Raw genomic sequence first — 230686 nt, forward strand, 5'->3', positions numbered from 1 at the left:
CGATGAATTCCTTATCGGCGCTTCGGGTAGAAAGGGCGGGACGAGAAGTCTCCCACGGTCCGTACTGGCTAGAGTCGGAATCGAGCTTTTAGTCCCGCCCACCCCTTCAAGTCTAAACATACAAGCGAGCCTGCTCGCGATAGCGGAGGGTCAGCCGACGTCAATGTCGAATGTCCCGGCGCCATCGCGAACAGGCTCGCTCCTACAGTGGAACGTGTGAACCGCCGATCTACAACGCACTCCCCGACTGATCCAAACGCTCCCGCAAAAACTCAATCAGCGCCTGCACCGGTCGCGACGCCTGACGGTGTTGTGGGTACACCGCCGACAGCGTCAGCGGCTCCGGACAAAACGCCTCCAGTACCGGCACCAGCCGCCCTTCCTCCAGTGCCGAGTCGACGATAAACGTCGGCAAATAGGTAATCCCCATCCCGGCAATCGCCGCCTCCTTGAGCAGCTCACCATTGTTGACCCGCATCCGCCCGGTGACGTTAACCAGCAGCGGCTTGCCCTGCCCTTCGAAGCGCCATTGCACCTGACGCCCGTGGCCGTAAGGCAGGCAATCGTGATGGTGTAAATCTTCGGGTCTGAGCGGCGTGCCTCGCTCGGCCAGGTAATCCGGGCTGGCGCAGTAGACACGCTGGATAGCGGCGATACGCCGAGCGATCAGCGTCGAGTCCTCCAACGTGCCGATGCGCAGGGCCAGGTCGTAGCCTTCGCCGAGCAAATCCACCGGGCGATCGCTCAAGTCCACTTCCACCGTGACATCTCGGTAGCGCTGCAAGAACTGCGGCAGCAGAGATCCCAGATGCGCCAGCGCAAATGACAGCGGCGCACTTACGCGGACAGTACCGCGCGGTTCGGTGGTCTGCCCGGCGATGCCCTGCTCCACTTGCTCGACTTCATCCAGCAAGCGCAAGGCCGATTCGTAGTAACTCTGCCCCAGGGGCGTAACGTCCAGCCGCCGGGTCGAGCGATTGAGCAGGCGCACGCCCAGTCGCTCTTCGAGTTGCATCAAGCGCCGACTGACAAACTGCTTGGAAAGACCCAACTGATCAGCCGCCGCCGTGAAGCTGCCCGAGTCCATCACCTGGCAAAAAATACGCATATCTTCGAACGGGTTCATTGTCATGCCTTGATTGACAGTCACCCGCTTTATAGCGGCTTATTGCCGTTTCGACACCCTATTAAATGAACCACGCAGAACCTGTAGGAGCCCGGCTTGCTGGCGATGGCGATTTTGGAGACGCCATCGCCAGCAAGCCGGCTCCTACGGATCGGGGCGCATGCGCGAAATTTGGGTTGACGCAAAACCTGTGGGAGCCTGGCTTGCCGGCGATGGCGATTTCAGGGGCGCCATCGCCAGCAAGCCGGCTCCTACGGATCGGGGCGTGCCCGGGATTTGGGTTGACGCAAAACCTGTGGGAGCCCGGCTTGCCGGCGATGGCGATTTCACGGGCGCCATCGCCAGCAAGCCGGGCTCCTACAGAGGGAGCACTGTGGTCTTACTTGGCAGTAAACGTGGTGTAGCTGTTGATCAGGTTGCGGTAGTTCGGAATGCGCTCCGACAGCAGGTTGGCCAGGCCTTCCATGTCGTTGCGCCAGTCGCCTTGCAGTTCGCAAGCCACGGAGAACCAGTTCAGCAGTTGTGCACCCGCGGCCGACATACGCGCCCAGGACGCTTGTTGCACGGTGGTGTTGAAGGTGCCGGAAGCGTCGGTCACCACAAACACATCAAAACCTTCGGCCAAAGCCGACAGGGTCGGGAACGTCACGCACACGTCGGTTACCACACCGGCGATGATCAGTTGCTTGCGACCGGTGGCCTTCACGGCCTTGACGAAGTCTTCGTTGTCCCAGGCGTTGATCTGGCCAGGGCGCGCAATGAACGGCGCGTCCGGGAACTGTGCTTTGAGCTCTGGCACGATCGGGCCGTTCGGACCGCTGTCGAAACTGGTGGTGAGAATGGTCGGCAGGTTGAAGAACTTGGCGATGTCACCCAAGGCCAACACGTTGTTCTTGAACTCGTTGGGCGTGAAGTCCTGAACCAGCGAGATCAGACCGGTCTGGTGGTCGACCAGCAAGACCACGGCATCGTCTTTGTTCAGGCGTTTGTACGGAACATTGCTCATAAAAAACTCCTTGATGGATGGTTGTCGCTGATTGCGCCGGTGCCGGCCACTGCAGGCGTTGGCCCCGACGCTTTTTTGTATTCTTCAGAAGGCAAAGCACGAGCAGCCAAAGGCGCCCCAGAAACCCGCGAAATCACTGACCGGCGCATTCGACAGACGCGCCCGCTCATGACTGTGAGAGTGCACCTTGCAAGGTCCACTGCACTGGTGAACCTGCGCCTGCAACGGCGAATTCGGCCGCCAATGCCCCGGCACTTTCACCACCGGCGACCAGTCCGGCAGCACCGGTACACTGGCCGGTCCGAGTTTTTCGAAGTCGCCGGCGGCGTACACCACCTTGCCGCCGACCACGGTCAGCACCGACTCGATCCATTTGATCGCTTCTTCCTCGACGCTGAAAAAGTCCGCGCTCAATGCCGCCACGTCGGCCAGTTGCCCAACCTTGATCTGGCCTTTCTTGCCCTGCTCGGAGGAAAACCAGGCGCTGCCGTGGGTGAACAATTCCAGCGCGGTCAGGCGCGACAAGCCCTCGGCGTGCAACGCCAGACCGCCGACCGTCCGACCGCTGACCATCCAGTACAACGAAGTCCAAGGATTGTAGCTGGACACCCGCGTGGCGTCGGTGCCGGCGCCGACTGGTATACCTTCGGCGAGCATGCGCTTGATCGGTGGTGTGGCTTCGGCCGCCTTGGCGCCATAACGCTCGACGAAATACTCACCCTGGAAGGCCATGCGATCCTGAATCGCGATGCCGCCCCCCAGCGCCCTCACCCGCTCGATGTTCTGCGGGGTGATGGTTTCGGCGTGGTCGAAGAACCACGGCAAACCGTTGAACGGAATGTCGCGATTGACCTTTTCGAACACGTCGAGCATGCGGCTGATGGATTCGTTGTAAGTGGCGTGCAAACGGAACGGCCAGCGCTGCTCGACCAGATGGCGCACCACCGGTTCGAGTTCGTCTTCCATGGTTTGCGGCAGGTCCGGACGCGGTTCGAGGAAGTCTTCGAAATCCGCCGCGGAGAACACCAGCATTTCCCCGGCGCCGTTGTGGCGCAGGTAGTCATCGCCCTGATGCAGGGTCACGCTGCTGGTCCAGTTCTTGAAATCGGTCAGTTCTTCCTTGGGCTTCTGGGTGAACAGGTTGTAGGCGATGCGCACGGTCAGTTGCTGGTCCTTGGCCAACTGTTCGATCACCTGATAATCGTCCGGGTAATTCTGGAAACCGCCACCGGCGTCGATGGCGCTGGTCAAGCCGAGGCGATTGAGTTCGCGCATGAACTGACGCGTCGAGTTGACCTGATACTCCAGCGGCAACTTCGGTCCCTTGGCCAGCGTCGAGTAGAGAATCATCGCGTTGGGTCGCGCCACCAGCATGCCGGTTGGCTCACCGTTCGAGTCCCGCACGATCTCACCACCCGGCGGGTTCGGCGTGTTGCGGGTGTAACCGGCGACCCGCAGCGCGGCGCGGTTGAGCAAGGCGCGGTCATACAAATGCAGGACAAACACCGGGGTATCGGGCGCGGCCTGGTTCAACTCTTCGAGCGTCGGCATGCGTTTTTCGGCGAACTGGAATTCATTCCAGCCACCGACCACGCGCACCCACTGCGGCGTCGGCGTGCGGTCGGCCTGATCCTTGAGCATGCGCAAGGCATCGGCCAGCGACGGCACGCCTTCCCAGCGCAGTTCGAGGTTGTAATTCAAACCGCCACGAATCAGGTGCAAGTGCGAGTCGTTGAGACCCGGAATCACGCAGCGGCCCTTGAGATCGATCACTTGCGTACCGGAACCACGCAACGCCATGGCCTCGGCATCGCTGCCCACCGCGACAAAGCGACCATCACGGATAGCGACCGCACTGGCATATGGGTTCTCACGGTCAACGGTATGAAATTGGCCATTGAACAGAATCAGATCGGCGTTCATCGCGTTTCCTTGGGCGCAGTAGAAGAAGACAGCCAGGGCGCGAACAAGCGCGTCGCCATCGGCATGAACAGGTACACCACCGACAGCACGATGGTCAGGGTGATCAGGAATGTCGCGACCACGTAGTTGGAGAGCACGGCGTTGAGTTGCAACAACGGCCCCCAGAGCAGCGGCACCAGCAACGTGTGCGGCAGAATCACCAACAGCGTGACCACGGCCTGCTTCCAGCGCGGCGGTGGCGAACCCGATTCGGTCTGTGGGGTAAACCAGAATTCGTTGGCCGGGTTGACCTCGGTCTGATCGCCGTCGGCCAACATCGGCGTGGCTTCACTGACCAGCGCCTGGCGTTGCGGCGAATCGAGCCAGCGCTGCATCGCCTCGGTGGAGCAAAAACGCAAGACGCAGGTGTAAGAGTCGAGGCCGGCATTCTTGCCGCGCATCACGTCCACGCCCAGGTGACCCTCCTGCTGACCGGCGACGCCGACAATGTTGCGCAGCCAGGCTTCATAAGGCGCTTCAAAACCGGACTTGACCCGGTGCTTGATGACGAGGGTCACGACTTCTTCGAAACCCCTTGCCGGCGAGTCGGGCAAATTGGAATCAGGCATATCGGAGGGCTCCGGCGAGACAATATTGGGGCGAACAAAAAACAGGGCATTGATCGCCGTATTGGTTTGGATAGTGCCGGGGTGGGGAAGGAAAAAATTGAATGTACGTGCTGTTTTTGCGAGAGGCCCCGGGTCCACAGGACAGCATAGATGCTTGTAGGAATGAGATTGATCGGGAGGGTGGGGAGTCAGTCGACATTGCTGTTGAATGACAGTCCGCCATCGCCAGCAAGCCGGCTCCTACAGGGATTGGGGACTTCCGTGAAAATCTGGTCGGCTGTCAGGCCGCCATCGCTGGCAAGCCAGCTCCTGCAGTGGATCGGGGGCATTCGTGAGTGAATGGTTGCCTGGAAGGCCGCTATCGCTGGCAGGCCAGCTCCCACAGGGATTGGGGACTTCCGTGAACATCTGGTCGGCTGTCAGCCGCCATCGCTGGCAAGCCAGCTCCTACAGTGGATCGGGGGCATTCGTGAGTGAATGGTTGCCTGGAAGGCCGCTATCGCTGGCAGGCCAGCTCCCACAGGGATTGGGGACTTCCGTGAAAATCTGGTCGGCTGTCAGCCGCCATCGCTGGCAAGCCAGCTCCTACAGTGGATCGGGGGCATTCGTGAGTGAATGGTTGCCTGGAAGGCCGCTATCGCTGGCAGGCCAGCTCCCACAGGGATTGGGGACTTCCGTGAAAATCTGGTCGGCTGTCAGCCGCCATCGCTGGCAAGCCAGCTCCTACAGTGGATCGGGGGCATTCGTGAGTGAATGGTTGCCTGGAAGGCCGCTATCGCTGGCAGGCCAGCTCCCACAGGGATTGGGGACTTCCGTGAAAATCTGGTCGGCTGTCAGCCGCCATCGCTGGCAAGCCAGCTCCTACAGTGATTGGTGGTGTTGGCCATATATTTCGATCGATACAAGTGCCCTGTAGGAGCTGGCTTGCCAGCGATGACGGATTGTCAGACACCCTTGAAGTGACTGTCAGACCGCTATCGCTGGCAAGCCAGCTCCTACAGAAGAGCAAGAGCAACGTGGCGTACTCTTTTCCGTTCTTCACCACTCATCAGGCCGAGCGTTAGCTCGCCTGCAGCTTTTGATCTTGAGGTGTACGCCCCATCGAGAGGCCGAGTGGAGGTTCTGCGCAGTGGGCACCGCGGCAAGGATGCCGCGGTAGCCGCCCCCGGCCATGGATGGCCGATGGCGGCGGGCCCACGGAGCAGGATCGGAGCGAGGGCATGCCGAGCCACAGCGAGGCACCGAACGACAGAGGCAAGAGCGCTTGGTTACTTGGCGCTTTTCCAAGTAACCCGCTGTAAGAGCGGAACCCTAAGTAGCCGTTACCGCAGCAACGGATATGCACTCAACCAACCAAGAACCTGGTCGGCCCAAAGGCCGCCACGTTCAAGCCAAAACCGCCACCGGCTCCGACATGAACTGACTGATCCGAGAGCGCAACCACCGCTCCGCCGGATCTTTGTCATGCACCCCACTCCACGCCATCGACAACTGCGCCGCTTCAATCTCGAACGGCGGATCTTCAGCCCGCAACCCACACCCCTCCACCAATGCGCAAGCCGCATAATCCGGCACCGTGGCAATCATCTCGGTCCCGGCGAGCAACGCGCGCAAACCGCTGAACTGGGGAACTCCCAACACCACCCGGCGGGTCCGGCCAACCTTGGCCAGATCCAGATCGATATTGCCGCTCAGATCCCCGGAAAACGACACCATCGCATGGGGCCGCTCACAATACTCATCCAGGGTCAGCGTCCCCGGGCGCTTGTCGCCGCGCAGCACTTTGCAGGGAATATCACGCAGTTTCTTGCGCTTGGCATTGGCCGGCAAGTCAGTGGTGTAGCTGACGCCCACAGAGATTTCCCCCGACGCCAGCAACGCCGGCATCAGCAAATAATTGGCCCGCCGTACCACCACGACAATGCCTGGCGCTTCTTCCTGCAGCTTGCTCAGCAGTGGCGGGAACAAACCGAACTCGGCATCGTCCGACAGGCCAATGCGAAACACATCGCAACTGGTCGCCGGATCAAACTCCTTGGCCCGACTGACCGCGCCGGAGATGGTGTCCATCGCCGGTTGCAGCTCCTTGAGAATCGCCAGTGCCCGCCCGGTCGGCTCCATGCCGCGACCGTTGCGCAACAGCAGCGGATCGTCGAACAGATCGCGCAAACGGCCCAGCGCGGCGCTCACCGCCGGTTGGCCCATGAACAGTTTTTCCGCGACGCGGGTCAGGTTCTTCTCGAACATCAGCGCTTCGAAAATCACCAGCAGGTTCATGTCGACGCGACGCAAATCGTTTCGGTTCATAGGCACGGTTCCCTTGTGTGATGGCCAGGCGCGAGGGCAACGATTGTGTCTGACTTTTCGCCAGACTGCCCGCCATGGACGAGGAATTAACAACGTTTAACTCGCTAGCCAATGCCCTGGGGTTCAAGAATGAATCCTACCGACTCGGACATTCGCCATGGCTCAATTCCAGCAAAACGCCGCCCGCGCGACAGTCGCAGAAACACCAGGAAAAAACGCCAGCGGCCTCAGTCCGCAGCGTGAAAGGCTGGTGAAACGACTGATCCTTGATCGCCTCGGCGAAACCCTGCAAGTGACCGAACTGGCGCAGGCTTGTTCGTTGTCGCGCAGCCATTTCTCCCGTGCGTTCAAGTGCAGCACCGGCAGTTCGCCTCAGGAATGGATTCGCCAACAACGCATCGCCCGGGCCAAGCTGCTGATCCGGCACACCGACCTGAGCCTGACGCAAATCAGCCTCGAATGCGGCTTCTGCGACCAGGCGCACTTTTGCCACATGTTCACCCGCAGCGAAGGCATCAACCCGTTTGCCTGGCGTTGTCGGGAAGTACGCGCCCTGTAGGAGCCCGGCTTGCCAGCGATAGCGTTTTCACGGGCGCCATCGCCAGCAAGCCGGCTCCTACGGATCGGGGCGTGTTCGGGATTTTGGGTTGACGCAAAACCTGTAGGAGCCCGGCTTGCCGGCGATGGTGTTTTCACGGGCGCCATCGCCAGCAAGCCGGCTCCTACAGGATCGGGGTGTGTTTGGATTTGCGGGTTAACGCAAAACCTGTAGGAGCCCGGCTTGCCGGCGATGGCGTTTTAACGGGCGCTATCGCCAGCAAGCCGGCTGCTACAGGATCGGGGTGTGTTTGGATGTGCGGATCACCGCAAAACCTGTAGGAGCCCGGCTTGCCGGCGATGGCGTTTTCACGGGCGCCATCGCCAGCAAGCCGGCTCCTACGGATCGGGGCGTGTTCGCGATTTTGGGTTGACGCAAAACCTGTAGGAGCCCGGCTTGCCGGCGATGGTGTTTTCACGGGCGCCATCGCCAGCAAGCCGGCTCCTACGGATCGGGGCGTGTTCGGGATTTTGGGTTAACGCAAAACCTGTAGGAGCCCGGCTTGCCGGCGATGGCGTTTTCACGGGCGCCATCGCCAGCAAGCCGGCTCCTACGGATCGGAGGTGTGTTTGGATTTGCGGATCGCCACAAAACCTGTAGGAGCCCGGCTTGCTGGCGATGGCGTTTTCACGGGCGCTATCGCCAGCAAGCCGGCTCCTACAGGATCGGGGTGTGTTTGGATGTGCGGATCACCGCAAAACCTGTAGGAGCCCGGCTTGCCGGCGATGGCGTTTTCACGGGCGCCATCGCCAGCAAGCCGGCTCCTACGGGTCATGTGTGTTTTTTAGCCCAACGGAACAAGGCGCTCCAACGCCTCGGCCACGCCACGTCCATAAGCCGGATCAGCCTTGGTGCAATTATCGATATGCCGCTGGCGGATCAGTTGCGGCACGCCGTTCATGGCCCGCGCGGTGTTTTCGAACAGCAATTGCTGGCGCGCCGGGTCGAGCAGGCGGAACAGGTTGCCTGGCTGCTCGTAGTGGTCCTCTTCGAGCCGATGGTCGTAGTGCTGGGCAAAGCCTTCCAGCGGCAGCGGCGGCTCAGACAGCTCCTTGGAATCCTCCCACTCGCCAACACTGTTCGGAAAATAACTGGCAGTGCCGCCCAGGTTGCCGTCGGTGCGCATGGCGCCGTCGCGGTGATAGCTGTGATGCGGGCAGCGCGGCGCGTTGACCGGAATGTGATTGAAGTTCACCCCCAGTCGATAACGCTGGGCATCCCCATAGGAAAACAGCCGCGCCTGGAGCATGCGGTCCGGCGAGAAACTGACGCCGGGCACCACGTTGGCCGGGGAAAACGCCGCTTGCTCGATTTCGGCAAAGTGGTTTTCGGCATTGCGATTGAGCTCCATGGTGCCGACTTCAATCAGCGGAAAATCACCGTGGGGCCAGACCTTGGTCAAGTCGAACGGGTTGTGCCGCCAGGTGTTAGCCTGCTCTTCGGTCATGACCTGAATGCACAGCTTCCAGCGCGGGAAATGCCCCTGCTCGATGCTCTCGTACAAGTCCCGCAGATTGCTTTCACGGTCCTTGCCGACCACCACGGCAGCCTCGGCATCCGAAAGATTTTCAATGCCTTGCTGACAGACAAAATGAAACTTCACCCAGACCCGTTGGTTGTCACGGTCGATCAAGCTGAAGGTGTGACTGCCGAAGCCGTGCATGTGGCGGAAACTGGTAGGAATCCCGCGATCACTCATGACGATGGTGACCTGGTGCAGCGCCTCGGGCAGCAGGCTCCAGAAATCCCAGTTGCTGGTGGCGTTGCGCAGGCCGGTGCGCGGGTCGCGCTTGACCACGTGGTTGAGGTCGGAAAAACGCAACGGGTCGCGGAAGAAAAACACCGGGGTGTTGTTGCCCACAATGTCCCAGTTGCCTTCGTCGGTGTAGAACTTCACCGCGAAACCACGGATGTCGCGCTCGGCATCCGCAGCGCCGCGTTCACCGGCCACCGAAGAAAAACGCACGAACAACGGCGTCTGCTTGCCCACTGAGCTGAAAATGTTGGCTTTTGTGTATCGGGTGATGTCATTGGTCACAGTGAAGGTGCCGTAGGCGCCAGCGCCCTTGGCGTGCATGCGCCGTTCGGGGATCAATTCACGGTCGAAATGGGCGAGCTTTTCCAGCAACCAGATGTCTTGCAAGAGCGCCGGACCACGGGGCCCGGCAGTCTGGATATTGAGGTTGTCGGCCACCGGGGCGCCGGTGGCATTGGTCAGCTTTTTCATGGGCCTTCTTCTCGATGGATGGTTGCTCATCAGGAGCAAGGTCCGGCGCGGATCTACGCCCGCGCCGGGGTACGTCAACCCTTCAAAAACGCCAGCAGATCGGCGTTGAGCTGATCCTTGTGGGTGTCAGTCAAGCCATGGGGCGCGCCGGGGTAGACCTTCAGCGTAGAACCTTTCACCAATCCTGCCGAAGCGATGCCTGCTGCTTCGATCGGCACCACCTGGTCGGCGTCGCCGTGCACCACCAATGTCGGCACGTCGAATTTCTTCAGGTCTTCGGTGAAGTCGGTTTCCGAAAAGGCCTTGATGCAGTCATAGGCGTTTTTGTGGCCAGCGGTCATGCCCTGCATCCAGAACCAGTCGATCATGCCCTGGGACGGTTTGGCGCCAGGCTTGTTGAAGCCGAAGAACGGCCCGCTGGCGAGGTCCTTGTACAGCTGCGAGCGATCCACCACCGACGCCTGGCGAATGCCGTCGAACACTTCGATCGGCAGGCCGCCGGGATTGGCTTCGGTCTTGAGCATCAGCGGCGGCACCGAGGAAATCAGCCCGGCCTTGGCTACCCGACCGGTGCCGTGACGACCGATGTAACGCGCCACTTCGCCGCCACCGGTGGAGAAGCCGAACAGCACAACGTTGTGCAAATCCAGGTGTTCGATCAGTTGTGCGAGGTCATCGGCGTAGGTGTCCATGTCGTTGCCGAACCACGGTTGACTGGACCGACCATGCCCACGGCGGTCGTGGGCAATCACGCGGTAACCCTGGGAGGCGAGGAAAAACATCTGCGATTCCCAGCTGTCGGCATTCAGCGGCCAGCCGTGGCTGAAGATGATCGGCTGACCGGTGCCCCAGTCCTTGAAGTAAATCTCGGTGCCGTCGCGGGTGGTGAACGTGCTCATGTGGCGTGCTCCTTTTTTTGTGAGGTGGGGGGTGAATTAATCGGATCCGTGGCCCATGCGCTCGGCCAGCCGCGCCACGCGCTCGCCGAGGTGCGCGGCGGTGCAGCGGTCCTCGGCGGGCGGGGCCAGATCGGGGGACTGCTCGACATTGGACTGGGCCATGGCGCCCAACGAACTGCCCAGCCGGTTCATCTGCCCGTCGAACACGCCCGTGGCGGAGCGCGCGGGCAATAGGTCGAGGCCGACCCAGATCATCGAATGCTGGGCGGCGAACACCGCCATTTGCAGCAAGGTGTTGAGTTTGTCGCCGCACAGGCTGCCGGAATTGGTGAAGCCGGCGGCCAGTTTGTCGCGCCACGGTTGCGCCAGGTAAAACGCCGCCGTGGCCTCCATGAAGGTCTTGAAGGCCGCCGAAGCGCTGCCCATGTAGGTCGGCGCGCCGAAAATGATCGCGTCGGCGTGGTGCAAACACGCCCAGTGTTCGTTCACGTCTTCCACCGCAATGAGCCGGCAGGTGCTGCCCGCGTGCCGTTCCACACCCAGGGCGACGGCTTCGGCCATGACTCGGGTGTGTCCGTAACCACTGTGATAAACCACCACCACCCTGCTCATTCCGGCGTCCTCCAGACATACAAAATCCCTGTAGGAGCTGCCGCAGGCTGCGATCTTTTGATGTGGTTTTTTAAAAACAGGATCAAAAGATCGCAGCCTGCGGCAGCTCCTACAGGTGGGAGTCTTTGTCCAGAGCGGACGCACGACGAGTTAAACGTTGTTAATTTTCCATGCCATGCTAAAAATCCTGACAGCCCGGGTTCTGCGTTCTCGTCCAATGTTCACGGGACCGCGAGTGATTGCCTGATACGCGTCATTCAATGGGCGCGGCCGACCGTCACCCGCGCAGCACATTGCACAGCAGCAAAAACCTGAGGAATATGCTCGAAAACCACGGTCCAGACGCATGCATACAGGAGCACCCCGTTGACCCTTGTCCCCGAACAGGCTGTGCATTTCGGCCCCTACAAGATCTATCCCGGACAACGTCTGGTGATGGAATCCGATCGGCCCTTGCGCCTGGGCCGGCGAGCCATGGACATCCTGTTGATCCTGCTGGAACACGCCGGAAAAGTTGTCAGCAAACAACAGCTGATCGCCGAAATCTGGCCCGACAGCGTGGTCGAAGAGATCAACCTGCGGGTGCATATGGCTGCCCTGCGCAAAGCCCTCGGCGACGGTCAGGCCGGCCAGCGTTACATCGTCACCGTGGCCCAACGTGGCTACAGCTTTGTCGCGCCGTGCTCGCTGGAGCACATCGAGCAAGGCCCGCAACAGGGCGCTATTGAATCGAACGGCCATAACCTGCCCTTGCGCCACACCCGCCTGATCGGTCGCCAGGTGCTGGTCGACAGTCTGGTGGCGCAATTGCCGCGCCAGCGCTTCATCACCCTCGTTGGTCCCGGCGGCATCGGCAAAACCACCGTCGCCCTGCGCGTCGCCGAGCAATTGATCGGCCGCTACCGCGACGGTATTCGCCTGCTGGACCTGGCGCCGATCAACGATCCTGCGGTGATCACCGGTCAACTGGCGACGTTGCTCGACCTGTCTCTGCACGACGGTGAACCGCTGAACAGCCTCGCCACGTTCCTGCGCGAACGGCAGATGTTGCTGGTTATCGACAATTGCGAGCACCTGATCGACAGCGTGGCACTGCTCTGTGAAAGCCTGCTGCGTGGCGCGCCGCAGCTGCATATCCTGGCCACCAGTCGCGAGAGCTTGCGAGCCGAAGGCGAATTCGTCCAGCGCCTGGAGTCACTGGACTGCCCCCCACCGATTGCCGTGCTGGACCGCGCCCAGGCCTTGAGTTTTTCCGCACCGCAATTGTTCGTCGAACGGGCCATGGCCAGCCATGACAGCTTTGAATTGACCGATGCCGAATTGCCGCTGGTCATCGATATCTGCCGGCGCCTCGACGGTATTCCGCTGGCTCTGGAACTGGCGGCTGCGCAAGTCGCGAACCTTGGCCTCAGCGGTTTGCTGACGCAGTTGCAAGAAAGTTTTCGGCTGCTTGCCCACAGCAGCCAGTCGCCCTTGGGCCGACATCAAACCCTGCGCACAACGCTGGACTGGAGCTTCAAACTGCTCAATGCCTGTGAACAAACCTGCCTGCGTCGACTGGGCATCTTTCGCGGTGGCTTTACCCTGGAATCGGCGGCGGCGGTGATCGTTGGCGAACACATCGAACCGCGAGAAGTGTTCGGCTCCATCACGCAACTGGTGGCCAAGTCGCTGCTGAGCGTGGACGTCGGCGACGAAGAGGTGTTCTACCGTCTGCTCGACACCACCCGCCGCTATGCCCTGGAAAAACTCGAACAGACCGACGAACTGCCTGCCGCCCGCAAACGCCACGCCGAACGGTGTCTGACGCTAATGCAGCAGGCGCAAAACGACTGGGAACACATCCCCACCGGTGTATGGATAGATCGTTACGCGCGCAGCCTTGAAGACATCCGTGCGGCGCTCGACTGGGGGCTGTCTGCACAAGGGCCGCATGCGCTGGCAATCCGCCTGACCGCAACGTCCACGCCGCTGTGGCAGGAACTGTCGCTGCTCAACGAGTACGGCGGTTATGTGCGCAAGGCGCTGGCGCTCCTCGACGTTGCGCCCGAGACCTGCCCACGTCTGAAAATGACCTTGAAACTGGCCCTCGGCAGCACCTGTTACCACACCAACGGCGGCACAACCGAAACCATCGAAGCCTTTGTCAGTGCCCATACCCTGGCCAATCACTGCAATGACCTGGCCGGAAAACTTCGCGCTGTCTCCGGGCACCTGGCGGTCAACCTCGGTTGCGGCCACTATCAAATGGCCCTGGAACAGAGCGAACAATTCGACCGACTGGGGCCGCAAGGCGATGCAGCACTGTCCTTGAGCGCCCATCGCTTGCGCGTGCTGACCCTGCACTTTGCCGGCGATCAGCACCGGGCGCGGATGAACGCCGAAGAGGTGATCCAGCGCATGGCCCACAGCGGCCATCTCAACCGCTTCACCCACGGGTTTGGCGTGCAATACGACCAGAGCGTCGCCGCCCTGACCATCCTTGCCCGCATCCTCTGGATACAGGGCCAACCGGAACAAGCCTGGCGTACTGCCCGGCAGGCGCTGGACATTGCGCTGCAGATCAACCACGGCTCGTCCATCTGCTACACACTGGCACTGTCAGGCTGCCTGATCGCCCATTACAACGGCGACAGCCGAACCGCCCGCGAACTCTTGCGCCTGCTGCTGGAGCAAGCACAGAAACATTCGGTGCTGCTTTTCTACACTTGGGCCCGGCACTACGCACAGGTCATCGACGGTGCCGAGGCAGATGCGCTTCCTCGTCCGCAGATGGGTTTGGTCAAGGACATCATGGTCACCCTCGACAGCGGCTTCGTCGATTATGATTTGCTGCAACGCGCCGAGAGCGGCGCGGCGGGCTGGAGCACCGCGGAGATTCTGCGCGCCAGCACCGATGCGCTGTTGGCCGCGGATTGCCCGATCAGACATTGTGCCGCCGAAACCGTGCTGTTCAAGGCACTCAACGTGGCGAAAGCCCAAGGCGCCCTGGCCTGGGAACTGCGCAGTGCCACCTCGCTGGCGCGGCTTTGGCAGCGTCAGGGCCGCTACCGGCAAGCCCATGTGTTGCTGACGCCGATCTACCAGCGATTCACCGAAGGCCACGCCACGCCGGACCTGGTCGCCGTGAAATGTTTACTCGGCGAGCTGCAAGGTCACATGCCGGTTTGATGGCCGGCGTGTGTGACTGACGTAGCCGGCGTAGCGCATTTCAAAGGTGCGCAAGGCTCCGCTTTGTTCGAGTTTTTCCAGCGCATAACAGCGAGTGGTATTGAGGAAACGGTAGCGGGTCACGCCGCGGACTAGCTCAAGCGACAGCAGCGATTTGAACACCAGACCCTCCATCACGCTGATCAGACTGGAGGACCCCAGCGTCGCACAACTGATCACGCCCATCGCCGCGTCCACGGTGAACGCCGATTTGAATACCGCCAGGCGCTGCAACACGGTTTGCTCCATGGGACTCAGCCGCTCATAGCTCCAGTCGAGAGCCGCTTTCAGAGTCTGATGTCGTGGGACTGCCGTGCGCCGCCCCTGGGTCAGCATCTGAAAACAGTTATCCAGTTGCGCTTGCAGGCCCACCAGCGCCAACGCGTCGATCTGTGCCGCCGCCAGCTCAATCGCCAAGGGCAAGCCATCGAGTCGCCGACAGATTTCGCGCACGACCTTAAGGTCTTGCTCGCGCAGGGCAAAGCCGTGCTGACGGGCGCGGGCACGGCTGACGAACAACTGCACAGCTGAATAGCCCATGACCTCGTCAATACTGCGCAAGGCTGACGTCGGTGGCACCAGCAGCGGCGGCAAAGGCAGGAGTGTTTCGTTGTTGGCCAGTAACGGTTCACGGCTGGTGGCGAGAATCGACAGATGAGGTGCTGAAATCAGTAACCCTTCGACCAGTGTCCGGCAGCCTTCAAGCAGGCGCTCGCAATTGTCGAGGACCAGCAACGCATGCCATTGCCCCAGCGTGTCGAGGGTAGTGCCGACGTCCAATTCCAATGTACGCGTCAGATGATCGAGCACCTGCGCCGGGTCATCGATCATCGCCATATCCACCCGCCACACGCCATCGCGATAGTGCTGCAAGAGCAATTCGGCGACACGCAAAGCAACGGTGGTCTTGCCGATGCCACACGGCCCGACCACGGTCATGAAACGGCGTGCCGGCAACTGCCGCACCAGACTGCCAACAACGGCATCACGACCGGTAACCGGCGTGAGTCGCGCCGGCAGGTTGTGCGGAATTTTATGAAGAGTGTCGATGGCGAAAGGCGTGATCTCCATCGCCTGCTGCACCGGCGCGACGAAGCTGTAACCACGCTCGGGGATATTGACGATGTAGCATTGCCCGTTCTGTCCGTCACGAAAGGCTCGACGCAGGGCGGCAATGTGCACGCGCAGGTTGATTTCCTCGACCACCGACTTCGGCCAGACCTGCGCAATCAGTTCGTCTTTGCTGACCACCGAGCCTGCATGCTCGACCAGCACCTGCAAGATATCCAGCGCGCGCCCGCCCAGGCGCAGCGGCTGATCGCCCTCCAGCACCAGTCGTTGATTGACGTGGAACGCGAAGGGGCCGAAGTGCAGCACCGTGTCGCTGTTGAAATCTCTGAGGCTATTCATGCGTCGTCACCCGCTGGAAACCTGCTCGGCACGCGAGGCCATCCAGGCTCCGTACCTTCCTTGCAATGAGTTCACAGGTATCTTGGCAGCCCCCGGTGACGGTTCAACCACCACGTGGGGAGCGTCACGGTCATTACGGTGCGCACAACGGACAAAGGCGCTAGCTGAATTGCTCGCGGTACTGGGTCGGGGTCAGGCCGAGCTTTTCACTGAACAGAAAACGCATGTGCCGCACGCTGCCGAAGCCGCTTTTGAACGCTACGGTCTTGAGCGGCAAGTCACCGGTTTCCAGCAGGTTTCGGGCGCAGTCGATGCGTGCGTTTTGCAGAAACTCCATGGGCGTCATGTTCACTTCCCGGGAAAAGACCCTGGCGAAATGACGGGGGCTCATGTTGGCCAGACTGGCCATGCGTTCGATGCTGAAGGCTTCGTCCAGGTGTTCGAGCACATGGTTCTGCACCCGGGTGATCGCCGTTTCATGCGGGGCTACCGCGGCCATCAACGGGCTGAACTGCGCCTGGCCACCCTGGCGTTTCATCACCACCAGCAACACCTTCGCGACGTCCTGAGCGACTTTCTTGCCATGGTCTGCAGCGACCACGGCCAGCGCCAGGTCAATGCCGGCGGTGACGCCGCCGGACGTGATGAGATTGCGGTCCTGAACGTAAATCTGATCGGTCTCGACCGTCGCCGTGGGGAATGCCTTGATCAATCGTTCGGTGTAATGCCAATGGGTGGTCACGCGGTAGCCATCGAGTAAACCGGCGTGGCCCAGCACAAACGCACCGGTGCAGATCGAGCCATAAGTCGTCGATCGAGTGACGTTGTGCTTGAGCCACTCGAGCAACGGCGGATGTTTTTCGTTGTAGGCACCGGGGCCGCCTGGCACCAGCAGCAGATCGAAGCCGTCACAAGCCTGATCGACAGGCATATCGGCAAGCACCCTCACGCCATTGGACGCCCGCAGTGCGCCGGGCACGGTGCCAAGGGTCGTCAGCACATAATGGTCGTCGGGTTTGAGATAGCGGTTGGCGATGGAAAACACCTCCATCGGACCGGCCATGTCGAGCAGGAGAAAGTCGGGAAACAGCACCATTGCCACGGTTTTCATGGGTTCAAAATCACTGGAATCTTAGGAAAAAAACACCCATTCCTGTAGGAGCCGGCTTGCTGGCGATGGGGCCAGCGGGATTTGCATCGATTGCGAGGCCGCCATCGCGGGCAAGCCACGCCCCTACAGATTATGTGTTCGGCATTGATGGGCATTATGGCGAAGTGTAGCGTCAGCGTCGTCGTTCATTACTGTCAACCTGAAGGAGACAGTATTTCAATTTCCATCTACTTATTACACCCACCAGTAACCATTAATCTTCTCCTCACTCGGACGAATCAACGTCCCCACAGGAGATTTCATCATGCTGACCCTTCGCAAAGCATCGGATCGTGGCCTGGCCAATCACGGTTGGCTGAAGTCGTTCCATACCTTTTCCTTCGCCAGCTATCGCAACCCGAAAGAACAGGGTTTTTCCGATCTGCTGGTGATCAATGATGACCGCGTGGCGGCCGGTAAAGGTTTCGGCCAGCACCCGCACCGCGACATGGAGATTTTCTCCTACGTGCTCGAAGGTGCACTGGAACACAAGGACACATTGGGCACCGGCTCGGTGATCCGTCCCGGCGATGTGCAGTTGATGAGTGCCGGCAGCGGCGTGGCGCACAGCGAATACAACCACTCGGACTCGCGGCCCGTGCACTTTCTGCAAATCTGGATCGTCCCGGACGTCAGCGGTGCCAAACCCCGCTATCAGCAAGAACATTTCAGCACGCAGAAAAAGCGCGGTCGCCTGCAATTGATCATCTCCCCCGACGGCGCCAAGGGTTCGCTGAAAGTCCGCCAGGACGCGCGGGTGTATGCCGGCCTGATCGATGGCAAGGAGAGCGCCACGCTGGAACTGGCTGCCAATCGCTATGCCTATGTGCATGTGGCTCGCGGTCGGGTCGAACTGAACGGCGTGGCCTTGCAGGAAGGCGACGGCGTGCGGGTTCGCGAAGAACAGTTGCTGACCCTGAGCAACGGGGTAGATGCCGAAGTATTGGTGTTCGATCTGCGTCCGCAAGAGCTGCCGGAAATGCCATAAGCAACCGGCCCTTGTAGGAGCGAGCCTGCTCGCGATGGAAGTAATGAAAACGCGTTGTTTCCAGAGAGCACGCGTTATCGTTGAAGTCCATCGCGAGCAGGCTCGCTCCCACAAAAGCCTTCGACAATCTCATCAATCACCACGCGAACCCGCGCCGTATGCCGCAAATCCGCGTGAGTCACCAGCCACACGTCATAAGGCAGCGGCCGGGTGCGCTCCGGCCACAACCTCACCAGTCCATCCTTCTCCCCCACGTACACCGGAATTTCCCCGATCCCGATCCCCGCGGCAATGGAGCGACGCACCAGCAGGCCGGAACTCAGGCTGGCAACAATCCGCCCGCGACCCGGCGGTTCGCTGACCAGCGTCAGGTCCTTGCCACTCTGCAAATACGGCTGATACACCACCAGATCATGCCCTTCGAACGCCGATCCCGGCTCGGGCACACCATGGGCATCCACGTAGGCTTGCGAGGCGAACAGGCCCACCGGCCAACGAGCGATTCGCCGGGCGATAAGGTCAGGGTTCTCTGGCCGGGTATTGCGAACGGCGATGTCGGCTTCGCGTTTGGCCAGGCTGAGAATTTGTGTCGAAGCGTCCAGCTGCACCCGCACGTCGGGGTGACGCTGATGCAAACGAGCGATGGCCGGGATCAGGAAGTCGATGGCCATGGAGTCGGTGGTGGTCACCCGCACGGTGCCCGTCAGCCGATCATCGAGGCCCTGGATACGCCGCTCAAGGTCCAGTGCGGAATGCTCCATTTTCTCGATGGCGCGCATCGCCGCCTCGCCCACCGCAGTCAGTGCATAGCCTTCGGAAGTGCGCAGGAACAACGTCGCGCTCAATGATTTTTCCAGCGCCGTAATGCGCCGGCCGACAGTGGCCTGATCGACACCCAGCACCCGCGCTGCGCCGCGCAACGTTGATTCGCGGCAGACCGCCAGGAATACCCGTGCGTCATCCCAATTCATTGGCCTCTCCTCAATGATGCATTTATGCATCACTGTAGCGTGAAATCGCTGCGCCGGCGCATCAATAAACCTCGTTATGCTGGGCTCCAATCAAACCTGCAGGACGCCCCTCATGCCCAGCGCAACGCACAACCCACGCAGCGCAATCTGGCTGCCCATATTCGCCGGTCTCAGCGCCAGCCTGGTCAGCATCGGCCTGGCGCGTTTTGCCTATACACCGCTGATTCCGTCACTGATCCAGGCCCATTGGTTTTCCGCCAGCGACGTGGTGTACCTCGGCGCCGCCAACCTGGTGGGCTACCTCATCGGTGCACTGATCGGCCACCCGTTGGCACGAGGGACGTCCAACAAAACCGCGCTGCGGCTGATGATGCTGGCAGTGACATTGTCGTTTTTCGCCTGTGCGTATCCGTTGTCGGTGAGCTGGTTTTTCGGCTGGCGTTTGCTCTCGGGCATTGCCGGTGGCGCGATCATGGTGCTGGTGGCGGCGACGGTGTTGCCGCATGTGCCGGCCTCGCGCAAAGGCTTGGCCAGTGGCGCGATCTTTCTCGGCATAGGGCTGGGCATTGCCGGGTCCGGGACGATTGTCCCGCCGCTATTGACCCTGGGCTTGCAACAAACCTGGCTCGGCCTCGGCTTGCTGGCGCTGATCCTGACCGCCATCAGCTGGTTTGGCTGGCCGTCGGCTACGCCCCATGCAACGACGACAACAACGGCCGATGTCGCGTCGACCAGGACAAACCCCGGTGTCTATCTGCTGTTTGCCCAGTACGCGCTCATGGCGGCAGGACTGGTACCGGCCATGGTGTTCCTGGTGGATTACGTGGCTCGCGGCCTCGGCGCCGGGCAACACGTCGGCGCGCTGATTTGGGTGATGTACGGCATCGGCGCGATTGTCGGGCCGGTGAGTTATGGCTTTCTGGCGGATCAACTGGGGGCGAGGCCGAGTATTCGCCTGGTGCTGGTCGTTCAGGCGATTGCCGTGGGTCTGCTGTCAATCTGCAACTCCTTCGCGGCATTGGCGTCGCTGGCGGTGATCCTCGGTTCGTTCCCACCGGGCATCGTGCCGCTGGCCTTGGCTCGGGTTCACGAACTGGTCCCCGGGCACCATCAGCAACAGGTCGTGTGGAGTCGCGCAACGGTGTCCTTCGCCACCTTCCAGGCCATTTCCGGGTTCGCTTACTCCGCGCTGTTCAATGCCAGCGGTGGTCATCATGCGTTGATGTTCGTGATTGCGGCCGGGGCGATTGTTGTCGCGTTGTTGTTGGAGTTGGGTGTGCGCTTATTGAATCGTCCCGAGCAACTTGTTCAGGCCAGTTGCCCATGAAGATTTCCCTGTAGGAGCTGCCGCAGGCTGCGATCTTTTGATTCTCCGCGCGAACGCGCGGTCTTATCTACACAACACTTCTCCTCAGGTATACGAAATGAACTTACCTAAAGACATGACCCTGATCGAAATCACCCAACCCGGTGCTCCTGATGTCCTGCAACCACGCCAGGTACCGGTTCCTACACCAGACGCTGGTGAAGTGCTGATCCGCGTGCACGCTGCCGGCGTCAATCGCCCCGACGTGCTTCAACGCGCGGGCAAGTACCCGATGAAACCCGGCATGAACCCGAACCCGGGCCTGGAAGTGGCCGGTGAAGTGGTCGCCGTTGGCGCAGGCGTCAGCGACTTTATCGAAGGCGACAAGGTCTGTGCGCTGACCAATGGTGGCGGGTATGCCCAATATTGCGCGGTCCCGGCCAGCCAGACCCTATCAACTCCCGAAGGCATGGACTGGGTGCAAGCCGCCGCGATCCCGGAAACTTTTTTCACCGTGTGGGCCAATCTGTTCGAGATGGGCGGCGCCAGTAAAGGCCAGCGAGCGCTGATTCACGGCGGCACCAGCGGCATCGGCACCACTGCGTTGATGCTGTGCCGCGAGTTTGGCGTCAAGGCATTCGCCACGGCGGGCAGTGAGGAAAAGTGTGCGGTGATCCGCCAGTTGGGGGCCGAGCCGATCAACTATCGCGATCAGGATTTCGTTCAGGTCATTCAGGAAAAAACCGCCAACAAGGGCGTCAATGTCATCCTCGATATCATGGGCGGTTCGTACCTGAACCAGAATATCGCGGCATTGAGCATGGAGGGTCGACTGGTGATGCTGGGCTTCCTGGGTGGCGCTCACGCCAAGGACATTGACCTGCTGGCGATCATGGCCAAACGCGCCGTGGTGACGGGTTCGCTGCTGCGCTCGCGCACCCGGGAAGAAAAAGCGTCGATTGCCGAACAGTTGCGCGAATACGTATGGCCAGTGCTGGCGGCCGGGCGTTGCCTGCCGATCATCGACAAGGTATACGCACTCACCGAAGCGTCGCAGGCCCATGCCCGAATGGAAGCGGGCGACCACATCGGCAAGATCGTGTTGCGCGTAGATTGATACCTACGCAAAACCTGTAGGAGCGAGCCTGCTCGCGATGGCGGACTGGCAGTCGCCATGAAGGTTGAATGTCACGGCCTCATCTCGAGCAGGCTCACTCCCACAAGTCGCATTTTTCCCCGCCCCGCGCACGCATCTGTTAAAACGCGAACTTCATGTCTGTTCCAATGGACCACCCGATGCCCACTGCCCTCCTCACTCGTCTGCGCCAACGCTGGCTGCCGCTACTGTGCATGGCCGCGCTGGTCGTCGGCCTGCCCGTGAGTTGCGGCGCGCTCAAGTACAAGGAACGCGAGTTGTTGTTCCGCATTGAACCGGGCACGGCGGGCTGGTATCGCGGTTTGCCCCAGGACGTTCAGGAATTCGACATCAAGCCTGCCAGTTTCAAGGCCGGGCAAAACCTGCATGCCTGGTGGTGGCCGGCTGCGCGTCGCGATGCGCCATCGATCCTGTACCTGCACGGCGTGCGCTGGAATCTCACCGGCCAGGCGTTCCGCATCGAGCAACTGCGCGCCATGGGCTATTCGGTGCTGGCGATCGACTACCGCGGGTTTGGCCAAAGCAAAGGTGATTTGCCGTCGGAGGCCAGTGTTTATGAAGACGCCCGAGCCGCCTGGGAGCGCTTCACCGCGATGCAACCGGACGCCAGCAAGCGCCTGATCTACGGCCACTCACTGGGCGGCGCGGTCGCCATCGATCTCGCCGCGGACCTGGCGGCGCAGGCAAAAAAAGAGCACGTCGCCGTGCCGGTGCGCGGCCTGGTGATCGAATCCACCTTCACCTCGCTGGGCGATGCCGTGGCGGAAGTCGCCGGCAACAATCTGCCCGTGAACTGGTTGCCGGTGCGCTGGCTGCTGTCGCAGAAATTCGACTCCATCGACAAGATCGTCGACATCGACATGCCGCTGTTGGTGGTCCACGGTTTGGCCGATCCGTTCATGCCATCGCGATTCAGCCAGCAGTTGTTCAATGCGGCCAACGAGCCCAAGCGACTGTTGCTGGTTCCTGGCGGGACGCACAACAACAGTATGAGCCTGGGTGGCTCTCAATATCGCCAGGCCATCGAGGGCTTGATGCGAGCCAAACCACAGATCGCCGGGCCGACAGGTTCACGAGGCATTCAGGACTCCTGAGGCCTATCGATAACCGCGCGCCTGCAGGTCAAACAGCTGCGCGTAGCGCCCACCCGCCGCGACCAGGCTGGCATGATCGCCGCGCTCGAGAATTGCGCCTTGATCCAGCACGATGATGTGATCGGCGTTGCGCACACTGGAAAAACGATGGGAAATCAGCAAGGTCATGCGGTCTTGGGTGTGCTGGCTGAAATGCTCGAACACCGCCGCTTCCGCCGCTGGATCGAGTGCCGAAGTCGGTTCGTCCAGGATCAGGATATCCGCGTCGCGCCGCATGTACGCGCGGGATAACGCGATCTTCTGCCACTGCCCGCCAGACAACTCCTGCCCACCGGCAAACCAGCGCCCCAACTGCGTGGCATAGCCGCGATCCAGACGCTCGATAAACGGTGCAGCCATGCCCTCGGCGGCGGCCTCGTGCCAGCGTTGTTCATCGTTGAACGCCAGGGTGTCACCCACGCCGATGTTCTCGCCGACGGAAAACTGGTAACGAATGTAATCCTGGAAAATCACGCCGATACGCCGACGCAACGCGTCCTCCTCCCAGCTCTGCAAATCGCTGCCATCCAGCAGGATGCGCCCCTGATCGGGACGGTACAGACGGGTCAGCAACTTGATCAACGTAGTCTTGCCCGAGCCGTTTTCGCCCACCAGTGCCACGCTGTGGCCCGGCACAAGATGCAGATCGATGCCTTCAAGTGCAGCGCGGTTGGCACCCGGATAACGGAAACCGACGTTCTCGAAACGCAAACCGTCGCCGGGCACTGCACCGACGGTGAGATGACCGGTATCGGTCACCACGGGTTCGGCCAAATATTCATACAGGCTGGACAGATAGAGGCCATCTTCATAGAGACCACTGATCGCGCTCAGGCTGCTGCTCACCGCCGTTTGCCCCTGCTTGAACAGCACCAGGTACATGGTCATTTGACCGAGCGTGATGCTGCCGTGAACCGTATCGACCACCACCCAGGCATAGGCCAGGTAAAATGCACCAGTGCCCAACAGCCCCAGAACGAATCCCCAACTGTCCCGGCGCAGGGTCAGTCGCCGGTCTTCGGCATAGAGCCGGGCGAACGTTTCGCGGTAGCGTTTCAACAACAGCGGCGCGAAACCGAACAGCTTGACCTCTTTGATGTAGGCCTCGTGGGACAACAACGTCTCGATGTATGTCTGCTGCCGACTTTCCGGGGCGCGACGGGTAAACAAGCGGAAGGCATCCCCGGAAAAATGCGCTTCAGCGAAAAACACCGGCAACGCCCCCACCACTAAAAGCACCAGCGCCCACGGCGAAAAGTGCACCAGCAATACGCCGAAGCTGATCAGCACGATCAGGTTCTGAATCAGCCCCAGCGACTTCATCACCAACGCCAGCGGTCGGGTCGAGGCTTCACGGCGCACCCGCACCAACTTGTCGTAGAACTCGGAATTCTCGAATTGCACCAGCGACAACGTCTGGGCCTTTTCCAGAATCATCGTGTTGACCTTCTGCCCCAACTGCACGCGCAACAGCGACTGCTGGACCGACAGCGCACGTTGGGTGGCAGACAGCAACGCCAGCACCCCGGCTTCGAACAACACGTAACGCACCACCGGCCACAACGGCGCACTGCCCTGCTGCGCGTGCAGCTGCATGGCAAACACAACGGCATCGACGATGCGCTGGCCCAACCATGCTGCCAGCGCTGGAAGCACCCCGGCAATCAGCGTTGCCAGCACCAGGCCGAGAAACAAACCGCGCGAGGTGCCCCAGACGAGCAGCAGGGCGCGACGGGATTGGTCGAGAAGCGTGGTGAACCGACTGAAAACCGCGGGCATATCTACCTGTCGCGCCGACGCAACCATTCAGATTCTTTTTTTGATGGAGGAGGCCCAGAGGGTGGCCGAGGGCGCCCAGAGGCGCCAGGGGTGCCCGGCCTGTAACAAGGCGGCATTTCTTGAGGTGCTTTACTTGTCATGATCATCATTCCTTTTGCGTAAATTCGACCCATTGAACGTTTGAAGCATCGATAACAATAACTTCAGCCCCGGTTTGAGACTCCTCGCCTTCGCTATCGAGCCAACTTGGGTTTTCGATTACGAACTGCCCTCTTGTGGGCGCGGATGGCCATTCAATTGACCAGCCATAGAGTCGTTTGTCATCGAGCAAATGCAGCACGACGAATCTGGGCCTTGACGAAAAAGCACTGTACCACTCGCAAGGGTATGAAGTTTGCGTGGTGATTTTCAGCTTCCTGAGGAGCGAATGAAGCTTGTCGCTGCTTGCAACATGGCAGGAAACAAAACCCAGCAACACCGCGATCACCGCTGACCACAAGGCCTCTGATTTTTTGTCCCACAAGCCGAGCGAAAAAAACTGTTCCCCTATCACTAGCATTAGCGCTCCCAACCCGGCAACCAGCGACTGAATCACAAAGGTAAAAATCAGCGCCTGGACTATTTGTCCGAAGGTGTCAGGACGCTTGAAGGCGGTCAGGGAATAAAAGATCCAGGCGGCCAAAAAACCCGGGATCAAATACTGAAGTAAGGGAATCACTTCCTTGATCAAATCATCCATGCACGTTTTCAATCCATTGAAAGCTGCGACGCGGTACAAATAAATACCTCACCAGGACGAACCATTCCATCGGTTGTCACGGAGCTGTCGTCACAAAAAATGTCTGGATTCAACTCGGGATTTTTGCGTGCAAACATCAGCGAAAATTCAGACAAACACTTAGCCTGAATCCCACGCCATCTACTCCTGATACCTCGCCCGATACCTCCCTGGACTCTCCCCGGTCCATTTCTTGAACGCTCGATGAAACGCGCTCGGCTCCTGAAAACCGAGTTGCTCGGCGATGTCGCTGATGCTCGCCCGGCTTTCTCGCAATTGCTCGAACGCCACGGCCCGTCGCACTTCGTCCTTGATCTCTTGATAGGAACAACCTTCGCGCTCGAGTTTTCGGCGGAAGGTACTGGGGCTCAGGTGTTGTTCAAGGGCGAAGGCCTGCAAGGTCGGCCAGTTGCTGTAATGGCTGCTGCGCAAGCGCTGATGCACCTGCGATGCCAGGCCATGCTGATTGCGGAAGCGGATCACCAGCCATTGCGGTGCGGTGCGCAGGAACACTTTCAGCGACGCCAGATCCTGAACCACCGGCAGGCGCAGGTAATGGCTGGCGAACTCGATTTCAGTGCGCTCGGCACCGAAGGTCAGATTGGGTCCCCAGAGCAATCGGTCATCACTGAGTGACAGACGCTCGTGGCGAAAATCCGCGCGGTCGATGGGGATGCGCCGGCCACCCAGCCAACACAGCAAACTGATCATCAACACCAAAAACGTTTCTTCGCCAAAACGGCTGGCATCGGTATCCGTTGAATGGGTTTCCAGACTGATGATCGCCCGTTTGCCGCGCACGGTCAGCGTGCCGCGATAGTCACGCAGGAACAGGCCGAAGTTGACCAGGCACTGGCGCATGGCTTTGTGCAGATCCGGTTCCTGGATCAATGCGCGGCAAATCAGGGCGAAAGCGCCAGGCGGCATGCCGTGGGAATCCAGCCCGAAGAATTCGTCGTTCAACTCGCGAATTTGAATCAGCCACAACGCCGCAAACGCACTGGCCGGCACCCGCGCCGTGGGTTGCTGCATCACCGCCGCATCGACGCCTGCCTGTTCAAGCACCGCCCGCACGCGCTGCGGATCATCCCCCATCCCGTGGATCATTGCCTGCACGAAGTAGGCGGCCACCGAGTCCTTTTCCCGCATGTGAACGCTTCGCTCCCCAGTATCCGAAATGGCAAAAAACACCAGCGCCGTTGAACAGTTTCGGCATAGGACAACCGCCCTGCCCACTCTAGACTCGCGGCAATAGTACGCCTTCGGCTGCCACGGCGGCCAAGGTATCGCGAGGTTTGATCGGAAGGACCGCAAGATGAATCTGCAAAACATTGGCGTGATCGGCGCTGGCACCATGGGCAATGGCATTGCGCAAGTGTGTGCCCTGGCCGGTTTCAACGTGACCTTGATCGACATCTCCGAGGGCGCGTTGCAAAAAGCCGTCGCGACCGTTGGCAAAAACCTCGATCGGCAGATCGCCAAAGAGACGCTGACGACAGAGCAAAAGCTCGTCGCCCTCGACAAGATCCGCACCAGCACCGATTACAGCAGCCTGCAAAATGCGCAACTGGTGATCGAAGCCGCTACCGAAAACCTGGACCTGAAACTGCGGGTGCTGCAACAGATCGCCGCACAGGTCAGCGCCGAGTGCGTGATCGCCTCCAACACCTCGTCGCTGTCGATCACTCAACTCGCCGCCAGCGTCAGCGAGCCTGAGCGTTTCATCGGTCTGCACTTCTTCAATCCGGTGCCGGTGATGGGCCTGATCGAAGTCATCCGTGGCCTGCAAACCAGCGACGCCACCCACGCCCTGGCACTGGACATGGCTGCGACACTGGGCAAAACCGCGATCACTGCCGGCAACCGCCCTGGGTTCGTCGTCAACCGGATTCTGGTGCCGATGATCAACGAAGCGGTGCTGGTGCTTCAGGAAGGCCTGGCCAGCGCCGAAGACATCGACGCCGGCATGCGCCTGGGCTGCAACCAGCCGATCGGCCCGCTGGCCCTCGCCGACCTGATCGGTCTCGACACCTTGCTGGCGATCATGGAAGCCTTCTACGACGGCTTCAACGACAGCAAATACCGCCCGGCGCCACTGCTCAAGGAAATGGTTGCCGCCGGTTACCTGGGTCGCAAAACGGGGCGTGGCTTCCATGCCTATGCCTGAGCGTTGCTCGCGTTTCGCCGAGTACCGGGACAAGGTGCTGGAGCTGTTTGCCAGCAAGGGTTTCGGTCAGGTCGGCATGCGTGAGCTCGCGACGTGCCTGGGGCTTTCCCCGGGCTCGTTGTATCACCATTACCCGAGCAAACAGCACTTGCTGCTGGACTTGATCGAAGAGTTCTACGAAGAGCTGTTGGCGACGCTGGGGCGTATCGAAATGAAGGCTCCGGCCAAACGCGACCGCCTCAACAACCTCATTCGTGCGCACCTGAATCTGCATCGCGATATGCCTTGGCATTTTCGCCTGGTAGAACGCGACTGCGGTTGCCTGAATGAGGACCAACAAGCACGAGTTCAACACTTGCGCGAGCAATACGAACGCAAGTTGCTGGTGATGCTCGGAGCCCGCTCCCGGTTCAGCGAACCAGGCCACTTGGCGGCCGGGCATGCGATTGCCGCACTACTCAATAGCGCGCCTAGCTGGCTGACCCCGCACTCTCTGGATGAGAGCGAGCACGATGAGCTGCTGGAAAGCATGGTAAGCGGCGCCATCGAGCGCCTGCTGGCACCACGACGCGCAGTCGAGGCAATAAGCCTTGCTTCATCTATCGAGAAAACATCTAAAAAAACCGAAGCTGCCGTCGCGATTTAGCGCTTTGCTTGCCGGGTCAAGGTCATCGGAATTCGCTACGCAACGAAGCGTCCAATCCGATGTGTCCCTACAACGACCTGGGAGCCGGATCATGAAAATCAATCCCTACCTTATCTTCAACGGCGACTGCAAAGCCGCTTTCACCTTCTATGCCGAAAGCCTCAACGGCAACATCGAAGCCATGCTGACGTTCGGTGAAACGCCCGCTCGCGAGCACGTGCCAGCGGACCTGCACAACCTGATCATCCATACGCGCCTGACCGTGGGCGATCAGGCGATCATGGGTTCCGATACAACACCTGACCGCCCCACTGATGATATGAGCGGCTGTTCGATTTCGCTGAATGTCGACAGCATTGCCGAGGCTGAACGGGTGTTCTCGGCGTTATCGGAAGATGGCACAGTGCAAATGCCTCTGGAACAGACTTTCTGGGCTGCAAGATTTGGCATGCTGGTCGACCGCTTCGGTGTGTCGTGGATGATCAACTGCGAAAAGGATCAGTAAACAACGTTTAATGCATGAAAAAGCCCAACCTGAAAAGGCTGGGCTTTCTGGCAACTGCCGGCCCCTCTGCTACCGTCAACGAACTGTCCCCGAATAGCAGCGGATTGTCCGAAGGAATGCCCTATGCCAGCCCATCACGTGTCCTTGTCCACCCGAATCAAACTTTCACTGTTGGCTGGCGGGCTCACCGCCACCCTACTCGCACTCAGCGGCTGCGCGACCGTCGATGCCCAGACCACCGCCTATGTCGGTGTTGAGCATCCCGCACCGACGCTGCCCAGCGAAGTCGTCGTGCTGCGCACCGAACCCCAGCGCCCGCATGTTCGATTGGGTGAAATCCTGATCGACGCCAGCGTCGATCCCGCCCCACCGATTACCGAGGTAGAAGAAAAACTGCGGGACGAGGCTGCAAAACTCGGTGGCGATGCCGTTGTGGTGGTCTATGACCATATCCAGGCGGTGGGTGCCTACGTCAACGGACCGTTGTGGGCTCGCGACGTGCAAACCATCGAAGGCCGGAAACTCAAAGGGATTGTGATCAAGTACAAGTAACATCGAACCAACGACGTTTTACCTAACCTTTGACGCACACCACCTGACGCAAGGTGTGAATCACTTCCACCAGCTCGCGCTGGGCGTGCATGACGAGGTCGATGTCCTTATAGGCCATCGGTATTTCATCGATGACGGCGGCGTCCTTGCGGCACTCCACATGGGCGGTGGCGCGGATCTGATCGTCGACGGTGAACAGGGTTTTTGCTTTAGTGCGGCTCATGGTGCGACCGGCACCATGGCTGCACGAGCAAAAGGATTCCTCGTTGCCGAGCCCACGAACGATGAAGCTCTTTGCGCCCATTGATCCCGGGATAATTCCCAGCTCGCCTTTCTTCGCCGACACCGCGCCTTTTCGGGTGACCAAGATCTCCTGGCCAAAGTGCCGCTCTTTCTGCACGTAATTGTGGTGGCAGTTCACCGCCTCCAGGGCAACGTCGAACGGTTTCCTGATCACTTGTCGTGTCGCCTGAATCACCGCTTGCATCATCAGTGCACGGTTCTGCCTGGCAAAATCCTGCGCCCAGTTCACCGCTTCGACGTAGTCATCAAAGTGTCGACTGCCTTCTTCAAAATAAGCCAGATCGCGGTCCGGCAAATTTGCAATGTGCTGACGCATGTCCGCCTGGGCCAGCTGTATGAACAGGTTGCCTATGGCATTACCGACTCCCCGAGAACCGCTGTGCAACATGAACCAGACCCGGTTGGCTTCGTCCAGGCAAACCTCGATGAAATGGTTGCCGCTGCCCAAGGTACCCAAATGGCCCCGGTTATTGGTGTTGGCGAGTTTCGGGTATTTGCTGGTGATCGCTTTGAATCGCGGGGCCAAGGCGGCCCACGCCCGGTCTGCCTGCTGCGGGACACTGTCCCAAGCCCCCTTGTCTCGCCCGCCGCGTCCACTGGTGCGTCCATGGGGTACCGCTTTTTCGATCGCACAGCGCAAGCCGTGCAGATTGTCCGGCAAATCGCTTGCAATCAGTGAAGTGCAGGCAGCGATCATGCCGCAGCCAATGTCCACCCCAACGGCGGCGGGAATGATTGCCCCAACCGTGGGAATGACACTGCCAATGGTCGAGCCCTTGCCCAAGTGGACGTCCGGCATCACCGCGAGGTGCTTGAAGATGAAGGGCATTTTTGCGGTGTTCATCAACTGTTGCCTGGCTTCGTTTTCTACCGGGACGCCCTCGGTCCAGAGTTTGATGGGTTTTCCGTTGGCGACTTCGAGCAGTTGGTAAGAATGTTTTTGCATGATTTGAGTACTTTTCTATTGGCCGGCGAATCGACGCAACGTATGAACCTCACCATTCGTCGCATCGAAAAATCCAACACAGAATTTTTGACGCCTTTGGCGTAACGATTGCACAAGACGCTTCAGCTGCCCCAGAACGACGTAATTCTGACGCGGCAGCAATCATATTAACGCTTAAGGACTCCAGCGATACGCTTGGTCAGTCGGGAGATGTAACGTGTCAACTCTCAGTGAAATCGCAGCGAACCACGCGAGAATGGTTATGGCAAAGGCAGAAGCGTCGACCGAACCCAGAGAGCGGCACCTTCAGATCGTGACTAGCTTTGAAGTCCATTCTCCTGATGACCAACAGCATATTCCCCTGCACTTAATTGTCGCGGCGCAGGACATCCATACTGGACAGGCAATCGGCCACTCATCACTTTCGTCCAGGTGAAAAAAATACCAGCACTGGGAAAGATTCACTGGGTAAGCTATGCACTCCACGCATGGAGGCATTTATGAAACACACCACAATTCTTTTGGTTGCCACTTTCCTAGCCAGCTGCTCCTCTTACAGTGAGCGCGGCACCGGTGAAGGTGGACGAGAATTCAACAACAAGGGCTATACCGTCCGCTGTGATGCGACCCCCGCCAATCAACCAGGTTGCTATACACCGTCGCCATCATGGTCTTGGTGGCCTTCAAACAACATAAAATTCAAATTGGGTGCGAACTGAATCAGTCTGTACCTGACTCGTCTGGACTTTACTCAGAGATCGCGTCTGGTTTTCTCCAGACAATGAAGAGCCTGCCTATGGCGGGCAGTTGTTAAGGAAATTTCCAAGGTTCCCGTCGGTCTTCGTGCAATAAAAAAGCCCCGCTCAATGGCGGGGCTCTCTTAAAAAACAATCCTTGACGGGGCTTAATCAAATTGTCGATTTGTACAGTCGAGCCTTAAGGATCTCGACAATCTGCTTGTAGATTGGCTCAAAGACCCTGGCGTCAACCTCTGCCACACTCAGAATAAGGTGATGATCATTATTCACCTCGAACCGATATCCCGCTTCGCAGAACTGAACGTCCAAGTCGAAAACGTAAGAGGTCCAAAGCGATTTGTCCCTGGAGGCTATTGTGATAGCAATAGCGCAAGAGACTGCTCCCGACTCAATACTGAGCTGATACCACGGTTTCTCTTTAAAGATCGACGCCGGCTTTACACCCAACCGAGCATAGGACTCACCCACGGATCCATCGTTACGACTCCAAGCAGTCGAAGTAAGGCGCAGATACTTACCTAAGCCAGTAGCGAGATCAGCTATCACCCTGGGCAGCAATTGGCATTGGGATTGTAGAGCTTCCTGACGACTTCCAATTCGAGTCTGCTGCGCTGCGCAAGTATTCATTACCTAGCTCCATGATGCAGCCTATCAAATCGCCGCATAGTAATTTTTTGACCAATAAAAGCCCGGCGCGATGGCTGGGCTTTTGTTGTCACTCCTACACACGCAGAAATAACAGAATGTAAAAATGTTCTCTCATTCTCTCTGTGTTTGCAATGGCTAATTGCTATACCCCGCAGCTTCGATTGATCCTTCTGCTTCCATTTTCCATGAGTGCCGGCGATCCACCTTGAATTTCGTCCACGCATGGCGGGGTGGCCTTTGCGGTTAACGATTTGCTCGCCCTCCAGCCGCCAAGCGACCATTCACTTGATGAGCAGAACCAGTAAGGCTCGAATGGGCGTCGCCGGATTTGTAGCTATTGCGGAGCGCGCACTACTAGTGAACGTTCGCGAGGGGCTTCCATACGTTGTTCAATAGAAGACGGCCAAGGAGAGTAATGCGGCGCGGCGCAATTTCAGAGATCACCGGGTTTTGCGCAGGCACAAAAAAGCCGATCTAGTTGATCGGCTTAAGTGTCTGATTCTACTCAGGAATAATGGTCGGGACGGAGTGATTCGAACACTCGACCCCTAGCACCCCATCTCCTTTTTCATACTTCTTGAAAGACTCCAAAATTTCACTCTGGATTTTTCTAAGCTAGTATTTACTTGAGCTCCAGCGGTGTTCTGCTCTACGAGAGTCCAGTAACGTCCATCAAGAGCCGACGTTTTTGTGGGGGTAAAAGTAGGGGGAGTCAATTTCATGGCCAAAATCACCATCAAAGAACTCGAGTCGCTGACCGCCAATGATGCCGGCCGGATCCTCCGGGAGGATGGCAATCTCGCGGGTCGAATTTCCCTGCGTAAGGACGGCGTGTCGGTCAGCTTTTTCTATCGCTATCGGTGGGGCGACCAGAACAAAGAATACGCCTGCGGGTCCTGGCCACGCAAATCCCTGACGGACATCCGCAAGGCCCGCAACCAGGCTAGGGCGCTCATCGATGAGCAGATCAATCCCAACGAGCAGAAGAAAACCGCCAAGGCACAGGCATACGCCGCAGCTAACGTAGAGGCCGAACATGCAATAACGACGAAGGTGCAAACGCTGACCGTCCAGGATCTGGCCAGCGCCTGGCTGTTGGATGGCGTCGCGCGCAAAGACGGCAATGCCGAGTTGCAGCGGCGTTTTAACAAGGACCTATTCCCGGCACTTGGCAGGACCGCGGTGAACAATGTTTCCGAACACGATGTTCGGGCGCTGATCCGCACCGTGGTCAACCGCGGCGCTCACCGTCAAGCCATCAGCTTCTTCGCCGACCTCACCCAGATGTTCAACTGGGCTAGAAAGCGCCAACCTTGGCGGGCGTTACTGGTTGAGGGTGATCCGACTGAGCTGGTCGACATCTCCCCCCTGATCCCTGCCGACTACGAAGCGGAAAGAAGCCGGATCCTTTCCCCGGCTGAGCTATTGGAATTGCACACTCGCTTCCAGCAAATGACTGCCGATTACGACGCCCTCCCCGCGGGCCAAAAATACGATGGCATTCGGCCGTTGAAAAAAGAAACTCAACTCGCGCTCTGGATCAGCTTGGGCACCTTGTGCCGGATAGGCGAGTTGCTCCAGGCCGAATGGAAAAACGTCGATCTGGACCGGCAGACCTGGTTTCTCCCCAGCGAAAATGTCAAAGGCACCCGTGGCAAAAAACAAGACCACCATGTCTTCCTCTCCCCCTTCGCCCTGCATTTCTTTCAGGAACTCAAAATCCTGACGGGCGACTCGCAATGGTGCTTTCCCAACAAGCAGGATGATGGGCATGTGGACGTAAAGGTGGTGAGTAAACAGGTCGGTGATCGCCAGGCTCGGTTCAAAAACCGCAAGGCCCTCTCCAGACGGTGCCATGACGATACCCTGGTCCTTGCCGACGGCCAAAACGGCGACTGGACGCCGCATGACCTGCGCCGTACGGGGGCGACCATGATGCAAGCCTTAAGCGTTAGCCTGGATGTCATCGATCGCTGCCAAAACCATGTGCTGGCCGGCTCTCGGGTGAGGCGCCATTACCTGCATCACGACTATGCCGACGAGAAGAAAAACGCCTGGAACCTGCTGGGCGATCGACTCAGTGCCGTGCTGTCCTCAACTTACGAGCACACGCCAAACGAGTCGATGTTGTCTTTTCCAGCGTACGCGGCGACAGAGACGCTGACACCCTCATAGGGCTGTTGCACCCAGCGCTCTCCGGAATTTAACATCCGCGACAACCCGTGTTGTGACCTTAAATTCGCGATGAGCAAAGGTGACAGACTGCATGTACAAATTCGTGAGCTTCACCGTTGCGGAACTGTTCAAAAAAATATGGCAAACACCCATGATCAAATTGACCCACGACATGGTGTTTCCGACGTCGCCCTCGCCAAAGCTTGCCGCAAAGCCGGCATATCTTTCCCTGGCCGTGGGTCACCCGGCCAAAACGGAATAACAGCGACCGCGCAATTCCAAGTCTCCCAAGGTCGAAGGCAAGATCGGATTCGAGGTGCGAGACCGTGGTGCCTCGCCTGCCGAGACTGACACTGATCTGAACTCACCTAGCCATGGTTGCTTGCTGATTCCGCGGTGGCCACGAGAGGCCAGGCCTATGAATGGATAAATTCATAAGCCCAGCCTCGCCCCTCTGAAATAACCCGGCTCGTACGTCAGTTGCCCCAGCCAACCACTCCCTTGATCTCGAGGAAATCATGGATACCCCAACCGGCGTACTCGCGGCCATTACCGGACTGCTTGTAACCACCGAACGGCGCAAAGGTATCCCAGTTCGGATAGTTCAGATACACCGAGCCGGCACGCATGCGCCCCGCCACGGCGCGGGCATGTTCGATGTCGGTTGACTGCACATAGGCCGCCAGGCCGTAGACGGTGTCGTTGGCGATCTCGATGGCCTGCTCTTCGCTGTCGTAGGGAATGATCGCTAGCACCGGGCCGAAGATTTCCTCCCGGGCAATCGTCATCTGTGCCGTCACACCGCCGAAAACGGTGGGCTGCACGTAGTAGCCCTTGTCCAGGCCCTGCGGGCGACCCAGGCCACCCGTTATCAACGTGGCGCCCTCCTCGATGCCGGTGGCAATCAGGCCCTGGATCTTGGCGAACTGCGCCTCGCTGATCACCGGACCGAGGTCGGTACTGGCGTCAAGCGGGCTGCCGGTAAGCATTTTCTCGGCGGTTTGCCGGGCAATCTGCAGCGCACGCTGATGCTGGGAAGCCGGGACCAACATGCGGGTGGGTGCATCGCACGATTGCCCCGAGTTGGAGAAACAGCCCTGCACACCCTTGGCCACCGCAACCTCGAAGTCAGCATCCTCCAGCAGGATGTTCGCCGATTTCCCACCCAACTCCTGGGCGACGCGCTTGACCGTATCGGCCGCCGCCTTCGCCACCATGATCCCGGCGCGGGTCGAACCGGTGAACGACACCATATCGACCTTGGGGTGGCTTGCCATGTGCTGGCCCACGTCGGGGCCCGTACCGTTGAGCAAGTTGAACACCCCGGCCGGCACGCCCGCTTCGTGGAGGATTTCCGCGAAGATGATCCCGGTCAGCGGTGCGATCTCGCTGGGCTTGAGCACCACGGTACAGCCCGCAGCGATGGCCGGGGCGACCTTGCAGACGATCTGGTTCAGTGGCCAGTTCCAGGGGGTGATCAGGGCGCATACGCCAATGGCTTCGCGCACCACCCGGGTGCTGCCGTGCGACTCGCTGAACTGGAATTTTTCCAGAGCGCTGATGGTCGACTCCAGGTGCGCGCGGCCACTCCAGATTTGCGCGTCACGGGCGAAATGCAATGGCGCGCCCATTTCCTGGCTGACAGCCTTGACCAGGTCTTCATAACGCAGGTTGTACACCCGCAGAATCTCCTTGAGCAGCGCCAGGCGTTCGCTGACGCTGGTTGTCGAGAAGGCCGGGATTGCCTTGGCTGCCGCCGCGACGGCCTTGTCGACATCCTGCGCATTGCCCACTGCGATGCTGATAAAGGCCTGTTCGGTGGAGGGGTCGATGACCTCCAGGGTATTGCCGGACAGGGCATCGGTCCATTGGCCATCGATGTAGAACTTGAGCGCGTTGTTCATGTTTTCACTCGCCTTGACTGGGACACCGGGTGAGGACATTTCGGGTCCTCACCCTGTTGAATGGATTGCGCCGACTCAGCTGTTGCTGGGGAAAGCAAACTGGGCCGCTTCGTGGCTGGCACGGCGCGGCCAGCGTTGGGTGATGGCCTTCTTGCGGGTGTAGAAACGCACCCCGTCCGGACCATAGGCGTGCAGGTCGCCGAACAGCGAACGCTTCCAACCGCCGAAACTGTGGTAGCTCACCGGGACCGGCAAAGGCACGTTGACGCCGACCATGCCCACCTCGATTTCATCGCAGAACAGACGCGCCGCTTCACCGTCACGGGTGAAGATGCAGGTGCCGTTGCCGTACTCGTGATCGTTGATCAGTTGCATGGCCTCTTCCAGGCTGCCGACACGGACGATGCACAGCACCGGGCCGAAAATTTCGTCGGTGTAGATGCTCATCTGAGCGGTCACCCGGTCAAACAACGTGCCGCCGACAAAAAAGCCGTTTTCATGGCCGGCCACCACCAGGTCACGGCCGTCCACCACCAGACTGGCGCCCTGGGCGACCCCGGCGTCGATATAGCCCTTGACCTTGTCACGCGCCGCGCCGGTCACCAGTGGGCCCATGTCCAGGCCACAGGCGGTACCGGCGCCGACTTTGAGTGCGCGCACCTGCGGCACCAGTCTGGCCACCAGCGCGTCAGCCACCGCATCGCCGACACACACGGCCACCGAGAGCGCCATGCAGCGTTCGCCGCACGAGCCGTAGGCCGCGCCCATCAACGCGCCGACGGCGTTGTCCAGGTCCGCGTCCGGCATCAGCACCGCGTGGTTCTTTGCCCCGCCCAGGGCCTGTACGCGTTTGCCGCGCCTGGTACCTTCGCTGTAGATGTACTCGGCAATCGGGGTGGAACCGACAAAACTCAGCGCCTTGACATGGGGCGACTCGATCAGGCCATCGACCGCCTCTTTGTCGCCATGCACCACGCTCATCACGCCCTTGGGCAGGCCCGCTTCGATCAGCAACTCGGCAATGTACAGGGTCGAACTGGGGTCGCGCTCAGAGGGCTTGAGGATGAAGCAGTTGCCGCAGACGATGGCCAGCGGGTACATCCACAGCGGCACCATGGCCGGAAAGTTGAACGGCGTGATGCCCGCCACCACGCCCACCGGCTGCAGGTCGGTCCAGGCGTCGATGTGCGGCCCGACGTTACGGCTGTAGTCGCCTTTGAGCAGCTCCGGAGCGCCGCACGCGAACTCGACGTTTTCGATGCCGCGCTTGAGTTCGCCCGCAGCATCTTCCAGGGTCTTGCCATGCTCCTCGCTGATTAATCGCGAGATCTCTGCTTCGTTCTGCTCCAGCAGTTGCTTGAAGCGGAACATCACCTGCGCACGCTTCGCTGGCGGGGTGTTGCGCCAGGCCGGGAAGGCGGCGCGGGCCGCGTCGATGGCTTGTTGCAGGGTGGCGCCGTCGGCCAGCGCCACTTGCCGGGTCACCGCGCCAGTGGACGGGTTGTAGACATCCGCGGTGCGCCCCATGCCTTGCACGCGAACACCGTTGATAAGATGGGGAACGATACTGCTCATAAAACTCTCCAGTGCCGAACAGGTTCACCCCGCCGGCAGGTATGAATGGCTAATGCCCGTGTGGCCGATGCAAGGTCAGTCAAGCCTTGACGGCCGCCTGCAGGGCAATTTCCACCAGGATATTGTCCGCCGCCATGTTCGCCTCGACGGTCGCCCGCGCCGGCAGCGCGTCCTGTGGCACCCACTCGCGCCAGACCGCGTTCATCGCCGCGAAGTCCTGGACCGCGTGCTTGAGCCAGATCTGCGCAAACAGGATGTGCGACTTGTCGGAACCGGCTTCGGCCAGCAGCGCGTCGATGCGCGCCAGCACCTGGGCGGTCTGCCCGGCGACGTCCTGGGTGCGGTCGGCAGGCACTTGCCCGGTGATGTAGACGATGCCGTTGTGCACCAGCGCGTGGCTGAGCAGGCCGGGGTTGGGTTGTAGTCGGGTGATGGTCATGGGAGTAACTCCTGCTAAGTAAAGGGGTTGAATCAGGCGATTTGCAGTACCGTGCGGCCGACCAGTTGGCCTTTGCGCATGCGGGCGAAAATGTCGTTGATATCGTCCAGGCGTTCGAGGTTGATCTGCGCCTTGACCAGGCCACGGGCTGCGAATGACACCGCCTCGTTCAAGTCATGGCGGGTACCGATGTTGGAACCGGTGATCGACAGCTCCCAACCGCTGATGCTGGAAATGGAAGCGCGCACCGTGTCGGCATCGCCGCCGGGCAGGCCGATGAACACCGCCGTTCCACCGGGGCGCAGCATCTTCACCGACTGCTCGAACGCCGCGTTGGCGGTGGCGGTCACCAGCACGGCGTGGACGCCGCCGGGAATCTGTTGCCTGAGAGTTTCGACCGGGTTGTCGAGGGCGTTGATCAGGCACTCGGCGCCATAGCTGCGTGCCAGTTCAAGCTTGTCCGCACCCACATCGATGGCCGCCACGCGCAACCCCATGGCAATGGCGTACTGCACCGCCACATGACCCAGCCCGCCGATGCCCATGACGGCCACCCACTGCCCCGGTCGGGCACGCGAGCGCATCAGGCCACGGTAGGTGGTCACGCCAGCGCAGAGAATGGGGGCCAGGGCGTACAGGTCGACGTCCGGCTCGATCGTGGCGACGAATGCTGCCGGGGCCACCATGTACTCGGCGTAGCCGCCCTGCTTGCTGTAGCCGGTGGATTCGCGGTGTTCGCAGATGGTTTCCATCCCACCGAGACAGAACTCGCAGGTGCCACAGGCGCTGTACATCCAGGGCATGCCGACCGCGGTGCCGATCGCCGGTTCGCTGACACCCTCGCCATGGGCCGCCACGTGGCCGGTGATTTCATGGCCGGGAATCAGCGGCAGCGTGGGCAAGGCCGACCAGTCGCCGTCAATGGCATGCAGGTCACTGTGACAGACGCCGCAGGCGACGATGCGAATCAGTATTTCGCCGGGGCCCGGTTGTGGAATCGGTACCTGTTCAATACGCAGCGGTTCGCCGACAGCGTGCAGAACGGCAGCCTTCATGGTTTGACTCATCGCTCTCTCCTGAAACATCCACCCAATTTTCGGGCAAGTGGTCACCTATACCGCAGGCCAGAGCCGGCGGCAGGTGTGCGGGTCGAAAGAATTCCCCGGAGCGTCAGCCCACGGGACGTAAACTGCGTGTCGCGCTGGCAATGTTGCGCGCGGTGTTGATCACCTTGGGCGCCAGGTGTTTGCGCGCGTCCTCCAGGTTCCAGCGGCTGAACGGCACCGAAATGTTGACGGCCCCCAGGGGGTAGCCATCGGCATTCACCACCGCCGCAGCAACGCTGATATCTCCGGCGAAATACTCTTCCTGGGCATAGGCGTAGCCTTCACGACGCGCCTCGGCGACGATCGCGCGCAATTGATCCAGCTCGGTGACGGTGCTGGAGGTGTAGCCCTGGCGTTCGGAGGCGACCAGAATCGCGTCCGTTTCCGCCTCCGGCAGTGCGGCCAGGTACGCCCGACCTGCCGAGGTGCAGTACATCGGCAGGTGCCGGCCCAGCGGCATATGGATGGCAATCTGCTTGTGGCTGGGAAACCGCGCCACGTAGAGCATGTCCAGGCCGCACGGTTCGAGCAGGTTGCAGCTCTCCTCGACGTCGCGGTTGAGCTCGTGCAGGTACGGGTTGGCGCGTTCGATCAGCTCGCTGGTCTGCAGGTAGCCGGTGCCAAGGTCGAGGGACTTGGGCGCGAGGCGAAACCGCTTGGTCACGGGTTCCTTGTACAGGTAGCCCAGCGCCTCGAGGGTAAAGGTCGAGCGTTGCACGGTGCTTTTGTTCAGCCCGGTGGCTTGCGCCAATTCAATCAGGCTCATGCTCGGACGCCCGGCACGGAATGCCGTCAGGATCGACAGTCCCTTGGACAAAGCAGTAATGAAGAGTGGCGAGTCTTCTAGGGAACTCATGGGGTTATCCTTGTTGGTGCCGTGACAGGCGCGTGCGTGACGGTGCTGTTCAAACGGTGTTTCATTCGAAATGACTCAAGACAATGCCCGGTTCCACGACCGGCCGGTTGCATTCAAATCTATTGACGGCGAAGGGTCGCATACGCTCATCCACTTCGCCGCTGACAATGGCCTTGGCCAGGAACTCACCCGCCGCCGGTGCACCAGCATGGCCATAACACCAGCCTGCGCTGACGAAGAGTCCCGACAAATCCTCGTGGGCCCCCAGTAATGGCCCGAAATCCTTGGAGATATGCACCAGACCCGCCCATTGACGCAAGATGCGCGCGTGACCCAATTGCGGAAACATCTCCAGGTACGCTCGCGCGGTCGCCGCCATCACCGGTACGTCGGCATTCAGCGTGTGCTGCGGTCGCTCGGCGACTTCGGCACCGCCCACCACTTCGCCACGGGCGGTCTGGTGCATGTAGCAGAGTCGGTCCAGCAGCGCCACGGCAGGGCCGATCAGCGGGCGGGTCGGCTCCAGCGCCATGGCCTCCAGGCGCATCGGGTAACCGTCCAGTGGCACCCCCGCCAGTTGCGCCAGGCGATTGCTCTCGGCGCCGCCGGCCAGCACCACGGTATCGCTTGAAATCCAGTGTTCCCCCACCCGAACCCCGGAGACTCGCCCGGCGCTCTGGTCGATGGCGGTGACTTCGGTGCGGTAGCGAATGTCCACCCCGCGCGCTGCGCACGCTTGCCGATAGGCGTACATGGCCGCATGGTGCGGCGCCACGCCGCTGTCGGGCAGGTGCAGGGCCGCGCTCACCCGTCCATGGGCCAGGGCCGGAAGCACCTCGCGCAGTCGAGCCGGGGTGAGCAGGCTGGAAGTGATGCCGCAGGCCTTGTGAACTTCAAGCGTGCGATCCAGCAGCGCCGCCGTGGCACTGCGCTCGCCCACCATGGTGTAACCCCGGCGAGAGTACATGACATTTTCGCCCAGGCGTTTGGACAGCCCCTGCCACAGGTGGCAGGAATGAGCGAAGAAGCGCGTCCACTCGGGCGAACTGAACGCACCACGAATCAGCGTGCCGTTTCGGCCCGACGCGCCGCCCTGCCAGTAACCGGCGTCCAGCACGAGCATGTCGCGCACGCCCAGCTCGGCCAGGTTGAAGGCCAGTGACAAGCCCTGGATACCGGCCCCGACAATGATGATCGACGCCTTCCCAGGCAACGGGTTGAGGTTGTTCATTGCAATGGCTCGACAACAGGGGCCAGGCCAGCCGCCTGAGCGACACTCAAGGCACGGCGCGGCGGACGCAGCGTCGGCCGGGCCAACCCGGCCAGGGCGATGCCGCTGCGGGCACTGACCAACGCGCGCAGAGCATCCCAGCAGGGTTGCCCCTGGCAGGGCCCCATGCCACAGGACGTCAGGCGTTTGATCACTTCCAGGTCGGTGATGCCCTGTGCGAGCAAGGCCTCGACCTCGTGGTCAGATACATCGAAGCACGGGCACAACAACGTCTTGTGTCGCGAGCACGCGGCCACCGGCAGCAACTGATCGGCCTCCATGACCGACCCCACTTCACGCAGGCGGCTCTGGCGTTGCTCGCGCAGTTGCAGCAAACCTTCGGCGCGGCTCTGGAAGGTCAGGCTGGCATCGGCCAGCCATGGCCCGGCGTGCACCACGGCATCACAGGCAACCGACCTGGCGAACAATGCAGCCGTCACGCGGCTGCGCCCCACGACCCGGCGCAAATCGGCAACCGGTCGCGCGGCGACCACTGTGACGCCCAATTCGCGCAAGCGACTGGCGACCGCTTCCTGGTCGCCATTGCCGACCACCACGACCCGCGCACCCGGCGCCACCGATTGTTCATGGGCCATGATCAGCGCCGTGCGCACATCCATCACGCCGGGCAACCACATCCCCGGAACGACCGGTGGGCAGGCGCGACGACCGCTGGCTAGGATCACCTCGTCCGCCTCCAGGGCCAATGCTCCTTGCGCCGGGTCATGGGGCGCCGCGAGCAGCAGTTCGCCTTCGCGGTAGGCACCGAAGACCTCCACACCGCTGACCAGCTGTACCCGCTCGTCCAGCGTCGGCCGAGCGTGGCCCGCCGCACGGACATAACGGGCCAACGAATGACCGCGTGTCACCAACACCACGCTGCGTCCGGCTGCCACCGCATCATTGGCGGCGGCGCAACCGGCAGGCCCACCACCGATCACCAGGACATCCGCGCTCAAGTGCCGCGCCATGGGTACCGGCACTTCGCCTGACCGTTCAGCCGGCTTGGCCACACCCGCGAGGAACGCCAGAATGGCCTCCCAGCGCTGGAACAGTGCCGTACCGCTGGGCACCAGGTTGGTGTGTTCGAAACCACCCTGAATCCAGCTGGCAGGAATCAGTCGCGACAGGCGCAGCAGATCGAACCCCGGAACCGGCCAGCAGTTCTGCATCTCCACACGCGCACCAACCGCCACCGGCACCAGGTCCAGGCGCACATTCGGCACACCGTCCACGCGGGCCAGGACACCGGTGACATAGCTGCCGGAATAGCCCAGCGGTCGATGGGATTTGCGACTCCAGGCCAGTGTGCGGATGCCGTTAGCCAGCAACGCCGTCGCCAGGCTTTCGCCCTGGCGACCCTGCACGGCGCGACCGTTCCAGAAGAACTCGAGCACCTGTGTACTGGCGCGCTCAAGGCGCAGACTGCCGTTGCTCATACCGCATTCCTCTTGGCCTTGCGCTGCGCCATGATGCTGATGCACAGCATGATGATCGACAGCAGAGTCATCAGCGTCGCTACCACGGCGATCAAGGGGTCGATCTCGGAACGCAGCGAACTGAACATCCGCTTGGTCAGGGTGGAGCTGTCACCGCCGCTGATGAACAGCGAGATCACCGCTTCGTCCAGGGAAATGGCAAAAGCGAACATCGCGGCGGCGATCACCGAAAAACGGATCTGCGGCAACGTCACGTCAAAGAACGCCCGCAACCGACTGGCGCCGAGGATACAGGCAGCCTGTTCCTGGGTCATGTCGTAGCTGCGCAGCCCCGCGCTGACGTTGATCACCACATAGGGCAAGGCCAGCAACGTATGCGCCAGCACCAGCCCGGGAATGGTGTTGTTCAGGTCAAAGCGCGCGTAGACGAAGAACAGGCCAATGGCGATGAAGATCGTGGGCACGATCATCGGCGCCATCATCAGACCGCGCAGCACGCCCGAGAAACGTGACTGGGTGACGTGCAGCGAATACGCGGCCGCCGTGCCCAGGGTGGTGGCCAGCAGCATGGTCAGCGTCGCGGTGATGAGCGACACCTTGGTTGCCGTGCGCCACTCCAGCGACGCGAAGTAGCTGAAGAATGGCTCGATGCTGAACGACTTGGGCGGAAAGCTCAGGTAGCGTGCATCGGACAGCGACATCGGGATCACGATCAGCGTTGGCAGCACCAGGAACAGCATGGTCACCAGCACCAGCACGTACAACCAGGAGGCGCGCACCACCTCGGTCAGGGTTTGTCTAAATCGGCTCATGGTCTCACTCGCTGCGCCGGCCGAGGCCCGCGCTCTTCTTGACGATAAACAACATAAGCAAAGTGGCGACCAGCAGCACCACACCCAGCGACGACGCAGCGCCCCAGTTGGCGTACATCGACACGTCGCTCTCGATCCGCATCGAAATCATCTGCACCTTGCCACCGCCCAACAAGGCCGGGGTGACGTAGAACCCGAGGGTGATCACGAACACCAGCGTGGCACCGGCGGCCAGGCCCGGCAGCGACAGCGGAAGAAAGACATCGCGAAAGGCACGCGAGGGCGATGCACCGAAAGCCGCCGCCGCCTGGTTGTAGATCGGGTCGATGCTCTTCATCGACGCGAACAGCGGCAAGATCATGAACGGCAGCATGATGTGCACCATGCCAACCACCGTACCCGTCAGGTTATGCACCAGCGACAAGGGAACGTCAGTGAGGCCCAGGCTCATCAGCAGGTCATTGGCCATGCCGCGACGTTGCAGGATGATCAGCCAGGCGTAGGTCCTGACCAGCAGCGAGGTCCACAGCGACACCAGCAGCAGCCCCATCGCCAGGTTGGCCAGCCAGCGCGGCCCCTTGATCATGAAGTACGCATAGGGGTAACCGATCAGCACGCAGGCGACCGTGACGATGATGCTGATCTTGAAGGTCTGCACAAACGTCAGCACATAGATCGGTTCCAGCAGACGGGTGTAGTTCTCCACCGTCAGTTGGCCATTGGCATCGAAAAGCGACAGCCAGAACAACCACCCGATCGGCAGCACGAACGTCAGCAGGACCAGCAGCAGCGCCGGCAGGCCTGAACCGAACAGGTACCAGCGGTTGCGCCGTTCGGCCTTGAGCAGTTCGCGAGCATTGCGTGCGCCCGGCTCGGTCCGGTTCATTGCTCGTCTCCCACCACCAGTGTGTCTTGCAGGTGCAGCCCCAGCACCACGGCTTCGCCACGTGTCGGCAGACGGTCGCTGGCGGAGCTGCGGGTTGGCCGGCGAATGGCCACGGCCATGCCCTCACCCAGGTCGATCTGCACCAGTTGGCTTTCGCCCTGGAAAATGACATCGGTGACATGACCGTGCAACAGGTTGCAATCGCTGGCATCGGCCGTCACGAACTGCAGTTTTTCCGGACGCACCACCAGGCTCGGGTTTTTCAACCCGGCGGTGGCGCTGGAAGCGCGCAACGGGCGCCCCTGAAACTGCACCTGGCCATCCTGCAGCGTGACAGGCAGGCACGAAGACTCGCCGACGAACTCGGCGACAAACCGGTTCGACGGGCGCTCGTAAAGATTGATCGGCGTGTCGACCTGGCGAATCCGCCCCTTGCTCATCACCGCGATGCGGTCCGACATGGTCAGGGCTTCACGCTGATCATGGGTCACGTAGACCACGGTCATCCCCAGGCGCTCGTGCAGGCGGCGCAGTTCCAGCTGCATGGTTTCGCGCAAGCGCTTGTCGAGGGCCGACAGTGGCTCATCCATCAGCAGGATCTTGGGTTCGAACACGATGGCGCGGGCCAGGGCGATACGTTGACGCTGGCCACCGGACATTTCGGTGATGCCGCGCTCGATCAGGTGATCCAGCTCCACGGTGGCCAGCGCCTGTTCGACCCGCTGGCGAATGTCGGCACGGCTGTAGCCGCGCAGCTTCAGCGGATAGGCCACGTTCTGGAACACGTTCATGTGGGGGAACAGCGCATAGCTCTGGAACATCATGCCGACGTCGCGCTTGTGCGGAGGCTCGAAGATCATCTCGCGGCCGCCAAAGCGAATACTGCCGGCATCGGGGCGAACGAACCCGGCCAACGCCATCAACAGCGTGGTCTTGCCAGAGCCGGAGGAGCCGAGCAAGGACAGGAACTCGCCGCTTTTGATCGACAGCGAGACATCATCCAGCGCAGCAAAGTTATCGTAGGTCTTGGTCAGGTTTTCGATGTCGATGGACATCGAAAGTTTAGGGTCTTCGGACATGCTCACACTCGGCACAAATCGGACGCTTCGCGTCCTTTTTATCGTAGATCGGGCGCCATGGGCGCCCCACCCCACTCACAACTTGCTCGCAACGGATCAGTTGGCCAGGAACAAGGCGAATCGCTGGCGAACGGCTTCCTGATTCTTGACCCACCATTCAGGCGACACCGCGACCACCTTGTCGATGTTCTGCGGTGACGTCGGCAGGCGCGCAGCCAGTTGCTCGGTAATGATCGGCAGCTCGTAGGCTTTGGCGTTCACTGGCGAGTACGGAATCAGCGTGGCCAGTGCCGCCTGGCTTTCAGGCTTCATGATCTGGGCAATCAACTTCATCGCCAGCGCCTTGTTCGGCGCCCCCTTGGGAACGATCAAGCAATCGTGGCTCAACAGCGCTCCGTCGAAGCTGTAGTCGACTGGCTCGCCACTGGCCTTGACCTCACTGACCCGGCCGTTCCAGATCGCCAGGAAGTCCACTTCACGACTGCGCAGCAACTGGGCCGAGTCGGCACCGGCGCTCCACCAGTTGACCACCTGAGGCTTGATGCGCGTCAGCACCTTGATTGCGCGCTCGACATCCAGCGGATACAGGTCCTTGGGCGCCACACCGTCACCCAACAAGGCCGCTTCCATGGTTAACCAGGGCTGGCGGTACAGTGCTCGCGCGCCCTTGACCTGCGGGTCGAAGAACTGCTGCCAGTTCTTCGCCACGGGGGCTCCGCTGTCTTCAGCCCAAGCCACCACGGTGGCGTAGGCGTGACTGGCGATCCAGTGGCTGCTGACCACATTCTTGTCGACATGCGTGGCATCGATCACCGAGTAGTCCAGTGGCTCGACCAGCCCTTCTTGCTGGGCCTGGGCGCACTCGGTACTGCCCAGTTCCACCACATCCCACTTCGGCTTGCCCGACATCACTTGTGCACGAACGGCGGCCAGGCCGTCCATGTTGTCTTCCTTGATGGTGACACCCAGCGCCTTCGCGGCGGGCTCGAGATACGCCTTGCGTTCGGCGTCCTGCAAGGCTCCGCCCCAACCGGAGAAGGTCAGGCTGTCCGCCAGCACCGAGGCGCTGGCACCCATGGCCAGTACCGCTGCAACGGCACCCTGCAGCAGGTTTTTCTTGATGAAATTCATAGGGACGTCCTTATCAATTCTGGATGAACAGGTCGAATCGACGCTGGACTTCAGCCTGGTGCGCCTGCCACCAGACCGGGTCGAAGAATACAACCTTGTCGATGTTCGCCGGCGCCGTCGGCAACGTGGCAGCCATCGCGGCGGGAATGATACCGGTATCGTAGGCCTTGACGTTGATGGGCGGATTCGGGATCAGGGTCACCAGGGTCGCCTGGCTGTGAGGCTTCATGATTTCAGCCACCAGTTTCATCGCCAACTCCTTGTTCGGTGCACCTTTTGGCACGACCACACAGTCGTAGTCGACCAGGGCATGGTCGTAGGTGTAGTCGACGGCATCACCGGACTGCTTCAGCTCATCAACCCGGGACGCCCAGATCGCCAGCGCGTCCACTTCACGGCTGCGCAGCAACTGTGCCGAGTCGGTGCCGCTGCGCCACCAGTTGACCACTTGCGGCTTGATGCGCTCCAACACCTTGAAGGCACGATCGACGTCCAGCGGGTACAGCGCCTTGGGCGATACGCCATCGGCAATCAATGCCAGTTCGAGCGTGGTGTAGGGCTGCCGGTACATGGAGCGCGAGGCTTTCACTTCGGGATCAAAGAAGGCTTTCCAGGTTTTCGGCGTGGTCTCGCCGGCATCCTTCGCCCAGGCCAGCACGGTGGAATAGGCATTGCTGGCAATCCAGTTCTTGCCGTAGAAATTCGCCGCCACGCCCTCGGTACTGATCACCGAGTAATCCAGCGGCTCGGTCAGCCCCTGCTCCTGCGCCATCACGCAATCGTTGGAGGCCAGTTCGACCACGTCCCACTTCGGCTTGCCCGACATCACTTGGGCGCGCACCGCCGCCAGGCCATCCATGTTGTCTTCCTGAATCTTGATCCCCAACGCAGCTTCCGCAGGCTTGAGATAGGCCTTGCGTTCAGCATCCTGCAATGCCCCTCCCCAGCCGGCAAAGGTCACCGTACCCGCCGCCTGCACCTGGGCAACGGAACACAAGGACATGGCAAACACCAGGCCCGCTATTCGTTTATTGATTGATCGCATTTTCAACTCCTGAGCTTATTGTAATTAGACAGTTGAATCGAACGCCGGGCGTTGCTGCCCACTGGGTTGTTGTTATATCGGGAGACGTTGTTCGTCATCCTCTCTTGCCGCTTTTTACCACCCGGTCCTTGCCCCCACGCGGGTGCTCGACCGCTCTACCGCTTGCCATCCCTCGTGTATCGGGTTACTGCGCATCCTTGAAGCGATACCAGGCGTAGGCCATCCGCTGCCCCACGCGCAGGAACGGTTGAAACGGAAAACGCTTGGGACACTGGTGCAGAAAACCGATAGAAGTGGGCTGTGAATCACCGGCCACCATTTGCGCCAGGCGCTTGCCAGCCTGCACGGAAAACGACACGCCGCTACCGGCATAACCGCCGCCGGAAAACACATTGTCCAGGCCCGGGACCTTGCAAATGAACGGCAAGGAATTTTCACTCACCGCGACCCAGCCGCCCCAGTTGTAATCCACCGCAATGCCCTGCAAGGCTGGAAACTTGCGACACAGTGCGTCGTGCAGGTTTTGTCGGTGCTGGGGGTTTTCCGCGTCGCGACCGGTGATGGCGCTGCGCCCGCCAAACAGAATGCGGTCGTCGGGCAAGCGGCGGTAATACGAGAGCAGGTTGCGGGTATCGAACATGCATTCGCTGCCGACAAGGCTCTGTCGTTTCTCTTCGGCACTCAAAGGCCGCGTCACGATGATTTGCGAGTGGACCGGGAGCACCCGTCCGGCTGTGGCCTTGTTCAGCGCCCCGGAGGTATAGCCATTGGTGGCGACCACCACCCGGTGAGCCGTCACCACCCCGCCCGGGGTGACCAGGCGATGACGGCCCTTGTCGCTGTGCCAGTCGGTCACGGGCGAACCCACATGCACCTTGACCCCGGCTGCCCGGACCATGCGGTGGATCCCCCAGGCCAGCTTCAGTGGATGCATCGAAAAACCGTCGGGCATGTACAGCGCACCGAATGACTCCGCACCGCCATGCACGGCATGGGCTTGCGCGTCACTGACGAACTTCGCGCCGTAGTTCAATACATCGTTATAGAGGCCCACCTCACGCTTGAGCCCGTCGACATGACTGGCGTGGCTGGCGACCTTGTAAACACCATCGGGCTGCACGTCGCAATCGATCTGGCCTTCGCGAATCAACCCGCGCACGGTGTTCAGCCCCGCCGACATTTCATCGAAATAGGCTTTTGCCTCTGTGGCGCCATAGCGCTGGATCAGCTCCGCCAGCGGAACGCGACCACCGGAGATACGGGCAAAGCTGCCGTTGCGACCACTGCAACCCCAGGCGACCTGGTTCGCTTCCAGAACCACTGCGCGAACGCCGTGCTCACGGGCCAGGTGCAAGGCACAGCTCAGTCCCGTATAGCCGGCACCAATGATCGCCACCTCGACATCCATGTCCCTGCTGACCGGACCGTCATCCTGAGGCGCGATACCTGCGGTATCCACCCAATAGGAAGCGGTATGTGGCGTTCCGACGCCTGGATGAGGATTGACCAGAGGATCGTACAATTTAATCTCCGTATCGCTGTGCGATTTACAAATATCACTTAAATGAAATATTCATACAGTTATTGATTCATGTCAATATAATATCTCACTCAACAGATCGATTTTAGAATTCTCAGAGATTGGGAGTGAGGAAGAAGGTACTGGTGTGCGGGGTCGGTGCCAAAAATGAAGCGGCGAATGGAAGAAATTGAGCATCAACCGTTACCTGACGGCACTCGATGCTGCTGATCGGCAAGAACCCAATAGCTTCCCTGTCCAGCGCCGTGTTGCTGGAAGAGAAAATCGCCAAAGAAAATTCAAATAAAGCAGCTTTAAGCGATTGAAATCCAAGTCGACGAACCGCCGGGTAAACAGGTCTCACTGACCGACCCAGACACCAACTTCATGATGACGCGTGGCACGGGAATCATTGGCTATGAAGCAGACAGCGGTCGATACTCAGCACTATTTGATCATTGCGCAGGAGGGTGACCAATGTGGGTTCCGGGCGCTCAACTCAGCTCAATAACCTAGCTGGCCCGCGAGGCGATAGCGTCAGATACGTTGTCGGTGGTAGCTAAACGAGTCGCCTTCAAAAACGAACAAATCCAGACTTGTCACGATGTGTCCCCAAGCCGATGACCTCTGAAGCCAAGGCTGAGGGGGCTTTCAATAACCATGCCTCATCTATGATGCGGCAAAAAACGATTACATTTGCCCGACTGTAGGCGCCGATGTCGAATTGACCCACGTACTGACAAAAGACTGCCCCACCACCAGTCGGCACAAAACCAGCACAGGCAATGGTTCGCGAAAGAATCAGGTTGGATCAGTGATATCTCGCCACTGGTTCAATTTGGCCTCGGCGCCAACAGGCTATGACGCGGGACGCGCAGAAACGTCCCTCAGAGAAGGAAATGCTGATCTGGTGTCCTTTGGCACTGCGTTCCTGGCCAACCCGGATCTGGTAGAGCGATTCGAACAGGGTGTCGCATTGAATGACGCAGACCCCACTACCTTCTACCAGGGTGAGGAGCGCGGTTACACGGATTACCCGACCATGGCCCAGATCCGATAACGATGTAGTGCTGAGGTAAGCGCAGTCGCCGCCGGCTGCCACTCGCAGATTAATCGGGCCGTAGGTAGCAATGCTGAGCCGGAGTAGGAGTCTGCACCCTCTCCGGTAATCACCTGCAAATCTGCGGCAAACCTGTCTTGACAAACAAACTGTGATCACATATCACTTAATGAGGTTTTCTTGTCTACGCACGCCGTAGCCACGAAAGAACTCATGAACAAAAATAAGACAGGACGCATTAGCTATGAACGTGATGAAGCGGCTGACACCCTATACCGGATTGAGAGTTTTGATTTCCGGTGGGGCAGCAGGCATCGGCGAATCGATCGCGGCTGCATATCTCGAAATTGGGGCAAGAGTCCATGTATGTGATGTAAGTGAGCAGGCGATTGCACAATTTCGTGATCGCTATCCAGAGGCTTTGGCCACATTGGCTGACGTCTCCGACTCTGCTCAAATTAAGCGAGTCTTCGAGATACAACAGGAGTGGGTGGATGGGCTCGATGTACTGATCAACAATGCAGGCATCGCAGGGCCAACGGGCGGAATCGACAAGATTACCGATGCCGAATGGGAACAGACAATAGACATCAATCTCAATGCGCAGTATCGCTTCGCTCATCATGCTGTCCCCCTCCTAACGAAGTCAGAACACGCACACATCATTCATATTTCATCGGTCGCGGGGCGCTTAGGCTATGCCTGGCGGACTCCATACGCCGCGACCAAGTGGGCCATCGTTGGTCTTATGAAGTCATTGGCAGCCGAGTTGGGCGAAAAAGACATTCGAGTCAACGCACTGCTGCCAGGCATCGTCGAGGGCCCGCGCCAGGATCGCGTCATCAGTGATCGCGCCGAACAGTTAGGCATTTCAGAGCCGGAGATGCGCCAACAAACATTGAAGAAAATATCATTGCGCCGGATGACTCCACCCGAAGACGTGGCAGCAATGGCCTTATTTCTATGCTCTCCTGCTGCTAACAATGTGACAGGACAAGCGATCAGCATCGACGGCAATGTCGAGTATCTTTGATTAGTCAGACCTACACGTCTCGCCACCGACCTTGGTAGCGAGACGCTATTGTGCGTGTTCTAGAGAGCTCGTTTCTCCCGGATTCCGTCACTTTCTTTACCGGCACATCCGTGATCACAGTTGTCTCATTTTCCTATGCTGGCTGATCGAACCTGCCTATAATTCTCGCCATGAACCTATCCACACTCGTAACGCCCATGATCCGCCAGACTCTCAGTGCGGACGTTTATGCCCAGCTGCGTGATCTGCTGATAAGCGGACGCGTTATGCCTGGGGAAAAGCTCTCGCTCAGATCTATAGCGGATGCTCTTGGTGTTAGCGTCATGCCAGTGCGAGAGGCTGTTCACAGGTTGGTCGCCGAGCAAGCGCTCGAAATGGCGGCTAATCGATATATTCGCGTTCCTGTACTGACAGTCAGCCAATTCCGGGAAATCACCAGTATCCGGTTGAATCTGGAGGGGCAAGCTGCAGCTCGTGCTGCGGAACTTGTTGATTCGCAGGCGCTGGCTGAGATTGAAAAGATACACGAGGCATTTTGCGCAGAGTTTGCAAAAGGCGCTCCCGATGAGTCACGGCTGATTACGCTGAACAAAGAATTGCATTTCGCAATTTATAATCAGGCGGACATGCCCATCCTGCTTCAGATAGTTGAGTCCCTGTGGCTGAGAATAGGGCCTATCATCAACTATGACCTACGATCTGGCACTGAGCGTGTGGTTCAGCGAGTGCAAGCCAGTCATCACGCAGCGATGGTTGATGCTTTAAAGAAGGGTGACTCCGTTGCCGCCTGTGAATCACTGCAAGATGACATCAAAAGTGCTGCCGAGTTTATCCTGAATACTGGGGCGCTGATCGTTGCCGATGCGCACAAGCCTTTAGAAGTTGATTAACCTCATCAACAAGGCTTGAAAAAAAGGCGCCCTGATATCAGGACGCCTTTTTTGTTCGCTCATTACATCTGAGCGCCGATCATCCAAGGAACTGTTTCTTCATTGCCGACGCCCAACGCCTCGCTTTTAGATTTTTCCCCAGAAGCCACTCGTATGAGCATGTCGAAAATCTCTTTACCCTTCGATTCAAGGGTGGCATCGCCATCCATGACATCCCCGCAGTTGATGTCCATATCATCCTTCATGCGAGTGTACATTTTGGTATTCGTCGCAAGCTTGATCGAAGGAGCAGGTTTGGCGCCAAAGCACGAGCCGCGTCCGGTGGTGAACGCAACGAGGTTTGCGCCGCTGGCGATTTGGCCAGTGGCTCCCATCGGGTCGTAGCCAGGTGCATCCATAAACACCAAGCCTCGGGCCGTGATTGGCTCGGCGTAACGGTACACCCCCATGAGTGCGGAGGAGCCGCTTTTGGCAACTGCGCCTAAAGACTTTTCAAGAATGGTCGTCAGGCCGCCAGCCTTGTTGCCAGGTGTGGGGTTGTTATCGATGCTGCCTTTTTCGCGGTCTGCGTAACTTTCCCACCATTTGATAAGGTCGACGATACCTTGGCCAACCTCACGGGTTGCCGCGCGACGAGTCAGCAGGTGTTCAGCGCCGTAGATCTCCGGCGTTTCGCTAAGGATGGCAGTTCCACCTTGCGCTACGAGCATATCGACAGCCACACCGAGGGCGGGGTTGGCCGTGATGCCCGAGTATCCGTCTGAACCGCCGCACTGGAGCGCCACGGTCAGGTGCCGCGCCGAGACCGGCTCGCGTCGGCACTCGTTGGCAACCGGCAGCATCGATTCCACGGCGGCAATGGCGGCATCCGCTGCGTTGCGGGTTCCGCCAACGTCTTGGATGACCACGGGAGCGATAAGCTTGCCGGTCTCGATGCCCTGGGCCATGAACAGCGCCCCCATCTGATTGGCTTCACAGCCAAGGCCGATGACGACCACGCCAGCGAAGTTGGCGTGCTTGATGAAACCGCCTAGCGTGCGCCGCAGTTGGTTCACTCCCTCGCCATTGTGCTCTATGCAGCAACCGAAGCTGTGGGTGATCGGCACCACACCGTCCACGTTTGGGTAAGCATCCAGCACACCGTTTCGCGAGAAGTGTTCAACCACCATTTTGGTAACAGTGGAGGAGCAGTTCACAGTGCTCACTACACCAATGTAGTTTCGAGTTGCTACTCGCCCGTCAGCGCGGACGAAACCTTGGAATGTCACAGGAGAGGCTGCAGGCGACGCGACTTTGGCATCCTCGCCGAACGCGTAGTCTCGCTCGAACGTCGCCATTTCCAGATTGTGCGTATGCACGTAATCGCCCGGCTCAATGGGTTTAGTAGCAAAGCCAATGATCTGGCCATAACGCAGAACAGGATCACCTGGGTTTACGTGTGCAAGGGCGATTTTGTGCGCTGCGGGCACATCGGCGAGCACCACGATATTACCGAACTCCGTAACCACGGTTCCTTGAGGTATCGAAGCGCGTGCGATTGCAACATTATCGTCGGGATGTAGTTTAAGTACCAGGGATGTACTCTTCATTTTGTCCTCGCATTATCAGTAATACACGGCGCAGCCTGGGGCAATACAATGTTGTCCCGCGTTTTTGTAGTAATCGTTTCTTGTGCCTGACGTAGTTTCAAACTCAGGAATGCCGCGAGCGTTAATAGAGCCGCTACAATAATGAGTCCATTCTTCGTGCTCCCAGTAGTTTGTTCAACTAAGCCCAGAAGTGAAGGGCCGAAGAAACCGCCAGTAATACCAAAGGTATTCACTAACGCCAGACCCGCCGCCATACCTGCTCCCGCCAGTCTTGAACTGGCAAAGAGGAATATCACTGGCTGAACAACGAAAAACATCGATGCCGTAAGAGTGAATCCTATTAGAGCTATCAGTGGAGTGGTAAAGGCCGCGAGGGTCAATCCAGCCGACATCAGGAGCAGCCCACCGAACATTATTTTGCGTGAAATTTTCGGAGTAGTTGCATACTTTGGAAGAAACGCTGCCCCGAGTGCTGCTGCGATCCATGGGATTGAGTTTAACAATCCTATTTGTAACGATGACAAGCCTCCATACGTGCCAATGATGCCCGGCAAGAAGAAAATTACCGAATACACACTCACTTGGTGGAGGAAGTACACCGCGATCGCAAGCCAAATCTGAGGGATTTTAAGAACGCCCTTAAAAGAATGACCTACATTACCGGAGGCGATTTCTTCATCATGTTCTTTCTTCAGAACTTGCTCTACTTCAGTGACTTGTTCCTTTGACAGCCAACTTGCCGTAGATGGGCCGTCCGGAAGCTTTCGCCAAATCACGACGGAGAATAGAACAGCTGGAATCCCCTCCAAGAAGAAAAGCCACTGCCAGCCGTGCCAACCCCAGATTCCATCCATCTCTAACAGCAGCCCGCCAACCGGCCCGCTGATGATATTCGCGAGACAGACCCCGATTAGAAAATAGCCACTGGCTCGTGCCCTTTGCTCACGACCAAACCAATAGGTTAGATAGAGCATTACACCTGGGAACAATCCGGCTTCAGCTGCGCCCAGTAGCGCGCGGGCAATGTAAAACGTAGTCTCATCGGTAATGAAGGCCATACCGGCAGACAACAACCCCCAGGTGATCATGATCCTGGTGATCCAGAGTCGAGCACCTACCCGGTGCATGATCAGGTTACTGGGTACCTCCATGAGTGCATAGGTAAGGAAGAAGAGCCCTGCACCAAAACCGTAGGCGGCAGCGGAAATACCCAAGTCTACTGCCATGTGTGTTTTGGCAAGTGAAATGTTAGTTCTGTCTAGAAAGCTTATAACGTAAGCAAAGATTAACATCGGCATTAGTTTGCGAAACATTAAAGCGTTCAGCGACTGTCCCTTTTGTATTTTTGTATGGGTCGTAGCTAACATGGTTCATTTTCTCCTCATGAGGATAAGTTGCTAAGGCGCGAGTGTTGTGCCGCGCCCTTTAGTAATCAAAATATCCTCTAGATAGGCTTTACGGGGATGAATACCCGCGTTCAGAAATTGACGTTATCGCCACCTTTGAGCTTCAGGATTTCCCTCGCGTCAGCAGGTGTCGCCACTTCAAGTGAAAGCCCTTCAAGAATTTTGCGCATACGCGAGACTTGATCGGCGTTGCTTTTTGCCAATTGGCCCGGCCCGTCCCAAAGCGAGTCTTCAAGACCCACACGCACGTGTCCTCCAAGCGTGGCTGATTGAGCACCAATGCTCATCTGCTGCTTTCCTGCTGGAAGAACCGACCACTGATAGTCATCTCCGAAAAGACGATCAGCTGTGCGACGCATATGCAGGACGTCCTCAGGGTGACCGCCGATACCGCCCAAAATGCCGAAAACCGATTGGATCAAAAATGGGGGTTTGATGAGGCCGCGATCAATAAAATGTGCAGCGGTGTAGAGATGCCCAATGTCATAGCATTCGATTTCAAAACGGGTACCGTTCTCACTGCATGACTCGAGGATGTGGGCTATGTCGGTAAATGTGTTTTTGAAAATGCGGTCATGGCTGCCGGCGAGGTATGGTTCCTCCCAAGCGTGTTTGAACTCCTTAAACCGATTGAGCATTGGGTAAAGACCCATGTTCATCGTGCCCATGTTCAGTGAGGCCACTTCCGGTTTGAACTGATGTGCTGGACGAAGTCGATCTTCAAGCGACATTGTCGGTGCGCCACCTGTAGTCAGGTTGATCACCACATCGCTAACCTCTTTGATAGCCGGCAGAAACTGCTTAAACAGTTCCGGATCCTGAGAGGGGCTGCCATCAATTGGGTTACGAGCATGTAGGTGAACAATAGAGGCGCCAGCCTCAGCTGCCCCAATCGCCGCTTCAGCAATTTGACCTGGTGTTACCGGCAGGTAACGGGACATGGAAGGTGTATGAATTGCGCCGGTGACCGCGCAAGTGATGATGACTTTACGAGCCATGGTGACCTCCTGGTTACTTTTATTTTGGTGTTCAGGATGAAGTGATGCCGTCAGGAATTTGGTGCTTGACGCTTGTGCGCAGCGAGAGCCATAAGGCGGCGGTCACGCCAAGCGGATCGCAATGCAATGCCTTCAAGTTCAAGTTTTTGGCGGCGCTCGTCATGTACTCGGGCGACTGCTGATTCCGACCAGTCAAAAGCATCTTCGGAATTGATCGTTTCGCGATTTTGCTGACCGTAGCGTTTGGCATAGTCAGATACGCCGGCAGGGGCGTTGAGATCGATAGTTTCGAAGGGGCCCATAAATGACCAGCGGAGGGCGAGTCCATCTTTGAGCACCCGATCAATATCCTCCGAGCTGGCAAAGCCTTCCTCATGCAATTTGAAGCATTCGTTGAGGACTGCTGCTTGGACTCGGTTCAACAAGAAGCCGTGGATCTCTCGGGATAGAACGACAGGGCTCTGCCCTGCTGCGGTATAGATCTCATGCGCTCGAATCATCACTTCAGATTCTGTCCACGGCGCAGGGCAAAGCTCCACAAGAGGAACTAAGTAAGGTGGGTTGGTAGGGTGTGCAACTACGCAGCGCCCCCGACCTGGTAGATCTTTAGTGAACTCGGAGGCCGGTAACCATGAAGTTGAACTGGCAAGAATCGCGTCCTTGGGCGCCAACGCATCCATTCGACTGAAGATATCGATTTTCGCCTCTACCGTTTCCCGAACGTTTTCCTGTACGAGCACTACATCACGTAGCGCATCAGCCAAGTCGGGAACGCAAGTAATGCGTGTCAGTACGGTGAGGGGGGCGTCATTAAGAAGATCGAATTCTGCGAGCTCATTAAGCCTCGCTTCGATGTAGGCATGGCTGTTCTGCATTGTCTGCAGATCCATATCGTGTAAACGCACCGGATGTCCTGCCCGAGCAAAAACAATCGCCCAAGCTCTCCCAATCAGGCCCGCGCCAACGATTGCAATGGGGCCACGCTCTGTCGCAGATGGAGTTGTACTTCGCATGATGTTCTCCAAATTTTGTATTTATGTTTAGGAGTAATCGTTTGAGCGGTTGGTGAACAATGCTGACGCTCAGATGTTCGCTCTGAGACAGATGCTATCCACTGTGATCACAGATCACAAGGAAATAATTCTGATTGTCTGACGATCGGCTATGGAAGGGATTCGCGGGTCGAGATAGCTCCCGCAACGGCCTGAGCCTCAGTGGGTCGGCGCGCTTCAGGTTTTTGTGCGGGAATAGAAAAAGTTTTTTTCGGGATTGAACCTTCGCGTTAAATAAACGCAGAAAAGCCCGCCTGACGAGCGGGCTCCTCAATCAGATCTTTCAGCCTGCGTGGCCGTGACCCGCTTCACGAAGGAAAGCGCGTACCGTGTCACAGAACTCCAATGGGTTTTCAGTCATTGGATAGTGGCCAGTACCTGCGAGCACGGCGATCTTACTGCCAGGAATTCGAGATGCCGTTTCCTCAACCTTCTCTTGGTACACCAACCAATCGGCGTCACCGCGCAGAAGTAAAACAGGCGCTTTGATCTTTCCAACTTGTTGCCGCTGATCAAAGTTCGCATAGCCTGTCAGGTCACCTTTCATCACCTGCGGCGTGGTTCGCGAGATCTGCCACACCACCTCCCTCGCACGATCTGGTGGAGTGCGATTGCCCGTCATCGAACGAGACCAGGCACCGATGATCTCTGGCCCATTCATGAGCAACATATCGAGGAAGAACTCGGAAACCGTCGGGGTAAAATCTGCCCCTTCAGCTGAAATGATCGCGCTGTACGCATCGGGCCGACGCGCCCCCAATTCCAGCACCAGATTGCCACCCATAGAGCATCCCATGATGGCGGGTTTCTCAAGTCCCAAGGCCTCCATAAGGTGCTCATTGAACTCCGCATGGCGAGTGAGGCTGTGAAATGGGCCTGATTCGGGTAGCTCTGATTTGCTGTGCCCGGGGGCGTCAATTGCGATGACGCGGAACTCATCTGAGAGACCGTCCAGTACGTGCCTGTACATCAGAGAATCTTGTGATGCTGCGTGGAAGCAAACGAGTGGACGCCCCTCCCCTGCTTCTTCGTAGTAAACGCGAATTCCATCCACGGTGATGTACCGTCCTACCGTCTCTTTCCCCGACGGCTTAGGCCCGGGAGAGTACGAGACTGGTGGGTTATTATTGGCTTTCCCTACACGCTTCATTGCGTCGAACGCGCGGGCCATCACATCTACGTACTGCCATGCAGCAACCACGTTGCCCTCAAGCTCAAGTTTTCCCAATCCAGGGGACAACGCTTCAAACCAGTCGATCTTTCCGTCAAGAACGCGCTGCCACTCATCATCAGCACCAGACACGATGATGTCAGCGCCCAACGGGCTTCCTTCCGGGTAAACCGCAACGACTTTACCGGCGAGAACCGCAAGCGTTGAAAAACCTGTGCTGTGCTTGAATTGAATGCGCCCATCAAAATAGCGAGCAGCGGCAGTCCAATCAGCATCACCGTTTAACTCGTCGGCGAATTGGCTCAACCATTTGGCATCATTAATAAGGGTCATGACTTTCTCCTAGCTTTAGCTATCCCCAAGGGGATTTTCTTGTAAGTGCAGGTACGATCGGTTCGTTACAAACCCATGTTGCAAGAGGACTTCGATACCAGCGCCTTGTCGTACTTAAGGAACCAGCCGGTGGTTTCACGGGTGAAGAAAATGGTGATGATGGCCGCCAGTACCATGAGGCCGGAGATAAAGTAGAGCGCGTAGTTGTAGCCCGCAGCCTGCTCAAAGCCACCACCTGCGCCGATGAACATCCCGATCACGAATGGCCCAAAGCCACCGGCGTAAATACCGACGTTGACGATTGAGCCCGCCAGGCCAGTCGTGCCTTGCTTCGCAGAGTCAAACGCAATGGCATACAGCAACGTGTAGGGCGCGTTCATCGCGAATCCAGCAAACAACTGAATCGCGATAAGCCAAGTCAGGCTGACGGATGAGTATTTAAAGAGGTACATGCCCACCGCAAGCCACGCGAAAACAAGCACTAGGCAAAGTTTTCGGCCTGCACGGTCTGAAATCCATCCCCAAACGATCTGGCCGATACCACCGGTGATCGTGAAGAGCACCGAGTAAGCAGCCGCCTCTGCGAAGTTGTAATGGGCAACAAAGGCCAGGTACTGAGGTAGCCAGAAGCTGATGCCGAAGTAGCCAACGATTGCGAACATCGAGATCAGAGCGATAGCGGAGATGTTCGGATTTTTCATTGCCGACTTGAACGCACCTTTGGGCACCTCCACCACACCCTGTACCGCTTCCATTGATGGAGGGGTCTCACCCACGGCTTGAGCGTGTTCAACAAAGGACTCGTAACGCTTCTTCGTACTGAACCACCAGTAGACAGAAAAGATGATGATCATCGGTACAGGGAACAGCAGGAATGCCAAGCGCCAATTTTCCGGGCCGTAAGCGTGGAGTAGAGCACTGATCGCCAAGCCACCGATCAATGTGCCCCAAGGGTATCCGGTGTGATGAACTCCTAGGGCGAAACCACGGCGCTCCTTCGACCACCACTCAGACAAGGAAGTGACTTCGATGGCTTCGCCAGCACCGCCAAATGCGTGAGACATCACTTGCAGCGCGACAAGCACTCCAAGCGAGCCAGTCAAGAAATTGAGGCCGGTCAGAAAGGTGAATAGCGTGTAAGCAATCACGATTGGCAGATGGCGGTATTTACGCATCCATCCCTGACCGCCTTTATCAGCCCAAATCATGCAAGGCACGGCTATCAAAGATGTAGCGATCGTGATGAACGCGGCAAGCAGTCCAGTCAGCTCAGCGCTTGTCTTGAACTCGCTGGTGATGGAGGGCAATACCATAAAGAACATCTGGCGGGAGTTGGCATCCATGGCATACACGAGCCACAAAAGAGCCATCGCGCCCCACGAGGCTGCACCTGCTCCTTTTGGCACACGATTGACCGCAGGTAATGCTTCGATTTTGTCTTGAGCAAATCCCATGGGGATATCTCCGGGTATTTATTTTTATTCTCCGGCTGAGGATCGGTGGTTTGCACACATACGCCTCAACATCCGAGATGATCCAGCACTTGTCGTACTGTTCACCATGGACAGAGGTTATGGCTCAATTTCAGGGCTGAATATAGCTGGCAAAGCACACCTGCTGTGACCGCCAGGAACAGGTCAGTGGCACAAAATGAGAGAGGCGCCAGCGAAGCATTTGGCTAAGTAATTACTGGGAAATAGGTCTCAATTTTTTGGGAGCTCTGTTGGGCACAGAGCAGGAGGTAAAATTACAGAGAGGTGGAGTATTGGCTCTCTTGTGCAGGAGCCAAAGTTGCACGCTTGCGCGGAGGGAAAGTGAAAGTAAGCGCGGGGCCGTAGTGGCTATCAAGTCGCTTCGGGTAGTCCTCTCACGACATTCCATGGATGTGCTATCCATTTTTCATGGAAAAACTCGATGAACACTCGGATGCGAGGACTCAGATGCTTTCTGTCTGAATAGAGCAGGTAAATAGGCTCCCGGATCTCCGCTTTGTACTCATCAAGCAGGAGCACCAGTGAGCCTTCCTGAATGTCTTTTCCAATGTGAAAATCTGCAAGGCGAACTATACCCGCGCCTGATTTGGCCATGTCTCTTAGCAGCTCGCCCTGCGTAAACGATCCCCGGGGCTTCACAGGGGTCGTTACACCAAGGCCATCTTGGATAAAGGCCCATTTGTTCCAAGGGCTGGCAAAACTGAAGTTAAAGCATCGATGATTCATCAGGTCTTGTGGCTGCTGCGGTGCTCCATACTTTTCCAGGTAGTCAGGTGAAGCACACAGCAACCATTCACATTCGCCTATCTTCTTTGCGATTCTGGAAGAGCTCGGAAGAATCCCGCTATGGATGGCTATGTCCAATCCCTGCTCGAACTGGTCAACGAACTGAGCGCCTAACTGAATCTCGACATCAAGACCGGGATAAGTGTCGAGGAATTCCGGCAACCAAGGCACGATCTGCTGCTTCGCAAAAGAGGTCATCGTGTGGATGCGAAGCGTGCCACTGACCCTTGAAGGAAGCCCTTCTGCCAGAGAGTCAGCTTCACTCATCGCCTCAACCACAGCTTTCGCACTGCGCAGATAAGCAGCCCCCTCCTCCGTCAGAGTGAGGACTCGGGAACCCCTCTGGAAAAGTCGAACCCGAAGCCGATCCTCTAGCCGCGCTATCAATTTACTGATGGCCGACGGAGTCATCTCATGCGCCCTGGCGGCAGCAGAAAAACTTCCGCACTCTGTTGACCAGATGAAGGCTAGCATTTGGGAGTATTGATCCATTTCGGTACGCTCCTTACGCGACTGAATCCACCTGTTTATCTACACAAAAAAACGCGCCGTAGCGCGTTTTTTTTGACCCAAAATCAGCGAATGAACTGCTCGATATAATCGTCCGGCAAGCCCAAGTTTTTGTAATGGCTGCGGGCAGCTTCCAGCTTGGTGAAAACGTCTTCATAGCCAACCGCAACACCCTGTGGGTCGACGTAAGTGTAGCCACCCTGAACGTGGAACCAGGTAATCATTTCTTCGACATCTTCAGGGACGAACAGAGTGTGAGTCTCCCCTGGCGGCTCGAATGCAAAGGAGCCTTCATCAGCAACCCAATCGTGCTCGAGGTAGTACCAACGCCCCTTCAACACGATCGCATGCACTGCACCTGAGTGGCGGTGACGTGACAAAACCCCGCTCTGCCGCACTCGGAGCAAGTTGATGTAGTACCCGCCGCTAACGCTCAGCAGCAGTGGTTTGAAAGATACTGACTTGGTGACAGGCACCCAGAGATTATCGTCTTCGAGCCAAGTGGTCATAACGCCTGGATGCACCATGTCTGGAGACATGAAAGGCACCTGCGGCAAAGCATAAGGAATGGCAAGTTCATCAGGTTTAACGGGCGTATTCATTATAATTTCTCTCAACGTGTGACTGGCGAGCGAGCCAGGATTTCAATCGCTGAGTGAGAGTAGGTGATGCTCTCGCACAGGAGAATACTCAGAAATTCACACCATCTGTGACCACTCGTCACAGCGCGTAAGACTCATCCCGTTGAAGGCCGCGACTCATCTAAGACGCCTACTGCGGACGAGTTCAAGCGATTGACCCAGCAGATTTTTCATTGAGTGGATAGCGGCCAACAGTGGATCGCGCCCCATCAGAGGGGACACATTTTCCCCAATACCTTCACTACCATGCAGACCTGTTCATCTGAAAGCCGCTTACACAGTAATAATCGGCTTGAAATAATGAGGTTTAGCAATGACTTCTATCAGCCCTTCCCTTGAGCTCAGTCCCGAACTTGCAGCTCACCCGGCCTATTCGCGAGTGTTCCAGCCCGAAGGCCTCACCTTCGGATACATCATGCCCTTGGAGGGCTATCCGAATTCACCGTTTCCCACGCTGCAGGATCATCAACGCCTTGCTCGCATCGCGGACGAGGCTGGATTCGCAAGTCTGTGGATGAGAGATGTGCCCTTCTATGACCCGAGCTTTGGTGATACTGGTCAAATGATCGACCCGTTTGTATATCTGGGATATCTGGCTGCTGTTACCAAAAACATTGCCTTGGGCACAACGGGCATCGTTCTTCCGTTACGTGAACCACTGATCGTCGCTAAGCAGTCCGTTTCGGTCGACCAGCTAACCGGCGGTCGTTTCTTGCTAGGACTATCCAGCGGAGATCGCCCGATTGAATATCCCGCATTCGGGATTGATTTCGAAGCGAGAGAAGAACGATACCGGGAAGGCTTCGAGCTGATTAAGACAGTCACTGAAAACAGCTTCCCAAGCGTCTCAACCAAACTTTTCGGCCAGCTGGAAGGCGTGCTAGACATGGTACCCAAGCCAGTTGGCCCTCGACTCCCCATGATTGTCGTGGGCCGGGCCCGTCAGACGCTTGAGTGGATAGCCAATAATGCCGATGCATGGATTTGGCATCTGAGCGACTTCAATCGTTTGCCCGGCCTCATCCGCGAGTTCCGTTCTGCCAGCCAGACCGGCAATGCAAAACCATACGGCTACGCGACATTTTTCGATCTGGCGAAGGATCCGAACACACCGCTGGAACGCGGCTACAACGGAATAAGGATCGGGCGTAATGCTCTCGTGGAGCTCTGGAAACGGCAACAGGATGAAGGTGTTTCACACGTCGCACTGAATATCAAACCTCTGCAGCGACCAGCCGCTGATGTCCTGGAGGAGATGGCTGAGTATGTCCTGCCACACTTTCCCATAGGCCAACCTGCCTCGCAGGTGACCCAGTGACCGGCTCAAGTGATCGCACCGACATTAAGGGCGTTATAGTCACGTTTCTGGAAGCCTGGGAGAGCGGTAATTGGGAATCTGCTGGGGATATATTCACTGACAATTGCCAGTTGGTGACAAGCCACATGTCCGCTCATGAGGGTGGACGCAAGATTGTCAGAGCTTTCCAGCAAGACCGTGTCAAGGCTGATGGCTTTTCAGTGAAGGCAACCAATCACTATGTGGGTAGTGGAGAAACCGACGCCAATTTCAGTTTCTACGCCTATGGCCATATCAGCAAAGCCACAAAGTCGGCCACGCTCGGATTTGGTATGACTGTCACAGGCTCTCTGAAAAAGACAGCAGGCACCTGGCGCCTCGACAGAGTGCTGATTGCCTTGAATTGGGTAACCGGGGACTACTCGCTTGCAATTCACTGGCAGCTTCCACCAGGTGACGACGGATGGAGGATTGGCGACCCAGCCCCCACCATCGTTAGCGAGCTGAATTCGCCATGGCTTGCTTTCCCTAACTCAACGGCTTCGGTAACCAGTGCGGAGTGTATTGCCGAAACCTACGCTCGTTACTCATGGGCGCTGGATCAGGCTGACATGCATCAGCTTGCTCATTGCTTTACCAACGACGCCACTGGTGATTTCCAACCGATGGGCCTTATTGAAGGGCGCCACGCGATCATCGGCTCCTTCAAAGAGTTTCGCAGGCCCTGGCCGTGGATGCAGCATTTCGCGGACGTGCTGGAGATCAAGTCTGACGAAGAAAAGGGTGTAGCGGAAATGATTGTCGGCAGAGTCATTCCTGGAAACTCACACACGCAAGATGGCACGCCTCTCTATGGCGCGCATTACCGGATGCGGCTTCGTCGCAAACATGAGGGCTTCTGGCAGCTGACCTGGAGCGAGTACCGCCCAGGCTGGTTCAATGCCAATGCAGCACCAAGAGTTTAGTCCCTTCTTGGAAACGCTCTAGGGCCGTGGCGCCGTACTATCTCGGACGACGAGTTCGATTTGTATGCGCTCGCGGCGTGCAAGTGGGCGCCCCTCGATCAGCGCAACGATGTTGTTGGCGCTGCTGATACCAATTTTCGAAGTCGGCACCCTGACGGTCGTCAGGGCTGGCACGTAGGCAGCCGCGAACTCGATATCATCGAACCCGCTGACTGATAGTTCTTTGGGGACGTCGATCCCATTGGAGCGCGCTTCCGCCAACGCTCCGATACAGGTGAGGTCAGTGCTGCAGACAATGGCTGTAGGCTTGGGGTTAAGCTCCATAGCAATCCGCAGCCCGGCGCGCCCTCCCTCAATCGTGAATGGCTGCTCAATTATCCGTTCACTTGAAAGCTCTATCCCTGACTCGAGTAGCTGAGCGGTGATTCCTTTCAGACGGTATTTTGCCCGTTCGTTGTTAGAAACAACTCCACTGATCATGGCGATACTTTGATGACCAAGGCTAAGCAAGTGCTTGGCTATCAATCGACCACCCTCCTCATTGCTGAACCCCACGCAGTGATGGTCGTGAGCACCATCTAGCGACCACATGAGAATGAATGGGCATTGGGCGGCAGTTAGTGCTTCATAAATTTCAGGACTATGTTCAGTACCCACTAACAGTAGGCCTTCGACGCCCCGCTCAATCATGTTCCTTACGTTTACCAGTTCTTGCGCCTGGTCGTATTCATGGGAAGAAATGATTAGGTGATACCCAAGCTCCGTTAGCCTTAACTGGAGGGCCTGGACAGCTTCAGCGAACGCAGGGTTGTTAAAAGTAGGAAAAACGGCTCCGATGCTGTGCGTGCGCCTGGATGCCAAAGCACGCGCGGCCCCGTCTCGCACGTACCCGAGCTCTTGAACAGCTGCTTGTACTTTGGCCAGCGTTGCAGGTTTCACTAAGTGCGGGACAGCCAATGCTCTTGAAGCACTCCCCATCGAGACGCCCGCTAATTCAGCCACATCCTTGAGCTTCGGTTTCTCGATTTTTTTCATTGGAGATTCAGCATCCTCGATCGTAGCGCGGAGACAGGACGATCAGAAGAACGCCCTCGATTTGCGCAGAGGATGATAAGCCAACAGCCCGCCGTTCGGGAGCCGTTAATTGGAGGGAAAAACCTGAGAGCGGCGTTTCTGCTGCCCCCAGGCAAAAACACTTATTTAATGACGATCGGATTCACAGGAGCTCCGGTTCCGCCAACGACCTTTAGAGGGGCTGCGGTATAGAGAAACGTCCACTGACCGTCCTCAGCGCAGTCCTCAGCGAGAGGATCAAGCTGAGCGATCTCAGTGAGAGTGATGCCCAAGTTCCTCATGAGTGCATTGTGCAACGGCAACGCAACCCCTGACACGGGATCGACGGTGACTTCGTTAGCAATGGTGTCGGTAACGATGTTCGGAATTTCCATCTCCTGAAACCACTTCACCAGCTCAGGGCTGTAGGTCAGGCCTGGCTCGATAAAGTCTTTGTAGAACTCTTCCGGGTCGCGTTTATAAAACGAGCCGATCCATCCAGTGCGGATGATGAGAATGTCGCGCTTGTTGATAGAGACGCCTTGAGCCCGGGCCGCAGCCATTAAATCCTCATGGTTGAACGTTTCACCTGCATCCAGCACGTCTTTACCACGGTGGCGCGCTATGTCGATCAGAATGCCTCGGCCAACGATGCCTTTTTCACCCAATGGAGCAACGCTCGCCTTGGCCAGGGAACCGATAGTGGTATCGGCGCTGTAGCCATTCCAAATCTGATCGTCGTACCAGACATGCCCAAGGGCGTCGTACTGAGTTGACCCTTGAAGATGAAAAAACATCACGTCGTCGGCGAACTCGTAAGAGCCCGGAAAATGTGGGCCTTTGCCACAGTTGTAGTGACCACGATCCATGATATTCATGCGTTTTGACTGGGAGCGACCAGGCCAGACCGGGTCACCAGCAGGATCTGCCATGCGTACCTGCAAAGTAAATGTCTTGCCTTGCTTGACCTCTTTGACCCCTTGGAGAACTTCGATACCTGTAAGGTAGTTGAGTGAGCCTACCTCATCATCCGGGCCCCACTTACCCCAGTTCTTAGGGGAGTCTTTGAGCAAGTCATGAATATGCGGAACGGTCTTGTCTGTCATTTTCTGAGCCTCTTTTATTCTTGGATTAGCTGTGCTGCATTTAGCGGTTAGTTGAAACGTTCAAATCGTTGTCCCAGCTCGTCGGCACGAGCGAGTCCGCGGATGAGTCGTTCAGCCGTAAGGGCTGGCGCCATATTTTTCGCGTACACCGCACCCAGGGTTGCCTGGACGACAATGTCCAATTCCTCAGAGGTAAACGCAGAGGTCTGGCCAAGGCCGTCAAGGGTGACGGGAAGATTCACATCATTCAGAAGCTGAGCGACCTCTAGGATCTCTGAGTCTGGGCGCTCTTCGACGGACATCTGCACCAGCGTCCCGAATGCGACAAGCTCACCATGCAGCATGGAAGTAATCGCAGGAATTGACGTAAGACCTCGCACAAGCGCATGGGCTAACGACAAGCCGCCACTCTCGAACCCAACGCCACTGATAAGGACGGTTCCTTCAACAACCCGCTCGACATCATCATTAACCTCGTGCCGGCCTACTGCTTGGTAAGCGCTGTACCCGTAGGTCATAAGCGTCTTAAACACTGCCTCTGTTAGCAGCAATGCAGTGTTCAACGCTGGAGTACCAAATGAGTTATTGCCTCCGGCAGACTGACATTGTTGCGCCTCAAACTTTTTACTGATGGCGTCGCCGATGCCTGCGGCGAAAAACCTTGCAGGCGCACGGACAATCACTTCGGTGTCCACGACTACTGCAGAGGGGTTCATGTTCAGGTACTCGACACCAACGACCTTGTGCGCTTCGTCGTAAAGCACAATCAAACGGCTGGTTGGGGCGTCGCTGGAAGCAATGGTCGGGCATACGACAATGGGGACGTTAAGCTGAGCTGCCATCCCTTTAGCCGTGTCAATTGTCTTACCCCCGCCCAAAGCGATGATGGTGTCTGGCCTGTAATCTGCTGATCGCTCACAGAGAGACGCAATTGCAGCTTTAGTGCATTCACCAGGAAAAACGATACTGTTCGCCTCGAAGCCATGCTCTGACAATGCGTTCCCTACCTCAGGCCACAGATGCTTCGAGACGAACTCGTCGCACAAGACCAAAGGGCGCGATTGCCCCATATCGGAAAGGATTCTGCCAAGCTGTTTTAGCGCGCCAGGCCCTTGCTCGTATCGGCCAGGAAAACCCATTGTTCGAACCATGCCACCACCCGCTGCTTAAAAAAAAACCGTGAGATAAATCGTTACGTTGAATACGAGCCCGGATGGATCAGCGCATCAACCAGCCACCCGCCACATCCAAAACTTGGCCCGTGATGAAGTCGCTGTCGTTTGAAGTCAAAAAGCATGCTGCTTTAGCTACCTCAAGTGGCGTTCCAAGACGGCCCAACGGAGTCTCATCAACGACTGCCTGGTTCGCCTGCGCAGAAACGGTTTTAAGAAGCGGCGTTTCGATTCGTCCCGGAGCCAGTGCGTTTGCAGTAATGCCATAGGGCCCGAGCTCGCCTGCCAGGTGACGGGTAAAACCGATAATCGCGGCTTTAGTAGCGCTGTAATGCGCCGCGACAATAGGCAAATAGGCGCTGCCGGCGACGGAAGACATGTTCACGATTCTTCCAAAGCCGCGCTCAACCATTCCCGGCGCGATTGCCCTAACCAGGTTGAACGAGCCAGTGAGGTTGATGCCGACGACCCTTTCCCATTCCAGAGGATCCATTTCCCAAATCGGTGCGGGTGCGCCCTGATGTTTGGGTGACACGCCTGCATTGTTGATCAAGGTGTCGATCGGGCCGAGCTGCTCACTAAGCTCAAGACAGGCTCGACTGCATTGAGCGAAATCTGATACGTCAGCTTTAGCCCAAGCCACCAAATGTCCGGCAGCACTGAGTTGCCGGGAAAGCTCGGAAACTGACTGTTCGTCGAAATCTACCAAGGCAACCCGCGCGCCCTCCTCGCAGTACAGCCGGGCAATTGAGGCACCGATGCCCCCTCCTGCCCCGGTAATGAGAACTGTGCGTCCTGAATGTCGAAGATTCGTCATGCCAAATTCCCCGCGCTGAAAAAACAGAAACAAGAGGCGGTGATGCTCAAACGCGTCCGATGCCGCACTGGCTGACCGAAAATTTCGGACTCATTTAGGCGGGTGGTTTTAGGAGATTTGCGTGGCGAAGCCAGTGCCGCCGTGCCGGAGCGGTCTGTGACTTTAGGTAAGAGAGTGGCGAGGGCAACCTGCGTCGTTGACCGAGCGAAGGCTAATGATGCAGTGATCATTATGATCTCCAGACTTGCCTAGGAAAAGGGCAAATATGAATCGTTTCATTCGCACATCCTGCGGGCCTTAGCCAACAAAATATGTGTTCTTTTCACGACTCTATTCTTTTATTTATTCTCGAAAGAGATATTTATGAAGCGCTTCATTTTTATTCGGATATTTCACCGCTGTCAAGCGGTCTGCATGGTCACTTCCCCAGCAAGGAGCGCCAGTAGTTCCTACGAAACGCAGTCATGAGGATCTGCGCCAATCATATTGAGGATGTGGAAAACACCGGCGCACTAAGCCTCTGAGGCACTGGCTCCTTTGGCAAATGCATGGAATACGGGCGCAGTGCCCACGCCTGGAAGTCGATGCTCAAGTGAAATGAATACGCGATGCATATGTTAGGTATCGACTAGCCGCGCGGACTTCGCTCACGGGTCAGGCAGAGTGAATGCGTTCCGCAGAATGCTGCTCCCATGGTGGGCATGGTGACCAAGCCTCCACGAGCTTATCGATGAAGAGTCGAATTTTTGGAGAGAGGTGCCGCTTGCTAGGGTAGATCACCCGAATAGGCTCTGCGGCCTCTGCATAGCCAGCGAGCAATTGAACAAGTTTGCCGCTCCTCAAATCGTCGTTCACCACGTAGGAAGGAAGAGTCGCGATACCCAGGCCAGCTACAGCTGACTGGTGTAATGACTCAGCACTGTCCATCTGTAGCCTTCCACCATGAGTAACGGATACAGAGCTACCATTCACGCGAAAATTCCAAGGAAGCAATCTCCCACCGCTCACGAAATGCAGGCACTGGTGCTCGGATAAATCCTCCGGCGTTTTAGGCTCGGCATGCTCAGCCAAATATTTGGGGGAAGCGCAGGTAATCATTTGTTGGTAGGCCACAGTGCGCGTTAACAACCGAGAATCTTCCTTCGGTGGCCCGATGCGCATGGCCAAATCAAATCCCTCATCGATCAGATCGACCAGCCTGTCAGAAAAGGTTATATCCACGCTCAGGGAGGGCCAATCCTTAAGGCAGCACTCAATGTGCTGAAGGACATGAAGTCTGCCCAGCGCAACCGGCAGACTCATCCGCAGTCGCCCACTGGGTGTCGAACGACGAAACGCAAGGGCATCCTCCACGTCGTCCAGATCCTGAAGAACGCCCACGCAGCGCTCATACAGAACCTGGCCGTCATCCGTCATGCTTAAACTGCGCGTAGTTCGATTCAGTAAACGTACCTGTAAACGCGCCTCAAGCCTGACTATCGACTTCCCCACTGCAGAGCGCGTAAGGCCAAGCTGTTTTGCCGCCGCAGTGAAGCTTCCGGCGTTTACCGAGCTCACAAACGCGGCAATATCATTCAGGTTATGGAGTTCCATACGGCCTCGGTGGTCTCAACGTTCGGGCGGCTTAGCACCTGTTATGGGGAACCCTATTCCCCAATACTAAGCATAGTATCTAAATTAGCTAATCCACTCCCAACGATCAATTGAGGTCATTATGAACACTAAAGTCCAAGCAGCCGTCCAAACCTGGGCCAATAGCCTTAGCGATCTGGTACCCGTTCTTAAGGGAATCGATACCACCACAAAAATGAGCGACATCCGCGACTCTTACGCAAAAATGCTCGCGCAAAATCCAGCGCCAGCTGGCGTTAAATTCGAAGCAGTCGACATGGGTGGCGTACCCGGCACACTGGTTACTCCGGACGAGATCAAAACCGACGCGGTCGTGATGTACATCCACGGCGGCGCCTACATCGTAGGACGTCCAGACGGCTACCACGGTATCGGCGGCAACTACGCGAAAATGCTCGGTGCTCGTGTATACATGCCGGACTACCGCCTTGCCCCTGAGCACAAGTTCCCAGCCTCTATTGACGACACACTGCGCGCCTACGAGTGGCTGCTTGAGCAGAAGATCCCAGCTAACAAGATCGCATTCTCTGGCGAGTCAGCCGGCGGCGCGATGGTTGTCAGCGTGATGGTGGCTGCGAAATCCAAAGGGCTTCCACTGCCTGCAGTTGGTTCGTCCATCTCGCCATGGGCAAACCTTGAACACACCGGTGCCTCCATGAGCAATCGTGAAGGTCTGGATCCTCTGAACTCCAAGCCTGTCTTGGACATCCTCGCCAGAGCATTCCTGGGCGACACATTGGCCAATCATCCTCTGGCCTCACCTGTGTTCGCGGACGTCACCGGTCTTCCACCAATCTTGGTGCAGATCGGCGAGAACGAGCTGATGTTGAGTGATGCAATGCGCCTTGCAGCTCACTTGGCTGATAACCGAGTTCGCGTGAACCTGGAAGTTTGGCCAGCAATGTTCCACGCCTGGCACTTCTACGCCACCATGCTGCCAGAAGGTCAGCAGGCGATGGAGAGCTCCGTGCGCTTCATTGAGGCTGGCTTGGCCGACGCTAACCGCTAAAACGCAGAACAACCGCGATGGCTTTTCCTGCTGTCGCGGTTTTCGTCTCGGGCGAAATCAACGCCATCTACGATAAATGGTTTACTCAGCCCATCCCTCCCAAAGGCTTGAATCTCAAATTCCCCATGAGCGCAGAGCTCAAAACAATCATCGCCCAACCCAACGACCAACCGGCGCCGGAAAAGGCTCTTTAACGGTCGTCCCCTTCTGCTCGAGCGACCAGGACACAGCGAGGCACTCTTCTCGCGCCATGACCTTTGTATCAGCTGAAGATTCCACCAAGAGCCAGAGTTTTTGTAGGGGTAAAAACGCCCAAAAATAAAAAGGGGTCGCGAGATAAAATCTCGCAACCCCTTGAATTATATGGTCGGGACGGAGTGATTCGAACACTCGACCCCTAGCACCCCATCTTCTTTTTTATACTTCTTGAAAGCTTCCAAAATTTTACTCTGGATTTTTCCAAGCTAGTATTTACTTGAGCTCCAGCGGTGTTCTGCTCTACGAGAGTCCAGTAACGTCCATCAAGAGCCGACGTTTTTGTGGGGGTAAAAGTAGGGGGAACCCATTTTATGGCCAAAATCACCATCAAAGAACTCGAGTCGTTGACCGCCAATGATGCCGGCCGGATCCTCAGGGAGGATGGCAATCTCGCCGGGCGAATCTCAGTCCGCAAGGACGGTGTGTCGGTCAGCTTTTTCTATCGCTATCGGTGGGGCGAGCAGAACAAAGAGTACTCCTGCGGAACCTGGCCGCGCAAATCCCTGACGGACATCCGTAAAGCACGCAACCAGGCCAGGGCGCTCATTGATGAGCAAATCAATCCCAACGAGCAAAAGAAAACCGCCAAGGCAGAGGCATACGCCGCGGCTAACGTAGAGGCCGAACAAGTAAAAACGACGAAGGTGCAAACGCTGACCGTCCAGGATCTGGCCAGCGCCTGGCTGTTGGATGGCGTCGCGCGCAAAGACGGCAATGCCGAGTTGCAGCGCCGTTTTAACAAGGACCTATTCCCGGCACTTGGCAGGACCGCGGTGAACAATGTTTCCGAACACGATGTTCGGGCGCTGATCCGCACCGTGGTCAACCGCGGCGCTCACCGTCAAGCCATCAGCTTCTTCGCCGACCTCACCCAGATGTTTGGCTGGGCCAGAAAGCGCCAGCCCTGGCAGGCCTTATTGGTCGAGGGCGACCCGACGGAACTGGTCGACATCTCCCCCCTGATCCCGGCCGACTACGAGGCCGAAAGAAGCCGGATCCTTTCGCCGGCGGAGCTATTGGAATTGCATAACCGCTTCCAGCAAATGACCGCCGATTACAACGCCCTCCCCGCCGGCCAAAAATACGACGGCATTCGGCCGTTGAAAAAAGAAACTCAACTCGCGCTTTGGATCAGCCTGGGCACCTTGTGCCGGATTGGCGAGTTGCTGCAGGCCGAATGGAAAAATGTCGATCTGGACCGACAAACGTGGTTCCTCCCCAGTGAAAACGTCAAAGGCTCCCGGGGCAAGAAACAGGACCACCATGTCTTCCTCTCCCCCTTCGCCCTGCATTTCTTTCAGGAGCTCAAGACCCTCACGGGAGACTCCCAGTGGTGCTTCCCCAACAAGCAGGATGATCAGCATGTGGATGTGAAAGTGGTGAGCAAGCAAGTAGGCGATCGTCAGGCCCGGTTCAAAAACCGTAGGGCTCTCTCCAGACGGCGTCACGACGATACGCTGGTCCTGGCCGACGGCCAGAACGGTGACTGGACACCGCATGACTTACGCCGCACGGGCGCGACCATGATGCAGGCTTTGGGTGTCAGCCTGGACGTCATCGATCGTTGCCAAAATCATGTGCTGGCAGGCTCCCGGGTAAGACGCCATTACCTGCATCACGATTATGCCGAAGAGAAAAAGCGTGCTTGGAATCTGTTGGGCGATCGACTCAGTACCGTGTTGTCCTCAACCTACGAGCACCCACCGACCGAGTCGATGCTGTCTTTTCCAGCGTTCGCGACTACAGAGACGCGGCCACTTTCATAGGGTTGTTGCACCCAGAGCACTCTGGAATTTACACCCGCGACAACCCGTGTTGTGACCTAAAACTCATTGAAACCGAACTATTTGGAGTGGAAAAAGGCGCCTACACCGGAGCTCAACAATCTCGCATGGGCCGCTTCGAGCGGGCACATGGCGGCACGCTGTTACTCTATGAAATCGTCGAGCTGACGCGTTTTGCAGGAGGGGGAACTTGAACGGGTGGGCGATAGCCAGACCCGCGGTGTCGATGTGCGCGTCATCGGTGCTGCAAGGTGCTATGGAGCGCACTGGGCAAAATGTCTCAGAAGCTGCGCGTCTGCTGGGTATGACCCGGCCTGCACTAGCCTACAGGCTGAAGAAGTTGCCTGATGACCCGGATCTCCGAGGCCCGCATCAGGTAAGTCACTACCGGCTCCTTGATCGGAGGCAACTGCGTGAGACGCTTGCCAAACATGGCGCTACAAACTGGCGCCCAGACACAATGCCCGATGGAGTGCATCAGGCATTGTGGTGGAACAGGTGCATACCTGTTTCAGGACTAGACAAATGTCTTTATTGAGGACCGTCCAGTAGAACCCATTGCTGGTTTTGCACGCTGACAAGCGCACGGGCGCGTTCATCGTGCCCGAAGTGGTCAGTTGGGCTTAAGTTGTAAACTCCATGGGTGCCGGCAACGTTGTCGGTTTTTTCAAGCTGATCACGCAAGCTTTGACGGAACTCGGGGCTTCCGGGCTGGGCGGCTTGCAGTGCACCCGGAACTGCGGCTTCCACCAGGCGCATGGCGTCATACAAATAGGCGCCAAAAGGAGAAAGGCTATTGGGACCAAACTGTGCTTCATAGCTTTGGGCGTATTGGCTCGCGATAGCCTTGGAGGGATGATTGGCCGGTAGCTTGTCCCACACCACTACCGGACCGACGGGCAGGATGGCCCCATCGAGGGCTTTGCCCCCGATCCGCAGGAAGGCGCTATTGGCAGCGCCATGAGTGTGGTAAATCGCGCCCTTGTAGCCGAGCCTGCGCAGTTCGGTATGGGGCAGCGCAGCAGGAGCGCCGGCAGCACCGATCAGCACTGCGTCAGGTCGTGTGCCGATCACTTTCAACGCCTGGCCACTGACAGAGGAGTCAGTACGGTTGAAACGCTCATCGCGCACCAGTGTGATACCGGCTGCGGGAGCCAGTTCGCCGAGGGCCTTGAACCAGTCCTCACCCCAGACGTCGTTGAAGCCGATGTAGCCCAGTGTTTTTACGCCGTTGTGCTGCATGTGCTCGATGAGCGCCTTGGCCATGAGGGTATTGGTTTGAGCGATCGTGAAGATCCAGCGATTTTCGTTGTTTGGCGGGACGTAAGGAGCAAGGGCGATCTGCGCTGTGCTGCTTTCCTTGGCGACTTGGGCGACCGCCGAGGAGGTTGGCACCGTGGTGGAACCGATCAGCAGGTCAACCGCATTTTCGCTCACCAGTTTGCGAGCGTTTTTGGTGGCCGCGGTACTGTCGCTACCGTCGTCAAGGACGATGTAATTAACGGTTTGACCGGCGATCTGTTTGGGCAGTAGTTGCACGGTATTACGTTCTGGAATGCCCAGAGAGGCACCGGGTCCGGTTGTCGAAAGGATGATGCCGATCGAGAGGTCGGCATGAGCGGCTGTTGTCATCGATGCAGCTAAAAACAAGGCGATGTGGCGTTTCATGGAAGCTCCAGGTGGTTTTGTTGTTGTTCTATGTGCGGGGGACTTTGATCAGCAGGTTTTTGCTTTTATCAAGCATCGACCGCCTCGGTTTTTGGGGGGCCGAATGTAGTGGGTTTACGGCCGAGGTAGGTCTCAACGACTTTTGGATTCTGCGCCAGGTCTTCAGCTCGACCCTCCAGAACCAATTCGCCTAGTTCCATGACATACCCGTAGTCCGAAATCTTGAGCGCAGCTCTTGCGTTTTGCTCCACCAAGAGAATCGAAACGCCGCTGCGCCGCAGGTTCTCGATAATCGAGAACGTCTCGTTGATCACCCTCGGAGCAAGACCCAGGCTGGGTTCGTCGAGCATCAGCAATCGGGGTTTGCCCATCAATGCGCGCCCAATGGTAAGCATCTGCCGCTCGCCGCCGGAGAGGGTGCAGGCTGCCTGCTGGCGACGTTCATGCAGTCGCGGAAATAACCCGAACACCTCATCGAGGCCTTGGGCGTGATCCCGCAGCCCGCGACGATGGCGGCTGAACGCGCCCAGTCGCAGGTTGTCTTCCACGCTCATCGGGCCGAACAGTTCGCGGCTTTCCGGCACCAGCGCCATGCCCATGCCAACACGTTGCGCAACGCCCTTGTGGGCCAACAGCGGTTGGCCCAAGTAGCGCACTTCGCCGGTAGCGGGCAGCAAACCCATAAGGGCTGCCATCAAGGTGGTTTTACCCGCTCCATTCGGGCCGATCAGGCTGACGATCTGGCCTTCCTCGACATGCAGGTCGAGCTTGCGCACGGCTTCGACCTTGCCATGACTGACCGATAGATTACGTACTTGCAGTAGATGGCTCATTCCACCCCTCCGAGATAAGCGGCCAGCACCGCCGGGTTGTCCTGTATTTCATCGGGGGTCCCGGCAGCAAGACGCTGGCCGAACTCCATCACTACGACGTGGTCAGCCAGACGCATGACGAAGTCCATGTCGTGCTCCACCAACAGCACGCCCAGGCCTTCGCGGCGCAGTTGTTCGAGCAGACCGGCCAACGCTTGTTTTTCGCCATATCGCAGACCCGCCGCGGGTTCGTCGAGGAGCAACAGCAAGGGATCGCTGCACAGGGCACGAGCGATCTCGACAATGCGCTGCTGTCCCAGAGCGAGGCTGCCAGCAGGGGCATGAATGAATTGACCCAATCCGACGCGTTCGATTTGGCGCGCAGCTTCGGTCAGGATCCGTTTTTCCTCCTCGCGCTCTGTGTGCAGCAGTGAACGCAGCAGCCCTGCGCTTGCCCGGCTATGGGCGCCCAGCGCGACATTTTCCAGAACACTCATTTCCGGTAGCAGGCGCACGTGTTGGAAGGTGCGGCTCACACCCAGCCTGGCGATTTTGCGTGGTGGGAGGCCGTCGATGCGTTGACCCAGAAACAGGATCTCTCCGGCAGTGGGAGGCAGTACCCCGGACAACAGATTGAACAATGTGGACTTGCCTGCGCCGTTCGGGCCGATCAGCGCTGTGATTTCGCCTGATTTGACCGATAGGCTCATATCATTATTTGCGACAAGCCCGCCGAAACGCTTTACCAGGCCTTCGGCTATCAGCAGCGGGGAGCCATTCGTGGGTGGCTGGCGCCGCGGCAATGCAGTTGCATCGGCGAGGGGCAGGATGGAAGCGCGAAGTGTCGGCAGGCGATTGCGCAAAAGTGGCATCAAACCTCCTCGGGCATACTGCAGTACAAGAATCACCAGCAGACCGAAGAAAATCATTTCGAAGTTGTCGGCATGCCCGAACAACATCGGCAACACGTCTTGCAGCACCTGCTTGATCAAAGTCACAAGCGCCGCGCCAACCAGCGCTCCCCATAGGCTCGCAGTGCCACCCAGGACGATCATGAACAGGTATTCGATACCCATGTTCACCGAAAAAGGTGTGGGATTGACCACTCGTTGCATGTGCGCATAGAGCCAGCCGGATAGCGAAGCAAGCAGCGCTGCCAGCACGAATGCGATCAATTTGCTGCGTGCCGTGTCCACCCCCATCGCCTCGGCCATGCCGCCAGCTTCCTTGAGACTGCGGATGGCGCGCCCCTGACGACTGTGCAGAAGATTGTCGAGCAGCCAGATGCAGGCGATCAGCAAGACTCCGATCAGAAGGCTGAAATCCGCTGCGCTGTCGATCCGCCAGCCAAACAAAGCGATGGTTGGCAGGTCTTGAATGCCGCCAAAACCTCCCAGCCCCGGCAGATTGCCAAACAGGTAATAGATCGCCAACCCCCAAGCCAGGGTGCCAATGGGCAAGTAGTGACCCGCCAGGCGCAAGGTCAGCAGGCCGAGTACCAAGGCAACAACAAGGGTCATACTCAAGCCGGCCAGAAGCCCTAGCCAGGGTGATAACCCCAGTGTGGTACTGAGTACTGCGGTGGCATAAGCCCCGATGCCGACGAATGCTGCCTGGCCGAACGACGTCAGGCCGCAGACCCCCGTCAATAACACCAGGCCCAACGCAACCAGGCTGTACAAGCCGATGTAGTTAAACAGGCTGACGTAAAAGGACGGCAATATCTGAGGGGCGATACCGGCCGCCAAGAGCAGAAGAAACAGCGGTATGAGACGACGGGCCATTAGTGTTGCTCCTCAATGTTGGGGTGTTTCAGCGAGAGCCAGAGCAACACGGGTATGACCAGTGTAAAAACGATGACCTCCTTGTAAGCCGATGCCCCGAAGGTCGCGAAACTTTCTAGCAGGCCTACCAGGAAGGCACCTGCGGCGGCCAATGGATAGCTGATCAGACCGCCAATGATTGCGGCAACGAAGCCCTTGAGGCTGATGAGGAAACCGGAGTCGTAATACAAGGTTGTCAGTGGGCCGATGAGGATTCCGGAAATTGCCCCAATGAAGGCTGCCAGCGCAAAAGCGCTTTTGCCGGCGAGTTGAGTGGGAATGCCCACCAGTTGCGCGCCAGTGCGATTGAATGCGGTGGCTCGCAGGGCTTTGCCATACAAACTGTGGCCAAAGAAAACGTAAAGCAGGCCGATCAACAGCAACGCACAACCAACCACCAGCAGACTTTGCAGGCTGATCGAGAGTTCACCGAGCATCAGACCGGCATCACTGTAGGCCTCAGTTCGTACCCCTTCAGCACCGAACATCCACAGGGCGGCCCCGATCAGCACGATGTGCACAGCGACCGAAATGATCAGCAGCACTAATACCGAACTTTGGGCAACGCGCTGATAGACCAGCCGGTATAGCAGTGGTCCCAACGGTGTAACGATCGCCAGTGCAACAATGATTTTTATCAGTCCTGGAAGGCTTTGCAGGTCAAAAGTGCTGAGTATTACAAGCAATGCAAGTGGCAGTGCCAGGTAGCTGAGCGCGATTCGTGGCAATTGCCATGGTTGCCGCTGTTTCAATGCGATTGCACTGTCGAGCAGGCATGCCGCGATTGAGCAACCGATCAACAACCACAACGTGCCGGGCAAAAGTCCGGACTGGAGCGTGGCTAGTGTCAGGGCGCTGAAGGTCACGAACTCGCCCTGGAAAACCAGGATCGTGCGAGTAACCGAAAACACCAGAACCAGTGCCAGAGCCACCAATGCATAAATAGCGCCTGTGGTCAGCCCGTCCTGGGTAAGAAATGCCAGAATTGAAAAGTCCATGAGTGACCCTCAGTGGAATGCGAGCAGGACGGATGTGGCTTCGGAGTGCGGAGCGCTGTAGGTGCAATAACCGGGAGGACTGTTAGGGAGAGGCGCCGCGGCCATTCGATTTCGATGTGTCGGAACGTCGTATCCACGCTGCTGCATGATCAGTAATCCAATGTTGTTGTTCTTGTTGGGGTGGGCGGGCGCGGCCAGGCGCCGTTCGGCCAGGCGCTGCCTGGACTACCAGAGCGCCAAGGTGTAATCGATGTTCACCCGTGTCTCGTTGTCATCGCGGAAGGAAGCCGCCGGGGCGAAATCGTTGCGATACCAGGCATGACGCAGACGTACGCTGACCCCTTTGAAAGTGCCCGACTGCACGACATAGGACAGTTCGACATCTTTTTCGCTTTCACTGAGGCCATCGCCACCCAAAACCGTCGGCAGTTGGATATTGCTGCCTTCCAGGTAGCGCACCATGCCTTTGAGGCCCGGCACTGCGACGCCCGCAAAATCGTAGTCGTAGCGCACTTGCCAACTGCGCTCCTTGGGGTTGAGGAACTCGGAACTGAGCGACCCTTCGGACACTACCAGGGGTTCGGTCCCGGTCAGATAAGGCATGGCGGTAGCGCCGTTGAGTTGCATATAACCGGCCCCCAGGCTGTGGGCGCCCACCGAATAAGTGAACATCATCCCCAGATTGCGGTTGTCGACATGCCCAGCCTTGGCCGCGCCGTCTTCCCCTGTGATGAAATAGCGCACATCCGTCTTCAGCTTCCCGGGACCGATAGGCTGTATCTGCTCAAAGCCGAAGTAGTCCTTGCGATACATTTCGTCCAGCACAGCGTGGTAGTACTTCAGGGTCAGGCTATCGGACCATTTGTAATCACCGCCCAGAAAGACGAACCGGTCCGATTCTGCGGTGGGGTTGAAACGACCGTTGGGCGATGCGACGGTCATTTTTTGGTAACTGGTGGAATCGCGCAGATTAATGCGGTCCAACCAGCCTGCATTCAACGTCAGGTTGTCCAGATCCTGCGAGCGCAAATAGGCACCACGAAAGGTCTGCGGCAACAAACGCGTGGGGCTTGCGAAGGCGATTGGCAGAAACGTACTGATGGTCCCGGCTTGCAGTTCCGTCTTCGAGATTTTCATTTTTCCAGTCAGGCCAAGCTCCGAGTAATCGTCGCGAGGTTCTCGGCTGGGCACGTCGTACGGCAGCAAACCTGTGCCAGTACGATCCGGCGATGAATCGAGCTTGACGCCCAATAGCCCCACGGCATCCATACCGAAACCCACATGTCCCTGGGTGAACCCTGAACTGTATTTTAGAATGAAGCCTTGGGCCCACTCGCGGGCTGCCGATTGCGCGGACGTGCCTTTGTAGTCGCGGTCGAAGTAGTAATTGCGCATCGTCAGACTGGCTTTACTGTCTTCGACGAAACCGGCTGCCCTTACTTGCCCAGCAAGAACGGAGAGAACAAAACAAACAGCGATACTCGAGGGAACGCGAACTTGAGCTTTCATGGTTTTCTCTATTTTTATTAGTATTGAACGGGTCCTTACTGCTGGCGTGTACCTGCCCCCGAACCTGTTGAGCGACCACGCAGGCGTGCCCAATAAAGTTCGGGTGTTGCTCGTTCTAATCCGTTAGTTAACGTTGTTGCGGTTATACGAATGCATCAGCGTAGAAATTGGTTTCCAGCAACTCTCGCTGCCCGATAAAGTCTCGACGGGCGGAATCCACGACGATCGGTGCTCCACAGGCATACACTTCAAAACGCTTCAACGAAGCAAAGTCGGACAGGACCTGCTGGTGTACAAATCCGCAAGCGCCTTGCCACTGACAGGCATCATTCGGTTCCGAGAGCACCGGGATGTAGTTCAACCAGGGTAATTCGGCCTGCCACTTGAGCAACTGCTCGTGATGGTAGAGATCCTTGCGCTGCCGGCCACCCCAATAGAGATAAACCGGACGAGTGTTATTACCCTGTTCACGCAGTTGCTCCAGCAACGCCTTGATCGGCGCAAAACCGGTACCACTGGCGAGAAAGATCATCGGTTGATCGTTCTCACGCAGATAGAAAGAACCATAAGGGCCTTCCAGACGAAGCAGTTCGCGCGGTTTCAATGCATTGAATACATGCCCGCTAAAACTGCCCCCTGGCATATGACGGATATGCCACTCAAGTTGATTGTCCACTGTCGAACGTGTCGCCATCGAATAACTACGACGGGTGCCGTCCTTGAGCAATACTTGCGCATATTGGCCGGGGTAATAATTGAACGTGACCGTCGGCGGCAACATTAGTCGCACGACGATGACATCGTCGGCGACCTTTTCGATGCTGGCCACGCGGGCGGCCGTCTGCTGAATCGAAATACCGCGCAGTTCGGTTACTTCCGGAGCATCGATGACCAGGTCCGAGGTCGCCTTGGCACAGCAGAACAAGGCGAGTCCGGCAGCACGTTCCTCTTCGCTCAGAACCTCCAGCGGACTATTGGCATGATCGACACTGCCGCTTACCACCCTGCCCTTGCAACTGCCACACGTCCCTTCACGGCAGCTGTGCTTTAGCATCAGCCCGTCCGCCAACGCACCATCCAGGATGGTCTTGCTCGCATCCAGATCGAATTGTTGCCCAGCTGGTTGAATATCTATGTGATAGGTCATGGCATTTGCTCATTCACTGTGTGATGAAAAATTAACGGCGCTGGGCCGTCAGCAGGTCGAGCGCGACGTCGACGATCATGTCTTCCTGGCCGCCGACCATCCGCCGCCTGCCCAACTCGACGAGGATGTCGAGGGTTTTGAGGCCGTACTTGGCCGCGGCGATTTCAGCGTGGCGCAGGAAGCTGGAATAGACGCCGGCATAACCCAGCGCGAGCGTCTCGCGATCAACGCGTACCGGACGATCCTGCAGCGGACGAACGATGTCATCGGCGGCATCCATCAGGGTGTACAGATCGGTGCCATGGTTCCAACCCAGGCGCTCGGCCGCGGCGATGAACACTTCCAGCGGCGCATTACCGGCACCGGCGCCCATGCCCGCAAGGCTGGCGTCGATACGATCGCAACCTTCCTCGACGGCAGTGATCGAGTTGGCCACACCGAGTGACAGGTTGTGATGGGCGTGCATGCCGGTTTCGGTTTCCGGCTTGAGCACCGCCTTGAACGCACGGAAGCGCTCGCGCACATCCTGCATGTTCATCGCCCCGCCGGAGTCAGCCATGTACACACAGGTGGCGCCGTAGCTCTCCATCAATTTGGCTTGGGCGGCCAACTGCTCGGCCGGGATCATATGGCTCATCATCAGGAAACCGACGGTGTCCATGCCCAGCTCGCGGGCATACTCGATGTGCTGTTTCGACACATCCGCCTCGGTGCAATGGGTGGCGATGCGCACCACCCGGGCACCGGCGTTGTAGGCGGCTTTCAAGTCATGCACCGTGCCGATGCCGGGCAACAGCAAGGTGGTGATTTTCGCGTGACTGATGACGTCGGCGGCCGCTTCGATCCACTCCAGGTCGGTGTGCGCGGCGAAGCCATAGTTGAAGCTCGAACCTTGCAGGCCGTCACCGTGGGCGACCTCGATCGAGTCGACCTTGGCCTTGTCCAGCGCGCGGGCAATGTCCTGCACGTTCTGCAGAGAATACTGATGGCGGACGGCATGGCTGCCGTCGCGTAGGGTCACGTCGGAGATGTAGAGTTTTTTGCCGGGATTAAAAGTCATGTCGGTCTCCTCAGGCGTTCAGCATCGACTGCGCCATGCGCTCGGCGGTGGCCAAGGCAGCGGAGGTCATGATGTCGAGATTACCGGCGTAGGCCGGCAGGTAATGGGCGGCACCTTCGACTTCGAGGAACACCGAAGTCTTCAGTCCGGAGAATATGCCGAGGCCCGGAATATTCAGCGGCGCATCTTCAGGAACCACGTCGAACTGGACTTTTTGCTTCAGGCGATAGCCCGGCACATAAGCCTGCACCGCGGCAGCCATCTCGACGATAGAGGCTTCGACCAGCGCTTGATCGGCGGCTTCGGACAGCACAAACACCGTGTCGCGCATCATCAGTGGTGGCTCGGCCGGGTTCATCACGATGATCGCCTTGCCCTTCGCGGCGCCGCCGATCACTTCGATGGCCTTGGAGGTGGTTTCGGTGAATTCGTCGATGTTGGCACGGGTGCCGGGACCGGCGGATTTACTGGCAATCGAAGCGACGATTTCGGCGTAATGCACCTTGGCCACGCGGGACACCGCCGCGACCATCGGAATGGTCGCCTGGCCGCCGCAGGTGACCATGTTGACGTTGAGCTGATTCAGGTTCTGTTCCAGATTCACCACCGGCACGCAATACGGGCCGATGGCAGCCGGCGTCAGGTCGATCAGGCGAATGTCGGGTTTGATCGAGCGCAGGAACGCATCGTTCTTGACGTGGGCACCGGCCGAGGTGGCATCGAAAACGAAGTCGATGTCCTTGAACACGTCCAGGCGGGTCAGGCCTTCGACGCCTTCGTGGGTGGTGGCCACGCCCATGCGCTGGGCGCGGGCCAGACCATCGGAGGCCGGGTCGATACCGACCATGACCGCCATTTCCAGGTGTTCGGCGTTACGCAGGATCTTGATCATCAGGTCGGTGCCGATGTTGCCGGAGCCGATGATGGCGACTTTCATTTTTCTGGAACTCATTTTCTTTCTCCATAAGCTTCGTCGAGAAGGATCACGGCCGGGTCCAACGTCTCGGCATACAGACGCTTGACCGCATCAGCACGCAGGCCCAGTGCAGCGCGTTGGTTGATGTAACCTTTGTCAGTAATCTCCCCATCATCGAGGCTCGGCGGTGAGTCGAGGATGACCATGCGCACGGCATGCTGCGAGGACGCAGGAAACTGCTGGGCCAGTGTTTGCAAGCCCGCACTCAGGGCCCTGCGAACGGCAGGTTCCAGAGCCAGTTGCTCAGCGGTCATGCGCTTGCCGGGGGCTCCGGCCAAGGCGCGCAACGCCGGCGTCGGATAGATCAATGCGCCGATCACGTCTCGATCGTGACCGCAAATGACAGAGTCAGAAGCGTAAGGCGCCAAGGCACTCACCAGCCGTGGGCGCAACGTGCCGACGGAAACCCACGTGCCAGTGGTCAACTTGAAGTCTTCAGTGACCCGACCATCAAACACGATGCCTTTCTCCGGGCGCTCGGGATCGAGCAGTCGACCGGCATCGCCAATCTGATAGAAGCCCTGTTCATCGAACGCTTCAAGGCTGCCTTTCGAGTCATTGAAATACTGCTGAAACACTGAGGGTCCGCGCACACGCATTTCCAGCTTGTCGCCGCTGGGCACGAACTTGATCTCTACGCCCGGTACTGGCAGGCCGATGTTGCCTGGCTTGTCCAAACGGTAATGAACATTGGTGAGCACTGGAGAAGTCTCGGTCGCACCCCATTCGCTGGTAAAGAACAGGGGCTTGTCACGCACCGTTCCCGCACAGGCCATCAACCGATCCCAGGTGTTCTGTGGCAAAGCCGCAGCGGCATAGAACAACATGTCAAGGCGGCCGAAAAGTGCTTGCGCCAACTCCTCGTCGCGTTCCAGATAAGGTAATAGCGCTTCATACCCACGAGGGACGTTGAAGAACACAGTCGGCTGAACGGATTTGATATTTTCCACCGTCCGCTCGATACGCCCGGGAACTGGCAAACCATCATCGATATAAAGCGTGCCGCCATTGCGCAGCACCATGTTGAAGTTATGGTTAGCGGCGAAGGTATGACTCCATGGCAGCCAATCCACCACGACCATTTCACTGCCTTCGAGGAATCGCCAGCATTGGGCGATTGCTTGCTGGTTGGCGCACAACATGCGATGGGTATTGATGACCACCTTGGGTGTGCCAGTGGAGCCGGAGGTCAGCATGTAACGGGCCGGGACATCGCCATCGAGGCGCAGAAAGGCCTCCATGACTTGCGCACTTTCGACCCGGTAAAGCAAGGGTAGCGGTAGCGCACCAGGAATGGCCTGGGCGTTGCGTGCAACCACCACGGGACAGTCCGGTTGAATCAGTTCGATTGTGCGGCGATAAGTGTCGCCATCATTGACAAAGATCAATGCGGGTTGCAGCTGCGCTACGATAGACTTCAGCTTGCTGCAGCCGCTCTGTGTATTGCGCGAATAAGCGACCGACACGGTGGCCACCGCAATCCCGACATGCATGGCCGCCAGCGTAATCAAGGCCTGGTCGATGTCATTTTCCGATAACACCAGTACCGGACGACCGGGCGTCGTATCGAGCTCTAGCAAACCCTGGGCCAGGGCGCCGACGCGTTGGCGAACCTCGCTGTAGTTGAGAGTGAACCAGACGCCGTTGCGGCGCTCGGCCAGATAAGGACGCTGCGGGGTTTCACTCGCCCAACGCTCCAACCACTGGCCGATGCAACGGGCATAGGGTTGCAGAGGTTCCGGGGATCGCAATATAAAACTGCCCGCCTCACCTGGCTCGACAGTCACTCGAGCAGGTGCCAGCTTGGCAGGATCGTCGAAAAAGTCGTACACGGCACGCCCTCACGAGATCAACAGACATGTCTGTTGTTCATCATTATTATTTTTGTTGTTACAGGTGCAGGTTCAAAAAACCGGCGCCCTTTCCAATGACACGGGTCATTGACCAGCACTCATACGAATCGGCAGTTCACTTCACCCAGACGGGTCAGTTTCAAGCGCAGGCTGTCACCGGGTGTCACCGGCACCATGGGGCCCAGAGCACCGGACAAGAGCACGTCGCCGGCCCTCAATGGACGACCAAATTCGGCCATGGTCCGCGCCAGCCACAGGCAGGCGTCCAGCGGGTTGCCGAGGCAGGCAGCGCCCACACCGATCGAGGCCTGAGCACCATTTTTCTCCAACAGCATGCCTTCCAGCGCGAGGTCCAGATTGGCCAGGCGCACGGGAGTCTTGCCAAGCACGTAGAGCCCCGATGAAGCATTGTCAGCGACCGTATCGACCAGCGTGATTTTCCAGTTCTCGATCGCCGAATCGACAATTTCCAGCGCCGGAACCAGGTACTCCACCGCGCTCATCAGCTCGCCCAGCGTGGTGTCAGGGTTGGGCAAGTCACGCCCCAACACGAAAGCGATCTCCCCCTCGGCCTTGGGCTGGATCAGGCGGGAGCTGTCAATGGCATCGCCATCGCCGTACTCCATGTCGGCAAACAACATGCCGAAGTCTGGCTGATCGACGCCCAGCTGCGCTTGCACCGCCAGAGAGGTCAAGCCGATTTTACGCCCGCTGAGACGGCGCCCCGCGGCTAGCGCAGCCTGGGTATTGAGCTCCTGTACGGCATAAGCATCAGCCAGGGTGGAAATTTCAAAGCGTTCGGAAATGCGGCCGCATGGGGTTCGCATCATGCGCGCTTGTGCCAGAAGCGAAGCGGCGGCCTGGATGGAATCTTGCTTCACGGAATAACTCCTCAACAGGTGATGGTGGGCGCTCAATGTGCGCGTTGCAGGCTGGCCCGATAACCCAAATGCAGCTCTTCAATTAACTCGGCGACGCTGTAGCGGCGCTTGATCTGCCCTACGCCCTGCCCCGCTGACCAAACGTGTTTCCAAGCCTTGTTGGCGGAGGCAATGTCACCGGAAAAATCGATGGCGGTGCGGTTGTCGGCGGCAGGGTCGATACCGGCCTTTTCCAGCGAGGGTTTCATCCAGGTGGCCAATACGCCACTGACCGCTGTGGTTGTAGCCACGTCATCCATGGAACAGTCCACCAGCATGTCGCGGTAGGCGTTTTCGACCAGGCTCTCGTGGGCCGCAACCAAACGGGTGCCCACCAGGGCGAAATCGCAGCCCAGGACTTTTGCCGCATGGATGTCGCGCCCGTTCGAAACTGCACCGGCCAAACCGAGCGGCCCGTCCCAAAACTCACGGACTTCCGCTACGAAGGCAAAAGGGTTGTAGCTCCCCGTATGGCCGCCGGCACCGTTACAGACCAATACCAGACCATCGACACCCGCATCGACAGCCTTGCGTGCCAAGGCTGGGGTGATGACGTCGGCGATCACTACGCCGCCGTAACCATGAACAGTTTCCAGCACGCGCTTAGGGCTACCCAAGGCCGTGGAAACGATCGGCGGCTGGTAGCGTTTGACCAGCTCCAACTCAGACTCGAATCGATCGTAGGTGCTGTGCACGATCATGTTCAGCATCCAGGGTGCCCAGACCTGGCCTAGTGTTTTAGCCGCCTCACGCTCGACAACAATCTGCGCCAGCCACTTGTCCAGTTGCTCGACGGTACGTGCATTGGGCGCTGGCATGCTGCCGACTACACCAGCCTGACAACAAGCATTGAGCAGCTGCGGCCCGGAAACCAGGAACATCGGGGCAGCCAGAACCGGCAGGGGTAAACCGGCAAACAGATCCAGCAACTTCTGCTGGGGGGCACTCAAGGAACGGCTGTTGACGCTCATGGTCATTTCTCTTGTTATGGGTGCACGTGCAGGTCTGGCTTCAGACCTTTCTGTGGCTGGCTGCGCCTGGGCTGCGGACTTCCCAGCCACCGTCGCTATGGATGATGTTGGCGGTGGTCAACCCGGCGTTTTCACGCGAGGCCAACAGCACGTAGTGGCCCGTGTGATCCTCCGGTTCAGCGATACGCTGAAGCGGCACGGCCTGCGCGGCACCTTGCTCGAAACCCGGAATCTGGTTGAGCGGAACACTTCGCGTATTGAGCCCGTCCAGGCTCTTCATAGGCGTATTGGTCGCTCCGGGGGCCACGCCGTTCACGCGGATATCCGGCGCCAACTCGTAGGCCAACTGACGGATCATCCCGACCAATGCATGCTTGGCGGAGACATAGAGAATGCCGCCACCGCCGGCATAGAATGCGCTATTGGACAGGGTGAAGATCATGCTTCCGCGACTGGCGCGCAAAGCATCGGTGCTGCATCGCGCGCCAAGCATGTAGCCTTGGACATTGATGGCGAACAGACGCTGAAATGCACTTTCAAAATCTTCCGGAGCGATGCGGTCCAGACGCGTGAAGTAATCAAAGACCGCCGCGTTACCGACAAATGTATCGAGCTTGCCGAACACGTCCAGCGTGGCGGCCACTGCACGCTGATTATCCTGGTAACTGGAAACATCGCCCTGCACCGTGATGATGGCGTCGCCCAGTTCATCACGCAGCGCACTCAACTGTTCGCCGTCACGAGCCATCACGCAAACACGCGCGCCTTCGTTCACATAGCGCCGAACGATGGCGCTACCGATACCGCCAGTTCCGCCAGTGACCAGTGCTGCTTGTCCTTCGAGCCAACCCATGTGCGTATCCTCAGAGGAAAGTGTTGATGTTCTTGCACAACAACATCGCGTTAGGAATGAGGATCTTTCGCTTGAGCAGCTTCAACCCGTCGGCCTCACGGCGCAGCACGTCCTCACGACGACCGACCAGTTGGTGAGATTCGTCCAGGCCGCGGCTGCGGATGTTCATGAAGCAGGAGAACGCAATGAGCTCGCCTTCCTGCTCACCGGCAAACACCTCGATGTTGCTGATCAGGTGAACGTTGCGCGTAGGCGGGTTCTCGGCCCAGGCAGAGGGCTGTTTAAACCGCGCCACACGGCGCTGAAGATCGCGCATGCCGTCATCGAAGAACGCCATGTGTTCCAGCCTGTAGGGGCCAGATTTGTCTTCGCGCCGACGGTTTTCGATACCGGGCATCCAGTAATGGATGGTCTCGCTCAGCGACTGCAGCCACTCATCCCAGCATTCGTTGTCGAGCAGGCGAGCCTCACGCAACAAGAAGGCCTCGACGGCGCGCGTGTCTTCAAATGCAGCGGGTTGTTCGATTGGCAAAGCATTCATTTTCGATCCCCTCAACGCATCTTGCCGTTACGATCCGGTACATCCGCCCAGGTGGGCGATTGCAACAGGTCTTTCCAGCGCTGATAGAACGCACGGGAGTTGCATTCGTTGAGTTGCCCCTTGAACACATTACCGGGCAGTTCACTGTTTTCGATGCGTGTATTCATGCCAAGGCCGACGTACAAATCCTGATATCGCGTGACCATGCCGCGGCTGGTCTTGGTGCAGTACTCCCAGTTCTCGCCATCGTCCATTTCGAATACGCCGGTCGGAGAGAAGGTCATCATCGCGCCACGGCGCCATTTATCCTTGATGTCCTGCGGTGCATTTTTGTTGACGATGACCCAGGTAAACAGCTCGATCTTGTGTGGCCCACGCGGTTGCCAAATGCGCACCGTGTTCTGCCCCGGCAAGAAGGAAAAATTGGGGAACACGGTGAACGATGAGATCGAACCGATCAGCTTGGAGCGGAACTCGCCCAGGCGCTCTGCCACTTGCGGGCGCAACACGTGCAAGTACTTGTTGATGTCTTTCTCGCCAAGTGTCGCGGCATTACCAACAACATCAGTGGCGAACTCATAGCCGTGGCCATTCCAGTTCACCGAGTAGGACTCGGGAAGATCGCCAACATTGGCCACCGGCCCACCCAGCATGGCCTTGGCGGCGGAGTCGTGCGTCCAGCCACCATGGAGGATGTCACCGACGAAGTTTTCCGCCGCGACTTTCCAGTTGCATTCGATGGTGGAGCGGATGCAACCACCCAGGAACTCACTGCCGCCCTCGTCCATGTCGAGCATGACATCCAGGTACCAGGTCATCGGACCCAGGTACTCTTCAAGTGTCGGTGCATCGGCGGCAAAAGTGGCAAACACCAGGCCCTTGTAAGTCGCAACACGCGCTTCGCGCAGTCCGTGCTTGGACTTGTCGAAATTGCTTTCCTCGTAGCACTTGGACTCGTGCATACCCAGCAAGCGACCGCCATCGGCGCCAAACGACCAACCGTGGTAATTGCAGATAAAACCCCGTGCATTACCTGCTTCGGCGAAACAGATCTTGTTGCCGCGGTGCGGGCAGGCATTGAGGAACACCTTGAGCGATGCGTCCTTCTGACGTACCACCAGCACCTCGTCCTCGCCCATGCTGGTGGCCAGATAATCACCTGACTTGGGCAATTGCGATTCATGGGCTACGAACAACCAGCAACGCGCGAAAATCTTCTCGAGTTCTTGCTCGTAAATGGCCTGATCCCAGAACACCTTGCCAGACAAACGGCCTTCTTCCATGTCGCAAACGCGATCAAGGTTCGGCAGGCTGGGTGTGGACTCAATGGTTCTGAGTGGTATGTGTTTACAGTTATCCATTGCTCTAGACTCACAAGGAATACGGGTAGAAAGACGCGCCTTCATGTCGGACGTCAGGCGTCGGCCAAGGCTGCATCGCTGGCATGTTCGATGTCGGCGTAGACCTCTTTGTCGGTGACGATGATCCGGTACGTGCGAAGATGCTTTTCACAGGGAAAAGTCACTGCCTCGCCAGTCCGGATATCAAACTGCCCCCAATGCACCGGACAGGTGATCAGGTGGTCTTCCAGATCGCCTTCTGCCAGAGAAGCCGTGGCGTGTGTGCACATGTCCGAAGTGGCATAGAACGTGCCGCCCAGGTTGTACACGCAGATATCTTCGGCAGCGCCATGGCTGACTTTTTTCAACTCGCCCGACGACAGCTCATCGCGCTGGCACAGCAATACACGGCTCATGACTTTTCCTCTCCAGCAAACAGTTGCAAGAAACCCAACCCGGTAACCCAGGCCGGCACCGCCTCATAGGCGACTACTTCACCTGTCGGATTGGCGACGGCTGCCATGGCACAGGCGAAATTGCGAATCTCCATGGCGCCATTGCCGGCACGGCGCAAAATCTCTTCATCCGAATAGGCGCACAACGCTTGCAGATCGCCATTGACGCCATGAGTGAGGATCTCCTGGTCGAAGTCCTCGGCAACCCGGCCCATTTCCGCCGTTCCTACCCAGTGGCTGATGCCGCCGCTGCCGATGATGACCACCCGCTCGTCGGCATCGAACGACTCCACCGCCGCACGGATCTGGCGACCGAGGTCGGCCGCTCGTTGAAGCGAGATGTAAGGATCGACACCACAAGACAGATACACAGGGATACTCGGCAGTTCGCAACCGAGAATGCTTTGTGCCGGCTTGACCACCAGTTGATGGGGTATCGAGAAGGAATGATCGACGGTGAAGCTGCGTGCCACCGTCCAGTCGATACCCATCGTCTCGCCATGCTCGTCGATGTGACCGGCCAGCTTCTCCTGATTGAGCACTGTTCCCCGCTCCAACCCTGGCAGACGATCGATGGGGCCATCGACATCGCCGATACCAATCACGTAGCGTGGCAGGCACTGGGTACCGAACAGGATGTAGTGATCGCAGCCGACGATAATCACCGAGGTTGGCGCCAGCTGCGCCAGACGCTGGGCGCACTGTTCGAAAGCACCCCAAACCGCATTCCGCTGAGACTGCGGCGGCGCATTAGGGGCGACAAACATGACCGGGTCGTGCGGCATCCAGAAGCCGCCTACTATCTTGCCCATCGGTTCACCCCTTGAGCGCGGCGGAAAAGCCTGCGCATTGTTCGTCGGTAGCGCCCAGGCGCTGCTTGTACAGCAACATACTGCGTTCCGGCGCCAGCTCCTGCCAGAAACCCATGGTCAGCATCGGATTGACCCCTAACGCTTGCAGCGCCGCGACGTCGAAACTCACGACCATTTCAACTTCTTCACTGCTCAATGCGAAACGATCGAGAAAGCCTTTGGGGTCTTCGCGAAAACGCTCTTTAGCGGCGCGATCAACCGAGAGTTGCCACAGCGCTCGCTCCAGTAGATTTCGGCTCATGTCGGATCACTCGCTCAGGAAGTCGCGAACCAGCGCCACGAAGCGCCGCGGTTGTTCGCTCTGAACCCAGTGACCGCAACGGCCGAACAGATGCAGATCCGCATTCGGTACGCTGTTGGCGATGAGCAGCCCGCACGCCGGCGGCACCACACGATCTTCACGACCATGCACGACCAGTGTCGGCGCGACGATCTTGGCCAGCGCTGCTGCAGGGAAACCCTTGACCAGTGTTTCGCCTTCGGCGGCCGGCCTAGGGATGAGCTTGCGCAAAGCTTCCTGCGAACCAGCACGGGCACTAGCTTCGTACCGGCCCTTGACCAACTCGGGAGTGATCAATGTCTTGTCGTAGGGAAACAGCTCCATCAGTTGCTGCATGCTCTCCAGCGATGGCTCGTATTCCCAGGCACCACGCAGGCCTGGGGTCTGGACGAACTCACCGGCAGGTGTGCCGAGCAACACCAACTTGTCGACCCGCTCAGGGGCGAACACCGCCAGGCCAATGGCGACCGCACCACCAAAGGAATTGCCGACGAAAGAGGCCTTGGCAATATCCAGCGCATCCATGATGCCGACCAGGTGGTTGACCCACAATTTGATGTCGTACTTGGCCTCTTCCTGGAACTCGGTGAAACCGAAACCGGCAATGTCCGGCACGATGACCCGCCATTTGTCAGAGAAGGCCGACATGCTCCGGGACCAGTTGGTCCAGCCCGAAACGCCAGGACCGGAGCCATGGAGCAGAAACAGAGCATCGCCCTGACCTGCTTCGTGATAGTTGGTCTTGTGTCCTGCTGCCAGCAGGGTTTTTCCAATACCGTCCATAAGGCCTCCGGTTGTTTTTATTTATTAAGATACAGATGTGTATCTGTATGCTAGAGAGGAAACCGGGGCACGTCAACACGCAAAATACATACATGAATGTCAGTATTGGGCGCAGAATCAGGTGCTAGAGCGGAAAAATGATTTTTCTGTTAGGATACATATATGTATCTTTATGATGAACGGTCAGCCGGATACAAAAAGAACTGTTCAATACACCTGCGAATTGCGGCTGCCTGGAAAGCCGCCAGGCGTTAGAATGTTTTTCCTTGCCCGAGGCGCCCTACCCGCCCCCGGCACTCATCCAGTTGGTTGGACAAGGCCCTAGCACAATGTCAACACGCACCAGTCTCACTCGAGAAGATTGGATTCATGCCGCACAGCATGTCCTGGTTACCAGCGGCGTAGACGCCGTTCGGGTCGACACTTTGGCCAAGGAGTTGAAGATCACCCGTGGCAGCTTTTACTACCACTTCAAAAGCCGCGGTGAATTACTCGAAGGCATTCTGGGCAACTGGCGGTCCCGTGCGACCGAGGATGTCATCCTTCAACTGCGTACAGCGCACACTTCACCGCTCCAGCAATTGCAACGCTTGCTAGAGCTGCCCTCCCACGGCCAGACCGCTCGAGAAGCCGCCGCCATTGAATTGGGGATACGCGCCTGGGCACGCCGGGACGATAAAGCCCGGCAAGCCATCGACGAAGTCGACCGCTATCGCCTGAACTATATCGAGGGTCTGCTGATACAAGCTGACGTGACGCAGAGCGAAGCCTGCGATCGCGCTTATCTGATCTATGCCTATCAAATCAGCTTGTCATTGCTACACAGCGAAGACACTGCGCAAGACCGCAAGGATCGCAGCGCTCGCATGGCACGCATTCTGATTCCTGAATTACTACCTGCGTGACATGGACAGCGATGGCCCCACACACATTCAGGCACTAATAGGCGCTCCCCCCTGAAACCCTGGGAAGAATGACTGCAAATACCTCTCGCGCGCCGTACAGAACAGACGTTGCGGCCGGACTACCAAGTCAGCACCGGCGAACATGTGATGAGGAATTATCGACAGGCAGGCAAGGCCCCGGATAGGCGCTGGTGGCGAACGGGCTTTTCAGCAAAACCGTAAAACAGAACCCTGTGAGTTGACTGTCAGACGCAGGCGACATCAACCCAATTGAACCTGAATCTGTTTCACTACGCCCTGCATCGCGGGCAGATAACGGCGCGCAGCTTCCTCAATGGGCATCGCCTTGGCGATGTAGACCAGATTCAGGCAGCCCATCACCCGCTCCTCGTGCATGACCGGGATCGCAATGGCGGCGATCTTGCGCTCCTTGCCCCAGTGTGAATTGTTTTCGCCATACCCCTTGGCCAAAGTGTGTTCCACCAGTCGCTCGACAAAACGACGGTCGGCGGCCAGAGGTGATTGTTCATCTTCGCGGCCGATCATCAATTCGATCAGCTCTTCCCGCTCGGCGGGTGGGCAGAACGCAAAGTATGCACGTCCGGTCGCGGTCATCAGCAACGGCAGGCGCCGGCCAACCATGGATCGGTGAAACGACAGGCGGCTGAAGCGATGGGTGGTCTCGCGAATGACCATGGCATCGCCGTCCAGCGTGCACAGGTCGGTGGGCCAGATGACTTCCTGCAACAACTCGCCGAGCAAGGGGGCGGCGATGGAGGAAATCCATTGCTCATCGCGAAAACCTTCACTGAGTTCGCGAACTTTCAACGTCAATCGATAGCTGTCATCCGACTCGCTACGCCGTACATAACCTTCAGCCTGCAAGGTCTCCAACAGCCTGCGCACGGTGGTGCGGTGCAGCCCGCTCTGCTCCGCCAGTTGCGCGGTGCTGGCGCCGCCGTCGAAGCGGTTCAAGCCGTTGATCAGTGCCAGACCTCGCATCAGACCACGCACGGCTTTGTATTCGGTCTCGCTCATGGCTGGATCCTTTGTTGTTGTAAATCAATCATGTGCACTCAGTGCACACTAACAAGGGTTGTCGTTGTCGACCAGCCTTGTGATTTCCATACTGCGCCCAACAAGAAATCCAAAAGCGCTGTACGGAGATGACCATGAGTTCTGCACCCACTCCTTCCACATTGGACCTGACCACCGACGTCGCCATCGTTGGTGCCGGACCTGTCGGCTTGATGATCGCCAATTACCTGGGCCAATGTGGTGTGAACGTCACCTTGGTGGAAAAGCTCGACAGCCTGATCGACTACCCCCGCGCCATCGGTCTGGACGACGAAAGCCTGCGTACTTTCCAGGCCGTCGGTCTGGCCGACAACGTGCTCCCGCACACCACTCCCTGGCACGCCATGCGTTTCCTGACCCCAAGGGGTCGCTGCTTTGCCGATATACAGCCCAAGACCGATGAGTTCGGCTGGTCGCGCCGCAACGCCTTCATCCAGCCCTTGGCCGACCGCGTACTGTTCGAAGGCCTGCAGCGTTTTGACAACGTCAAGGTGCTGTTCGGCCGTGAGCTCGAAGGCTTCGAACACAGTGACAGCGGCGTAGTGCTGAACCTCAAGGATCACAACGGTCGCGGCGAGCGCCTTCAGGCCCGTTATCTGATTGGTTGCGACGGTGGCAACAGTCTGGTGCGACGCAGTCTGAACATCAGTTTCGAGGGTAAGACCGCGCCTAATCAGTGGATCGTTGTCGACATCGCCAACGACCCGCTGAGCACGCCCCATGTTTACCTGTGCTGCGACCCGGTGCGCCCTTACGTTTCAGCCGCCCTGCCCCACGCTGTTCGCCGTTTCGAATTCATGGTCATGCCTGGCGAGACTGAAGCCGAACTGAGCAAACCCGAGAACATGCGCAAGCTGCTGGCCAAGGTGCTGCCAAATCCGGATCGCATCGAATTGATCCGCAGCCGCGTCTATACCCACAACGCTCGCCTGGCCGGGCGGTTCCGTGAGGGCCGGGTGCTGCTGGCCGGCGATGCCGCGCACATCATGCCGGTATGGCAGGGACAGGGTTACAACAGCGGCATGCGCGACGCCTCCAACTTGGCCTGGAAACTGTCACTGGTGATCAAAGGCCTGGCCGCCGACAGCCTGCTCGACAGCTATGAACAGGAACGCCGTGACCACGCCAAGGCGATGATCGACCTTTCGGTGCTGGCCGGCCACGTGCTGGCACCGCCAAAACGCTGGCAAGGCACCTTGCGTGATGGTGTGTCGTGGCTGCTCAACTATGTGCCGCCCGTCAAACGCTACTTCGTGGAAATGCGCTTCAAGCCGATGCCGCAATACACCGAGGGCGCCTTGATCGTACCCGGCGAAAAAGGCTCACCCGTGGGCAAGATGTTCATTCAGCCCCCGGTACTGACCGAAGCTGGCGAAACCGTGTTGCTGGATGAGGTGATCGGCGAGAACTTCGCGATTATCGCCTGGGGCTGCGACCCGACCTGGGGCCTGACGCCTGCACAGATCGATCAATGGCAAGCACTGGGCACGCGTTTTATCCAGGTACTACCGGACGTCCAACTCAAAGCCGCCAGTGACGTCAGCCAAGGGGTGATCCGCATCGGTGACAGCACCGGCCGCCTCAAGGAATGGTTCGCCCGCGGCTCGGCCTCGATTGCCCTGGTGCGTCCGGATCGCTTCCTTGCCGGCCTGGCCATACCGCAAACCGTCGGCCAGGCCTGTGATGAATTGGCCCTGGCAATCAAGGCCCTGCCGCAACCCGAAGTGGCGATCCCCGCCAGCAAGGTGGCCTGACATGAGCGCTTATCTGCATTGCCTATCCCATACGCCGTTGGTGGGCTACGTCGATCCGACGCCCGACGTGCTGGCCGAGGTCGATGGCATGATCGCTGATGCCCGTGAGCGCATCGCCCGCTTCGAGCCGGAGCTGATCGTGCTCTTCGGCCCCGACCACTACAACGGCTTTTTCTACGACGTGATGCCGGCCTTCTGCATCGGCATGGCCGCCCACGCCATCGGTGATTTCGACACCGCCGCCGGCCCCTTGGATGTGCCCAAAGCGCTGGCCGAATCCTGCGCCCAGGCGGTCCTGGATGCCGGTGTCGACGCTGCCGTTTCCTATCGCATGCAGGTCGACCACGCGTTCGCCCAACCGCTGGAGCTGTTGCTGGGCGGTTTAAGGGAATGCCCGGTGATTCCGGTGTTCATCAATTCGGTCGCCGTGCCGTTGCCCGGCTTCAAGCGTGCTCGCCTGCTCGGTGAAGCGATCGGCCAGTGGGCGCAGTCGCTGAACAAGCGCGTGCTGTTCCTGGCTTCCGGGGGACTGTCCCATCAACCTCCGGTGCCGGAACTGGCCAAGGTCGATGCGCGTATGGCCGATCGACTGATGGGCAGCGGTCGCCAATTGCCGGCTGATGAGCGACAGGCGCGCCAGGAGCGCGTGATCCAGGCCGCCCGGGATTTCGTTGAAGACCAACGCAGTCTGCATCCGCTTAATCCCACGTGGGATCAGCAGTTTCTCGACACCCTGGAACAGGGTCGCCTGAGCGACCTCGATGCCCTGGGCAATGACGAACTGTCGTCACTGGCCGGCAAGTCCACTCACGAAGTGAAAACCTGGGTCGCCGCCTTCGCGGCCCTTTGCGCCTTTGGCCCTTATCAGACCGAAGGGCGCTACTACCGTCCGATTCCCGAATGGATCGCAGGCTTCGCCGCCCTTGGCGCCCAGCCGCTGAACAACAACCACTGAATCCGAGGAACACTGCCATGACTGCCACTGCGCCAGCTTTCACCGAAGCCTCTACCAGCCGTTTTGTCGACATCAGCGAAGGCGAGTTGAAGCTGCGACTGCATTACAACGACGTGGGTCAGGGAGCCGAAACCGTGGTCATGCTCCACGGTTCCGGACCCGGTGCCAGCGGTTGGGCCAATTTCCATCGCAACATCGAACCGTTGGTTACCGCCGGTTACCGCGTGATCCTGATGGATTGCCCGGGCTGGAGCAAAAGTGACCCGATTGTTTGCGACAGCTCGCGCTCAGACCTCAACGCCCGTGCCCTCAAGGGGCTGGTTGATGCACTGGATCTGGACCGTGTGCACATCATCGGCAACTCCATGGGCGGCCACAGCACCGTAGCCTTCGCCCTCGCCTACCCTGAGCGCATCGGCAAACTGATACTGATGGGCGGCGGCACCGGCGGCCCAAGCGCCTTAGTGCCGCAACCTACCGAAGGCATCAAGCTGATCGGCGCGCTGTACCGCGAACCGACCATTGAAAACCTGAAGAAGATGATGAACGTCTTCGTCTTCGACGCCAGCAGTCTGACCGAAGAGTTATTCCAGACCCGCCTGGACAACATCCTGGCGCGCCGCGATCACCTGGAAAATTTCGTCAAGAGCAGCACCCTCAATCCCAAGCAATTCCCGGACTTCAGCCACCGCCTGCACGAAATCACCGCCCAGACGCTGCTCGTCTGGGGCCGCGAAGATCGCTTCGTGCCCATGGACACCGGCCTGCGCCTGCTGGCCGGCCTGCCCCAGGCACAACTGCACGTGTTCAATCGCTGCGGCCACTGGGCCCAGTGGGAACACGCCGAGACCTTCAACCGCATGGTCCTGGACTTCCTGACCCACTGATCACCGAGGCTGACATGAACCCTATTCAAGACACCCTGGAACAGCTCGCCGCCGACCTGCGTCAGGCCGAAGCCCGCCACGAAGCCATTGCGCCCCTGCGCGAGCAGATCGGCGAAGACAACGCCGAGGCCGCTTACACCATCCAGCGGCTCAACGTCGCCCACGGCGTGGCCAGCGGCCGACGTGTAGTCGGGCGCAAGATCGGCCTGACCAATCCCAAGGTCCAGGCGCAACTGGGCGTCGATCGGCCGGACTTCGGCACCCTGTTCGCCGACATGTGCTACGGCGATAACGAAACCGTGCCGGTGGGCCGCGTGCTGCAACCGAAGATCGAAGCTGAAATTGCGCTGATTCTGGAGCGTGATCTACCGCGTGCCGACACCACGTTTGCCGACGTGATGGCGGCTACCGGCTGGGTCGTCCCGGCATTGGAAATCGTCGGCAGCCGCGTCCAGGGCTGGAACATCCGCTTCGTCGATACCGTCGCCGATAACGCCTCCAGTGGCTGCTTTGTATTGGGTGGCCCGGCGCGGCGTCTCGACGGCCTGGACCTGCGCCAGGCCAGCATGCGCATGACCCGCAATGGTGAGGAAGTGTCCAGCGGCAGTGGCGCCGAATGCCTCGGCCATCCACTCAATGCCGCCGTGTGGTTGGCGCAAACCATGGCGCGCCTGGGCGATCCGCTGCGGGCCGGCGACATCATTCTGACCGGGGCACTTGGGCCGATGGTGGCGGTGGCGGCGGGTGATCGGTTCGAGGCCGAGATCGAAGGCATCGGTCGTGTCGGTGTTCAGTTCAGCGCCGAGTGATCGGCGACGTGCGTGCAAATGAGGCAACAACAATGAACAAACTCAAAGTCGCCATCATCGGCTCCGGCAACATCGGCACCGACCTTATGATCAAGATCCTGCGTAACGCCAAGCACCTGGAAATGGCGGTCATGGTCGGCATCGATCCGGCGTCGGATGGTTTGGCCCGCGCATCGCGCCTGGGCGTGGCGGTGACCCATGAAGGCGTTGAAGGCCTGACCCGCATGGACGTATTCAAGGACATCGACTTCGTGTTCGATGCCACCTCGGCCGGTGCCCATGTGAAGAACGACGCGTTCCTGCGCTCGATCAAACCCGGCATCCGCCTGATCGACCTGACGCCTGCAGCCATCGGTCCGTACTGCGTGCCGGTGGTGAATCTGGAACAGAATCTCGGCCAGCTCAACGTCAACATGGTCACCTGCGGTGGCCAGGCGACGATTCCTATGGTCGCGGCCGTGTCGCGCGTGGCGAAGGTGCATTACGCCGAAATCGTTGCTTCGATCGCCAGTAAATCCGCTGGCCCTGGGACTCGTGCCAACATCGACGAATTCACCGAAACCACCTCCAAGGCCATCGAGGTCATTGGCGGTGCAGCCAAGGGCAAGGCGATCATCGTGATGAACCCGGCCGAACCGCCGCTGATGATGCGCGACACGGTATTTGTGTTATCCGAAGCGGCGGATCAGGCGCTGGTCGAGGCCTCCATCGTCGAGATGGCGGCGGCCGTGCAGGCTTATGTGCCGGGTTATCGCCTGAAGCAAAAAGTGCAATTCGATGTCATCCCCGAGGACGCGCCGCTGCACATCCCCGGCCTGGGCACATTCTCCGGGCTCAAGACATCGGTGTTCCTCGAAGTCGAAGGCGCCGCCCATTACCTGCCAGCGTATGCCGGCAACCTTGACATCATGACCTCCGCTGCCTTGGCCACCGCCGAGCGCATGGCGCAGTCGATGCTCACCGCCTGAGGAGACCGACATGACTATTAATCCCGGCAAAAAACTCTACATCTCTGACGTGACCCTGCGCGACGGCAGCCACGCGGTGCGTCACCAGTATTCGCTGCAGAATGTGCAGGACATTGCTCGCGCTCTGGACACGGCCAAGGTCGACTCGATCGAAGTCGCCCACGGTGACGGTTTGCAAGGGTCGAGTTTCAACTATGGCTTTGCGGCGCACACCGATCTGGAATGGATCGAAGCGGCCGCCGACGTCATCAGCCACGCCAAGATCACCACCCTGTTGTTGCCTGGCATCGGCACGGTGCACGACCTGAAAGCCGCCTACAACGCCGGAGCGCGAGTGGTGCGCATCGCCACTCACTGCACCGAAGCGGACGTGTCGAAACAGCACATCGAGTACGCCCGTGAGCTGGGCATGGACACCGTCGGCTTCCTGATGATGAGCCACATGATACCGGCCGAGCAGCTGGCCGCGCAGGCCAAGCTGATGGAAAGCTACGGCGCCACCTGCGTGTACATGGCCGACTCCGGTGGCGCGATGAACATGCAGGACATCCGCGACCGTTTCCGTGCCTTCAAAGCCGTGCTCAAGCCGGAAACCGAGACCGGCATGCACGCTCACCACAACCTGTCGCTCGGCGTGGCGAACTCGATCACTGCCGTCGAGGAAGGTTGCGACCGCATCGACGCCAGCCTCGCCGGCATGGGTGCCGGTGCCGGTAATGCGCCTCTGGAAGTGTTCATTGCCGCCGCCGAGCGTCTGGGCTGGAACCACGGCACCGACCTTTACACGTTGATGGACGCGGCCGACGACATCGTGCGCCCACTGCAGGACCGTCCGGTTCGGGTCGATCGAGAGACCTTGGCATTGGGTTACGCCGGCGTCTATTCGAGCTTCCTGCTCCACGCTGAAATCGCCGCCGCCAAGTATGGCCTCCAGACCCTCGACATCCTCGTCGAACTGGGCAGGCGCCGGATGGTCGGCGGCCAGGAAGACATGATCGTCGATGTCGCGCTGGACCTGCTCAAACGCTGACCGAGCACCACACCGGCTGACCGCCCACGCAGCGGTCCGTCGGCCCTGTTTTGCCCATACAACAATAAAACGGGTACTGCCCATGACAACGCTCAACCTGACAACACCGCTACACATGACGCGGACCATCGGTCTGTGTTTCCTCGTGGCCCTGATGGAAGGCCTTGACCTACAGGCTTCCGGGATCGCTGCCCAAGGCATGGCGGCCGCGTTCGAACTGGATAAATTGCACATGAGCTGGGTGTTCAGTGCCGGAATTTTCGGCCTGCTGCCCGGTGCATTCGTGGGCGGCTGGCTGGCCGATCGCATCGGTCGCAAGCTCGTGTTGATGGCGTCGGTGGCGCTGTTCGGAGTGTTTTCTCTGGTCACCGCCCAGGCCTGGGACTTCAATAGCCTGCTCGTCGCCCGGTGCCTGACTGGCGTTGGTTTGGGGGCCGCCCTGCCAAACCTGATTGCCTTGACCAGTGAAGTGGCCGGCCCGCGCCTGCGTGGCAGTGCGGTGAGCCTGATGTACTGCGGCGTGCCGTTAGGCGCGGCGCTGGCGGCGACGATGGGTATTGCCGGCTCTTCGGGCGACTGGCAGGCAGTGTTCTACGTCGGCGGCCTGGTGCCTCTGTTGATCGTGCCTCTGCTGGGGCTTTATCTACCGGAATCGGCGCAATTTCGCAGCGTCCAGGACGTCGCTCCCATCGGCGTGGTCCGAGGTCTCTTCCGCGAAGGCGCGGCCCTGCCGACTGCGCTGATCTGGGTCAGCTATTTCTTTACCCTCATGGTGGTTTACATCCTGATCAACTGGCTCCCAAGCTTGCTGATCGGTCAGGGTTTCAGTGGCCGCCAGGCCAATTGGGTCATGCTCGCGCTTCAGATTGGCGCGGCAGTCGGTACCTTGATGCTGGGCTGGGTGATGGACCGCTTGCCGGCTTGGGCACTGTCCGCACTGATCTATGTCGGTATTCTCGCTTCGCTGACCGCTCTGGGTATGGCCAGCCAGCTGGAAAGCATGCTGGCGGCCGGTTTCGTCGCCGGCTTTTTCGCCACCGGCGGGCAATGCGTGCTCTATGCCTTGGCACCGCATTTCTATCGCCCGTCTGTGCGCGCCACGGGCGTGGGCACCGCGGTGGCTATCGGCAGACTCGGCGCAATGAGCGGCCCGCTGGTGGCCGGCAAGATGCTCGCTTTGGGCACCGGCACCGCAGGGGTGATGCTCGCCTCGGCGCCGGGAATCGTCATCGCCGCAGTGGCGATGTTTTACCTGTCGGTTCGGCGCAACGGCGCTCGGTCTGACTGACAACTCCCGCGTAACAACCCGTGCCGGAAACGGTGCGGGGTCACCTCCAACAACAATAAAAGTGAACACCGGCATGCTCAAGATTTCTCTTCGGGCGTTCAGCGCCTGCACCTGCGTTTTATCCCTTGGCCAGGCGTGTGCCAGCGGTTTTGTCGAAGACAGCCACGCCGATCTGACGATGCGCAACTTTTACTTCGATCGTAACTACGTGAACGCCACCCCCCAGGCCGCCGCCCGCGAGTGGGCCCAGGGTTTCATTCTCAACGTGCGTTCAGGTTATACGGAAGGGCCAGTGGGGTTCGGCCTCGACGCCCAAGCCTTGCTGGGGGTGCGCCTAGATTCTTCACGCGCTCGCACCGGCACCGGCCTGCTGCCGTACAGCGCCACTACCCGCGAGCCGGCCGATGAATATTCGGAGCTAGGTCTGACGGCCAAGGTCAGGGCATCGAAAAGCGAGCTGCAATTGGGCACTATCAGCACGTTTCTGCCGATCGCTTTCGCCAGCCCTACCCGCCTGCTGCCACAGACCTTTCGCGGCGCGTACCTCAAGTCCCAGGAAAGCGACAACCTGACCCTGCACGCTGGCTGGCTGGATCGCATCAACCTGCGCGACTCCACCGATTACCAGAAAATGTCGGTCGGTTCACCTAACGGACGCTTCAATGGCGCCGCCGAGTCGGACCGTTTTTCTTTCGTCGGCGGAGACTATGCCTGGTCGCCGCAACTGACGCTGAAGTACTACCACGCAGAACTCGCTGACCTGTACCGCAAGGACTTCTACGGCTTTGTCGACAATCGCCCGATGGGCCCCGGCAGCCTGAAAAGCGATTTCCGCCTGTTCGTCACCGACGAGGATGGCGCGGCAAAAGCCGGCGCGGTGGACAACCGCAATGCGGCACTGATGCTGACGTATGCCCTGGGCGCCCACAAATTCGGTGCCGGCTACATGCAACTGACAGGCAAGACAGCCATGCCATACCTGTTCGGCACCGAACCGTTAGTGATCACCGAAGGCACTCTGAGCTCTGAGTTTCTCAACCCCAAAGAGCGCAGTTGGCAGGTACGGTATGACTACAATTTTGCAGGCCTAGGCGTGCCGGGACTGAATGGCATGCTGCGCTACGTAAGTGGCGACAATATCGAACTGGCTAAGCTGGGAGGCTCCAACCTGACAGAGAGCGAAAAGGATATCGAGGTGTCCTATGTGCTGCAGAGCGGCCAACTGAAAGGCTTGGCGCTACGGTTGCGCAACGCCTGGTACCGCAACGACTTCAGCGCCCAGGCCAGCCATCGGGATGACAATGAGCTGCGGGTGAACGTCGATTACACATGGAATTTATGGTGAGTTCTCATACAAAGCAATGGAAGTCCGCCCAACAAAAAGCCCCCAGGGCCCTTTTGTAATCAAACCAATATCACCTAGCCAGCCTTCCATGCAGCTTGAGTACGGACCAGGCGTGAAGCCCGGTTCATAACCGCTTCGCTCTTCGATCCGTCCTCAAGGAACTATCACAGCCGAAGATTCCACGCAGAGCCAGTCGCTTTGTAGGGGTAAAACCGACCAAAAATGAAAAGGGGTCGCGAGATAAAATCCCGCAACCCCTTTAATTATATGGTCGGGACGGAGTGATTCGAACACTCGACCCCTAGCACCCCATGCTAGTGCGCTACCGGACTGCGCTACGCCCCGACTAGGCGTGAAACCTGTTCCTCATCTCGAGGAACGTTCAAGAATATATCGCAAGCTTTTGAAAACTGGAAGTATTTAAAAGCAGGTTTTTATTTCTTGAGAACTACCAGAACATCTTCGAGCTCAGCGATCATCTGGCGAATCATTTGCTTGTATTGGGTTGTGTCGTCTTTGGCTTCATCACCGGACAAACGCAGGCGCGCGCCGCCGATGGTGAACCCTTGATCGTAAAGAAGCGCGCGGATCTGCCGGATCATCAGCACATCCTGGCGCTGATAATACCGGCGGTTTCCGCGGCGTTTGACGGGGTTGAGTTGAGGAAACTCCTGCTCCCAGTAGCGCAGCACGTGTGGTTTTACTGCACACAGCTCGCTAACTTCACCAATGGTGAAGTAGCGTTTGCCTGGGATGACGGGTAGCTCGTCGTTATGACTTGGTTCCAGCATAAGCCTCAACTCGGGCCTTCAACTTCTGCCCTGGACGAAAGGTGACCACACGGCGAGCCGTGATCGGGATTTCTTCTCCCGTTTTCGGATTGCGGCCAGGCCGCTGGCGTTTGTCCCGAAGGTCGAAATTGCCGAAACCGGACAATTTGACTTGTTCGTTGTCTTCAAGAGCGTGCCTGATCTCCTCGAAAAACAGTTCAACCAATTCCTTGGCTTCCCGCTTGTTCAGGCCCAGCTCTTCATACAGACGTTCCGCCATTTCAGCTTTCGTCAAAGCCCCCATACGTCACTTCCTTAACGTGGCGTTCAACCTTTGTTCGAGCGAGGTGAGGATGTTTTGCGTCGCATTATTCACCTCATCGTCATTAAGAGTGCGCGATGGATGCTGCCAGGTCAAGCCGACTGCGAGGCTTTTTCTATCAGGATCAATGCCTTTACCCTGATACACGTCAAATAGCCTGAGGTCTGTCAGCCATTCGCCTGCATTTTCACGGATTACGTCCAGTACAGCCGTAGCTGCAACGTCTGTGTGCGCAATCAGTGCAAGGTCACGACGTACTTCAGGGAAGCGCGATAACTCGTGGAATTTAGGCATTTTGCCCGATGCCACTTCTGCCAGAACCATCTCGAAAACAAACACCGGACGATCCAGACCCAGGTTTTTCGACAATTCAGGATGGATAGCGCCGATGAAGCCCACCAGACGACCTTCGCGTTCGATGCGCGCGGTTTGACCCGGGTGCAACGCCGGGTGTTTGCCCGGTACAAACGTGAATGCATCCAGCGCACCGGCGAAGCCCAGCACCGCTTCCACGTCAGCCTTGATGTCGAAGAAGTCTACGGTGTCGCGACCCTGCGCCCAGCCTTCCGGCAGACGGCTACCGCAAACCACACCGGCCAGCATCGGCTCTTGCTTCAGGCCATCAAGCTGACCGACGAAACGCAACCCGCTTTCGAATAGACGGACGCGGTCCTGTTGACGGTTCAGGTTGTGCTGAAGCGCCTTGACCAGACCGGGCCACAGCGACGAACGCATGGCAGCCATGTCGTTGGAAATCGGATTGGCCAGCAGCAACGGCTCTACACCCGGATTAAACAACTCGAACTGTTTCGGATCGATGAAGCTGTAGGTGATCGCTTCCTGATAACCACGGGCGACCAACAGACGACGCAGTTCCGGCAGGTCGCTACGCGCTTCTGCCTTGGCTTGTGGCGCCAGACGCGCTTGCGGGTAACGAACCGGCAGACGGTTGTAGCCGTACAGACGCGCCAATTCTTCGATCAGATCGACTTCCAGGCTGATGTCGAAGCGGTGGCTTGGCACTTCTACGCGCCACTGCCCCGCCCCGTCAGCGGTAATGGTCAGGCCGAGACCGCTGAGCAGACGCTCAACTTCAGCCGAGTCCATTTCCATGCCCAGCATCTGGGTGATGCGTTGAGCGCGCAGGGTCACCGGCGCGATCGACGGCAAGTGCTGTTCGTTCACGGTTTCGATGATTGGGCCGGCTTCGCCACCAGTGATTTCCAGCAGCAGGCCAGTGGCGCGCTCCATGGCTTCACGGGCCAGTTGCCAGTCCACGCCACGCTCGTAGCGGTGCGAGGCATCAGTGTGCAGGCCATAGGAACGGGCCTTGCCGGCAACAGCGATTTGATCGAAGAACGCACTTTCCAGGAAAACATCGCGAGTGGTCGCGGTATTGACGCCGCTGTGCTCGCCACCCATGACGCCGGCAATAGCCAACGCGCGGGTGTGGTCGGCGATCACCAGCGTATCGCTACGCAGGCTGACTTCCTGACCATCGAGCAGCACCAGCTTCTCGCCTTCTTCAGCCATGCGCACGCGGATGCCGCCATTGATTTCGGCAAGATCGAAAGCGTGCAGCGGTTGGCCCAGCTCCAGCATCACGTAGTTGGTGATGTCGACGGCAGCATCGATGCTGCGCACATCGGCACGACGCAGGCGCTCTACCATCCACAGCGGCGTAGGCTTGGACAGGTCGACGTTGCGGATCACACGACCCAGGTAACGCGGGCAGGCAGCAGGCGCCAGCACCTCAACCGAGCGCACTTCATCGTGCGTGGCTGGAACGGAAGAAACTACCGGACGCGTGACGGGAGCGGCATACAACGCGCCGACTTCACGGGCCAGGCCAGCCAAAGACAGGCAGTCACCGCGGTTCGGGGTCAGATCGACTTCGATGCTGGCGTCTTCCAGGTTCAGGTATTCACGAATATCCTGACCCACTGGCGCATCGGCCGGCAATTCCATCAGGCCGTCGTTGCCTTCACCGATTTGCAGCTCGGCTTGCGAACACAGCATGCCGTTGGATTCAACGCCACGCAGCTTGGCTTTCTTGATCTTGAAGTCGCCCGGCAGTTCGGCACCGATGGTGGCGAACGGAATCTTCAGGCCCGGGCGCACGTTTGGCGCGCCGCAGACTACCTGGAAGGTTTCCGAGCCATTGCTGACCTGGCACACGCGCAACTTGTCGGCGTCCGGGTGCTGCTCGGTGCTCAGCACCTCGCCCACGATCACGCCGCTGAATACACCGGCGGCCGGCGTAACGCTATCGACCTCAAGACCGGCCATCGACAGACGGGCAACCAGCTCGTCTCGACTTACCTGCGGGCTTACCCAGCCGCGCAGCCATTGTTCACTGAATTTCATCCTGCTCTCCTAAAAATACGTTACGACTAGCGAAATTGCGCGAGGAACCGCAAGTCGTTGTCGAAGAACAGACGCAAGTCGTTCACGCCGTAACGCAGCATGGCCAGACGCTCAACGCCCATGCCGAAGGCAAAGCCCGAGAATTCTTCCGGGTCGATCCCGGACATGCGCAGCACGTTCGGGTGAACCATGCCGCAGCCCATGACTTCCAGCCAGCCGGTTTGCTTGCAGACGCGGCAGCCCTTACCGCTGCACATCACGCATTCCATGTCGACTTCAGCGGATGGCTCGGTGAACGGGAAGTACGAAGGACGGAAACGCACGGCCAGTTCTTTCTCGAAGAACACCCGCAGGAATTCTTCGATGGTGCCTTTGAGGTCGGCGAAATTGATGTCGCGATCGACCAGCAGGCCTTCGACCTGGTGGAACATCGGCGAGTGGGTGATATCCGAGTCGCTACGGTACACACGGCCTGGGCAGACGATGCGGATCGGCGGCTGTTTCGACTCCATGGTGCGGACCTGTACCGGTGAGGTATGGGTGCGCAGCAACATGTTGGCGTTGAAATAGAAGGTGTCATGCATCGACCGGGCCGGGTGATGACCTGGGATGTTGAGCGCTTCGAAGTTGTGATAATCGTCTTCGACCTCAGGGCCTTCGGCAATGCCGTAGCCAATGTGGGTGAAGAACTGCTCGATGCGTTCCAGAGTGCGGGTAACCGGGTGCAGACCACCGGAGGTCTGACCACGGCCAGGCAGGGTCACGTCAATGGACTCGGCAGCGAGTTTGGCGGCCAGGTCGGCCTCTTCAAACAATGCCTTGCGCGCATTGAGAACGTCTGTGACACGCTCCTTGGCAACGTTGATCAGCGCACCGACTTGCGGACGCTCTTCTGCCGGCAAATTCCCCAGGGTCTTCATCACCTGAGTCAATTCACCCTTCTTGCCAAGGTAGTGAACCCGGATTTGCTCCAGGGCATTGATATCTTCAGCGCTTTGCACAGCCTCTAGAGCTTGCGAGACGAGCGCATCCAGGTTTTCCATGTACAGACTCCAGATACAAAATAGGGGAAGAGCTTGAAGGCTCTTCCCCTATTTATGACGTTTAACACCTGGCCCCACGAAGGTGAGGCCGGGTGACTGTCGGGGGTACTTAAGCCAAGGTGGCTTTAGCTTTCTCGACAATCGCAGCAAACGCCGCTTTTTCGTTCACTGCCAGATCAGCCAGAACCTTACGGTCGATCTCGATGGACGCTTTTTTCAGGCCGGCGATGAAACGGCTGTAGGACAGACCGTTGATACGTGCACCAGCATTGATACGAGCGATCCACAGAGCGCGGAACTGACGTTTTTTCTGACGACGGTCACGGTAGGCGTATTGGCCTGCCTTGATTACCGCTTGCTTGGCAACACGGAATACGCGCGAGCGAGCGCCGTAGTAGCCTTTAGCAAGTTTCAGAATTTTTTTGTGACGTTTACGGGCAATGACGCCACGCTTTACACGAGCCATGAGTTACTTCCTCTATTCTTGACTAAAATTAACGAAGGCGCAGCATGCGCTCGACTTTTGCCACGTCAGACGGATGCAGCAAGCTGCTACCGCGCAGTTGACGCTTACGCTTGGTCGACATTTTGGTCAGGATGTGGCTCTTGAAAGCGTGCTTGTGCTTGATACCGTTAGCAGTTTTCAGAAACCGCTTAGCAGCACCACTTTTGGTCTTCATTTTTGGCATGTTCGGATACTCCGCATTCAGTTGATAAACATAATCAGAAGGCCTGCCGTGCCCTGTTGATTACTTCTTCTTTTTCGGGGCGATGACCATGATCAGCTGGCGTCCTTCCATCTTAGGATGCTGTTCGACCGAACCGTACTCGAGCAAGTCACCTTCAACTCGCTTGAGGAGTTCCATCCCCAGCTCCTGGTGGGCCATCTCACGGCCGCGGAATCGCAAGGATACCTTGGCCCTGTCCCCGTCACTCAGGAAACGTACCAGGTTGCGCAGTTTTACCTGGTAATCCCCTTCCTCCGTCCCTGGACGAAACTTGATTTCTTTGACCTGAATCTGCTTCTGGTTTTTCTTGGCCGCAGCAACCTGTTTCTTCTTTTCGAAGATCGATTTGCCGTAGTCCATCAGTTTGCAAACAGGTGGTACTGCATCGGCGGAAATCTCCACCAGATCCAGCTTGGCCTCTTCAGCCTTAAGAAGCGCGTCTTCAATTGACACAATCCCAAGCTGTTCACCTTCAGCACCAATTAACCGAACCTCGCGTGCCGAGATATTCTCGTTGATCGGGGCCTTCGGTGCAGCTCGTTTATCTTGTCTCATTTCACGCTTAATAATAATTACTCCGAATCTGGGCGACCACGCCGGGAAACCGCTTGCGCGAGAAACTCAGCGAACTGGGCGACGGGCATCGAGCCCAGGTCAGCACCTTCACGAGTACGCACAGCGACAGTCTGCATCTCGACTTCCCGATCTCCGATAACCAAGAGATAGGGAACCTTGAGCAAAGTATGCTCGCGGATTTTAAAGCCGATCTTTTCATTTCTCAAGTCAGACTTGGCACGAAATCCGCTTTCGTTGAGAGTTTTTTCAACCTCAGCGGCAAAATCTGCCTGTTTATCAGTGATATTCATCACCACTGCCTGGGTCGGAGCCAGCCACGCCGGGAATGCACCCTCGTAGTGCTCGATCAGAATCCCGACGAAACGTTCGAAGGAGCCCAGGATCGCCCGGTGCAACATCACCGGGTGCTTGCGACTGTTGTCTTCGGAGACGTATTCGGCTCCCAGACGGACAGGCAGGTTAAAATCGAGCTGCAGGGTACCACACTGCCAGACCCGACCGAGGCAATCTTTCAGCGAGAACTCGATCTTCGGACCGTAGAACGCGCCTTCGCCCGGCTGCAAATCGTACGGCAGGCCTGCGCTATCAAGGGCTGCGGCCAATGCGGCTTCAGCGCGATCCCACAATTCGTCGGAACCGACGCGTTTTTCCGGACGAGTGGACAGCTTCATTTCGACGTCTTTAAAGCCGAAGTCGGCATAAACGTCCATGGTCAGCTTGATGAATGCAGCGGATTCGGCCTGCATCTGCTCTTCAGTGCAGAAGATGTGGGCATCGTCCTGAGTGAACGCACGCACACGCATGATGCCGTGCAATGCACCCGATGGCTCGTTACGGTGACAGGCACCGAATTCGGCCAGACGCATTGGCAACTCGCGGTAGCTTTTCAGGCCCTGGTTGAACACCTGCACGTGGCAAGGGCAGTTCATTGGCTTGATGGCGTAGTCGCGATTTTCCGACTGAGTGGTGAACATGTTGTCGGCGTAGTTGGCCCAGTGCCCGGATTTCTCCCATAGGCTACGGTCAACGACTTGAGGAGTCTTGATCTCCAGGTAGCCGTTGTCGCGTTGAACCTTGCGCATGTATTGCTCAAGCACCTGGTACAGAGTCCAGCCGTTCGGATGCCAGAACACCATGCCCGGCGACTCTTCCTGGGTGTGGAACAGGCCAAGGCGCTTGCCGATCTTGCGGTGATCGCGCTTCTCGGCTTCTTCAATACGCTGGATGTAAGCAGCCAGCTGCTTCTTGTCGGCCCAAGCGGTGCCGTAAACGCGCTGCAATTGCTCATTCTTGGCGTCGCCGCGCCAGTACGCGCCGGACAACTTGGTCAGCTTGAAGGATTTCAGGAAGCGGGTGTTCGGCACGTGCGGGCCGCGGCACATGTCGACGTATTCTTCGTGATAATACAGGCCCATGGCCTGCTCGTTCGGCATGTCCTCGACCAGGCGCAACTTGTAGTCTTCGCCGCGAGCCTTGAACACTTCGATCACTTCGGCACGCGGAGTGACCTTCTTGATCACATCGTAATCTTTCTCGATCAGCTGCTGCATGCGCTGCTCGATAGCCGCCAGATCGTCCGGAGTGAAAGGACGCTCGAAGGCGATGTCGTAATAGAAGCCTTCGTCGATGACCGGACCGATGACCATTTTGGCCGTCGGGTACAACTGCTTTACTGCATGGCCAACCAGGTGGGCGCAAGAGTGGCGAATGATCTCCAGCCCCTCTTCATCCTTTGGCGTAATGATTTGCAGCGTAACGTCGCTGTCGATGATGTCGCTGGCATCAGCCAGCTTGCCATTGACCTTGCCGGCCACAGTGGCCTTGGCCAGACCTGCACCAATGGATGCGGCGACCTCGGCAATGGAAACCGGGTGATCGAATGAACGTTGACTGCCGTCGGGAAGAGTAATAGTTGGCATGGCGCCTCCTCTCCTAGTGGTGACCCCTACCAAAGGTCACGTGGGTTGGGATGAGCCAGTACAAGATCCGATCCAGGCCATTCAATGACGAACGCCTGCCTTACAGCGGCAGGAGCCTTGCGGCCAACCGGAAAACCGAACCAGAGTGACTGGGATTCAAATCAGGGTTATTCGGGCAGTTGCCGCATCCGGGACTGAAGGTCGACCGAAGCCTGCAAAAGCCTGAGCGGGGCATGCTAGCACAGATGAACGGTCGTCGCGGTGCAGAGGGTTTGTAACGGGGCAAATCTGGCGTTTTTATGCCAGAGTGCTGAACTTGATCCCCGCTTCCCCCCTCAGATAACAAGACATTGACCCACAAGGAGCATCCCGGCATGCGTCTGAATCGTTTGTTCGCTGTAGTCGCCCCCATCGTTCTACTGCTGCCACTGGCCGCTCATGCAGAATGGCCTAAAGGCGAGCGAGAGAAGTACATGGCTCAGTGCGTTCCTGCGGCCGCGGAGAAGATTGGCACGCCAGCCGCGAAATCCCACTGTGCCTGTGGCGCCGACGCGATCAAATCGTATCCGGCTGCCGATATTCAGACTTTGATGAACAACACTGCAAGTGACGCATTGAAGGAAGAAGCCCTGGGCAAAATTGCAAAATGCAAGGCCTCCAATAAAGACGCGAAATGACCTCACCCTGGTGCTTTCGGCCATGATTTACCGGTAGAAAGCCACCCAATCAGGCCCTTTCGTACAATTTATGCAGGTTTTACAGCTTTTTTTATCGTCTTTACTTTCGGCTGAAAGCCTTTTAAAACGGGGCTTTCAGCCATATCGGGCAACAAAGAATGTGCGACTGTAGGGCAAACAGCACCTGCGGGGGGCTCCCAAAGCGAACATTTCGACTATGATACCCGGGTGTGCCCAGTTGGCCTGAGCAGCACAGTACTACTGAAAATATATGTTTCTTGGAGATACACCATGTCTAATCGCCAAACCGGCACCGTTAAATGGTTCAACGATGAAAAAGGCTTCGGCTTCATCACTCCTCAAGGTGGCGGTGACGACCTGTTCGTACACTTCAAAGCTATCGAAAGCGACGGTTTCAAAAGCCTGAAAGAAGGCCAAACCGTTTCCTTCGTGGCTGAGAAAGGCCAAAAGGGTATGCAAGCTGCTCAAGTTCGCCCAGAGTAATTTCCAGGCGCACTAAAAAAACCCCGTCCATGTGACGGGGTTTTTTATGGGTAACACAAAAGCCCGAGCAATCAGCCGCAGTTGACGCGAACGACGACCCGATTGGCGTCCGTGTTCAGATTAAGGCGATCGGAGCGATATTCCAGCGTCACCATGTCGTTTGGCTGAAGGAACCGTGCGTTTTGCGCGCCAGCGCGCGTACGCGCCTGCTCCAGCAGTTCAGGCGAAGCCTGTTTGCCAATGGCGAATTCGGCCGCTTTGGCCTCGCAACGGCTGTGACCTGTGTCAGTCGTCGTTACAGGGTCAGTTGCCGACTCGGTTGACCCAGTGCTGCAACCGGCCAGCGTGGCAAGAGCCATCAAAGTACCCAATGACGCGAGCTTCCAAGGCATGAAGCCTCCTTTTTTCGATAGTTAAGCTGAAATCGTGCGACCGCCAATCCGGCGTTTGGTTTCACAGTGCGTTCTGGCAACCTGGACGTCGCTGCGGGCAAACGGCAAGTTTGCCTGAGTATCGCCCCGCCCTTCACACTTCAATCGTGACTGAATATGAGCCGCACTCAATAGATGTCAATGTAGTCGAAAGCCGGCTTCGGCCAGTTCTGCTTCAGCGCGTTGAAGATCTGCATGACCCAGACCTCGTCACTCGCGGCCACCCGCCCGACGTAGCCGGAACCCTTGGCCCAAGTCTCCAGGCGAAACAGCAAGCCGTCGATGTCGGTGCCGCCCACGACGCCCGATGAAATATAGGCGATACCGCCCTTGGTCACCCGCAACTGGGTGTGCTCACTGTCACTGGCGGCGGCCAGCAGTTGACGCACGGCCTCAAGGGTCAAGCCATCAGGTGTGTTCAAATCGATCTGCACAGCGCAGTCCTTGAAAAGCCATCAAAGACCAAGTGTCGCATAGCCCTCCAATCATGCCTAAGTCGGAGTGCCAAAAGGCCCATGAAATGGTTAACTCGGCATTCAGACTTCCCCCCGACTGCACGAGCGCACCATGACCACAGTAATTATCGACGCCGACATCAAAGCCAAGTGGTCAGAGGGCCACAGCTCTTATAGCCCCGGCAGTCCGGAAGAGCTCGCAATCATCAGTATCGACTTATTGGTCAAGGAACTGGGCACTGAAGCGGCCCAGTCCTTCATCAAGCAGATTTTTGCGAGACACCCGAACAATCACGTCGCCGGGCAATCGGAACGTGCGTAAGCCTTACTTCAGGCGCGACAGCCGTTCGGTGAGCAGATCGAAGAAACCCTGAGCATCGCCGCTTTCAACCCAAAAGGCATTCTTCGGAGCCTTGAGGCGGTCATACCAGTCAACAATGGTTTGACCAAAGGTCGGGCCTTCGCGACTGTCGATCACCACGCCGACCGAACGCCCGCTGAACAACTGCGGCTTGAGCAGGTAGGCAATGACGGTAGCGTCATGCACCGGACCACCCGAAATGCCGTAGTGCTCCATATCACCCTTGATGTACTCATTCAGAATGCTGCCCACCAGTTTGCTGGCGTTGTTGTCGAGTGCAGCAATCTGCTTCAGGCGAGCGTCACTGGTGAGGATTTTGTGGGTCACGTCCAGCGGCAGGTAGGTCAGTTTCACACCGCTGTTAAGTACCACTTCAGCAGCCTGCGGATCGGCGAACAGGTTGAATTCCGCCACCGGCGTGATGTTGCCGCCATTGAAGTGCGCGCCGCCCATGACCACGACTTCCTTGATGCCTTGAACGATGTCCGGCTCCTGAATCAACGCAAGCGCCAGGTTGGTCTGCGGCCCCAGCATGGCGATGGTGATGCTGTGGGGCTTGGCGGCCTTCAGCGTGTCGATCAAGTAATCGATCGCGCTGCCCTCGGCCAAACCTTTCTTCGGTTCATACACAGCAACGCCTGAAAGACCTTCTTCGCCGTGGATGTCCTCGGCATAAATCGGCGTGCGCGTCAGTGGCCTCGGCGCACCGGCGTAGACCGGCACCTCCTCGCGCCCTGCCCACTCACGAACCAGTCGTGCGTTACGCGAGGTCTTGTCCAGACGCACATTGCCAGCGACAGTGGTCAACGCGCGAATATTGAGTTCTTCCGGCGATGCCAGCGCAAACAGCAAGGCAACCACGTCGTCGGCGCCGGGGTCGGTGTCGATGATCAGGTCGATCTTTTGCGCCGCTTGGGCGCCGGTGGCGGTCATCACGGACAAAAGCAGCAGACTCCGGAGCAGTTGGTGCAGTTTCTGAGCATAGCGGTACATGGCGCACTCCTTGTGCAGGGTAGAACAGTGAGACAGAAGCGATTCAGAACGTGACTCCGGCGATCAACACGATGTTGCAGTACGGCTGACATTCACCGGTGCGCACGATTGCCCGAGCCTGTCGGCTGAGGACTTTGAATTGTTCATGACTGAGCAGCTCGCGCTGACCCAGCGCACCCTCGGCCTGCAACTCTTCCAATGCGGCCAATGCCGAAGGTTTTTTCTCCAGAATCTCTTGCGCCAGCACGTGGCTTTCGACCTGCATTTCGCTGAGCAGCACTTTCAAAGTGCTGACGAAATCCGGAATACCGTGGGTCAAGGCCAGGTCGATCAATTCAACGCCCGGCGGTACCGGCAGCCCCGCATCGCCGATGACCACTTTGTCCCCATGGCCCAAAGAAGCGATGAGTCGCGACAACGCGATGTTGAGCAAAGGTGTCTTTTTCATGGTGTTTTAAACGCCTGCACTTCGGACAAGGTTGGAATCGAGGGTTGTGCACCTGCGCGGGTGACTGACAATGCCGCGGCGATTTGCCCAAAACGAATGGCTTCAACTTCGCTTTTGCCGCTCGCCAGTGCCGCAGCGAAACCGCCGACAAACGTATCGCCGGCCGCCGTGGTGTCTACCGCTTTAACGGTCGGCGCCGGGAAATGCGCGTAACTTTTGCCATCGGCAAACAGCGACCCTTGAGCGCCGAGGGTGATGATCACCTTGCCAGCGCCCATCTCGATTAAACGGGTCGCGGCGGCTTCCGCGGTTTGTCGAGAATCCACCGGCAAACCACTCAGCGCCGACGCCTCGCTTTCGTTCGGAATCAGGTAATCGATGTTCGCGTACCAGTCCGCCGGCAACGGCTGACTGGCCGGCGCCGGGTTGAGAATCACGATTTTGCCCAGCTCACGACCGCGCTTGAGCGCGTGGCCGACCGCGGCATCCGGGACTTCCAGCTGACAGATAATCACATCGGCTGCCTGCAGGACTGAATCGAAGCAGCCAATCACCGCAGGCGTCAGTGCACCGTTGGCACCGGCGACGATCACGATCGCGTTCTGGCTGTTGTCATCGACCACAATCAATGCCACACCGCTGGAACCGTCCACGATACTGACGGCCTGGCAATCAATCTGCTCGGCCAGCAAGGCCCCGCGCAACGCCTCGCCGTAGGCATCGCTGCCCACGCAACCCACCATCGACACCTGCGCACCCAATCGCGCAGCGGCCACAGCCTGATTCGCACCCTTGCCGCCCGAGACCGTGGCAAAGGATTCGCCAATCAGCGTTTCGCCACCCCGTGGCAGCCGTGGCGCCCGGGTCACCAGGTCCATGTTCAGGCTGCCTATTACCACTACTTTTGCTGGCATACATCACTACTCATAAATTCGATTTCAACGGTATTCGGCAAACACACCGGCCACCGGCGCGGTTGATTCGCGCAAAACGATGCTGGGGGTCACGATTCGATGTTCGGTGGCCAAGGCTGGTGTGCCAATCCGTCGTAGCAGGACTTCCGCCGCCATCTCGCCCAACTGCAGGATCGACTGGCCCACCGTGGTTAATGCCGGGTAGACATAACGGCTCATCTGGATGTCGTCGAAGCCGATCACCGACAATTGCGTCGGTACAAGAATATGGCGCTCGGCAGCGGCTCGCAGCACGCCGATGCCGATCATGTCGTTGGCGGCGAAAATGGCGCTCGGCGGATTGCGTTCCAGCAGGGTCGCGGCGGCACTGTAACCGCCGGTGCTGGTGAAGTCGCTTTCCAGCATGCGTTCGCGCGGCACTTCGATACCCGCCTCTTCCAGTGCACGGCAAAATCCGGCCAGACGCATCTGCGCCACGCTGGTCGTCGCGGGCCCGCTGATCGTGGCGATATCCCGATGGCCTAACTCCAGCAAGTGCCGGGTCGCCAGGTAGGCGCCGTATTCGTGATCGATACGCACCAAATCCGCATCGACGCCTTCCAGCCCACGGTCGACAATCACCATCGGCGTACGCACAGCCGCCAGACCTTGCGCCAACCCGCTATCACCGCCAGCGGATGCGACGATCAGCCCGTCGATGCGCTTTTCCAGCAGCACGCGCAGGTAGCTGCGCTGCTTGTCCGGGTTGTCATCGGAGTTGCACAGGATCACGCAGTAGCCGTTACGTTCGCAGTAATCCTCGATGCCTCGGGCCAGTTCGGCGAAGTACGGGTTGAGGCTATTGGGCACCAGCAAACCGATGGTTGCGGTGGTTTTGGCCTTGAGGGATCGCGCCACGGCACTGGGAACGTAGTCGAGGGTCTTGATCGCGTCCTCGACCTTGATCCGCACTTCCTCGCTGACCGGCCGCGTCTTGTTTACCACGTGGGACACCGTGGTGTAGGAAATTCCCGCGAGCGCCGCTACATCCTTGATCGTTGCCATGACTCAGGTCCGCCGGCTTGCGCGCTGACTGCGATAAGTGTCGAGTACCACCGCGACCACGATGACCGCGCCGGTGATGATACGTTTGGTCGGCTCGGTCGCACCGATCTGCGCCAGACCGGCCGCCAGCACGGAAATGATCAATACGCCAAAGAACGTGCTGATGACCGATCCACGGCCGCCCATCAGGCTGGTACCGCCAATTACCACTGCGGCGATCACTTGCAGCTCCAGACCGGAACCGGCATTTGGGTCCGCCGCTTCCAGGCGAGAAATCTGAAACAAAGCGGCGATACCGGCCAGCAATCCCATCAGACTGAACACCAGAATCTTGTAGGGCTTCGGATTGATCCCCGCCAGACGCACGGCTTCTTCGTTGGTGCCAATGCCGATCAGGTAGCGACCGAACACGGTGCGGGTCAAAACGGCCTGGGCGATGAAAATGATCAGCAACGCAATCAGGAACGAGGGCGAAATACCGAAGGCGATCGGGTTGGATAACCAGGCGAACGCGTCGCCGATGTAGGCCGTGCGCGAACCGGTCATCTGATACGCCACGCCACGAGCCATTTCCAGCACGCCAAGGGACACGATGAACGACGGGATCCGCCAGGCCACGGTGATCGAGCCAGTGATGGTGCCGGCGAGTGCGGCCGCCGCCATACCGAGCAACGCCGCCGGCAGGACGCTCCATCCCCAGCCGAGAATCGCCACGCTGACCGTCGATGCGGCGAGCGCCAGCACCGAGCCCACGGACAAATCGATGCCGCCGATGATCAGCACAAACGTCATGCCGACCGCCAGGACCATCAGGTCCGGAATCTGGTTGGCCAGGGTGCTGAACGTGTCGTAAGACAGGAAGTGGCTGCTCAGCACCGAGAACAGAACCACCATCGCCAGCAAGGCACCGGCCAGGCCCAGATAGGTGCCGAGGCCGTAAAAGTTGCCACTGCGTTTGCCGGCGGAAGATGCGGTATTCATGGAAGATCCCTAGGCGCTGCTTCGTTGAGCAGCGCATCACGTTTTTGGTAGCCGGCAAAAGCGGCGGCAAGCAACTCGTCCTGTGTCCAGCTGTCGCGCTCGAAGGTGTCGATCAGGCGCCCCGCCGACAGCACGCCAATGCGGTCGCAGATCAACATCAATTCGCGCAGGTCACTGGAGACCACCACCAGCGCTTTACCCTGGCGGGTCAGCTCACCGAGCAGTGCATAGATGTCGAACTTGGCGCCAACATCGATGCCGCGGGTGGGTTCGTCAAACAGCAGTACCGAGCAATCACGCTCCAGCCAACGGCCGATCACGACTTTCTGCTGGTTACCACCGGACAACTCGGAGACCAATTGCGCCGGACCAGAACTGCGGATACGCATGGCATCGATCTGACGCTGGGCCAGAGCAGCCTCGTCGCCATTGTTGACGAAACCGCCGCTGGAAATGCCAGGCATGTTCCCCAGCGCGATGTTGGCGCCAATCGATTGTGTGAGCAGCAGGCCTTCACCCTTGCGGTCTTCGGTGATCAGTGCGATGCCGTTAGCGACCGCATCCACCGGTGAGCGGATGCTGACCACCTGCGCGGGTGAACCCAGCGCTACGGTGCCGCTGTCCGCAGCGTCCGCACCGAAGATCAGCCGCAACAACTCTGTGCGCCCTGCCCCAATTAAACCGGAAATCCCGAAGATTTCACCGGCGCGGACTTCAAACGACACATCCCGAACTTTGTCGGAGCGGCTCAGCCCTTTGACCGTCAATGCTGGAGCGCCGATCTTGCGCGGCCCCATGTCGATGTGCTCGCCCAGTTCGCGGCCAACCATCAGCGTGACCAGTTGCTCGCTGTTGTAATTGGCCATCGGCTCGACGCACACCAGATTGCCGTCGCGCAGCACGGCAATGCGCTGGGCCACGCGAGCCAACTCCTCAAGACGATGGGAGATATAGATGATCGATACGCCACGCGCTTGTAGGCGGGTGATCTGCTCGAACAGCATTTCGACTTCACGGGCCGTGAGCATTGCGGTCGGCTCGTCGAGGATCAGTACATGACAATCGCCGATCAGGTTGCGGGCGATCTCGACCATTTGCTGGTGACCGATGCCCAGCTCGCCGACCAGGGTGTCCGGGTCGATGGCGTCGAGCCCGACCTGAGCCATGGCTTCGATTGCTGCCTTGCGCAGTTGCTTGCGGCTGATCCAGCCACCGTTGCTGGGCAGGTTGTCGAGAAACAGGTTTTCCGCCACCGAAAGCGTCGGCAACAGATTGAGCTCCTGCATGACCATGCGGATACCCAGGTCTTCAGCCTGGGTGCGACTACCAGGGCGGTAATCCTTCCCTTGGAATTGCATCTGGCCGGTGGTCGGAGTAACCAACCCGCCAATGATTTTTGACAGGGTGCTTTTGCCAGCGCCGTTCTCACCGGTCAGCGCCAGCACTTCACCGCGCATGAGCGTCAGGTCGATACCGGTCAGGACCGGTTGGGCGTAGGTCTTGCCGATACCACTGACCGAAAGGACCGCGTTCGGGGCAGAAACTGACATAAAAACTCTCCATGCACTCGCCCGGTCGGGCGAGCGCCATTGTGTCGCCAGAGGATTACTTGGTAACCAGCTCTACCGGAGTTTCGATCACGCCGTTGGCGCTGCTGTCGACTTTCTCGCCCTTGATGATTTTCAGCGCAGTTTCGATGCCGAATACGGCTTGCCTGGCAGCAAACTGGTCCGCAGTGGCCAGCACGCGGCCGTCCTTGAGCATCGGCTTGATGGCATTGATGTTGTCGTAACCGACCACCTGTACTTTGCCGGCCTTGCCCGCAGCGCGCACGGCAGACACCACACCGACCGCCATGCTGTCGTTACCGGCCAGCAGGGCCTTGATTTGCGGGTATTCGCTCAACATGGCGGAGGCAACCTGGTTGCCCTTGTTGATTTCCCAATCGCCGGACTGCACGGACACCACTTTGATCTGCGCGGCTTCCATCGCATCCTTGAAGCCTGCAGTTCGGGCCTGGGCATTGGTAGTGGTGGACACGCCTTCGATGATCCCGACTTCGTCACCGGCCTTCAGTTGCTTGGCCAGGTACTCGCCCACCAAACGCGCACCTTTGCGGTTATCCGGACCTACGAACGGCACGTTGATGTTTTTGCTTTTGACCACTGCCGGGTCCAGTTGGTTGTCGATGTTGATCACGGTGATCCCGGCATCAATCGCTTTCTTGATCACCGGCACCATGGCTTTGGAGTCTGCGGGCGCGATGACCAATGCATCGACTTTAGAGACGATCATTTGCTCGACGATACGGATCTGGTTGGCAGTGTCCGTTTCGTCCTTGATACCGTTGGAAATCAGCTCGAATTCGCCGGAATGGTCTTTCTGGTAGGCCTTGGCACCGTCTTCCATGGTCAGGAAGAATTCGTTGGCCAGGGATTTCATGACCAGCGCGACTTTGGGTTTTTCAGGACTCTCGGCGAAGGCCGAAGAAACAGGTAGCGCGGCGGCAGCGGCAGCCAGCATAGCGACAGCGAGAAGACGTCCAGCGAATGGCAGCTTCATGGGTTCACTCCGGTCTTATGATTATTGTGAGCAACGCTTGTACTCGCTAAAGTTTCACGACCGTCATTGAGGACTATTAATCCACAGCTGACGCCGCGCAAACGTTTGCGTAAACCGAACTATGCGAACCCTGCTGATATTTGTCAACGGCCACAAAAGCCGTGCAGTTCATTGCGAGAACCGGCATTCACCTTACGCCGTCGTATTGACCATCGATCCAGTGCTGGCTCCCTTGGTCACCTCTTTGATCAGGCTGGCGCTGACTTGCAGGATGGCGCCGTTGGTTTCAGCTATTTGCCCTTGAATTGCCGACACCGCCGTCATTTTGGCTTCCGGCGTGGAATAGGCCGCGGACTGAGCCGCCGCCAATTGTTGCTGTTGCTGACGCAGTTGTTCTTGCAACTCCTTCAGGCGCTTGAGCAAGACTTTCACCGCGATGCTGGTGTTGTCGTTGGCCGGCTCCTCAGTGCCTGCAGTTTTATCCAAACCAACAGGACCGGTCCTGACTTGTTTGCCGTCACTTTCCTTTGTACTCAGCGCTTGAGCAGCCGCATCAGCTGTTGCGTCGCTCAATGCACGGACCGTTGCGGCCGACTTGCCGCTTATGGTGATGCCAGCAGCATTTGGAAGACCAACAGAAAACGACATGTGAACTCCTGAAAAAAACATCCTTTAAAGGATCATCGACTTGGGCACGGGTTTCTTTAACGACAGTTTTTCACCCGCTGAAACAAATGGCTCAAACAGACCCCCCATTCATTTTCGGAGTACCGAACGAAAAAGCTGCACACAGTCGGAAACCCGGACGAAGAAATGCGATAACGAAGTGACGGGCGGGTTTAAATAAACAAACAAATCAATAAGTTAAACATTTTTCTCAACACCGTGTGTGACTGGTACAGATCCTGCTCCTCTCCTGCACCCCAAACGTTCAGATCCGTCTGGGGCGCATCTAGATGAACTTGCATCAGCACCGTCTCACTACTAGAAGAGAAAAATAATGACATCTGCTTTCAAGACCTTTGTTCCGGGCGCCTTGGCCCTCCTGCTACTCCTGCCGACTGCCCTTCAAGCAAAAGAAGTGGAAACCCAACAGAAACTGGCGAACGTAGTCATCCTCGCCACTGGCGGCACCATCGCCGGTGCAGGCGCCAGTGCTGCGAACAGCGCGACTTATCAAGCGGCGAAAGTCGGCATCGAACAATTGATTGCCGGCGTTCCAGAGCTGAGCCAACTGGCCAATGTTCGCGGCGAACAAGTCATGCAGATCGCCTCCGAGAGCATTACCAACGAGAACTTGCTGCAACTGGGTCGTCGCGTGGCGGAATTGGCCGACAGCAAGGACGTCGATGGCATCGTGATTACCCACGGTACCGACACCCTGGAAGAAACCGCTTACTTCCTGAACCTTGTAGAAAAAACCGACAAGCCAATCATCGTCGTCGGCTCCATGCGTCCAGGCACTGCGATGTCGGCCGATGGCATGCTTAACCTGTACAACGCCGTGGCCGTTGCCAGCAGTAAAGATGCGCGTGGCAAAGGCGTACTGGTGACCATGAACGATGAGATCCAGTCGGGTCGCGATGTCAGCAAAATGATCAACATCAAGACCGAGGCATTTAAAAGTGCCTGGGGCCCGCTCGGGATGGTGGTTGAAGGCAAATCCTACTGGTTCCGCCTGCCCGCCAAGCGTCACACCATGGATTCAGAATTCGACATCAAAACCATCAAGAGCCTGCCTGACGTGGAAATCGCCTACTCCTACGGCAACGTCAGCGATACCGCCTACAAGGCGCTGGCTCAGTCAGGCGCGAAGGCCATCATCCACGCAGGCACTGGAAACGGCTCTGTTTCCTCGCGAGTCGTTCCAGCCTTGCAGGCCTTGCGCAAGGACGGCGTGCAAATCATTCGATCTTCCCACGTCAACGCCGGTGGTTTCGTACTGCGTAACGCCGAACAACCAGACGACAAGTACGACTGGGTCGTGGCGCATGATTTGAATCCGCAGAAGGCGCGCATCCTGGCCATGGTCGCACTGACCAAGACCAATGACAGCAAAGAGCTGCAACGGATGTTCTGGGAATACTGATTAGCCCCACCCTCGCCCGACCGGTTCCGGTCGGGCACCGTATCGCCCGCTTTAATGGCACGCTCGCGCTTCACATCCGACAAAAAAAATTCCACCGTCCTACACCAAAATGAAAAAGGTGCTGTCAGAGGATTTTCTTGAATTTTAAGCAGTTGCGAAAATGCCTACAGTTAAATACTGTATGCACGTACAGCTTAATAAGGATAATTCCGTGGACACAACCTCTGCCTCTCCTGACTCCTATGTACGCATGGGCCTGCGCGTTCAGAAAATCATCAACTCCCCCACTGCTCAAAAAGCCAAGGCAGCCCTGGTCTTCCGTCTTCCAGACGAACCCGTGGATGAGTGGGAACGCTTGCTCGAAGAAATCGACGAGAACGACAACGTTACCCTCGCCTATCGCGACGATGGCGGCGTGCAGATTTTCTGGGTTGTGCCGAAGGAAGACTGAGTCAATGAGTGTCCGTTGTTTTGCTTTAATGCTTCTGTTGTTCGCCATGGGCGCCCAGGCTGATGCACCACGCACCTTTAACGAAGCCAAGAAAGTCGCCTGGAAGCTATATGCACCACAATCCACCGAGTTTTACTGCGGCTGCAAATACACCGGCAACAAGGTAAACCTCGCAGCATGCGGCTATGTCCCGCGCAAAAATGCCAAGCGCGCCTCTCGTATTGAATGGGAGCACATCGTTCCGGCCTGGCAGATCGGTCATCAGCGCCAATGCTGGCAAGAAGGCGGACGCAAGAACTGCACCCGGTACGATCCGACCTATCAGAAAGCCGAGGCCGATCTGCATAACCTTGTACCCAGCATCGGCGAGGTCAATGGCGATCGCAGCAACTTCAGTTTCGGCTGGTTGCCGGAGCAATCCGGCCAGTACGGCTCGTGCCTGACTCAGGTCGACTTCAAGGCGAAAAAGGTCATGCCGCGCCCATCCATTCGCGGCATGATCGCCCGGACTTATTTCTACATGAGCAAACAATATGGATTGCGCCTGTCGAAACAGGATCGGCAACTGTACGACGCCTGGAACAAGACTTATCCGGTTCAGGCCTGGGAACGTCAGCGTAACCAGAGCGTGGCGTGCGTCATGGGGCGTGGCAACGATTTCGTCGGCCCGGTGGACATGAAAGCTTGCGGCTGAGCTGCCGCTAAAAACAACAAGGCCCCGGGTTTACCACCCGGGGCCTTTGTCCTTTCTAGCCGTTAGCTGTGCTCTGGCGCCACGTTTAACGACTGGGCTAAAAAGCACCAGCGTACTCGTTACTGGGCAGTTGGACGCTCAAGAACAAGCAACTCGATGTTCTGCTTTTTCGCCCTGGTAATGGCTGCCGCCACCTCGGCCTGCTTGGCCTCTGCTTCTGCTTTCGAATTGTAAGGCCCCATCAGAATCCGCACCTTGCCGTCTTCCTTGACGACGCTGGACATGAAACTGTGCTCGATCAACCACCCACTGAGATCGCTGACAGCCTGAGGGGTTGCCCCTCGCACTTCGAGATCCCATTGAGGTCCAGAAACCTGTGCTGGCGCGACGACCGCTGCCACTTGTGGCTTCGGTGCATCGACGCTCTTGCCCTCACCACATCCCGCCAGCGCCATTACCGCGATTACCATGATCATTTTGCGCACAGCGTTTCCCTCTGAATGCTTAAAGCGGGGATTTTATCATTCATGAATACTTCCCGAGTGCCGCAAAATGGGCTTAAAACAACGAGAATGATGGTTGCAGCCTCTGTATAGTTACACCTTGGGAATTAATGCTGCATCTGCGCGTCAGAAAGAGGCACCCAAACCGTGAGACTTCGCACTAATCTATACATACCACCGACCTCTGCACTGTCCGAATCAGGTGCCCCACAAAGCAATCAAGGAGAAGACCATGCTGATACTCACCCGCAAAGTCGGTGAAAGCATAAACATTGGTGATGACATTACGATCACCATCCTGGGCGTAAGCGGCCAGCAAGTCAGGATTGGCATCAACGCCCCGAAAGACGTTGCGGTGCATCGCGAAGAAATCTATCAGCGCATTCAGGCTGGCTTGACCGCACCGGACAAACCGCAAACCCCTTGAATCCTGCTGCAGTCAGTAGCCAGCCCGTTCGCCCCGGAACGACGGCTGGCTAAAGATTCAATCGCCGCTCTAACCTTCGTATGTTCGCTCGGCCCAATGCTGGGTGATCCACGCCATCCCTCTCTGTGTTGCAGGCAGACCCATATTAGCGGCAAGCCGCAAGTCATGACTGTCAGACATTTCCGCGCAACACCGAGGAAGTGCCTGATGCCAGTTGCCTAAGCGGTCCCAACGCCCCGCGCCATTCCCGTAGCCGCAACAACCATCAGCAACACCAGCAGCGCCTCAATATGACTGATACGCGCGAATAGCTTTGCTCGCCTGGAATTGATAGCCGCACCCCGCGCGAGCGCAACCCGCCATTTGATCAATGTCACCATCGGTGCAACTTCAAGTAGCAGAATCAGGACGAACAACGTCATTTTGAGGTGGAACAACGGTTGATGCAGGTAGTAATCGCTGCCTTTTTCGTACCCGCCAAAGGCGCGCATGCCACCGGTCACGAGCAGGATAAGCGCAGAGATTCCCCAAATATTATCCGCGACCAACACGCTGCGAGCTTGCCCCACTCCGTCAGCTAAGCGCCGAAAGGCCGTGCCACGAGCAAGAACGGCCCAGAACCCCAGTGCAAATGCCAAAAGATGAACTGCCGCAAGAAACCAGTGAGTCAGCATCGAGACGCTCCTGCCAGGATGAGATTGAATCAGCCTGTCAGTAGTAGCCCATGAATTAGCGCTTTGCACCGCGATGCCACTCGTTATCTCTCGACGTAACCTCGAAATACTCCCGATGTGAAAAGCCCAGCGCGATGGCTGGGCTCTGGTTATTTTCTGTTTTCCATCATCTTGTCGGCGAGCGCTTTGGCTCTCTCGATCAATAGATTCTGTCTGTCTTCGTGCGTAGCCCCGCCTACGACGGGCGCAGTCAAATTGCTTTCGGCAATCAACGCCGCACAGAAATATTGATCCCACACTGTTCTTGTTTCGGGTGCTTGCTGGTTCATTTGGTCGGAGATCATATTCGACTCCTTTACATGAGGTAGCACGCCCATTTTACGCCTCAACGGCTGCGTTAGAGGATCCATCTCAGAAGGACATGAGAGGCGATCCAGGGAGATGCCTCAACCACAGTCCATTGCAGCAGAAGGCAAACAGACAGGTAAGCCGCAAAAAATTTGATCATCGCTCGCCTCCCCATCAATGTTCTCCCGCTTGAGTATTCGCAGTTGACGCGTGGTCGCCCGTTTTGCTTGGATGCGAATCAATGCCCACAGTTCAATGTCGTCGGAATACATCTCATTGATCAGGCACAGTACCTAAAACCCGCAGCAAATGATAATGTTTCGCATATGGAAGCATGTATGCAGGACGCTGAGTAATGACAGAACGCTACGAGATCCACTTTGTGGCCAATGGATTTAAGAAAGTCATGGTTATCGAAAGATCAGGCATGAGCGACATTGAGGCCTGGAAGACGGCCCTGCTTCATCACGGCGAGTGCGCAGGTGCCACTTTCACTATTCACAATATCTTCGACGTCGTTGAAAAAGCCCTACGTCGCGGGATAAGGAATGTTCGGTGGAATAAGGCGAGCCACACCATAACCTGGAGCGAAAGAGCAAAGTTGGCGCGGAACACGGTAGGCGTGAAAAGTATCGAGTAACCCGGATGTATCTCGAACAGTAATTCGCACCCAACCCGTGCCGAACTGAGCCTGACTCAATAGAAGCCGCTCAGTTGTCCAAACTTGATTGATTTGCTGTCACAAATTGTCTCAGTTAAGACAACTCAAAGGATTGAAATAGCAACGGCCTGGCGGTATTCATGACTTTTCAAGCGCAAACAAGGAAGCCAGCATGTCAGGCGCAAAGCAAAATGCCCAGTCTTCTGCACAAGATTCTGAATTCAGGGATGGCAGACGACTTATAGCTGTATCCAGAGAGCTAGAGTTGATTGCAGCCGGGGCACCCAGTCCGGCTGCTATGTATCTGGAAGAAGAACTCTATATTTTTTCGAAAGGAGCTGATAATAACGGGAAAACCGGAAATCGACCGTGAGTCATCTGCACCTCATCCTGCCGCACCCAGTCCTCGTCGTTTGCAAGAACGCTACGCTCTATCAGATGACGGAAACTGCGATATCCGCAATCATGTACGACCGTTCTTCAACCATCGCAACTCGTCTCAACTCGGAAAGCGAAAGGTAGATCAGCGCGGGCTAGTCGTCTCTATCGTTACGATCATGATCGCGATTGCGCTCATATCCCTGATCATTGTCGCGACGATCATACCTACGATCGTGACCTCGATAATCGTCATAATCTCGGTCATGCACTCGGTCGTATCCACGATCATGATCATAGCCACGATCACGACCGTATCTATCCCCCTCATCCCAATGAGGGCCGCACCCAGCCACGAGCAGCGTCGTTGAAAGGGTCATGAACATTATTACTACACGCTTCATTTGATGTGCTCAAGGCAAAAGTCGGAGATACGACCTTGAGACAGTTCAAAAATTCACTGACGAGGTACTGAAATTGAAATCGGCGTTAACGGCCCAACTCGAAAGAAAGACGCGTCATCGGCGAAGAGACCTTCATACCTGAACGAAGCCGATATATACGAACGCTCCGCAGTAAATCGGAAGCACAAAAAAGGGCCCACATTCGGTAAGCCCTTATAGATAAGCAGAACGGATTTTTTTGGGTTGGCACCATTGAAACCGAACCAACGGCCCCTCCTCGTCAAGGCAACTCCTAAGCTGGAGTGAAACATCGATCCCGACAAAAACGTCGTTTATAAAGACCGAACGCACTATCCCTTCAAGTATCGGAGGATTTTGTTTGCATTGTCTTCCACAGATAGCCTGGTGTTATCTATAACTAAAGCGGGTGCCAACGGTGGTTCATAAGGCGAAGAGATACCCGTAAAGTTTTCTAAAGAGTCACAGCGCGCTTTTCGATACAGTCCTTTGGAATCTCTTTCTTCACAGATACTGAGAGGAGTACTTACAAAAACCTCATGAAAGCGATCGGCACCAATTATCTCGACCGCTAAAGCCCGGTCCTCAATCATCGGAGAAATTATCGCTACGATGACTATCAGGCCAGCATCATTCATGAGCCTGGCAACTTCAGCTATCCTCCTTATATTCTCCGATCTGTCGGACAGACTAAATCCTAAGTCCTTATTAAGACCGTGCCTAACGTTATCACCATCTAGAACAAAACAACTTTTATCCTGCGCTGATAACTTTTTTTCTAAGGCAAAAGCCAAGGATGATTTTCCAGACCCACTAAGCCCTGTGAGCCAAACGGTAATGGCTTGCTGCCCCAAATGCAGTTCCCGATCTTCCCGGGTCAAGGCTCCCAAATGCCAAGTGAGGTCTTCCCCGCTTGTTTTCATTTTACAAGAACCTCAATATCCGAAAAAATCGCACTCTGCGACTCATCAAACCACGACACTCCTTCCTGAACAAACGTCAGCCGGAGAGTTGATAGTCCTAACCGTTCAGGAGCGATAACCTCTACATTAAGTTTGAGGTTTTCCCCTGAAAGCAAAGTCGGCTCAATCTTGGTCCTAACCCCATCAAAGATAATGACCTCATCTGTGATCGGATCTATCCAGTGGTAGCAAATATTAACAGGATAGGGACCACTACTCTGGATACGGTATTTCGAGTTATTGGTTACCTCGACTTCAACTTCAAAATGAGCGCCCTGCTCAACAGCATCCGGGAAGGATATTGTATTGATTTGCAGCGCCTTCCTTTCCACCGCAGACAGTTGAATATTACAAGCCTTGTCCGCGTGCTTGGGGCTAGAGATATAATTATGCATGAGTAACGAATTCACCAATTCGTCATACCTAGACTCAAAAGTCTTCACTGCCCAATCGTAAAGCTCTTGATCCAACGAAGTAATTTCTCTTATGGCTTGAATTGTTTCATTTGAAATCTCATCATCCAATGGTCGATTTTCTGATACATTCAATTTTTGCCGGGAAAATTTCGGATAAACATCCAAGGCGTGTGACAACAATTGCAATGACTGACTCATTCGCTCGGTGATACCAAAGAACATAAACTTTTCAAGCCGGGATTTCGCCAAATCCAGAAGTTCTCGATCATTGTTACGTGCAGCATAACTCTTTATAACAGCCCTACCATAACCGACTGGATCATTAGCAAGCTTCTCAAAATCCAGATCCGCGGCAAGAAATATAGTTTGAGCGTTCACCATATCCCAGTGAGTTTCTTTATCAGTAACAAAGTCGAACAATGACCAATTTTCTTCCACGACGCGATCATGGCGATAGGCATTTATGTCACGTTTGACATGTGAATACCACGAAATCGTACGCTGCACAGGATCTCGCAACATCGTTATGTAGTTGAGCTCCTTCCCCACATAGTTATTCAAGTCAAACCATAGATGCCCGCGAAAAAAATCATACTTGGAAATGGAGTCACTATCCAAGTTGAAAAGCTCTGGAAGCAATTGAGCATGGCATATCTGAGAGCGGTCAAATTGCGCATCTAAAAATGACGTTAATGATGTACCGGCGGTTTTTGGAATATGAAGATAATAAAGTGGCTTGTTCATTGTTAACCAAAATCTAGAAATCAAATTAATCATGTAGTCAACCGATCAAATTCTCGGTCAAAATTTAAAAAAATTCGTAGCAAGTTTTCTAGGCACTTCCAAGATCTTACAAACTTCTAACTCCACGCTCTTTACCCTTAATTACCATAATAGTCCTACTTGGCGCACTGGTGACTGTCCGCCCATCGTTTCATACCTGACAGCCTTGACTTGATGGAGCCCTCAAAGCCAAAGGGTTTCTCGATGGCTTCCGACGAAATCGAAAGACAAGCGCTCGGCCTGGCTGCCCGGCTCCATCCGAAATCTATCGGCATCAGCTGCGAATGCTTGAGAACAAAGTAGAAGAATTGGACCTTCAGCTGCGCCAGATCGGCAAACATCTTCAAGCGGCTGGAAATGAACGCTGAGGCCAACCAGCAATGCGGAAAATATCGAGGTGATGCGAAGCTCATCTCGAAATATCCGGTCAGCGCTCAGAACGATCTTGGGACTCTCCTTCTTCTCGAGCCGAGACCTGTCAGTACAGCGGCTCATTGATCACTGCCCAGACCACCCGCGCACCTGGAGATTTTCACAGGCCAGGCGCTGCGGGAGGCGGTTTTGGAGTGCATGGACTCGCCAGTCGTCTGCCCGTAGTTGGTCTACCACTCACCGAAGGCAAGTAAACGGCCTCAACTCGACGCAAAATTACACTGGAACGCGGTGACGGAGGGGCTTCCTGACCAATTCCTTCACCCAAGCGCCAGACGCTTTGAAGGCCTACGACGAGTTGCCGACAGTTAAGAACCCTACCTTCCATGAGACCCGCGCAATCGGTGCCTGGCTGTACAAGCAGCAACGTTTCGAGCAGGAGTTCATGCAGGGTTTGATGGGGCACGCCGACGAGAAAATGCCCGAGCACTATCATGCTCGCCATGGTGAAGACGAGATGACTTATATGAAGGTGAAGGCAGACTTGATATTTGAAAAGGTGGTTCGTTTTTCAAAATCGTTTCCAACGTTTTTCCAAACGCCATCCGACAAAAAAGGTCTTTCGGTGAGCCATTCATCATGATGCTCGCGCGTTACGCAGGTTACCGGCAGGTCGAGTAGCCCCCCCCCCAACAGTGCTGCCGAACTTCTCACGCATACTCGCTGTACATACTCTGGCTAACTACAGGTGGGCCAAAATTCAGGCGACCTTTAATGGCTCCACGCGTACCCGTCCATCAGCCATGAGCTGAAGATACTCTCGCCATTTTTGGAAAGCTTGCTGCTGCCTGGTGGAGGCCGCCAGCCAATCTTCGCCACCGACTAGTTCGACCGGGATGGCCATCATCTGCTCGATTGCAAGATCAAGTTCATTTGCGAGCTCACGCCCATTCGGCAAATCGAGGATTAGTGGTCGCATAAGAAACCTGTCTTTTTTTTTGGCTACTTCATCGACTTTTCAATCTGCGGATCGTGCGCGAGCCCCGACGAACGGTTAGCCCAACCTCTTTATGGCAAAAAGTCATTACCCAAATTACGGCTCGGTTGCCGCGTCTCATGGTGGCAGCCAAAAAGATGGAGGTGGGCGGTATCGCCCGGGAAGACGCAAAACTACTGAAAGCCCGTGCACTTGGAGATTGTGATGGGCCGAGCGCGAATACTACCAGGCAGGGCACAGTGATGACGCGCTGGTTTACATGAAGGTAAAAGCCGACCTGAAGATGTAGCGCGGTGGACGTTTGCCCAAAATATTCCCAACGTTTTCTCAAACACGAGACAACAAAAAAGGGCCCACCTTTCGGTGAGCCCTTCTAGACCGCCCAGCAGAGCGGATTTTGTTTGGTAGGCGCGATTGGACTCGAACCAACGACCCCCACCATGTCAAGGTGGTGCTCTAACCAACTGAGCTACGTGCCTGCTGTGAGGCGGCATTCTACGGAATTCCGGAGGGGTGTCAACACCTTTTTTCGCGCTAACCCTATGAATATGCAAAATATTTAATTTCGTGGTCGCCAAGAAGATTTTCCGGTGGCTGGCGGTCGATTTTTAACTCGGGTAGGATCAACGCACTCGTAAAATATATTAAACAGAGGCTGCAGGATGGCGCACACCCCCTACCCAGAGTCCTACTACGCCGCATCGGCCAATGCGGTTCCGCCGCGCCCAGCGTTGCAGGATGACGTTGAGACGGATGTCTGCGTGATCGGTGCCGGTTATACCGGGTTGTCGTCGGCCCTGTTCCTGCTGGAGAACGGCTTTCGAGTAACAGTGCTTGAAGCGGCGAAGGTGGGTTTCGGTGCGTCGGGCCGAAATGGCGGTCAGATCGTTAACAGCTACAGTCGCGATATTGATGTGATCGAGCGCAGTGTTGGCCCCAAGCAGGCTCAGTTGCTGGGGCAGATGGCGTTCGAGGGCGGGCGGATCATTCGCGAGCGGGTCGCCAGGCACAACATTCAGTGCGACTTGAAGGACGGTGGTGTATTCGCCGCCATCACCGCCAAGCAGATGGGCCATCTGGAATCGCAGAAACGCTTGTGGGAACGCTTCGGACATACGCAGCTTGAGCTGATGGATCAAAAGCGCATTCGTGAAGTGGTGGATTGCGATCAATATATCGGCGGGATGCTCGACATGAGCGGCGGCCATATTCATCCGCTCAACCTGGCGTTGGGCGAGGCAGCGGCTGTCGAGTCGTTGGGCGGCACCATCTATGAGCAGTCGCCGGCGGTGCGCATCGAGCGTGGTGCGAATCCGGTGGTACACACACCTCAGGGCAAGGTCAGGGCCAAGTTCATTATCGTCGCGGGTAACGCCTACCTGGGCAATCTGGTTCCGGAGCTGGCCGCCAAGTCGATGCCGTGCGGCACTCAGGTCATCACCACGGAACCGTTGGGCGATGAGTTGGCGAAAAATCTGCTGCCCCAGGATTACTGCGTCGAGGACTGCAATTATCTGCTCGACTACTACCGACTGAGCGGCGACAAGCGTCTGATTTTCGGTGGTGGCGTGGTGTATGGCGCGCGGGATCCGGCGAACATCGAGGCGATCATCCGACCGAAAATGCTCAAGGCTTTCCCGCAGCTAAAGGATGTGAAGATCGATTACGCCTGGACCGGCAATTTCCTGCTGACCCTGTCGCGTCTGCCGCAAGTCGGGCGACTGGGCGACAACATCTACTACTCCCAGGGTTGCAGCGGCCACGGCGTGACCTACACGCATCTGGCGGGCAAGGTGTTGGCCGAAGCGTTGCGGGGTCAAGCGGAGCGTTTCGATGCGTTTGCCGACCTGCCGCACTACCCGTTTCCCGGCGGACAGTTACTGCGCACACCGTTCGCGGCGTTGGGTGCCTGGTATTACGGGTTGCGGGATAAATTTGGCTACTGACCTTTAAAGCAAAAGATCGCAGCCTGCGGCAGCTCCTACAGAAAAACATGATCTGTGTAGGAGCTGCCGCAGGCTGCGATCTTTTGATCTTAAAGCCGATCCCGCGCGATCCCGCTACGAATCCGCAAGATGTCAGCCAGCACCGCCAATGCAATTTCCGCCGGCGTCTTGCTGCCCAGGTTCAAGCCGATCGGCGCATGGATCCGCGCCAGTTCCGACTCACCCAAACCACCAATACGCCGTAACCGTTCGAAGCGTTTTTGCGAAGTCTGCACGGACCCCATCACACCGATATAAAACGCCTCGGTGCGCACCGCTTCCATCATCGCCAAATCGTCGATGCGCGGATCATGAGTCAACGCCACCACCGCTGTATCACTGTGGCAGCCGCCATCGGCGATGAACACTGACGGCAATTGGCGACGAATCTCCACATTGTCCAGCACCACGCCTTCCAGTACTTCATCGCGTGGGTCACACAAAATCACCTCGAACCCCAGGCCCACGGCGAACTCTGCACAGGCCTGAGCCACGCTGGAATACCCAGCCAGCAGCAATCGCTGAGCCGCACCGATGCGCAAGCGAACCCGGTCGATCTCGCGCTCGACACGCACGCCCTGCTCGCGATCATCGAACAGACTGCGCGCGCCACTGGCGAGGTCCACTTCACGAATCAACCGACGCCGGCCCAACAGCGCCGACTCCAGCTCCCGCAAATGCGCCTGAACATCGCAATCGGACTCAAGCTTTTCCACCAGCACATCGAGCACGCCGCCGCAGGGCAGACTCACTCGCGAGCGCGGGTCGTCGCCTTCGCCGTAGCGCACGACGTTGACCGCTTGCTCAAAGGCGCCCTCGGCCACGCGATCAAGAAAATCTTCCTCGACGCAGCCACCGGACAGTGAACCGATCCACTGTCCGTCAGCATTCACCGCCAGCAACGAGCCCGGCGCACGAGGCGCCGAACCGTAGGTGGCGAGGACCGTGCACAGCCAGACGCGCTGACCGACCGTCGACCACTCCAGCGCCCGCCGCACCACTTGCAGATCGAGATGCTGCATGTCAGTGGGCCTTGTGCTCGAGCGGCGGCGCATCGGTCCGCAGCTTCTGCACGTCGCTCACGGCCAGATCCGTCGGCTGACCACCCCAACCCTGACGCAGGTAATTCAGCAGATCCGTGAGTTGCGCATCACTGAGTTTCTCGACAAAACCCGGCATCGGTTGCATGTGTTCGAACCCGGAAAACTTCTGCTCGCCGATACCGTCATCGATCACCCGTACCAGGTTGCGCGGGTCTTCCAGACGCAACGTCGTGTTGCCACGCATGGCTACAGCGATGTGCGGTTTGCCTTCGCCATCGACCGCGTGGCAACCGGCGCAGACGTTCAGGTAGTCCTGACGACCGCGCTGGGCGCTGGCGCTGAGTTTTTCCAGCGGCACGTCGGTCAGCACTTTCGCCGCTGGCGGTTGATCGCCGAGCAGGAAGGTAGCCATGGCGGCCAGATCCGGGTCAGTGAGACCCTGGGTGCTGTTGTGGAACACCGGGAACATCTCGTTGAACATCGTGCCCTGGGCGCTCATGCCGTGCTTGAGGAACGAGCTCAGGTCCTGATGATTCCAGCCGCGCGCGGCCAGGTCAGTGGCCAGCAGGCTCGGCGCGAGGTAGCCATTGAGGATGCCGCCGGTCATGCGTTTGTCCATCTGCATCGCACCGGGCAGGCCGCGTGGCGTGTGGCACTCGCCGCAGTGGCCGAGCACGTCGACCATGTACTGGCCGCGCTTCCAGGCTTCGCTTTTGCCTTCGGCAGATTCGAGCTTCACGTCTTTGCCGTACATCATGTTCCAGCCCATCAGGCCCGGACGCACGTTGAACGGAAAGCTCAGGCTGGTGACCGGCGCGGCGCGCTCGATCGGCGCGATGGTTTTCAGGTAGGCGTGAATCGCATCGGAATCCGCACGCGGAATCAGGTGGTACGAGGTGTACGGCATCGCCGGATACAGGTTCGCTCCATCGCGACGCTTGCCTTCGGTCAGCGCGGCGAAGAATTCGTCATCGTTGTACAAACCGATACCGTGCTCTTTGCTCGGGGTGATGTTGGTGCCGTAGATCGTGCCGAACGGCGATACGATCGGCAGACCACCCGCATACGGCGCGCCGCCCGGTGCGGTGTGGCAGGCCATGCAGTCGGCGGCGCGAGCGAGGTATTCGCCTTGCTTGACCTGTGCCTCGTCGGCGTGAGCCAGCAACACAGGCGCAGCCAGACCGACCGCCAGTGTCAGGCGGGAAAGTAGTTGCTTCATGCTTAACCCTCCTTGACCAGGCCGAGATCAGTCAGCACGTTGCGCGTGGCGCTGTAGTAGCGCACGTAGCCGGTGCAACGGCAGATGTGATGACCGAGGCTGTCCTCGATGACTTTTTCCAGCTGGCTTTTGACGATTGGCTGACGCTGCAGCTTTTCTACCAATACGGTCGCGGCATTGACGAAGCCCGGCGCGCAATAACTGCACTGGAACGCGAACTCGTCGACGAAGCGCTGCTGGATCGGGTTGAGTTCGGTGACCTTGCCCTGCTCGTCGCGGGTCGCGTGACCTTCGATGGTCCGTACTTTCTTGCCTTCGAAATAGTGCGCGCCAGTGATGCAGGTGCGCACTTCTTCGCTGGTGCCGTCCGGATTGTCGACGATCACCACGCAGGCGTGGCAGATGCCCTGGCCGCAACCCAGGCGCGAGCCGGTGAGGTTCTTGTATTCGTGCAGATAGTCGATCATCGGCAGGTCATCAGGGATGTCCACCGGGCCGACGGATTGACCGTTGAGGGTCAGTTGAAGCGGACGGTTAGCCATTGAGGGCCTCCTTGATGCGTGCAGAAGTGATAGGCAGGTCGCGGACACGCTTGCCGATTGCGTGGGCCACGGCGTTACCGATGGCACCGACCACCGGGATCATCACCACTTCGGCGATGCCTTTGGACGGGTCGCTTGGCGACAATGGCGGCAGGATTTCCGCAGTCTGTTTCCACACCGCCACGTGCCGCGCCATCGGCAAGCGGTAACGGTTGAAGTTCCAGTCGCCCTCCCCCGGCCCGCCTTCGTACAGCGGCATTTCTTCCATCAGCGCGTGGCCGATGCCCATGGCGATACCGCCTTCGAGTTGCCCCTTGACCAGTTCCGGCACCAGCACCCGACCGCACTCGACCCACGAGTGGTGGTTGAGTACCGACACTTCGTTCGAACCCTTGTTGACCTTCACTTCCACCAGCGTTGCCACCGGGCTGTAGTAAGTCACCGCCGCGTTGTTCAACTGGGTCACCGGGTAGGCAATGTTCTGCCGATCCAGCAGATGGAAACCGGCGCTGTTCATCTGTGCCAGCTTCGCCTTCGGTGCACCGTCGCCGTACTTCACCGCCAGGCCATCGAGCGGCAAGCGTTCACGCACGCCGTCGATGCTGAACTCGGCCTCGGCCCAGCTCCAGCGGTTGAAGCCGTGAACCGTAGCGCCAGTCACCAGACCGCGCTCGTGGGCACGTTTGGCCAGCACTTCGAAAGGCAATGGCTCCATGCCGTTGGCGGTGAGTTTGCCGTCGACCCAATGCGCGTCTTCGCGGCGCACCACGTAAGGGTTGGCCTGGCCGCCGTAAGGGCCTTGTCGCCAGATCTCCAGCGCCGCCGGCCACAAGCCGTGGTTGAACAGCACGCGCGCCGCTTCACGGGTGGCATGACTGAAGTAGTAGGCGGAGTTGGTCGCCGACGACGCCGAAGCGATCTTGCCGACCCAACGCGGATTACGCAGGAAGTTGTCCTGCTCGGCCTGGCTCATGATGTACGGGTTGCCGCCGCTGATCAGCTGCAACTCTTTCCATTCGGTCTCGCCGGTCTTCACTTCGTGCGCCGGGTTACCGAGGAAATCGGCCACCACCATCGCCTGGGAAGTGGACATACCGGTGCCGATTTCGATGCCGATATGGCGCAGGGTAATGCGACCGTCAACGGTGTATTCGATGCTCGCCATCGGTGCTTCGGAACCGGTGCCGAAGTCTTTCTGGCAAATGGCGAAACCGACGCCGTACCAATTATCCGGGTCAGCGGCTTCGCGTTGTTTCTTGATCGCGGCGCGGTTTTTCCAGACTTCGTGAACAGCCGCCTTGTCGAGAATTTCGTGCAGGCGCAAGGCACCGGCAGGCACCGCGCCCTGGGTGTTTTTCATGCCCGAACGCAGCGCATTCTTGCGGCGCAGTTCGATGGCATCGACACCGAGGCGATCGGCGATTTCATCGACCATCATCTCGGTGGAGGCCATGCTCTGCAGGGTGCCGTAGCCACGCATCGAACCGGCTTCAACGGCGCGGGAATGGTAGGCCGTGACCTGTAAATCGTTCTGCGGCATGTAGTAGATCGACTGCGCCGCCGTGGCGCCAACCGCTGCCACGGACGGGCTGTAGTTGACCCGGCCGCCGCCGTCGACGCTCATCTCGGCGCGGAAAATCTTGAAGCTGTGGTCGGTCTTGTCCACCGCCAGTTGATAGCGGATATCGAACGGGTGACGTTTGATGCCGCTTTGGAATTGCTCGTAGCGGTCGTTAGCCAGACGCACCGGCACACCGGCGCCGTACAACGCGGCCAACGCGGCGTAGTAGACGAAAATGTTGTGGTCTTTCGAGCCGTAGCCGACGGTGTAACCCGGGTGCATGTTCAGGTTGGCCAGGCCGAAACGCGACGGCGCGATCATCTTCGCGGTCTCGGTCGCGGTTTCCAGCGGGCACTGCGTGGCGACGACAAAATGCAGGGTCTTGGTGGCCGGGTCGTACCAGCCGTTGCCGTTGTCCGGCTCCATGGCGGCCGGTTCGATTGACGGCGTCTTGTAGCGCTCGTCGAACACCAGCCAGTTGTCCGGCGGCGTCTCGATCTGCTGCTTCATGCGGTCGGCGTAGAACAGGCCGCGCTCAGTCAGGTTGCCGTGCAGGTTCGGCTGGGAATTCCATACCGGGCGACGGTTTTTCAGCATCGGGAACAGGATCGAATCCTTGAGGCTGGCGAATTCGTCTTCGTCCGCCGAAGTCGCGCCGCCGACCCGTACGTAGCGGAAGCTGCCGTACGGATCACCTTCGTAGAACGGCGCTTTCTCGCCGTAGCGGATTGCTTTGTCATTGAATTTGAGTTTGGCCTTGGCCTGGCGGAAGCGCTCGAAGTCGTTCCAGATCAGGATCGCCACCGGATGACCGATGAACATCGGCACCTTGCCGACCGGCAGCAGTGGATCAGGGGCGTGTTCTTCCGGGAAGACGATGCCGTCCTTGACCAGATCGTCGGCGGTGACGATGCGGTCCGGCTGCAACTCGGCACCGAGCCACGACAGGTCGTAACCGTCGTAGATACGGTCGGCCTTGATGGTTTTCAGCAGCATGGCGTGGCCTTGCTGCTGCGGCCAACCCGGCATGTCCTTGGCGCGGATGTCGCGGGCAAAGACTTTGCTGCCGCAGACCTTGGACAAGGCATCGTTACGGGCGCGCGCCTTGCCGTTATTGCCGAGCCACTGCTCGGACGGCACGGTCACGCTGTTTTCCATCAAGGCGGCCAGCGCCTGACTGCTGAGCGGTGTAAGCGTCACGCTCACACCCGCTACCAGCCCGCCCTGCAGGAACGAACGCCGGGATATTTCACGGTTGGACATGGATCATCCTCTGGGCGGTTATGGGGTCCGCCCTTCTGGTTATGTTCTGGAAATCTCGAGTCTTGCAGAAGCCCTTTCTTGACGTTGCAAAGGGCTGTAACGACAGTGCAAAGCTGACCGAAAGGTTAAGTTTATAGACTTATGCACTCGCGGAAAATAACCAGACACAAAAAACTGACCAACGAATCAAAATCTGGCCGCCTTGCTGCGCAGCAAATCGATGAACAAACCCAACTCTCGACTGACGTGTTCGCCCTTTCGTAACAATAGTCCGAACGGCGCCAGTTGCACGTCCAGCTCAACCGGCAACGCGACTACCAGACCCATTTTCAAGTAGTCGCGCAAAGCGGTTTCCGAGAGCACCATGATGGCGTCGGTCAGTTGAATCAGCTGCTGCATGGAGTACACCGAACTGCATTCGATGATGTCCGCCGGCAGCGGCAAGGCCAGGCGCTGCAAGGCTTGATCCAGGCCGATGCGCGCCGGGCTGGTTTCCGGTTGCAGGATCCACGGCCAGGCGCTGACCAGTTCCGCCAGTTCCAGCTTCGTGCGCTTGGCCAGCGGATGACCGGCATGCACCACCACCAGCAGGCGTTCGTTACCCAGTTGTTCGAACTCGTAATGCTCGCTGTCGGTGGCGGCGTTGCGCCGGGCGATGGCGAGGTCAATACGGCCCTGTTCCAGTAACTGGATCACCTGGTCGCTGGTGTCGCCCATGATGCGAATCCGCAGCTGCGGGTTGAGCGACTTGATTTCGGCAATCGAATCCATGACCAGGTCCGGTGCCGCGCCCATGATGGTGCCGATCGACAGATAACCGTAGCCGCCCTGTTGCCGCGCCATCAGATCCTCAGCGCAACGATCGAGGCCGCTGAGGGCCGACTCGGCAAAACGGATCAGTTCCTGGCCCAACGCTGTCGGTCGCATGCCCCGTGGCAAACGCTCGAACAGGTCGCAACCGAACATGTCTTCAATCTCATGCAACATGCGGGTAGCAGCCGGTTGCGACATGTTCAGGGTTTGCGAAGCGCGGTGCAGGTTCTGGCTGGTGCTGAGCGCCACCAGCATGTGCAGATGCTTGTAGCGCAAGCGGTTGAACAGGCTGCGGGAAAGGATAGGCGTGGTCATGGCGAGCCTTCTCTATCGATACCCTGAGGGTATCAGTTGTGAGCTAGATTCGATTTGTAACGCATCGATCAGCGGCCGTACAGTCTTTCCCATAAGAACAAATGCCCTACCAAAGGAAACCTGCGATGAAGACTCTACCCGCGCCTCTGCTCGCCAAAATTTCCTGGCGGCTGCTCCCGTTTCTCCTGCTGATGTACATCATGGCCTTCCTCGACCGCGCCAACGTCGGGTTCGCCAAGCAAGCCTTTCAAGCCGATACCAATATCAGTGACGCCGCCTTCGCCTTTGGCGCCGGGGTGTTCTTCGTTGGTTATGCATTGCTCGAAGTGCCAAGCAATCTGATCCTGCACCGCGTCGGCGCCCGTCTGTGGATGTGCCGCATCATGGTTACCTGGGGCCTGGTCTCCGCGGCCATGGTCTTCGCCCACACCGAAACCAGCTTCTACATCCTGCGCTTTTTGCTGGGCGTAGCCGAAGCCGGTTTTTTCCCCGGCGTAATCCTTTACCTCACCTACTGGTTCCCCAGCGCCGTGCGTGGCAAGGCTATGGGTTTCTTTTACTTCGGTGCGCCACTGGCCTTCATCTTCGGCAGCCCGTTGTCCGGCCTGTTGCTGGAACTGGACGGTTTTGCCGGTTTCCATGGCTGGCAATGGCTGTTCGCCGTTGAAGGCTTGATGGCCACGGCGGTAGGCATCTGGGCTTACTTTTACCTGGACAATCGCCCGGCGGACGCCAAGTGGCTGACGGTCGAAGAACGCCAGCAAGTGCAGACGCTGCTCGATCAGGAAGACAGCCACAAACAGAACCACGGCCGCAGCCTGCTCAATGTGATCTGCCAACCCTCAGTGCTGTACCTGTGCCTGATTTATCTGCTGATCCAGGCCAGCGTCTATGGCGTAGTGTTCTATCTGCCAACTCAGGTGGGCGGATTGCTCGGCACCAAAGTCGGACTGATGGTCGGACTCGTAACGGCGATCCCATGGATCTGCGCACTGCTGGCCGCGTACCTGATTCCCGGCTACAGCGACCGCACCGGCGAACGTCGCCGCACCGCTTGCCTGACCTTGCTCATGGCCGCCGCCGGGATCGCCTGCTCGGTGACCTTCAGCAATCCGCTGCTGGGCATCCTTGCCCTGTGCTTCGCCGCCTCCGGCTTCATCGCCGTGCAACCGGTGTTCTGGACCTTCCCTTCCAGCTACCTCGCCGGCAGCGCCGCCGCAGCCGGGATCGCCCTGATCAACTCGTTCGGTGCCCTCGGCGGTTTCATCGCCCCGGTGCTGAAGAACTGGGCCGAAGGCGCCTTCCATTCCCCGGCAGCAGGTTTGTATCTGCTGTCCGCTACCACCGTCATCGCCGCGTTGCTGGTGTTGGGCGTCCGCGCGCCCGGCCATAAAGCCTCGAACAAACCAGCCACCGTTTGAACCTGACCGCCGTTTAAAAAAAGGAGTCACACCATGGGCATTCCAACCATCAAACACGTCCGCGCCTTCACCCTGCGAGGCGGCGGCGCGGATTATCACGATCAGGCGGACGGCCACTGGATCGACGATCACATCGCCACGCCAATGAGCAAATACCCGGAGTACCGCCAAAGCCGCCGCACCTTCGGCATCAACGTACTCGGCACGCTCGTGGTGGAGATCGAAGCCAGCGACGGCACCATTGGTTTTGCCGTAACCACCGGCGGCGAGCCGGCCGCCTACATCGTCGAGAAACACCTGGCGCGCTTCCTCGAAGGCGCTCGCGTCACCGACATCGAGAAGATCTGGGACCAGATGTACCAGTCGACCCTGTACTACGGGCGCAAAGGCATCGTGATCAACACCATTTCCGGCGTCGACCTGGCGCTGTGGGATTTGCTCGGCAAGATCCGCCAGGAACCGGTGCACCAGTTGCTCGGCGGTGCGGTGCGCGACGAGTTGCAGTTCTACGCCACCGGCGCCCGCCCGGACCTGGCGCAGAAAATGGGTTTCATCGGCGGCAAGATGCCGCTGCACCACGGCCCGGCCGAAGGTGAAGAAGGCCTGCGCAAGAACCTCGAAGAACTGGCGACCATGCGCGAGCGCGTTGGCCCGGACTTCTGGCTGATGCTCGATTGCTGGATGAGCCTGGACCTCAACTACGCCACCAAACTGGCGGTCGGCGCCCACGAACACGGTTTGAAGTGGATCGAAGAAGCCCTGCCGCCGGACGATTACTGGGGCTACGCCGCCCTGCGCAACAACGTGCCCAAAGGCATGCTGGTGACCACCGGGGAACACGAAGCCACCCGCTGGGGTTTCCGCATGCTGCTGGAGATGGGCTGCTGCGACATTATCCAGCCGGATGTGGGCTGGTGCGGTGGCCTCACAGAACTGGTGAAAATCTCGGCCCTGGCCGACGCCCACAACGCGCTGGTCATTCCCCACGGCTCGTCGGTGTACAGCTATCACTTCGTTGCGACCCGGCATAACAGCCCGTTCGCCGAATTTCTGATGATGGCGCCTAAGGCCGACGAAGTGGTGCCGATGTTCCATCCGCAATTGCTCGGCGAACCGGTGCCGGTGAACGGCCGCATGCGCCTGTCGGAACTCGACCAGCCCGGCTTCGGCGTGACGCTGAATCCGGAATGCCAACTGCACCGTCCGTATAGCCGCTAAGAAAGGAGTTCGTGATGAACATGCCGCACAACGCTTTCAAAGCCGCACTGAAACAACCGGCGACCCAATACGGAATCTGGGCCGGGTTCGCCACCGGCTACGCCGCCGAGATCGTCGCCACCACCGGTTACGACTGGATGTTGATCGACGGTGAGCACGCGCCGAACACCGTGCCCGGTGTGCTGGCGCAGCTGCAAGCCGTCGCTCCCTACTCCACCGCACCGGTCGTGCGCGCGGTGACGGGTGACACCAATCTGATCAAACAACTGCTGGATATCGGCGCGCAAACGCTGATGATCCCGATGGTCGAAACCGCCGAGCAAGCGGCGGCATTGGTCCGCGCCATGCGCTATCCGCCCCACGGCATTCGCGGCGTCGGAGGCGGCTTGACCCGCGCCACGCGTTGGGATGGCGTACCTGATTATTTGAACACCGCCCATGAACAGCTGTGCCTGATCGTTCAGGTGGAATCACGGCTGGGCGTTGAAAATGTGGAGGCCATCGCCGCCGTCGAAGGCGTCGATGCTGTGTTTATCGGCCCTGCGGACTTGTCCATCGGTCTCGGCCACGCGGGCAATCCGGGTCACCCGGAAGTCCAGGAACGCATTCAACACGCGGTCAACGCCACGCTGGCGGCCGGCAAGGCCTGCGGGATTCTCGCGCCGAACGAAGAAGATGCGCGCCGCTATCAGGGCTGGGGCTGCCAGTTCATCGCCGTGGCCATCGACATCAGCCTGCTGCGTCAGAGCGCCACGGCCACCCTCGCCCGCTACCGCACACCGGCCACCGAACAAGCGCCGTCGCGTACCTATTGATCAGCCAAGGAGCCTTTCCATGTCGTCCGTGCCTGTTTACGAAAACTTCATCAATGGCCAGTTTGTGGCCAGCGCTGCCCATCTCGACGTGATCAACCCGGCCACCGGCGCCGTGCTGTCGAAAGTCCCGGCCTCGACTGCCGAAGACGTCGAACGTGCACTCACCGCCGCCCGTACCGCGCAAAAGGACTGGGCACGCAAACCGGCGAATGACCGCGCCGGTTACTTGCGCCGGATCGCTGCCAAACTGCGGGAAAACGTCGCGCGCCTGGCACGCACCATCACCCTCGAACAAGGCAAGATCAGCGGCCTGGCCGAAGTCGAAGCCAATTTCACCGCCGACTACCTCGACTACATGGCCGAGTGGGCCCGACGCATCGAAGGCGAGATCATCACCAGCGACCGTCAGAACGAAAACATCTTTCTGTTCCGCAAACCGCTGGGCGTGGTGGCCGGGATTCTGCCTTGGAATTTTCCGTTCTTCCTGATCGCACGCAAAATGGCCCCGGCGCTGCTGACCGGCAACACCATCGTGATCAAGCCCAGCGAGGAAACCCCGAACAACTGCTTCGAGTTCGCCAGATTGGTCGCCGAAACCGATCTGCCGCCCGGCGTGTTCAATGTCGTTTGCGGCGACGGTCGGGTCGGCGCGGCGCTGAGTGCGCACAAGGGCGTGGACATGATCAGCTTCACCGGCAGCGTCGATACCGGCTCGCGAATCATGGCTGCCGCCGCGCCGAACATCACCAAACTCAATCTGGAACTGGGCGGCAAGGCGCCGGCCATTGTGCTGGCGGATGCCGACCTGGATCTGGCGGTAAAAGCCATCCGCGATTCGCGGATTATCAACAGCGGCCAGGTGTGCAACTGCGCCGAGCGGGTGTACGTCGAGCGTAAAGTGGCGGACCAATTTATCGAACGCATCGCAGCGGCGATGAGTGCGACTCGCTATGGCGATCCGATTGCGCAGCCCGATGTGGAAATGGGCCCGCTGATCAACCGCCAGGGTCTGGACAGCGTCAACCGCAAAGTCCGCACGGCGTTGAGCCAGGGTGCGAGTCTGATCAGTGGCGGACATATCGCCGATCTGCCCAATGGCTTCCACTTCCAGCCCACCGTCCTGGCCGGTTGCCGCGCCGACATGGAAATCATGCGCGAAGAGATTTTCGGCCCGGTGCTGCCGATCCAGATCATCGACGACCTGGACGAAGCCATCGCCCTGGCCAACGACTGCGAATACGGCCTGACCTCATCGATCTACACCCGGGACCTGAGCAAAACCCTGCACGCCATGCGCGAACTGGATTTTGGCGAAACCTACGTCAACCGCGAGAACTTCGAGGCCATGCAGGGGTTCCATGCCGGGGTGCGTAAATCCGGGATCGGTGGCGCGGATGGCAAGCATGGGTTGTACGAGTACACCCATACGCATGCGGTGTATCTGCAAGGCTGAACTTTGCTTTAAACCTGTGGCGAGGGAGCTTGCTCCCGTCGGGGTGCGAAGCGCCCCCATGAGGGGACTGCTGCGCAGTCCAGCGGGAGCAAGCTCCCTCGCCACATTTACTCAGCACTCAAAAATCCACAGTCGCCGATAACAAATAGGTCCGTGGTGTCGCGAGCGTCAGGCCAGGCTCGCTGTCATCCGAAGCCCCGGCCGAACTCCAGTAACGCTTGTCCGCGACGTTCTCGACGTTGGCGCGCAAGGTGACCGTCTTTTCATCAACCCTGAATGCATAACGTGCGCCCACGTCGAAGCGCTCCCACGAGTCGATTTCCTTGTTGTTGGATTGATCCAGATACTGCGAGCTGGAATAGAGGCCGCGGCTGGTCAGGGTCAGGCCCTGTACGGTCGGCACATCCCACTCTGCGCCGAGGTTGACGTTGTATTTCGGCGTGGCTGGCGCGCGGTTGCCGTCGAAGGTGCCGTTGGTGGTGTTGGTCAACTCGCTGTCGATGTACATCACACCACCGAGCAGGCGAAAACCCTTCAGTGGCTCGCCGAACACACTCACTTCCACACCATCATTCTGGCGTTTACCGTTCGGGCCGAAGACCCGCGTGGTGGCGTTGGTCTCGTAGGCCGGCTGCTTGATCCGGAACACGGCGGCGGTGACAGCGAAGGCTCCGGCGTCATACTTGGCGCCGACCTCGACCTGACGGCTGATGAACGGCGGGAAGATCTCGTCCTCGTTCACCGAAGTCGACGGCGCGATCTTGCCCTGGCTCAGGCCTTCCATGTAGTTGGCGTACAGCGACAACTTGTCGGTCGCCTTGAACAGGATGCCGCCCGATGGCGAGAATTTTTCTTCGTCGTAGGCAGTGTCGCCTTTGACGCCATCGGACCAGTCGTCGACCTGGACCCGCTGCCAACGGCCACCGAGGGTCAGCAACAAGCGGTCATCGAAGAAACCGAGGGTGTCGGACAACGCCACGCTGCTGAAGCGGTTCTCGGTATAAACCTCAGCGTCCTGTCGTGTAGGCCTGACTGGCGTAGGTGTCTCCACGGGGTTGTAAATGTTGCTGGGCGCCGCGGCATAGCGAGCGCCGCCGTTTTCGAAGTCCATGTAGAAGTAGCTGGCGGCCAGATTGACCTGATGACTCACCGGGCCGGTGTGAAACCAGTTCCGCACGCCCGCCGTGGCGGTCCGGACATTTTCGTCACGGGTGAAATCACGCGGCAGAACGCTGAAATCGCCTGCGTTGTTGGTGACCGCCACGGCGTGCCGGAGGAAGTCATGGTTGCTTTTGCGCGCGCCCACACCGCCGTACAGCATGACCGAATCGCTGACATCGAATTCGCCACTCACCGTGCCGAACGTATCGTTGGTACTCGCCTGGCTCCACGGCTGCGCATAGTTGCGGCGCACATCGCTGGCGTGCGGCACCTGCGCATTGGCGCCGACCTGAACACGCTCCTGCGGCGCGTCGGTGTCGCGTTCGGTGCGTCCAATATCGGTCGAGAGCCGCAGGCGTTCACCGCGAAAATCCAGGCCGAGAACCGCCATTTCGCGATCGACATTCTGGTGATCCCAATCGGTATCACCGGACTGTTTGACGCCGTTGAAACGAATACCGAACTGGTTGCCCTCGCCAAAGCGCCGAGCGACATCCACGGCACCACCGACCTGACTGTCGGACGCGTAGCTACCGGTGAACGACGTGATCGGTTGATCGGTGGCGCGCTTGGGCACCACGTTGATGCCGCCGCCCACGCTGCCGCGCGGTGAGATGCCGTTGATGAGTTGGCTCGGACCTTTGAGGATGTCGACACGGTCAGCCATTTCCATGTCGATTGTGTAAGTCGGCAGGACGCCATAAAGACCGTTGTAGGAAACATCGCTGTTGAACAGGCTGAGCCCGCGAATGGTGAATTGCTCGTAACGCCCACCCGCCGGATTGGTGGCGCGAACCGAGGGATCGCTGGCAATCAAATCGCCCAAGGTACGCGCTTGCAGGTTCTCGATCGCTTCGCTGGTGTAGGTGGTGATGCTGAACGGCGTTTCCATGAAGTCGTTCGAACCCAGCAAACCCTGCGAGCCACGGCGCGCGACCTGACCGCCGGCATACGGCTCGCCGTCCGCCGACGCCGTGGCAGCGACAATCGAGGTGGCACCCAGTTGCAGACTGCCGCCGGTTGGCGCCGGCGTCAGGATGTACGCCTGTTCGCCCACCGCCTGCAATTGCAGACCGGAATTTTGAAGCAGCCGGGCAAAGCCCTCCTCCACCCCATACTCGCCGGACAGCCCGGCGCTGTTGCGACCGCTGACCAGTGCCGGGTCCACCGACAGGTTGACCCCGGCCAGACCGGCGAACCGTGTCAGCGCATCACTCAGGCTCCCGGCGGGCACTTGATAGCTGCGACGGGCGCTGTCTTCAGCCCAACTCTCGGTGATGAAAAACGGACTGGCACTCAGGCTCAACAACAGGCTCAAGTGCAACAGCGGACGCAAGCCGGAAAACGCCGGACGCGGACAGCAAGGCATTACTGCGGGCATTGAAGAAGCTCTCTTGTTCGTTCAGTTGCCTTGAATGACAAGCGAGCTGAAAAAAGGGGACAGGCTTCAAACACTTTTTTTGCGCGACTGTAGCGTCACCCAGTAACGGGTGCGCATTTGCACCTCCAAGGGCAGGCTGGCGGCAAGCAACGAGAGGATGCGATCGGTGTCGTCCAGACGAAAACTGCCGGTGACGCTCAGGGCTTCAAGCTCCGGCTCCCAGCGCAGGACACCCGGTCGATAGGTATCGAGCTCGCGCAGGAAATCCCCCAGCGGCTGATTGTTCGCCATCAGCACGCCTTCGCGCCAACCGGGTTGCAACACATCAAAGCCTTGCACCGCTCCGACACCTGCCGCTTGCAAGTTGACCTGCTGGCCGGCGCGCAACGCCAGTGCCGCGCCCTGCAACGGTTGCAGCTGCACGGCGCCACTGAACACCGATATCCGGCAAGCATGGGCGTCCTGGCGGACACAGACTTCGCTTTGGCTGACGATCACTTGGCCAAAACGCGTGTGGATCGTCAACGGCGCGGTGCCCGGTACGTTCAGCGACATTTCGCCTTCTACCAACTTCACACGACGATTCGGTAAATCCACATCCACGGCGCTGGCGGTATTGAGTTGCAGGGAACTGCCGTCGGCCAGTTGCACTTTTTTGCGCTCGCCGGTGGCGGTGTGCAAATCGGCGCGCCAGACATCCAGCGGCAGTTGTCGGCTGATCAGCCACGCCGCTGGCACCAACGCCACGGCACCCAAGGCGCGCTTGAGCAATACGCGTCGCGCTGGATCGGGACGGTCGAGACTGCTCAGGGCCAGCGTCGAAGGCAGGTCGGCAAAACGCTGACGCAAGGTTTGCGCCCGCTGCCAGGCAATTTCGTGATTGGCCGAGGTCTCGCGCCATCGCTGCAAGTTCGCTCGGTCCTGCTCGGTGGCGCCGCCGGACTCCAGCAACGCCAGCCATTGCGCCGCCGCGCGAACGGCCTGACGGACATCGGGCGCGGGGCTGTTCACAGTTCCACCAACAGGCAATGTTCGTAGGCTTGCGCCATATAGCGTTTGATTGTGCGATCAGAGACCTTCAGACGCTCGGCTATTTGCTGATAGGTCAAACCTTCGAGCTGACTCCAGAGAAATGCTCGACGCACCGCTGTTGGCAATCCATCGAGCAATTCGTCCAGGGCTTGCAGGGTTTCCAGCAGAATCCAGCGCTGCTCGGGGGACGGCACGCAGTCTTCAGGTAACGATGCGAGGGCGCTCAGGTATGCCTGCTCCAGGCTGCGACGCTGGTAGAAATTGCTCAGCAGGCGCTTGCCCACCGTCAGCAGATAGGCGCGAGGCTCTTGCAGATCGGCGATCCGTTGCGAACTGGCGAGCAACCGCAGGAACGTATCCTGGCTGAGGTCGGCCGCATCGCAGGCGTTGCCCATGCGGCGTCTCAACCAGCCTTCAAGCCAGCCACGGTGATCGCGGTACAGGTCGTGAAGGGTTTGCTCCTTCGGCAGCGCTGCATCACTCATCTCAAGAAGCCCTGTGCCAAGGAGTTATCGTAAATGAGAGTGATTCTAATTAATGTAGCGGCGACGACAAGTGCTTTATGGCGCGGACATGCAGAAATATTAAGTATTGGGAGCGAAAGAGGAGGAAAGCCAAATTTCAGACACAAAAAACCCCGGTCTTTCGACCAGGGTCTTTGCTATCGACTCGAAGTAGGCGCTGAAGGCTTTCTTCGTAGCTCCAAGGCGTTCAGTGGGCCTCGGGGCAGATATGGCGCAGCGGACGGGACTCGAACCCGCGACCCCCGGCGTGACAGGCCGGTATTCTAACCGACTGAACTACCGCTGCGTATCGCTTTGGACTTGCGTCCAAGTAACTCGTCTGATTGAAAACTCAGTGGCTTTTCAATCTCGAACCAGATAAATCTGACTCGGAAAATATGGCGCAGCGGACGGGACTCGAACCCGCGACCCCCGGCGTGACAGGCCGGTATTCTAACCGACTGAACTACCGCTGCGCGTCGGTGGAGGCATTTCAGCCTACCTCTTGCTTTCGCAAGCATCTCGGAAGTGGTGGGTGATGACGGGATCGAACCGCCGACATTCTGCTTGTAAGGCAGACGCTCTCCCAGCTGAGCTAATCACCCGTTTGCATCTCCGAGGCCGCGAAATTTACGCAGGTAGCGAACCTAAGTCAATAGCAGGATTGAAGTTTTTTTCAGAAACAGCTTTTAGCGGCAAGCTTCAAGCTGCAAGAGAAGAACAGGGTTACGTATGCAGGGCTGACACCGTCCGGCCTTTACTTGCAGCTTGAAGCTTGAAGCTGCCTCTCACTGCTCGTAGATCATCTTCTTGGTCATGCCACCGTCCACCACGAACTCCTGCCCCGTGACAAAACCGGCATTCTTGGACAGCAGCCAGGCCACCATCGCTGCCACATCCTCGACCGTCCCTACCCTGCCCGCCGGATGCTGTGCATGGTCAGCATCGGTCAACGGCTCGGCACGCCGTACGGAAGGGTCGCGCGCGTCGATCCAGCCAGGGCTGACCGCATTGACCCGAATCTCCGGGCCCAGGCTGATCGCCAGCGCGTGAGTCAGGGCCAGCAGCCCGCCCTTGCTCGCCGCATAGGCTTCCGTATCAGGCTCCGACTGCCCAGCGCGGGTCGAGGCGAGGTTGACGATCGAACCGCTGTGAGCCCGCAGATACGGTGCACAGTGCTTGGCCAGCAGCATCGGTCCACTGAGGTTCACCGCCAGCACCCGATTCCAGTAAGCCAGATCGAGGCTTTCCAGGGTGATGTTGTGCGGATCGGCCACCGCCGCGTTGCACACCAGCGCATCCAGTCGCCCGAACTGCCCCAGTACCTCAGCGACACCCAACGCCACCTGCCCTTCGTTCGAGACGTCCATGGCGATGAACCAGGCGTTTTCGCCGAGCACTTTCGTCACTTTCGAACCACGAACCCGATCCAGATCCGTCAGCACCACTTGCCAGCCTTCGCTGATCAGCCAGGCCGCAATGCCCAGGCCAATGCCCCGCGCGGCACCGGTGACCAGTGCGACGCGGCCATTGGAGCCCGTTGGCGTGGACAACTCGATCACAAGGCAGCCAACCCGCGCGCCAGGTCGGCTTGCAGGTCCGCTACGTCTTCCAGACCGACCGCGACGCGGATCAGGCTGTCACGAATGCCCGCAGCCTCACGCTCTTGCGGCGCCAGACGGCCGTGGGAGGTGGTGCTCGGGTGGGTAATGGTGGTTTTGCTGTCGCCCAGGTTGGCGGTAATCGAAATCAGGCGCGTCGCGTCGATAAAGCGCCAGGCGCCCTCTTTGCCACCCTTCACTTCGAAGCTCACAACGGCGCCAAAACCTTTCTGCTGACGCAGGGCCAGTTCATGCTGCGGATGGCTCTTGAGGCCGGCGTAATGGACTTTCTCAATGCCATCCTGCTGCTCCAGCCATTCGGCCAGCTGCTGGGCGTTGGCGCAATGCGCCTTCATCCGCAGGTTCAGGGTTTCCAAGCCCTTTAGGAAGATCCAGGCGTTGAACGGGCTCAAGGTTGGCCCGGCGGTACGCAGGAAACCGACGACTTCTTTCATCTGCTCGCTGCGACCGGCCACGACACCGCCCATGCAACGACCCTGGCCGTCGATGAACTTGGTTGCCGAATGGACAACGACGTCCGCGCCCATTTTCAGCGGCTGTTGCAACGCCGGGGTGCAGAAGCAGTTGTCGACCACCAGCATCGCGCCTTTGGCGTGAGCGATTTTCGCCAGTTCGGCAATGTCTACCAACTCGGCCAGCGGGTTGGACGGCGACTCGACGAACAGCAATTTGGTGTTGGCCTTGATCGCCGCGTCCCAGCCGGACAAGTTGGCCAGCGGCACGTAATCGACTTCGACGCCGAAACGCTTGAAGTACTTCTCGAACAGGCTGATGGTCGAGCCAAACACGCTTTGCGACACCAGCACGTGATCGCCAGCGCTGCACAGGCTCATCACCACTGCCATGATCGCGGCCATGCCGGTCGCGGTGGCCACGGCCTGCTCGGCACCTTCCAGTGCGGCAATGCGCTCTTCGAAGGCGCGCACGGTCGGGTTGGTGTAGCGCGAGTAAACGTTGCCCGGCACTTCACCGGCAAAACGCGCGGCGGCGTCGGCGGCGGTGCGGAATACGTAGCTGGAAGTGAAGAACATCGGATCACCGTGTTCGCCTTCCGGCGTACGGTGCTGACCGGCACGTACGGCCAGGGTATCGAACGCTACGCCTTCGAGGTCGCTGTCCAACCGACCGGCATCCCAATCCTGACTCATGCTGTCACTCCTTTCCCTAATTCTCGTCAATTAAAAGCCAGATACAAAACCGGCCCCTCAGGGCCGGTAGAAACTCAGTTGTTGTACAGATCGATGATCGCGCTGACTGCCTGCGTCTTGACCTTGGAGGCATCGTTGCGTGCCTGCTCGATCTTGTTCAGATAAGCCTCGTCGACGTCGCCGGTGACGTACTGGCCGTCGAACACCGCGCAGTCGAACTTGTCGATCTTGATCTTGCCGCCACCGACCGCTTCGATCAAGTCAGGCAGGTCCTGATAGATCAGCCAGTCGGCGCCGATCAGATCAGCCACGTCCTGGGTCGAACGATTGTGGGCGATCAGTTCGTGGGCGCTCGGCATGTCGATGCCGTAGACGTTCGGGAAGCGAACGGCCGGCGCTGCGGAACAGAAGTAAACGTTCTTGGCGCCTGCTTCGCGAGCCATCTGGATGATCTGCTTGCAAGTAGTGCCGCGAACGATGGAATCGTCCACCAGCATCACGTTCTTGCCGCGGAATTCCAGTTCGATCGCGTTGAGCTTCTGACGTACGGATTTTTTCCGTGCAGCCTGGCCCGGCATGATGAAGGTCCGGCCGATGTAGCGGTTCTTCACGAAGCCTTCGCGGAATTTCACGCCCAGGTGGTTCGCCAGCTCCAGGGCCGCGGTGCGGCTGGTGTCCGGGATAGGGATGACCACGTCGATGTCGTGTTCAGGACGCTCGCGCAAGATCTTCTCGGCGAGCTTCTCGCCCATGCGCAGACGCGCCTTGTACACCGACACGCCGTCGATGATCGAATCCGGACGCGCCAGGTAGACGTGTTCGAAGATGCACGGGGTCAGGGACGGGTTGGTCGCGCACTGACGGGTATGCAGCTTGCCGTCTTCAGTGATGTAGACCGCTTCGCCCGGTGCCAGGTCGCGAATCAGGGTGAAACCGAGCACGTCCAGCGACACGCTTTCGGAAGCGATCATGTACTCGACGCCTTCGTCGGTGTGACGCTGGCCGAACACGATCGGGCGGATGCCGTGCGGGTCGCGGAAACCGACGATGCCGTAGCCGGTCACCATCGCCACGACCGCGTAACCGCCGACGCAACGGTTGTGCACGTCGGTGACGGCGGCGAACACGTCTTCTTCGGTTGGCTGCAACTTGCCGCGTTGGGCCAGTTCGTGTGCAAACACGTTGAGCAGCACTTCCGAGTCGGAGCTGGTGTTGACGTGGCGCAGGTCAGATTCGTAAATCTCCTTGGCCAGCTGTTCAACGTTGGTCAGGTTACCGTTGTGCGCCAGGGTGATGCCGTAAGGCGAGTTGACGTAAAACGGTTGAGCTTCGGCCGAAGTCGAGCTGCCCGCGGTCGGATAACGCACATGGCCAATGCCCATGTGGCCGACCAGACGCTGCATGTGACGCTGATGGAACACGTCACGTACCAGGCCGTTGTCCTTGCGCAGGAATAACCGGCCATCATGGCTGGTCACGATACCGGCAGCGTCCTGGCCGCGGTGCTGGAGGACGGTTAGCGCGTCATACAGCGCCTGATTGACGTTCGACTTACCGACGATACCGACGATGCCACACATGCGACGCAACCCCTACTTAATGGATCTGAACTGAACAACACTCACTGAGGCGTTTTGGCCGTCGGCAAGAGTTGCTCCTTGAACGGTATATCAGCGGGTACGCTGATACCGCTGGCAAGCCACTGACTGCTCCACCCGAGAATCAGGTTTTTGGACCAGTCTGCGACCAATAAAAATTTTGGCACGAGTTGGGACTCTTTCCACCACCCGTCCTGCTGTACCGGGCCCAGGCTCAACAGCCCGACCGCCACGACCACCAGCAACACGCCACGCGCCGCGCCGAAGGCCATGCCGAGGAATCGATCGGTCCCGGACAACCCGGTAACGCGAACCAATTCGCCGATAAGATAATTGATCATTGCGCCTACGATCAGCGTGGCGACAAACATGATGGCACAGCCCGTGATTACACGAGCCGATGGGGTCTGGATGTATCCGGCGAGGTACTCGGACAGTGAGCCACCAAACATCCAGGCAACGGCTCCTGCGATGATCCAGGTCACCAGCGACAATGCTTCTTTGACGAAGCCGCGGCTCAGACTGATCAATGCGGAGATGGCGACGATTGCAACGATCGCCCAGTCAACCCAGGTAAATGGCACAGTGCAGCCTACAGACGGATAAGGCGGCGCATTTTAGCAGAGCCCATGCTTATCGGTAAGCTGCGATTGTCAGTGCATTTCAAATCGGTGCGATAGATTTAGCCGCGTTCTGGCTGAAAGCGCACGACAAAACCCTTGAGGTTCTGCTGGCGGTTCAACAAGTCGCGCAGACGATCGGCCTCGGCGCGCTCGATCAGCGGCCCGACAAACACCCGGTTCTTGCCGTCGGCAGAGCGGATGTAGGCGTTGTAACCCTGGCTGCGCAGGGTTTTCTGCAGTTTTTCCGCACTTTCACGATTGGCCAGGCTTGCCAGTTGCACCGACCAACTGACCGACAGGCCATTGGCGTCGACACGACTCTGGGTGGTATCCGGCTTGCCCGGTGCCGCCGTGATGGGCTGGGCAGGCGCAGTAGAAGGTTTTGCGGCAAGAGCCGGCACCGGCGCTGGCGCAGGCGGCGCTACCGGTTTGGCAGTTGGCGCCGGAGCCGTTGCAGCGGGTGCACTCGGCACTGCCGGCGCTTCCTGCTGGGCAATCTCCTCATCGCTCGGAACCGGCTCCTGCGGCAGCGCTTGCGGCTCAGGGACCACCACCGGCTCGACCTGCACCTGCGGCATCGCCGGCGCTTGCGGCGCAGCCGGGGCTTCGACCGTTACCTGGCGCTGCTCATCCTGACGGGAGAACAGCATCGGCAGGAAAATCACGGCCAGCGCGACCAGAACCAGAGCGCCGACCATGCGCTGTTTGTAGGCTTTATCCAGCAATGCCATTTGCCGCTTCCTCCGTGGAGCGCCGAGCCAGCCATTCAAGGGCCTCGGCGACACAATAAAATGATCCGAACAACAGAATTTCGTCGTCGCTCGTCGCCAGCGCGCACTGCCCTTCCAGGGCGGCGGCCACGCTGTCATAAGACGTTACTGAAGCACCACGCGTTTGCAGTGCGTCGCGCAAATCGGCAACCGGTCGCGCCCGAGGTGAATCCAGCGGAGCGACGGCCCAGTGCTCGACACTAGCACTCAATTCGCCAATAACACCATCCAGATCCTTGTCCGCCAGCAACCCGAACACCGCCAGACGCCTGCCAACCGGCGGACGACTGGCCAGGCGGCGAGCCAGATACTCGGCCGCATGGGGGTTATGCCCCACATCCAGCAACAGGTTCAGACGCTTGCCCTGCCAGTCGAACTGGCGCCGATCGAGACGCCCGACCACTCGAGTGGCTTGCAGCGCCTGAACAATCTGCGTATCGACCCAGGGCAATCCGAGCAGCAGATAGGCCTGCAACGCCAGTGCCGCGTTTTCCATCGGCAGATCGAGCAACGGCAGGTCACGCAACTCGACAACACGCCCCTGAGCGTCTAGTCCGCGCCATTGCCAGTTGTGATCAGTGATGCCGAGGTCAAAATCGCGCCCACGCAGGAAAAACGGGCAGTCGAGCTCGCGCGCTTTGTCCAGCAAGGGTTGCGGAGGATTCAGGTCGCCACAGAGCGCAGGCGCGCCCTGGCGGAAGATGCCGGCCTTTTCAAAGGCCACGGACTCACGGGTATCACCGAGGTAGTCTGCGTGATCGACACCGATGCTGGTGACCAGCGCCATGTCGGCATCCACCACGTTGACCGTGTCCAGACGCCCGCCCAGACCGACTTCCAGCACCACGGCGTCGAGCGCCGACTGCTGAAACAGCCAGAACGCCGCCAGGGTGCCCATTTCGAAATAAGTCAGGGAAGTGTCGCCGCGACCGGCCTCGACCGCAGCGAAGGCCTGGCACAGCTCGGCGTCAGTGGCTTCGACGCCATTGACTTGCACCCGCTCGTTGTAGCGCAGCAGGTGCGGGGAATTGTAGACACCGACGGTCAGGCCCTGTGCCCGCAGCAATGAAGCCACGAACGCACAGGTGGAACCCTTGCCGTTGGTGCCGGTGACCGTGATCACCCGAGGCGCCGGCTTGCCCAGTCCCATGCGGGACGCTACCTGTTGCGAGCGCTCAAGGCCCATGTCGATGGCCGAGGGGTGCAACTGCTCAAGGTAGGCGAGCCACTCGCCAAGGGTACGTTCAGTCATAGGTTGGCAGGTACCGGCGGAACCACGATCGGCTCGATTGGCGCGGCGACGAATTTCGGCGTCGGCAGGCCCATCATTTGCGCCAGCAGGTTACCCAGGCGCGGACGCAGTTCCTGGCGGTGAACGATCATGTCGATCGCGCCGTGCTCCAGCAGGAACTCGCTGCGCTGGAAGCCTTCCGGCAGTTTTTCGCGCACGGTTTGCTCGATAACGCGCGGGCCGGCAAAGCCGATCAGAGCTTTCGGCTCACCGACGATCACGTCGCCCAGCATCGCCAGACTGGCGGAAACACCGCCGTAGACCGGGTCGGTCAGCACGGAGATGAACGGAATGCCTTCTTCGCGCAGACGCGCCAGCACCGCGGAGGTCTTGGCCATTTGCATCAGGGAGATCAGCGCTTCCTGCATCCGCGCACCACCGGAGGCGGAGAAGCAGATCATCGGGCAGCGTTTTTCCAGCGCGTAGTTGGCGGCGCGCACGAAGCGCTCACCGACGATGGCGCCCATCGAACCACCCATGAAGGAGAATTCGAATGCCGACACCACAACCGGCATGCCGAGCAAGGTACCGCTCATCGAGATCAGCGCGTCTTTTTCGCCGGTCTGCTTTTGCGCAGCGGTCAGGCGATCCTTGTACTTCTTGCCATCGCGGAATTTCAGACGGTCAACCGGCTCCAGGTCCGCGCCCAGTTCGCTACGGCCTTCGGCGTCGAGGAAAATGTCGATACGGGCGCGTGCGCCGATACGCATGTGGTGGTTGCACTTGGGGCAAACGTCCAGGGTCTTTTCCAGCTCCGGACGATACAGCACAGCCTCGCAAGACGGGCATTTGTGCCAAAGACCTTCAGGCACCGAGCTCTTCTTGACCTCGGAACGCATGATCGAAGGGATCAGTTTGTCTACTAACCAGTTGCTCATGCTTTCTTTCTCCAGTACCGGCGGCCCGAACGCTCTGGTTCGCAGCCCCGCGTATGCCCTTGAGCTAAATTCATGTGTGCGGCGATGATCAGTGAATGGCCGGATCAGCGAAACGTGACCTGCGTACCACCCAATAACCCTCAGCCGTTTTGTACAGAGCAGTGGACGGCGGCAGACTGCCAGCCGTCACATCCTACAAGCTACTGCGTACAGCCTTGATGAACGCCTGAATCTTTGCGTGATCCTTGATGCCCTTGCTTGCCTCTACCCCGCCGCTGACATCCACGGCGTACGGTCGAACCCGCGCCACGGCCTCGGCGACGTTATCCGGGGTCAGGCCGCCCGCCAGGATGATCGGCTTGCCCAGGCCTTGCGGTATCAATGACCAGTCGAACGCTTCACCGGTTCCCCCCGGAATACCTTCGACATAGGCGTCGAGCAAAATCCCGCTGGCGCTCGGATAGGCGTCGCAAGCCGCTGCAATGTCATCGCCCGCCTTGACCCGCAGCGCCTTGATGTACGGACGATGCCAGCCTTCGCACTCCGCCGCGCTTTCGTCGCCATGGAACTGCAACAGGTCCAGCGGCACGGCGTCGAGGATTTCCCCCAACTCACAACGGCTGGCGTTGACGAACAGCCCCACGGTGGTCACGAACGGCGGCAATGCCTTGATGATCGAGCGCGCCTGCTGGAACGTCACCGCCCGCGGGCTCTTGGCGTAAAACACAAAACCAATGGCATCGGCCCCGGCCTCGACCGCTGCCAACGCATCTTCTATGCGGGTAATCCCGCAAATCTTGCTGCGAACGGCTGACATGTCGATAAAACCCCACGGGAAATCCGAGAAAGTCCCGGATGGTAACAAAAGCGTTCGAGGGCGTCAGCCGTCAAGTTCGGTGAAACCGGTGAGGAAATGCGGGCCGATGAAACGCTCGGGCAATTCGAACTCGTCACGGTACTCGACCTGCACCAGATACAGGCCAAACGGATGCGCTGTCACCCCGCCGGAACGCCGGATTCGGCTCTCCAGCACTTCCTTCATCCACTCCACCGGACGCTCGCCGGCACCGATGGTCATCAGCACGCCGGCAATGTTGCGCACCATGTGATGCAGGAAAGCGCTGGCGCGGATATCCAGCACGATCATCTTGCCGTGACGGGTGACACGCAGGTGATGCAGTTCCTTGATCGGCGACTTGGCCTGGCACTGACCGGCGCGAAAAGCGCTGAAGTCATGGGTGCCGACCAGATATTGCGCTGCTTCGGCCATGCGCTCGACGTCCAGCGGACGGTGGTTCCAGGTGATTTCTTCGTTCAGGTGCGCCGGGCGGATCTGATCGTTGTAGATCACATAGCGATAGCGCCGCGCGATGGCCTTGAACCGCGCATGAAAATGCGCCGGCATGACTTTGGCCCAACTGACGCTGACATCGTGGGGCAAATTGATATTGGCGCCCATCACCCAGGCCTTCATCGAACGCTCGACCTGCGTGTCGAAATGCACCACCTGGCCACAGGCGTGCACACCGGCATCGGTGCGCCCGGCGCAAAGCAGCGACACGGGCGAGTCGGCGACTTTGGACAAGGCGTTTTCGAGGGTTTCCTGCACGGTGAGGACACCGGAGGCCTGGCGTTGCCAGCCGCGATAACGCGAGCCTTTGTATTCAACGCCCAACGCGATCCGGTAAAAGCCGTCAGCCGCCATTTCGGCGGCCGGGTTATCTATATTTGCCAAGGGGTGACAGCCTGCTGATGTTCGCAAAGGCGGGCATTATAAGGCCGCAGGACATGGATACCAGTACAACCGTGGGGACGGCGGTGAATGTCAGGGCCTCATCGCGGGCAAGCCCGCTCCCACAGGGATTTACGTCGCTCACATAACCTGTGGGAGTGGGCTTGCCCGCAATGGCAATTCCACAGACGCCATCGCACCACCGGAACAAACAAAAACGGCAGCCTCAATGGGCTGCCGCTTTGTTTACAACGCGTCAGTCACTCACGCCAGACGAGAAAGCATCTCCTTCGCCTCGCTCTTCTGCCCGTCATCGCCTTCGGTCACCACTTCATTGAGGATGTCCCGGGCGCCGTCGTTGTCACCCATGTCGATGTAGGCCTGGGCCAGATCGAGCTTGGTGGCGACTTCGTCGGTGCCGGACAGAAAATCGAATTCCGGCTCGTCATCCATGGAGATCAAAGCGTCGTCCGCTGTGAAAGTCGGCTCACTGATGCTGCCAGACAAGCTCTCCAACTCGGCGTTGACGTCATCCAGTTCCGACGCAAATGCATCGGGTGCGTCCATTTCGTCGGCCAGCGACAGGTCAAAGTCGGCTGGCAGCTCCAGGTCGTCCAGTGCCAACTCAGGCGCTGCGGGCGTTTCGACGACCGGCAAATCCTTCACGCCTTCATCCAGATCCAGCAGGAAGTCATCCTCAGCGAGAATCGCTGGCGACGGCTCTGCACCCAGATCCATGTCCAGATCGAAGTCCGACAGGTCGTCGAGGTTGTCCTTGTTTTCTGTCTGCTGCTGCAACACCGACCCGAAGCTCAGATCATCGTCCAGCGGGAAATCTTCCAGCTCGTCCAAAGTTGTCGGCTCAGGCTCAGGCTCCGGTGCTGGCGCAGCTGCTACCGGGGTGACGTTTTCAAGATCATCCAGGCTCAGGTCAAAAGCGCTGTCGAAGTCATCATCGCCCGGCACAGGCGCTGGCGGCTCCTCCTGCAACAGATCCTTGACGTATTGCGCGTCCAGCTCGGCTGCAGCGGCGGCTGCGGCGATCCCACCGGCAGCGACCAGTGCCATGGCCGGGAAGCGGCTTTTGAGTTTTTCGACCTGGGCGAAATTGTCACCATTGGCCACCAGTTGACGCTCTTGGGCGACGAACGCATCGCGGTCGCCTTGCTGACCGTAGACTTCCATCAATTTCAGGCGCAAATCGCTGCGCTGCGGCTCGAGCTTGATCCCCTCCTCCAGCAAAGTGGCGGCCTGATTCAGGCGACCGGCGGCAATGTGCGATTGAGCCTTGCCCAATACATCGTCGGAGTGATCGGCGGCCGGTGAGACCAACGGAGCTGCAATCGGTGGCGTCACCACAACCGGGGCAATCACCGGCGCCGGAGCTGGGGCAGGAACCGGCGCGGTGGCGAGTTTTACGCTCGGCGGCGGAACCTCCAGGCCTTCGAAGCTGCTTTCAGGCAGATCGAGATCGGCGGAGAACGGCTGATCTTCGGCCAGGGCGCGGGCCATGCGCAGATGCTTTTCGGCTTCTTGTTGAGCTTTGCGGCGACGGGCCAGCAACAGCAACAACAGCAGCAGAACCACGACCCCGCCACCCGCCAGACCCAGCAGCCATGGGTTGGTCAGCAGCTCGCGGAATTGCTGTTCGTCGGAAGCTGCCGGGGTCGGCTCGACGGGTGCCTCGGCCGGAGCCGGGGTCGCCTCCGGCGCTGCCGCCGCGGGAGCAGGAGTTGCCGGGGCCGCTTCGACTGGCGCTGTCGCAGGAGCAGGCGTCAATTCTGCCGTGATCGCCGGAGCAGTCGCAGCAGTCGCAACCTCAGCCGCCGGTGCATCCACCGTGCCTTCGGCCTGCAATTTGGCCAATTGATTGTTCTTCAGCTCGATCAGGCGCATCAGCTTTTCCTGCTGACTTTGCAGATCGGCCATGCGGCTTTTCAGCTCAGCGTTATCACGCCGGGTCGTATCCAGACTTTCCCGCGTGACCGCCAGCTTGTTGCTCAGGGCCTTGGCATCGCCAGCAGCACCTTTGCCACCCTTGCCGGACTCGGCGGACACCAGGCTCAGCTTGTCGGTCGCTGCTTGCCCCGGAGCGCCTTCTGCGCGGGCTCGCTTGGTTGCGTCGAGTTGCTGCTGCCCGGTGCCGGGCTTGGCAACATAACGACGCCCCTGACGCCATGCGGTGTTCTGCGCGGCCACTTCTGCAATGGCCTTGGGTTGCGCCAGGCTGGTAGCTTGCGCCTGATCGGGCAGACGCAGCACCTGACCGGTTTTAAGCCGGTTGATGTTGCCGTCAATAAAGGCATCAGGGTTCAACGCCTGGATCGCCAGCATGGTTTGCTGAATCGAACCGCCATTACGCGCCTTCGCGGCAATTTCCCACAGGGTATCGCGCGACGTGGTGGTGTATTCGGACGGTTTGGTCGCACCGGTGACGGGCGCGGTCGCACCTTGGGTCGGTGCAGGTTGCGCAGCCGCTTCAGCGGTTTGCGGCGAGAATTTGGACGGATCGAGCAATACGCTGTAATCGCGCAGCAGGCGACCGTTGGGCCACATCACTTGAACCAGGAATTTCACCATCGGCTCGGAGAGTGGTTTGCTGGACGTTACACGCAGGATGCTTTTGCCGCTGGCGTTCAGCACTGGAGTGAAGGTCAGGTCGTTGAGAAACGCCTGGCGGTCGACACCGGCCTTGGCGAAATCTTCAGGTGAAGCCAGGCTCGGCACCACTTCGGCAGCGGTGAGTTCCTTGACGTCGAGCAACTCGATCTCTGCCACCAACGGCTGGTTCAGCGTCGATTTCAGGGTCAGCTCCCCGAGCCCGAGGGCATGCGCCATACCGGAGGACAGCGCCGAGGCGGCCGCTATTGCTAACACCAGTTTGCGAACTTGAACCATAGCTCATCCTTAGTTTGAACATTCCTCGGCCAGCGAGAAGGTATTGATAGCCGCTGCCGTAAGGCATTGCGCGCGGCGGCGAAGATTCGTCGCGCGCGGTCGTTTCATGCATGCCCCGGAAAGCACCGCAGGGTGGCTCGCCTTCAGCATTCCGGCCAAGCATGACGCTCACCCGGAATCATTCGAAAAATTGTCGCCAAGTATCTTTTACAGCATGTCTTTTATCAACAATTCCGCCAGCTGCACAGCATTGAGCGCGGCACCTTTGCGTACGTTATCTGACGTCAGCCACAAGTTTAGTTCCGACAGGTCGTCGATACCCCGGCGAACCCGACCAACGTAGACCACATCCTGGCCTACCGCGTCACCCACCGGCGTCGGATAATCACCGGCCTCGACCAGTTCAATGCCCGGTGCGTCTTCCAGTGCGGCGTTGATTTTCGCCAGGTCGATCTCGCTGGCTGACTGCAAGGTCACGCTAAAGCTATCGCCAAAAAACACCGGAGCTTGAATGCACGTGACGGAAATCTTCAATGAAGGCAGCGCCATGACCTGACGCAGTTCGCGCACGAGGCGTTTTTCCAGCAACGTGTGACCTTGTTCATCCGGCTTGCCGACCTGGGCCAGCAGGTTGAAGGCCATCTGCCGATCAAAGAATTTCGGCTCCAACGGCCGTACATTCAGCAGTTCGGCCGTCTGCCGGGCCAGTTCGCTCACGGCTTCGCGGCCCTGGGCGGAGACTGCGAGGCTGGCGGTCAGGTTGATGCGCTGCAAGTCGAGCAAACCCAGCAACGGCGCAAGCACCACCGCCAATGTGGTTGCCGATGGACTCGGGCTGCTGACCTGGAATGGTTTTTTCAACCCGGCCAGTACTTGGGCGTTGGCTTCCGGCACCACTTGCGGTGCCTGGTCGGCCGGCAAGGCACCGGACAGATCGACAATCGAGCAACCGGCTGCCGTGGCGCGGGAAGCGAAACTCAAGGTTGCTGCCGGGCCTGCGGCAAAGAACACCAGCTGCACTTTACTGAAGTCGAACTCATCGACCTCGCGCACACGCACGTTCTTGCCACGAAACGGCACCGAACTGCCGGCGGATTCGCTGCTCGCCAGCAGGTGCAGGTTGCCGACCGGGAAGTCGCGTTCTTCGAGAATCTGCACGAGCGTTTCGCCGACAGTACCGGTGGCGCCGATCACGGCAATATCAATGGACTGGCTCATGGTTCTACCTCTGGCGAAACGGGGGGAGCGGCACTTTACCGGGTGGTTGGGGTGCAGGCAATTCGGCAGGGAGATTTGTGGTGTCTGTACCGGCCTCATCGCTGGCAAGCCAGCTCCCGCAGTGAACGGTATCAAGCACAAGATTTGCGTACACCATGAAACCTATGGGAGCTGGCTTGCCAGCTCCCACAGTGAACGGTATCAAGCACAAGATTTGTGTACACCATGAAACCTGTGGGAGCTGGCTTGCCAGCTCCCACAGTGAACGATATCAAGCACAAGATTTGCGTACACCATGAAACCTATGGGAGCTGGCTTGCCAGCTCCCGCAGTGAACGGTATCAAGCACAAGATTTGCGTACACCATGAAACCTGTGGGAGCTGGCTTGCCAGCGATGAGGCCAGACCAGACAACCGAAAAACCGCAGACATAAAAAAACCCGCACCTCTTGCAAGGCGCGGGTTCTTTCATTGCATCAATCGATCAACGCTCAAGCAGGATCCGCAGCATGCGACGCAGCGGTTCGGCCGCGCCCCACAGCAGTTGGTCGCCGACGGTGAACGCGCCGACGAATTGCGAACCCATGTTCAGCTTGCGCAGACGGCCGACCGGAACGTTCAGGGTACCGGTAACCTTGTTCGGGCTCAGTTCCTGAATGCTGGTCTCACGGTTGTTCGGCACCAGCTTGACCCAAGGGTTGTGCTGGCTGATCAGCCCTTCGATATCGGCGATCGGCACGTCTTTGTTCAGCTTGATGGTCAGCGCCTGGCTGTGGCAGCGCATGGCGCCGATGCGCACGCAGATGCCATCGACCGGGATCGGGCTCTTGAAGCGACCGAGGATCTTGTTGGTCTCGGCCTGGGCCTTCCACTCTTCGCGGCTCTGGCCGTTCGGCAGTTCCTTGTCGATCCACGGGATCAGGCTGCCGGCCAGCGGTACGCCGAAGTTTTCGGTCGGGTACGCGTCGCTGCGCATGGCTTCGGCGACACGACGGTCGATGTCGAGGATCGCGCTGGCCGGGTCGGCCAGTTGATCGGCGACAGCGGCGTGGGTCGCGCCCATTTGCTTGATCAGTTCACGCATGTTCTGCGCGCCGGCACCGGAGGCCGCCTGATAAGTCATGGCGCTCATCCACTCGACCAGACCGGCTTCGAACAGACCGCCGAGGCCCATCAGCATCAGGCTGACGGTACAGTTGCCGCCGATGTAGTTCTTGGTGCCCGCGTCCAGTTGCTGGTCGATGACCTTGCGGTTCACCGGATCCAGAACGATCACCGCGTCATCCTGCATGCGCAGGCTGGAAGCGGCGTCGATCCAGTAACCCTGCCAGCCGGCTTCGCGCAGTTTCGGGAAGACTTCGCTGGTGTAGTCGCCACCCTGGCAGGTCAGAATCACGTCGAGGGTTTTCAGCTCTTCAATGCTGTAAGCGTCCTTGAGCGGAGCAATGTCCTTGCCCACGGACGGGCCTTGGCCACCGACATTGGAAGTGGTGAAAAACACCGGCTCGATAAGATCGAAATCCTGCTCTTCCAGCATCCGCTGCATGAGCACGGAACCGACCATACCGCGCCAACCGATCAGACCTACACGTTTCATCGCAACTACACCTTCTTGAAATGTGGGCCGCTGCTTTCGGGGGTGAAATGGGCAGCGGGCCCGAGAGATTACAGATTCCGCAGCGCGGCGACTACTGCGTCACCCATTTCCTGCGTACCGACTTTAGTGCAACCGGCCGACCAGATGTCGCCCGTGCGCAAACCCTGATCCAGCACCAGGCTGACGGCTTTTTCGATGGCATCGGCCGCAGCTTGCTGGTTAAAGCTGTAACGCAACATCATCGACACCGACAAAATGGTCGCCAACGGGTTGGCAATGCCTTTGCCTGCGATGTCCGGCGCCGAACCGTGGCACGGCTCGTACATGCCCTTGTTGTTGGTGTCCAGGGATGCCGATGGCAGCATACCGATGGAACCGGTCAGCATCGAAGCCTGGTCGGACAGAATGTCGCCGAACATGTTGTCGGTGACAATCACGTCGAACTGCTTCGGTGTACGCACCAGCTGCATGGCGGCGTTGTCGACGTACATGTGGCTCAGTTCGACCTCAGGGTAATCCTTGGCCACTTCCTCGACAATTTCACGCCACAACTGGCTGGACGCCAATACGTTGGCTTTGTCCACCGAGCACAGCTTCTTGCCTCGGACCATGGCCATGTCGAAGCCGACGCGAGCAATGCGGCGGATTTCGCTTTCGCTGTACGGCAGGGTGTCGTAGGACTGACGCTCGCCGTTTTCCAGGGTACGGGTGCCGCGAGGTGCGCCGAAGTAGATACCGCCGGTCAGCTCACGAACGATCAGGATATCCAGGCCCGCGACGATTTCCGGCTTCAGGCTGGAAGCCTCGGCCAGTTGCGGGTAAAGGATCGCCGGACGCAGGTTGCCGAACAGGCCCAGTTGCGCACGGATTTTCAGCAGGCCGCGCTCAGGACGGATGTCACGCTCGATGGTGTCCCATTTCGGACCGCCGACCGCACCCAGCAGAACGGCATCGGCTGCGCGGGCACGCTCCAGGGTTTCATCGGCCAATGGCACGCCGTGCTTGTCGATGGCCGCGCCACCGATCACGTCGTGGCTCAGCTCGAAGCCCAGGGCGAACTTGTCACTGGCCAATTCCAGCACCTTGACCGCTTCGGCCATGATTTCCGGGCCAATACCGTCACCTGGGAGAATCAGAATCTGCTTGCTCATGCTTTCCTCATGTCATCAGTCGGTGCGCCCTGGGGGCGCGCCCGGAAAAATTCTATCGATCTGTACCTATCTTTCTACAAACAGTACCAACACATCGGTGCTGAACGAACCATCGGCCTCAATCTCGAAATATTCACGTACTTCGTTGCCCATCGACTGCTGCAATTCGCGGATGGCCGCGCGCATCACTTCAGGTGTGCGCATGCGTTCGACCCAGGAGTTGTACTCCAGACGCAGACGCTGCCGCGTGGTGCTGCGGGTATGCAACCCCGCCTCGCTGACCTGACGCAACCACTCGCCGGCGGAATAATCGCGCACATGGCTGGTGTCGCGCAGCACTTCAACGCTTTGCAGGTAAGTGTCGAACAACGGGCTGCCCGGTGACAACACATCGATGAATGCCGCCACCCCGCCCGGCTTCAACACCCGGCGAACTTCCCGCAACGCCAGGCCGAGATCGCTCCAGTGGTGCGCCGAATAACGGCTGAACACGAAGTCGAACTCGCCATCGGCGAACGGCAGGCGCTCGGCGGCGCCGTTGACCGTTGTTATGTTGCTCAAGCCACGATCGGCAGCCGCGGCGGTGACCACATCGAGCATCTGCTGCGACAGGTCGTAAGCCACCACTTCTTTCACCAGCGACGCCACGTGGAAACTCACATGACCGGCGCCGCAACCCAGGTCCAGAACCCGGGCTTCGCCCTGCCCTGCCAGTTCAGCCTGTAGCAGCGCGAATTCGGTGCCTTGAGCGTGGACTGCGCTGCTCAGGTAGGCCGAAGCCTGTTCACCGAATTGCTTCTGGACTACCTGGCTGTGCTGAGCGGTGCTGGTCATGGGGGACTTCCTTTTTCAGGGTTTAGTCTTGTGGTGTCTGTCCGGGCCTCATCGCTGGCAAGCCAGCTCCTACAGTGATTTGCGGCGCTCACAAACCTGTAGGAGCTGGCTCGCCAGCGATGGGGCCGGCACTAACTACCGAAAATCACGCGTCGCGAAACAACCAAGGCTGGCTCGCCCGGTGCTTGCCTTCAAACGTCGCAATCGCCTCGTGGTCCTGCAACGTCAGGCCGATATCGTCCAGACCGTTGAGCAAGCAATGCTTACGGAAGGCATCGATTTCGAAGCTCAACACCTTGCCATCCGGACGGGTGACGGTCTGGGCTTGAAGATCGACCTGCAACTGATAACCCGGATTGGCCTCGACCTGCTGGAACAGCTCATCCACTTCGGCGTCGCTCAAGATGATCGGCAGCAAGCCGTTCTTGAAGCTGTTGTTAAAGAAGATGTCGGCGTAGCTCGGCGCGATGATGCTGCGGAAACCGTACTCTTCCAGCGCCCACGGCGCGTGTTCGCGGCTGGAGCCGCAACCGAAGTTCTCGCGGGCCAGCAACACGCTGGCGCCTTGGTAACGCTCGGCGTTGAGTACGAAGTCCTTGTTCAGCGGACGCTTGGAGTTGTCCTGATACGGCTGCCCCACATCCAGATAACGCCATTCATCGAACAGGTTCGGGCCGAAACCGGTGCGCTTGATCGACTTCAAAAACTGCTTCGGAATGATCTGATCGGTGTCGACGTTGGCACGATCCAAAGGCGCGACAAGTCCAGTGTGCTGGGTAAATGCTCTCATGCTTACTGCGCTCCCTGGATCAATTCACGGACGTCGACGAAACGACCGTTTACAGCCGCGGCGGCGGCCATGGCCGGGCTGACGAGGTGCGTACGGCCACCGGCGCCCTGACGGCCTTCGAAGTTACGGTTCGACGTGGAAGCGCAATGTTCGCCCGACTCCAAACGGTCCGGGTTCATCGCCAGGCACATCGAGCAACCCGGCTCGCGCCATTCGAAACCGGCTTCGAGGAAAATCTTGTCCAGGCCTTCCGATTCGGCCTGAGCCTTCACCAGACCCGAGCCCGGCACCACGATGGCCTGCTTGATGGTCGAGGCCACTTTGCGGCCCTTGGCAATGACGGCAGCAGCGCGCAGATCTTCGATGCGCGAGTTGGTGCAGGAACCGATGAAGACGCGGTCCAGTTGAATGTCGGTGATCGCCTGATTGGCGGTCAAACCCATGTATTTCAAAGCGCGTTCGATGGAACCGCGCTTGACCAGGTCCATTTCCTTCGCAGGATCCGGAACGTTCTGATCCACAGCCAACACCATCTCGGGCGAAGTGCCCCAGCTGACTTGCGGCTTGATCTGGGTCGCGTCGAGCTCGACGATGGTGTCGAACTTGGCGTCTTGATCAGACACCAGGTCTTTCCACGCTTCGACCGCCAAGTCCCACTCCGCGCCTTTTGGAGCGAATGGACGGCCCTTGACGTAAGCCACGGTTTTTTCGTCAGCCGCCACCAGACCTACGCGAGCGCCGGCCTCGATGGACATGTTGCAAATGGTCATGCGGCCTTCAACGGACAGGTCACGAATCGCGCTACCGGCGAACTCGATGGCGTGGCCGTTACCACCGGCGGTGCCGATCTTGCCGATCACGGCGAGGACGATGTCCTTGGCGGTCACGCCGAACGGCAATTTGCCTTCGACGGAAACCAGCATGTTTTTCATTTTCTTGGCGACCAGGCACTGGGTGGCGAGCACATGCTCGACCTCGGAGGTGCCGATACCGTGAGCCAAAGCGCCGAACGCACCGTGGGTGGAGGTGTGGGAGTCGCCGCAGACCACGGTCATGCCCGGCAAGGTAGCGCCCTGCTCCGGGCCGATGACGTGGACGATGCCTTGGCGGACGTCGTTCATCTTGAATTCGACGATGCCGTATTCATCGCAGTTGTCGTCGAGGGTCTGGACCTGCAAACGCGAGACCTGGTCAACAATGGCGTCGATGCCGCCCTTGCGCTCTGGGGTCGTCGGTACGTTGTGGTCCGGGGTCGCGATGTTGGCATCGATGCGCCAAGGCTTGCGCCCGGCCAGACGCAGGCCTTCAAAGGCTTGCGGCGAAGTCACTTCGTGGATGATGTGACGATCGATGTAGATCAGCGCAGAGCCATCGTCGCGCTGCTTGACCAAATGCGAATCCCAGAGCTTGTCGTAGAGCGTTTTGCCGGCCATCAGACGGTTCCTCATCAGCTTGTTTCTATGCCCTGGATCTTGAGAATTTCAATAACCCTTTGGCTTGTGAGGCTGATCCTATGGGGTTACATTAAATAACTCAAATTCATATTTTTTATGCTTTGGATAACCAACTGGAATGCGACCATGGACCTGGCCAACCTCAATGCCTTTATTGCTATCGCGGAGACCGGAAGCTTCTCTGGCGCGGGCGAACGGCTGCACCTGACACAACCAGCCATCAGCAAACGCATCGCCGGGCTGGAGCAGCAATTGAAGGTGCGACTGTTCGATCGACTGGGCCGCGAGGTCGGGTTGACCGAGGCCGGTCGCGCCCTGCTGCCACGGGCCTACCAGATTTTGAACGTCCTCGATGATACGCGCCGTGCGTTGACTAACCTCTCGGGCGAGGTGACCGGCCGTCTGACCCTGGCCACCAGTCACCACATTGGCCTGCACCGTTTGCCGCCCTTATTAAGGGAGTTCACCCGACGCTATCCGGAAGTGGCGCTGGATATTCAGTTTCTCGATTCGGAAGTGGCCTACGAAGAAATCCTCCATGGCCGCGCCGAACTGGCAGTCATTACCCTCGCGCCGGAACCCCACGCGTTGGTCAAGGCGACGCCGGTGTGGGATGACCCGCTGGATTTCGTGGTCGCCCCGGAGCATTCGCTACTGCTCAATGGCAAGGTCAGCCTGGCGGATATCGCCCGTCACCCGGCGGTGTTTCCCGGCGGCAACACCTTCACCCACCACATCGTCCAGCGCCTGTTCGAAGCCCAGGGGCTGACGCCGAACATCGCCATGAGCACCAACTACCTGGAGACCATCAAGATGATGGTCTCCATTGGCCTTGCCTGGAGTGTATTGCCGCGCACCATGCTCGATGATCAAGTTGCACGAATACCACTGCCGGGCATACAACTCTCTCGCCAGCTAGGCTATATCCTGCACACAGAACGGACGCTGTCGAATGCAGCACGGGCCTTCATGGCGCTGCTGGATGCTCAAATCGAACTGCCAGGGACTCAAGGCTGACTTGTGCTACTCCTATAGAGCCGCGAAATCCTGTGCCAAATGCCCACCTCAGCCTAAGGCTTGCCAATGCCGAAATCTGTAGACCGTATTCCGCCGATGCCGCGTATTCAGGCACTTGACCCAAAACGATCCGAGCAGAGTTGGGAAAGTGCCTCACAATTGCTGGCCGCCCTGAACGGCGCGCGTCTGGGTGCCTGGTATTGGGACATTGAACGCGGGCAGATCAGTTGGTCGCGGGGTACGCAGGCGTTGTTTGGCTTCGATCCACGGCAACCGTTGCCGGCCGATCTGGAATACCTCGACTTGCTGCCTCCGGAAGATCGGGCGAAAACCGTTCGCGCGTTCCACGCCGTCATCGCCGGCGCGCCGCTGGAGCAAGCGATGCACCATCGCATTCGCTGGCCCGATGGCAGCCTGCATTGGCTGGAAATCAACGGCAGCCTGTTGCCAGACAAACACGGCCGTCCCCGCATGATCGGCGTGATCCGCGAGATCACCCACCAGCGCCAACGTGAACAGGCGTTGAGCAGCTCGGAAAAACGCTTCGCCACGCTGTTTCACCTGTGCCCGAACATGGTCCTGCTGACTCGCCAGGACGACGGCCTGATCACCGAAGCCAATCAGTATTTCGAGAGCCTGTTCGGCTGGCCGGTACAACACGCCATCGGCCGCACCACCCTGGAACTCGGCCTGTGGGTGCACCCCGAACAACGGGAGGAACTGGTCAAGGCCACCAAGGCCAAAGGCGAATTGGTCAGCATGGAGGTGCAGTTTCGCGCCAGCAATGGCCAGATCCACGATGGCATCCTCAGCGCGCAAAAGGTCGAACTCGAAGGCCATCCCTATTTGCTGAGCACGTTTCTCGACACCACGGAACGCAAAGCGGCCGAACACGCCTTGAAGGACAGCCAGGAGCGACTCGACCTGGCCCTGGACTCGGCGCAACTGGGCACCTGGGATTGGCACATTCCCAGCGGCATGCTCTACGGTTCGGCCCGCGCCGCGCAGTTGCACGGGATGGAAGCCAAGCCTTTCCATGAATCCTTCGACGAGTTTTTCGAGGGTGTGCCCGATGAAGAACGCGACACCATGCGCGATGCCTATCGCAGCCTGCGCGAAGGCCCGGCCGGCAACTATCAATTGACCTATCGCGTGCAGTTGCCGGACGGCAGCTCGCGTTATCTGGAAAGCCGTGCCCGGCTCTATCGCGACGAAAACGGCGTGCCGCTGCGCATGGCCGGCACCCTGCTCGACATCACCGATCAGGTCGAACGCGAACAACAACTGGTGGCCTCCGAAGAGAAGTTCGCCACCCTGTTCCAGGTCAGCCCGGACCCGATCTGCGTGACCCGCCAGGACACCGGGCAATTCATCGAAATCAACTCCAGTTTCACCCAGACATTCGGCTGGAGCGCCGCCGATGTGATCGGCCGTAGCGCCGACGAAATCGGCCTGTGGGATGCTTCAGCAAAGAGCCTGCAACGGATCGAACAGGTCATTCGCGAGCAAGCGCTGAATAACGTGGCAATCCTGGTGCAACACAAGGATGGGCAGCCCGTGACGTGCGTGATTTCCAGCCGCCAGATTAACGTTGGCGACCAGCCATGCGTCGTCACTACCCTGCGCGATATCTCTCAACAACAGCGCTCGGAAGCCGCGCTCAAGGCCAGCGAAGAAAAGTTCGCCAAGGCATTCCACTCAAGCCCTGACGCCATCACCATCACCGAACGCGACACCGGGCGTTATCTTGAAGTCAACGATGGTTTCAGCCGCTTGACCGGCTACCGTGCCGACGAAGTGGTCGGTCGCACCGTGTATCAGATCGGGATCTGGGCCGAAGAAAAACAGCGCTCGGCGTTGTTGGCCGAACTGCAGCTCAAGGGCCGGGTCCATCACCTGGAAATGCTCGGGCGTAACAAGCGTGGCGAGTTGCTGACCGTCGAGGTCTCGGTGGAGCCGATCACCCTCAACGAAACCGCGTGCCTGCTGCTGACCGCGCGGGACGTCAGCCTGTTGAAAAACGCCGAAGCGCAGATCCGTCATCTGGCCTACCACGACCCGCTGACCAACCTGCCCAATCGCGCACTGTTGATGGATCGCCTGAGCCAGCAGATCGCCCTGCTCAAACGCCACAACCTGCGCGGCGCCTTGATGTTTCTCGATCTCGACCACTTCAAGCACATCAACGATTCCCTCGGCCATCCGGTCGGCGACACGGTGCTGAAAATCATCACCGCGCGCCTTGAAGCCAGCGTGCGCATGGAGGACACCGTCGCGCGATTGGGCGGTGATGAATTTGTGGTGCTGCTGAGCGGCCTAGAAGGCTCGCGCAACGAGGTCAGCAATCAGGTCATACAGCTGGCGGATACTATCCGCGAGTTGCTCTCGGAGCCGATGTTCCTCGACGGCCAACGCCTGCAAGTGACACCGAGCATCGGTATTGCGCTGATTCCCGATCACGGCTCGACACCGACCGACTTGCTCAAGCGCGCCGATATCGCGCTGTATCGCGCCAAGGATTCAGGGCGTAACACCGCGCAGATGTACCACAACACCATGCAGAAGGCCGCGAGCGAACGCCTGCGCATGGAAACCGACTTGCGCCTGGCCCTTTCCCGGGGTGAGTTCCGCGTGCATTACCAACCCCAGGTAGACGCCCGGAATAACCGCATCGTCGGTGCCGAAGCGCTGGTGCGCTGGAATCACCCTGAACTTGGCGCGCAATCACCGACCGAATTCATCAAGGTATTGGAGGACAGCGGACTGATTCTGGAGGTCGGCAGCTGGATCGTCGATGAAGCCTGCAAGTCCTTCAGGCAACTGATCCTGAAAGGCCTGGTGGACCCACTGAATTTCAGCCTGTGCGTGAACATCAGCCCACGGCAATTCCGCCAGAACGACTTTGTCGAACGCATCGAAAACAGCCTCGCCAGCTACGGCCTGCCCTGCTCGCTGCTGAAACTGGAAATTACCGAAGGCATCGTGATCCAGAACCTGGAAGACACCATCAATAAAATGCGTCGCCTGAAAAAACTCGGCGTAAGCTTTGCCATGGACGACTTTGGCACCGGTTACTCGTCGCTGACCTACCTCAAGCGCCTGCCGGTCGACACCCTGAAAATCGACCAGTCATTCATCCGCGACGCCACCACCGACCCCAACGACGCCGAAATCATTCGCGCCATCGTCGCCATGGCACGCAGCCTGGAACTCAAAGTGATCGCCGAAGGTGTGGAAACTCCGGAGCAACTGGAGTTCTTGCAGGGGCTGGACTGCCATTTCTATCAGGGGTATTTGCACAGCCCGCCGTTGCCGGTGGAAGAGTTTCAAAAACTGCTCAGGTGACACTTCCCCTCTGTAGGAGCTGCCGCAGGCTGCGATCTTTTGATTTTGGATTTCAAGATCAAAAGATCGCAGCCTGCGGCAGCTCCTACAGGTTATTCCTCGTTTTCCATACCTTCGTATGAATCGCTAAAACCCATACGTGACGTCACTGACCCTGTGTACAAGTGACGCTGTTCGGGGCGCGCCGTACATTGACCCCACGCATTCGGATCGCGGATGAACATCCCGCCCCACTGATCATGATCGCGGCAACCGGTCATTTTCCCGCGTAACACCCCGGCCACTCTTCCCGATCACAGGGCCGGGTTTTCTGCGCCCGCATACCCGTTATGCGGGCGCTTTTTTTTAACAGTGAGGTGATCCATGGGTGAATACCGCAAATTATGGTGGTCGCTGATTGGCGTCCTCGGCGTGACCTTCTGCCTGCTCGGGTGGTTCGGCCACGAGATTTACCGACAGGCGCCACCGATTCCCGAACAGGTGCAAAACGTCGAGGGCAAAACCTTGTTCGGCGCCAGCGACATTCTCGACGGCCAAACCGCCTGGCAGAGCATCGGCGGCATGCAGTTGGGCTCGATCTGGGGTCATGGTGCCTATCAGGCGCCGGACTGGACCGCCGACTGGTTGCACCGCGAACTGCTCGCCTGGCTGGATCTGGCGGCACAGCAAAGTTACGCCAAGCCCTATCAGGATATCGGTGACGATCAGCAGGCCCTGTTGCGCCATCAACTCAAGCGCGAATACCGCGGCAACCGACTGCTGAACGGCACGCTGGTACTCAGCGAGCGCCGCGTCCAGGCCATCGCCCAAACCGCGGCGTATTACCATGCGCTATTCGGCAATGACGCTGCGCTGCACGGCAGCCGCGAAAGCTTTGCCATGAAAGAAAACACCTTGCCCGACGAAGCCCGGCGCGAGCAGTTGACGCACTTTTTCTTCTGGACTGCCTGGGCTGCGGCCACCGAACGCGATGGTCAGACGGCGACCTTTACCAACAACTGGCCCCACGAACCGTTGATTGACAATCACCCGACCGCAGAAAACATGGTCTGGTCGATTGTCAGCATCGTCGTGCTGCTGGCGGGTGTCGGTTTTCTGGTCTGGGGCTGGGCGTTCCTGCGTAACCACGAAGACGGCGAACCCAAAGTGCCGCTTCAGGACCCGCTGAGCCTGATCAAGCTCACACCTTCGCAAAAAGCCCTGGGCAAATACCTGTTGCTGGTCGGCGCGCTGTTCGGCTTCCAGGTACTGATGGGTGGCGTGACGGCTCACTACACAGTCGAAGGCCAGGATTTCTATGGGGTGCCGCTCTCGAAGTGGTTCCCTTATTCGCTGACCCGGACCTGGCACCTGCAGAGCGCGATGTTCTGGATCGCTACCGGTTTCCTGGCGGCCGGGTTGTTTCTGGCGCCGTTCATCAACGGTGGCAAAGACCCGAAATGGCAGAAGCTCGGGGTCGATGTGCTGTTCTGGGCGTTGGTGCTGGTGGTGGTGGGTTCGTATGCCGGCAACTTCCTCGCCATCGCACAATTGATGCCGCAGCAATGGAGTTTCTGGCTCGGCCACCAGGGTTACGAATACGTTGATTTGGGTCGCCTGTGGCAAATCGCCAAATTCGCCGGGATCGTGTTCTGGCTGGTGCTGATGTTGCGCGCGATGGTCCCTGCCTTGCGCCAGCCCGGCGACAAGAACCTGCTGGCGCTGTTGGCCGCGTCCGTGGTGGCCATCGGTTTGTTCTACGGCGCCGGCCTGTTTTATGGCGAGCGCACGAATCTGTCGGTCATGGAGTACTGGCGCTGGTGGGTCGTGCATTTGTGGGTCGAAGGGTTCTTTGAAGTCTTCGCCACGACCGCACTGGCGTTCATCTTCACCAGCATGGGCCTGGTCTCCAAGCGCCTGGCCACAACCGCTACGCTGGGCTCGGCCTCGCTGTTCATGCTCGGCGGCGTGCCCGGCACGTTCCACCACATCTACTTCGCCGGCACCACCACGCCGGTGATGGCCGTTGGCGCAACGTTCAGCGCCCTGGAAGTGGTGCCGTTGATTTTGCTGGGCCACGAAGCCTGGGAGAACTGGCGCCTGAAAGAACGCGCGCCGTGGATGGCCCAGCTTCGCTGGCCGTTGCAGTTCTTTATCGCTACGGCGTTCTGGAACATGCTCGGCGCCGGGGTGTTCGGCTTCCTGATCAACCCACCGATTGCGCTGTATTACATCCAGGGCCTGAACACCACGCCATTGCACGCTCACGCGGCGCTGTTCGGGGTTTACGGTTCCCTTGCACTGGGCTTTTGCTTGCTGATCCTGCGCTACCTGCGACCGAATTTGCGGTTCAACGACCGCCTGATGAAAACCGGTTTCTGGTGGCTTAACGGTGGTCTGATGCTGATGATCGTCACCAGTTTGCTGCCCATCGGTCTCCTGCAGTTCTACGCCAGCGCCAGCCAGGGCTTGTGGTACGCCCGCAGCGAAGCGTTCATGCAGCAGAACCTGCTGCAAACCCTGCGTTGGGTTCGCACCTTCGGTGACATTGTGTTTCTGGTCGGCGCCTTTGCGGTGATCTGGCAAATCGCCGGGGGCTTGCTGTTTTCGTCCCGGCACCCGCGAGCGGTGGAGTCCGCAACCGTGACCGGCCAACGTTAAATCGCAGACACAAAAAAGGGCGCCATTGGCGCCCTTCTTGTTTGCTCCGCTTAGTGTTGCAGAGCTGGTTTTTGCGTCCCGTTGATCGGGATGCGCTTGGCTTTCGCCTCTTCCGGAATCACCCGCAGCAGGTCAATGCTCAACAGACCGTTGCTCAGGTCGGCAGCCTTGATTTCGATGTGGTCTGCCAGTCGGAACGACAGCTTGAACGCGCGCTGGGCGATGCCTTGATGCAGGAAGGTCACGCCTTCATTCGCATCGCGCTTGCCGCCACTGATGGTCAGCACACCCTTCTCCACTTGCAGCTCCAGGTCTTCTTCCTGGAAACCGGCCGCGGCCACGACGATGCGGTATTGATCGTCACCGTGCTTTTCGACGTTGTAGGGTGGGTAAGTGCTGCCTGGCTCGTTGCGCAGGGCGGTTTCGAACAAGTCGTTGAAACGGTCGAAGCCTACCGAGGAACGGAACAGTGGGGCCAGGGAAAATGCAGTAGTCATGGTTCAAATCTCCTGAAAACAATCAGCAAGGTTTTTTGTCTCCGCGACCCGAATTCGGCATCGCGTAACCCTTAGATAGGGACCGCTGATTTCTTTTCAAGAGGTTTTTTTCAGTTTTTTTTAAACGGTTTTCAGGCGGCTTCTGCCACTTGCAGACCCAGCAAGCGTGAAACCTGATCCAGTTCAGTCTCTCGACGCAGCACGGTAAACAGCTCTACGGCCTCAGGATAATTGCGGGTCAACATCGCCAGCCACTGCTTCAAGCGACCCGGCGATTGGCGCGCGGTCATTTGCGCCTTGGCTTGCAGCCAGAAGTCCTGGATCAGCGGCAGCAGCTCGGCCCAGGTCATCTCGACGACCTCTTCGCCGGCCCGCGCCGCGGCGATTTGCCGGGCCAGATCCGGGCGCGAAACCAGGCCGCGGCCGAGCATGATGTCCTCCACGCCGCTGATTTCGCGGCAACGGCGCCAGTCTTCGACGCTCCAGATATCGCCGTTGGCGAACACCGGCACCTTGACCACGTCCTGCACCCGGGGAATCCACTCCCAATGCGCCGGCGGCTTGTAGCCGTCCATTTTGGTCCGCGCGTGAACCACGATGTGTTCCGCGCCGCCTTCGGCCAGTGCCGTGGCGCAGACCAGCGAACCGTCCGGACTGTCGAAACCCAGGCGCATTTTCGCGGTGACCGGAATGTGCGCCGGAACGGCGCGACGGACATGCTCGACGATCTGGTTCAGCAGCTCAGGCTCTTTGAGCAACACTGCGCCGCCACGGGACTTGTTCACGGTCTTGGCCGGGCAGCCGAAATTCAGGTCAATGACTTCAGAGCCCAGTTCGCAAGCCAGCGCGGCGTTTTCCGCCAGGCAGACCGGATCGGAACCCAACAGCTGCACACGCAGCGGTACACCAGAAGCGGTGCGGGCACCATTCAGCAATTCTGGACCGAACTTGTGGAAGTAGGCAGGCGTGAGCAACTGATCGTTGACACGAATGAACTCGGTTACGCACCAGTCAATGCCGCCCACTCGGGTCAGCACGTCGCGCAGGATGTCGTCGGCCAACCCCTCCATGGGCGCCAAAGCAATTTGCATGAAAAACACACTCAACGAAAAACGTGCGGCAGTTTACTGGATTACGGCCCTGAAAAGGTTGTGTCAGGCAGGAATTTGAATGGCCGGGCCGTATCCCTCAATGAATTCAGCCGGCATGCGCTTGGGCTTGCCGCTGGACAGCTCAATGCAAACGAACGTGGTTTGCGCCCGCAGCAACGTCGAGTTGTCGCTCGGGCGCTTCAACTGGAAGTGACGGGTCATTTTCAGACGCTGGTCCCAATCGACGATCCATGTCGCCAACTGCAGCTCATCGCCTTCATAAGCGGCCGCCAGATAATCGATCTCATGACGCACCACCGCCATCGCGCGGTCTAGCCGACGATACTCGACCAGATCCAGCCCCAGGCGTTGAGAGTGGCGCCAGGCACAGCGCTCGAGCCAGGTCACGTACACCGCGTTATTGGCGTGGCCCAGCCCGTCGATGTCTTCGGCGCCCACTTGCAGATCAATGATAAATGGCGTTGCCCGATCCCAGCCCATGCCCCACTCCCGGTCAGATAATTTCGACCGGGGCAGTGTAACGGATGCTCAGGCCGATTGGCGCGATTGCAGACTGCGACCCGCCAGCAGTGATAACACGCCATCAATGACCCGAGGGTCCGCCAGCACTCGCTGATGACCGCCCTCTTCGAGGCGCAACAGGCGACTGTCGAACCAGGCTTCGTGGATCAATTGCGATTCTTTGACCGGAACAAAGTTGTCGTCTTCGGCATGGACGATCAGGCCGGGCATATCGAGTTGATAGTGCGCGACATCCAGCATCGCAGCGCGCATGCCGACGTCTTTCTCGACCTGGCGGATGAACGCCGAGCGGGCCTTCGGCGGCAGTCGTACGTAGCGGGCAAAGCCGCGCAGCACACCGAGAATCCGCGCCGGGGCGCCAATGGTGACCAAGGTTTCGGTGCGCAAGCCCAATTGCACGGCAAGCATGGCGCTGGCGCCGCCCATGGAGTGACCGATGACCGCTTGCAGCGGGGGCAATTCGGCGGCGGCTTCGAGCATGGCACGGGCGAACAACACAACATTCGCCTCACTGCCAGGCGATCGGCCATGCGCCGGACCGTCCAGAGCCACGACCGAGTATCCGGCATCGACCAATGCGGTGATGAGGCTGGCGAACTGCGTCGGCCGACCTTCCCAGCCGTGCATCAGCAACACAGCCGGGCCTTGCCCCCAACGCAGTGCCGAGAGGCCGAAACGCAAGGTGATCCGTTCGGATTTGGCCAGGAGTGGCAGCTCCCAATCACGCGGTGGAAAATCCCGCGGCGTCATGAACGCCAGTCGCATTTTGCTCGCCACCAGTTTCGGGGCAAACCAGCCCAAGGTGCCATTAACGCCACGAACCCACTTCAACGTGCTCATCGCATTCTCCCCAGGCCGCAGCCTTCAGGTCAGCGCACCGCCGATTTGGCAGCGCGTAGCAATCGATCAGATAAATCACCAGGTCCCAGCGCCCGTGCGAGGGCCAGGCCGCCCACCATCAAGGCCAGGTCGGCCAGGGCTTTGTCGGTGTCTTCAGGACTGGCCGCCAACTGCGCGACCATCAGCTCCATGTGTTCATTCAGCGCGATTCGAAACGCATCAGGCAGGCGTCCAAGCTCACCAATCGAGGCCGGAATCGGACACGCAGACTCGCTGGAATCACGGTGTTTGCGTGACAGATAAAACGCCGCAACCAGTGTGCGTCGCTCTTCGCCGGTCAATTCGGCATCCATGTCGGCAATCAGGTCACGGCGGTGACCCAGCAATTGCTTGAACGCTTCAAGCATCATTGCGTCCTTGCTTTCGAAGTGCGCATAAAAGCCGCCGACCGTCAGACCGGCTGCGCCCATCACTTCACCAACGCTCGGCTCGGCCGGCCCGCGCTGAATCAGCGCAGCGCTGGCAGCCTTGAGGATGCGTTCGCGGGTTTGAGCTTTTTTATCGTTCATCGTTGCCTCCGAATATTACGACTAGAATATTATTCGCATAATAATTTTCTGCAAGTCGTGGATGTGACCGCTGGTCTGAAGAACAGTTTGAAAGAATTGGGGGGATTTGGCCAAACGCCAGACAAACAAAAGGGCCATTCAATAATTGAATGACCCTTATAAAATCCCGCAGAGCGGGTAATCGTGGCGTCCCCTAGGGGACTCGAACCCCTGTTACCGCCGTGAAAGGGCGGTGTCCTAGGCCACTAGACGAAGGGGACACAAACCTTCTATACAACTGATCAGTGCTGAGAGCTGATCGATTCAAGGCCGGTGTGGCCAGACCTTGAACTGTAAAATTGGTGGAGCTAAGCGGGATCGAACCGCTGACCTCCTGCATGCCATGCAGGCGCTCTCCCAGCTGAGCTATAGCCCCGGATTTTTCGCCTCGCGGCGGAGCGACATTTTGCAACATCGCTTCTGTAAAACTGGCGTCCCCTAGGGGACTCGAACCCCTGTTACCGCCGTGAAAGGGCGGTGTCCTAGGCCACTAGACGAAGGGGACGCAAACCCTTCTATACAACTGATCAACACTGAGTGCTGATCGCTTCAATGCCGGTGTGGCCAGGCCTTGAAGTGTAAATTGGTGGAGCTAGACGGGATCGAACCGTCGACCTCTTGCATGCCATGCAAGCGCTCTCCCAGCTGAGCTATAGCCCCTCATCGTTGATGTCATCGCTGAGGACGGGGCGAATCTTAAGGGCGTATCGAAAGCCTGTCAAACTTATTTTGCAAAAAATTTAAAATTTTTTGCCGACATAACAACCACTTACCGCCCTCTCCCCGAAAATCGAGAGGTTTGCAACATATGCGCCCTATAGGAGCTGCCGCAGGCTGCGATCTTTTGACGTTGGTTTTTAGAAGCAAGATCAAAAGATCGCAGGCTGCGCCAGCTCCTACAGTAAATCAAAAGCGTTTAGGCGATAGCGCCGAGGAGCTTTTCCCACTCTTTGTTTTCTTTCTTCGACACACCACCGAGCAAGTCGATGGCCTGGCGCAAGCGGAAACGCGTCAGATCCGGACCGAGGATTTCCATCGCATCGAGCACCGACACCGAGCTGGCCTGGCCTGTGATCGCAGCGAACATCAGCGGCATGGCGTCACGCAGCTTCAGTTCCAGAGACTCGACCACGGCCTGAATCGTTGCCGTGATGCTGTCCTTTTCCCACTGACGCAGGCTTTCCAGCTTCCACAGGATCAACTGCATCAACTGACGAACCTGATCGCCTGACAGTTTCTTCGATTCGAACAGTTTGGCGTCCGGATTCACGCCACCGGCGAAGAAGAACCCGGCCAGCGGTGCGACCTGGCTGAAGGTTTCGACGCGGCCCTGAACGTGCGGCGCGATCTTCATCATGTATTCGGAGTTGAATGCCCACTTCTGCACGCGAGCGGCAAATTCTTCCACCGGCAAGTCGCGCAGCCATTGGCCGTTGAGCCACGACAGTTTCTCGATGTCGAAAATCGGCCCGCCAAGGGAAACGCGCTTCAGATCGAAGTTGTCGACCATTTCCTGCAGCGAGAACTTCTCGCGCTCGTCCGGCATCGACCAGCCCATGCGGCCCAGGTAGTTGAGCATTGCTTCCGGCATGAAGCCCATGCGCTCGTAGAAGGTCACCGAGGTCGGGTTCTTGCGCTTGGACAGCTTGCTCTTGTCCGGGTTACGCAGCAGCGGCATGTAGCACAGCTCTGGTTGTTCCCAGCCGAAGTACTCGTACAGCAGGATCAGTTTCGGCGCCGATGGCAGCCATTCTTCGCCACGCAATACGTGGGTGATGCCCATCAAGTGATCGTCGACCACGTTGGCCAGGAAGTAGGTCGGCAGACCGTCAGTCTTCATCAGGACTTGCATGTCCATGCGATCCCACGGAATTTCGACATCACCACGCAGCATGTCCGGAACCACGCAGACGCCTTCGCTCGGCACCTTCATGCGGATCACGTGCGGCTCGCCAGCGGCCAGGCGACGCGCCACTTCTTCCTTGGATAGCAGCAGCGCACGGCCGTCATAACGCGGGGTTTCGCCGCGAGCCATTTGCTCGGCGCGCATTTGGTCCAGCTCTTCAGCGGTGCAGAAGCACGGGAAGGCATGGCCCATTTCGATCAGTTGCTGGCAGTACTTCTGGTAAATCTCGCCGCGCTCGCTTTGACGGTACGGACCGTGCGGGCCGCCGACGTCCGGGCCTTCGCTCCAGTCGATGCCCAACCAGCGCAGGGCGTCGAAAATCTGCTGTTCGGACTCACGGGTCGAACGCAATTGGTCGGTGTCTTCGATCCGCAGGATGAACTCACCGCCGTGCTGCTTGGCAAAGCAGTAGTTGAACAATGCGATGTAAGCGGTACCTACGTGGGGGTCCCCGGTAGGCGATGGCGCGATGCGCGTGCGGACGGTGGTCATGGCAAGTCTCGAAAAGAAGATCAAACAAAGGGCGAATGGTAACAGGCGACACCCGCCCCGCTCCAGTGAACAGGGCATTTAAGCCAAGGTTGCGTCTACAACGCCCGTATGGCGTGGTGAATGGCCGAATATCAGCCGATGGCATTTACCGTTTATCGGCTGTATGCCAGATTCACCTGCTGATAACTTTCCTTACATATTCTCGACTACAGTTTGCCCCATGCCTGCCCAACTCAAGCGTCGCCTGTCCATTTTCCTGTTAATTGTCCTGCTGATCGCCGGGGGCTTTTTCGCCCAGTGGTTTTTCAAGGGACGGTTTTATGAAAGCACTGACAACGCCTATGTCCAGGGGGAGATCACCCGCGTGTCGAGCCAGTTGGGTGCGCGCATCGATAAAGTATTGGTGCAGGACAACCAGCACGTCGAGAAAGGCCAGATGCTGATCCGGCTCGAAGGCGATGATTTCCGCCTCGCCGTCGACCGCGCCAACGCGGCACTCGCCACCCGCCAGGCCGAACGCCTGCAAGCCCAAAGCAAACTGACACAGCAGGCCAGCCTGATTGCCGCCAGCGATGCGCAAGTCGCGTCCACCCAGGCGAGCTTGAGTCGCTCGCAGATCGACTTGACCCGAGCCGAAACTCTTCGCAAACCCGGTTACGTCTCGGAAGAACGGGTCACCACCCTCTCCGCCGACAACCACATTGCCCGCTCACAACTGACCAAGGCCCAGGCAGATGCCCAGGGCCAGCGCCAGCAAGTCAACGCACTGACCGCCGAAATCAAACGCCTGGACGCACAGATCGCCAATGCCAAGGCCGATCTGGCACAGACCGAGCTGAACCTGACCCGCAGCGAAATTCACGCACCCATCAGCGGCCTGATTGGCCAGCGCGCCGCCCGCGAAGGCCAATACGTGCAGGCCGGCGCCTATTTGCTGTCGATCGTGCCCGATGAAGACATCTGGATTCAGGCCAACTTCAAGGAAACCCAGATCGGCCACATGCAGCCCGGCCAGAAGGCCGAGCTGACCTTCGACGCTTACGGTGATACGCCGATCGAAGCTCGGGTCGACAGCCTGTTCGCCGCTTCGGGTGCGCAGTTCAGCCTGCTACCACCGGACAATGCCACGGGCAACTTCACCAAAGTCGTTCAACGGATTCCGGTAAAACTGACCTTCGCCGCAAACAATCCCCTACATGGCAAGATCCGCCCGGGCATGTCGGTCACCGCCAAGGTGAATATCAAGGATGCCCCGGAAAACGCCAGCGCCAAATTGAGCAGCCAAGACGCCCCTGAAGATGGCCGGTGATCAACTGATCCGCCCGGTCGGGGAACCGACGCGGCGGGACTGGATCGCGGTGATGAGCGTGATGCTCGGCGCGTTCATGGCGGTGTTGGATATCCAGATCACCAACTCGTCGCTCAAGGATATTCAGGGTGCGCTGTCGGCGACCCTGGAAGAAGGCTCGTGGATTTCCACCTCCTACCTGGTCGCGGAAATCATCATGATTCCGCTGACTGCGTGGCTGGTGCAGCTGCTGTCGGCGCGACGGTTGGCGGTATGGGTATCCCTCGGTTTTCTTGCTGCCTCCCTGCTCTGCTCCATGGCGTGGAGCCTGGAAAGCATGATCGTCTTTCGTGCCTTGCAGGGCTTCACCGGGGGCGCACTGATCCCGCTGGCATTCACCCTCACGCTGATCAAACTTCCCGAGCATCACCGCGCCAAAGGCATGGCGATGTTTGCCATGACCGCCACCTTCGCACCTTCGATCGGCCCGACACTGGGCGGCTGGCTGACCGAGAACTGGGGCTGGGAATACATCTTCTACATCAACGTACCGCCAGGTCTGATCATGATCGCCGGCCTGATGTACGGCCTGGAGAAGAAAGAAGCACACTGGGAACTGCTGAAAAGCACCGACTACGCAGGGATCGTCACACTCGGCGTCGGCCTCGGTTGTTTGCAAGTATTTCTGGAGGAAGGCCACCGCAAGGACTGGCTGGAATCGAACCTGATCGTGACCCTCGGCAGCATCGCGCTGATCAGCCTGATCACCTTTGTGATCGTGCAGTTTTCCAAACCCAATCCGCTGATCAACCTCGGCATTCTCGGTAATCGCAATTTCGGCTTATCGAGTATTTCCAGTATCGGGATGGGGGTCGGCTTGTATGGCTCGATTTACTTGTTGCCGCTGTACCTGGCGCAAATCCAGAACTACAACGCGCTGCAAATCGGTGAAGTGATCATGTGGATGGGCGTGCCGCAGCTATTCTTGATTCCGCTGGTGCCCAAACTGATGAAGTACATCTCGCCGAAATGGCTGTGTACGTTTGGTTTCGCGCTGTTCGGGATGGCGAGCTTTTTTTCGGGGGTGCTGAACCCGGACTTCGCCGGGCCGCAGTTCAATCAGATCCAGTTGCTCCGCGCCCTGGGTCAACCGCTGATCATGGTGACCATCTCGTTGATCGCCACCACCTACATCCTGCCGCAAGATGCGGGTTCGGCATCGAGTCTGTTCAACATCCTGCGCAACCTCGGCGGTGCGATCGGCATCGCCCTGCTCGCGACACTGCTGGATGCGCGAACCAAGACCTATTTTGATTACTTGCGCGAATCCATCGTACCGAGCAACCCTCAGGTGGCCGAACGCCTGGCGTCATTGACCGACAGGCTGGGCAACGAAACGGCGGCGTTGGGCAAGCTCAGTGAGATCGCCCATCAGCAGGCGTCGATCATGGCCTACAACGATGCGTTTCATTTTGTCGGGATTGCGCTGGGGATCAGCATGTTGGCGGTGTTGTTGACCCGGAAATTGCCGGTGGGGGTGAAGGCTGGCGAAGCACATTGATTCTTCAGCGCTATCACTGACCTCATCGCGGGCAAGCCCGCTCCCACAGGGTATGTGTCGACCATAAACTATGTGAACAACTTCAATCCTTGTGGGAGCGGGCTTGCCCGCGATGAGGCCCTGACAGACGCTGAAGATCAAACCGTGATCAACCGCTCCCGCAACTTGCCAATTTCATCGCGCATTTGCGCTGCCGCTTCAAACTCGAGATCACGCGCCAACGCGTACATCTTCTCTTCCAGCGCCTTGATGCGCTTGGCGATCTCGCCCGGTGAGCGCAATTCGGCTTCGTACTTGGCGTTTTCCTCGGCGGCCTTGGCCATGCCTTTGCGCTTCTTGCTGCGCGAGCCCGGCACGGTGGCGCCTTCCATGATGTCGGCGACGTCCTTGAACACGCCTTTCGGCGTAATGCCGTTGGCCAGGTTGAAGGCGATCTGCTTGTCGCGCCGACGCTCGGTTTCGCCGATTGCACGCTCCATGGAACCGGTGATGCGATCCGCATAGAGAATCGCCCGGCCGTTGAGGTTTCGCGCGGCGCGGCCGATGGTCTGGATCAGCGAGCGCTCGGAACGCAGGAAGCCTTCCTTGTCGGCATCGAGGATCGCCACCAATGACACTTCCGGCATGTCCAGGCCTTCGCGCAGCAGGTTGATCCCCACCAGCACATCGAAAGTGCCGAGGCGAAGATCGCGGATGATTTCGACCCGCTCCACGGTGTCGATGTCCGAGTGCAGGTAGCGTACGCGAACACCGTGGTCGGCCAGGTAATCGGTCAAGTCTTCGGCCATGCGCTTGGTCAGCGTGGTGACCAGCACCCGTTCTTCCAGCGCAACGCGCTTGCTGATTTCCGACAGCAAGTCGTCGACCTGGGTCAGTGCCGGGCGGATTTCGATTTGCGGGTCGACCAGACCGGTCGGACGCACCACCATGTCAATGACGCGCCCGGCGTGTTCGGCTTCATAGTTGCCCGGTGTCGCCGAGACGAAAATCGTCTGCGGGCTGATGCTTTCCCACTCGTCGAAACGCATCGGCCGGTTGTCCAGCGCCGATGGCAGGCGGAAACCGTACTCCACCAGTGTCTCTTTACGGGAGCGGTCACCCTTATACATCGCGCCGACCTGCGGCACGCTGACGTGGGATTCGTCGATCACCAGCAAGGCGTCTGCCGGCAGGTAATCGTAAAGGGTCGGTGGTGGCGCGCCGGCTTCGCGACCGGACAAATAGCGTGAGTAGTTTTCGATGCCGTTGCAATAGCCCAGTTCGAGGATCATCTCCAGGTCGAATCGGGTGCGTTGCTCCAGACGCTGGGCTTCCACCAGTTTGTTGTTGGAACGCAGGTATTCCAGGCGCTCTTTCAGCTCGACCTTAATGCCCTCGACGGCGCCCATCAGCGTTTCCCGTGGCGTCACGTAGTGGCTTTTCGGGTAGAACGTGAAGCGCGGCAGTTTGCGGATGACTTCGCCGGTCAGCGGATCGAATGCCGACAGGCTTTCCACTTCGTCATCGAACAGCTCGATGCGGATCGCTTCGAAGTCGGATTCCGCCGGGTGGATATCAATTACGTCGCCGCGCACACGAAACGTCGCACGAGCGAATTCCATGTCGTTGCGGGTGTATTGCAAGTCAGCTAGACGTCGCAGCAACTCACGTTGATCGAGCTTGTCGCCGCGATCCACGTGCAGAACCATCTTCAGATAGGTTTCCGGGCTGCCCAGACCGTAGATGCACGACACCGTGGTGACGATGATCGCGTCCTTGCGCTCCAGCAACGCCTTGGTCGCGGAAAGACGCATTTGCTCGATGTGGTCGTTGATCGAGGCGTCTTTCTCGATAAAGGTGTCCGAGGACGGCACGTACGCTTCAGGCTGGTAGTAGTCGTAGTAGGAAACGAAATACTCCACGGCGTTGTTCGGGAAGAACGCCTTGAACTCCCCGTACAACTGCGCCGCCAGGGTCTTGTTCGGTGCCAGCACCAGCGTCGGACGCTGCACCTGCGCGATGACGTTGGCGATACTGAAGGTCTTGCCCGAGCCGGTCACACCGAGCAACGTCTGGTGCGCCAACCCGGCTTCGATGCCCTCGACCATCAGACGGATGGCTTCCGGCTGATCGCCGGCGGGCTCGAAGCGGGTGACTAACTGGAATTCAGACATTCAATACCCCTGGGGTCGCGCCTGACCGGTCAAACCGGACAGCAACGAGAAAGACCGCAAACGACCGACGTCGCCCGAGGAAAAAACTGGATTGTGCTCAATGTGGAGCCGATTGCCCTCGCTTTCAAGGCAAACGTCCTACATCCCTTGAAGTCTTTGACGACGTCAATCGACTAACGGTCGAAAAATAATCGGAAAAACTTACCTTAAAAGCCGAATCGTCTGTCGCCATCAATCGCGGATGGCCTCTATACTAGCTCCCCGTTTGTGCACCGCTCTAGTGCATTCGGCTGGAGCGCGACACGTCCCTCCATTCTCCATTCAGAGCCGCCGCAAAAATGAGCCTGTTCTCCGCTGTCGAAATGGCACCACGCGATCCAATCCTGGGCCTCAACGAAGCATTCAACGCCGATACCCGTACCAATAAGGTCAACCTGGGCGTCGGTGTTTATTGCAACGAGGAGGGGAAAATTCCACTCCTGCGCGCCGTTGTCGAAGCCGAAACCATTCGCGTCGCTCAACATGCTTCCCGTGGCTACCTGCCAATCGACGGCATCGCTGCCTACGACCAGGCCGTGCAAAAATTGCTGTTTGGCAATGATTCCCCGCTGATCGCTTCCGGCCGCGTCCTCACCACTCAGGCCGTTGGTGGCACTGGCGCCCTGAAAATCGGTGCCGACTTCCTCAAGCAACTGCTGCCGAACGCCGTCGTGGCGATCAGCGACCCGAGCTGGGAAAACCACCGTGCGCTGTTCGAAACCGCCGGTTTCCCGGTGCAGAACTATCGCTACTACGACGCCGCGACCCACGACGTGAACCGCGTCGGTCTGCTGGAAGACCTGAACGCCCTGCCAAACGGCTCGATCGTTGTGCTGCACGCTTGCTGCCACAATCCGACCGGCGTGGACCTGAGCCCGGCGGACTGGAAAAACGTTCTGGACGTAGTGAAAGCGAAAAACCATGTGCCCTTCCTCGACATGGCGTATCAAGGTTTCGGCGATGGCATCGACGAAGACGCCGCTGCCGTGCGTCTGTTCGCTGAATCGGGCCTGACCTTCTTCGTCTCCAGCTCGTTCTCCAAATCGTTCTCGCTGTACGGCGAGCGCGTCGGCGCCCTGTCGATCGTCAGCGAGTCGAAAGAAGAAAGCGCGCGCGTACTGTCGCAAGTCAAACGCGTGATCCGCACTAACTACTCCAACCCGCCGACCCACGGTGCAAGCATCGTTGCTGCTGTACTGAACAGCCCGGAACTGCGCGCCCAGTGGGAAGCCGAACTGGCCGAAATGCGCCTGCGCATTCGTGGCATGCGCACCCAGATGGTCGACACCCTGGCGAAAAACGCGCCGCAACGCGACTTCAGCTTCGTCGGTCGTCAGCGTGGCATGTTCTCGTACTCCGGCCTGAGCGTTGAACAGGTTCACCGTCTGCGCAACGAGTTCGGCATTTACGCGCTGGACACCGGTCGTATCTGCGTGGCTGCGTTGAACCAGAGCAACATCAAGGCTGTGACGGATGCGATTGTTCAGGTGATCTGAACTGCACCGTGATACGAAAAACGGGAAGCCATTGGGCTTCCCGTTTTTTATTTGTCGCAGATAAATCTCAAAGCGACGACCGAGCCCTTAAACTGCACGCTATCTACTGTAGGAGCCGGCTTGCTGGCGATGGCGATCAATCATCACACATCAGTGTTGAATGTTATGGCCTCTTCGCCAGCAAGCCGGCTCCTACAGGTTTCGTGTACATCCGAGATTTTCAAAGAGAACCCACATGAAAAACGATGACCTTCGCGCTGACCGCGATGACCTTGACGACCTGGACCGCTTTACTCCTCGCACCCCAGCCAAACAACGAGGCAACAACCTGGTGATGCAAGTCGCTGCCGGCGTGTTTCTCGGCGGTCTGGCCTTGTGGCTGGTGCAACTGGGCGCTACGGCGCTCTACGCCAAACTGATGATGGGCACGATCACTTTCGGCGGTTAAGCCAACTCGCTCGCGCGCTGGCTGGCGGCGTCGTCATAGGCGACGTAAAGCGATTCCGCGACCTGGCTTTTGATCGCCTTGGTGCTTTCCAGGCCCAGGACAAACCCCTCGGCCTTGCCGCCCGCGCGATTTAATTCGTCAGCGGTGCTGGCCTGAGTGATGGCGTCGAACAGCTTCTCGGCGTGCGGGCCTACCCCTTTGGGCAGGCTGATCTGGGCGATGCTCATGCAAGCACCTCGTTGTTTCGAGGCGTTGTGGTGGTCAAACGAGACATGGCGCTTACCTTTTCGGCGAATGGACGGTAGCGCGTGTAACCACTTCCGGGCGGCCATGGTAGACCCCTGAGACGATTCTGGTAACCGCCAATCACCGAGAAACCACCGTCCGTCCCGATGAAACCGTGAAGTTGCTATCAGACGCTTGACTTCTCTTTTTGAATCAGTAACATAGGCGCCATTCCGCGATAGCTCAGTTGGTAGAGCAAGTGACTGTTAATCACTGGGTCCCTGGTTCGAGTCCAGGTCGTGGAGCCAGACAAGGTTCAGAGGGGGTTTCAAAATCTCTGACCACAAAAAAACCCGCCTGATGGCGGGTTTTTTTTCGTCCTGGCTTTGTCGACCGGGATTCAGCTGAACCACTCCTCACGCCTGGGACTTCATCGTCTGCTTCGGCAACTCTCCAAACCGCTGCCGATAGTAATTGGCAAACCGCCCCACATGCCCAAACCCGAACTCCAGCGCCACTTCAGTCACGCTGGAATACGGCTTCGCCAGCAAGAACTCACGGGCCGCTTCAAGACGTAATCCGCGCAAGCGGTCCATCGGGCTTTGACCGTATTCGCGCTGGCACAAGGTGTTCAAACTGCGAATGCTCACCCCGGTGGCAACCGCCAGTTCCGCCAGGGTAATGCCCTGGACAAGGTGCTCGCGCATACATGCGTCGATTTTTTGCAGTTGGCGGGTGGGCTGCCGCGGCGACGGCGAGTCTTGTTGCGCAACGCCACAATGGCTGAGCAGAAACATCGGCAGGCTTTGCTCCAGGTGCTGCAACCAGCGCGAAGGCGTTGCGCTCGCTTCGCCCTCGGGCAAATGCTCCAACAACTCGCTGACCAATCGAAACCAGCGCATCGCCAGTGGCCGTTGCAGACGGCTGACTGGCGCCAGCGTAAAGCCCGATGGTAAGTCATCGCCCAGCGCGTCCTGGCTGGCATCGAGCAATGCCCGCGGCAGTTTGAGGATCAGTTGCTCGCAGCCCTCCTCCCACACCACGCGCGCCTGCTCACGCGGGGACAGGATCGCCACTTCGCCAGGGCTGACGCCATAGCTCATGCCATCGGACTCCAGGGTAGCGCTACCGCGCAGTGGCATCTGCACCAGCACGAAATCTTCGAAAGGCTGCGGGCGGATTTCTACCTGGCCGCCGTAGCGCAGCGCATACAGTTCGCAACTGGCGACCTGGCCGCGATAGAACGCCGTATCGACACCGCCCCGCGGCCAATCCAATTCATGCTCCACCAGCACTTGCCTCATCAAGCGCTGGGTTTCCTGCGCCGAGCGGCTGGTGAAGACCGGCTCGCGGCACATCAGCGACAGGTTCAGGCCTACGCTGTTGGCGGTAGCCGCTTGTAGAGTCGTCATTTCAAAGCGACCGGTTGCGACGGGCTTCGCTGCGTTGCAGGGTGGCGCTGGGCGTTTCGTTGAACAGCTTGCGGTACTCGCTGGCGAACCGGCCCAGGTGCGAGAAGCCCCAGCACATGGCGATCACGGAGATGTTGCGCACCGAGGCGTCTTCGAGGATTTCCTGGCGCACGGCGCCGAGGCGATACTTCTTCAGGTAAGCCATGGGCGACACGCCCAGGTGCTTGCGAAACCCTTCGAACAGTTTGAAGCGCGACACGCCTGCCGCGGCTTCGATGTCTTCCAGGTGAATGTCCTCGCGGGCGTTGCTTTCGATGAAGTCCTTGGCGCGCACCAGGTAATACGGCAACTTGACGCCCAGTTGCTCACGCAGTTCTGCGCTGTAGTTGTTGGGTTGCGAAAGGATCAGGCCCTTGATCAGCGCACTTTCGATATCGCGGGTGAAGAACACCTGATTGAACAGGTCATGCCCGCGCTCCATCTCATCGATGTAATAACGTGCCAGCCGCCACCAGGAGGCAGAGGCGCCGTTGACCGCGTCCATCACCGGCTCGAACTTCACCGGCATTTCCAGCGGACGTTGCAGCATGCCTTCGAGGGTCTGGCGCATGGCCATGCGGGTGATCACCACGGATATCTTATGGCAGTCACCGGCCATGCTCAGTGATTGGGTTTCGTGGGGCGTCACGATCAGCCCCTGGTCCTGGTTGGAATGCAGCCGGCGGCCATCCTTGATCAGCTCCTGCTCGCCGCGAATCGGCAGGCTGAGACTGTAGCAATTGAGGTGTTCGGCGTCCTCGACGCCGATGGTCACGTCGGTGCCGTATTCCATGCGGCCCAGGGTCGTGGACATGGATTTGAAGACATTGGCCTTGTGGTGAAACTGAATCCGGTTCGGCTGGCTGGTCTGCAGTTCATGCGGGCCGCAAATGCCGGCCATCCACGCACGGGCACCGGCCAGGTCGTAGCGATCTATGCGGATATCTCGAAACTGAACAACATTTGGTTCGGTCATGTCAGTACACCCACGGCAATGGACATCGACACGCTCTTCGGCGCGTATTCTCATTGGGTTTGCAAGGGCTATGCCCAGCCGGTGCGAACAGGCGAAATCCGCACTTTTCGGCTAGCAATCGGAAACTTTCCGGATATTGAAGGCGTTGCGCGGCGTTGATGCGCACAGCCAGGGTGCCAAAAGTGGTCGACGCCTCGGGTAAAGCGCTACCCAAGGCGTCACTTCAGCGCACAACGGCTTACCATTTCAGGGCAGGACGTTACCAAAATTTCCATGTGTAGGTGGTGATCAGGCGGTTCTCCACCCAGTCATTACCGTGGCTGAATTTGGAAACGACGTTGCCGGCCTCCACGCCCACGCCTTTGAGCGGGCCGCTTTGCACGACATACGACAGCACCAGGTCGCGCTCCTGCTCCGCCGCCTGGCTGAGGTTGTCGCCACGGTCCACCGACGTCCCCTTGAAGTAGCGGGTCATGAAATTCAGGCCTGGTACGCCCATGGCGGCAAAGTCGTAGTCATAACGGACCTGCCAGGATTTTTCGTTGGGCTTGATGAACCCCACCCGCGACCAGTTCACCAGGAACGGCTGCGGTACATAACCGCCCAAGGTCGGGAAGTTGCTGTCGCCGAGCATGCGCTGGTAGCCCACGCCGAACCGGTGCCCGCCCTTTTTCAGCGTGGTCATGGCGCCGTATGAGCGGTTGTCGATGACGCCGTAAAGGGCGTCGCCATCTTCGTTGTTGTTGAAGTAACGCAGGTCGGTCTTCAGGCCATAACCGTTACCCAGGTCTGCCAGATGGGTGATGCCCAGGTAGTGCTGCTGGTAGATATCTTCGAGTTGCGCGTAGAAGTAGGTGCCGGTCAGCGTCGGGCTGAAGGCATAGCTGGCACCGCCGAGGTTGAGGCCGTCACTGCCGTGGCGCACGCCGGAACCCGTCTGCAGGTACAACTTTTCGTAGTTGGAAGAGTTACGCGCACCGATTTCCGTCAGCCGCCCGGCAGTCAACGTCAGGCCGTCGATTTCCTTGGATTCGAGCAAGCCGCCGCGATAGGTCGTGACCAATTGGCGAGAGTCATCAATGATCACCACCGGCAAAAACGGTCGCAGCTCACCGACTTTCAACTCGGTTTTCGAATAGCGCATTTTAAACGTGGCACCGCCGCGGCCGTATTCATCGGCCTGTTCCTGACGGCTTTGGCTGTAGGGGATGATGGTGTCATCGCCACGCCCGCCACCGCCGTCCAGTCGATAGGCGTATTGCACCTCCGCATCCACCCCGAACTGCACCGGGCCTTCGGTGTAGCCAGAGGCGAAACGCAGGTCGAAACCCTGGGTCCAGCTGCCCACTCTCGAACGGGGCGGGTTGTCGCCCTTGAAGTCCCGATCAATGTAAAAGTTACGGGTGCCCAGGCTCAGCTTGCTGTCATTGACGACATCCGCCTGCGCCAACAATGGTGTCAACAAACCAACTGTTTGTACTCCCCGAACTAGCCACGACTTATGCAACATATTATTTCTTCCCCCTGCCGCTTATTGAGCAGCGCATGAATAGAAGGCACTTCGGGTACAGAACCCTGGGCCATGAGTAATGGCAGTTTTTAGTGACCTGAAGCGAGACACTCTGGTGGTGCTTCGATTGAAATTAAGCCGCAACAAGTTCGTCAGCGGCTATCCCGTTACTGAATGACAAATAGCCACTTGCTCAGCCGCCAGGCGCGACAAAAATCAGTATTTACGGGGGTCTGTCGCTAACAAATGAGGTTCACGGCCTATTTTCCGGATGAGTTTCCACTAATAAGCGGATAGACCCTGTCGGCTACCACGGCATTTAATGAAGGCGTGAATTAGCCCATTGGCCGAGGACTGGGAAATGACAACTGCACGAAGTGTCGAACAGTGGAAAAGTTATATAGAAAGTTGCCTGGACTTCCGCCCAGAAGACGGTATTTATCGCATTGCCCGCGACATGTTTACCGACCCGGAACTGTTCGATCTGGAAATGGAACTGATTTTCGAGAAGAACTGGATCTACGCCTGCCACGAAAGCGAGATCGCCAATAATCACGACTTCATGACGATGCGCGCCGGCCGCCAGCCGCTGATCATCACGCGCGACGGTGAAGGTCGTCTCAACGCCCTGATCAATGCCTGCCAGCACCGCGGCACCACCCTCACCCGCGTCGGCAAGGGAAACCAGTCGACCTTCACCTGCCCCTTCCATGCGTGGTGCTACAAAAGCGACGGCCGCCTGGTGAAGGTCAAGGCGCCGGGGGAATACCCCGAAGGTTTCGACAAGGCCACCCGCGGCCTGAAAAAGGCCCGTATCGAAAGCTACAACGGCTTTGTGTTCGTCAGCCTCAACGTGGAAGGCACCGACACCCTGGAAGACTTCCTCGGTGACGCCAAGGTGTTCTTCGACATGATGGTGGCGCAGTCGCCGACCGGCCAGCTCGAAGTGCTGCCGGGCAAATCGGCCTACACCTACGACGGCAACTGGAAACTGCAGAACGAGAACGGCCTGGACGGTTATCACGTCAGCACCGTCCACTACAACTACGTGGCCACCGTTCAGCATCGCCAGCAGGTCAATGCCGAGAAAGGCCTGACCGCCAGCGACACCCTGGACTACAGCAAGCTGGGCGCGGGCGACAAGGAAACCGATGATGGCTGGTTCGCCTTCCACAACGGCCACAGCGTGCTGTTCAGCGACATGCCCAACCCGGCCGTGCGCCCGGGCTACGCCAGCATCATGCCGCGCCTGGTCGAGGAACACGGCCAGGGCAAGGCCGAGTGGATGATGCACCGCCTGCGCAACCTCAATGTCTACCCGAGCATGTTCTTCCTCGACCAGATCAGCTCGCAGTTGCGGATCATCCGCCCGCTGGCCTGGAACAAGACCGAGATCAACAGCTTCTGCCTGGGCGTGGTCGGCGAGTCGGACGCGGATCGGGAAAACCGCATTCGTCAGTTCGAAGACTTCTTCAACGTGTCCGGCATGGGCACCCCCGATGACCTGGTGGAGTTCCGTGAAGCCCAGCGCGGCTTCCAGGCTCGCCTGGAGCGCTGGAGCGATATTTCCCGCGGCCAGGGCAAGTGGGTCGAAGGCCCGACCCGCAACAGCGAGACCATTGGCATCGCCCCGGCCCTGACCGGCACCGAGTTCACCCATGAAGGCCTGTACGTCAACCAGCACGCCAACTGGCAGCGCTTTTTGCTTGAAGGCCTGGCGCGCAAAGCGGCCGAACAACAACCGTTGAAACTGCGTGAGGTGTGAACATGAATTCGCAACTGCAATACCGCGTCGAGCAATTTCTTTACCGCAAAGCCGAGGCCTGTGATGCCCAGGACTGGGACACCTACCTGGACATGTTCAGCGACGACAGCGAATTTCACCTGCCGCAATGGGACTCGGAGCACGTCTACACCACCGACCCGAAAAAAGGCATGTCGCTGATCTATTACCCCAACCGCGGCGGCCTCGAAGACCGGGTGTTTCGCATTCGCACCGGCAAGGCGGCGTCGACCATTCCGATGCCGCGCACCCTGCACCTGATCAGCAACGTGCGCATCGCGCCGCTGCAGGACGATGAACTGGAGGTGCGCGTCAACTGGAGCACCCTCTACTACCGCATGCAAACCGCCGAGCAGTTCTTCGGCCGCGCCACGTATCGTCTGCGTCCCGACGGCGAGAGCTGGAAAATCGCTCGCAAGCACGTGGTGCTGCTCAACGACACGATCAACTCCGTGCTCGATTTCTACCATCTCTGAACCCTGCGGATTAACGCTCATGACGTACAAGGTCGCCTTCAGTTTCGCCGACGGCAAAACACTCTTCTGCAACGTGCAGAACAATGAAATCCTGCTCGACGCGGCCCTGCGCAGCGGGATCAAGATTCCGTTGGACTGCCGCGAAGGGGTTTGCGCGACCTGCCAGGGCCGCTGTGAATCCGGGCAGTACACCCAGGACTACGTGGACGATGAAGCCTTGTCGGCCAGCGACCTGGCCGAGCGCAAGGTGCTGACCTGCCAGACACGCGTGCAGTCCGACGCTGCCTTCTACTTCGACTTCGATTCCAGCCTCTGCGGCAGCAACGGCCCGAGCAGCCTGCAAGGCACTGTGAGCGAGGTGCGGCAGGTCTCGCCGACCACCGCCATCGTGCACGTGGAAGTCGGCGCAGCGGGCGCGGCGCTGGACTATCTGCCGGGGCAGTACGCTCGCCTGAAAGTACCGGGCACCGAACATCGGCGCTCGTATTCCTTTGCTTGCGCACCGGGCAGCAGCAACCTGCAGTTTCTGATTCGCCTGCTGCCCAGCGGGGTGATGACCGACTACGTGCGCGATCGCTGCCAGGTCGGCGACGTGATCCACATGGAAGCGCCGTTGGGGGCTTTCTACCTGCGCCATATCGATCGGCCGCTGGTGATGGTGGCCGGCGGCACCGGGTTGTCGGCGTTCCTCGGCATGCTCGATCAGATAGCCGACCGTAATGGCTGCGGCCACCCGGTGCACCTGTATTACGGCGTGCGCGAGGCCGCAGACCTGTGCGAGGTTTCGCGCATCGAGGCCTATGCCGCACGGATCCCGGGGTTCCGTTTCACGCCCGTGGTCAGCAACCCCAACCCCGACTGGCCGGGCAAGACCGGCTACATCGCCGAACACCTCGAATTGGCCGAAATGCGCGACCAGCCGTTCGACCTGTACCTGTGCGGCCCGCCGCCAATGGTCGAGTCGATCAAGGACTGGCGCCAGCAGCATGGCCTGGAGCAAAGCCGCCTTTATCTGGAGAAGTTCACCGAGAGCAACAGCTGACGCAGCACCCCATAACAACAATCAATCGGCCCGTCCGAACACTGAATCACTGCCCTCATCGACATCTACCGTGCGTTGGCACGACCTACTTCATAGGCCGCCTCATGAAAAACCTGGTATTGCGTGCATGTCTGGCAACCTCCCTCTGCGCAGCGACGGCTGCCCAGGCCGTGGAGCCTGTCCGAATCGGCTTCATCACCACCCTCTCCACCCCCGCCGGCTACCTGGGCGAAGACTCGCGTGACGGCTTTCAGCTGGCGATCGATCAGGAAGGCGGCAAACTCGGCGGCGTGCCGGTGCAACTCATTGTGGAAGATGATGGCCTGCAACCGGCCAAGGCCAAGCAGATCGCCGACCGCATGAGCCTGGACGGCATCTCGCTGTACACCGGGGTGATTTTTTCCAACGTGCTGGCGGCCGTGATCAACACCGCCACCAAGGACGGTTTCTACGTCAGCAACAACACTGCGCCCTCGACCCTGGCCGGTGAAAAGTGCATGGCTAACTACTTCGTCGGCTCCTACCAGAACGACACCCCGCACGAAATGGCCGGTGTCGCGGCCAACGAGCTGGGCTACAAGAAGATGGTGATCCTGGCGCCCAATTATCAGGGCGGTCGTGACGCACTGGCCGGGTTCAAGCGCACCTTCAAGGGCGAGGTGACGGAGATCTACACCAAGCTCAACCAGCTGGATTTCTCGGTGGAACTGGCGCGCGTACGTTCACTGACGCCGGATGCGATTTTCCAGTTTCACCCGGGTGGCGGCGGCATCAACTTTGCCAAGCAATACGGCGGCTCGGGTCTGTCGGCGCAAATCCCGATGGTGGTGCCGGTGTTCTCCATGGATGAACGCATGCTCGCTGCCGTCGGCGATGTGGCCAAGGGCACCAACGTCGTCACGCTCTGGAACCCGCAATCGGACAACCCGGCCAACCAGGCCTTCGTCAAAGCCTTCACCGAAAAATACAAGCGCGCCCCGACGGTGTATGCCGCCCAGACCTACGACACGGCACGGCTGATCGGTGCCGCCCTGAAAACCTCCCAAGGCAACCTGAAAGACCAACCGGCCTTCCGTGCGGCGATGAAAAACGTCCAGTTCGATTCCATTCGCGGTGACTTCAGCTTCGCCCAGAACCAGCACCCGGTGATCGACTGGTACCTGCTGCAAGTGCAGACCGGCGCCGACGGCAAGCTGGTCGAAGTGCCGATCAGGACCCTGGCGACCCGCCACGTCGACAGCTACGCCGCTCAATGCTCGATCTGACCGGCACCTGAGCCCTGTCCTCGCCCTGCAGCACCGCTGCGGGGCGTTTTCGTGAGGAACGCAGTCATGTTATTGCTCGAACAGATTCTCAACGGCCTGCAATACAGCGCCCTGCTGTTTTTGCTGGCCTCAGGCCTGACCCTGATTTTCGGCATCATGGGCGTGATCAACCTGGCCCACGGTGCCTTCTACATGGTCGGCGCGTTCTGTGCCGCCTACACCGCCATGGCCACCGGGTCGTTCTGGCTGGGTGGCCTGGCCGCGCTGATCGGCTCGGCCTGTTACGGTGCGCTGATCGAAACCGCGATCATGCGCCGCCTCTACAATCGCGATCATCTGGATCAGGTGCTGGCGACGTTGGCCGTGGTGTTTTTCAGCAACGAACTGCTGACCCTGATCTTCGGTCGCAGCCCACCGGCGATGCCCACGCCCGAGTGGTATTCCAGCTTTGTCGAAGTGCTGCCGGGATTGATGTACCCGGTCAGCCGCCTGCTGTTCATCGCCGCAGGGCTGATCGTGGCGGTCGGCATGTGGCTGCTGATCAACCACACGCGCCTGGGCATGCTGATCCGCGCCGGTGCCGATGACCATGAAATGGTCGGCGCGCTGGGGGTCAACATCGCCCGGCTGTACACCCTGGTATTCGTGTTCGGCTGCGTGCTGTGCGGCCTGGCCGGTTTCATGGCGGCACCGCTGTTGTCGGTGGAGATCGGCATGGGTGAAAAGATCCTGATCACCACCTTCGTAGTTATCGTTGTTGGCGGTGTCGGCTCGGTGCGCGGCGCGTTGGTGGGGGCCTTGCTGATCGGCATGGTCGACAGCCTGGGCCGTGCCTACATTCCGCCGCTGCTGGACCAACTGCTGCCCAGCGAAACCAGCGGCACCCTGAGCGCCGGGCTGATTTCCGCCAGCGCCTACATCGTCATGGCCCTGGTGCTGCTGGTGCGCCCGCGCGGCCTGCTGCCGGCCCGCGCCTGAGGAGAACCCTATGTCACCACGCCTCATCATCGACCTTGCGTGCCTGGCGACTTTCGCCTGCATGCCGCTGCTGGCCCACTGGCTGCACGAGCCTTACCTGGTCAGCTTCTTTACCCGCCTCGCCATCTACGGAATGGCGGCCATCAGTTTGGACCTGCTGATCGGCTATGGCGCCATGGTCAGTTTCGGCCACGCCGCGTTCTTCAGTCTGGGCGGTTACATCGTCGGCATCGTTGCCTTTCACACCTCGCAAGGCATGCCGTTGTGGGGCTGGGAAGGCAGTAACAACGCGCTGGTGGTGTGGCCTCTGGCCTTGCTGGCGTGCGCGCTGCTTTCGCTGCTGGTGGGTTATCTGTCGCTGCGCACCAGCGGCGTGCAGTTCATCATGATCACATTGGCGTTCGGCCAGATGCTCTACTTCGTGCTCGGCTCGCTGTCGTTGTACGGCGGTGACGACGGCATATTGCTCAACGAGCGCAATACCCTCGGCGCATTGGATCTGGCTGACGCCAACCACTTCTACTACCTGTGCGTGGTCTTGCTGGCGGGCTGGTTGCTGCTGTGCCGGCGGCTGGTCAATTCGCGCTTCGGTTTTGTCCTGCGCGGGCTCAAGCAGAGCGAGCGGCGCAGCGTCAGCCTGGGCCTCAAACCCTTGCGCTATCGCCTGACGGCGTTTGTGATCGCCGGCACCGGCGGTGGCCTTGCGGGGATTCTGTGGGCCAACTACGCGCTGTTTGTCAGCCCCGACATGGGCGCCTGGCACAAGTCCGGCGAGTTGATGGCGATGGTGATTCTCGGCGGCGTCGGCACCCTGCTCGGCCCACTGCTGGGCGCGGCCACTTACCTGGGACTTGAACAGGTGCTGAGTCAGTGGACCGAGCACTGGATGCTGATCTTCGGCCCCCTGCTGTTGCTGGTGGTGCTGTTCGGCAAGAAAGGCGTCTACGGATTGCTGCTCGCCCTGCTGAAACGCAAACCGAAGGTGCTTGCCATCAAACCGAACGCCGCCGTGGAGGCACGCCCATGAGTGCACAGCTATCGATTCGGGATCTGCACAAGGCCTTCGGTGCGGTGAAAGCCACCAACGGCGCCAGCCTCGAACTGGCCAAGGGCGAGTTGCACGCCATCATCGGTCCCAACGGCGCTGGCAAATCCACGCTGATCGCGCAGATCGCCGGGGAAATTTTCCCCGACCGCGGCCAGATTCACCTCAACGCTCAGGACATCACCCGCGTACCCGCGTGGCAGCGGCCGCGCCTGGGATTGGCGCGGGCCTTCCAGGTCAGTCAGCTGTATACCGAATTTACCCTGCTGGAAAACGTCGCCCTGGCCATCGCCGCCCGCGACGGCAAGGCGTTCGGCATGTGGCGTCCGCTGAGCCGCGACACCCGCCTGCTGGAACCGGCGCTGGGCTACTTGCAGCAGGTGGGCCTGGGCCTTCGCGCGCAAGACCCGGTCCACGAACTTTCCCATGGCGAACGGCGGCAACTGGAGATCGCCCTGGCCCTGGCGCAGGAAGCTTCGGTGCTGTTGCTCGATGAGCCGATGGCCGGGATGGGCGCCGACGAATCCGCGCGCATGACCGAGCTGCTGCACAGCCTCAAGGGCCGTTACGCGATCCTGCTGGTCGAGCATGACATGGACGCGGTATTCGCCCTCGCCGACCGCATCACCGTGCTGGTGTACGGCCAGACGGTGCTGACCGGCAGCGTCGAACAAGTGCGCAACGATCCGCAAGTGCGGGCCGCATACCTGGGAGAAGAACATGCTTGAGGTTCAAGGTTTGAAAGCGGGTTATGGCTTGAGCCAGGTGCTGTTCGACATGCACCTGAGCATCGAGCAGGGCCAGGTGGTATCGCTGATCGGCCGCAACGGCATGGGCAAGACCACCACGGTCAAATCGATCATGGGCTTGCTCAAGCCCAGCGCCGGCAGCATCCGCATCAACGGCACGGAAATGCGTGGCGCTGCGCCCTATCGCATCGCCAAGGCTGGTCTGGGGTTGGTGCCGGAAGGCCGACGCGCTTTCGGCACTTTGAGCGTGCGGGAAAATCTGCTGGCCACCGCCACGCGGGGCAAGTGGGATCTGGCGCGGGTCTACGAACTGTTCCCGCGCTTGCTGGAGCGCCAAGACCAACTGTCACGCACCCTCTCGGGCGGCGAGCAGCAGATGCTGGTGGTCGGCCGCGCACTGTTGACCAACCCCAGCCTGCTGATTCTCGACGAAGCCACTGAAGGCCTGGCGCCGATCATCCGCGAGCAGATCTGGAGTTGCCTGGCCACCCTCAAGGCCGAGGGCGAGACGATTCTGGTGATCGACAAGAACCTCAAGGAAATGGCGCGAGTGGTCGACCGTCACCACATCATCGAGAAGGGGCGCCAGGTCTGGGATGGCACACCGGTGGAGCTGGCGGCTCAACCCGAACTGTCGCAACGCTACCTGGGAGTGTGAGCGCACATGGACCTCGATCAGGCTTACAACAACGTCGCAGCCGTGGGCAATTTTCCGCAGATCATGCAGCGCTTTCGCCAACGCAGCGCCCAGACCTACGCCAACCACGCCTGGCAACGTGACGTGGCGTATGGCAATGCCATGCGCGAGCGTTTCGACTGGTACGCCCAGGCGAATGCCGGGGCGCCGACGCTGCTGTTCATTCATGGCGGTTACTGGCAGGCCTCGGACAAGGACGACTACGCCTTTATCGCCGAGGGCCTGATCGAGGCCGGCTGCAATGTCGGGTTGCTGGAGTACACCCTGGCGCCCGAAGCGAGCATGGGCACCATCGTCGGACAGATCGGCAAGGCGCTGGATTATCTGCTGGCGCATCGCGAAGCCTTGAACATCGGTCAGCAAGTGGTGCTGTGCGGGCACTCGGCGGGTGGCCATCTGACCGCGTTGTATCGGCGGCATCCGCTGGTAACCCTGGCGATGCCGATCAGCGGCCTGATGGAGCTTGACCCCATCAGCCGCTGCTGGCTGAACGACAAGCTGCACCTGAGCGCAGACGACATCCAGCGCTATAGCCCGCAACGGCTGATCGGCGATGGCGCACCGTTGTTGGTGACCGTGGGCGGCGATGAGTTGCCGGAGTTGATCCGCCATTCGCGCGAGTACGCCAGTGCCTGTCGCGAGGCTGGGCAGGTGGTGAGCCTTGTCGAGCTTGCAGGGTGTCATCACTTTGCGGTGCTGGACGACCTGGCCAGGGTGGATGGTGAACACTTGCGGGCCCTGCTTGCCCACCTCAAACGTTAGCCTGCCTGCAGGAGCGCCCGCTCCTGCAATTCACTCTCGCCAGAAGTGGATACCAGTTTGCCGTTTGCGGCTTTTTTGACCCTCTCAGGCTTCATACAGTGGCTACGAATTCAGACAGGAATTGCGTATGTCCAGCCTCTCGCTCAGGGTCAAACAGATCGAGCCTCTGACCCCCAGAATCCGCCGCGTGCTGCTGGTGTCCAGCGGCGTCCAGCCACTACCCGGCTTCACCGCCGGGGCACACCTTGAGTTGCATGTGCCTGGCAGTCGCGCTCAACGCCGTGCCTATTCTCTGGTCAACCTGCCCGACGGCGAACACTACGAAATCGCCGTCCAGCTCGAAGAAACGAGCACCGGTGGATCGCGCTGGGTGCATTCGCTCAAGGTCGGCGATGAGCTACTGGCCGATGCGCCACGCAACCACTTCCCACTCTGTGAAAACACCGAACATGCGCTGCTGATTGCCGGTGGCATCGGCATCACGCCCATGCTGAGCATGGCCCGGTCACTGCAAGCGGCGGGCAAGGCTTTCACCCTGCACTACGCCGGTCGCGACGAAGCGCAGATGGCCTATCTGCCCGAAGCCCGCGCCTGCCTCGACAACCATTGCTGGATCAGCGGCGGCGACCCGCAAAAGCGCTTGCCTGCCGCCGCGATCCTCGCAGCGCCAAAACCCGGCCTGCACCTCTACATCTGCGGCCCGACCGCCATGCTCAACAGCGTGCTGGCCTGCGCTCGCGAACAGGGTTGGGCAGAAGATCACCTGCATTACGAACTGTTCAGCGGCGCGCTGGAAGTGGCCGGCGATCAAGGCTTTGAGGTGCACCTGCGTGAAAGCGGGGTGAACCTGCAAGTGGCCGCCGGGCAAACCGTGCTGGACGCCATGCTCCAGGCCGGCCTGGACCCGATGTTCGACTGCCGACGGGGTGACTGCGGCGTGTGCGTCGCCCAGGTCATCGACGGTCAGCCCGACCACCGCGACATCTGCCTGTCGGAGCGCGACCGCGCCAGCGGCAGTTTCTGCACCTGTGTCTCCCGTGCCAGCAGCGCGCTGCTGGTACTCGATCTGTGACAAGCCGAGGACATCCCGTGATACCGACCAACGAGCAAATCGCTGCCTTGATCCGCGAGGACAGCGTTCACAAGAGTGTCTACACCGACCCGACCCTGTTCAAGCTGGAGATGGAACGCATCTACGGCAACGCCTGGATCTACGTCGGCCATGAAAGCCAGGTCAAGAACCCCGGCGACTACCACACCACGCGCATCGGCGATCAGGACGTAATCATGGTGCGCGGCGCCAACCAGCAGGTCAGCGTGCTGTACAACCGCTGCCCGCACAAGGGCGCCAAACTGGTGGCTGACGGTGACGGCAGTGTCGGCAAATTCTTCCGCTGCCCGTACCACGCCTGGACCTTCAAGCTCGACGGCCAACATCTGTCGGCGCCGCTCAAGAGCGGTTTCGAAGGCACCTGCTACGACCCCAAGCACCCGGATTTTTCCATGGTCAGCGTGGCCCGCGTCGAGGCCTATCGCGGCTTTGTATTTGCCAGCCAGGCGGCGTTCGGGCCGGACCTGAAAGCATTTCTGGGCGGCGTCATCACCTCCATCGACAACCTCTGCGACCGCTCGCCCGTCGGTGAAGTCGAGGTGGCAGGCGGCATCTTCCGCGTTCAGCAGCGCTCCAACTGGAAAGTGTTCTACGAGAACCTGCACGACACCATGCATGCCCGCGTGACCCACGAATCGTCGGTAGACGCTGCGCGTGACGAAGCCCAGGCCATCGGTGAAATGCCCTTTGAACTGCTGATCATGGACGGCAACGGCGAGCCCTATGACTTCTGGGAAAAACTCGAACTGCGCGCCTACCACAACGGCCACGGCTACATGGAAGCGATCTTCGACCCGGCCGCCGCCGAGCGCGACGAGGTCTCCCGCGCGCACTTCGAATGCCTGAGCCAGGCCTACGGCGACCAGCGCGCCAAGGAAATTCTCGGCATGAACCGCCACAACACGGTGATCTACGGCAGCGGTTCGCCGCACACCGTGTTCATGCAGTTCCGGGTGATCCGCCCCATCGCCGTGGACCAGACCATGGTCGAGATCCAGACCTTCCGCTGCAAAGGCGCGCCGGACGCCGTGTTCGACCGCGCGCTGACCTACGCCAACGTCATCAACTCGCCCTCCTCCAACGTGATGCCCGACGATGTCGAAGTCTATGCTCGTTGCCAGGAAGGCAACATGACCCGCGGTGGCGAGTGGATCAGCATGCACCGCTACGTCGGTACCGATAAGCCGCTGGAAGACGGCGCGGTGTCCACCAACGGCACCAGCGAACTACCGATGCGCAACCAGTTCGCCGCCTGGAAACAGTTCATGACCGCCACTCTGATCGCCAAGGAGAGCACCCATGCTGCTTGACCGCCGAATCGACGTCGACACCCGCCAGCTGACGCCCGCCCAGGTTCCCGTCGAAACCCTGCGCCAGATCGAACAGTTTCTTTACCAGGAGGCGCGCCTGCTGGATGAGCGGCGGTTCTGGGAGTGGGACAAACTCTTCACCGACACCGGCATGTACTGGGTGCCGCACAAACACGAGCAGGCCAACCCGTTCGACCATATCTCGCTGTTCTGGGAAAACCGCATGCTGCGCGAGGTGCGAATTCGTCGGGTGGAAAACGCCCGCAACTGGTCCCAGCAACCGCAGACCCAAACCGCGCATCTGGTCGGTAACGTGATGGTCGAGGGCCTCGACGCCCACGGCTTGCTGGTGGTCAGCGCCAGCTTCCAGTACAGCGAATGGCGCCTGGAGCAACGCCAGCTCGCCGGGCGCTACACCTATAAATTAGCCGCGCAGGAAAGCGGTGGCTGGCAGATCCAGCTCAAACGCGTGGACCTCATCAATTGCAACGACGTGTTCGCCAACCTTGAGGTATTCGTGTGATGCGCGCGCCGGTGCTGATCGCCCTGCACTATCAGAACGACGTGTTGCACCCCGAGGGCAAGATTCGGGTCGGACTGGGAGCCGATGACGGCATGCGTGCTGCGCTGCTCGACGCTGCCGGCCGACTGCTCGCCGGCGCACGCGCCAAGGGCTGGCCGATCATCCACGTGCGCGTGGCGTTCCGCCCGGACTACGCCGACCTGATCCAGAACGCGCCGATCTTGCGCGCTGTCGCCAGCCTTGGCGCCGTCCGGGAAGGCAGTTGGGGCGCGGAGTTCTACAGTGCGCTGGCGCCGAAGGTCAGTCGCCACGAGTTCGTCGTCACCCATAACCGGATCAATGCCTTTTATGGCTCACCGCTGGAAAGCCTGGTTCGCCAGTTCAATCCTTCGCATTTGTTGATCGCGGGCGTGGCGACCCACTCGGTGGTGGAAAGCACGTTGCGTCATGCCGTGGACTGCGGTTTCGAAGTGACGGTGGCGGCAGATGCCTGCGCCAGCGCGGACAGCGGCACACACACGGCCTCGCTGGCGAGCATGGCGTTGATCGCCCGTATCAGCCACGTCGAGGAAGCACTGGAGGATTTCGCATGATGCTCGAAGGCAAAGTGGCCATTGTGACCGGCAGTACCCAAGGGCTGGGCCTGGACATCGCCCGGCAGCTGTTGATCGAGGGCGCACGGGTGATGCTGGTGGGGCGCAACGCCGAGAGTGGCCAGGCGTTGGCGCAAGAACTCGATTGCGGGTTTTCAGCGTGCGACGTGGAGCGCGACGAAGACATCGACGCGTGCATCGCCGCCACGCTGGCCCGCTTCGGCCGGCTCGACATACTGGTCAATAACGCCTGCATTTACGCCGATCAGGGGCTGGCCTCGGACCGCGCGCAGTGGCTGAAAACCCTGAACGTCAACCTGGTGTCGGCGGCGATCTTCACCCAGAAGGCCGCCGTGCATCTGCCCAGCTGCGGCGTGGTGATCAACATCGGCAGCACCGGCGGCAAGTTCGGCGCGGCCGGGCGCGCGCTCTACCCCGCCTCCAAGGCCGGCATCCTGCAACTGACGAAAAACCTCGCCATGACCCTGGCCCCGGAACAAATCCGGGTGCTGAGCGTGTCCCCGGCCTGGACCTGGTCGCCCAGCGTCGCCGACTTCAGCGACAACGACCCGCAAATGGCCGATCGGGTCGGGGCACCTTTTCACCCGCTCGGACGCATCGGCCGTGGCCATGAAATCGGCAGCGTGGTGGCCTTTCTCTGCAGCACCGGTGCCGGCTGGATGACCGGCGTCGATGTGCCGGTGGACGGCGGCTTTTCGATTCTCGGGCCCGACCGTGGCGTGTCGCCGCGCGTGTGGTTCCAGCAATACCGTGACAGCCAATAAATCCTGATAACCGAATGAGGAAGATGACATGGGCAAGATGATTGAGATCCGGGCAACGGACAGCAGCGCCACGTTCAGCGGTTACCTGGCCCTGCCGGCCAGCGGCAAGGGTCCCGGCGTGGTGATCGGCCAGGAGATTTTCGGGGTCAACGCCAACATGCGCGCGGTGGCCGATTTCTATGCCGAGGAAGGCTATGTGGCGCTGGTGCCGGACCTGTTCTGGCGCCTGCAACCGGGCGTTGACCTGGGTTACACCGAAGCGGATTTCGCCGTGGCCATCGACCTGTTCCAGCGCCTGGACATGGACAAAGCCGTCAGCGACATCGACGCCAGCTTCAAAGCCCTGCGTGCATTGCCGGAAGTGGAAGGCCCGGGCCTGGGTTACGTCGGCTTCTGCATGGGCGGCAAACTGGCCTGGCTGACCGCCACGCGCACCGACGTGGCCTGCGCCGTCGGCTACTACGGCATGGGCATCGAACACCTGTTGCACGAATCGGAAAACCTCAAGGGTCGGTTGGTCCTGCACTTTGCCGAAAACGATGGCTTCTGCGACGCCAGCGCTCGTGCCCAGATCAGCGAACACCTCGCCGGCAACGACAAAGCGGAAATCTACCTGTACCCAGGTGTCGACCACGCATTCGCCCGGGCCGGGAGCTCACACTTCGACAAGTCGGCCTCGCTGATGGCCCATGAACGCAGCATCGCCGCACTCAAGCGCGAGATCGGCCCCCACTTCAATCTGTCCGCGCTGTGGGAAGAACACATCCGCCACGAGTTCGACACCCGCGACGTGCCCGCCACCATGGCGACCATGGTCGCCGAACCCTACGTCAACCATATCCCGACCATGACCGGCGGCGTCGGCGCCAAGGAACTCAGCCGCTTCTACCAGCACCATTTTGTCCACGGCAATCCGCCGGACATGAAGCTCATCCCCATCTCCCGCACCATCGGCGCGTTGCAGATCGTCGACGAGTTCATCATGTGCTTCACCCACAGCACCGAAATCGACTGGATGCTGCCCAACGTGGCACCGACCGGGAAGTACGTGGAGATTCCGATGCTGGGGGTGATCAAGTTCCGAGGGGACAAGCTGTATCACGAGCATATCTACTGGGACCAGGCCAGCGTGCTGGTGCAAATCGGCTTGTTGAACCCTGAAGGGCTGCCGGTGGCAGGCGTGGAAACGGCGAGAAAACTGTTGGATGAACAACTGCCGTCCAATACGTTGATGGGCCGCTGGACGCAAAGCGGGCAATAGAAACCGGCAATGAAAAAGGCCGATCTGTCATTCAACAGATCGGCCTTTTTTCATTCACTCAAACGTCAGACATGCTCACTGGTTTTCGCATGCGCCGCCCGTGGCTCGCCATGCCCGTGGTCCACCTCGACCACCGGAATTTCCTTGCCATCACAGTCATGCAGTTTGCCGTCGCTGAAATAGTCCCCTTCGCGCAACGCCGCCAGATCCTGATAACGCAGGACCCGCTCGGTGCCCGCCGCAAACACTGACTGCTGGTCGGAGTTACCGGCCGTGAGGTGGTTGAAGGTCAGGTTGAGCACAATGGCCATGATCGCCGAAGAGCTGATGCCCGAATGGAAGATCGTGGCGAACCAGCTTGGGAAGTGGTCGTAGAAGTTCGGTGCAGCGATCGGGATCATGCCGAAACCGATGGAGGTCGCGACGATGATCAGGTTGACGTTGTTGCGGTAGTCGACCTTGGACAGCGTCCGAATGCCGCTGGCGGCTACGGTGCCGAATAGCACGATACCGGCACCACCGAGGACGGAGGTCGGTACGGCGGCGATGACCCGGCCCATGAACGGCAACAGGCCGAGGAGCACCAGGAACAGACCGCCGGTGGCGACCACGTAGCGGCTCTTGATCCCGGTCACCGCCACCAGACCGACGTTCTGGGCGAAGGCGCTTTGGGTGAAGGAACCGAAGATCGGCGCGATCATGCTCGACAGCATGTCAGCACGCAGACCATTGCCCAGACGCTTGGAGTCCACCTTGGTGTCGATGATTTCACCGACCGCCAGGATGTCCGCCGAGGTTTCCACCAGGGTCACCATGACCACGATGCACATCGACAGGATCGCCGCGAAGTGGAAGGTCGGCATGCCGAAGTGGAACGGGGTCGGGAAGCCGAACATCGGACCTGCGCCGACGGATGAGAAATCCGCCATGCCCAGGAACACCGCGACGATCGTACCGATGACCATTGCCAGCAGGATCGAGAGACGGGAGATGGTCGCGCTGCCGATCTTGCTCAGCAACAGCACCAACACCAGCGTCATCGCGGCGAGGCCGATGTTGGCCATGCTGCCGAACTCTGGGGAATGGCTGTTACCGCCCATGGCCCAACGCGCCGCCACCGGCATCAGCGTCAGGCCGATGGTGGTGATCACGATGCCCGTTACCAGCGGCGGGAAGAACTTGGTAATTCGCGAGAACACCGGCGTGATCAGCAACCCGATCAGGGACGCCGCAATCACCGCCCCCAGAATCGACTGAAACCCGCCCTCGCCTCCGCTACTGACAATCGCCACCATGGTCGCGACGCCGGAAAACGACACGCCCTGTACCAGCGGCAACTGACAACCGAAAAACGGCAGACCCAGGGTTTGCAGCAACGTGGCCAGCCCCCCCGCAAACAATGAAGCAGCAATCAACAAACCAATGTCCGCCGGCGAGAGGCCGGCAGCCTGACCAATGATCAAAGGCACCGCGACGATGCCACCGTACATGGTCAGAACATGTTGCAGGCCGTAAGCCATATTCGCGCCGACCCCGAGATTTTCGTCTTCGGGCCGTTGGTGTGAAACATGGGGCGTTTTCATGTTAGGGGGTTCCCTGGTTTTTGTTATGCGCACACTGTATTCAAGACTTAGGACAAATGTCTATAGAGTTGTATACAACTTGCCATTCAAATTATGAACGGTCGGTCATGCAGACTGTGTGCCACCAAGCGGCAAATCGAAAAAAACCTTGAAATACATCCATCCGGCCCATTCTCCTGCGCCCACTAGTCTTTTGAATTCCTGGCGACCATCGGTCTCGATCGCCCTCTTTCATATACATATAAAGTATGCATAATGAAGTCATTCGAAATTCAGTATCACAAGGCAAAGAACGCAGCCAACAAACTCAAGCACCATGGCATCAGCCTCGCTGACACAGAGCCGGTGTTCCATGATGAACGTGCTCTGACCTTTGAGGACGATCATCACAGTGAGCAACGCTGGATCATCATGGGGCTGGACGGCAAAGGTCGTTTGCTGGTCGTTGCGTACACCTACCGTGACCCGAATTTCGTACGAATCATTTCAGCGCGCCTCGCCACCAAACACGAGCGCCGTCAGTACCTGGAGGGTTGACCTATGAAAGACGAGTACGACTTCAGCCATGCCAAGCGTGGGGCCGTTGCCCCCAGCAAAGGCAAGACCCGCATCACCATCATGCTCGATGACGTCGTTATCGAGGCGGCACGCACGCTCGCGGAAAGCGAGGGCTATGGCTACCAGACCGCTATAAACAACACCCTGCGCCGGGCGTTGCTGTCCGAGCAGGACAAAGCAGAGCCCAGCACTGCCAAACACCTGAAAAAGGGGATCACCAGCTCTGAGCTGAAAAGCCTGGAGAAGAAACTGTCAGAGGCCCTAAGCGAAATTCGACGGGTGATGGAGCCTGAAGCTCAGCCATGAATACGCGCAAAAAAGGGGCAGACTGATCCAGTCTGCCCCTTTTTTGTGTGCACGATGACTCGCCTATTGCGGCGCGATCAGGCGCTCAAGTGTACGCACCAGCGTCTCATGCTCGGGCACCCGAATGCCGAACTCGCTTTCCAGCAAGCTCAGCAACGCCTGCACATCGGTCACTTGCCGGCGTTCGCTGTCATGCCCAAGGCGATGAATCGCAAAGCTGCCGTTGTTGAGGGTACGTCGCCACCCTTCCCCGGTTCGCGCCACCATCAGCTGTTTGGCGAACGATGATTCGGGGTGAGTCGAGACGTACCAGTTGCCAACGGTGTAATCGATGTCTTCCTGGCGTTGCAGATCGAAGATGTACATCGCGCGCCATTCACCGGCGACCTGGGCACGAAGGGTGTAGCCATCGACGTGTTGTTCGATGCGATAGGACTCGTGAGGCGTGGACTGTTCATCCGCGGTATCGAGCAACAGCGGCGCGGTGGGCACCATGCCGCCGAAGCCAACGTCGCTGATGTAGCGCACGCCGTCCAGCGTCACCAGGCTCAAGCGGTGTGTGCGAGCAGTCCAGGCGCCTTCAGGCTGGCCCATGACCACACGACCACTGATGCCTCGCGCATCGAAACCCAGCTCCTGGAGCAAGGCCAGGTACAGGTTGTTCAATTCGTAGCAGTAGCCGCCGCGCCTCTCGTGCAGGACTTTCTGCTCAATCGATGGCAGGTCGATCAGCACCGGTTCGCCGGATAGCGTGGTGAGGTTTTCAAACGGGAAGGCGCCAGTGTGGCGCAATTGAAGTTGACGCAGGGTCTCCAGGGTCGGCGCCGGGGGCGCATCGAAGCCCAGACGTTGCAGGTATGACGCACGGTTTTTCAGGCGTGGCTCGCTCATCGTTCAGTCCTTATGCACGGAGGCTGCGGATCGCTCCGCCAGTGGGCGCTATGTATAAGGGATGAAGTGCTGCCGCCGACAATTGATTTAGCCAATCGCCCCGTTCGCAATCTCAACGACGCTTGCGCGAGCCCAATTGAATCCACGTTGGTGCATGGTCGCTGGCATGCGCTTCGTTGCGCACCCAGGCATCGACACCGGCCTCTAGCAGATAAGGACTCAAGGCCGGATTGAGCAGCAGATGATCGATGCGCAACCCGGAGTTCTTCTGCCAGTGCTGGCGAAAATAATCCCAGAAGGTGTAGAGCCGATCTTCCGGATAAAGATGTCGCAGGGAGTCGGTCCAGCCTTGATCCAGCAGCCGCTTATAACACTCGCGGCTCTCCGGTTGCAGCAACGCATCCTTGAGCCAGGAGCGCGGGTTGTAGATGTCGAGGTCGGTGGGCACCACGTTATAGTCGCCAGCCAGCACCACCGGATGTTCACTGCTCTGAAGTGCCTGCGCGTAATTGATCAGCCGCTCGAACCACGCCAGTTTGTAATCGAATTTCGGCCCCGGCTGTGGGTTGCCATTGGGCAGGTACAGGCAGCCCACCAAAACCCCATGCACGGCGGCTTCCAGATAGCGACTGTGACTGTCGCTGTCATCGCCCGGCAGCCCTCGGCGACTTTCCAGCGGCTGCGCATCCCGCGCCAGAATCGCCACCCCGTTCCACGACGCCTGCCCTTGCCAGATCGCACCGTAGCCGATCGCCTCGAGCTCGGCGGCAGGGAATGCGCTGTCCACCGACTTCAGCTCCTGCAAACAGGCAATGTCCGGTTTCTCGCGCTCAAGCCAGGCCAACAGGTTCGGCAACCGGGCGCGCATGCCGTTGACATTGAAGGTTGCGATGCGCAATTTTTTCATGACCAACGCTCCATATGCCTGGCTGTCCTGGCTGTCCTGGCTGTGACCTCGCAGACTGGCCGGTGGTTGCGTCGGCTGGCCGGTCTGCCGCGTAATAATCGCCGACGAAAACACCCAACACCTCGCTCCCACAGGGATATCGGCAGACCCTCGAAAGATGATCACTGACTGCCGCTCGTCATCCAACCGGCACCAACCACCCTGCCCTTTACACCAACATCAGGTAACGACTCATTTGTGGAGACGGACCATGATCAACATCAAATGTACTTCGCTGCTTTTGGCCGGATTGCTCTCTATGGCTTCCATCGCAAGCTTCGCAGCCTCCGGCGATGGCGCCGATGCGACGGGCACTAAATCCGGCGCAACCAGCGGCCCTGTCATGCCGCCCGACAACACCCCCAGCGCGCCATCAGGCGGCAACGCCGGTGACGGTGGTGCGACGGGCTCCTCCAGTGGCAGTGCCGGTAGCGCCAGCGGTTCGGGCTCGGGATCGGGCGCCGGTGGTGGTACCGGATCGGCCGGCGGTGGCACCGGTGGTGCTGGCGGCGGGACGGGCAGCTGAACGCGTAAAGGCAACCGATGGTGAGCCACCGTCGGTTGCTTCTATGCCTGTGATCTACATCTGCTTGACCGCTGGCGGGTTCCACTTGCCATTCAACGCTTCGGCCTTGGGGCCGTACAAACGCATCGTCAGGTTGAATGGCCCTTTGGGCGCGGGCAGCCAATTGGCTTCAAGGTCTTTGCCGGGGCTTTCATTCTGGAAGTAAAGGTCCAGCGAGCCGTCGGCGTTGTTCTTGAACGGCATCCAGCTACTGACCGCAAAACGATTCAGTCCATTACCAACCTGGAAGCCTTCAGGGTCGTACAGCGTGATCGACCAAAAAGCATTCACCGGCGGCGTATCACCCTTGTCAAAATGCAACACGTACTTGTTCGTACCGTCGAGCGGCTTGCCGGCCGCATCGCCCATGTTCAATGGATAAATCGCATCCTCGGGCAAGTTGGCGCCGAGCCCGACCTGGGCGACGATCGCGCGTTTAAGGTAGTAGTTGCCGTAGACGCCCATGGTGTCGGTATTCATCGACCAGCCATTGACGACGCGCGCCAGGGTTTCCACCTTCCACTTCATCAGGCTCTGCGCTTCTGCGGGCACGGTGTCGAGCGCGGCTTTGACTTCAGGTTCCAGCGCGCCCATGTCGAACGACTTGCCGGCCTCGATACCAATGCGTTTGATCTGCGCCAGCATCGGCTGATCCGTGCTGTGGGCCGGATGCACTTTGAGCAATTCGGCGGCGTAGGCGAAGTAGTCAGCCGCCGACAGCGAGTCGACCTGGATCTTCGGCGGCGTTTTCATGTCGACCGACGAATCGATTTTGACGCTGACAGGCTCGGCCTCTTTGCCCAGTCGCGATAATGGCGTCACGGTGTAGCCGGCCTGGATCTTGTGTACGGCCGCATAGTCCCCCGCGCCGTCGGTTTTGGTCCGGCCGATGACCCAGACAAAAGGCGTCGGCGCCGGCAGATGATTGAGCCCGGCCGGCACCGTGCCGGTCCAGCCCGGTGGCGTCACCAGAAATTGCGCGGCTTCGGTGCCCGTGGTGCGCCAGCCCGGTGAGGCGAAAACGTCGCTCCACATGTCGAGCATCGGCAGCAAATAGAAGCGCCCGGCAGTGTCCGGCGCAGCGATGACCAACGGTTCCTTGGTCAGGTCGAGCCAGGCGATGGAATACAAGGTGTCGAAATTCGAGCGCACCACGCCTTTGAAATCCGCGGGCGGATACTGCGGCACGCTCACAAACATGTTCATCGGACCTTTGCCGAACGCCTTGCCGGGTTCGATGTTGGTGAACTGCTTGCGGGTGATGTCCATGGTCAACAACGGGTAGAAATAAACGTAGGCCTCAACGCCAATGGCATGAGCCTCTTCAGGAGTGATTTTCGATTGAGCCTGACTCGCCAGCGGAAACATGGCTGCGGCGGCAACGGTCATGGCAACGGCTGTCAATGCTTGAGTAATCAACATGATGGCGATCGTCCGTGCGTTGGGGAGATCTGCCGGATTCGGCAGAGCTAACGGAACTCTAGACGATCAATTGAACAATCCCCGACAGGCGGACCGCCGGTTGGTCGAGATGGTTCGAGTTTGAAACAAACCCACTTATCGGTCAGAACGCATCAGCGCCTCGACACTACCCTCCATCGACAACACCGCCGAGCGATTGCGCCCCGCGTTCTTGGCTTGATACAGCGCCGCGTCAGCCCGCTGGATGAACACCTCCATGCTGTCACGCCCCGTCGGCACAAACGAATAACAACCGAGGCTGACCGTGACATACCCGGTGGGTGAGCCGGTATGGCTGATGTTTTTGTCCATGACGCTGCGGCGAATTTGCTCGGCAATGGTCATGGCGCCGTGGATGTCGGTGTCGGGCAGCAACACCGCAAACTCTTCCCCGCCGTAACGCACGGCCAGGTCCGCCTTGCGGTGGCAGCAATCTTTGACCGCCCGGGCCACTTGCGCCAGGCAGTGGTCCCCCACCACATGACCATAGGTATCGTTGTAGCATTTGAAGTAATCGATATCGAGCATGATCAGGCTCAACGAACTGCTCTTCCGCGCGCCACGCCCGAACTCGATGTCCAACGCTCGCTCGAACAATCGGCGGTTGGCCAGGCCGGTCAGGCTGTCATGCGTCGCGATCAACTCCAGCGCTTCCTGGGCCTTGCGCAAATCCGCCTCGACCCGTTCACCAACGCGCACTTGCCGGATGAACACCCATCCGAACAGCGCCACGCCCAACATCACCAGCGCGACGATCAGGCCGGAGCGAAACGCGGTGTCGTACCAGCCCGCAAGAATCGAATCCTTCGACGAGGCCGCCGACACCACTAGCGGGTAAGCCTCCAACTGCCGATAACCAGACAAGCGGACAATGCCGTCCACCATCGAGGTGAGCATCGCATTACCCGACGGCGCTTGCGGCAGGAGTTTTTGAAAGATTTCGCTCTGGGCTAAAGAGGTGCCGATCTGCGACTCCACAAAGGGCCGGCGCGCCAGCAATGTTCCATCGGTCAACGCCACGAACATCGAGCCGTTGTCGTCGATGCTGAAGCTTTTGAAGAACTGGTCGAAGTACGACATCTTGATCCCGGCCAACAACACGCCCTGGAACTGGCCGTTCTTGTCGTTGATCCGCTTTGAAATCGGGATGATCCACTCGCCATTTTCACGGCTGCGAATCGCCGCACCGATGTGCGCCACGGAAGTCACGTTTTGCTGATGGAATTTGAAGTATTCGCGATCCGCCACGCCGGGGCCGCGAGGCAGACTTTCAAAGGAAGTGACGACCCACTGGCCCTTCTGGTCGAACAGCAAGATGCCGTGCAATTGTTCCAGCGCCTGCACGCGTCGGGCGAAAGTTTTCTGCAAGCGTGGCCTGAGCGGCGGACCGAAACCGTCCACTTGAATCCAGTCCACCAGACTGGTCAGCACCAGGTCGGCCTTCATGAACGTGTCTTCGGCCTGCTGCGCCATGGCCCGCGTCAGGTTCGACGACGCAACCTGGGCCTGGCTCAGGTCGTGGCGCCGGGATTGTTCCAGTTGCAGATAAAGCAAACCGCACAGGCACAGGCACACCGTGGCTACAAATAGCACAGCAGCTTTGCGCAGCGGTGCGCGTTTGAAGGCGACGCCGGGAGTGTGATGCCGGTCAAGGAAGCGTGTGGGCAAAAAAACTCGTCCTTTAAGGGCAATGCATGGGCACCTGCCCAAAAGCCCTTATTTTTTGTGCGCGCAGTCTACGGGGTTATCAGGGATAAATGGAGACCACTTGCCAAGTGGTTCCGTTGCCCCTCAGGGAAATGATTTGTCACGCTTGCATGACAGACATGACGCAGCGCAAAGGGCGCATCCCGTTCAACGAGCTACGATTAGTCTTACATCAAGACAGAGAATCGAAATGAGTAAGGCAGACGAGCTCGCGGCGAAACTGAAACACACCCGGGACACCGGCACTGATCAGGCGATTGATAGCTGGGCAGGTCAGGTTTACGAGCTGTATCAGCAGATAGAGACCTGGCTGCTGCCCATGACGGAGAAAGGCCTGGCTCTGCGGCGCAACGCCACTCATGCTTTCGAAAGCACCGTGGACGAAACTTACGACTACGCCATCGACCAGTTAGTGGTCGTCGGCAACGAGCACAGCATCACCTTCGATCCCGTCGCACGCTTCACGGCGGATGGCGCGGGGCGCATCGAGATTCATTCCAAAAGCAACGAACTCGCCCTGTTGCGCACGGTGGACGAGCACGGCGTAACCCATTGGTGGCTGCAAGGGATTGAGCAATCTACACCGCAAACCGATGCGGTCGCATTGACTGAAAACAACTTGCTTGCAGTGGTGCAGGAAGGGTTGGAGCTTTAGGGGACGGTGACACGTGGCGAGGGAGCTTGCTTCCGCTGGACTGCGCAGCCGTCCCATTTTTTGGGGGGCGCTTCGCACCCCAGCGGGAGCAAGCTCCCTCGCCACAGAGTACATTTCAATCACTGGCTACTGCTTGCCTTGCCCCGTCACCATCAGCACCGTTTCGGCCTGCGGCAAGTCCAGCGCGGGCAGTTTCGACGGCAGGTTCAACTGGCGCAGCACCGGAGAATCGTAGCCGTAAACGTCCGGTTTGAACGTCACTCGCCCCTCATTGCTCAAGTCCACGGTCCAGTAAGCCAACAGCACCGGCACCTTCACGGGCAGGCTGATGTTTTCGGTTTTACCCTTGGCCAACTGCTTCTGGATGCCCTCACTGTTCCAGCGCACCGGGTCGTTGAACAACAGCTCGACCAACTGCAGCGGATTCTCCACCCGAATGCATCCGGAACTGGTGGCGCGCATCGACTTGGCGAACAACTCGCGGTGCGGCGTGTCGTGCAGGTAAATCGCATAGTCGTTGGGGAAGCGAATCACCACCTGCCCCAGCGAGTTTTCCGGGCCGGCGTCCTGGCGCAACGTGATACCGCGCGCGTTGTACCAATCGACGGTCGACGGATTAAGCTCATTGCCTTGTCGATCGAGCGCCCGGATCCGGTTCGCCGCCAGGTAATCCGGATTCTGTTGAATCTTGGGCAGCATATCCTTGACCAGAATCGTCGGCGGCACGGTCCAGGTGGGGTTGAAGGTGATGTAGGTGATTTCCGACTGGAACACCGGCGTGCTGCGAAACGGCTTGCCGACCTGCACGCGGGATCGCCAGATCGGCTTACCGTCGCGGTATAGCGCAACTTTGTACCCGGCAATGTCAACGACGACAAACGTGCCTTGCAGCTTATAGAGCAACCAACGCGCCCGCTCCATGTTCACCCGGACCTGATCGATCCGCGCCTCGACGGGCACATTGAGAGCTTCCAACGTTGTCTTCCCCGCCACGCCATCCGCGCCCAGGTATTGTTCGGTTTGATATTTTTTCACGGCGGCGATGACGCTGGCATCGTAATCGGTTCGCTTGGTTTTGCTCGGCGTCAGGTAACCACCGGCCACCAATCGGGTGCGCAACTGCGCGACCGCCGCACCGTCCATTCCAGGCTTGAGCGATTGCCCTTCGGCGATCTTCGGCCAGCCACCCGCATCCCGAACCCGACGCAACTGCGCCAGGCCATCACGCATGTTGCGATAGACCGTTTCTTGCGGCGGCGCCTGAGCAAACCCGCTGGCAACGTCATGAGCATCGAGCGCGGCGAAGAAGTTGTTCACATCCTCACGGGGGTCAACACCGACCGGGTCGAAGTTCCAGTGAAAATCCAGACGTGACGGATCGACTTTGCCCCGCCGCAACTGCAACAGGGCGGTGATGTAGGTGCGGGTTGCCGCGAGATCGAATGCCGCCAATTGAGCCGGTGACGGCGCAGTGGCTTGTAAGGACAATTGCGCCTGAGCCAACTCAGCAATGCGGAAATCTTCCGGGACCAGGCCGTCGATCTGAGTGTCATTCAGGCTTTTCAGCAATTGCGAGACATCGCGTCCATCCGTCCAGGCTGCGCGGTAGTTGCGATGCGAATAGAAATCCATGACCACCCGGCTCACATCCACCCGCTGATGCTTGCGTGAGGTGAGCAACGGTGGAAACGCCGATTGAAGAGGTTCCAGCGTCGCCTGAATCGCCTGGCCGACAACATCATCGGGCGCCGCGCTCAGCTCATTGACTGCCGGAGTTACCGGCACGATCGGCGACGTTTCACCCATCGCAGTGCCGCTGATCAGAAAGACCATTAAAAAAACGCGGCTTATGACGAATAACCTTGTTAATTGCACCATAGATAATCCTTAATCTCCCGCAAATCAAAAGGCTAGCGTTCCATTCGCTGCTAGACTCGAATTATTCCTGTTGAGACACATTTATGGCGCTACACCGCTTTGGCTTCCTGTTCACAGCCCTGCTGTCGACGTCGGCTTATCTGCCATCAGCCTACGCCGAATCGCTGGAAATCGCTCTGGCCAAAGCCGCTCCGAATGCAAATGCCAAGGTTATCGCCCTGGCAGTGCGCGCAACACAGTGCACCCGCGCCCAAGGCGCAGCCCCGGCGCAGAGATTAGCAGTGATCGATTACTCCCTGCCCTCGACTGAACAACGTCTGTGGGTATTCGATTTGAAAAAGCGCAAATTACTTTTCCACGAACTTGTCGCACATGGCCGCAACAGCGGCGAAAACATGGCCACCCTGTTCTCCAACCAGAACGAAAGCTACGCCACCAGCCTTGGACTCTTCCGCACCCAGGAAAGCTACCGCGGCCAGAACGGCTACTCGTTGCGCATGGAAGGCTTGGAGCCCGGCTTCAACGATAACGCGTTTGACCGGGCAATCGTCATTCACGGCGCACCGTACGTCAGCCCCGTCCTGGCACGCGCCAACGGCCGGATCGGCAGAAGCCTGGGTTGTCCGGCAGTCAGGCCAGCAATTGCCCACCGCCTGATTGACTCGATGAAGGACGGGCAATTGCTGTTTTCCTACTATCCGGATCAGCGTTGGCTGAAGTCTTCTTCCTACATCAATTGTGGGAGCGGTACGGTGGCATCGTCGGAAAAGATTACTAAACGCCAGTAACGCGTGTGATGACGGTTGAGAACTTGTTTCACTACACTCCCCTCTCAACCACCCATCACAAAAGCCCGATAACAATGAAAAACAGCACAAGCGTAATGCTGCTCGGTGGCCTGTTCGCTTTATCTTTTGGCACGCAGGCACAGGAAGTCCCCTCGCATCTGGATAGCGTCATTCAACAAGGCCAACTGCGCGTCTGCACGACGGGCGACTACAAACCCTATACCTCCAAGGCCGAAGACGGCGAATACTCGGGCATCGATATCGCGATGGCCCGCTCACTGGCCGACAGCCTGGGCGTCAAGGTCGAGTGGGTGCCCACCACCTGGAAAACCCTGATGCCCGACATGCTCGCGGGCAAATGCGACATTGGCATGGGCGGCATTTCGGTCACCCTCGAACGACAGAAAAAAGCCTTCTTCAGCACTACGCTGGACGTCGACGGCAAAATCCCGCTGGTGCGCTGCGAAGATCAGGCGTTGTATCAAACCGTCGAGCAGATCAACCAGCCTTCGGTTCGCCTGGTTGAACCCGCTGGCGGCACCAACGAAGCTTTCGTTCACGCCTTCCTGCCCAAGGCGCAATTGAGCCTTCACGACAACGTGACCATCTTCCAGGAGCTGCTGAACAAGAAGGCAGACGTGATGATCACCGACGCTTCGGAAGCGATGTACCAGCAGAAACTCAAACCGGGACTGTGCGCGGTCAACCCAACGCAATATATGCAATACGGTGAAAAGGCTTATCTGCTGCCGCGTGATGACATGACCTGGAAGTTGTACGTCGATCAGTGGCTGCATCTGGCCAAGGTGACGGGTAATTACCAGAAGATTCTGGGGCAATGGGTGGCAGTGCCTGACGCGAAGTAACGCTCAGGCGTGCGAATTGCGAACGCAAACCTGTAGGAGCCGGCTTGCTGGCGATCGCGATTTGGCGGTTGACACCGATGTTGGCTGAGCCACCGCAATCGCCAGCAAGCCGGCTCCTACAGACGTCACACGCCCATCAAACTCAATCGTCGTGCAGCAACCCTGAGCTGTACTCGCCGAAGCTGTTGCCCAGCGCACTGCCATGGAAATTCATTTTGTTCGGGCTGGTGTTGGTTGGCCCCGGGCCAAATCCGGCGGAGGGAACGGATTGCGCTGAGTAATTGCTATGAGAACTCACACCCGAACAGGCGCTCAACAGCAAAGCACCGGCGATTAGCGAGACTTTGATCAGGTTTGAGGTCATTTTTTTTAGTTCCTGTGGGTGGGTGCGCGGTGGCTGGGTCTTGTGCGTTCATCCTAGGCTGCCGGCGAAACGGGGATCGTGAAACTTTGATCGGTGACAGCGTTGGTTCAGGTGTGGCGTATTTTTTGAAGATCGAGGTATTTGTGCAAAAACAGCACGGTCCTACACGACGATAGGAATTGTCCGTACACTTCGCTGTTGCTGCGTTTTTGTCACGAGGCCTATAGTCCGAATGCGCCCCATTGGCGCATCGGGTTTGGCGACTCGATGACAAAGTAGAGGAACCTCCCAGCTATCTCGGAGTGTTTCGGAACGCACTTGGTTACCTGTTTTTGGTGGCTGTGCGTGGGAGACCCTCGGGTCTGCCGGTTTACCTTGTCCCGGTTCGCCAACCTGCGTACAGCTGCCACCCCTTGTTTGGCGACACTGAGTGGTAGTTCACCTCAATACAAGGAATCACTCATGAAAGAATTTATTGCTTTAACCAGCAACGCCGACGATCTCCCCTCCTTTTACGTCAACACCACACAACCCCTGCACTCACTGCTCAGCAGCGCCAGCTACCGAATCAGCGCCGTGACGCAGGTTCTCGAAAACCTCGCCATGCGCGGCGAAATCAGCACCGACTCCGTCATCCTCAGCGACTTCGCATTGCTGTGCTCCATCCCTCTGCGCGATGGCTGCGATGTGCTGGATGTCATAGCGTGACGCATGGATGCTGAACCGTCCTGACGCCAAAAAGGGGCGCCCTGCACGGACGCCCCTTAGACCCTCTCCACTTCCATTCCTGATAAACTCCCATCCCTCTCAGCCTCACCCATCCCAGAACGCCAATGCCCCTGATGACCGCGACAACCCCCGCCCCGCTCTCCCGCCGCTTCTCCGTCGCCCCGATGATGGATTGGACTGACCGTCACTGCCGTTTCTTCCTGCGCCTGCTATCAAAAAACGCCCTGCTCTACACCGAAATGGTCACCACCGGTGCGCTCCTCAACGGCGACCACGAACGTTTCCTGCGCCACAACGAAGCCGAACACCCGCTCGCGCTGCAACTCGGCGGTAGCGTCCCGCTGGACTTGGCGGCCTGCGCGCGCATGGCTCAGGACCACGGTTACGACGAAGTGAACTTGAACGTCGGCTGCCCGAGTGATCGGGTGCAGAACAACATGATCGGTGCGTGCCTGATGGGGCATCCGCAGTTGGTGGCCGATTGTGTCAAGGCGATGCGGGATGCGGTGTCGATTCCGGTGACGGTGAAGCATCGCATCGGCATCAATGGCCGGGACAGTTACGAGGAGTTGTGTGATTTCGTCGGTACGGTGCGGGACGCCGGGTGCACGAGTTTTACCGTGCATGCGCGGATTGCGATTTTGGAGGGGTTGTCGCCGAAGGAGAACCGCGACATTCCGCCCCTGCGGTATGACGTGGCGGCGCGGTTGAAGGCGGATTTCCCGGAACTGGAGATCATTCTTAACGGCGGGATCAAGACGCTGGAAGCCTGTCACGAGCATTTGCAGACGTTTGACGGTGTGATGCTCGGTCGCGAGGCGTATCACAACCCTTATGTGATGGCTGAAGTGGATCAGCAGTTGTTCGGCAGCACGGCGCCGGTGATCACTCGCGCCGAGGCGCTGGCGCAATTGCGGCCTTACATTGCTGCGCACATTGAGGCGGGCGGTTCGATGCACCACATCACTCGGCATGTGCTGGGACTGGGCACCGGTTTCCCGGGGGCGCGCAAGTTTCGGCAGTTGTTGTCGGTGGATATCCACAAGGCCAAAGAGCCATTGGTGTTGCTGGATCAGGCGGCGGAGTTGCTTGAAGGGCGCTGACGGTCAGTTGCTTTGAACCTGTGGTCTGTTTTGGCATCGTATTTACCGATACCGCGCCCCGCCTTTCAAACAGCCGTTTTCAGGTTGTTGCCGCTGGGACCATCGATACACGTTCGTACCCTTGAGTGGCTGTCAGCGCTCGGGTAATGTCATCAGACCCACAGGACAGAGCACTCCCATGACTTCCAAGCTGGAACAACTTAAACAAATGACCACCGTCGTTGCCGACACTGGCGACTTCGAAGCGATCGCTCGCGTTAAACCGGTGGACGCGACCACCAACCCTTCCCTGCTGCTCAAGGCAGCCGCCATTCCTGCTTACGCCGAGTTGTTGAACGCTTGCGTCAGCGACTGCAAGGGCGATGTGGGCCTGGCCAGCGACCGTTTCGGCGTCGCGGTGGGGCAAGAAATTCTGAAAGTGATCCCTGGACGTATTTCCACCGAAGTGGATGCGCGCCTGTCGTTCGACACTGACGCCGTATTGAAGCGTGCGCACCGTCTGATCGAGCTGTATGAAAAGGCCGGCATTGGCCGCGACCGCGTGCTGATCAAGATCGCCTCCACTTGGGAAGGCATCCGCGCTGCCGAAATCCTGGAGAAGGAAGGCATCCAGACCAACCTGACCCTGCTGTTCTCCTTCGCTCAGGCTGCCGCTTGTGCCGACGCCGGGGTGTTCCTGATTTCGCCGTTCGTGGGCCGTATCTACGACTGGTACAAGAAAGCCAACGGCAACGACTACACCGGCGCGGATGATCCGGGCGTGCAGTCGGTGACGCGCATCTACAACTACTACAAGGCCAATGACTACAAGACCGTGGTAATGGGCGCGAGCTTCCGCAACTTGAGCCAGATCGAGCACTTGGCCGGTTGCGACCGCCTGACCATCAGCCCGGATCTGATCGACAAGCTGGCCGCTGATACTGGCAAGCTGGAACGTAAACTGGCGCCAGGTCATGCCGGTGAAGCGCGTTTGAGCTTGAACGAAGCGCAGTTCCGCTGGTTGTCGAACGAAGACGCCATGGCGACCGAGAAACTGGCTGAGGGGATTCGTCAGTTTGCTCGCGATCAGGAAAAGCTCGAGGCGTTGTTGCAAGCCAAGCTGTGATCTGAGTTGGTGTAATGCAAAAAGGGCGAACCTTGGTGGGTTCGCCCTTTTTTGTGTCTGCCAGGCTGTGTTGGCTTCGCGGCGGTTCTTCGGTGGCTGAATGGCCGCTATCGCCAGCAAGCCGGCTCCTGCAAGGGCCTGCGTCGAACATCAAATCTCTGGGCTTGCTGGCGATGGCACCTGGACAGGCACCATCGGATCAAGGGATCAGTGCCGCTCGAGGGCATTCACCAGGTCATGAAACGCTTCACGATTGGAATCGTTCAGGCCCATGAGGATCTTGTGCGCTTCAAGCACTTTGATCCGCACCACTTCTTCCGACTGATCCTGATCTGGCAAGTCGTCCAGGCATTCCGGGCACGGGATTGGCTTGTCTACGATGTTGAAGACTTGCTCGAAACCCATGGACTGCAACAGACGAGTGATATCGTCGTGGGTGGTGACGACGGTCGGCAACAGGCCGACCTTTTGCCGCGACAGGATCGACAGTTTGGCCAGCAGGCCGAGGGTGGTGCTGTCGATGCTGCGGGTTTCGGTCAAATCAATCACGATCGCGTTGAAATTCATCGCGGTGAAGATTTTCTCAATAGTCGCATCCAACGCCGAACACAGGGTCAGGCGAACTTCACCGACGAACTTGAGGACAAAGGTGCCGTCCTGCTCGGCGAACTGGATTCTACCGGTACTCATTAAAGATTCCTGCTCAACACCAACAGGGCGATATCATCCGGCATCTCCCCTAGCGTGGCCAATCCAAAAACCTGCCGCAGACCATCCAGGCTGCCGCCCGCTGCCTTGACCCGTTGGGGCAACGCAGCTTCTTTTTCTTTGAGTGTGGGCTCTGGCAAAAGGTCCAGAATGCCATCAGACATCAGCGTCAGGCTGAACGTCGGCGGCAGCTCCAGCACGTGGTCTTCATAGGTGGCTTCGTTGAAGAGGCCCACCGGCAGACCACGCCCTTCCAGATAACGAACACTGTCGGGTGTGTACAACACTGGCAACGGCAAATGACCGCCGATGCTATAGGTCAACAAACCTGTCTCCTCGTCGATGACTCCACCGACCATTGTGACGTGTTTGCCCAGCTTACAACTGATCAGGCCCCGGTTGATATGACCAAGAACCTCTGAAGGCTTGAATTCCGGCAATGTACCGCTGCGTTTGGACTCGAACAGCAAGCGCGTGGTCATGAATTTCAGCAGCACGGTGACGAAGGCTGAAGAAGCGCCATGCCCGGAAACGTCCGCCAGGTAGAACGCTACCCGGCGCTCGTCGACGCGGAAGTAATCGACAAAATCACCCGACAAATACAGCGACGGGATGATCTGGTGGGCAAATTTGAAATCATCGATAGCCCAGGGACTGACCGGCAACATGTTCATCTGCACCTGGCGACCGGCGTTCTGGTCTTCCTGGAGCAGGTTCAGGCTGGCGGCGAGCTCGCGGTTGGCTTTTTCCAGCTTCTCGCGGTAGCGCTGGTTTTCCAGCAGCAGGCGCGCACGATCCAGGGCCCGACGCACAGAGTGCTCGAGCACCGCCAGATCTTCGAGAGGCTTGATCAGGTAGTCCGCCGCGCCCAGGCGCAGCGCCTCGACCGCGTCGTTCATCACGCCGGCACCCGACACCACAATCACAGGCGTTTGCGGGGACCGCTCGGTGACCTGGCGAATGAGTTCGAGCCCACCCATCTGCGGCATGCGCAGATCGCAGATGACCAAGTCGGGCTTCTCTTGCTCGAATACCTGAAGACCCTGCTGACCATTGCTGGCCTGCAAGACGCTGAAACCACTGTCTTCCAAATAGGCGGCGAGGCTCGCGCGCACTACTTCGTCATCATCGATTATCAGCAGCGTGGCACTGGTTTTTGGCATGTGGGCAAACGGCGCCAGAATTAGGTTGGCGTAGCGGCTCGGGCTTTGGCCCGGCTCACACTACTGGATTCGCTTTCTAGCCTCTCTGTCGCACCGCTTTCGAGCATTTGCCCTACACACACGTACACCAGAGGTGCCCTTCTAAGGCGCAGACGGTACTCCCATCCGCGAGGCGTTTCAAGCTCACGCCGATGGTCGCTTGACGTCTACACTTGTCAAAGCACCGGGAGTTATAAGAACAATCAAAACCGTAACCCAATGGAAGGATCAAACCCATGAGCCGAACCGATCGGGACTACAGTGAAAAGCGCGATTTCATCCGCATGCGGGTTGATGCCGATGTGTCGCTGATTCATCAAGGAGATGAGGTTGCAGCCGTCTGCATCGACCTTTCCAGCAGTGGCATGCAGCTGCAGGCACCGCGTTTGTTTGAGGTCGGTAACCGACTCAGCGTGCGTATCGAATCCGAATACGCTGCGCTCAAGGGGCTCGAAGCCGACACCGAAGTGGTGTGGGTGAAGGAACAAGTCGGTGGAATTCAGAAACTCGGCCTTACAATCTTGAAGATGAATTAACCCTGCCTCAAACGAAAAAAGCGGCTCAATGGCCGCTTTTTTTCGTTATACCGGTCAGGATTTAAAAATCGTCTTCTACCTGGCCATCTTTCACCTTGAATTCGCGGTTCTGCAGGTAAGCGTTGCGAATGAAGATGTATTTGTCGCCGGTGATCAGCTTCTCGGAAGACAGCAGGTTGGCGCGGGTATCGACAATGTTCAGGCCGAAAATCGAGTTACGCACCGGCACATCGTTGATATAGCGATACGGGCCGGTGTAACCGTCGACGAATTTCGAAGGCGCATCACGCAAGGTGCTTGGGCCGAGCAGTGGCAGCATCACGTACGGGCCGCTGCCCATGCCCCAGTAACCGAGGGTCTGGCCGAAGTCTTCGTCGTTGCGTTGCAGGCCCATTTTGGTACCCACATCGAAGAAGCCCAGCAGGCCGAAGGTAGTGTTGAAGATCAAACGCGCGGTGTCGACGCCTGCCGCAGCAGGTTTGGCCTGCAATATATCGTTGGCGAGGTTGGTCACGTCGCCGACGTTGCGGAACATGTTGTGGATACCGTCTTCAAGAAACTGCGGCGTCACAAACTGGTAGCCCTGGGCCAAAGGCTTCAGCGCATAGGTGTCGATCACGTCGTTGAACTTGTAGATCGGGCGGTTGACGCTTTCCCAAGGATCATCTTCCGATGCTGCCTGAGCAGCGAACGGAACCAGCAGTACGCTGGCGCATACACAAAACCGAGCCAGATCATTGCTCCAGCGCATAAAAAAACTCCTTGGAATGTACCGTCGCCAGGCACTCGGCCGGGCGCAAAGACCGCTAGTATAAGACGGAAACGCCGCTTTAGGCAGCATCGCCCGGGTAGCCCTGCGGAGGATTCTCGTTGAATGTGAGCGATTCACATCCGTGTCATTCAACTGTCACCCTGCCCCTTTAGCCTCGAGCCTATTTCAAGGACGTTGATATGCCGCACGCCGAAGCCTTGCCTCAAACCGCCCTGAACCTGACTGCCGTGCTGTTCGGCCTCAGTGGTTGCCTGGTGGATTTCGGTGCACGAGCGCGTTTGCACGGCGGCCAGTCGACCGACCACGGCGAGGTCACTCCTGGCGCCCTGGATACCCTGCACAGTTTGCAGCGCCAGCAGATCCCGTGCGCCTGGCTTGATGATCTTGCGCCGGACCTTAGCCATTCCCTCGCTTCTGCCTTGCCGGAATGGATCAAACCTTCGCAACACCTTGCAACAATCAATCCGTGGCCAGCACCGAATGCGTGCTGGCAAGCGCTGATGGCGCTGAACGTCGAGCGCTTGGATGGCTGCGTGCTGGTCAGCGGTGAGCCGCTCTTGCTGCAATCGGGGCTCAACGCCGGGTTGTGGACGATCGGATTGGCGTCCTGCGGCTCGCTCTGCGGCCTGTCGCCCGGCGAATGGCAGGCATTAACCCAACAGGAACGCGACCTCAAGCGCGGCAAGGCAACGGTCAAGCTATTCGGCCTGGGCGTGCACTCGGTGATCGATCACCTTGGTGAACTCGACAACTGCCTGGCCGATATTCAACTGCGCCGACTCAAAGGCGAAAAGCCCTGATGGAGATCATGCAGGTTACGCGGGAGTGGATTAATCTTAGGTAAGCCATAGATCTTTGGCGCGCCGCCGCGGTCTATGCCAGTGCCTATCGATAAAAGGAAGAACGCCATGCCTGCCCGCGAACTGCAAGAACAGCTCAATGCCCTGCGCGAGCAATTGGAACAGAATCCTCCGCTGTCCGAATCCGAGCGCGAAGACCTGCACACGCTGATGCAACAGATCGAACTTGAGCTTGAGCTCGAAACCAAGATCCAGGACACCAACCTCGCCGATAACGTCAATCTGGCCGTCGAACGCTTCGAACTCGAACACCCGACCCTCGCCGACGCCCTGCGCCGGATTGGCACGGCCCTGCACAGCATGGGAATCTGAACCCACCGGATACAAAAAAGCCCTGCTAGTGATAGCAGGGCTTTTCATTGAGTGTTTGGTAAATCGCCAAGATCGCAGCCTGCGGCAGTTCCTACAGGGAAACACATTCCAATGTAGGAGCTACCGAAGGCTGCGATCTTTTGATTTTGATCCTATTGACGAACCAGACGATGGTTCGGCAGCTGCACTTCTTCAGTACTGCGATACGGATTGATATCCAACCCGCCGCGCCGCACATAACGCGCATAAACCGTCAGTTTCTCCGGTTTCAGCAACCGCTGCAGATCGAGGAAAATCCGCTCCACGCATTGTTCATGGAAGTCCGAATGCTGGCGGAAGCTGACGATGTACTCCAGCAAACTCGCATGATCCAGCGCCGCGCCGCGGTACTCCACCGCCACGCTGCCCCAGTCCGGCTGACTGGTGACCGGGCAATTGGATTTGAGCAAATGGCTGTGCACGCTCTCTTCGACAATCCGCGAATCATCGCAACGCAGCAGTTCCGGACGCGGGTGTTCGTAATTGCTGACGCTGATATCCAACTCATCGATGCACACGCCAGGCAATGCCACGACGCCTTCGGCTTCGACGTTTTTCAGACTGCGGATGCGCACGCCGACCGGTTTGCCGGCGGCGGCCGACAGGTCTTTCACCAGCGTCGCTTCGAGGCTCGCGGTGTCGGCAAATGGCGTCTGGTTCAAGGAGTTGAGGTACAGCTTGAACGACTTCGATTCGATGATGTTCGGCGAATCCGCCGGAATGCTGAATTCGCCGATCGCCACCACCGGTTTACCCGACGGCAACAGCCACGACAGTTCGAAGCAGTTCCAGAAGTCCACGCCTTTGTAAGGCAGTGTTTCAGCCGTCAGACCCAGCTCGGCCCACTTCGCGGTACGCGGGATCGGGAACAGCAGAGACGGCGTGTAAGTGGCGATGTATTCGCTGGATTTGCCCAGCGGCGAATGTTCGGCTGCGGGATGCATGGCGGAAACCTGACTGAAGAATCAGCGGATTCTATCAGCCTTTGCTCCCGCCTTTGAGTGCTTACTGACTGACAGTCAATTTGCCGACCATGCCTGCCTGGTAATGGCCGGGAATGTTGCAGGCAAACTCCAGGTTGGTGGCCTTGCTGAAGGTCCAGGTCAACTCAGCGGTTTTGCCCGGCGCCACCAACACGCTATTGGGGTCGTCGTGCTTCATGCCATGGGCCATGGAACCGTGATCCATGCCAGCCATGGAGCCGTGGTCCATTTCCTTCACGCCTGTAGGCGTCAGCATGCCGCTTTGTTGCATCTGCAACATTTCCTGCTGGTGTTTGGCATGCATCGCTGCGTCACCGAGGTTGAATTCGTGCAGCAACTGGCCTTTATTCACCAGCACAAAACGAATCGTCTCACCGGCCTTGATATCAATGGCCTTCGGGGTGAATGACATGTCGCCCATCACCACTTCAACACTGCGAGTCGCCTTGGCCGCCGCAGCGGGTTGGCCGAAATCGTAGGTATGCGCCGGGGCGGCCCACACCGGCGAACTCAACACCAACGAACAAGCCACCCCAAGCAAAGATTTGCGCAAAAACATCGTCGTACTCCAACAAGATAAGGTTCAGCCTGCGGAAAACTCTAAACTGGCGCCACTGCCCGTAACCTGACAGGCAGATTACAACTTTGTCAGGTTGGCCTGTACCGTCGTCGCCCACGGTATAAAGCTGTCGTTCCATTGAGCCGAGTCGCCCATGAAATTGCTGATCGTCGAAGACCAACCGAAAACCGGCCACTACCTGCGCCAGGGCTTGACCGAGGCCGGTTTCAACACCGAACTGGTGGCCGATGGCAGCACCGGCCAGCACTTGGCCTTGAGCGGCGATTACGCGCTGTTGATTCTCGATGTGATGCTGCCCGGACGCGATGGCTGGCAGATCCTGCAAGCGGTGCGCAGTGCCGGTCTGGACACGCCGGTACTGTTTCTTACCGCAAAAGATGCCGTGGAGGACAGGGTTCACGGCCTGGAACTGGGTGCCGACGACTATCTGGTCAAGCCATTCGCCTTCTCCGAACTGCTGGCCCGGGTTCGCAGCCTGTTGCGTCGTGGCAGCACCACACCTCAGGAAACCAGCCTGCAACTGGCCGACCTGCGCCTGGATCTGATCCGCCGCCGGGTGGAGCGCAGCGGCCAGCGCATCGACCTGACCGCCAAGGAATTCGCCTTGCTGGAAATGCTCCTGCGTCGCCAGGGCGAAGTGCTACCCAAATCGCTGATAGCCTCCCAGGTCTGGGACATGAATTTCGACAGTGACACCAACGTCATCGAAGTGGCGATCCGCCGTTTGCGCCTGAAGATCGACGACGAATTCCCCAACAAGCTAATCCACACCGTGCGCGGCATGGGTTATGTCCTCGAAGAGCGTCCTGCCTGATGCCGCGCCTTTCGTTAAGCACTCGTCTGGCGCTGCTGTTTGCCGCCTGCACGGCGGTGGTGTCGTTGTTCGCCGGGGTGCTGTTCAGTCGCGCCAGCGAGGCACACTTCATAGAACTCGATCAGCAACTGCTGGATGGCAAGTTGATTGGCCTGCGCCGGGCGCTTCACGACATCCAGTCGAGCGAAAGCCAAGTCAAACTGGCCGACGAATTGAGCCGGCAAGCGGATCTTTCCTTGCGAATCACCGGCAGCGACGGCCAGCGCTGGTATGACAGCTCCGCAAGCTTGCCCGATCAGCTCCCACAACAGTCTGGCCTGTCGACCCTCAACGACGACGGCACCGACTATCGCGTCCTGAATGCACCGCTGTTTGTCGACAAGCCTGACTCCCCGCAATTGACCCTGCTGCTGGACATCACCCATCACCAGCACTTCCTGCAACGCATGCAGCACCTGATCTGGCTGACGGTCGGCCTGTCGGCCCTGGCCACCGCCCTGCTCGGTGCCTGGGCGGCGCGCAGCGGGTTGCGGCCGTTGCGGCGCATGAGTGCGATTGCCAGCGGCGTTTCGGCGCAATCACTCAACGCCCGCCTGCCCGAAGCGGACATGCCGCCGGAGCTTGCGGAAATGGCCCACCACTTCAACGCCATGCTCGGACGCCTTGACGACTCTTTTCAGCGGCTCTCGGCGTTCTCTGCCGACATTGCCCATGAACTGCGCACGCCGCTCTCGAATTTGCTGACCCACACCCAAGTCACTCTCACCCGCCCACGCGCCATTGAGGATTACCGCGAAGCGCTGCACAGCAACCTCGAAGAACTGCAGTGGATGGCACAACTGGTCAACGACATGCTGTATCTGGCCAAGGCTGACCACGGGTTGCTGATGCCCAAACGCGAATGGCTGGAACTGGCAGAAGAAGCGGACGTGTTGCTGGAGTTCTTTGCGCCGTTGGCTGAGGACGCTCAAGTGACTTTGAGCCGCGAGGGAAAGGCACGCGTCGAGGGCGACCGCAGCATGTTGCGGCGGGCGTTGTCCAATTTGCTGGACAATGCAATGCGGTTTACGCCGACCAAAGGTGAGGTTCGGGTGCGGATCGTCGATCAGCCCAAAGGGTTGAAGCTGACGGTTGAAAATAGTGGGGCCGGGATTTCCGCAGAGTTGTTGCCACGCCTGTTCGATCGCTTCTACCGGGCCGATCCGGCACGCCATGAAGGCAGCAGTGAGCATGCGGGTTTGGGGCTGGCGATTACCCAGTCGATTGTCCGCGCCCATGGAGGGCGGATTCATTGCGAATCGGCTGATGGATGGACCAGGTTTGTGATTGAGTTGCCAAAAGGAGATTGAGGCCGGCAGGTCCGGCCTCATCGCTGGCAAGCCAGCTCCCACAATGTCCGGGTTGAATCACCCATGTGTGAGCGACTGAAAACCCTGTAGGAGCTGGCTTGCCAGCGATAGCGGCCTAAAGGTTACGAATATCTCAGCGCATGAGCCGGCTCGATCTTCGCCGCTCGCCACGCCGGGTAAACCGTCGCCAGGAAACTCAACACAAACCCCGCCGAACAAATCAACGCCACATCCGCACCCTGCAATTCAGACGGCAAGTTGCTGACGAAATACACGTCGGAACTGAAGATGTGCTGCCCGCTGACCCGCTCGATCCAGCCCACGATCTGGCTGACGTTCAGTGCGGCAATCACGCCGAGTACGCCACCGATCAAGGTGCCGACAATCCCGATCACCGTGCCCTGCACCATGAAGATCGCCATGATCTGCCGTGGCGTGGCGCCGATGGTACGCAGGATCGCGATGTCCGCGCCTTTGTCGTTCACCACCATGATCAGGGTCGCGATGATGTTGAACGCCGCCACCGCGACGATCATCAGCAACAGCAGGCCGATCATGGTTTTTTCCATTTTCATTGCGCTGAACAGACTGCCCTGAGTGTGAGTCCAGTCGTCAGCCTTGTAGGCGGCGCCCAGGCCGGTGGCGATGTCGCTCGACACTTGCGGTGCGGCATACAAGTCCTTCACCGCCAGACGCACGCTCTGCACCTGGTTCGGCTCCCAATGCTGCATCTGCGCGGCATCGGCAACGTGGATCAACGCCATCGACCCGTCCAGCTCGGCGCCGACCTTGAACACACCGACCACGTTCAAGCGCTGCATGCGCGGGGTAATCCCGCCCGGCGCGGTGCTGACTTCCGGCACGATCAGGGTGATCTTGTCGCCGACGTTCAAGCGAAAGCGTCGCGCCGTGATCTCGCCGATCACCACGCCAAACTCGCCCGGTTTCAAGGCATCGAGACGCCCCTGGACGATGTGCTTGGCGACGATCGACACCTGGCCTTCCAGCGCCGGATCAACGCCGCTGACCTGGATCGG

211 protein-coding genes, 10 tRNA genes and 4 pseudogenes (1 of these 225 cut by a window edge) are annotated in these 230686 nt (G+C 58.8%); 83 read left to right on the plus strand and 142 right to left on the minus strand.

The genetic code is table 11. The features are described 5' to 3' along the window. Positions 1-229 precede the first annotated feature (229 nt). The 5 genes from KGB21_RS00005 to KGB21_RS00025 all read right to left on the minus strand — a co-directional run bounded on the left by KGB21_RS00005 (position 230) and on the right by KGB21_RS00025 (position 6970). The gene (locus tag KGB21_RS00005) at positions 230-1126 is read right to left on the minus strand and encodes a LysR family transcriptional regulator (RefSeq protein ID WP_034151235.1); all 897 of its coding nucleotides are present in this window, start codon (positions 1124-1126) and stop codon (positions 230-232) included. 379 nt (positions 1127-1505) lie between these two features. Then, positions 1506-2132, minus strand: a complete 627-nt coding sequence (ycaC, locus tag KGB21_RS00010; protein ID WP_034147244.1) for an isochorismate family cysteine hydrolase YcaC — start codon at positions 2130-2132, stop codon at positions 1506-1508. An 84-nt stretch (positions 2133-2216) separates the two neighbouring features. Then, positions 2217-4055 (minus strand): amidohydrolase, encoded by a 1839-nt coding sequence (locus tag KGB21_RS00015; protein ID WP_223502936.1) that lies wholly within the window; start codon positions 4053-4055, stop codon positions 2217-2219. Beyond that, positions 4052-4663 carry an antibiotic biosynthesis monooxygenase gene (locus KGB21_RS00020; protein ID WP_223502937.1) on the minus strand — a complete coding sequence of 204 codons (612 nt, stop codon included), beginning with the start codon at positions 4661-4663 and terminating at the stop codon, positions 4052-4054. The genes KGB21_RS00015 and KGB21_RS00020 overlap by 4 nt, the downstream gene beginning before the upstream one ends. Before the next feature lie 1386 nt (positions 4664-6049). Then, on the minus strand, positions 6050-6970 hold the full coding sequence (locus KGB21_RS00025; protein WP_223502938.1) for a LysR family transcriptional regulator: 921 nt from the start codon (positions 6968-6970) through the stop codon (positions 6050-6052). A gap of 157 nt (positions 6971-7127) precedes the next feature. Here KGB21_RS00025 and KGB21_RS00030 point away from each other — a divergent pair, with 157 nt between their 5' ends. Then, the gene (locus tag KGB21_RS00030) at positions 7128-7529 is read left to right on the plus strand and encodes a helix-turn-helix domain-containing protein (RefSeq protein ID WP_223502939.1); all 402 of its coding nucleotides are present in this window, start codon (positions 7128-7130) and stop codon (positions 7527-7529) included. Between the two features lie 823 nt (positions 7530-8352). Here the strand turns inward: KGB21_RS00030 and KGB21_RS00035 are convergent. The 3 genes from KGB21_RS00035 to KGB21_RS00045 all read right to left on the minus strand — a co-directional run bounded on the left by KGB21_RS00035 (position 8353) and on the right by KGB21_RS00045 (position 11306). Further along, positions 8353-9795, minus strand: a complete 1443-nt coding sequence (locus KGB21_RS00035) for a catalase (RefSeq protein ID WP_223502940.1) — start codon at positions 9793-9795, stop codon at positions 8353-8355. A 74-nt stretch (positions 9796-9869) separates the two neighbouring features. Further along, a complete protein-coding gene (locus tag KGB21_RS00040) occupies positions 9870-10694 on the minus strand; it encodes an alpha/beta fold hydrolase (RefSeq protein WP_034147250.1) in 825 nt (274 codons plus the stop codon). 36 nt (positions 10695-10730) lie between these two features. Then, positions 10731-11306: a flavodoxin family protein gene (locus tag KGB21_RS00045; protein ID WP_223502941.1), complete on the minus strand. Its 576-nt coding sequence runs from the start codon at positions 11304-11306 to the stop codon at positions 10731-10733. Between the two features lie 366 nt (positions 11307-11672). Between KGB21_RS00045 and KGB21_RS00050 the strand changes: the two genes are divergently transcribed. Then, complete coding sequence (locus tag KGB21_RS00050; protein ID WP_223502942.1) at positions 11673-14477, plus strand: ATP-binding protein; 2805 nt, start codon at positions 11673-11675, stop codon at positions 14475-14477. Here the strand turns inward: KGB21_RS00050 and KGB21_RS00055 are convergent. Beyond that, positions 14442-15926, minus strand: a complete 1485-nt coding sequence (locus tag KGB21_RS00055) for an ATP-binding protein (protein ID WP_223502943.1) — start codon at positions 15924-15926, stop codon at positions 14442-14444. The two genes, KGB21_RS00050 and KGB21_RS00055, sit on opposite strands and share 36 nt — an antisense overlap. Positions 15927-16086: 160 nt before the next feature. Next, complete coding sequence (locus KGB21_RS00060; protein WP_223502944.1) at positions 16087-17037, minus strand: GlxA family transcriptional regulator; 951 nt, start codon at positions 17035-17037, stop codon at positions 16087-16089. 304 nt (positions 17038-17341) lie between these two features. Here KGB21_RS00060 and KGB21_RS00065 point away from each other — a divergent pair, with 304 nt between their 5' ends. Further along, positions 17342-18064 carry a pirin family protein gene (locus tag KGB21_RS00065; protein ID WP_223502946.1) on the plus strand — a complete coding sequence of 241 codons (723 nt, stop codon included), beginning with the start codon at positions 17342-17344 and terminating at the stop codon, positions 18062-18064. Positions 18065-18138: 74 nt separating this feature from the next. Here the strand turns inward: KGB21_RS00065 and KGB21_RS00070 are convergent, their stop codons facing one another. After that, positions 18139-19035: a LysR family transcriptional regulator gene (locus tag KGB21_RS00070; RefSeq protein WP_223502947.1), complete on the minus strand. Its 897-nt coding sequence runs from the start codon at positions 19033-19035 to the stop codon at positions 18139-18141. A gap of 112 nt (positions 19036-19147) precedes the next feature. On the opposite strand from KGB21_RS00070, the gene KGB21_RS00075 reads away from it, so the two are divergent. From KGB21_RS00075 to KGB21_RS00085, 3 genes are all read left to right on the plus strand, one after another. Further along, positions 19148-20362, plus strand: a complete 1215-nt coding sequence (locus KGB21_RS00075) for a YbfB/YjiJ family MFS transporter (protein WP_223502949.1) — start codon at positions 19148-19150, stop codon at positions 20360-20362. Between the two features lie 97 nt (positions 20363-20459). Next, positions 20460-21458 carry an NAD(P)H-quinone oxidoreductase gene (locus KGB21_RS00080; RefSeq protein WP_034147258.1) on the plus strand — a complete coding sequence of 333 codons (999 nt, stop codon included), beginning with the start codon at positions 20460-20462 and terminating at the stop codon, positions 21456-21458. Positions 21459-21637: 179 nt separating this feature from the next. Further along, on the plus strand, positions 21638-22591 hold the full coding sequence (locus tag KGB21_RS00085) for an alpha/beta hydrolase (RefSeq protein ID WP_223502951.1): 954 nt from the start codon (positions 21638-21640) through the stop codon (positions 22589-22591). 3 nt (positions 22592-22594) lie between these two features. Here the strand turns inward: KGB21_RS00085 and KGB21_RS00090 are convergent, their stop codons facing one another. The 3 genes from KGB21_RS00090 to KGB21_RS00100 form a co-directional block, all read right to left on the minus strand. Beyond that, positions 22595-24409 (minus strand): ABC transporter ATP-binding protein, encoded by a 1815-nt coding sequence (locus KGB21_RS00090; protein ID WP_223502954.1) that lies wholly within the window; start codon positions 24407-24409, stop codon positions 22595-22597. A 145-nt stretch (positions 24410-24554) separates the two neighbouring features. Continuing rightward, a complete protein-coding gene (locus tag KGB21_RS00095; RefSeq protein WP_223502956.1) occupies positions 24555-25148 on the minus strand; it encodes a DUF6338 family protein in 594 nt (197 codons plus the stop codon). 180 nt (positions 25149-25328) lie between these two features. Continuing rightward, positions 25329-26336 (minus strand): AraC family transcriptional regulator, encoded by a 1008-nt coding sequence (locus KGB21_RS00100; protein WP_034147323.1) that lies wholly within the window; start codon positions 26334-26336, stop codon positions 25329-25331. A 166-nt stretch (positions 26337-26502) separates the two neighbouring features. Between KGB21_RS00100 and KGB21_RS00105 the strand changes: the two genes are divergently transcribed. The 4 genes from KGB21_RS00105 to KGB21_RS00120 all read left to right on the plus strand — a co-directional run bounded on the left by KGB21_RS00105 (position 26503) and on the right by KGB21_RS00120 (position 29057). Further along, on the plus strand, positions 26503-27354 hold the full coding sequence (locus KGB21_RS00105; RefSeq protein WP_034147324.1) for a 3-hydroxybutyryl-CoA dehydrogenase: 852 nt from the start codon (positions 26503-26505) through the stop codon (positions 27352-27354). Then, positions 27341-28000, plus strand: a complete 660-nt coding sequence (locus KGB21_RS00110) for a TetR/AcrR family transcriptional regulator (RefSeq protein WP_223502957.1) — start codon at positions 27341-27343, stop codon at positions 27998-28000. Before KGB21_RS00105 ends, KGB21_RS00110 begins: the two co-directional genes overlap by 14 nt. A 91-nt stretch (positions 28001-28091) precedes the next feature. Continuing rightward, on the plus strand, positions 28092-28505 hold the full coding sequence (locus KGB21_RS00115; RefSeq protein WP_034147326.1) for a VOC family protein: 414 nt from the start codon (positions 28092-28094) through the stop codon (positions 28503-28505). A gap of 123 nt (positions 28506-28628) precedes the next feature. Next, entirely contained in the window at positions 28629-29057 is a 429-nt protein-coding gene (locus KGB21_RS00120; protein ID WP_034147327.1) for a hypothetical protein, read from the plus strand. A gap of 22 nt (positions 29058-29079) precedes the next feature. Here KGB21_RS00120 and KGB21_RS00125 read toward each other — a convergent pair whose 3' ends face one another. Next, positions 29080-30306 carry an RtcB family protein gene (locus KGB21_RS00125; protein WP_223502959.1) on the minus strand — a complete coding sequence of 409 codons (1227 nt, stop codon included), beginning with the start codon at positions 30304-30306 and terminating at the stop codon, positions 29080-29082. A gap of 2126 nt (positions 30307-32432) precedes the next feature. Between KGB21_RS00125 and KGB21_RS00135 the strand changes: the two genes are divergently transcribed. Beyond that, positions 32433-33887, plus strand: a complete 1455-nt coding sequence (locus KGB21_RS00135) for a tyrosine-type recombinase/integrase (RefSeq protein ID WP_223502963.1) — start codon at positions 32433-32435, stop codon at positions 33885-33887. A 91-nt stretch (positions 33888-33978) separates the two neighbouring features. After that, positions 33979-34149, plus strand: a complete 171-nt coding sequence (locus KGB21_RS00140) for a hypothetical protein (protein WP_223502965.1) — start codon at positions 33979-33981, stop codon at positions 34147-34149. Between the two features lie 214 nt (positions 34150-34363). On the opposite strand, the gene KGB21_RS00145 is transcribed toward KGB21_RS00140, so the two are convergent. From KGB21_RS00145 to KGB21_RS00205, 13 genes are all read right to left on the minus strand, one after another. After that, entirely contained in the window at positions 34364-35791 is a 1428-nt protein-coding gene (locus tag KGB21_RS00145; protein WP_223502967.1) for an aldehyde dehydrogenase family protein, read from the minus strand. 75 nt (positions 35792-35866) lie between these two features. Next, positions 35867-37366: a CoA-acylating methylmalonate-semialdehyde dehydrogenase gene (locus KGB21_RS00150; RefSeq protein ID WP_027620517.1), complete on the minus strand. Its 1500-nt coding sequence runs from the start codon at positions 37364-37366 to the stop codon at positions 35867-35869. Positions 37367-37445: 79 nt separating this feature from the next. Continuing rightward, entirely contained in the window at positions 37446-37805 is a 360-nt protein-coding gene (locus KGB21_RS00155; protein WP_027620518.1) for a RidA family protein, read from the minus strand. A 32-nt stretch (positions 37806-37837) separates the two neighbouring features. Beyond that, the gene (locus KGB21_RS00160; protein WP_027620519.1) at positions 37838-38872 is read right to left on the minus strand and encodes a zinc-dependent alcohol dehydrogenase; all 1035 of its coding nucleotides are present in this window, start codon (positions 38870-38872) and stop codon (positions 37838-37840) included. 103 nt (positions 38873-38975) lie between these two features. Continuing rightward, positions 38976-39767, minus strand: a complete 792-nt coding sequence (locus KGB21_RS00165) for an IclR family transcriptional regulator (RefSeq protein ID WP_223502969.1) — start codon at positions 39765-39767, stop codon at positions 38976-38978. 61 nt (positions 39768-39828) lie between these two features. Next, a complete protein-coding gene (locus KGB21_RS00170) occupies positions 39829-40998 on the minus strand; it encodes an NAD(P)/FAD-dependent oxidoreductase (RefSeq protein WP_027620521.1) in 1170 nt (389 codons plus the stop codon). Then, the gene (locus KGB21_RS00175) at positions 40995-42476 is read right to left on the minus strand and encodes a 2Fe-2S iron-sulfur cluster-binding protein (RefSeq protein WP_051550584.1); all 1482 of its coding nucleotides are present in this window, start codon (positions 42474-42476) and stop codon (positions 40995-40997) included. Before KGB21_RS00175 ends, KGB21_RS00170 begins: the two co-directional genes overlap by 4 nt. Next, positions 42473-43288 carry an ABC transporter permease gene (locus tag KGB21_RS00180; protein WP_060539953.1) on the minus strand — a complete coding sequence of 272 codons (816 nt, stop codon included), beginning with the start codon at positions 43286-43288 and terminating at the stop codon, positions 42473-42475. The genes KGB21_RS00175 and KGB21_RS00180 overlap by 4 nt, the downstream gene beginning before the upstream one ends. Positions 43289-43292: 4 nt before the next feature. Beyond that, positions 43293-44174, minus strand: coding sequence for an ABC transporter permease (locus KGB21_RS00185; protein WP_027620524.1), 882 nt, complete (start codon positions 44172-44174; stop codon positions 43293-43295). Further along, entirely contained in the window at positions 44171-45253 is a 1083-nt protein-coding gene (locus tag KGB21_RS00190; protein ID WP_060539954.1) for an ABC transporter ATP-binding protein, read from the minus strand. The genes KGB21_RS00185 and KGB21_RS00190 overlap by 4 nt, the downstream gene beginning before the upstream one ends. 96 nt (positions 45254-45349) lie before the next feature. Further along, positions 45350-46384: an ABC transporter substrate-binding protein gene (locus KGB21_RS00195; RefSeq protein WP_223502971.1), complete on the minus strand. Its 1035-nt coding sequence runs from the start codon at positions 46382-46384 to the stop codon at positions 45350-45352. A gap of 13 nt (positions 46385-46397) precedes the next feature. Beyond that, on the minus strand, positions 46398-47429 hold the full coding sequence (locus tag KGB21_RS00200) for an ABC transporter substrate-binding protein (protein ID WP_060539956.1): 1032 nt from the start codon (positions 47427-47429) through the stop codon (positions 46398-46400). A 184-nt stretch (positions 47430-47613) separates the two neighbouring features. Beyond that, the gene (locus KGB21_RS00205; RefSeq protein WP_223502972.1) at positions 47614-48951 is read right to left on the minus strand and encodes an NAD(P)/FAD-dependent oxidoreductase; all 1338 of its coding nucleotides are present in this window, start codon (positions 48949-48951) and stop codon (positions 47614-47616) included. Positions 48952-49113: 162 nt separating this feature from the next. Between KGB21_RS00205 and KGB21_RS00210 the strand changes: the two are divergent. The 4 genes and pseudogenes from KGB21_RS00210 to KGB21_RS00225 form a co-directional block, all read left to right on the plus strand. Continuing rightward, positions 49114-49651 (plus strand): annotated as a pseudogene (locus KGB21_RS00210) (IS5/IS1182 family transposase); the annotation flags it as partial. A gap of 207 nt (positions 49652-49858) precedes the next feature. Further along, positions 49859-50008, plus strand: coding sequence for a hypothetical protein (locus KGB21_RS29425; RefSeq protein WP_411741289.1), 150 nt, complete (start codon positions 49859-49861; stop codon positions 50006-50008). Between the two features lie 244 nt (positions 50009-50252). Further along, entirely contained in the window at positions 50253-51041 is a 789-nt protein-coding gene (locus KGB21_RS00220) for an SDR family oxidoreductase (protein WP_223502974.1), read from the plus strand. Positions 51042-51238: 197 nt separating this feature from the next. Beyond that, the gene (locus KGB21_RS00225; RefSeq protein WP_223502977.1) at positions 51239-51931 is read left to right on the plus strand and encodes a GntR family transcriptional regulator; all 693 of its coding nucleotides are present in this window, start codon (positions 51239-51241) and stop codon (positions 51929-51931) included. 62 nt (positions 51932-51993) lie between these two features. On the opposite strand, the gene KGB21_RS00230 is transcribed toward KGB21_RS00225, so the two are convergent. The 8 genes from KGB21_RS00230 to KGB21_RS00265 form a co-directional block, all read right to left on the minus strand. After that, the gene (locus KGB21_RS00230) at positions 51994-53520 is read right to left on the minus strand and encodes a UxaA family hydrolase (RefSeq protein ID WP_223502978.1); all 1527 of its coding nucleotides are present in this window, start codon (positions 53518-53520) and stop codon (positions 51994-51996) included. Further along, entirely contained in the window at positions 53517-54887 is a 1371-nt protein-coding gene (locus KGB21_RS00235; RefSeq protein WP_223502980.1) for an MFS transporter, read from the minus strand. The genes KGB21_RS00230 and KGB21_RS00235 overlap by 4 nt, the downstream gene beginning before the upstream one ends. 110 nt (positions 54888-54997) lie before the next feature. Beyond that, the gene (locus tag KGB21_RS00240) at positions 54998-55924 is read right to left on the minus strand and encodes a 3-keto-5-aminohexanoate cleavage protein (RefSeq protein WP_223502982.1); all 927 of its coding nucleotides are present in this window, start codon (positions 55922-55924) and stop codon (positions 54998-55000) included. Between the two features lie 50 nt (positions 55925-55974). Continuing rightward, positions 55975-56937, minus strand: a complete 963-nt coding sequence (locus tag KGB21_RS00245; protein WP_223502984.1) for a 3-hydroxyacyl-CoA dehydrogenase — start codon at positions 56935-56937, stop codon at positions 55975-55977. A gap of 322 nt (positions 56938-57259) precedes the next feature. Then, positions 57260-58480, minus strand: a complete 1221-nt coding sequence (locus KGB21_RS00250) for an alpha/beta fold hydrolase (protein ID WP_223502986.1) — start codon at positions 58478-58480, stop codon at positions 57260-57262. A 65-nt stretch (positions 58481-58545) separates the two neighbouring features. Then, the gene (locus KGB21_RS00255) at positions 58546-59934 is read right to left on the minus strand and encodes an MFS transporter (protein ID WP_223502988.1); all 1389 of its coding nucleotides are present in this window, start codon (positions 59932-59934) and stop codon (positions 58546-58548) included. Positions 59935-60324: 390 nt separating this feature from the next. After that, on the minus strand, positions 60325-61251 hold the full coding sequence (locus KGB21_RS00260; RefSeq protein ID WP_223502990.1) for a LysR family transcriptional regulator: 927 nt from the start codon (positions 61249-61251) through the stop codon (positions 60325-60327). An 83-nt stretch (positions 61252-61334) separates the two neighbouring features. Then, positions 61335-61871: a 2,4'-dihydroxyacetophenone dioxygenase family protein gene (locus KGB21_RS00265; protein WP_007913179.1), complete on the minus strand. Its 537-nt coding sequence runs from the start codon at positions 61869-61871 to the stop codon at positions 61335-61337. Between the two features lie 352 nt (positions 61872-62223). Between KGB21_RS00265 and KGB21_RS00270 the strand changes: the two genes are divergently transcribed. Then, on the plus strand, positions 62224-63228 hold the full coding sequence (locus KGB21_RS00270; protein WP_223502992.1) for an LLM class oxidoreductase: 1005 nt from the start codon (positions 62224-62226) through the stop codon (positions 63226-63228). Then, positions 63225-64172, plus strand: coding sequence for a nuclear transport factor 2 family protein (locus tag KGB21_RS29430; RefSeq protein ID WP_223502994.1), 948 nt, complete (start codon positions 63225-63227; stop codon positions 64170-64172). The genes KGB21_RS00270 and KGB21_RS29430 overlap by 4 nt, the downstream gene beginning before the upstream one ends. Before the next feature lie 18 nt (positions 64173-64190). Here the strand turns inward: KGB21_RS29430 and KGB21_RS00280 are convergent, their stop codons facing one another. The 5 genes from KGB21_RS00280 to KGB21_RS00300 form a co-directional block, all read right to left on the minus strand. Further along, entirely contained in the window at positions 64191-65207 is a 1017-nt protein-coding gene (locus tag KGB21_RS00280; RefSeq protein ID WP_007913182.1) for a substrate-binding domain-containing protein, read from the minus strand. 161 nt (positions 65208-65368) lie between these two features. Further along, positions 65369-66331 carry a cyclase family protein gene (locus KGB21_RS00285; RefSeq protein WP_027620510.1) on the minus strand — a complete coding sequence of 321 codons (963 nt, stop codon included), beginning with the start codon at positions 66329-66331 and terminating at the stop codon, positions 65369-65371. 47 nt (positions 66332-66378) lie between these two features. Beyond that, the gene (locus KGB21_RS00290) at positions 66379-67470 is read right to left on the minus strand and encodes a glycerol dehydrogenase (protein ID WP_238786348.1); all 1092 of its coding nucleotides are present in this window, start codon (positions 67468-67470) and stop codon (positions 66379-66381) included. Positions 67471-67549: 79 nt separating this feature from the next. Next, complete coding sequence (locus KGB21_RS00295) at positions 67550-68320, minus strand: SDR family oxidoreductase (RefSeq protein WP_212625036.1); 771 nt, start codon at positions 68318-68320, stop codon at positions 67550-67552. Between the two features lie 654 nt (positions 68321-68974). After that, complete coding sequence (locus KGB21_RS00300; RefSeq protein WP_223502996.1) at positions 68975-69913, minus strand: LysR family transcriptional regulator; 939 nt, start codon at positions 69911-69913, stop codon at positions 68975-68977. A 121-nt stretch (positions 69914-70034) separates the two neighbouring features. On the opposite strand from KGB21_RS00300, the gene KGB21_RS00305 reads away from it, so the two are divergent. The 4 genes and pseudogenes from KGB21_RS00305 to KGB21_RS00320 form a co-directional block, all read left to right on the plus strand. Beyond that, complete coding sequence (locus KGB21_RS00305) at positions 70035-70961, plus strand: alpha/beta hydrolase (protein ID WP_223502998.1); 927 nt, start codon at positions 70035-70037, stop codon at positions 70959-70961. 35 nt (positions 70962-70996) lie between these two features. Next, positions 70997-71155: pseudogene (locus KGB21_RS00310) on the plus strand (amino acid ABC transporter substrate-binding protein); the annotation flags it as partial. A 375-nt stretch (positions 71156-71530) separates the two neighbouring features. Continuing rightward, positions 71531-72985 (plus strand): tyrosine-type recombinase/integrase, encoded by a 1455-nt coding sequence (locus KGB21_RS00315; protein ID WP_223503000.1) that lies wholly within the window; start codon positions 71531-71533, stop codon positions 72983-72985. A 62-nt stretch (positions 72986-73047) separates the two neighbouring features. Then, a pseudogene (locus KGB21_RS00320) lies at positions 73048-73249 on the plus strand (sigma 54-interacting transcriptional regulator); the annotation flags it as partial. A gap of 112 nt (positions 73250-73361) precedes the next feature. Here KGB21_RS00320 and KGB21_RS00325 read toward each other — a convergent pair. From KGB21_RS00325 to KGB21_RS00415, 19 genes and pseudogenes are all read right to left on the minus strand, one after another. Next, positions 73362-73445: pseudogene (locus tag KGB21_RS00325) on the minus strand (DNA-directed DNA polymerase); the annotation flags it as partial. An 89-nt stretch (positions 73446-73534) separates the two neighbouring features. Next, a complete protein-coding gene (locus tag KGB21_RS00330) occupies positions 73535-74671 on the minus strand; it encodes an ABC transporter substrate-binding protein (RefSeq protein WP_223503002.1) in 1137 nt (378 codons plus the stop codon). A 68-nt stretch (positions 74672-74739) separates the two neighbouring features. Then, positions 74740-75504 carry an ABC transporter ATP-binding protein gene (locus tag KGB21_RS00335; protein ID WP_223503004.1) on the minus strand — a complete coding sequence of 255 codons (765 nt, stop codon included), beginning with the start codon at positions 75502-75504 and terminating at the stop codon, positions 74740-74742. Beyond that, on the minus strand, positions 75501-77267 hold the full coding sequence (locus KGB21_RS00340) for an ABC transporter permease subunit (RefSeq protein ID WP_223503006.1): 1767 nt from the start codon (positions 77265-77267) through the stop codon (positions 75501-75503). The genes KGB21_RS00335 and KGB21_RS00340 overlap by 4 nt, the downstream gene beginning before the upstream one ends. Continuing rightward, complete coding sequence (locus KGB21_RS00345) at positions 77267-78304, minus strand: branched-chain amino acid ABC transporter permease (RefSeq protein ID WP_223503008.1); 1038 nt, start codon at positions 78302-78304, stop codon at positions 77267-77269. Before KGB21_RS00345 ends, KGB21_RS00340 begins: the two co-directional genes overlap by 1 nt. Positions 78305-78529: 225 nt before the next feature. Beyond that, positions 78530-79813: an OprD family porin gene (locus KGB21_RS00350; protein ID WP_223503010.1), complete on the minus strand. Its 1284-nt coding sequence runs from the start codon at positions 79811-79813 to the stop codon at positions 78530-78532. A 142-nt stretch (positions 79814-79955) separates the two neighbouring features. Next, positions 79956-80960 carry a CDP-6-deoxy-delta-3,4-glucoseen reductase gene (locus KGB21_RS00355; protein WP_223503012.1) on the minus strand — a complete coding sequence of 335 codons (1005 nt, stop codon included), beginning with the start codon at positions 80958-80960 and terminating at the stop codon, positions 79956-79958. Positions 80961-80991: 31 nt separating this feature from the next. Continuing rightward, positions 80992-82020, minus strand: coding sequence for a 4-hydroxy-2-oxovalerate aldolase (dmpG, locus tag KGB21_RS00360; RefSeq protein WP_223503013.1), 1029 nt, complete (start codon positions 82018-82020; stop codon positions 80992-80994). A gap of 10 nt (positions 82021-82030) precedes the next feature. Further along, positions 82031-82972 (minus strand): acetaldehyde dehydrogenase (acetylating), encoded by a 942-nt coding sequence (locus tag KGB21_RS00365; protein WP_223503015.1) that lies wholly within the window; start codon positions 82970-82972, stop codon positions 82031-82033. Beyond that, complete coding sequence (locus KGB21_RS00370; protein WP_223503017.1) at positions 82969-84828, minus strand: feruloyl-CoA synthase; 1860 nt, start codon at positions 84826-84828, stop codon at positions 82969-82971. The genes KGB21_RS00365 and KGB21_RS00370 overlap by 4 nt, the downstream gene beginning before the upstream one ends. A 119-nt stretch (positions 84829-84947) precedes the next feature. Further along, positions 84948-85679, minus strand: coding sequence for a 2-keto-4-pentenoate hydratase (locus tag KGB21_RS00375; protein WP_223503283.1), 732 nt, complete (start codon positions 85677-85679; stop codon positions 84948-84950). 83 nt (positions 85680-85762) lie between these two features. Further along, positions 85763-86740 carry an NAD(P)H-dependent flavin oxidoreductase gene (locus KGB21_RS00380; protein WP_223503019.1) on the minus strand — a complete coding sequence of 326 codons (978 nt, stop codon included), beginning with the start codon at positions 86738-86740 and terminating at the stop codon, positions 85763-85765. A gap of 40 nt (positions 86741-86780) precedes the next feature. Continuing rightward, entirely contained in the window at positions 86781-87593 is an 813-nt protein-coding gene (gene hcaB / locus KGB21_RS00385; RefSeq protein WP_223503021.1) for a 3-(cis-5,6-dihydroxycyclohexa-1,3-dien-1-yl)propanoate dehydrogenase, read from the minus strand. A 10-nt stretch (positions 87594-87603) separates the two neighbouring features. Further along, a complete protein-coding gene (locus KGB21_RS00390; RefSeq protein WP_223503023.1) occupies positions 87604-88134 on the minus strand; it encodes a 3-phenylpropionate/cinnamic acid dioxygenase subunit beta in 531 nt (176 codons plus the stop codon). Positions 88135-88145: 11 nt separating this feature from the next. Further along, positions 88146-89495 (minus strand): aromatic ring-hydroxylating oxygenase subunit alpha, encoded by a 1350-nt coding sequence (locus KGB21_RS00395; RefSeq protein WP_223503025.1) that lies wholly within the window; start codon positions 89493-89495, stop codon positions 88146-88148. Positions 89496-89548: 53 nt separating this feature from the next. Further along, complete coding sequence (locus tag KGB21_RS00400) at positions 89549-89890, minus strand: non-heme iron oxygenase ferredoxin subunit (protein WP_223503027.1); 342 nt, start codon at positions 89888-89890, stop codon at positions 89549-89551. Next, positions 89887-90741, minus strand: a complete 855-nt coding sequence (locus tag KGB21_RS00405; RefSeq protein WP_223503029.1) for a protocatechuate 3,4-dioxygenase — start codon at positions 90739-90741, stop codon at positions 89887-89889. The genes KGB21_RS00400 and KGB21_RS00405 overlap by 4 nt, the downstream gene beginning before the upstream one ends. A gap of 4 nt (positions 90742-90745) precedes the next feature. Beyond that, the gene (locus KGB21_RS00410) at positions 90746-91042 is read right to left on the minus strand and encodes an extradiol ring-cleavage dioxygenase (RefSeq protein ID WP_223503030.1); all 297 of its coding nucleotides are present in this window, start codon (positions 91040-91042) and stop codon (positions 90746-90748) included. Between the two features lie 6 nt (positions 91043-91048). Next, entirely contained in the window at positions 91049-91864 is an 816-nt protein-coding gene (locus KGB21_RS00415; protein ID WP_223503032.1) for an alpha/beta fold hydrolase, read from the minus strand. A 329-nt stretch (positions 91865-92193) separates the two neighbouring features. Between KGB21_RS00415 and KGB21_RS00420 the strand changes: the two genes are divergently transcribed. Next, positions 92194-92769, plus strand: a complete 576-nt coding sequence (locus tag KGB21_RS00420) for a TetR/AcrR family transcriptional regulator (RefSeq protein ID WP_223503034.1) — start codon at positions 92194-92196, stop codon at positions 92767-92769. Positions 92770-93030: 261 nt separating this feature from the next. Here KGB21_RS00420 and KGB21_RS00425 read toward each other — a convergent pair whose 3' ends face one another. Further along, a complete protein-coding gene (locus tag KGB21_RS00425; RefSeq protein WP_223503036.1) occupies positions 93031-93807 on the minus strand; it encodes a DNA-binding transcriptional regulator in 777 nt (258 codons plus the stop codon). Positions 93808-93941: 134 nt separating this feature from the next. Here KGB21_RS00425 and KGB21_RS00430 point away from each other — a divergent pair, with 134 nt between their 5' ends. The 8 genes from KGB21_RS00430 (at position 93942) to KGB21_RS00465 (ending at position 102882) form a co-directional block, all read left to right on the plus strand. Further along, the gene (locus KGB21_RS00430) at positions 93942-95600 is read left to right on the plus strand and encodes a bifunctional 3-(3-hydroxy-phenyl)propionate/3-hydroxycinnamic acid hydroxylase (protein ID WP_223503038.1); all 1659 of its coding nucleotides are present in this window, start codon (positions 93942-93944) and stop codon (positions 95598-95600) included. Position 95601: 1 nt separating this feature from the next. Further along, the gene (gene mhpB, locus KGB21_RS00435) at positions 95602-96555 is read left to right on the plus strand and encodes a 3-carboxyethylcatechol 2,3-dioxygenase (protein ID WP_223503040.1); all 954 of its coding nucleotides are present in this window, start codon (positions 95602-95604) and stop codon (positions 96553-96555) included. Between the two features lie 17 nt (positions 96556-96572). Then, on the plus strand, positions 96573-97442 hold the full coding sequence (locus tag KGB21_RS00440) for an alpha/beta fold hydrolase (protein ID WP_223503043.1): 870 nt from the start codon (positions 96573-96575) through the stop codon (positions 97440-97442). A gap of 14 nt (positions 97443-97456) precedes the next feature. Next, positions 97457-98251, plus strand: a complete 795-nt coding sequence (gene mhpD / locus KGB21_RS00445) for a 2-keto-4-pentenoate hydratase (RefSeq protein ID WP_223503045.1) — start codon at positions 97457-97459, stop codon at positions 98249-98251. A gap of 32 nt (positions 98252-98283) precedes the next feature. Further along, entirely contained in the window at positions 98284-99219 is a 936-nt protein-coding gene (locus KGB21_RS00450; RefSeq protein WP_223503047.1) for an acetaldehyde dehydrogenase (acetylating), read from the plus strand. Between the two features lie 10 nt (positions 99220-99229). Beyond that, the gene (gene dmpG / locus KGB21_RS00455) at positions 99230-100249 is read left to right on the plus strand and encodes a 4-hydroxy-2-oxovalerate aldolase (protein ID WP_223503049.1); all 1020 of its coding nucleotides are present in this window, start codon (positions 99230-99232) and stop codon (positions 100247-100249) included. A gap of 82 nt (positions 100250-100331) precedes the next feature. Then, complete coding sequence (mhpT, locus tag KGB21_RS00460; RefSeq protein WP_223503051.1) at positions 100332-101537, plus strand: 3-(3-hydroxy-phenyl)propionate transporter MhpT; 1206 nt, start codon at positions 100332-100334, stop codon at positions 101535-101537. 73 nt (positions 101538-101610) lie between these two features. Beyond that, the gene (locus tag KGB21_RS00465) at positions 101611-102882 is read left to right on the plus strand and encodes an OprD family porin (RefSeq protein ID WP_223503053.1); all 1272 of its coding nucleotides are present in this window, start codon (positions 101611-101613) and stop codon (positions 102880-102882) included. A 268-nt stretch (positions 102883-103150) separates the two neighbouring features. Here KGB21_RS00465 and KGB21_RS00470 read toward each other — a convergent pair. The 9 genes from KGB21_RS00470 to thrS form a co-directional block, all read right to left on the minus strand. Further along, positions 103151-103227: transfer RNA gene (locus KGB21_RS00470), tRNA-Pro, on the minus strand. Positions 103228-103316: 89 nt separating this feature from the next. Continuing rightward, positions 103317-103673 carry a MerR family transcriptional regulator gene (locus KGB21_RS00475; RefSeq protein ID WP_003179985.1) on the minus strand — a complete coding sequence of 119 codons (357 nt, stop codon included), beginning with the start codon at positions 103671-103673 and terminating at the stop codon, positions 103317-103319. Further along, positions 103654-103956 (minus strand): integration host factor subunit alpha, encoded by a 303-nt coding sequence (gene ihfA, locus KGB21_RS00480; RefSeq protein WP_002553164.1) that lies wholly within the window; start codon positions 103954-103956, stop codon positions 103654-103656. The genes KGB21_RS00475 and ihfA overlap by 20 nt, the downstream gene beginning before the upstream one ends. 3 nt (positions 103957-103959) lie before the next feature. Further along, positions 103960-106341 carry a phenylalanine--tRNA ligase subunit beta gene (gene pheT, locus KGB21_RS00485; protein WP_034147786.1) on the minus strand — a complete coding sequence of 794 codons (2382 nt, stop codon included), beginning with the start codon at positions 106339-106341 and terminating at the stop codon, positions 103960-103962. 26 nt (positions 106342-106367) lie between these two features. Continuing rightward, positions 106368-107384 (minus strand): phenylalanine--tRNA ligase subunit alpha, encoded by a 1017-nt coding sequence (gene pheS / locus KGB21_RS00490; RefSeq protein ID WP_090318844.1) that lies wholly within the window; start codon positions 107382-107384, stop codon positions 106368-106370. Between the two features lie 109 nt (positions 107385-107493). Next, positions 107494-107850: a 50S ribosomal protein L20 gene (gene rplT, locus KGB21_RS00495; RefSeq protein ID WP_007905879.1), complete on the minus strand. Its 357-nt coding sequence runs from the start codon at positions 107848-107850 to the stop codon at positions 107494-107496. A gap of 28 nt (positions 107851-107878) precedes the next feature. Continuing rightward, positions 107879-108073: a 50S ribosomal protein L35 gene (rpmI, locus tag KGB21_RS00500; RefSeq protein WP_002553160.1), complete on the minus strand. Its 195-nt coding sequence runs from the start codon at positions 108071-108073 to the stop codon at positions 107879-107881. A 60-nt stretch (positions 108074-108133) separates the two neighbouring features. After that, positions 108134-108685, minus strand: coding sequence for a translation initiation factor IF-3 (gene infC, locus KGB21_RS00505; protein ID WP_172668659.1), 552 nt, complete (start codon positions 108683-108685; stop codon positions 108134-108136). Next, entirely contained in the window at positions 108685-110607 is a 1923-nt protein-coding gene (thrS, locus tag KGB21_RS00510) for a threonine--tRNA ligase (RefSeq protein WP_034147784.1), read from the minus strand. The genes infC and thrS overlap by 1 nt, the downstream gene beginning before the upstream one ends. 374 nt (positions 110608-110981) lie before the next feature. Here thrS and KGB21_RS00515 point away from each other — a divergent pair, with 374 nt between their 5' ends. Beyond that, a complete protein-coding gene (locus KGB21_RS00515; protein WP_223503055.1) occupies positions 110982-111284 on the plus strand; it encodes a hypothetical protein in 303 nt (100 codons plus the stop codon). Positions 111285-111575: 291 nt separating this feature from the next. Further along, a complete protein-coding gene (locus KGB21_RS00520; protein ID WP_003179963.1) occupies positions 111576-111788 on the plus strand; it encodes a cold-shock protein in 213 nt (70 codons plus the stop codon). A gap of 71 nt (positions 111789-111859) precedes the next feature. On the opposite strand, the gene KGB21_RS00525 is transcribed toward KGB21_RS00520, so the two are convergent. Together KGB21_RS00525 and KGB21_RS00530 are read right to left on the minus strand one after the other, a co-directional pair. Next, a complete protein-coding gene (locus KGB21_RS00525; RefSeq protein WP_034147782.1) occupies positions 111860-112180 on the minus strand; it encodes an I78 family peptidase inhibitor in 321 nt (106 codons plus the stop codon). Positions 112181-112347: 167 nt separating this feature from the next. Next, positions 112348-112653, minus strand: a complete 306-nt coding sequence (locus KGB21_RS00530; RefSeq protein ID WP_034147781.1) for a hypothetical protein — start codon at positions 112651-112653, stop codon at positions 112348-112350. A gap of 133 nt (positions 112654-112786) precedes the next feature. Here KGB21_RS00530 and KGB21_RS00535 point away from each other — a divergent pair, with 133 nt between their 5' ends. Next, complete coding sequence (locus tag KGB21_RS00535; RefSeq protein ID WP_034147780.1) at positions 112787-112996, plus strand: hypothetical protein; 210 nt, start codon at positions 112787-112789, stop codon at positions 112994-112996. Between the two features lie 3 nt (positions 112997-112999). Here KGB21_RS00535 and KGB21_RS00540 read toward each other — a convergent pair whose 3' ends face one another. From KGB21_RS00540 to KGB21_RS00575, 8 genes are all read right to left on the minus strand, one after another. Further along, positions 113000-114028, minus strand: coding sequence for a nucleoside hydrolase (locus KGB21_RS00540; protein WP_223503057.1), 1029 nt, complete (start codon positions 114026-114028; stop codon positions 113000-113002). A gap of 43 nt (positions 114029-114071) precedes the next feature. Continuing rightward, entirely contained in the window at positions 114072-114476 is a 405-nt protein-coding gene (gene rbsD / locus KGB21_RS00545; RefSeq protein WP_223503059.1) for a D-ribose pyranase, read from the minus strand. After that, a complete protein-coding gene (rbsK, locus tag KGB21_RS00550; protein WP_223503061.1) occupies positions 114473-115390 on the minus strand; it encodes a ribokinase in 918 nt (305 codons plus the stop codon). The genes rbsD and rbsK overlap by 4 nt, the downstream gene beginning before the upstream one ends. A gap of 24 nt (positions 115391-115414) precedes the next feature. Beyond that, the gene (locus KGB21_RS00555) at positions 115415-116434 is read right to left on the minus strand and encodes a LacI family DNA-binding transcriptional regulator (protein ID WP_223503063.1); all 1020 of its coding nucleotides are present in this window, start codon (positions 116432-116434) and stop codon (positions 115415-115417) included. A gap of 3 nt (positions 116435-116437) precedes the next feature. Beyond that, a complete protein-coding gene (locus KGB21_RS00560) occupies positions 116438-117415 on the minus strand; it encodes an ABC transporter permease (RefSeq protein WP_034147775.1) in 978 nt (325 codons plus the stop codon). After that, positions 117412-118965, minus strand: coding sequence for a sugar ABC transporter ATP-binding protein (locus KGB21_RS00565; protein ID WP_034147774.1), 1554 nt, complete (start codon positions 118963-118965; stop codon positions 117412-117414). The genes KGB21_RS00560 and KGB21_RS00565 overlap by 4 nt, the downstream gene beginning before the upstream one ends. 55 nt (positions 118966-119020) lie before the next feature. Continuing rightward, positions 119021-119977: a sugar ABC transporter substrate-binding protein gene (locus KGB21_RS00570; protein ID WP_034147773.1), complete on the minus strand. Its 957-nt coding sequence runs from the start codon at positions 119975-119977 to the stop codon at positions 119021-119023. Between the two features lie 192 nt (positions 119978-120169). Continuing rightward, positions 120170-120625 carry a hypothetical protein gene (locus KGB21_RS00575; RefSeq protein ID WP_223503065.1) on the minus strand — a complete coding sequence of 152 codons (456 nt, stop codon included), beginning with the start codon at positions 120623-120625 and terminating at the stop codon, positions 120170-120172. 352 nt (positions 120626-120977) lie between these two features. On the opposite strand from KGB21_RS00575, the gene KGB21_RS00580 reads away from it, so the two are divergent. From KGB21_RS00580 to KGB21_RS00590, 3 genes are all read left to right on the plus strand, one after another. Continuing rightward, positions 120978-122066 (plus strand): asparaginase, encoded by a 1089-nt coding sequence (locus KGB21_RS00580; protein ID WP_034147771.1) that lies wholly within the window; start codon positions 120978-120980, stop codon positions 122064-122066. A 160-nt stretch (positions 122067-122226) separates the two neighbouring features. Then, on the plus strand, positions 122227-122517 hold the full coding sequence (locus KGB21_RS00585; RefSeq protein ID WP_034147770.1) for a DUF1654 domain-containing protein: 291 nt from the start codon (positions 122227-122229) through the stop codon (positions 122515-122517). Positions 122518-122521: 4 nt separating this feature from the next. Beyond that, positions 122522-123211 (plus strand): endonuclease, encoded by a 690-nt coding sequence (locus KGB21_RS00590; RefSeq protein ID WP_034147769.1) that lies wholly within the window; start codon positions 122522-122524, stop codon positions 123209-123211. Between the two features lie 119 nt (positions 123212-123330). On the opposite strand, the gene KGB21_RS00595 is transcribed toward KGB21_RS00590, so the two are convergent. Next, positions 123331-123696: an SPOR domain-containing protein gene (locus tag KGB21_RS00595; protein WP_223503067.1), complete on the minus strand. Its 366-nt coding sequence runs from the start codon at positions 123694-123696 to the stop codon at positions 123331-123333. 250 nt (positions 123697-123946) lie between these two features. Here KGB21_RS00595 and csrA point away from each other — a divergent pair, with 250 nt between their 5' ends. Continuing rightward, on the plus strand, positions 123947-124141 hold the full coding sequence (gene csrA, locus KGB21_RS00600; RefSeq protein ID WP_007938114.1) for a carbon storage regulator CsrA: 195 nt from the start codon (positions 123947-123949) through the stop codon (positions 124139-124141). Positions 124142-124359: 218 nt separating this feature from the next. Here csrA and KGB21_RS00605 read toward each other — a convergent pair whose 3' ends face one another. Both KGB21_RS00605 and KGB21_RS00610 read right to left on the minus strand, forming a co-directional pair. Then, positions 124360-124815: a DUF2214 family protein gene (locus tag KGB21_RS00605; protein ID WP_223503068.1), complete on the minus strand. Its 456-nt coding sequence runs from the start codon at positions 124813-124815 to the stop codon at positions 124360-124362. Between the two features lie 149 nt (positions 124816-124964). Next, a complete protein-coding gene (locus tag KGB21_RS00610; RefSeq protein WP_223503069.1) occupies positions 124965-125159 on the minus strand; it encodes a hypothetical protein in 195 nt (64 codons plus the stop codon). 359 nt (positions 125160-125518) lie between these two features. On the opposite strand from KGB21_RS00610, the gene KGB21_RS00615 reads away from it, so the two are divergent. Then, positions 125519-125803, plus strand: a complete 285-nt coding sequence (locus KGB21_RS00615) for a DUF6555 family protein (protein WP_223503071.1) — start codon at positions 125519-125521, stop codon at positions 125801-125803. 193 nt (positions 125804-125996) lie between these two features. Beyond that, complete coding sequence (locus tag KGB21_RS00620) at positions 125997-126197, plus strand: hypothetical protein (RefSeq protein ID WP_155292738.1); 201 nt, start codon at positions 125997-125999, stop codon at positions 126195-126197. 759 nt (positions 126198-126956) lie between these two features. Here the strand turns inward: KGB21_RS00620 and cysC are convergent. Beyond that, positions 126957-127547: an adenylyl-sulfate kinase gene (cysC, locus tag KGB21_RS00630; RefSeq protein WP_223503075.1), complete on the minus strand. Its 591-nt coding sequence runs from the start codon at positions 127545-127547 to the stop codon at positions 126957-126959. Next, entirely contained in the window at positions 127544-128779 is a 1236-nt protein-coding gene (locus tag KGB21_RS00635; RefSeq protein ID WP_223503077.1) for a sulfotransferase family 2 domain-containing protein, read from the minus strand. Before KGB21_RS00635 ends, cysC begins: the two co-directional genes overlap by 4 nt. 718 nt (positions 128780-129497) lie before the next feature. On the opposite strand from KGB21_RS00635, the gene KGB21_RS00640 reads away from it, so the two are divergent. Further along, the gene (locus tag KGB21_RS00640; RefSeq protein WP_216594565.1) at positions 129498-129800 is read left to right on the plus strand and encodes an integrase; all 303 of its coding nucleotides are present in this window, start codon (positions 129498-129500) and stop codon (positions 129798-129800) included. A 117-nt stretch (positions 129801-129917) separates the two neighbouring features. Here KGB21_RS00640 and KGB21_RS00645 read toward each other — a convergent pair whose 3' ends face one another. Then, positions 129918-130136 (minus strand): hypothetical protein, encoded by a 219-nt coding sequence (locus KGB21_RS00645; RefSeq protein WP_223503079.1) that lies wholly within the window; start codon positions 130134-130136, stop codon positions 129918-129920. A gap of 420 nt (positions 130137-130556) precedes the next feature. Further along, a tRNA-Val gene (locus tag KGB21_RS00650) sits at positions 130557-130633 on the minus strand. A gap of 183 nt (positions 130634-130816) precedes the next feature. Here KGB21_RS00650 and KGB21_RS00655 point away from each other — a divergent pair. Further along, entirely contained in the window at positions 130817-132100 is a 1284-nt protein-coding gene (locus KGB21_RS00655) for an NAD(P)/FAD-dependent oxidoreductase (RefSeq protein WP_223503081.1), read from the plus strand. A gap of 89 nt (positions 132101-132189) precedes the next feature. On the opposite strand, the gene KGB21_RS00660 is transcribed toward KGB21_RS00655, so the two are convergent. From KGB21_RS00660 to KGB21_RS00680, 5 genes are all read right to left on the minus strand, one after another. Further along, positions 132190-133161 carry an XdhC family protein gene (locus tag KGB21_RS00660; protein ID WP_223503083.1) on the minus strand — a complete coding sequence of 324 codons (972 nt, stop codon included), beginning with the start codon at positions 133159-133161 and terminating at the stop codon, positions 132190-132192. A 1-nt stretch (position 133162) separates the two neighbouring features. After that, positions 133163-134401 carry a c-type cytochrome gene (locus tag KGB21_RS00665; RefSeq protein WP_223503085.1) on the minus strand — a complete coding sequence of 413 codons (1239 nt, stop codon included), beginning with the start codon at positions 134399-134401 and terminating at the stop codon, positions 133163-133165. A 2-nt stretch (positions 134402-134403) separates the two neighbouring features. Beyond that, positions 134404-134943, minus strand: coding sequence for a (2Fe-2S)-binding protein (locus tag KGB21_RS00670; protein WP_007982256.1), 540 nt, complete (start codon positions 134941-134943; stop codon positions 134404-134406). Further along, positions 134936-137767, minus strand: a complete 2832-nt coding sequence (locus KGB21_RS00675) for a xanthine dehydrogenase family protein molybdopterin-binding subunit (RefSeq protein ID WP_223503088.1) — start codon at positions 137765-137767, stop codon at positions 134936-134938. The genes KGB21_RS00670 and KGB21_RS00675 overlap by 8 nt, the downstream gene beginning before the upstream one ends. A 186-nt stretch (positions 137768-137953) precedes the next feature. Further along, complete coding sequence (locus KGB21_RS00680; RefSeq protein ID WP_034150936.1) at positions 137954-138895, minus strand: LysR family transcriptional regulator; 942 nt, start codon at positions 138893-138895, stop codon at positions 137954-137956. A gap of 125 nt (positions 138896-139020) precedes the next feature. On the opposite strand from KGB21_RS00680, the gene KGB21_RS00685 reads away from it, so the two are divergent. From KGB21_RS00685 to aldA, 4 genes are read left to right on the plus strand one after another with little or no spacing between them, the layout of a single operon-like run. Next, complete coding sequence (locus tag KGB21_RS00685) at positions 139021-140316, plus strand: MFS transporter (protein ID WP_034150935.1); 1296 nt, start codon at positions 139021-139023, stop codon at positions 140314-140316. A 33-nt stretch (positions 140317-140349) separates the two neighbouring features. After that, entirely contained in the window at positions 140350-141534 is a 1185-nt protein-coding gene (rhmD, locus tag KGB21_RS00690) for an L-rhamnonate dehydratase (protein WP_223503090.1), read from the plus strand. 14 nt (positions 141535-141548) lie between these two features. After that, positions 141549-142349, plus strand: coding sequence for an aldolase/citrate lyase family protein (locus KGB21_RS00695; RefSeq protein ID WP_223503092.1), 801 nt, complete (start codon positions 141549-141551; stop codon positions 142347-142349). A gap of 19 nt (positions 142350-142368) precedes the next feature. Continuing rightward, the gene (gene aldA, locus KGB21_RS00700) at positions 142369-143802 is read left to right on the plus strand and encodes an aldehyde dehydrogenase (protein ID WP_223503094.1); all 1434 of its coding nucleotides are present in this window, start codon (positions 142369-142371) and stop codon (positions 143800-143802) included. Between the two features lie 118 nt (positions 143803-143920). Here the strand turns inward: aldA and KGB21_RS00705 are convergent, their stop codons facing one another. The 22 genes from KGB21_RS00705 to leuC form a co-directional block, all read right to left on the minus strand. Then, positions 143921-146344 carry a TonB-dependent receptor gene (locus KGB21_RS00705; protein ID WP_223503095.1) on the minus strand — a complete coding sequence of 808 codons (2424 nt, stop codon included), beginning with the start codon at positions 146342-146344 and terminating at the stop codon, positions 143921-143923. Between the two features lie 66 nt (positions 146345-146410). Continuing rightward, the gene (locus tag KGB21_RS00710; RefSeq protein WP_223503097.1) at positions 146411-147355 is read right to left on the minus strand and encodes a FecR domain-containing protein; all 945 of its coding nucleotides are present in this window, start codon (positions 147353-147355) and stop codon (positions 146411-146413) included. Beyond that, positions 147352-147861, minus strand: coding sequence for a sigma-70 family RNA polymerase sigma factor (locus KGB21_RS00715; RefSeq protein WP_223503099.1), 510 nt, complete (start codon positions 147859-147861; stop codon positions 147352-147354). Before KGB21_RS00715 ends, KGB21_RS00710 begins: the two co-directional genes overlap by 4 nt. Before the next feature lie 248 nt (positions 147862-148109). Then, positions 148110-148186: transfer RNA gene (locus KGB21_RS00720), tRNA-Asp, on the minus strand. Between the two features lie 92 nt (positions 148187-148278). Next, positions 148279-148355 (minus strand) — tRNA-Asp (locus KGB21_RS00725). A 53-nt stretch (positions 148356-148408) separates the two neighbouring features. After that, positions 148409-148484: transfer RNA gene (locus KGB21_RS00730), tRNA-Val, on the minus strand. Positions 148485-148667: 183 nt separating this feature from the next. Then, positions 148668-149441, minus strand: coding sequence for an SDR family oxidoreductase (locus KGB21_RS00735; RefSeq protein WP_223503101.1), 774 nt, complete (start codon positions 149439-149441; stop codon positions 148668-148670). Next, positions 149438-150649: an O-succinylhomoserine sulfhydrylase gene (locus tag KGB21_RS00740; protein ID WP_034150927.1), complete on the minus strand. Its 1212-nt coding sequence runs from the start codon at positions 150647-150649 to the stop codon at positions 149438-149440. Before KGB21_RS00740 ends, KGB21_RS00735 begins: the two co-directional genes overlap by 4 nt. A gap of 74 nt (positions 150650-150723) precedes the next feature. Beyond that, positions 150724-152229 carry an amidophosphoribosyltransferase gene (purF, locus tag KGB21_RS00745; RefSeq protein ID WP_034150926.1) on the minus strand — a complete coding sequence of 502 codons (1506 nt, stop codon included), beginning with the start codon at positions 152227-152229 and terminating at the stop codon, positions 150724-150726. Between the two features lie 41 nt (positions 152230-152270). After that, positions 152271-152831 (minus strand): CvpA family protein, encoded by a 561-nt coding sequence (locus KGB21_RS00750; RefSeq protein ID WP_034150925.1) that lies wholly within the window; start codon positions 152829-152831, stop codon positions 152271-152273. Positions 152832-152929: 98 nt separating this feature from the next. After that, the gene (locus KGB21_RS00755; protein WP_223503103.1) at positions 152930-153601 is read right to left on the minus strand and encodes an SPOR domain-containing protein; all 672 of its coding nucleotides are present in this window, start codon (positions 153599-153601) and stop codon (positions 152930-152932) included. Beyond that, positions 153585-154892, minus strand: coding sequence for a bifunctional tetrahydrofolate synthase/dihydrofolate synthase (gene folC / locus KGB21_RS00760; RefSeq protein WP_223503105.1), 1308 nt, complete (start codon positions 154890-154892; stop codon positions 153585-153587). The genes KGB21_RS00755 and folC overlap by 17 nt, the downstream gene beginning before the upstream one ends. Then, positions 154889-155809 carry an acetyl-CoA carboxylase, carboxyltransferase subunit beta gene (accD, locus tag KGB21_RS00765; RefSeq protein ID WP_034150922.1) on the minus strand — a complete coding sequence of 307 codons (921 nt, stop codon included), beginning with the start codon at positions 155807-155809 and terminating at the stop codon, positions 154889-154891. The genes folC and accD overlap by 4 nt, the downstream gene beginning before the upstream one ends. A 193-nt stretch (positions 155810-156002) precedes the next feature. Beyond that, positions 156003-156626 carry a phosphoribosylanthranilate isomerase gene (locus KGB21_RS00770; RefSeq protein ID WP_223503107.1) on the minus strand — a complete coding sequence of 208 codons (624 nt, stop codon included), beginning with the start codon at positions 156624-156626 and terminating at the stop codon, positions 156003-156005. Between the two features lie 63 nt (positions 156627-156689). After that, positions 156690-157514, minus strand: coding sequence for a tRNA pseudouridine(38-40) synthase TruA (gene truA / locus KGB21_RS00775; RefSeq protein WP_034150920.1), 825 nt, complete (start codon positions 157512-157514; stop codon positions 156690-156692). A gap of 291 nt (positions 157515-157805) precedes the next feature. Then, entirely contained in the window at positions 157806-160439 is a 2634-nt protein-coding gene (locus KGB21_RS00780) for a FimV/HubP family polar landmark protein (protein ID WP_223503109.1), read from the minus strand. A 207-nt stretch (positions 160440-160646) separates the two neighbouring features. Continuing rightward, a complete protein-coding gene (locus KGB21_RS00785) occupies positions 160647-161657 on the minus strand; it encodes an aspartate-semialdehyde dehydrogenase (protein WP_223503110.1) in 1011 nt (336 codons plus the stop codon). 484 nt (positions 161658-162141) lie between these two features. Beyond that, entirely contained in the window at positions 162142-163254 is a 1113-nt protein-coding gene (gene asd, locus KGB21_RS00790) for an aspartate-semialdehyde dehydrogenase (RefSeq protein ID WP_034150917.1), read from the minus strand. A gap of 68 nt (positions 163255-163322) precedes the next feature. After that, a complete protein-coding gene (gene leuB / locus KGB21_RS00795; protein ID WP_223503112.1) occupies positions 163323-164405 on the minus strand; it encodes a 3-isopropylmalate dehydrogenase in 1083 nt (360 codons plus the stop codon). A 66-nt stretch (positions 164406-164471) separates the two neighbouring features. Then, complete coding sequence (locus tag KGB21_RS00800) at positions 164472-165239, minus strand: class I SAM-dependent methyltransferase (protein ID WP_223503114.1); 768 nt, start codon at positions 165237-165239, stop codon at positions 164472-164474. Between the two features lie 145 nt (positions 165240-165384). After that, positions 165385-166029, minus strand: a complete 645-nt coding sequence (gene leuD, locus KGB21_RS00805; protein ID WP_034150914.1) for a 3-isopropylmalate dehydratase small subunit — start codon at positions 166027-166029, stop codon at positions 165385-165387. A gap of 2 nt (positions 166030-166031) precedes the next feature. Further along, positions 166032-167462, minus strand: a complete 1431-nt coding sequence (gene leuC, locus KGB21_RS00810) for a 3-isopropylmalate dehydratase large subunit (protein WP_034150913.1) — start codon at positions 167460-167462, stop codon at positions 166032-166034. A 147-nt stretch (positions 167463-167609) separates the two neighbouring features. Between leuC and KGB21_RS00815 the strand changes: the two genes are divergently transcribed. From KGB21_RS00815 to KGB21_RS00825, 3 genes are all read left to right on the plus strand, one after another. Then, entirely contained in the window at positions 167610-168500 is an 891-nt protein-coding gene (locus tag KGB21_RS00815; RefSeq protein ID WP_034150912.1) for a LysR family transcriptional regulator, read from the plus strand. Positions 168501-168566: 66 nt separating this feature from the next. Then, positions 168567-171845 (plus strand): PAS domain S-box protein, encoded by a 3279-nt coding sequence (locus tag KGB21_RS00820; protein WP_223503116.1) that lies wholly within the window; start codon positions 168567-168569, stop codon positions 171843-171845. Positions 171846-172208: 363 nt separating this feature from the next. Continuing rightward, positions 172209-174485 (plus strand): nitric-oxide reductase large subunit, encoded by a 2277-nt coding sequence (locus tag KGB21_RS00825; protein WP_223503118.1) that lies wholly within the window; start codon positions 172209-172211, stop codon positions 174483-174485. A 50-nt stretch (positions 174486-174535) separates the two neighbouring features. On the opposite strand, the gene KGB21_RS00830 is transcribed toward KGB21_RS00825, so the two are convergent. From KGB21_RS00830 to gltX, 10 genes are all read right to left on the minus strand, one after another. Continuing rightward, the gene (locus KGB21_RS00830) at positions 174536-174982 is read right to left on the minus strand and encodes an Hsp20 family protein (protein ID WP_034150909.1); all 447 of its coding nucleotides are present in this window, start codon (positions 174980-174982) and stop codon (positions 174536-174538) included. 131 nt (positions 174983-175113) lie between these two features. Next, complete coding sequence (locus KGB21_RS00835; protein WP_223503120.1) at positions 175114-176073, minus strand: tRNA dihydrouridine synthase; 960 nt, start codon at positions 176071-176073, stop codon at positions 175114-175116. A 63-nt stretch (positions 176074-176136) separates the two neighbouring features. Next, a complete protein-coding gene (locus KGB21_RS00840) occupies positions 176137-176574 on the minus strand; it encodes an acyl-CoA thioesterase (RefSeq protein WP_223503122.1) in 438 nt (145 codons plus the stop codon). Positions 176575-176622: 48 nt separating this feature from the next. Beyond that, positions 176623-177456, minus strand: a complete 834-nt coding sequence (locus KGB21_RS00845) for an alpha/beta fold hydrolase (protein WP_034150906.1) — start codon at positions 177454-177456, stop codon at positions 176623-176625. 29 nt (positions 177457-177485) lie between these two features. Beyond that, complete coding sequence (locus tag KGB21_RS00850; RefSeq protein ID WP_223503124.1) at positions 177486-178025, minus strand: TetR/AcrR family transcriptional regulator; 540 nt, start codon at positions 178023-178025, stop codon at positions 177486-177488. Between the two features lie 184 nt (positions 178026-178209). After that, positions 178210-178285: transfer RNA gene (locus KGB21_RS00855), tRNA-Glu, on the minus strand. Positions 178286-178364: 79 nt separating this feature from the next. Then, positions 178365-178440: transfer RNA gene (locus KGB21_RS00860), tRNA-Ala, on the minus strand. Between the two features lie 53 nt (positions 178441-178493). Further along, positions 178494-178569, minus strand: a tRNA-Glu gene (locus KGB21_RS00865). Positions 178570-178648: 79 nt separating this feature from the next. Continuing rightward, a tRNA-Ala gene (locus KGB21_RS00870) sits at positions 178649-178724 on the minus strand. 256 nt (positions 178725-178980) lie between these two features. Beyond that, complete coding sequence (gene gltX / locus KGB21_RS00875; protein WP_034150904.1) at positions 178981-180462, minus strand: glutamate--tRNA ligase; 1482 nt, start codon at positions 180460-180462, stop codon at positions 178981-178983. Between the two features lie 220 nt (positions 180463-180682). On the opposite strand from gltX, the gene KGB21_RS00880 reads away from it, so the two are divergent. Continuing rightward, entirely contained in the window at positions 180683-181771 is a 1089-nt protein-coding gene (locus tag KGB21_RS00880) for an HlyD family secretion protein (protein ID WP_223503126.1), read from the plus strand. A gap of 49 nt (positions 181772-181820) precedes the next feature. After that, positions 181821-183311, plus strand: coding sequence for an MDR family MFS transporter (locus tag KGB21_RS00885; protein ID WP_172668709.1), 1491 nt, complete (start codon positions 181821-181823; stop codon positions 183309-183311). A 137-nt stretch (positions 183312-183448) separates the two neighbouring features. Here the strand turns inward: KGB21_RS00885 and uvrB are convergent, their stop codons facing one another. Next, on the minus strand, positions 183449-185464 hold the full coding sequence (gene uvrB, locus KGB21_RS00890; RefSeq protein WP_034150901.1) for an excinuclease ABC subunit UvrB: 2016 nt from the start codon (positions 185462-185464) through the stop codon (positions 183449-183451). Between the two features lie 338 nt (positions 185465-185802). Between uvrB and KGB21_RS00895 the strand changes: the two genes are divergently transcribed. Continuing rightward, the gene (locus KGB21_RS00895) at positions 185803-186999 is read left to right on the plus strand and encodes an amino acid aminotransferase (protein WP_223503128.1); all 1197 of its coding nucleotides are present in this window, start codon (positions 185803-185805) and stop codon (positions 186997-186999) included. Positions 187000-187234: 235 nt separating this feature from the next. Further along, positions 187235-187447 (plus strand): hypothetical protein, encoded by a 213-nt coding sequence (locus KGB21_RS00900; protein ID WP_034150899.1) that lies wholly within the window; start codon positions 187235-187237, stop codon positions 187445-187447. Here the strand turns inward: KGB21_RS00900 and KGB21_RS00905 are convergent. Next, positions 187444-187674, minus strand: coding sequence for a hypothetical protein (locus tag KGB21_RS00905; protein ID WP_019649343.1), 231 nt, complete (start codon positions 187672-187674; stop codon positions 187444-187446). The two genes, KGB21_RS00900 and KGB21_RS00905, sit on opposite strands and share 4 nt — an antisense overlap. A gap of 230 nt (positions 187675-187904) precedes the next feature. On the opposite strand from KGB21_RS00905, the gene KGB21_RS00910 reads away from it, so the two are divergent. Then, positions 187905-187980 (plus strand) — tRNA-Asn (locus tag KGB21_RS00910). A gap of 108 nt (positions 187981-188088) precedes the next feature. On the opposite strand, the gene KGB21_RS00915 is transcribed toward KGB21_RS00910, so the two are convergent. The 3 genes from KGB21_RS00915 to KGB21_RS00925 form a co-directional block, all read right to left on the minus strand. Further along, a complete protein-coding gene (locus tag KGB21_RS00915; RefSeq protein WP_223503130.1) occupies positions 188089-189084 on the minus strand; it encodes an AraC family transcriptional regulator in 996 nt (331 codons plus the stop codon). Between the two features lies 1 nt (position 189085). After that, positions 189086-190099: an AraC family transcriptional regulator gene (locus KGB21_RS00920; protein ID WP_034147836.1), complete on the minus strand. Its 1014-nt coding sequence runs from the start codon at positions 190097-190099 to the stop codon at positions 189086-189088. A gap of 259 nt (positions 190100-190358) precedes the next feature. Continuing rightward, a complete protein-coding gene (locus KGB21_RS00925) occupies positions 190359-191609 on the minus strand; it encodes an OprD family porin (RefSeq protein WP_223503132.1) in 1251 nt (416 codons plus the stop codon). Between the two features lie 361 nt (positions 191610-191970). Here KGB21_RS00925 and antA point away from each other — a divergent pair, with 361 nt between their 5' ends. The 15 genes from antA to KGB21_RS01000 all read left to right on the plus strand — a co-directional run bounded on the left by antA (position 191971) and on the right by KGB21_RS01000 (position 205989). Continuing rightward, positions 191971-193374 (plus strand): anthranilate 1,2-dioxygenase large subunit, encoded by a 1404-nt coding sequence (gene antA / locus KGB21_RS00930; protein WP_034147838.1) that lies wholly within the window; start codon positions 191971-191973, stop codon positions 193372-193374. A 2-nt stretch (positions 193375-193376) separates the two neighbouring features. Beyond that, positions 193377-193868 carry an anthranilate 1,2-dioxygenase small subunit gene (antB, locus tag KGB21_RS00935; protein ID WP_034147839.1) on the plus strand — a complete coding sequence of 164 codons (492 nt, stop codon included), beginning with the start codon at positions 193377-193379 and terminating at the stop codon, positions 193866-193868. Between the two features lie 19 nt (positions 193869-193887). Beyond that, the gene (gene antC, locus KGB21_RS00940) at positions 193888-194910 is read left to right on the plus strand and encodes an anthranilate 1,2-dioxygenase electron transfer component AntC (RefSeq protein ID WP_223503135.1); all 1023 of its coding nucleotides are present in this window, start codon (positions 193888-193890) and stop codon (positions 194908-194910) included. Between the two features lie 104 nt (positions 194911-195014). After that, positions 195015-196175: an ABC transporter substrate-binding protein gene (locus tag KGB21_RS00945; RefSeq protein ID WP_034147841.1), complete on the plus strand. Its 1161-nt coding sequence runs from the start codon at positions 195015-195017 to the stop codon at positions 196173-196175. A 66-nt stretch (positions 196176-196241) separates the two neighbouring features. Then, entirely contained in the window at positions 196242-197153 is a 912-nt protein-coding gene (locus KGB21_RS00950) for a branched-chain amino acid ABC transporter permease (protein WP_034147842.1), read from the plus strand. Between the two features lie 10 nt (positions 197154-197163). Beyond that, entirely contained in the window at positions 197164-198180 is a 1017-nt protein-coding gene (locus KGB21_RS00955; protein WP_223503137.1) for a branched-chain amino acid ABC transporter permease, read from the plus strand. Further along, complete coding sequence (locus tag KGB21_RS00960) at positions 198177-198926, plus strand: ABC transporter ATP-binding protein (protein WP_223503139.1); 750 nt, start codon at positions 198177-198179, stop codon at positions 198924-198926. Before KGB21_RS00955 ends, KGB21_RS00960 begins: the two co-directional genes overlap by 4 nt. After that, positions 198919-199605: an ABC transporter ATP-binding protein gene (locus KGB21_RS00965; protein WP_034147845.1), complete on the plus strand. Its 687-nt coding sequence runs from the start codon at positions 198919-198921 to the stop codon at positions 199603-199605. Before KGB21_RS00960 ends, KGB21_RS00965 begins: the two co-directional genes overlap by 8 nt. 6 nt (positions 199606-199611) lie before the next feature. Then, on the plus strand, positions 199612-200406 hold the full coding sequence (locus tag KGB21_RS00970; RefSeq protein ID WP_223503141.1) for an alpha/beta hydrolase: 795 nt from the start codon (positions 199612-199614) through the stop codon (positions 200404-200406). 127 nt (positions 200407-200533) lie between these two features. Beyond that, complete coding sequence (locus tag KGB21_RS00975) at positions 200534-201478, plus strand: PDR/VanB family oxidoreductase (RefSeq protein WP_223503143.1); 945 nt, start codon at positions 200534-200536, stop codon at positions 201476-201478. Positions 201479-201495: 17 nt separating this feature from the next. Further along, the gene (locus KGB21_RS00980; protein ID WP_034147848.1) at positions 201496-202827 is read left to right on the plus strand and encodes an aromatic ring-hydroxylating dioxygenase subunit alpha; all 1332 of its coding nucleotides are present in this window, start codon (positions 201496-201498) and stop codon (positions 202825-202827) included. Further along, the gene (locus KGB21_RS00985) at positions 202817-203350 is read left to right on the plus strand and encodes an aromatic-ring-hydroxylating dioxygenase subunit beta (RefSeq protein ID WP_034147849.1); all 534 of its coding nucleotides are present in this window, start codon (positions 202817-202819) and stop codon (positions 203348-203350) included. The genes KGB21_RS00980 and KGB21_RS00985 overlap by 11 nt, the downstream gene beginning before the upstream one ends. Beyond that, entirely contained in the window at positions 203350-203943 is a 594-nt protein-coding gene (locus KGB21_RS00990) for a cysteine hydrolase family protein (RefSeq protein ID WP_223503145.1), read from the plus strand. The genes KGB21_RS00985 and KGB21_RS00990 overlap by 1 nt, the downstream gene beginning before the upstream one ends. Next, entirely contained in the window at positions 203940-204728 is a 789-nt protein-coding gene (locus KGB21_RS00995; protein WP_223503147.1) for an SDR family oxidoreductase, read from the plus strand. The genes KGB21_RS00990 and KGB21_RS00995 overlap by 4 nt, the downstream gene beginning before the upstream one ends. Before the next feature lie 28 nt (positions 204729-204756). Further along, positions 204757-205989 carry a dienelactone hydrolase family protein gene (locus KGB21_RS01000; RefSeq protein WP_223503148.1) on the plus strand — a complete coding sequence of 411 codons (1233 nt, stop codon included), beginning with the start codon at positions 204757-204759 and terminating at the stop codon, positions 205987-205989. A 65-nt stretch (positions 205990-206054) separates the two neighbouring features. On the opposite strand, the gene KGB21_RS01005 is transcribed toward KGB21_RS01000, so the two are convergent. Further along, positions 206055-207572, minus strand: coding sequence for a nucleobase:cation symporter-2 family protein (locus tag KGB21_RS01005; RefSeq protein ID WP_034147853.1), 1518 nt, complete (start codon positions 207570-207572; stop codon positions 206055-206057). A gap of 255 nt (positions 207573-207827) precedes the next feature. Between KGB21_RS01005 and KGB21_RS01010 the strand changes: the two genes are divergently transcribed. Continuing rightward, on the plus strand, positions 207828-208109 hold the full coding sequence (locus KGB21_RS01010; protein WP_223503150.1) for a BrnT family toxin: 282 nt from the start codon (positions 207828-207830) through the stop codon (positions 208107-208109). A 3-nt stretch (positions 208110-208112) separates the two neighbouring features. Further along, positions 208113-208436 carry a BrnA antitoxin family protein gene (locus KGB21_RS01015; protein WP_034147855.1) on the plus strand — a complete coding sequence of 108 codons (324 nt, stop codon included), beginning with the start codon at positions 208113-208115 and terminating at the stop codon, positions 208434-208436. 63 nt (positions 208437-208499) lie between these two features. Here KGB21_RS01015 and KGB21_RS01020 read toward each other — a convergent pair whose 3' ends face one another. Both KGB21_RS01020 and KGB21_RS01025 read right to left on the minus strand, forming a co-directional pair. Beyond that, positions 208500-209327, minus strand: a complete 828-nt coding sequence (locus tag KGB21_RS01020) for an arylamine N-acetyltransferase family protein (RefSeq protein ID WP_034147856.1) — start codon at positions 209325-209327, stop codon at positions 208500-208502. Positions 209328-209439: 112 nt separating this feature from the next. Then, positions 209440-210234 (minus strand): exodeoxyribonuclease III, encoded by a 795-nt coding sequence (locus tag KGB21_RS01025; RefSeq protein WP_223503152.1) that lies wholly within the window; start codon positions 210232-210234, stop codon positions 209440-209442. 250 nt (positions 210235-210484) lie between these two features. Here KGB21_RS01025 and KGB21_RS01030 point away from each other — a divergent pair, with 250 nt between their 5' ends. Next, positions 210485-210799, plus strand: coding sequence for a hypothetical protein (locus tag KGB21_RS01030; protein WP_034147858.1), 315 nt, complete (start codon positions 210485-210487; stop codon positions 210797-210799). A gap of 54 nt (positions 210800-210853) precedes the next feature. On the opposite strand, the gene KGB21_RS01035 is transcribed toward KGB21_RS01030, so the two are convergent. Both KGB21_RS01035 and KGB21_RS01040 read right to left on the minus strand, forming a co-directional pair. Continuing rightward, positions 210854-212260 (minus strand): DUF1254 domain-containing protein, encoded by a 1407-nt coding sequence (locus KGB21_RS01035; RefSeq protein WP_223503154.1) that lies wholly within the window; start codon positions 212258-212260, stop codon positions 210854-210856. A 135-nt stretch (positions 212261-212395) separates the two neighbouring features. Further along, positions 212396-213967 (minus strand): GGDEF domain-containing protein, encoded by a 1572-nt coding sequence (locus tag KGB21_RS01040; RefSeq protein WP_034147860.1) that lies wholly within the window; start codon positions 213965-213967, stop codon positions 212396-212398. Between the two features lie 229 nt (positions 213968-214196). Here KGB21_RS01040 and KGB21_RS01045 point away from each other — a divergent pair, with 229 nt between their 5' ends. Next, a complete protein-coding gene (locus KGB21_RS01045) occupies positions 214197-214661 on the plus strand; it encodes a hypothetical protein (RefSeq protein WP_223503156.1) in 465 nt (154 codons plus the stop codon). Positions 214662-214787: 126 nt separating this feature from the next. Here the strand turns inward: KGB21_RS01045 and KGB21_RS01050 are convergent, their stop codons facing one another. After that, positions 214788-216539, minus strand: coding sequence for a murein L,D-transpeptidase (locus KGB21_RS01050; protein ID WP_223503158.1), 1752 nt, complete (start codon positions 216537-216539; stop codon positions 214788-214790). Positions 216540-216622: 83 nt separating this feature from the next. On the opposite strand from KGB21_RS01050, the gene KGB21_RS01055 reads away from it, so the two are divergent. Further along, the gene (locus KGB21_RS01055; RefSeq protein ID WP_034147863.1) at positions 216623-217327 is read left to right on the plus strand and encodes a murein L,D-transpeptidase catalytic domain family protein; all 705 of its coding nucleotides are present in this window, start codon (positions 216623-216625) and stop codon (positions 217325-217327) included. Positions 217328-217401: 74 nt separating this feature from the next. Then, positions 217402-218193, plus strand: coding sequence for a transporter substrate-binding domain-containing protein (locus KGB21_RS01060; RefSeq protein WP_034147864.1), 792 nt, complete (start codon positions 217402-217404; stop codon positions 218191-218193). A gap of 142 nt (positions 218194-218335) precedes the next feature. On the opposite strand, the gene KGB21_RS01065 is transcribed toward KGB21_RS01060, so the two are convergent. Next, positions 218336-218557, minus strand: coding sequence for a hypothetical protein (locus KGB21_RS01065; RefSeq protein ID WP_034147865.1), 222 nt, complete (start codon positions 218555-218557; stop codon positions 218336-218338). A gap of 462 nt (positions 218558-219019) precedes the next feature. On the opposite strand from KGB21_RS01065, the gene KGB21_RS01070 reads away from it, so the two are divergent. The 3 genes from KGB21_RS01070 to tal all read left to right on the plus strand — a co-directional run bounded on the left by KGB21_RS01070 (position 219020) and on the right by tal (position 221494). Then, positions 219020-219265 (plus strand): short-chain dehydrogenase, encoded by a 246-nt coding sequence (locus KGB21_RS01070; RefSeq protein WP_223503160.1) that lies wholly within the window; start codon positions 219020-219022, stop codon positions 219263-219265. Positions 219266-219390: 125 nt separating this feature from the next. Beyond that, entirely contained in the window at positions 219391-220389 is a 999-nt protein-coding gene (gene dusA / locus KGB21_RS01075; RefSeq protein ID WP_034147867.1) for a tRNA dihydrouridine(20/20a) synthase DusA, read from the plus strand. Between the two features lie 178 nt (positions 220390-220567). Further along, on the plus strand, positions 220568-221494 hold the full coding sequence (gene tal, locus KGB21_RS01080; RefSeq protein WP_223503161.1) for a transaldolase: 927 nt from the start codon (positions 220568-220570) through the stop codon (positions 221492-221494). A 207-nt stretch (positions 221495-221701) separates the two neighbouring features. Here tal and rssC read toward each other — a convergent pair whose 3' ends face one another. Continuing rightward, positions 221702-222184, minus strand: coding sequence for an anti-sigma factor antagonist RssC (rssC, locus tag KGB21_RS01085; RefSeq protein WP_034147869.1), 483 nt, complete (start codon positions 222182-222184; stop codon positions 221702-221704). Next, positions 222184-223365 (minus strand): two-component system response regulator RssB, encoded by a 1182-nt coding sequence (gene rssB, locus KGB21_RS01090; RefSeq protein WP_034147870.1) that lies wholly within the window; start codon positions 223363-223365, stop codon positions 222184-222186. Before rssB ends, rssC begins: the two co-directional genes overlap by 1 nt. A gap of 275 nt (positions 223366-223640) precedes the next feature. On the opposite strand from rssB, the gene KGB21_RS01095 reads away from it, so the two are divergent. Next, the gene (locus KGB21_RS01095) at positions 223641-223940 is read left to right on the plus strand and encodes a PilZ domain-containing protein (protein WP_034147871.1); all 300 of its coding nucleotides are present in this window, start codon (positions 223641-223643) and stop codon (positions 223938-223940) included. Between the two features lie 61 nt (positions 223941-224001). Here the strand turns inward: KGB21_RS01095 and KGB21_RS01100 are convergent, their stop codons facing one another. Continuing rightward, complete coding sequence (locus KGB21_RS01100; RefSeq protein WP_223503163.1) at positions 224002-224691, minus strand: VacJ family lipoprotein; 690 nt, start codon at positions 224689-224691, stop codon at positions 224002-224004. Positions 224692-224891: 200 nt separating this feature from the next. Here KGB21_RS01100 and KGB21_RS01105 point away from each other — a divergent pair, with 200 nt between their 5' ends. Then, positions 224892-225512 (plus strand): HAD family phosphatase, encoded by a 621-nt coding sequence (locus tag KGB21_RS01105; protein ID WP_223503165.1) that lies wholly within the window; start codon positions 224892-224894, stop codon positions 225510-225512. A 108-nt stretch (positions 225513-225620) separates the two neighbouring features. Beyond that, complete coding sequence (locus KGB21_RS01110; RefSeq protein ID WP_034147874.1) at positions 225621-225884, plus strand: DUF4404 family protein; 264 nt, start codon at positions 225621-225623, stop codon at positions 225882-225884. A gap of 152 nt (positions 225885-226036) precedes the next feature. On the opposite strand, the gene queF is transcribed toward KGB21_RS01110, so the two are convergent. Then, the gene (gene queF, locus KGB21_RS01115; protein WP_223503167.1) at positions 226037-226867 is read right to left on the minus strand and encodes an NADPH-dependent 7-cyano-7-deazaguanine reductase QueF; all 831 of its coding nucleotides are present in this window, start codon (positions 226865-226867) and stop codon (positions 226037-226039) included. Between the two features lie 61 nt (positions 226868-226928). After that, positions 226929-227465, minus strand: coding sequence for a plastocyanin/azurin family copper-binding protein (locus KGB21_RS01120; RefSeq protein ID WP_034147876.1), 537 nt, complete (start codon positions 227463-227465; stop codon positions 226929-226931). A gap of 154 nt (positions 227466-227619) precedes the next feature. Here KGB21_RS01120 and KGB21_RS01125 point away from each other — a divergent pair, with 154 nt between their 5' ends. Both KGB21_RS01125 and KGB21_RS01130 read left to right on the plus strand, forming a co-directional pair. Beyond that, entirely contained in the window at positions 227620-228300 is a 681-nt protein-coding gene (locus tag KGB21_RS01125; RefSeq protein ID WP_034147877.1) for a heavy metal response regulator transcription factor, read from the plus strand. Further along, positions 228300-229649: a heavy metal sensor histidine kinase gene (locus tag KGB21_RS01130; protein ID WP_223503168.1), complete on the plus strand. Its 1350-nt coding sequence runs from the start codon at positions 228300-228302 to the stop codon at positions 229647-229649. Before KGB21_RS01125 ends, KGB21_RS01130 begins: the two co-directional genes overlap by 1 nt. A 122-nt stretch (positions 229650-229771) precedes the next feature. Here KGB21_RS01130 and KGB21_RS01135 read toward each other — a convergent pair whose 3' ends face one another. Beyond that, positions 229772-230686 carry the 3' portion of a lipoprotein-releasing ABC transporter permease subunit gene (locus KGB21_RS01135; RefSeq protein ID WP_223503169.1) on the minus strand. 330 nt of this gene lie beyond the right edge of the window, so 915 of the gene's 1245 nt are visible here — the last part of the coding sequence; the start codon falls outside the window, past its right edge — the gene reads right to left on this strand; the stop codon is at positions 229772-229774.

This window comes from Pseudomonas sp. GL-RE-29 (genome assembly GCF_019947275.1).
GTDB classification, from domain to species: Bacteria; Pseudomonadota; Gammaproteobacteria; order Pseudomonadales; family Pseudomonadaceae; genus Aquipseudomonas; species Aquipseudomonas fluorescens_A.

Bases quoted from the DNA above. Each gene is read 5' to 3' on its own strand.
- KGB21_RS00005 (WP_034151235.1), bottom strand. From the start codon at position 1,126: ATGAACCCGTTCGAAGATATGCGTATTTTTTGCCAGGTGATGGACTCG.
- ycaC (WP_034147244.1), bottom strand. From the start codon at position 2,132: ATGAGCAATGTTCCGTACAAACGCCTGAACAAAGACGATGCCGTGGTC.
- KGB21_RS00015 (WP_223502936.1), bottom strand. From the start codon at position 4,055: ATGAACGCCGATCTGATTCTGTTCAATGGCCAATTTCATACCGTTGAC.
- KGB21_RS00020 (WP_223502937.1), bottom strand. From the start codon at position 4,663: ATGCCTGATTCCAATTTGCCCGACTCGCCGGCAAGGGGTTTCGAAGAA.
- KGB21_RS00025 (WP_223502938.1), bottom strand. From the start codon at position 6,970: ATGAACCGAAACGATTTGCGTCGCGTCGACATGAACCTGCTGGTGATT.
- KGB21_RS00030 (WP_223502939.1), top strand. From the start codon at position 7,128: ATGGCTCAATTCCAGCAAAACGCCGCCCGCGCGACAGTCGCAGAAACA.
- KGB21_RS00035 (WP_223502940.1), bottom strand. From the start codon at position 9,795: ATGAAAAAGCTGACCAATGCCACCGGCGCCCCGGTGGCCGACAACCTC.
- KGB21_RS00040 (WP_034147250.1), bottom strand. From the start codon at position 10,694: ATGAGCACGTTCACCACCCGCGACGGCACCGAGATTTACTTCAAGGAC.
- KGB21_RS00045 (WP_223502941.1), bottom strand. From the start codon at position 11,306: ATGAGCAGGGTGGTGGTGGTTTATCACAGTGGTTACGGACACACCCGA.
- KGB21_RS00055 (WP_223502943.1), bottom strand. From the start codon at position 15,926: ATGAATAGCCTCAGAGATTTCAACAGCGACACGGTGCTGCACTTCGGC.
- KGB21_RS00060 (WP_223502944.1), bottom strand. From the start codon at position 17,037: ATGAAAACCGTGGCAATGGTGCTGTTTCCCGACTTTCTCCTGCTCGAC.
- KGB21_RS00065 (WP_223502946.1), top strand. From the start codon at position 17,342: ATGCTGACCCTTCGCAAAGCATCGGATCGTGGCCTGGCCAATCACGGT.
- KGB21_RS00070 (WP_223502947.1), bottom strand. From the start codon at position 19,035: ATGAATTGGGATGACGCACGGGTATTCCTGGCGGTCTGCCGCGAATCA.
- KGB21_RS00075 (WP_223502949.1), top strand. From the start codon at position 19,148: ATGCCCAGCGCAACGCACAACCCACGCAGCGCAATCTGGCTGCCCATA.
- KGB21_RS00080 (WP_034147258.1), top strand. From the start codon at position 20,460: ATGAACTTACCTAAAGACATGACCCTGATCGAAATCACCCAACCCGGT.
- KGB21_RS00085 (WP_223502951.1), top strand. From the start codon at position 21,638: ATGCCCACTGCCCTCCTCACTCGTCTGCGCCAACGCTGGCTGCCGCTA.
- KGB21_RS00090 (WP_223502954.1), bottom strand. From the start codon at position 24,409: ATGCCCGCGGTTTTCAGTCGGTTCACCACGCTTCTCGACCAATCCCGT.
- KGB21_RS00095 (WP_223502956.1), bottom strand. From the start codon at position 25,148: ATGGATGATTTGATCAAGGAAGTGATTCCCTTACTTCAGTATTTGATC.
- KGB21_RS00100 (WP_034147323.1), bottom strand. From the start codon at position 26,336: ATGCGGGAAAAGGACTCGGTGGCCGCCTACTTCGTGCAGGCAATGATC.
- KGB21_RS00105 (WP_034147324.1), top strand. From the start codon at position 26,503: ATGAATCTGCAAAACATTGGCGTGATCGGCGCTGGCACCATGGGCAAT.
- KGB21_RS00110 (WP_223502957.1), top strand. From the start codon at position 27,341: ATGCCTATGCCTGAGCGTTGCTCGCGTTTCGCCGAGTACCGGGACAAG.
- KGB21_RS00115 (WP_034147326.1), top strand. From the start codon at position 28,092: ATGAAAATCAATCCCTACCTTATCTTCAACGGCGACTGCAAAGCCGCT.
- KGB21_RS00120 (WP_034147327.1), top strand. From the start codon at position 28,629: ATGCCAGCCCATCACGTGTCCTTGTCCACCCGAATCAAACTTTCACTG.
- KGB21_RS00125 (WP_223502959.1), bottom strand. From the start codon at position 30,306: ATGCAAAAACATTCTTACCAACTGCTCGAAGTCGCCAACGGAAAACCC.
- KGB21_RS00135 (WP_223502963.1), top strand. From the start codon at position 32,433: ATGGCCAAAATCACCATCAAAGAACTCGAGTCGCTGACCGCCAATGAT.
- KGB21_RS00140 (WP_223502965.1), top strand. From the start codon at position 33,979: ATGTACAAATTCGTGAGCTTCACCGTTGCGGAACTGTTCAAAAAAATA.
- KGB21_RS00145 (WP_223502967.1), bottom strand. From the start codon at position 35,791: ATGAACAACGCGCTCAAGTTCTACATCGATGGCCAATGGACCGATGCC.
- KGB21_RS00150 (WP_027620517.1), bottom strand. From the start codon at position 37,366: ATGAGCAGTATCGTTCCCCATCTTATCAACGGTGTTCGCGTGCAAGGC.
- KGB21_RS00155 (WP_027620518.1), bottom strand. From the start codon at position 37,805: ATGACCATCACCCGACTACAACCCAACCCCGGCCTGCTCAGCCACGCG.
- KGB21_RS00160 (WP_027620519.1), bottom strand. From the start codon at position 38,872: ATGAGTCAAACCATGAAGGCTGCCGTTCTGCACGCTGTCGGCGAACCG.
- KGB21_RS00165 (WP_223502969.1), bottom strand. From the start codon at position 39,767: ATGAGTTCCCTAGAAGACTCGCCACTCTTCATTACTGCTTTGTCCAAG.
- KGB21_RS00170 (WP_027620521.1), bottom strand. From the start codon at position 40,998: ATGAACAACCTCAACCCGTTGCCTGGGAAGGCGTCGATCATCATTGTC.
- KGB21_RS00175 (WP_051550584.1), bottom strand. From the start codon at position 42,476: ATGAGCAACGGCAGTCTGCGCCTTGAGCGCGCCAGTACACAGGTGCTC.
- KGB21_RS00180 (WP_060539953.1), bottom strand. From the start codon at position 43,288: ATGAGCCGATTTAGACAAACCCTGACCGAGGTGGTGCGCGCCTCCTGG.
- KGB21_RS00185 (WP_027620524.1), bottom strand. From the start codon at position 44,174: ATGAACCGGACCGAGCCGGGCGCACGCAATGCTCGCGAACTGCTCAAG.
- KGB21_RS00190 (WP_060539954.1), bottom strand. From the start codon at position 45,253: ATGTCCGAAGACCCTAAACTTTCGATGTCCATCGACATCGAAAACCTG.
- KGB21_RS00195 (WP_223502971.1), bottom strand. From the start codon at position 46,384: ATGAATTTCATCAAGAAAAACCTGCTGCAGGGTGCCGTTGCAGCGGTA.
- KGB21_RS00200 (WP_060539956.1), bottom strand. From the start codon at position 47,429: ATGCGATCAATCAATAAACGAATAGCGGGCCTGGTGTTTGCCATGTCC.
- KGB21_RS00220 (WP_223502974.1), top strand. From the start codon at position 50,253: ATGAACGTGATGAAGCGGCTGACACCCTATACCGGATTGAGAGTTTTG.
- KGB21_RS00225 (WP_223502977.1), top strand. From the start codon at position 51,239: ATGATCCGCCAGACTCTCAGTGCGGACGTTTATGCCCAGCTGCGTGAT.
- KGB21_RS00230 (WP_223502978.1), bottom strand. From the start codon at position 53,520: ATGAAGAGTACATCCCTGGTACTTAAACTACATCCCGACGATAATGTT.
- KGB21_RS00235 (WP_223502980.1), bottom strand. From the start codon at position 54,887: ATGTTAGCTACGACCCATACAAAAATACAAAAGGGACAGTCGCTGAAC.
- KGB21_RS00240 (WP_223502982.1), bottom strand. From the start codon at position 55,924: ATGGCTCGTAAAGTCATCATCACTTGCGCGGTCACCGGCGCAATTCAT.
- KGB21_RS00245 (WP_223502984.1), bottom strand. From the start codon at position 56,937: ATGCGAAGTACAACTCCATCTGCGACAGAGCGTGGCCCCATTGCAATC.
- KGB21_RS00250 (WP_223502986.1), bottom strand. From the start codon at position 58,480: ATGACCCTTATTAATGATGCCAAATGGTTGAGCCAATTCGCCGACGAG.
- KGB21_RS00255 (WP_223502988.1), bottom strand. From the start codon at position 59,934: ATGGGATTTGCTCAAGACAAAATCGAAGCATTACCTGCGGTCAATCGT.
- KGB21_RS00260 (WP_223502990.1), bottom strand. From the start codon at position 61,251: ATGGATCAATACTCCCAAATGCTAGCCTTCATCTGGTCAACAGAGTGC.
- KGB21_RS00265 (WP_007913179.1), bottom strand. From the start codon at position 61,871: ATGAATACGCCCGTTAAACCTGATGAACTTGCCATTCCTTATGCTTTG.
- KGB21_RS00270 (WP_223502992.1), top strand. From the start codon at position 62,224: ATGACTTCTATCAGCCCTTCCCTTGAGCTCAGTCCCGAACTTGCAGCT.
- KGB21_RS00280 (WP_007913182.1), bottom strand. From the start codon at position 65,207: ATGAAAAAAATCGAGAAACCGAAGCTCAAGGATGTGGCTGAATTAGCG.
- KGB21_RS00285 (WP_027620510.1), bottom strand. From the start codon at position 66,331: ATGACAGACAAGACCGTTCCGCATATTCATGACTTGCTCAAAGACTCC.
- KGB21_RS00290 (WP_238786348.1), bottom strand. From the start codon at position 67,470: ATGGGTTTTCCTGGCCGATACGAGCAAGGGCCTGGCGCGCTAAAACAG.
- KGB21_RS00295 (WP_212625036.1), bottom strand. From the start codon at position 68,320: ATGACGAATCTTCGACATTCAGGACGCACAGTTCTCATTACCGGGGCA.
- KGB21_RS00300 (WP_223502996.1), bottom strand. From the start codon at position 69,913: ATGGAACTCCATAACCTGAATGATATTGCCGCGTTTGTGAGCTCGGTA.
- KGB21_RS00305 (WP_223502998.1), top strand. From the start codon at position 70,035: ATGAACACTAAAGTCCAAGCAGCCGTCCAAACCTGGGCCAATAGCCTT.
- KGB21_RS00315 (WP_223503000.1), top strand. From the start codon at position 71,531: ATGGCCAAAATCACCATCAAAGAACTCGAGTCGTTGACCGCCAATGAT.
- KGB21_RS00330 (WP_223503002.1), bottom strand. From the start codon at position 74,671: ATGAAACGCCACATCGCCTTGTTTTTAGCTGCATCGATGACAACAGCC.
- KGB21_RS00335 (WP_223503004.1), bottom strand. From the start codon at position 75,504: ATGAGCCATCTACTGCAAGTACGTAATCTATCGGTCAGTCATGGCAAG.
- KGB21_RS00340 (WP_223503006.1), bottom strand. From the start codon at position 77,267: ATGGCCCGTCGTCTCATACCGCTGTTTCTTCTGCTCTTGGCGGCCGGT.
- KGB21_RS00345 (WP_223503008.1), bottom strand. From the start codon at position 78,304: ATGGACTTTTCAATTCTGGCATTTCTTACCCAGGACGGGCTGACCACA.
- KGB21_RS00350 (WP_223503010.1), bottom strand. From the start codon at position 79,813: ATGAAAGCTCAAGTTCGCGTTCCCTCGAGTATCGCTGTTTGTTTTGTT.
- KGB21_RS00355 (WP_223503012.1), bottom strand. From the start codon at position 80,960: ATGACCTATCACATAGATATTCAACCAGCTGGGCAACAATTCGATCTG.
- dmpG (WP_223503013.1), bottom strand. From the start codon at position 82,020: ATGACTTTTAATCCCGGCAAAAAACTCTACATCTCCGACGTGACCCTA.
- KGB21_RS00365 (WP_223503015.1), bottom strand. From the start codon at position 82,972: ATGAGTTCCAGAAAAATGAAAGTCGCCATCATCGGCTCCGGCAACATC.
- KGB21_RS00375 (WP_223503283.1), bottom strand. From the start codon at position 85,679: ATGATGCGAACCCCATGCGGCCGCATTTCCGAACGCTTTGAAATTTCC.
- KGB21_RS00380 (WP_223503019.1), bottom strand. From the start codon at position 86,740: ATGAGCGTCAACAGCCGTTCCTTGAGTGCCCCCCAGCAGAAGTTGCTG.
- hcaB (WP_223503021.1), bottom strand. From the start codon at position 87,593: ATGGGTTGGCTCGAAGGACAAGCAGCACTGGTCACTGGCGGAACTGGC.
- KGB21_RS00390 (WP_223503023.1), bottom strand. From the start codon at position 88,134: ATGAATGCTTTGCCAATCGAACAACCCGCTGCATTTGAAGACACGCGC.
- KGB21_RS00395 (WP_223503025.1), bottom strand. From the start codon at position 89,495: ATGGATAACTGTAAACACATACCACTCAGAACCATTGAGTCCACACCC.
- KGB21_RS00400 (WP_223503027.1), bottom strand. From the start codon at position 89,890: ATGAGCCGTGTATTGCTGTGCCAGCGCGATGAGCTGTCGTCGGGCGAG.
- KGB21_RS00405 (WP_223503029.1), bottom strand. From the start codon at position 90,741: ATGGGCAAGATAGTAGGCGGCTTCTGGATGCCGCACGACCCGGTCATG.
- KGB21_RS00410 (WP_223503030.1), bottom strand. From the start codon at position 91,042: ATGAGCCGAAATCTACTGGAGCGAGCGCTGTGGCAACTCTCGGTTGAT.
- KGB21_RS00415 (WP_223503032.1), bottom strand. From the start codon at position 91,864: ATGGACGGTATTGGAAAAACCCTGCTGGCAGCAGGACACAAGACCAAC.
- KGB21_RS00420 (WP_223503034.1), top strand. From the start codon at position 92,194: ATGTCAACACGCACCAGTCTCACTCGAGAAGATTGGATTCATGCCGCA.
- KGB21_RS00425 (WP_223503036.1), bottom strand. From the start codon at position 93,807: ATGAGCGAGACCGAATACAAAGCCGTGCGTGGTCTGATGCGAGGTCTG.
- KGB21_RS00430 (WP_223503038.1), top strand. From the start codon at position 93,942: ATGAGTTCTGCACCCACTCCTTCCACATTGGACCTGACCACCGACGTC.
- mhpB (WP_223503040.1), top strand. From the start codon at position 95,602: ATGAGCGCTTATCTGCATTGCCTATCCCATACGCCGTTGGTGGGCTAC.
- KGB21_RS00440 (WP_223503043.1), top strand. From the start codon at position 96,573: ATGACTGCCACTGCGCCAGCTTTCACCGAAGCCTCTACCAGCCGTTTT.
- mhpD (WP_223503045.1), top strand. From the start codon at position 97,457: ATGAACCCTATTCAAGACACCCTGGAACAGCTCGCCGCCGACCTGCGT.
- KGB21_RS00450 (WP_223503047.1), top strand. From the start codon at position 98,284: ATGAACAAACTCAAAGTCGCCATCATCGGCTCCGGCAACATCGGCACC.
- dmpG (WP_223503049.1), top strand. From the start codon at position 99,230: ATGACTATTAATCCCGGCAAAAAACTCTACATCTCTGACGTGACCCTG.
- mhpT (WP_223503051.1), top strand. From the start codon at position 100,332: ATGACAACGCTCAACCTGACAACACCGCTACACATGACGCGGACCATC.
- KGB21_RS00465 (WP_223503053.1), top strand. From the start codon at position 101,611: ATGCTCAAGATTTCTCTTCGGGCGTTCAGCGCCTGCACCTGCGTTTTA.
- KGB21_RS00475 (WP_003179985.1), bottom strand. From the start codon at position 103,673: ATGCTGGAACCAAGTCATAACGACGAGCTACCCGTCATCCCAGGCAAA.
- ihfA (WP_002553164.1), bottom strand. From the start codon at position 103,956: ATGGGGGCTTTGACGAAAGCTGAAATGGCGGAACGTCTGTATGAAGAG.
- pheT (WP_034147786.1), bottom strand. From the start codon at position 106,341: ATGAAATTCAGTGAACAATGGCTGCGCGGCTGGGTAAGCCCGCAGGTA.
- pheS (WP_090318844.1), bottom strand. From the start codon at position 107,384: ATGGAAAACCTGGATGCGCTCGTCTCGCAAGCTCTAGAGGCTGTGCAA.
- rplT (WP_007905879.1), bottom strand. From the start codon at position 107,850: ATGGCTCGTGTAAAGCGTGGCGTCATTGCCCGTAAACGTCACAAAAAA.
- rpmI (WP_002553160.1), bottom strand. From the start codon at position 108,073: ATGCCAAAAATGAAGACCAAAAGTGGTGCTGCTAAGCGGTTTCTGAAA.
- thrS (WP_034147784.1), bottom strand. From the start codon at position 110,607: ATGCCAACTATTACTCTTCCCGACGGCAGTCAACGTTCATTCGATCAC.
- KGB21_RS00515 (WP_223503055.1), top strand. From the start codon at position 110,982: ATGCGTCTGAATCGTTTGTTCGCTGTAGTCGCCCCCATCGTTCTACTG.
- KGB21_RS00520 (WP_003179963.1), top strand. From the start codon at position 111,576: ATGTCTAATCGCCAAACCGGCACCGTTAAATGGTTCAACGATGAAAAA.
- KGB21_RS00525 (WP_034147782.1), bottom strand. From the start codon at position 112,180: ATGCCTTGGAAGCTCGCGTCATTGGGTACTTTGATGGCTCTTGCCACG.
- KGB21_RS00535 (WP_034147780.1), top strand. From the start codon at position 112,787: ATGACCACAGTAATTATCGACGCCGACATCAAAGCCAAGTGGTCAGAG.
- KGB21_RS00540 (WP_223503057.1), bottom strand. From the start codon at position 114,028: ATGTACCGCTATGCTCAGAAACTGCACCAACTGCTCCGGAGTCTGCTG.
- rbsD (WP_223503059.1), bottom strand. From the start codon at position 114,476: ATGAAAAAGACACCTTTGCTCAACATCGCGTTGTCGCGACTCATCGCT.
- rbsK (WP_223503061.1), bottom strand. From the start codon at position 115,390: ATGCCAGCAAAAGTAGTGGTAATAGGCAGCCTGAACATGGACCTGGTG.
- KGB21_RS00555 (WP_223503063.1), bottom strand. From the start codon at position 116,434: ATGGCAACGATCAAGGATGTAGCGGCGCTCGCGGGAATTTCCTACACC.
- KGB21_RS00560 (WP_034147775.1), bottom strand. From the start codon at position 117,415: ATGAATACCGCATCTTCCGCCGGCAAACGCAGTGGCAACTTTTACGGC.
- KGB21_RS00565 (WP_034147774.1), bottom strand. From the start codon at position 118,965: ATGTCAGTTTCTGCCCCGAACGCGGTCCTTTCGGTCAGTGGTATCGGC.
- KGB21_RS00570 (WP_034147773.1), bottom strand. From the start codon at position 119,977: ATGAAGCTGCCATTCGCTGGACGTCTTCTCGCTGTCGCTATGCTGGCT.
- KGB21_RS00575 (WP_223503065.1), bottom strand. From the start codon at position 120,625: ATGTCGTTTTCTGTTGGTCTTCCAAATGCTGCTGGCATCACCATAAGC.
- KGB21_RS00580 (WP_034147771.1), top strand. From the start codon at position 120,978: ATGACATCTGCTTTCAAGACCTTTGTTCCGGGCGCCTTGGCCCTCCTG.
- KGB21_RS00585 (WP_034147770.1), top strand. From the start codon at position 122,227: ATGCCTACAGTTAAATACTGTATGCACGTACAGCTTAATAAGGATAAT.
- KGB21_RS00590 (WP_034147769.1), top strand. From the start codon at position 122,522: ATGAGTGTCCGTTGTTTTGCTTTAATGCTTCTGTTGTTCGCCATGGGC.
- csrA (WP_007938114.1), top strand. From the start codon at position 123,947: ATGCTGATACTCACCCGCAAAGTCGGTGAAAGCATAAACATTGGTGAT.
- KGB21_RS00605 (WP_223503068.1), bottom strand. From the start codon at position 124,815: ATGCTGACTCACTGGTTTCTTGCGGCAGTTCATCTTTTGGCATTTGCA.
- KGB21_RS00610 (WP_223503069.1), bottom strand. From the start codon at position 125,159: ATGATCTCCGACCAAATGAACCAGCAAGCACCCGAAACAAGAACAGTG.
- KGB21_RS00615 (WP_223503071.1), top strand. From the start codon at position 125,519: ATGACAGAACGCTACGAGATCCACTTTGTGGCCAATGGATTTAAGAAA.
- KGB21_RS00620 (WP_155292738.1), top strand. From the start codon at position 125,997: ATGTCAGGCGCAAAGCAAAATGCCCAGTCTTCTGCACAAGATTCTGAA.
- cysC (WP_223503075.1), bottom strand. From the start codon at position 127,547: ATGAAAACAAGCGGGGAAGACCTCACTTGGCATTTGGGAGCCTTGACC.
- KGB21_RS00635 (WP_223503077.1), bottom strand. From the start codon at position 128,779: ATGATTAATTTGATTTCTAGATTTTGGTTAACAATGAACAAGCCACTT.
- KGB21_RS00645 (WP_223503079.1), bottom strand. From the start codon at position 130,136: ATGCGACCACTAATCCTCGATTTGCCGAATGGGCGTGAGCTCGCAAAT.
- KGB21_RS00655 (WP_223503081.1), top strand. From the start codon at position 130,817: ATGGCGCACACCCCCTACCCAGAGTCCTACTACGCCGCATCGGCCAAT.
- KGB21_RS00660 (WP_223503083.1), bottom strand. From the start codon at position 133,161: ATGCAGCATCTCGATCTGCAAGTGGTGCGGCGGGCGCTGGAGTGGTCG.
- KGB21_RS00665 (WP_223503085.1), bottom strand. From the start codon at position 134,401: ATGAAGCAACTACTTTCCCGCCTGACACTGGCGGTCGGTCTGGCTGCG.
- KGB21_RS00670 (WP_007982256.1), bottom strand. From the start codon at position 134,943: ATGGCTAACCGTCCGCTTCAACTGACCCTCAACGGTCAATCCGTCGGC.
- KGB21_RS00675 (WP_223503088.1), bottom strand. From the start codon at position 137,767: ATGTCCAACCGTGAAATATCCCGGCGTTCGTTCCTGCAGGGCGGGCTG.
- KGB21_RS00680 (WP_034150936.1), bottom strand. From the start codon at position 138,895: ATGACCACGCCTATCCTTTCCCGCAGCCTGTTCAACCGCTTGCGCTAC.
- KGB21_RS00685 (WP_034150935.1), top strand. From the start codon at position 139,021: ATGAAGACTCTACCCGCGCCTCTGCTCGCCAAAATTTCCTGGCGGCTG.
- rhmD (WP_223503090.1), top strand. From the start codon at position 140,350: ATGGGCATTCCAACCATCAAACACGTCCGCGCCTTCACCCTGCGAGGC.
- KGB21_RS00695 (WP_223503092.1), top strand. From the start codon at position 141,549: ATGAACATGCCGCACAACGCTTTCAAAGCCGCACTGAAACAACCGGCG.
- aldA (WP_223503094.1), top strand. From the start codon at position 142,369: ATGTCGTCCGTGCCTGTTTACGAAAACTTCATCAATGGCCAGTTTGTG.
- KGB21_RS00705 (WP_223503095.1), bottom strand. From the start codon at position 146,344: ATGCCCGCAGTAATGCCTTGCTGTCCGCGTCCGGCGTTTTCCGGCTTG.
- KGB21_RS00715 (WP_223503099.1), bottom strand. From the start codon at position 147,861: ATGAGTGATGCAGCGCTGCCGAAGGAGCAAACCCTTCACGACCTGTAC.
- KGB21_RS00740 (WP_034150927.1), bottom strand. From the start codon at position 150,649: ATGAGTCAGGATTGGGATGCCGGTCGGTTGGACAGCGACCTCGAAGGC.
- purF (WP_034150926.1), bottom strand. From the start codon at position 152,229: ATGTGTGGCATCGTCGGTATCGTCGGTAAGTCGAACGTCAATCAGGCG.
- KGB21_RS00755 (WP_223503103.1), bottom strand. From the start codon at position 153,601: ATGGCATTGCTGGATAAAGCCTACAAACAGCGCATGGTCGGCGCTCTG.
- folC (WP_223503105.1), bottom strand. From the start codon at position 154,892: ATGACTGAACGTACCCTTGGCGAGTGGCTCGCCTACCTTGAGCAGTTG.
- accD (WP_034150922.1), bottom strand. From the start codon at position 155,809: ATGAGCAACTGGTTAGTAGACAAACTGATCCCTTCGATCATGCGTTCC.
- KGB21_RS00770 (WP_223503107.1), bottom strand. From the start codon at position 156,626: ATGTCAGCCGTTCGCAGCAAGATTTGCGGGATTACCCGCATAGAAGAT.
- truA (WP_034150920.1), bottom strand. From the start codon at position 157,514: ATGGCGGCTGACGGCTTTTACCGGATCGCGTTGGGCGTTGAATACAAA.
- KGB21_RS00780 (WP_223503109.1), bottom strand. From the start codon at position 160,439: ATGGTTCAAGTTCGCAAACTGGTGTTAGCAATAGCGGCCGCCTCGGCG.
- KGB21_RS00785 (WP_223503110.1), bottom strand. From the start codon at position 161,657: ATGAGCCAGTCCATTGATATTGCCGTGATCGGCGCCACCGGTACTGTC.
- asd (WP_034150917.1), bottom strand. From the start codon at position 163,254: ATGAAACGTGTAGGTCTGATCGGTTGGCGCGGTATGGTCGGTTCCGTG.
- leuB (WP_223503112.1), bottom strand. From the start codon at position 164,405: ATGAGCAAGCAGATTCTGATTCTCCCAGGTGACGGTATTGGCCCGGAA.
- KGB21_RS00800 (WP_223503114.1), bottom strand. From the start codon at position 165,239: ATGACCAGCACCGCTCAGCACAGCCAGGTAGTCCAGAAGCAATTCGGT.
- leuD (WP_034150914.1), bottom strand. From the start codon at position 166,029: ATGAGAGCATTTACCCAGCACACTGGACTTGTCGCGCCTTTGGATCGT.
- leuC (WP_034150913.1), bottom strand. From the start codon at position 167,462: ATGGCCGGCAAAACGCTCTACGACAAGCTCTGGGATTCGCATTTGGTC.
- KGB21_RS00815 (WP_034150912.1), top strand. From the start codon at position 167,610: ATGGACCTGGCCAACCTCAATGCCTTTATTGCTATCGCGGAGACCGGA.
- KGB21_RS00820 (WP_223503116.1), top strand. From the start codon at position 168,567: ATGCCGAAATCTGTAGACCGTATTCCGCCGATGCCGCGTATTCAGGCA.
- KGB21_RS00825 (WP_223503118.1), top strand. From the start codon at position 172,209: ATGGGTGAATACCGCAAATTATGGTGGTCGCTGATTGGCGTCCTCGGC.
- KGB21_RS00830 (WP_034150909.1), bottom strand. From the start codon at position 174,982: ATGACTACTGCATTTTCCCTGGCCCCACTGTTCCGTTCCTCGGTAGGC.
- KGB21_RS00835 (WP_223503120.1), bottom strand. From the start codon at position 176,073: ATGCAAATTGCTTTGGCGCCCATGGAGGGGTTGGCCGACGACATCCTG.
- KGB21_RS00840 (WP_223503122.1), bottom strand. From the start codon at position 176,574: ATGGGCTGGGATCGGGCAACGCCATTTATCATTGATCTGCAAGTGGGC.
- KGB21_RS00845 (WP_034150906.1), bottom strand. From the start codon at position 177,456: ATGAGCACGTTGAAGTGGGTTCGTGGCGTTAATGGCACCTTGGGCTGG.
- KGB21_RS00850 (WP_223503124.1), bottom strand. From the start codon at position 178,025: ATGAACGATAAAAAAGCTCAAACCCGCGAACGCATCCTCAAGGCTGCC.
- gltX (WP_034150904.1), bottom strand. From the start codon at position 180,462: ATGACCACCGTCCGCACGCGCATCGCGCCATCGCCTACCGGGGACCCC.
- KGB21_RS00880 (WP_223503126.1), top strand. From the start codon at position 180,683: ATGCCTGCCCAACTCAAGCGTCGCCTGTCCATTTTCCTGTTAATTGTC.
- uvrB (WP_034150901.1), bottom strand. From the start codon at position 185,464: ATGTCTGAATTCCAGTTAGTCACCCGCTTCGAGCCCGCCGGCGATCAG.
- KGB21_RS00895 (WP_223503128.1), top strand. From the start codon at position 185,803: ATGAGCCTGTTCTCCGCTGTCGAAATGGCACCACGCGATCCAATCCTG.
- KGB21_RS00900 (WP_034150899.1), top strand. From the start codon at position 187,235: ATGAAAAACGATGACCTTCGCGCTGACCGCGATGACCTTGACGACCTG.
- KGB21_RS00905 (WP_019649343.1), bottom strand. From the start codon at position 187,674: ATGAGCATCGCCCAGATCAGCCTGCCCAAAGGGGTAGGCCCGCACGCC.
- KGB21_RS00915 (WP_223503130.1), bottom strand. From the start codon at position 189,084: ATGACGACTCTACAAGCGGCTACCGCCAACAGCGTAGGCCTGAACCTG.
- KGB21_RS00920 (WP_034147836.1), bottom strand. From the start codon at position 190,099: ATGACCGAACCAAATGTTGTTCAGTTTCGAGATATCCGCATAGATCGC.
- KGB21_RS00925 (WP_223503132.1), bottom strand. From the start codon at position 191,609: ATGTTGCATAAGTCGTGGCTAGTTCGGGGAGTACAAACAGTTGGTTTG.
- antA (WP_034147838.1), top strand. From the start codon at position 191,971: ATGACAACTGCACGAAGTGTCGAACAGTGGAAAAGTTATATAGAAAGT.
- antB (WP_034147839.1), top strand. From the start codon at position 193,377: ATGAATTCGCAACTGCAATACCGCGTCGAGCAATTTCTTTACCGCAAA.
- antC (WP_223503135.1), top strand. From the start codon at position 193,888: ATGACGTACAAGGTCGCCTTCAGTTTCGCCGACGGCAAAACACTCTTC.
- KGB21_RS00945 (WP_034147841.1), top strand. From the start codon at position 195,015: ATGAAAAACCTGGTATTGCGTGCATGTCTGGCAACCTCCCTCTGCGCA.
- KGB21_RS00950 (WP_034147842.1), top strand. From the start codon at position 196,242: ATGTTATTGCTCGAACAGATTCTCAACGGCCTGCAATACAGCGCCCTG.
- KGB21_RS00955 (WP_223503137.1), top strand. From the start codon at position 197,164: ATGTCACCACGCCTCATCATCGACCTTGCGTGCCTGGCGACTTTCGCC.
- KGB21_RS00960 (WP_223503139.1), top strand. From the start codon at position 198,177: ATGAGTGCACAGCTATCGATTCGGGATCTGCACAAGGCCTTCGGTGCG.
- KGB21_RS00965 (WP_034147845.1), top strand. From the start codon at position 198,919: ATGCTTGAGGTTCAAGGTTTGAAAGCGGGTTATGGCTTGAGCCAGGTG.
- KGB21_RS00970 (WP_223503141.1), top strand. From the start codon at position 199,612: ATGGACCTCGATCAGGCTTACAACAACGTCGCAGCCGTGGGCAATTTT.
- KGB21_RS00975 (WP_223503143.1), top strand. From the start codon at position 200,534: ATGTCCAGCCTCTCGCTCAGGGTCAAACAGATCGAGCCTCTGACCCCC.
- KGB21_RS00985 (WP_034147849.1), top strand. From the start codon at position 202,817: ATGCTGCTTGACCGCCGAATCGACGTCGACACCCGCCAGCTGACGCCC.
- KGB21_RS00990 (WP_223503145.1), top strand. From the start codon at position 203,350: ATGCGCGCGCCGGTGCTGATCGCCCTGCACTATCAGAACGACGTGTTG.
- KGB21_RS00995 (WP_223503147.1), top strand. From the start codon at position 203,940: ATGATGCTCGAAGGCAAAGTGGCCATTGTGACCGGCAGTACCCAAGGG.
- KGB21_RS01000 (WP_223503148.1), top strand. From the start codon at position 204,757: ATGGGCAAGATGATTGAGATCCGGGCAACGGACAGCAGCGCCACGTTC.
- KGB21_RS01005 (WP_034147853.1), bottom strand. From the start codon at position 207,572: ATGAAAACGCCCCATGTTTCACACCAACGGCCCGAAGACGAAAATCTC.
- KGB21_RS01010 (WP_223503150.1), top strand. From the start codon at position 207,828: ATGAAGTCATTCGAAATTCAGTATCACAAGGCAAAGAACGCAGCCAAC.
- KGB21_RS01015 (WP_034147855.1), top strand. From the start codon at position 208,113: ATGAAAGACGAGTACGACTTCAGCCATGCCAAGCGTGGGGCCGTTGCC.
- KGB21_RS01020 (WP_034147856.1), bottom strand. From the start codon at position 209,327: ATGAGCGAGCCACGCCTGAAAAACCGTGCGTCATACCTGCAACGTCTG.
- KGB21_RS01025 (WP_223503152.1), bottom strand. From the start codon at position 210,234: ATGAAAAAATTGCGCATCGCAACCTTCAATGTCAACGGCATGCGCGCC.
- KGB21_RS01030 (WP_034147858.1), top strand. From the start codon at position 210,485: ATGATCAACATCAAATGTACTTCGCTGCTTTTGGCCGGATTGCTCTCT.
- KGB21_RS01035 (WP_223503154.1), bottom strand. From the start codon at position 212,260: ATGTTGATTACTCAAGCATTGACAGCCGTTGCCATGACCGTTGCCGCC.
- KGB21_RS01045 (WP_223503156.1), top strand. From the start codon at position 214,197: ATGAGTAAGGCAGACGAGCTCGCGGCGAAACTGAAACACACCCGGGAC.
- KGB21_RS01050 (WP_223503158.1), bottom strand. From the start codon at position 216,539: ATGGTGCAATTAACAAGGTTATTCGTCATAAGCCGCGTTTTTTTAATG.
- KGB21_RS01055 (WP_034147863.1), top strand. From the start codon at position 216,623: ATGGCGCTACACCGCTTTGGCTTCCTGTTCACAGCCCTGCTGTCGACG.
- KGB21_RS01060 (WP_034147864.1), top strand. From the start codon at position 217,402: ATGAAAAACAGCACAAGCGTAATGCTGCTCGGTGGCCTGTTCGCTTTA.
- KGB21_RS01065 (WP_034147865.1), bottom strand. From the start codon at position 218,557: ATGACCTCAAACCTGATCAAAGTCTCGCTAATCGCCGGTGCTTTGCTG.
- KGB21_RS01070 (WP_223503160.1), top strand. From the start codon at position 219,020: ATGAAAGAATTTATTGCTTTAACCAGCAACGCCGACGATCTCCCCTCC.
- dusA (WP_034147867.1), top strand. From the start codon at position 219,391: ATGCCCCTGATGACCGCGACAACCCCCGCCCCGCTCTCCCGCCGCTTC.
- tal (WP_223503161.1), top strand. From the start codon at position 220,568: ATGACTTCCAAGCTGGAACAACTTAAACAAATGACCACCGTCGTTGCC.
- rssC (WP_034147869.1), bottom strand. From the start codon at position 222,184: ATGAGTACCGGTAGAATCCAGTTCGCCGAGCAGGACGGCACCTTTGTC.
- rssB (WP_034147870.1), bottom strand. From the start codon at position 223,365: ATGCCAAAAACCAGTGCCACGCTGCTGATAATCGATGATGACGAAGTA.
- KGB21_RS01095 (WP_034147871.1), top strand. From the start codon at position 223,641: ATGAGCCGAACCGATCGGGACTACAGTGAAAAGCGCGATTTCATCCGC.
- KGB21_RS01100 (WP_223503163.1), bottom strand. From the start codon at position 224,691: ATGCGCTGGAGCAATGATCTGGCTCGGTTTTGTGTATGCGCCAGCGTA.
- KGB21_RS01105 (WP_223503165.1), top strand. From the start codon at position 224,892: ATGCCGCACGCCGAAGCCTTGCCTCAAACCGCCCTGAACCTGACTGCC.
- KGB21_RS01110 (WP_034147874.1), top strand. From the start codon at position 225,621: ATGCCTGCCCGCGAACTGCAAGAACAGCTCAATGCCCTGCGCGAGCAA.
- queF (WP_223503167.1), bottom strand. From the start codon at position 226,867: ATGCATCCCGCAGCCGAACATTCGCCGCTGGGCAAATCCAGCGAATAC.
- KGB21_RS01120 (WP_034147876.1), bottom strand. From the start codon at position 227,465: ATGTTTTTGCGCAAATCTTTGCTTGGGGTGGCTTGTTCGTTGGTGTTG.
- KGB21_RS01125 (WP_034147877.1), top strand. From the start codon at position 227,620: ATGAAATTGCTGATCGTCGAAGACCAACCGAAAACCGGCCACTACCTG.
- KGB21_RS01130 (WP_223503168.1), top strand. From the start codon at position 228,300: ATGCCGCGCCTTTCGTTAAGCACTCGTCTGGCGCTGCTGTTTGCCGCC.